217 protein-coding genes, 1 other RNA gene, 1 pseudogene, 3 riboswitches and 1 other annotated feature (2 of these 223 cut by a window edge) are annotated in these 230,686 nt (G+C 38.1%); of the genes and pseudogenes, 39 read left to right on the forward strand and 180 right to left on the reverse strand.

All coding sequences use genetic code 11. The features are described from left to right. From JW886_RS06000 to JW886_RS06020, 5 genes are all read right to left on the reverse strand, one after another. On the reverse strand, nt 1–302 hold the beginning of the coding sequence (locus JW886_RS06000) for a LysR family transcriptional regulator (RefSeq protein ID WP_205871569.1). 574 nt of this gene lie to the left of the window's left edge; the window shows 302 of its 876 coding nt (coding positions 1–302); its start codon is at nt 300–302; its stop codon lies off the left edge, out of view. Nucleotides 303–1,089: 787 nt separating this feature from the next. Next, nucleotides 1,090–2,244: a hypothetical protein gene (locus tag JW886_RS09885; RefSeq protein ID WP_240188639.1), complete on the reverse strand. Its 1,155-nt coding sequence runs from the start codon at nt 2,242–2,244 to the stop codon at nt 1,090–1,092. A 976-nt stretch (nt 2,245–3,220) separates the two neighbouring features. Next, nucleotides 3,221–4,957: a BspA family leucine-rich repeat surface protein gene (locus tag JW886_RS06010; RefSeq protein WP_205871570.1), complete on the reverse strand. Its 1,737-nt coding sequence runs from the start codon at nt 4,955–4,957 to the stop codon at nt 3,221–3,223. A gap of 1,134 nt (nt 4,958–6,091) precedes the next feature. Continuing rightward, nucleotides 6,092–7,249, reverse strand: coding sequence for a C39 family peptidase (locus JW886_RS06015; RefSeq protein WP_241003801.1), 1,158 nt, complete (start codon nt 7,247–7,249; stop codon nt 6,092–6,094). Nucleotides 7,250–7,348: 99 nt separating this feature from the next. Beyond that, nucleotides 7,349–7,768, reverse strand: a complete 420-nt coding sequence (locus tag JW886_RS06020) for a MarR family winged helix-turn-helix transcriptional regulator (RefSeq protein WP_075525679.1) — start codon at nt 7,766–7,768, stop codon at nt 7,349–7,351. Between the two features lie 204 nt (nt 7,769–7,972). Here JW886_RS06020 and JW886_RS06025 point away from each other — a divergent pair, with 204 nt between their 5' ends. Next, a complete protein-coding gene (locus JW886_RS06025) occupies nt 7,973–9,328 on the forward strand; it encodes an MATE family efflux transporter (protein ID WP_205871572.1) in 1,356 nt (451 codons plus the stop codon). A 350-nt stretch (nt 9,329–9,678) separates the two neighbouring features. Here JW886_RS06025 and JW886_RS06030 read toward each other — a convergent pair whose 3' ends face one another. Next, on the reverse strand, nt 9,679–10,374 hold the full coding sequence (locus JW886_RS06030) for an N-acetylmannosamine-6-phosphate 2-epimerase (protein ID WP_205872493.1): 696 nt from the start codon (nt 10,372–10,374) through the stop codon (nt 9,679–9,681). Between the two features lie 168 nt (nt 10,375–10,542). On the opposite strand from JW886_RS06030, the gene JW886_RS06035 reads away from it, so the two are divergent. Continuing rightward, entirely contained in the window at nt 10,543–11,442 is a 900-nt protein-coding gene (locus tag JW886_RS06035; protein ID WP_205871573.1) for a WaaS/CpsH family glycosyltransferase, read from the forward strand. Between the two features lie 72 nt (nt 11,443–11,514). Here JW886_RS06035 and JW886_RS06040 read toward each other — a convergent pair whose 3' ends face one another. From JW886_RS06040 to JW886_RS06170, 27 genes are all read right to left on the reverse strand, one after another. Continuing rightward, nucleotides 11,515–12,129, reverse strand: a complete 615-nt coding sequence (locus JW886_RS06040; protein WP_075525683.1) for a histidine phosphatase family protein — start codon at nt 12,127–12,129, stop codon at nt 11,515–11,517. Between the two features lie 72 nt (nt 12,130–12,201). After that, nucleotides 12,202–12,867 carry a metal-dependent transcriptional regulator gene (locus tag JW886_RS06045; protein WP_205872494.1) on the reverse strand — a complete coding sequence of 222 codons (666 nt, stop codon included), beginning with the start codon at nt 12,865–12,867 and terminating at the stop codon, nt 12,202–12,204. Nucleotides 12,868–12,947: 80 nt separating this feature from the next. Then, a complete protein-coding gene (locus tag JW886_RS06050; protein ID WP_205871574.1) occupies nt 12,948–13,865 on the reverse strand; it encodes a phosphoglycerate dehydrogenase in 918 nt (305 codons plus the stop codon). Nucleotides 13,866–13,956: 91 nt separating this feature from the next. Continuing rightward, nucleotides 13,957–16,677: a magnesium-translocating P-type ATPase gene (gene mgtA / locus JW886_RS06055; RefSeq protein ID WP_205272385.1), complete on the reverse strand. Its 2,721-nt coding sequence runs from the start codon at nt 16,675–16,677 to the stop codon at nt 13,957–13,959. Between the two features lie 254 nt (nt 16,678–16,931). Beyond that, nucleotides 16,932–17,091: riboswitch (M-box (ykoK) riboswitch) on the reverse strand. 78 nt (nt 17,092–17,169) lie between these two features. Beyond that, nucleotides 17,170–18,441, reverse strand: coding sequence for a D-alanyl-lipoteichoic acid biosynthesis protein DltD (gene dltD / locus JW886_RS06060; protein WP_205871575.1), 1,272 nt, complete (start codon nt 18,439–18,441; stop codon nt 17,170–17,172). Then, complete coding sequence (gene dltC, locus JW886_RS06065; RefSeq protein WP_075525687.1) at nt 18,431–18,670, reverse strand: D-alanine--poly(phosphoribitol) ligase subunit DltC; 240 nt, start codon at nt 18,668–18,670, stop codon at nt 18,431–18,433. Before dltC ends, dltD begins: the two co-directional genes overlap by 11 nt. 42 nt (nt 18,671–18,712) lie before the next feature. Next, entirely contained in the window at nt 18,713–19,936 is a 1,224-nt protein-coding gene (dltB, locus tag JW886_RS06070; RefSeq protein WP_205871576.1) for a D-alanyl-lipoteichoic acid biosynthesis protein DltB, read from the reverse strand. A gap of 11 nt (nt 19,937–19,947) precedes the next feature. Further along, nucleotides 19,948–21,474 (reverse strand): D-alanine--poly(phosphoribitol) ligase subunit DltA, encoded by a 1,527-nt coding sequence (dltA, locus tag JW886_RS06075; RefSeq protein ID WP_205871577.1) that lies wholly within the window; start codon nt 21,472–21,474, stop codon nt 19,948–19,950. Between the two features lie 9 nt (nt 21,475–21,483). Beyond that, nucleotides 21,484–21,612 (reverse strand): teichoic acid D-Ala incorporation-associated protein DltX, encoded by a 129-nt coding sequence (gene dltX, locus JW886_RS06080; protein ID WP_082272323.1) that lies wholly within the window; start codon nt 21,610–21,612, stop codon nt 21,484–21,486. Nucleotides 21,613–21,954: 342 nt separating this feature from the next. Next, nucleotides 21,955–22,320 (reverse strand): 50S ribosomal protein L7/L12, encoded by a 366-nt coding sequence (gene rplL, locus JW886_RS06085; RefSeq protein WP_075525690.1) that lies wholly within the window; start codon nt 22,318–22,320, stop codon nt 21,955–21,957. 69 nt (nt 22,321–22,389) lie between these two features. Continuing rightward, nucleotides 22,390–22,905, reverse strand: coding sequence for a 50S ribosomal protein L10 (gene rplJ, locus JW886_RS06090; protein ID WP_075525691.1), 516 nt, complete (start codon nt 22,903–22,905; stop codon nt 22,390–22,392). A gap of 25 nt (nt 22,906–22,930) precedes the next feature. Further along, nucleotides 22,931–23,056, reverse strand: a sequence feature (ribosomal protein L10 leader region). 54 nt (nt 23,057–23,110) lie between these two features. After that, nucleotides 23,111–23,290: a hypothetical protein gene (locus tag JW886_RS06095; RefSeq protein WP_205872518.1), complete on the reverse strand. Its 180-nt coding sequence runs from the start codon at nt 23,288–23,290 to the stop codon at nt 23,111–23,113. 17 nt (nt 23,291–23,307) lie between these two features. Then, nucleotides 23,308–24,060, reverse strand: a complete 753-nt coding sequence (locus JW886_RS06100) for a helix-turn-helix domain-containing protein (protein ID WP_205871578.1) — start codon at nt 24,058–24,060, stop codon at nt 23,308–23,310. A 119-nt stretch (nt 24,061–24,179) separates the two neighbouring features. Further along, complete coding sequence (locus JW886_RS06105) at nt 24,180–26,006, reverse strand: ABC transporter ATP-binding protein (RefSeq protein WP_205871579.1); 1,827 nt, start codon at nt 26,004–26,006, stop codon at nt 24,180–24,182. Next, entirely contained in the window at nt 25,990–27,807 is a 1,818-nt protein-coding gene (locus JW886_RS06110) for an ABC transporter ATP-binding protein (protein WP_205871580.1), read from the reverse strand. The genes JW886_RS06105 and JW886_RS06110 overlap by 17 nt, the downstream gene beginning before the upstream one ends. Before the next feature lie 144 nt (nt 27,808–27,951). Further along, nucleotides 27,952–28,572: an ECF transporter S component gene (locus tag JW886_RS06115; protein ID WP_075525695.1), complete on the reverse strand. Its 621-nt coding sequence runs from the start codon at nt 28,570–28,572 to the stop codon at nt 27,952–27,954. A 114-nt stretch (nt 28,573–28,686) separates the two neighbouring features. Next, nucleotides 28,687–28,823, reverse strand: a riboswitch (FMN riboswitch). Between the two features lie 75 nt (nt 28,824–28,898). Beyond that, nucleotides 28,899–29,618 carry a pseudouridine synthase gene (locus JW886_RS06120; RefSeq protein ID WP_200407312.1) on the reverse strand — a complete coding sequence of 240 codons (720 nt, stop codon included), beginning with the start codon at nt 29,616–29,618 and terminating at the stop codon, nt 28,899–28,901. Continuing rightward, nucleotides 29,608–30,171 (reverse strand): SMC-Scp complex subunit ScpB, encoded by a 564-nt coding sequence (gene scpB / locus JW886_RS06125; protein WP_075525696.1) that lies wholly within the window; start codon nt 30,169–30,171, stop codon nt 29,608–29,610. The genes JW886_RS06120 and scpB overlap by 11 nt, the downstream gene beginning before the upstream one ends. Further along, nucleotides 30,164–30,892 (reverse strand): segregation/condensation protein A, encoded by a 729-nt coding sequence (locus tag JW886_RS06130; protein WP_200407311.1) that lies wholly within the window; start codon nt 30,890–30,892, stop codon nt 30,164–30,166. The genes scpB and JW886_RS06130 overlap by 8 nt, the downstream gene beginning before the upstream one ends. A gap of 28 nt (nt 30,893–30,920) precedes the next feature. Further along, the gene (gene xerD / locus JW886_RS06135) at nt 30,921–31,637 is read right to left on the reverse strand and encodes a site-specific tyrosine recombinase XerD (protein WP_200407310.1); all 717 of its coding nucleotides are present in this window, start codon (nt 31,635–31,637) and stop codon (nt 30,921–30,923) included. After that, on the reverse strand, nt 31,615–32,076 hold the full coding sequence (gene cbpB, locus JW886_RS06140) for a cyclic-di-AMP-binding protein CbpB (RefSeq protein ID WP_200407309.1): 462 nt from the start codon (nt 32,074–32,076) through the stop codon (nt 31,615–31,617). The genes xerD and cbpB overlap by 23 nt, the downstream gene beginning before the upstream one ends. Before the next feature lie 28 nt (nt 32,077–32,104). After that, complete coding sequence (locus JW886_RS06145) at nt 32,105–32,608, reverse strand: metallophosphoesterase (protein WP_075525700.1); 504 nt, start codon at nt 32,606–32,608, stop codon at nt 32,105–32,107. A gap of 40 nt (nt 32,609–32,648) precedes the next feature. After that, on the reverse strand, nt 32,649–33,254 hold the full coding sequence (locus tag JW886_RS06150) for a nucleoside-triphosphate diphosphatase (protein ID WP_200407307.1): 606 nt from the start codon (nt 33,252–33,254) through the stop codon (nt 32,649–32,651). After that, complete coding sequence (racE, locus tag JW886_RS06155) at nt 33,255–34,070, reverse strand: glutamate racemase (protein WP_205871581.1); 816 nt, start codon at nt 34,068–34,070, stop codon at nt 33,255–33,257. It lies immediately after the preceding gene. A gap of 144 nt (nt 34,071–34,214) precedes the next feature. After that, nucleotides 34,215–34,454 carry a YneF family protein gene (locus tag JW886_RS06160; RefSeq protein WP_075525703.1) on the reverse strand — a complete coding sequence of 80 codons (240 nt, stop codon included), beginning with the start codon at nt 34,452–34,454 and terminating at the stop codon, nt 34,215–34,217. A 111-nt stretch (nt 34,455–34,565) separates the two neighbouring features. Then, nucleotides 34,566–35,825, reverse strand: a complete 1,260-nt coding sequence (locus JW886_RS06165; protein ID WP_205871582.1) for a diaminopimelate decarboxylase — start codon at nt 35,823–35,825, stop codon at nt 34,566–34,568. Nucleotides 35,826–35,986: 161 nt separating this feature from the next. After that, nucleotides 35,987–37,012, reverse strand: coding sequence for a branched-chain amino acid aminotransferase (locus JW886_RS06170; protein ID WP_205272372.1), 1,026 nt, complete (start codon nt 37,010–37,012; stop codon nt 35,987–35,989). Nucleotides 37,013–37,187: 175 nt separating this feature from the next. On the opposite strand from JW886_RS06170, the gene JW886_RS06175 reads away from it, so the two are divergent. Beyond that, nucleotides 37,188–37,934 (forward strand): mechanosensitive ion channel family protein, encoded by a 747-nt coding sequence (locus JW886_RS06175; protein WP_075525706.1) that lies wholly within the window; start codon nt 37,188–37,190, stop codon nt 37,932–37,934. 66 nt (nt 37,935–38,000) lie between these two features. Here the strand turns inward: JW886_RS06175 and JW886_RS06180 are convergent, their stop codons facing one another. From JW886_RS06180 to JW886_RS06220, 9 genes are all read right to left on the reverse strand, one after another. Then, the gene (locus JW886_RS06180; protein WP_205871583.1) at nt 38,001–38,777 is read right to left on the reverse strand and encodes a ribonuclease HII; all 777 of its coding nucleotides are present in this window, start codon (nt 38,775–38,777) and stop codon (nt 38,001–38,003) included. 74 nt (nt 38,778–38,851) lie between these two features. Next, entirely contained in the window at nt 38,852–39,703 is an 852-nt protein-coding gene (gene ylqF / locus JW886_RS06185) for a ribosome biogenesis GTPase YlqF (protein WP_205871584.1), read from the reverse strand. A 195-nt stretch (nt 39,704–39,898) separates the two neighbouring features. Beyond that, complete coding sequence (locus JW886_RS06190; protein WP_205871585.1) at nt 39,899–40,597, reverse strand: B3/B4 domain-containing protein; 699 nt, start codon at nt 40,595–40,597, stop codon at nt 39,899–39,901. Between the two features lie 22 nt (nt 40,598–40,619). Then, the gene (locus JW886_RS06195; protein ID WP_241003746.1) at nt 40,620–41,135 is read right to left on the reverse strand and encodes a GNAT family N-acetyltransferase; all 516 of its coding nucleotides are present in this window, start codon (nt 41,133–41,135) and stop codon (nt 40,620–40,622) included. A 22-nt stretch (nt 41,136–41,157) separates the two neighbouring features. Further along, nucleotides 41,158–41,613, reverse strand: a complete 456-nt coding sequence (locus JW886_RS06200; RefSeq protein ID WP_075525711.1) for a MarR family winged helix-turn-helix transcriptional regulator — start codon at nt 41,611–41,613, stop codon at nt 41,158–41,160. Between the two features lie 114 nt (nt 41,614–41,727). Next, a complete protein-coding gene (locus tag JW886_RS06205) occupies nt 41,728–42,363 on the reverse strand; it encodes a hypothetical protein (RefSeq protein ID WP_205871586.1) in 636 nt (211 codons plus the stop codon). Nucleotides 42,364–42,449: 86 nt separating this feature from the next. After that, complete coding sequence (locus JW886_RS06210; protein WP_205871587.1) at nt 42,450–43,403, reverse strand: magnesium transporter CorA family protein; 954 nt, start codon at nt 43,401–43,403, stop codon at nt 42,450–42,452. Nucleotides 43,404–43,548: 145 nt separating this feature from the next. Next, complete coding sequence (locus JW886_RS06215) at nt 43,549–44,724, reverse strand: MFS transporter (protein WP_205871588.1); 1,176 nt, start codon at nt 44,722–44,724, stop codon at nt 43,549–43,551. Between the two features lie 11 nt (nt 44,725–44,735). Then, entirely contained in the window at nt 44,736–45,578 is an 843-nt protein-coding gene (locus JW886_RS06220; protein WP_205871589.1) for an aldo/keto reductase, read from the reverse strand. 147 nt (nt 45,579–45,725) lie between these two features. On the opposite strand from JW886_RS06220, the gene JW886_RS06225 reads away from it, so the two are divergent. Next, nucleotides 45,726–46,079, forward strand: coding sequence for a winged helix-turn-helix transcriptional regulator (locus JW886_RS06225; protein WP_075525715.1), 354 nt, complete (start codon nt 45,726–45,728; stop codon nt 46,077–46,079). Nucleotides 46,080–46,125: 46 nt separating this feature from the next. Here JW886_RS06225 and JW886_RS06230 read toward each other — a convergent pair whose 3' ends face one another. From JW886_RS06230 to JW886_RS06265, 8 genes are all read right to left on the reverse strand, one after another. Continuing rightward, nucleotides 46,126–47,064 carry a 2-dehydropantoate 2-reductase gene (locus tag JW886_RS06230; protein WP_205871590.1) on the reverse strand — a complete coding sequence of 313 codons (939 nt, stop codon included), beginning with the start codon at nt 47,062–47,064 and terminating at the stop codon, nt 46,126–46,128. 172 nt (nt 47,065–47,236) lie between these two features. Continuing rightward, a complete protein-coding gene (locus JW886_RS06235; RefSeq protein ID WP_075525717.1) occupies nt 47,237–47,674 on the reverse strand; it encodes a Spx/MgsR family RNA polymerase-binding regulatory protein in 438 nt (145 codons plus the stop codon). A 142-nt stretch (nt 47,675–47,816) separates the two neighbouring features. Then, entirely contained in the window at nt 47,817–48,194 is a 378-nt protein-coding gene (locus JW886_RS06240; RefSeq protein ID WP_205871591.1) for a hypothetical protein, read from the reverse strand. Nucleotides 48,195–48,265: 71 nt separating this feature from the next. After that, on the reverse strand, nt 48,266–49,807 hold the full coding sequence (gene cls, locus JW886_RS06245; RefSeq protein ID WP_205871592.1) for a cardiolipin synthase: 1,542 nt from the start codon (nt 49,805–49,807) through the stop codon (nt 48,266–48,268). A 112-nt stretch (nt 49,808–49,919) separates the two neighbouring features. Then, on the reverse strand, nt 49,920–50,465 hold the full coding sequence (locus JW886_RS06250) for a folate family ECF transporter S component (protein ID WP_205871593.1): 546 nt from the start codon (nt 50,463–50,465) through the stop codon (nt 49,920–49,922). Between the two features lie 81 nt (nt 50,466–50,546). Beyond that, a riboswitch (THF riboswitch) is annotated at nt 50,547–50,646 on the reverse strand. Between the two features lie 105 nt (nt 50,647–50,751). Further along, complete coding sequence (locus JW886_RS06255; protein ID WP_200407293.1) at nt 50,752–50,901, reverse strand: hypothetical protein; 150 nt, start codon at nt 50,899–50,901, stop codon at nt 50,752–50,754. Nucleotides 50,902–51,276: 375 nt separating this feature from the next. Next, nucleotides 51,277–56,685: a phage tail tube protein gene (locus tag JW886_RS06260; RefSeq protein WP_205871594.1), complete on the reverse strand. Its 5,409-nt coding sequence runs from the start codon at nt 56,683–56,685 to the stop codon at nt 51,277–51,279. A 280-nt stretch (nt 56,686–56,965) separates the two neighbouring features. Next, complete coding sequence (locus tag JW886_RS06265) at nt 56,966–57,418, reverse strand: DUF3592 domain-containing protein (protein WP_075525722.1); 453 nt, start codon at nt 57,416–57,418, stop codon at nt 56,966–56,968. A gap of 254 nt (nt 57,419–57,672) precedes the next feature. Between JW886_RS06265 and JW886_RS06270 the strand changes: the two genes are divergently transcribed. From JW886_RS06270 to JW886_RS06290, 5 genes are all read left to right on the forward strand, one after another. Beyond that, nucleotides 57,673–59,298 (forward strand): Rqc2 family fibronectin-binding protein, encoded by a 1,626-nt coding sequence (locus JW886_RS06270; protein ID WP_075525723.1) that lies wholly within the window; start codon nt 57,673–57,675, stop codon nt 59,296–59,298. Between the two features lie 60 nt (nt 59,299–59,358). Further along, nucleotides 59,359–60,174 (forward strand): putative RNA methyltransferase, encoded by an 816-nt coding sequence (locus JW886_RS06275; protein WP_205871595.1) that lies wholly within the window; start codon nt 59,359–59,361, stop codon nt 60,172–60,174. A 183-nt stretch (nt 60,175–60,357) separates the two neighbouring features. Then, entirely contained in the window at nt 60,358–61,878 is a 1,521-nt protein-coding gene (locus tag JW886_RS06280; RefSeq protein ID WP_075525725.1) for an ABC transporter ATP-binding protein, read from the forward strand. Further along, nucleotides 61,871–62,965, forward strand: a complete 1,095-nt coding sequence (locus JW886_RS06285) for an ABC transporter permease (RefSeq protein WP_075525726.1) — start codon at nt 61,871–61,873, stop codon at nt 62,963–62,965. Before JW886_RS06280 ends, JW886_RS06285 begins: the two co-directional genes overlap by 8 nt. Continuing rightward, nucleotides 62,962–63,915 carry an ABC transporter permease gene (locus JW886_RS06290; protein ID WP_205871596.1) on the forward strand — a complete coding sequence of 318 codons (954 nt, stop codon included), beginning with the start codon at nt 62,962–62,964 and terminating at the stop codon, nt 63,913–63,915. Before JW886_RS06285 ends, JW886_RS06290 begins: the two co-directional genes overlap by 4 nt. Before the next feature lie 135 nt (nt 63,916–64,050). Here JW886_RS06290 and JW886_RS06295 read toward each other — a convergent pair whose 3' ends face one another. The 6 genes from JW886_RS06295 to JW886_RS06320 form a co-directional block, all read right to left on the reverse strand. Continuing rightward, on the reverse strand, nt 64,051–65,028 hold the full coding sequence (locus JW886_RS06295; RefSeq protein ID WP_075525728.1) for an L-lactate dehydrogenase: 978 nt from the start codon (nt 65,026–65,028) through the stop codon (nt 64,051–64,053). Nucleotides 65,029–65,147: 119 nt separating this feature from the next. After that, nucleotides 65,148–66,656 carry a pyruvate kinase gene (gene pyk / locus JW886_RS06300; protein WP_075525729.1) on the reverse strand — a complete coding sequence of 503 codons (1,509 nt, stop codon included), beginning with the start codon at nt 66,654–66,656 and terminating at the stop codon, nt 65,148–65,150. Between the two features lie 91 nt (nt 66,657–66,747). After that, a complete protein-coding gene (gene pfkA / locus JW886_RS06305) occupies nt 66,748–67,770 on the reverse strand; it encodes a 6-phosphofructokinase (RefSeq protein WP_075525730.1) in 1,023 nt (340 codons plus the stop codon). A 350-nt stretch (nt 67,771–68,120) separates the two neighbouring features. Then, nucleotides 68,121–69,269 carry an N-acetylglucosamine-6-phosphate deacetylase gene (nagA, locus tag JW886_RS06310; protein WP_075525731.1) on the reverse strand — a complete coding sequence of 383 codons (1,149 nt, stop codon included), beginning with the start codon at nt 69,267–69,269 and terminating at the stop codon, nt 68,121–68,123. Between the two features lie 122 nt (nt 69,270–69,391). Beyond that, the gene (locus JW886_RS06315) at nt 69,392–70,561 is read right to left on the reverse strand and encodes a toxic anion resistance protein (protein ID WP_075525732.1); all 1,170 of its coding nucleotides are present in this window, start codon (nt 70,559–70,561) and stop codon (nt 69,392–69,394) included. Nucleotides 70,562–70,711: 150 nt separating this feature from the next. Then, entirely contained in the window at nt 70,712–71,335 is a 624-nt protein-coding gene (locus JW886_RS06320) for a 5-bromo-4-chloroindolyl phosphate hydrolysis family protein (RefSeq protein WP_082272326.1), read from the reverse strand. 190 nt (nt 71,336–71,525) lie between these two features. Here JW886_RS06320 and JW886_RS06325 point away from each other — a divergent pair, with 190 nt between their 5' ends. The 6 genes from JW886_RS06325 (at nt 71,526) to rsmG (ending at nt 76,185) form a co-directional block, all read left to right on the forward strand. After that, nucleotides 71,526–72,548 (forward strand): NAD(P)H-dependent glycerol-3-phosphate dehydrogenase, encoded by a 1,023-nt coding sequence (locus JW886_RS06325; RefSeq protein WP_075525733.1) that lies wholly within the window; start codon nt 71,526–71,528, stop codon nt 72,546–72,548. Between the two features lie 33 nt (nt 72,549–72,581). Beyond that, nucleotides 72,582–73,517: a UTP--glucose-1-phosphate uridylyltransferase GalU gene (gene galU / locus JW886_RS06330; RefSeq protein ID WP_075525734.1), complete on the forward strand. Its 936-nt coding sequence runs from the start codon at nt 72,582–72,584 to the stop codon at nt 73,515–73,517. 73 nt (nt 73,518–73,590) lie between these two features. Then, nucleotides 73,591–73,998, forward strand: coding sequence for a NusG domain II-containing protein (locus JW886_RS06335; RefSeq protein WP_075525735.1), 408 nt, complete (start codon nt 73,591–73,593; stop codon nt 73,996–73,998). Beyond that, complete coding sequence (locus JW886_RS06340) at nt 73,995–74,525, forward strand: Gx transporter family protein (RefSeq protein WP_200407286.1); 531 nt, start codon at nt 73,995–73,997, stop codon at nt 74,523–74,525. The genes JW886_RS06335 and JW886_RS06340 overlap by 4 nt, the downstream gene beginning before the upstream one ends. Beyond that, a complete protein-coding gene (locus tag JW886_RS06345) occupies nt 74,516–75,475 on the forward strand; it encodes a polyprenyl synthetase family protein (protein ID WP_075525737.1) in 960 nt (319 codons plus the stop codon). Before JW886_RS06340 ends, JW886_RS06345 begins: the two co-directional genes overlap by 10 nt. Further along, nucleotides 75,472–76,185: a 16S rRNA (guanine(527)-N(7))-methyltransferase RsmG gene (gene rsmG, locus JW886_RS06350; protein WP_205871597.1), complete on the forward strand. Its 714-nt coding sequence runs from the start codon at nt 75,472–75,474 to the stop codon at nt 76,183–76,185. The genes JW886_RS06345 and rsmG overlap by 4 nt, the downstream gene beginning before the upstream one ends. A 45-nt stretch (nt 76,186–76,230) precedes the next feature. Here the strand turns inward: rsmG and pyrF are convergent, their stop codons facing one another. From pyrF to JW886_RS06365, 3 genes are all read right to left on the reverse strand, one after another. Beyond that, the gene (gene pyrF, locus JW886_RS06355) at nt 76,231–76,944 is read right to left on the reverse strand and encodes an orotidine-5'-phosphate decarboxylase (RefSeq protein ID WP_075525739.1); all 714 of its coding nucleotides are present in this window, start codon (nt 76,942–76,944) and stop codon (nt 76,231–76,233) included. A 72-nt stretch (nt 76,945–77,016) separates the two neighbouring features. Next, nucleotides 77,017–77,967, reverse strand: coding sequence for a dihydroorotate dehydrogenase (locus JW886_RS06360; protein WP_075525740.1), 951 nt, complete (start codon nt 77,965–77,967; stop codon nt 77,017–77,019). A gap of 78 nt (nt 77,968–78,045) precedes the next feature. Then, nucleotides 78,046–78,834 carry a dihydroorotate dehydrogenase electron transfer subunit gene (locus JW886_RS06365; protein ID WP_205871598.1) on the reverse strand — a complete coding sequence of 263 codons (789 nt, stop codon included), beginning with the start codon at nt 78,832–78,834 and terminating at the stop codon, nt 78,046–78,048. Nucleotides 78,835–79,282: 448 nt separating this feature from the next. Here JW886_RS06365 and JW886_RS06370 point away from each other — a divergent pair, with 448 nt between their 5' ends. The 3 genes from JW886_RS06370 to JW886_RS06380 all read left to right on the forward strand — a co-directional run bounded on the left by JW886_RS06370 (nt 79,283) and on the right by JW886_RS06380 (nt 82,528). After that, a complete protein-coding gene (locus tag JW886_RS06370) occupies nt 79,283–80,506 on the forward strand; it encodes an SPFH domain-containing protein (RefSeq protein ID WP_205871599.1) in 1,224 nt (407 codons plus the stop codon). Nucleotides 80,507–80,609: 103 nt separating this feature from the next. Further along, nucleotides 80,610–81,746 carry a TFIIB-type zinc ribbon-containing protein gene (locus JW886_RS06375; protein WP_205871600.1) on the forward strand — a complete coding sequence of 379 codons (1,137 nt, stop codon included), beginning with the start codon at nt 80,610–80,612 and terminating at the stop codon, nt 81,744–81,746. Next, nucleotides 81,743–82,528, forward strand: a complete 786-nt coding sequence (locus JW886_RS06380; protein WP_205871601.1) for a TPM domain-containing protein — start codon at nt 81,743–81,745, stop codon at nt 82,526–82,528. The genes JW886_RS06375 and JW886_RS06380 overlap by 4 nt, the downstream gene beginning before the upstream one ends. Before the next feature lie 34 nt (nt 82,529–82,562). On the opposite strand, the gene JW886_RS06385 is transcribed toward JW886_RS06380, so the two are convergent. From JW886_RS06385 to carB, 8 genes are all read right to left on the reverse strand, one after another. Continuing rightward, entirely contained in the window at nt 82,563–83,099 is a 537-nt protein-coding gene (locus JW886_RS06385) for an rRNA large subunit pseudouridine synthase E (protein WP_205871602.1), read from the reverse strand. An 82-nt stretch (nt 83,100–83,181) separates the two neighbouring features. Then, nucleotides 83,182–84,363 (reverse strand): WxLIP family cell surface protein, encoded by a 1,182-nt coding sequence (locus tag JW886_RS06390; protein ID WP_205871603.1) that lies wholly within the window; start codon nt 84,361–84,363, stop codon nt 83,182–83,184. Between the two features lie 74 nt (nt 84,364–84,437). Next, nucleotides 84,438–85,247, reverse strand: coding sequence for a WxL domain-containing protein (locus JW886_RS06395; protein WP_200407275.1), 810 nt, complete (start codon nt 85,245–85,247; stop codon nt 84,438–84,440). 9 nt (nt 85,248–85,256) lie between these two features. Continuing rightward, complete coding sequence (locus tag JW886_RS06400) at nt 85,257–85,556, reverse strand: hypothetical protein (RefSeq protein ID WP_205871604.1); 300 nt, start codon at nt 85,554–85,556, stop codon at nt 85,257–85,259. Nucleotides 85,557–85,591: 35 nt separating this feature from the next. Beyond that, nucleotides 85,592–86,593: a WxL protein peptidoglycan domain-containing protein gene (locus JW886_RS06405; RefSeq protein ID WP_205871605.1), complete on the reverse strand. Its 1,002-nt coding sequence runs from the start codon at nt 86,591–86,593 to the stop codon at nt 85,592–85,594. Between the two features lie 14 nt (nt 86,594–86,607). Next, nucleotides 86,608–88,587, reverse strand: coding sequence for a beta strand repeat-containing protein (locus JW886_RS06410; protein ID WP_420844226.1), 1,980 nt, complete (start codon nt 88,585–88,587; stop codon nt 86,608–86,610). A gap of 26 nt (nt 88,588–88,613) precedes the next feature. Continuing rightward, nucleotides 88,614–89,195 carry a hypothetical protein gene (locus JW886_RS06415; protein ID WP_241003747.1) on the reverse strand — a complete coding sequence of 194 codons (582 nt, stop codon included), beginning with the start codon at nt 89,193–89,195 and terminating at the stop codon, nt 88,614–88,616. A gap of 144 nt (nt 89,196–89,339) precedes the next feature. Beyond that, complete coding sequence (gene carB / locus JW886_RS06420) at nt 89,340–92,534, reverse strand: carbamoyl-phosphate synthase large subunit (protein ID WP_205871606.1); 3,195 nt, start codon at nt 92,532–92,534, stop codon at nt 89,340–89,342. A gap of 75 nt (nt 92,535–92,609) precedes the next feature. Between carB and JW886_RS06425 the strand changes: the two genes are divergently transcribed. Continuing rightward, nucleotides 92,610–92,753: a hypothetical protein gene (locus JW886_RS06425; protein ID WP_205871607.1), complete on the forward strand. Its 144-nt coding sequence runs from the start codon at nt 92,610–92,612 to the stop codon at nt 92,751–92,753. Nucleotides 92,754–92,810: 57 nt separating this feature from the next. Here JW886_RS06425 and JW886_RS06430 read toward each other — a convergent pair whose 3' ends face one another. Next, nucleotides 92,811–93,284 (reverse strand): glutathione peroxidase, encoded by a 474-nt coding sequence (locus tag JW886_RS06430; protein WP_075525752.1) that lies wholly within the window; start codon nt 93,282–93,284, stop codon nt 92,811–92,813. A gap of 154 nt (nt 93,285–93,438) precedes the next feature. Between JW886_RS06430 and JW886_RS06435 the strand changes: the two genes are divergently transcribed. Continuing rightward, the gene (locus tag JW886_RS06435) at nt 93,439–94,077 is read left to right on the forward strand and encodes a glycoside hydrolase family 73 protein (protein WP_205871608.1); all 639 of its coding nucleotides are present in this window, start codon (nt 93,439–93,441) and stop codon (nt 94,075–94,077) included. A gap of 30 nt (nt 94,078–94,107) precedes the next feature. Here JW886_RS06435 and JW886_RS06440 read toward each other — a convergent pair. The 4 genes and pseudogenes from JW886_RS06440 to JW886_RS06455 all read right to left on the reverse strand — a co-directional run bounded on the left by JW886_RS06440 (nt 94,108) and on the right by JW886_RS06455 (nt 99,376). Continuing rightward, a pseudogene (locus tag JW886_RS06440) lies at nt 94,108–95,374 on the reverse strand (MFS transporter). Between the two features lie 85 nt (nt 95,375–95,459). Continuing rightward, entirely contained in the window at nt 95,460–98,132 is a 2,673-nt protein-coding gene (locus JW886_RS06445) for a cation-translocating P-type ATPase (protein WP_205871609.1), read from the reverse strand. A 273-nt stretch (nt 98,133–98,405) separates the two neighbouring features. Beyond that, nucleotides 98,406–99,131 (reverse strand): epoxyqueuosine reductase QueH, encoded by a 726-nt coding sequence (locus tag JW886_RS06450; protein WP_205871610.1) that lies wholly within the window; start codon nt 99,129–99,131, stop codon nt 98,406–98,408. 56 nt (nt 99,132–99,187) lie between these two features. Continuing rightward, a complete protein-coding gene (locus JW886_RS06455) occupies nt 99,188–99,376 on the reverse strand; it encodes a hypothetical protein (RefSeq protein ID WP_075525757.1) in 189 nt (62 codons plus the stop codon). Nucleotides 99,377–99,616: 240 nt separating this feature from the next. On the opposite strand from JW886_RS06455, the gene JW886_RS06460 reads away from it, so the two are divergent. After that, entirely contained in the window at nt 99,617–99,772 is a 156-nt protein-coding gene (locus JW886_RS06460; protein ID WP_196756723.1) for a hypothetical protein, read from the forward strand. A 125-nt stretch (nt 99,773–99,897) separates the two neighbouring features. On the opposite strand, the gene JW886_RS06465 is transcribed toward JW886_RS06460, so the two are convergent. The 8 genes from JW886_RS06465 to JW886_RS06500 all read right to left on the reverse strand — a co-directional run bounded on the left by JW886_RS06465 (nt 99,898) and on the right by JW886_RS06500 (nt 105,201). Continuing rightward, entirely contained in the window at nt 99,898–100,089 is a 192-nt protein-coding gene (locus JW886_RS06465) for a hypothetical protein (RefSeq protein ID WP_075525758.1), read from the reverse strand. 79 nt (nt 100,090–100,168) lie between these two features. Further along, nucleotides 100,169–101,233: a DUF475 domain-containing protein gene (locus JW886_RS06470; RefSeq protein ID WP_205272327.1), complete on the reverse strand. Its 1,065-nt coding sequence runs from the start codon at nt 101,231–101,233 to the stop codon at nt 100,169–100,171. Between the two features lie 528 nt (nt 101,234–101,761). Further along, nucleotides 101,762–102,120, reverse strand: a transfer-messenger RNA (tmRNA) gene (gene ssrA / locus JW886_RS06475). 159 nt (nt 102,121–102,279) lie between these two features. After that, nucleotides 102,280–102,615, reverse strand: coding sequence for a putative DNA-binding protein (locus JW886_RS06480; RefSeq protein ID WP_075525560.1), 336 nt, complete (start codon nt 102,613–102,615; stop codon nt 102,280–102,282). A 76-nt stretch (nt 102,616–102,691) separates the two neighbouring features. Next, a complete protein-coding gene (locus JW886_RS06485; RefSeq protein ID WP_241003802.1) occupies nt 102,692–102,925 on the reverse strand; it encodes a metal-sensitive transcriptional regulator in 234 nt (77 codons plus the stop codon). Nucleotides 102,926–102,932: 7 nt separating this feature from the next. Beyond that, entirely contained in the window at nt 102,933–104,597 is a 1,665-nt protein-coding gene (locus JW886_RS06490; RefSeq protein WP_205871612.1) for an FAD-dependent oxidoreductase, read from the reverse strand. Then, nucleotides 104,597–104,908 carry a rhodanese-like domain-containing protein gene (locus JW886_RS06495; protein ID WP_205871613.1) on the reverse strand — a complete coding sequence of 104 codons (312 nt, stop codon included), beginning with the start codon at nt 104,906–104,908 and terminating at the stop codon, nt 104,597–104,599. Before JW886_RS06495 ends, JW886_RS06490 begins: the two co-directional genes overlap by 1 nt. After that, on the reverse strand, nt 104,908–105,201 hold the full coding sequence (locus JW886_RS06500; protein WP_075525556.1) for a rhodanese-like domain-containing protein: 294 nt from the start codon (nt 105,199–105,201) through the stop codon (nt 104,908–104,910). Before JW886_RS06500 ends, JW886_RS06495 begins: the two co-directional genes overlap by 1 nt. A 126-nt stretch (nt 105,202–105,327) precedes the next feature. Here JW886_RS06500 and JW886_RS06505 point away from each other — a divergent pair, with 126 nt between their 5' ends. Further along, on the forward strand, nt 105,328–106,032 hold the full coding sequence (locus JW886_RS06505) for a response regulator transcription factor (RefSeq protein ID WP_205272271.1): 705 nt from the start codon (nt 105,328–105,330) through the stop codon (nt 106,030–106,032). Then, nucleotides 106,022–107,575 (forward strand): sensor histidine kinase, encoded by a 1,554-nt coding sequence (locus JW886_RS06510; RefSeq protein WP_075525554.1) that lies wholly within the window; start codon nt 106,022–106,024, stop codon nt 107,573–107,575. Before JW886_RS06505 ends, JW886_RS06510 begins: the two co-directional genes overlap by 11 nt. A gap of 22 nt (nt 107,576–107,597) precedes the next feature. On the opposite strand, the gene JW886_RS06515 is transcribed toward JW886_RS06510, so the two are convergent. The 7 genes from JW886_RS06515 to JW886_RS06545 form a co-directional block, all read right to left on the reverse strand. Further along, nucleotides 107,598–108,305, reverse strand: a complete 708-nt coding sequence (locus tag JW886_RS06515) for a GntR family transcriptional regulator (protein WP_075525553.1) — start codon at nt 108,303–108,305, stop codon at nt 107,598–107,600. A 169-nt stretch (nt 108,306–108,474) separates the two neighbouring features. Beyond that, nucleotides 108,475–109,530: a BMP family lipoprotein gene (locus JW886_RS06520; protein ID WP_075525552.1), complete on the reverse strand. Its 1,056-nt coding sequence runs from the start codon at nt 109,528–109,530 to the stop codon at nt 108,475–108,477. Nucleotides 109,531–109,849: 319 nt separating this feature from the next. Next, the gene (locus JW886_RS06525; RefSeq protein ID WP_075525551.1) at nt 109,850–110,242 is read right to left on the reverse strand and encodes a cytidine deaminase; all 393 of its coding nucleotides are present in this window, start codon (nt 110,240–110,242) and stop codon (nt 109,850–109,852) included. Beyond that, a complete protein-coding gene (gene deoC, locus JW886_RS06530) occupies nt 110,229–110,891 on the reverse strand; it encodes a deoxyribose-phosphate aldolase (RefSeq protein WP_075525550.1) in 663 nt (220 codons plus the stop codon). Before deoC ends, JW886_RS06525 begins: the two co-directional genes overlap by 14 nt. Before the next feature lie 13 nt (nt 110,892–110,904). After that, nucleotides 110,905–111,093 carry a hypothetical protein gene (locus JW886_RS06535; RefSeq protein WP_075525549.1) on the reverse strand — a complete coding sequence of 63 codons (189 nt, stop codon included), beginning with the start codon at nt 111,091–111,093 and terminating at the stop codon, nt 110,905–110,907. Continuing rightward, the gene (locus JW886_RS06540) at nt 111,094–112,386 is read right to left on the reverse strand and encodes a pyrimidine-nucleoside phosphorylase (protein ID WP_205871614.1); all 1,293 of its coding nucleotides are present in this window, start codon (nt 112,384–112,386) and stop codon (nt 111,094–111,096) included. It lies immediately after the preceding gene. A gap of 18 nt (nt 112,387–112,404) precedes the next feature. After that, nucleotides 112,405–113,013 (reverse strand): class I SAM-dependent methyltransferase, encoded by a 609-nt coding sequence (locus tag JW886_RS06545; protein WP_205871615.1) that lies wholly within the window; start codon nt 113,011–113,013, stop codon nt 112,405–112,407. 188 nt (nt 113,014–113,201) lie between these two features. Here JW886_RS06545 and coaA point away from each other — a divergent pair, with 188 nt between their 5' ends. Then, nucleotides 113,202–114,122 carry a type I pantothenate kinase gene (gene coaA / locus JW886_RS06550; RefSeq protein ID WP_200407257.1) on the forward strand — a complete coding sequence of 307 codons (921 nt, stop codon included), beginning with the start codon at nt 113,202–113,204 and terminating at the stop codon, nt 114,120–114,122. 47 nt (nt 114,123–114,169) lie between these two features. On the opposite strand, the gene psiE is transcribed toward coaA, so the two are convergent. From psiE to JW886_RS06660, 22 genes are all read right to left on the reverse strand, one after another. After that, on the reverse strand, nt 114,170–114,601 hold the full coding sequence (psiE, locus tag JW886_RS06555) for a phosphate-starvation-inducible protein PsiE (RefSeq protein ID WP_205871616.1): 432 nt from the start codon (nt 114,599–114,601) through the stop codon (nt 114,170–114,172). Nucleotides 114,602–114,672: 71 nt separating this feature from the next. Beyond that, nucleotides 114,673–115,611 carry a cation diffusion facilitator family transporter gene (locus JW886_RS06560; protein ID WP_075525545.1) on the reverse strand — a complete coding sequence of 313 codons (939 nt, stop codon included), beginning with the start codon at nt 115,609–115,611 and terminating at the stop codon, nt 114,673–114,675. Between the two features lie 139 nt (nt 115,612–115,750). Then, entirely contained in the window at nt 115,751–117,472 is a 1,722-nt protein-coding gene (locus JW886_RS06565) for an ABC transporter permease/substrate binding protein (protein WP_075525544.1), read from the reverse strand. Then, nucleotides 117,465–118,676 carry a quaternary amine ABC transporter ATP-binding protein gene (locus JW886_RS06570; RefSeq protein WP_200407255.1) on the reverse strand — a complete coding sequence of 404 codons (1,212 nt, stop codon included), beginning with the start codon at nt 118,674–118,676 and terminating at the stop codon, nt 117,465–117,467. Before JW886_RS06570 ends, JW886_RS06565 begins: the two co-directional genes overlap by 8 nt. A 213-nt stretch (nt 118,677–118,889) precedes the next feature. Continuing rightward, nucleotides 118,890–119,510 (reverse strand): GntR family transcriptional regulator, encoded by a 621-nt coding sequence (locus tag JW886_RS06575; protein WP_205871617.1) that lies wholly within the window; start codon nt 119,508–119,510, stop codon nt 118,890–118,892. A gap of 184 nt (nt 119,511–119,694) precedes the next feature. After that, on the reverse strand, nt 119,695–121,131 hold the full coding sequence (locus tag JW886_RS06580; protein ID WP_205871618.1) for a glycoside hydrolase family 1 protein: 1,437 nt from the start codon (nt 121,129–121,131) through the stop codon (nt 119,695–119,697). A gap of 26 nt (nt 121,132–121,157) precedes the next feature. Then, a complete protein-coding gene (locus JW886_RS06585) occupies nt 121,158–123,077 on the reverse strand; it encodes a beta-glucoside-specific PTS transporter subunit IIABC (protein WP_205871619.1) in 1,920 nt (639 codons plus the stop codon). Between the two features lie 100 nt (nt 123,078–123,177). Next, complete coding sequence (gene licT, locus JW886_RS06590) at nt 123,178–124,017, reverse strand: BglG family transcription antiterminator LicT (protein WP_205871620.1); 840 nt, start codon at nt 124,015–124,017, stop codon at nt 123,178–123,180. Between the two features lie 181 nt (nt 124,018–124,198). Further along, nucleotides 124,199–124,954 carry a tryptophan synthase subunit alpha gene (gene trpA / locus JW886_RS06595; protein WP_205871621.1) on the reverse strand — a complete coding sequence of 252 codons (756 nt, stop codon included), beginning with the start codon at nt 124,952–124,954 and terminating at the stop codon, nt 124,199–124,201. Next, entirely contained in the window at nt 124,951–126,159 is a 1,209-nt protein-coding gene (gene trpB / locus JW886_RS06600; protein ID WP_205871622.1) for a tryptophan synthase subunit beta, read from the reverse strand. Before trpB ends, trpA begins: the two co-directional genes overlap by 4 nt. 22 nt (nt 126,160–126,181) lie before the next feature. Then, nucleotides 126,182–126,751: a GNAT family N-acetyltransferase gene (locus JW886_RS06605; protein WP_205871623.1), complete on the reverse strand. Its 570-nt coding sequence runs from the start codon at nt 126,749–126,751 to the stop codon at nt 126,182–126,184. Continuing rightward, nucleotides 126,744–127,799, reverse strand: coding sequence for a phosphoribosylanthranilate isomerase (locus tag JW886_RS06610; RefSeq protein ID WP_205871624.1), 1,056 nt, complete (start codon nt 127,797–127,799; stop codon nt 126,744–126,746). The genes JW886_RS06605 and JW886_RS06610 overlap by 8 nt, the downstream gene beginning before the upstream one ends. Next, a complete protein-coding gene (trpC, locus tag JW886_RS06615; protein WP_205871625.1) occupies nt 127,789–128,583 on the reverse strand; it encodes an indole-3-glycerol phosphate synthase TrpC in 795 nt (264 codons plus the stop codon). The genes JW886_RS06610 and trpC overlap by 11 nt, the downstream gene beginning before the upstream one ends. A 45-nt stretch (nt 128,584–128,628) precedes the next feature. After that, complete coding sequence (gene trpD, locus JW886_RS06620; RefSeq protein ID WP_205871626.1) at nt 128,629–129,636, reverse strand: anthranilate phosphoribosyltransferase; 1,008 nt, start codon at nt 129,634–129,636, stop codon at nt 128,629–128,631. Then, a complete protein-coding gene (locus JW886_RS06625; RefSeq protein WP_205871627.1) occupies nt 129,626–130,222 on the reverse strand; it encodes an aminodeoxychorismate/anthranilate synthase component II in 597 nt (198 codons plus the stop codon). The genes trpD and JW886_RS06625 overlap by 11 nt, the downstream gene beginning before the upstream one ends. 45 nt (nt 130,223–130,267) lie before the next feature. Further along, entirely contained in the window at nt 130,268–131,638 is a 1,371-nt protein-coding gene (gene trpE, locus JW886_RS06630) for an anthranilate synthase component I (RefSeq protein WP_205871628.1), read from the reverse strand. Between the two features lie 455 nt (nt 131,639–132,093). Then, nucleotides 132,094–132,453 (reverse strand): DUF1304 domain-containing protein, encoded by a 360-nt coding sequence (locus JW886_RS06635; protein ID WP_075525530.1) that lies wholly within the window; start codon nt 132,451–132,453, stop codon nt 132,094–132,096. Nucleotides 132,454–132,467: 14 nt separating this feature from the next. After that, nucleotides 132,468–133,106 carry a nitroreductase family protein gene (locus JW886_RS06640; RefSeq protein ID WP_042230747.1) on the reverse strand — a complete coding sequence of 213 codons (639 nt, stop codon included), beginning with the start codon at nt 133,104–133,106 and terminating at the stop codon, nt 132,468–132,470. Between the two features lie 11 nt (nt 133,107–133,117). Continuing rightward, nucleotides 133,118–133,525 carry a MarR family winged helix-turn-helix transcriptional regulator gene (locus JW886_RS06645; RefSeq protein WP_205272257.1) on the reverse strand — a complete coding sequence of 136 codons (408 nt, stop codon included), beginning with the start codon at nt 133,523–133,525 and terminating at the stop codon, nt 133,118–133,120. A 113-nt stretch (nt 133,526–133,638) separates the two neighbouring features. Then, nucleotides 133,639–134,382 carry a methyltransferase domain-containing protein gene (locus tag JW886_RS06650; protein WP_205871629.1) on the reverse strand — a complete coding sequence of 248 codons (744 nt, stop codon included), beginning with the start codon at nt 134,380–134,382 and terminating at the stop codon, nt 133,639–133,641. Between the two features lie 76 nt (nt 134,383–134,458). After that, the gene (locus JW886_RS06655; RefSeq protein WP_075525526.1) at nt 134,459–135,139 is read right to left on the reverse strand and encodes a VIT1/CCC1 transporter family protein; all 681 of its coding nucleotides are present in this window, start codon (nt 135,137–135,139) and stop codon (nt 134,459–134,461) included. Continuing rightward, nucleotides 135,139–135,774, reverse strand: coding sequence for a VIT1/CCC1 transporter family protein (locus JW886_RS06660; protein ID WP_205871630.1), 636 nt, complete (start codon nt 135,772–135,774; stop codon nt 135,139–135,141). Before JW886_RS06660 ends, JW886_RS06655 begins: the two co-directional genes overlap by 1 nt. A 185-nt stretch (nt 135,775–135,959) precedes the next feature. Here JW886_RS06660 and JW886_RS06665 point away from each other — a divergent pair, with 185 nt between their 5' ends. The 3 genes from JW886_RS06665 (at nt 135,960) to JW886_RS06675 (ending at nt 138,625) form a co-directional block, all read left to right on the forward strand. Then, nucleotides 135,960–136,346 (forward strand): Fur family transcriptional regulator, encoded by a 387-nt coding sequence (locus tag JW886_RS06665; RefSeq protein WP_205871631.1) that lies wholly within the window; start codon nt 135,960–135,962, stop codon nt 136,344–136,346. A 159-nt stretch (nt 136,347–136,505) separates the two neighbouring features. Beyond that, nucleotides 136,506–137,393, forward strand: coding sequence for a DMT family transporter (locus tag JW886_RS06670; RefSeq protein WP_205871632.1), 888 nt, complete (start codon nt 136,506–136,508; stop codon nt 137,391–137,393). 131 nt (nt 137,394–137,524) lie between these two features. Then, on the forward strand, nt 137,525–138,625 hold the full coding sequence (locus JW886_RS06675; protein ID WP_205871633.1) for an SLC13 family permease: 1,101 nt from the start codon (nt 137,525–137,527) through the stop codon (nt 138,623–138,625). 71 nt (nt 138,626–138,696) lie between these two features. Here the strand turns inward: JW886_RS06675 and JW886_RS06680 are convergent, their stop codons facing one another. The 13 genes from JW886_RS06680 to JW886_RS06740 form a co-directional block, all read right to left on the reverse strand. Continuing rightward, the gene (locus JW886_RS06680; protein WP_420844219.1) at nt 138,697–139,653 is read right to left on the reverse strand and encodes a metal ABC transporter substrate-binding lipoprotein; all 957 of its coding nucleotides are present in this window, start codon (nt 139,651–139,653) and stop codon (nt 138,697–138,699) included. Beyond that, nucleotides 139,637–140,491 (reverse strand): metal ABC transporter permease, encoded by an 855-nt coding sequence (locus JW886_RS06685; RefSeq protein ID WP_205871635.1) that lies wholly within the window; start codon nt 140,489–140,491, stop codon nt 139,637–139,639. The genes JW886_RS06680 and JW886_RS06685 overlap by 17 nt, the downstream gene beginning before the upstream one ends. Before the next feature lies 1 nt (nt 140,492). Next, complete coding sequence (locus JW886_RS06690; protein WP_205871636.1) at nt 140,493–141,212, reverse strand: metal ABC transporter ATP-binding protein; 720 nt, start codon at nt 141,210–141,212, stop codon at nt 140,493–140,495. Nucleotides 141,213–141,406: 194 nt separating this feature from the next. Further along, nucleotides 141,407–142,948, reverse strand: a complete 1,542-nt coding sequence (gene guaA / locus JW886_RS06695; RefSeq protein WP_200407239.1) for a glutamine-hydrolyzing GMP synthase — start codon at nt 142,946–142,948, stop codon at nt 141,407–141,409. 208 nt (nt 142,949–143,156) lie between these two features. Continuing rightward, a complete protein-coding gene (scrK, locus tag JW886_RS06700) occupies nt 143,157–144,032 on the reverse strand; it encodes a fructokinase ScrK (protein WP_205871637.1) in 876 nt (291 codons plus the stop codon). Between the two features lie 102 nt (nt 144,033–144,134). Beyond that, on the reverse strand, nt 144,135–145,016 hold the full coding sequence (locus JW886_RS06705; protein WP_012898104.1) for an ROK family protein: 882 nt from the start codon (nt 145,014–145,016) through the stop codon (nt 144,135–144,137). A 36-nt stretch (nt 145,017–145,052) separates the two neighbouring features. Then, a complete protein-coding gene (locus tag JW886_RS06710) occupies nt 145,053–146,480 on the reverse strand; it encodes a glycoside hydrolase family 1 protein (protein ID WP_205871638.1) in 1,428 nt (475 codons plus the stop codon). Between the two features lie 29 nt (nt 146,481–146,509). Further along, nucleotides 146,510–147,118 (reverse strand): YesL family protein, encoded by a 609-nt coding sequence (locus JW886_RS06715; RefSeq protein ID WP_205871639.1) that lies wholly within the window; start codon nt 147,116–147,118, stop codon nt 146,510–146,512. Nucleotides 147,119–147,327: 209 nt separating this feature from the next. Next, nucleotides 147,328–148,779, reverse strand: coding sequence for an ABC transporter substrate-binding protein (locus JW886_RS06720; RefSeq protein WP_205871640.1), 1,452 nt, complete (start codon nt 148,777–148,779; stop codon nt 147,328–147,330). A gap of 102 nt (nt 148,780–148,881) precedes the next feature. Further along, complete coding sequence (locus tag JW886_RS06725) at nt 148,882–149,802, reverse strand: carbohydrate ABC transporter permease (protein WP_003130090.1); 921 nt, start codon at nt 149,800–149,802, stop codon at nt 148,882–148,884. A gap of 55 nt (nt 149,803–149,857) precedes the next feature. Continuing rightward, the gene (locus tag JW886_RS06730) at nt 149,858–150,790 is read right to left on the reverse strand and encodes an ABC transporter permease (RefSeq protein WP_003130089.1); all 933 of its coding nucleotides are present in this window, start codon (nt 150,788–150,790) and stop codon (nt 149,858–149,860) included. Next, nucleotides 150,787–153,486, reverse strand: coding sequence for an alpha-mannosidase (locus tag JW886_RS06735; protein ID WP_205871641.1), 2,700 nt, complete (start codon nt 153,484–153,486; stop codon nt 150,787–150,789). Before JW886_RS06735 ends, JW886_RS06730 begins: the two co-directional genes overlap by 4 nt. Before the next feature lie 34 nt (nt 153,487–153,520). Further along, nucleotides 153,521–154,837, reverse strand: coding sequence for a glycoside hydrolase family 125 protein (locus JW886_RS06740; protein WP_205871642.1), 1,317 nt, complete (start codon nt 154,835–154,837; stop codon nt 153,521–153,523). Nucleotides 154,838–155,052: 215 nt separating this feature from the next. On the opposite strand from JW886_RS06740, the gene JW886_RS06745 reads away from it, so the two are divergent. Next, nucleotides 155,053–156,090 (forward strand): GntR family transcriptional regulator, encoded by a 1,038-nt coding sequence (locus JW886_RS06745; protein WP_205871643.1) that lies wholly within the window; start codon nt 155,053–155,055, stop codon nt 156,088–156,090. Then, nucleotides 156,087–158,240, forward strand: coding sequence for a GH92 family glycosyl hydrolase (locus JW886_RS06750; protein WP_205871644.1), 2,154 nt, complete (start codon nt 156,087–156,089; stop codon nt 158,238–158,240). The genes JW886_RS06745 and JW886_RS06750 overlap by 4 nt, the downstream gene beginning before the upstream one ends. Nucleotides 158,241–158,322: 82 nt before the next feature. Here the strand turns inward: JW886_RS06750 and JW886_RS06755 are convergent, their stop codons facing one another. From JW886_RS06755 to JW886_RS06770, 4 genes are all read right to left on the reverse strand, one after another. Next, a complete protein-coding gene (locus tag JW886_RS06755; protein ID WP_205871645.1) occupies nt 158,323–160,791 on the reverse strand; it encodes a phosphoketolase family protein in 2,469 nt (822 codons plus the stop codon). Between the two features lie 150 nt (nt 160,792–160,941). Continuing rightward, complete coding sequence (araA, locus tag JW886_RS06760) at nt 160,942–162,366, reverse strand: L-arabinose isomerase (protein WP_205871646.1); 1,425 nt, start codon at nt 162,364–162,366, stop codon at nt 160,942–160,944. Nucleotides 162,367–162,388: 22 nt separating this feature from the next. Further along, on the reverse strand, nt 162,389–163,090 hold the full coding sequence (locus JW886_RS06765) for an L-ribulose-5-phosphate 4-epimerase (RefSeq protein WP_205871647.1): 702 nt from the start codon (nt 163,088–163,090) through the stop codon (nt 162,389–162,391). 14 nt (nt 163,091–163,104) lie between these two features. Next, a complete protein-coding gene (locus JW886_RS06770) occupies nt 163,105–164,706 on the reverse strand; it encodes a xylulokinase (RefSeq protein ID WP_205871648.1) in 1,602 nt (533 codons plus the stop codon). A gap of 210 nt (nt 164,707–164,916) precedes the next feature. On the opposite strand from JW886_RS06770, the gene JW886_RS06775 reads away from it, so the two are divergent. Then, nucleotides 164,917–166,287: a sugar porter family MFS transporter gene (locus tag JW886_RS06775; RefSeq protein WP_075525507.1), complete on the forward strand. Its 1,371-nt coding sequence runs from the start codon at nt 164,917–164,919 to the stop codon at nt 166,285–166,287. Nucleotides 166,288–166,364: 77 nt separating this feature from the next. On the opposite strand, the gene JW886_RS06780 is transcribed toward JW886_RS06775, so the two are convergent. The 4 genes from JW886_RS06780 to JW886_RS06795 all read right to left on the reverse strand — a co-directional run bounded on the left by JW886_RS06780 (nt 166,365) and on the right by JW886_RS06795 (nt 170,249). Further along, on the reverse strand, nt 166,365–167,144 hold the full coding sequence (locus JW886_RS06780; protein ID WP_241003748.1) for an EAL domain-containing protein: 780 nt from the start codon (nt 167,142–167,144) through the stop codon (nt 166,365–166,367). A gap of 18 nt (nt 167,145–167,162) precedes the next feature. Continuing rightward, nucleotides 167,163–168,497, reverse strand: a complete 1,335-nt coding sequence (locus JW886_RS06785; RefSeq protein ID WP_075525505.1) for a glycosyltransferase family 2 protein — start codon at nt 168,495–168,497, stop codon at nt 167,163–167,165. Beyond that, the gene (locus tag JW886_RS06790) at nt 168,487–169,020 is read right to left on the reverse strand and encodes a hypothetical protein (RefSeq protein ID WP_200407224.1); all 534 of its coding nucleotides are present in this window, start codon (nt 169,018–169,020) and stop codon (nt 168,487–168,489) included. Before JW886_RS06790 ends, JW886_RS06785 begins: the two co-directional genes overlap by 11 nt. Before the next feature lie 377 nt (nt 169,021–169,397). Next, a complete protein-coding gene (locus tag JW886_RS06795) occupies nt 169,398–170,249 on the reverse strand; it encodes an Rgg/GadR/MutR family transcriptional regulator (RefSeq protein ID WP_205871649.1) in 852 nt (283 codons plus the stop codon). 321 nt (nt 170,250–170,570) lie between these two features. On the opposite strand from JW886_RS06795, the gene JW886_RS06800 reads away from it, so the two are divergent. From JW886_RS06800 to JW886_RS06810, 3 genes are all read left to right on the forward strand, one after another. Then, nucleotides 170,571–170,768, forward strand: a complete 198-nt coding sequence (locus JW886_RS06800) for a hypothetical protein (RefSeq protein WP_075525502.1) — start codon at nt 170,571–170,573, stop codon at nt 170,766–170,768. A 171-nt stretch (nt 170,769–170,939) separates the two neighbouring features. Then, nucleotides 170,940–171,356, forward strand: coding sequence for a Spx/MgsR family RNA polymerase-binding regulatory protein (locus JW886_RS06805; protein ID WP_200407223.1), 417 nt, complete (start codon nt 170,940–170,942; stop codon nt 171,354–171,356). 145 nt (nt 171,357–171,501) lie between these two features. After that, nucleotides 171,502–172,590 (forward strand): GntR family transcriptional regulator, encoded by a 1,089-nt coding sequence (locus tag JW886_RS06810; RefSeq protein ID WP_205872498.1) that lies wholly within the window; start codon nt 171,502–171,504, stop codon nt 172,588–172,590. Between the two features lie 105 nt (nt 172,591–172,695). Here the strand turns inward: JW886_RS06810 and JW886_RS06815 are convergent, their stop codons facing one another. The 7 genes from JW886_RS06815 to xylA form a co-directional block, all read right to left on the reverse strand. Further along, nucleotides 172,696–174,069, reverse strand: coding sequence for a sugar porter family MFS transporter (locus tag JW886_RS06815; protein ID WP_205871650.1), 1,374 nt, complete (start codon nt 174,067–174,069; stop codon nt 172,696–172,698). A 104-nt stretch (nt 174,070–174,173) separates the two neighbouring features. Continuing rightward, complete coding sequence (locus tag JW886_RS06820; RefSeq protein ID WP_205871651.1) at nt 174,174–174,779, reverse strand: sugar O-acetyltransferase; 606 nt, start codon at nt 174,777–174,779, stop codon at nt 174,174–174,176. Nucleotides 174,780–174,825: 46 nt separating this feature from the next. Further along, nucleotides 174,826–176,505 carry a glycoside hydrolase family 43 protein gene (locus JW886_RS06825; RefSeq protein ID WP_205871652.1) on the reverse strand — a complete coding sequence of 560 codons (1,680 nt, stop codon included), beginning with the start codon at nt 176,503–176,505 and terminating at the stop codon, nt 174,826–174,828. A gap of 116 nt (nt 176,506–176,621) precedes the next feature. Beyond that, nucleotides 176,622–178,088, reverse strand: a complete 1,467-nt coding sequence (locus JW886_RS06830; RefSeq protein ID WP_205871653.1) for an MFS transporter — start codon at nt 178,086–178,088, stop codon at nt 176,622–176,624. A 25-nt stretch (nt 178,089–178,113) separates the two neighbouring features. Continuing rightward, on the reverse strand, nt 178,114–179,121 hold the full coding sequence (locus tag JW886_RS06835; protein ID WP_205871654.1) for an aldose epimerase family protein: 1,008 nt from the start codon (nt 179,119–179,121) through the stop codon (nt 178,114–178,116). A 2-nt stretch (nt 179,122–179,123) separates the two neighbouring features. After that, nucleotides 179,124–180,629, reverse strand: coding sequence for a xylulokinase (gene xylB / locus JW886_RS06840; protein ID WP_205871655.1), 1,506 nt, complete (start codon nt 180,627–180,629; stop codon nt 179,124–179,126). A gap of 69 nt (nt 180,630–180,698) precedes the next feature. Continuing rightward, a complete protein-coding gene (xylA, locus tag JW886_RS06845; RefSeq protein WP_205871656.1) occupies nt 180,699–182,018 on the reverse strand; it encodes a xylose isomerase in 1,320 nt (439 codons plus the stop codon). Nucleotides 182,019–182,137: 119 nt separating this feature from the next. On the opposite strand from xylA, the gene JW886_RS06850 reads away from it, so the two are divergent. Continuing rightward, nucleotides 182,138–183,097, forward strand: coding sequence for an AraC family transcriptional regulator (locus JW886_RS06850; protein WP_205871657.1), 960 nt, complete (start codon nt 182,138–182,140; stop codon nt 183,095–183,097). A 143-nt stretch (nt 183,098–183,240) separates the two neighbouring features. Here JW886_RS06850 and purK read toward each other — a convergent pair whose 3' ends face one another. Genes purK through purD form a run of 3 tightly spaced genes read right to left on the reverse strand, consistent with a single transcriptional unit; the run spans nt 183,241 to nt 186,119 of the window. Then, complete coding sequence (gene purK, locus JW886_RS06855) at nt 183,241–184,347, reverse strand: 5-(carboxyamino)imidazole ribonucleotide synthase (RefSeq protein ID WP_205871658.1); 1,107 nt, start codon at nt 184,345–184,347, stop codon at nt 183,241–183,243. Nucleotides 184,348–184,375: 28 nt separating this feature from the next. After that, nucleotides 184,376–184,861, reverse strand: coding sequence for a 5-(carboxyamino)imidazole ribonucleotide mutase (gene purE, locus JW886_RS06860; RefSeq protein WP_205871659.1), 486 nt, complete (start codon nt 184,859–184,861; stop codon nt 184,376–184,378). Nucleotides 184,862–184,877: 16 nt separating this feature from the next. Continuing rightward, nucleotides 184,878–186,119: a phosphoribosylamine--glycine ligase gene (gene purD / locus JW886_RS06865; protein WP_205871660.1), complete on the reverse strand. Its 1,242-nt coding sequence runs from the start codon at nt 186,117–186,119 to the stop codon at nt 184,878–184,880. Nucleotides 186,120–186,333: 214 nt separating this feature from the next. Between purD and JW886_RS06870 the strand changes: the two genes are divergently transcribed. After that, on the forward strand, nt 186,334–186,828 hold the full coding sequence (locus tag JW886_RS06870) for a hypothetical protein (protein WP_075525497.1): 495 nt from the start codon (nt 186,334–186,336) through the stop codon (nt 186,826–186,828). A 30-nt stretch (nt 186,829–186,858) separates the two neighbouring features. Here JW886_RS06870 and JW886_RS06875 read toward each other — a convergent pair whose 3' ends face one another. The 3 genes from JW886_RS06875 to hpt all read right to left on the reverse strand — a co-directional run bounded on the left by JW886_RS06875 (nt 186,859) and on the right by hpt (nt 189,961). Further along, nucleotides 186,859–187,554: a YjjG family noncanonical pyrimidine nucleotidase gene (locus tag JW886_RS06875; protein WP_205871661.1), complete on the reverse strand. Its 696-nt coding sequence runs from the start codon at nt 187,552–187,554 to the stop codon at nt 186,859–186,861. A 107-nt stretch (nt 187,555–187,661) separates the two neighbouring features. Beyond that, nucleotides 187,662–189,218, reverse strand: coding sequence for a bifunctional phosphoribosylaminoimidazolecarboxamide formyltransferase/IMP cyclohydrolase (gene purH, locus JW886_RS06880; protein WP_205871662.1), 1,557 nt, complete (start codon nt 189,216–189,218; stop codon nt 187,662–187,664). Between the two features lie 200 nt (nt 189,219–189,418). Then, the gene (gene hpt / locus JW886_RS06885) at nt 189,419–189,961 is read right to left on the reverse strand and encodes a hypoxanthine phosphoribosyltransferase (protein ID WP_075525494.1); all 543 of its coding nucleotides are present in this window, start codon (nt 189,959–189,961) and stop codon (nt 189,419–189,421) included. A gap of 185 nt (nt 189,962–190,146) precedes the next feature. Between hpt and JW886_RS06890 the strand changes: the two genes are divergently transcribed. Beyond that, nucleotides 190,147–190,851: an MBL fold metallo-hydrolase gene (locus tag JW886_RS06890; protein ID WP_205871663.1), complete on the forward strand. Its 705-nt coding sequence runs from the start codon at nt 190,147–190,149 to the stop codon at nt 190,849–190,851. Nucleotides 190,852–190,885: 34 nt separating this feature from the next. On the opposite strand, the gene purN is transcribed toward JW886_RS06890, so the two are convergent. From purN to clpB, 3 genes are all read right to left on the reverse strand, one after another. Beyond that, a complete protein-coding gene (gene purN, locus JW886_RS06895) occupies nt 190,886–191,434 on the reverse strand; it encodes a phosphoribosylglycinamide formyltransferase (RefSeq protein WP_205871664.1) in 549 nt (182 codons plus the stop codon). After that, the gene (gene purM, locus JW886_RS06900; protein WP_205871665.1) at nt 191,431–192,450 is read right to left on the reverse strand and encodes a phosphoribosylformylglycinamidine cyclo-ligase; all 1,020 of its coding nucleotides are present in this window, start codon (nt 192,448–192,450) and stop codon (nt 191,431–191,433) included. Before purM ends, purN begins: the two co-directional genes overlap by 4 nt. A gap of 95 nt (nt 192,451–192,545) precedes the next feature. Beyond that, the gene (gene clpB / locus JW886_RS06905) at nt 192,546–195,152 is read right to left on the reverse strand and encodes an ATP-dependent chaperone ClpB (protein WP_205871666.1); all 2,607 of its coding nucleotides are present in this window, start codon (nt 195,150–195,152) and stop codon (nt 192,546–192,548) included. A 110-nt stretch (nt 195,153–195,262) separates the two neighbouring features. Here clpB and JW886_RS06910 point away from each other — a divergent pair, with 110 nt between their 5' ends. After that, nucleotides 195,263–196,456, forward strand: a complete 1,194-nt coding sequence (locus JW886_RS06910) for a restriction endonuclease subunit S (protein WP_241003749.1) — start codon at nt 195,263–195,265, stop codon at nt 196,454–196,456. Nucleotides 196,457–196,489: 33 nt separating this feature from the next. Here JW886_RS06910 and JW886_RS06915 read toward each other — a convergent pair whose 3' ends face one another. From JW886_RS06915 to JW886_RS07010, 20 genes are all read right to left on the reverse strand, one after another. Continuing rightward, complete coding sequence (locus JW886_RS06915; RefSeq protein ID WP_205871667.1) at nt 196,490–197,419, reverse strand: site-specific integrase; 930 nt, start codon at nt 197,417–197,419, stop codon at nt 196,490–196,492. Between the two features lie 86 nt (nt 197,420–197,505). Next, complete coding sequence (locus tag JW886_RS06920; RefSeq protein ID WP_205871668.1) at nt 197,506–198,732, reverse strand: restriction endonuclease subunit S; 1,227 nt, start codon at nt 198,730–198,732, stop codon at nt 197,506–197,508. After that, a complete protein-coding gene (locus tag JW886_RS06925) occupies nt 198,725–200,026 on the reverse strand; it encodes a hypothetical protein (RefSeq protein WP_205871669.1) in 1,302 nt (433 codons plus the stop codon). The genes JW886_RS06920 and JW886_RS06925 overlap by 8 nt, the downstream gene beginning before the upstream one ends. A 15-nt stretch (nt 200,027–200,041) precedes the next feature. Further along, nucleotides 200,042–201,625 (reverse strand): type I restriction-modification system subunit M, encoded by a 1,584-nt coding sequence (locus tag JW886_RS06930; RefSeq protein WP_205871670.1) that lies wholly within the window; start codon nt 201,623–201,625, stop codon nt 200,042–200,044. After that, a complete protein-coding gene (locus JW886_RS06935; RefSeq protein ID WP_205871671.1) occupies nt 201,625–204,696 on the reverse strand; it encodes a type I restriction endonuclease subunit R in 3,072 nt (1,023 codons plus the stop codon). The genes JW886_RS06930 and JW886_RS06935 overlap by 1 nt, the downstream gene beginning before the upstream one ends. Before the next feature lie 97 nt (nt 204,697–204,793). Then, nucleotides 204,794–206,257: an amidophosphoribosyltransferase gene (purF, locus tag JW886_RS06940; RefSeq protein ID WP_205871672.1), complete on the reverse strand. Its 1,464-nt coding sequence runs from the start codon at nt 206,255–206,257 to the stop codon at nt 204,794–204,796. Beyond that, nucleotides 206,242–208,461 (reverse strand): phosphoribosylformylglycinamidine synthase subunit PurL, encoded by a 2,220-nt coding sequence (purL, locus tag JW886_RS06945; protein ID WP_205871673.1) that lies wholly within the window; start codon nt 208,459–208,461, stop codon nt 206,242–206,244. The genes purF and purL overlap by 16 nt, the downstream gene beginning before the upstream one ends. A gap of 173 nt (nt 208,462–208,634) precedes the next feature. Beyond that, complete coding sequence (purQ, locus tag JW886_RS06950; RefSeq protein WP_205871674.1) at nt 208,635–209,315, reverse strand: phosphoribosylformylglycinamidine synthase subunit PurQ; 681 nt, start codon at nt 209,313–209,315, stop codon at nt 208,635–208,637. After that, entirely contained in the window at nt 209,315–209,578 is a 264-nt protein-coding gene (gene purS, locus JW886_RS06955; protein WP_205871675.1) for a phosphoribosylformylglycinamidine synthase subunit PurS, read from the reverse strand. The genes purQ and purS overlap by 1 nt, the downstream gene beginning before the upstream one ends. A 21-nt stretch (nt 209,579–209,599) precedes the next feature. Beyond that, a complete protein-coding gene (gene purC / locus JW886_RS06960; protein WP_205871676.1) occupies nt 209,600–210,310 on the reverse strand; it encodes a phosphoribosylaminoimidazolesuccinocarboxamide synthase in 711 nt (236 codons plus the stop codon). A gap of 168 nt (nt 210,311–210,478) precedes the next feature. After that, a complete protein-coding gene (locus JW886_RS06965) occupies nt 210,479–210,781 on the reverse strand; it encodes a hypothetical protein (RefSeq protein WP_205871677.1) in 303 nt (100 codons plus the stop codon). A gap of 11 nt (nt 210,782–210,792) precedes the next feature. Then, the gene (locus JW886_RS06970; RefSeq protein ID WP_205871678.1) at nt 210,793–211,194 is read right to left on the reverse strand and encodes a cupin domain-containing protein; all 402 of its coding nucleotides are present in this window, start codon (nt 211,192–211,194) and stop codon (nt 210,793–210,795) included. Nucleotides 211,195–211,209: 15 nt separating this feature from the next. Further along, nucleotides 211,210–211,503 carry an antibiotic biosynthesis monooxygenase family protein gene (locus JW886_RS06975; RefSeq protein ID WP_205871679.1) on the reverse strand — a complete coding sequence of 98 codons (294 nt, stop codon included), beginning with the start codon at nt 211,501–211,503 and terminating at the stop codon, nt 211,210–211,212. 13 nt (nt 211,504–211,516) lie between these two features. Then, the gene (locus JW886_RS06980; protein ID WP_075525477.1) at nt 211,517–211,831 is read right to left on the reverse strand and encodes a carboxymuconolactone decarboxylase family protein; all 315 of its coding nucleotides are present in this window, start codon (nt 211,829–211,831) and stop codon (nt 211,517–211,519) included. Between the two features lie 25 nt (nt 211,832–211,856). Beyond that, complete coding sequence (locus JW886_RS06985) at nt 211,857–212,225, reverse strand: DUF2255 family protein (protein WP_205871680.1); 369 nt, start codon at nt 212,223–212,225, stop codon at nt 211,857–211,859. Between the two features lie 14 nt (nt 212,226–212,239). Next, the gene (locus JW886_RS06990) at nt 212,240–212,992 is read right to left on the reverse strand and encodes an SDR family oxidoreductase (RefSeq protein WP_015426707.1); all 753 of its coding nucleotides are present in this window, start codon (nt 212,990–212,992) and stop codon (nt 212,240–212,242) included. Between the two features lie 124 nt (nt 212,993–213,116). Then, entirely contained in the window at nt 213,117–214,487 is a 1,371-nt protein-coding gene (locus JW886_RS06995) for an MFS transporter (RefSeq protein ID WP_205871681.1), read from the reverse strand. 2 nt (nt 214,488–214,489) lie between these two features. Further along, a complete protein-coding gene (locus JW886_RS07000) occupies nt 214,490–214,948 on the reverse strand; it encodes a MarR family winged helix-turn-helix transcriptional regulator (protein WP_205871682.1) in 459 nt (152 codons plus the stop codon). A gap of 138 nt (nt 214,949–215,086) precedes the next feature. Then, nucleotides 215,087–215,902 carry a hypothetical protein gene (locus JW886_RS07005; protein WP_205871683.1) on the reverse strand — a complete coding sequence of 272 codons (816 nt, stop codon included), beginning with the start codon at nt 215,900–215,902 and terminating at the stop codon, nt 215,087–215,089. Between the two features lie 132 nt (nt 215,903–216,034). Continuing rightward, nucleotides 216,035–216,874, reverse strand: a complete 840-nt coding sequence (locus JW886_RS07010; RefSeq protein ID WP_205871684.1) for a thymidylate synthase — start codon at nt 216,872–216,874, stop codon at nt 216,035–216,037. A 328-nt stretch (nt 216,875–217,202) separates the two neighbouring features. Between JW886_RS07010 and JW886_RS07015 the strand changes: the two genes are divergently transcribed. Next, a complete protein-coding gene (locus JW886_RS07015; protein WP_205871685.1) occupies nt 217,203–217,847 on the forward strand; it encodes a lytic polysaccharide monooxygenase auxiliary activity family 9 protein in 645 nt (214 codons plus the stop codon). A gap of 78 nt (nt 217,848–217,925) precedes the next feature. Here the strand turns inward: JW886_RS07015 and JW886_RS07020 are convergent, their stop codons facing one another. The 3 genes from JW886_RS07020 to JW886_RS07030 form a co-directional block, all read right to left on the reverse strand. Continuing rightward, on the reverse strand, nt 217,926–218,195 hold the full coding sequence (locus JW886_RS07020) for a bacteriocin immunity family protein (RefSeq protein ID WP_205871686.1): 270 nt from the start codon (nt 218,193–218,195) through the stop codon (nt 217,926–217,928). A 55-nt stretch (nt 218,196–218,250) separates the two neighbouring features. Further along, nucleotides 218,251–218,967, reverse strand: a complete 717-nt coding sequence (locus tag JW886_RS07025) for a putative ABC transporter permease (RefSeq protein ID WP_205871687.1) — start codon at nt 218,965–218,967, stop codon at nt 218,251–218,253. Nucleotides 218,968–219,067: 100 nt separating this feature from the next. Next, nucleotides 219,068–220,006 (reverse strand): dihydroorotate oxidase, encoded by a 939-nt coding sequence (locus JW886_RS07030; RefSeq protein WP_200407190.1) that lies wholly within the window; start codon nt 220,004–220,006, stop codon nt 219,068–219,070. Between the two features lie 168 nt (nt 220,007–220,174). On the opposite strand from JW886_RS07030, the gene msrA reads away from it, so the two are divergent. After that, nucleotides 220,175–220,723, forward strand: a complete 549-nt coding sequence (gene msrA / locus JW886_RS07035) for a peptide-methionine (S)-S-oxide reductase MsrA (RefSeq protein ID WP_205871688.1) — start codon at nt 220,175–220,177, stop codon at nt 220,721–220,723. 83 nt (nt 220,724–220,806) lie between these two features. Here the strand turns inward: msrA and JW886_RS07040 are convergent, their stop codons facing one another. The 11 genes from JW886_RS07040 to rimM all read right to left on the reverse strand — a co-directional run. Then, the gene (locus JW886_RS07040) at nt 220,807–221,124 is read right to left on the reverse strand and encodes a bacteriocin immunity family protein (protein ID WP_205871689.1); all 318 of its coding nucleotides are present in this window, start codon (nt 221,122–221,124) and stop codon (nt 220,807–220,809) included. Nucleotides 221,125–221,467: 343 nt separating this feature from the next. Further along, entirely contained in the window at nt 221,468–223,345 is a 1,878-nt protein-coding gene (locus tag JW886_RS07045; RefSeq protein ID WP_205871690.1) for an ABC-F family ATP-binding cassette domain-containing protein, read from the reverse strand. A gap of 145 nt (nt 223,346–223,490) precedes the next feature. Further along, entirely contained in the window at nt 223,491–224,021 is a 531-nt protein-coding gene (locus JW886_RS07050) for a hypothetical protein (RefSeq protein WP_075525463.1), read from the reverse strand. A gap of 137 nt (nt 224,022–224,158) precedes the next feature. Beyond that, nucleotides 224,159–225,583 carry a C69 family dipeptidase gene (locus tag JW886_RS07055; protein WP_205871691.1) on the reverse strand — a complete coding sequence of 475 codons (1,425 nt, stop codon included), beginning with the start codon at nt 225,581–225,583 and terminating at the stop codon, nt 224,159–224,161. A 28-nt stretch (nt 225,584–225,611) separates the two neighbouring features. After that, nucleotides 225,612–226,826 carry a CCA tRNA nucleotidyltransferase gene (locus JW886_RS07060; protein ID WP_200407184.1) on the reverse strand — a complete coding sequence of 405 codons (1,215 nt, stop codon included), beginning with the start codon at nt 226,824–226,826 and terminating at the stop codon, nt 225,612–225,614. A gap of 101 nt (nt 226,827–226,927) precedes the next feature. Next, nucleotides 226,928–227,458, reverse strand: a complete 531-nt coding sequence (locus JW886_RS07065) for a GNAT family N-acetyltransferase (protein ID WP_205871692.1) — start codon at nt 227,456–227,458, stop codon at nt 226,928–226,930. A 58-nt stretch (nt 227,459–227,516) separates the two neighbouring features. Beyond that, nucleotides 227,517–228,293, reverse strand: a complete 777-nt coding sequence (gene dapB, locus JW886_RS07070; RefSeq protein WP_205871693.1) for a 4-hydroxy-tetrahydrodipicolinate reductase — start codon at nt 228,291–228,293, stop codon at nt 227,517–227,519. Nucleotides 228,294–228,364: 71 nt separating this feature from the next. Then, a complete protein-coding gene (locus JW886_RS07075) occupies nt 228,365–229,210 on the reverse strand; it encodes a DegV family protein (RefSeq protein WP_200407181.1) in 846 nt (281 codons plus the stop codon). 18 nt (nt 229,211–229,228) lie between these two features. Beyond that, the gene (locus JW886_RS07080; RefSeq protein WP_075525457.1) at nt 229,229–229,621 is read right to left on the reverse strand and encodes a DUF1149 family protein; all 393 of its coding nucleotides are present in this window, start codon (nt 229,619–229,621) and stop codon (nt 229,229–229,231) included. 128 nt (nt 229,622–229,749) lie between these two features. After that, complete coding sequence (gene trmD, locus JW886_RS07085) at nt 229,750–230,493, reverse strand: tRNA (guanosine(37)-N1)-methyltransferase TrmD (RefSeq protein ID WP_075525456.1); 744 nt, start codon at nt 230,491–230,493, stop codon at nt 229,750–229,752. Between the two features lie 2 nt (nt 230,494–230,495). Further along, nucleotides 230,496–230,686, reverse strand: the final stretch of a protein-coding gene (rimM, locus tag JW886_RS07090) for a ribosome maturation factor RimM (RefSeq protein WP_205871694.1). It continues 325 nt past the right edge of the window; 191 of the gene's 516 nt are visible here — the last part of the coding sequence; its start codon lies off the right edge, out of view — the gene reads right to left on this strand; the stop codon is at nt 230,496–230,498.

Genomic DNA, 230,686 nt, shown 5'->3' on the forward strand with positions numbered 1-230,686 from the left:
CCTTCTAGAGCACCAATTGTTAAATGACCCGTTAATTCCTCTTTTTTACGATCACTAAATACTCTTTCCGTATTGCTCGCCAATTGTAAGATTTCTTCAGCTTTAATTTTTAAAAACTGTCCATCCTCAGTAAGTACTAAATGTTTTCCATCTCGAATAAAAAGTTGCGTATCAAGTTCTAATTCTAAATCTTTAATCTGACGTGACAGGGTGGGTTGAGTTATGAATAACTTTTCCGCCGCCGCAGAAACCGTACCAACCGTTGCAACTGTCCAAAAATATCTTAATACACGTAATTCCATTATATGATTTAATTCCTCATTGTTTTTCTTAATTAATTCATTTGGCGAAAACTATACCTATTACTACAATATATTATAACATTTTAAAATTATCACCATCATCCTTATTGAAGTTGTATTTAAAAAAGTACTATCATTCAAAAATAGGGAGCGTTTATAAAGCCTTCGAACACTTATGTTTAACTTAGAAAGCAACCTGACGCTCCTGAACTCGGCATGCTTAGCATAAAATAAAAAAACTCAAGTGAAGTATTTATTCTCTGAATTTTTTATCTTTAAAGTATTTTCCTTATTATTTTTGCAGGAACTCCTCCAACAATAGAATTAGCTGGAACATCTTATGAACTGAGTTCCATCAAAATGAATGATCCAGAAGAAAAGAAATTGGCCATGCTTAAAGCCATACAGTAAATTGAGAATAAGTTTGGTTCAAATACAGTTTTAGATGAGGACTGCTACAATAAAACTGACTCCTATAATTACACTTAAACAAAGCTCCATCCAATAACCTTTAGGATGCCTTCTTCTCAAATGCCTTAAATACCTTTTCATTTACCTAGTCCTCAAATATTTTATAATTTTTACATCAAAAAACTGCTCCTTTTAGGAACAATTCTATACTTATTTTGTAATTAGTTAGCTTTTAAATATTGGGACACTTAGTGGCCTATTCTATTCTAGCATACAAACTTGCTATGTAAATGGCGATAGCTTCCACTGACGCCAACTCTATCTGCTAAATCTGCTAAGCCAGCAGATTTGCTCCAAACAAACAGATAACGACACCTTAATATGCTGCTACTAACGTTTTATTAGTAAAAGTTTGGCTAGTCAAAGGACTACTTCCTTGTGTAACCGGATTAACAATTTTACCATTCTTTTTGACTTGAATATTTTTAATTGTAGATTTTGCATTCGTATAGTCATGAAGAATATACGCATTCCCACCAGGTACCAGTTTAGACTTATATTGACCCACTAAGGTCCCATTAACAAAAGTTTGCATGTAACCAGATGTAAAATATTTAACTTGTAACCTCACACTTTGACTATTAGCAATGCGTGGGGCATTTGTTTTAACGGAATAGAATTGTTGACCTGAAGTTCCAGCTCCTGCAGGAAAGTTTATGGTCGTTACATTAATTCTACCTTGTGCAAAGTTGCTATCATTTCCTGCTTGATAATGTAGTTCCACTCCAATTTGACCACTTGTAGTTCCTGAATTGCCAGCAATTACAAATTGATTTTCATAATCACTACTTCCCCCAGATAATGATACGTCCGCAGAAAACTCAATAGCTGCTGGAGTTGATAAGTTCTTGTTATCAAAAGCTTTATTTGAATAAAGAAAACGATAAGAACCGGGGACACTTTGTTCTGATCCTCCGACACCTGTAACATTAACATCCACTTTCTTTGGAGCTACGGTAGCTGCTGGGGTCCCCATTGTTTTCCAAGCGACAGCCCCATACTTCCAACCCACATTTAGTAAGCTGTTTTGTTCATAGGTGTTGGTCGTATAATTATGTGAACCAGATTGAGCGTTTGGATTGTAGGCTACATAGAGGTTAGTACTTCCGCCTGAGTAGAAAGCAGCTTTTCCTCCATTGTCCCAACGCCATCCTTTACTGACAAGACTTTGAGCTTCGTATTTGCTCAAGGTGTAGTAGTGATCTCCTCCACGTGCGTTTGGATTATAAACACGGTAGACAGCTTTTCCGGAAGTTGCGGAATTCCAACCCAACCCTTCATCTCGCCATCCTACACGATTTAGATTGGCTCGTTCAGCCGAATTTTTTGTGTAGAAATGTTCACCAGTATTCTTGTTATATAAACGATAAACTGGGACGCTAGTGTCTGCATGAACCTGTGTCGTGATTATTGAAACAGCTCCGAATGTAGCAGCTGCACCAACAACCATCAATAAATTTTTCATTTTCATAAGTGTTACTCCTTTTTAAGTTAATTTGCATAACAACATTACCAAATTTAATCACAAACCATATAATCAAGAAAGCACTAAGCGTTAAGGAGATTGCTAATCCCCCAGAGGTTCCTTCATCATGCATTTTTCACTCCTTACTCTATTTGTCACGCATGAGGTTTTACAGTATTATTTTATCATAAATTTCATGTTAATTAAATAAAACTTAAAAGTTTTATTTGCCTTTTCCAATCTTTGTGAATGATCGTCATGACATATTTTCCTTTTTCCGATAAACCTTCTGACTCCGAAAGGTAAGCTTATCTCTCCTGATGCACTCACGCGCCGTCTTAATCTATTATTGAAGCAGTTTAGTTACCCTCCTATAAGCTGGATAACTTATGAGATGATACATGGATATGTATATTGCCAAACATAACCTTTCTGACCAAGAAATAGAGAAACTAAAGGTAGAACAAACGAGCACTCGTGACAATATGTTCTGTTTTAATGTTTTTTTCATAATCATCCCCTTTATATTTGTACGCCACCCCCATTATCAAATTTAGGGTAGATAGATGTATTTTATAATACACAACTCCCGTATTGTAAGCGATAGAGCTAAATCATAATAAATTTTTTAAGTAAATCTTTATAGAGTATATAACAATTTAACTTACTTTCTGCGATATTTGAAGTATACATACTTCCTTAAGCGCCTTGCTAGAATCAAAACAGTGATTATAAAATAAAAGGGTTCTCAACTTGTTCATAAACCAGATTCTATAATCTCCACTCGTTCAATATATTTTTTTAATGAATTTGTATATATTCTATAACGTCAAATATTGAGGAAAGATTAAACCTTTAACTCTCATCTATGCCTGTTCAACCCCTTACTTCTTAACATAATAAAGCAGCCTCTTTCGAGACTGCTAATTTTTTTAATTTCTCAATTTCCGGTAACATAGAATTATTTCAGATGCATTAAATGCTATTTTTCATCTCGAATACCTTTTCTTTTTTTTATTATAATTGCTGAAGAACTAACAGATAACGTTAAAAGTGCTCCAGAAGCTAGGGCAATGAAGGGTTTGCTTTTATCGTCTCCTTTCTGAGGCTTTGCCGGAGAAGGAGTCATCTTATTCTTTTCATATCTGTATGTTATAATTTGAGCTGTATCACTTAGTGCTCCAGTTGCATTATCTGGAAGTTTTGTACTATCCAAAGTATATCCATCAATCGATAATTTATAAGTATCTCCTGAAGCGTCGTAAGTTTTTCCTAAATCCCCGCTGATGATTTGAGGTTTATGAATCTCATAACCATCCGCATTTATATATTTTATAGTTACATCAGCAGCCTTACCCAGACTAGGCTGACACACATAAGTATCAGCATCATTCGATCCATCATAATTGGTCATTAAGTCACCAGATGACCAAATGTTTTTACCATTAGGAGAGCTCTCTGTACCAGTCCCTACATTTTGCCATTTACCTGTAGGAGTATAGCGTGTAATATCTTGCAAACCTGCGCCACTACCAAAAATGAAATCAGGTCCTAATGTTAATTTTTTAAAATAACGAGGGATAAAAGAAAACATATCCTTCATACTCTGTACTCTTCTGGTATTAAAGGTCGATAAATCTAAGCCTGTTAGTCCTCCACAATTAAAAAACATTCGAGACATAACAGTAACGTTAGAGGTATCAAAACTTGACAAATCTATCTCTTTTAATCCTGATAAATCACTGTCAGAACTGTTCATAAACATGCCTGACATATTAGTAACTTTTGAAGTATTAAAATTTGATACATCCAAGCTGCTTAGTCTCGAACCAGAAAACATACTACTCATGTCCGTAACATTAGTTGTATCAAAATTTGATAGATCTAAGCTGTTTAGTTCTATATTAGAAAACATACTGCTCATGTCTATAACTTTGGATGTACTAAAACTTGATATATCCAAGCTGCCTAATCTTGCACCCGAGAACATGCTATTCATATTCGTAACGTTGGAAGTATCAAAATTTGATAGGTCTAAATTAGCTAGCTCTACTTTAGAAAACATGCTACTCATGTTTGTAACGTTGGAAGTATCAAAATTTGACAAATCTAAGCCTATTAAATGACTATTAGTCCTCTGATAAAAAAACATGCCTGACATGTTAGTAACTTGAGAGGTATCAAGTAAATTTAAATTATTAATTTGAACCAAGCTTCCTAAATCTGCAAATAAATATGATGAGTCTGAGTAAGCTGTTACTAGTCCTTCAAATGTAATTTGCTTAATTTTATCTTCGTATTCGTTCCAAGGAGAGAGCATGCTTCCCTTATTACTGTTATAACTAAACTTTCCACTTTGAAGGTGCAACACTCCATCAGTATCTAATCGCCAAGGCGAAGTACCAAAAGTACCAGAAGCTATACAATCGGATTCAGTAACTTCTCCTTTAACATTATTTATAACACCTTTGGTTTGAATCGCAGTCGGAGTGATGATTTTTGATTTTTGCTCTTGATTTTCATAATCATTCGAACCACTTGACGTCCTATCATAAATGGCTGGAGTAGCACTGGTTCGAGAAGATAAGCTATCACTACTCACTAAGTATTTTGTAATTAAACCTTGATTTAAAGCCACAGGATTAGTTCCCGCAACTACTGGAGCTGCACTAGGGAAAAGAATAACTCCTAGTACAGCGAGCGCTACTTGTTTTTTCATATATATATTCTTAGTTACCTCGATATTCTTTTCGAAACCGTGGTAAACATTTTCTTATCACTTTCATTATTAGGAGCGATGACCACTACTTCTGATCACTGTTCTATTAGTTTGGCTGTTAAATTATTTCTGGTTATTAAAAATCTCCATTAAGATATATTCACCAATCTATGGGGTGCTTAGCTTCCTGATCTATTTAAATACACGTGGAGACTTTCTTTCTTAAAACTTGCATATTCTCTACTCCTTCAAAAAATATTTTAAGCATATATCAATTAATTTATTCGTTTATATGGTAAAATTTAGCTATGTTAGTATGATTGGATTACTGTAGCAATTTGACATTGGATAAAAAACGATAAATATTTAAAACTTCATTTCTTTTCTACATATTACGAGTGGAAGCTCAGATGAAATTGGAAAAACAACAACTTAAAATATGATAGGACACGATAATTTATATTCAAGAGCTAAAAATTAAATTTTTACATATATTGTACGAACCGCATAAAGTTTACTAGGGCGGAATTATAAAATTACTCAATTGTAAAAATAATTATGAAGATCAAAGCCTGATAAATGTTCAAAAATTTTTTATGATCAGTGACCACTGGCCCTTTAATAATCGTGAGCACCGTCTCCGATTAGACTACCGTTCATAAACTCCAGTTTATAATTATAGCAAAAAAATATCTCGCAATCCATTAATAGTATGTTATTCATAGATTGACTAACTGCGAATGAATCGTATAAAATCCTAAATACATTATTTTTTTACTCAGATGAGTTTCTGCAAGACGATGAGTATGCCCCCAATATCGACGCCTCACAGCAGTGAAAGCTATAGGTTCTGTTTTTGGATCAAAACTATTCGTATGCTTTTAAAGTCATAATTAATTAAATTTTCGATTATTGGGACAAAAGGACAATTCTTTTGGATGGCTTGTATTAAGTATTATAAAATTTTTTAAAAATCCAGACTCCGATTAAGTATTAAGCCCGTATAATACACCCAAATGTTTAATACTTACTTCTGACTATTTATAAAACTAACCATATCCGTAAAATAAATACCCTGCAATACATCACTCCTGCAGGGTATTTATTTGTTTTAAACTAATTCAGTATAATTAGTTATTTTACTACAACCGCATATTTACGGGTATTGTAGATGGTTTCAAAAATCGTTTTACTTAACCAATATGAACCACTGATTGGATCAGAAACATGTACCTGATTACTCGATTTGTTATATCCATCTAGCGTAACAGCATGATTATTATTAACAGCTGCTCCAAACGGCCATGCTCCCCAACGAACTGGTTGAAAATTGATTGTTACCCAGGTAATAACGGGATTTCCAATCTTTATCTGATTGACTAAGGAGGATACTGAACTTCCTGAAATATTTTGGACATTTCCATATTTCTTTGCCCAGGCTGTAAGAGGAGCTGGATATATAGCAGAATAAACACTGCTACTTTCTATAAAGGGACTTCCTACAAAACCGTTATTAGGGTTACCATCTGGAGATTTAGGTATCGTCTTCAAAAATTGTATTAACCCCCAATTTATAAGCTTACCTTTATATTGTAGTGCTTGTAAAAGAGAAGCTCCTTCACACCCACTAGGGGCACCTAATACATATTGATTATAATTGTTCACTCCTAATAGACGATAATCCTCATAGCTTGGTTGACCTTGCCCAACTGCTGACCAACTTATCCCTTCGTAATGCCATCCCACCTGTCTAAGTGAATCACGCTCATATGAACTTAAAGTATAATGGTGCCAACCACTATTAGGATTATGCATTCTATAAACTGGAATTTTTCTAACCCCAGCATATGAATACCAACCTATTCCTTCATAACGCCATTTAATTCGTTTTAAATTATCTCTTTCATATGAGCTCACAGTATAGAAATGCTCCCCACTATTAGGATTATAGAGGCGATAAACAGGGGTTCCTGTTGTAGGGGCTTGCCAACCTACACCTTCATAATTCCACCCAATTTTCCTTAGTGAATCTCGTTCATACGAACTTGAAGTATAAAAATGTTCCCCACTCCTTGCATTGTAAATACGATACATAGCAACAGAACCTATTGGTGTTAATGCTCGTGAAGAGCTCTGACTAATTTTTCCAGATAATAAAGGTTCACTCGGAGTTTCAGTAGTTTCTGCCTCATCTTTTCCTGCTTTAATGGGTGCCTCTAAAATAATATTCTGCCCGTCTAGATTTATAGAACTACCAATCTCATCAGCATCTACTCCAATTGATAAGATCATTACTAAACTAACTAATATTCCTAATACTAAACTTTTCTTTTTCATCTATTCTCCATATTTCTATACGAGATATTTCAACAACTATACTTTCTAAAGCATTTACAAATTTTGGTCTATTTTTTCTAGAATCCTTAAAAGTTCAACTCTTTCGTTTTCTGTTAGACTGCTAATTAAATTACTTTCTGATCTATCAAAAATCTGATTAATCTGTTGAACGATGCTTAGTCCTTTTGGCAAAATATAGAGGTTTTTTTGTCGTTCATTATCTTTAGGTATTCGTCTTTCAATATATCCATTTCTTTCTAATCCTTGGAGCATACTGGTAATACTAGCACCTCTCCTGTGAAAGACTTCTGCTAAATCTTTTTGAATCAAACCCTTATCTTGATTCTCTGCAATATAGGCGATTACCCTTGCTTGCTGCTGATTAATTTTTAAATCTTTCATCGCTTGGTTAGAAGCTACCATCGATTTTTGCGAGATAGAGCGAATTAAATTTGAATAGATTGTGTTAGTCATGACAACTCCTACTGTTTAGTTTACTAGTTCTTACTCCTTAGTATAAATTTATTTAACTGATTTGTCAAAAACTAATAATTAGATTTCTAATAGTTAATATTTGACTTTTAATATATATTAAGTTATCATAACCATTGTAAATTAGAATTCTAACTATTATAGTTCTAATATTATATCAGGTAATTAGAAAGAAGAACAATAAAAATGAGTAAAAAATCCAACTCTTATTATCTTAAGGAAGCGCCCATCAGAAAAGCAATTGCTCACTTATCAATTCCCATGATGATTGGAATTTCCGCAACAACAATCTATAACTTAATCAATGCCTACTTTATCGGCCTTGTCCATGACACAAATATGATGTCAACAATCACTCTAGGTCTAACAATAACCATTGCTTTTATGGCCATCGGAAACCTTTTTGGTGTCGGAGGTGGAACCTTTATTACTCGCCTGCTAGGTTCTGGCGATAAAGAAAAAGGAAAGAAAATCGCTGGTTATTCTTTCTATATGAGTTTAACCATTGGTTTGCTTATTGGGCTTGTTTCTCTTTTCTTTTTAAGTCCGATCGCTCATATTTTAGGAGCAGACGCTGCAACTCTTACTTATACTAAAGAATATGCTGCAGTTTTATTAGGTGGTGGTTTTAGTATGATTTTAAACTATGGACTGGAACAATTAGTTCGTGCAGAAGGCGCCTCAAAAGAATCAATGTATGGAATGTTCGTTGGGGTTGCTACTAGTATTGTCTTAGATGCCCTCTTTATCCTAGTTTTAAATCTTCATGTCATTGGGGCTGGACTTTCAATGGTGATCGCAAATCTAGCTTCTACTGCTTATTATGTCTGGTTTTTAGAAAATAAAAGCGAATCGCTTAAAGGATTTTTAAAGCATTTTAAAATCAGTTTAAAAGACCAATTTGAAATCTATAAAATTGGAATTGCAGAAATTTTTAAATCAGCATTTATGATTGTCACAACACTTTTGTTAAATCACTTTTCTATTCAATATGGTGATAATGTTCTTGCTAGCTTTGGAATTGCCCTCAGGATTACTCAACTGCCTGAATTTTTGACTATGGGACTCTTTTTAGGGGCCATTCCACTCTTTGCCTATAGTTTTGCTTCAAACAATACTCAACGATTAAAAGAAGCTCTTAAAGAATTAACCCTTTGGATTGGCGGAATTTCTATTCTCTTTGCTTTAATTGTCTATCTTTTTAGAGTTCCTGTCATACAACTCTTTACTGATGATAGTGCAGTAATCAAAGTGGGCTTAATCGTACTAGCTGCACAACTGGTTTCATCTGTCTTTAATGGTTTTTCTGGTTTATTCACTGGAATTTTCGAAGCTTCTGGTCTAGGTGCCCAAACTGCGGTAATGTCTACTATTCAAGGGATTCTTTATATCCCTATCGTCATTATTCTACACCATTTTTACGGATTAACTGGCCTCATTTGGTCAATGACGCTAACAGAAGGAATTGCCTTTGTAGCAGGTCTCATCATGCTTATCCCTTATTTATTAAAATTACACAATGGGGAGTTAATAAGAGAATAAAGGAAATTATTCATATACAAATGTTATAAGTGATTAAGTAATTTATGCTATTTATTCCTCTACTATGAAAAGGACCTTTATTTTTAAGGGCCTTTTCACTATGATATTATATAGCCTCACGGAACTCTATAGCTTATCAGCAACTGCTCCCAGTATTAACAATAATAAGATACCGAAGATAAGAATCATGACGCTCTCGATAACAGCTTGGTTATTTTTTTTCATATTTGCCTCATTTCCTTAAATGTTTACTTGTTCTAAAAATATTGAATTTGAACAATCTTATTTAAGTAGACATGATCAAATCATCGTTTGATCCTCCAGAAATTAGGAATAAAGTGTCTCAAATGTTAAGAAGTTTTGACCGCTTTCACAAAACGTTGTGCAATCTCTAATGGGCGTGTTATTGCACCACCGATAACCACTGCCTCTACGCCTAAATTCATTATTGCTTTTGCTTGTTCTGGAGTCTGTATCCTTCCTTCAGCTATAACAGGAACTTGTGCATTAAGCAAAGTTTTGATTAATTCGATATCAGGACCTTCTTGCACTTTACTTTCATCTGTATAACCACTCAGCGTTGTTCCTACGAAGTCTATTCCCGCTTGATAAGCATTTATGCCCTCTTCCAAAGTAGCACAATCTCCCATAAATAATTGGTTAGGGTATTTTTTCTTTATCTTTCTTATAAATTCGTTAATTGTAAGTCCATCATGCCGATTTCTTAAAGTACAATCAAGAGCGATAACTTCGCATTGTATAGCTACAAGCTCATCAACTTCTCTCATGGTTGGTGTAATGAACGGTTTTTCTGGTAAATAATCTCTTTTGATAATACCTATGATAGGTAAATCAACCATTTTTTGGATTTCGTTGATATCCCTTATAGAGTTCGCTCGAATCCCAACCGCTCCAGCCTCCGCCGCAGCCTTGGCAAGGAAAGGCATAATTCCTCCCACCTCACTATATAATGGTTCACCTGGTAATGCTTGACAGGATACAATGATACCACCTTTGATTCGTTCCAAAAAGTCTTCTTTTTTCATTAAAATCACTCCCTTTTTTATTAAGTTAGTCATTTCAATATAGCATGCGCTTTCATGTTTGTCAAATTTATAATGTATGAATTGTAGTTTTTAAACAACATTTTTGAATATTCAGAAATTTTATTCTACAATAGGTTTAATCACTCTAATGGAATCGGAGGTCTTCAAATGGAAAAACTCTCAAACGTACTGATTGTAGCAAAAGATGCTCACCTTTATTTTTTTGACTCGTTAGATGAAGCAGATGTTATTTCAGGAAAAAATCTAATTGCCTTCACTAATAGTCCATTGGGTAGACTTAAGTTATCACATTATAAACTCATAATTTTTCTAGATTCAGGCTTCCAAATTTATTACCCTAAAATAGTTAAAAATTACACAAACGCTAAACTTGCTCTCTTCTTCTGGAACCACCTCACTGGGTCTCGAGCAAGGTTACTTCAGCGTTCGAGATACTCAAATTTGATTGATGAGTACTACAGTTTTGATCCTATAGAAGCAAAAAAGCATAATATTTTTCATAACTCAACCTTTTACAAACCTTGTATTACCCTAGAAGAAAAAACTCCTAAATATGATTTGTTTTTTGGTGGTAATAATAAGGGTCGCTCAAAAATCGCTCAGCTCATCATGGAAGAATGTCAAAAAAGAGAAATTTCACTTAATCTTTTTATTGTTGAAGGAGATAAGGGACATGACAATAAAGGTTATATTCCATATAAACAGTTTTTAAATTTTTTAGTTTCTTCTAAAGGGATATTGGAAATTATGCAAAAGGATCAGACGGGTTTAACTCTAAGAACAATGGAATCACTTTTTTTTAAGAAAAAATTAGTCACAACAAATCAAGCTATTAAACATTACAAATTTTATCATCCAAACAATATTTTTATTTTGGGGGTTGATCCTATTGATAAACTCCCTGAGTTCATGAAAAAGGATTATTACGATTTGGACATAGAGCAAGTTAACTTTTTTAATCCTTACAACTGGATACAACGATTTTTTATACCCACTAGATTTAGTCTGTTGGAGGAATATCATGATAGTCTTCTCTCTTTACAATAATTTTATAAACCTAAAAAAAAAACGATTTGTAAATTACAAATCGTTTTTTAGGAGTTAAGCAGCAAGTTAACTTTAATCAAAAGTTTTATTCCACTGAATTTTTTTGTAAATCTGCCCGTTTCTTGTTTCTAGAATAGTTAAACTGCAATTACTAATCATCGGAGTATTTCTTATTTCAGAAATACTTTCTCCTAAAAGATACTTCATCACACTCATTAGAAAAATTCCATGGCTAACGATTAAAACATTATTGTTTTCGTTTTTATTATAGATTTGCTGTAAAACTCTTTGACCTCTCTGAATAAGATGTGTATATGTTTCTCCCCCAATACTAGAGGGATCAAAAATTTCTGGGTGATGAAAATAATTATCAAATTGTGGATGGTTTTGGTTTGTTGAAACTATAGTACCATCCCAACTACCCAAGTCCATCTCCCTTAGTTCCTCTTTAATAATGATTTCTCTAGGCTTTGAATTATTCTCCATCAAAAGATGAGCTGTCTCTAATGCCCGAGATAGAGGTGAGGCATAAACCTCTGAAAATTCTACCGATTTTAAGTTCTCACCTAAAAGAATTGTTTTTGCAATCCCCTCAGTTGTTAAGGGAGTATCTACAGTAGCCCCATTAAATCTACCTTCACTATTGGTTCTAGTTTCACCGTGCCTAACAAAATAAAATTGTGTCACTATATCTCCTTGCTGCAGCTATTTCTTTTGCTTAATATCTCTTTTACTACACATATATCCTATGCAAAAAGTTCATTTTCTTTCGCTAACCCATAGTTTAGGCTGAATATAAAACGGAATCAGCAGCATTTTTCCAGCCTTTTCTCGGACGATTAAAGATTTATCTTCTAGTCGCTCAATCACCTTGAGAAACTGCGGAAGAGTTAACTCCATTTTTTTAAAAAACGTTTTTGCTTCTGTATCAATTTTAGTAATTCGATAATTTTTATTTACCATTGCTTGGTCAAGTGAGAGTTCGATTTCATTTTCAGACCAAAATAATTCTGCTGGGATTTCTGATCCATGCGGATCAGCTACTGGATAATCCATCAAAGCATATAGTGCCTCTATGAGGCGAGGCGACGAGGCATGTTCCAAATCTTCTGCTTCATGGTGTACTTCATCCATACTATAACCCACTTCTTCAAATAAAAAAGTTTCCCATACACGATGGCTTTTTATGATAAACCTTGCCTGGGAAATACCTAAATCCGTGAGCGATACACCATAATATGGCTTATGCAATACCAGATTTTTTGCAACCAAACGCTTAACCATTTCAGTAGCACTTGGAGAAGAAACTGATAATTTTTTAGCAATTGCGTTAATACTGACACTTTTTGTAGTCGTTGAAGTTATTTTTTCCAAGTTATAAATCGTTTTAAGGTAATCTTGCTCATTCTTAGATAATTCCAGCATCATATACTCACTTTGTCTTAATATCTAGCTCATTATAACATAAGCTAACGGCTGCTTTCAACGATTAGAAATTTTTTAATTTACAAAGAATTAATCATATTATTGGCTAACTGTTTTGATATTTTTTCAATTGCTTGGCTGGTAGAAGATCCAAAGTGGGGAAATAGTAGCACATTATCTAGTCTAAGTAATGGATCATTTTCATCCAGAGGCTCTTCTTCAAAAACGTCTAGAGCTGCACCAGCGATTTTTTGTTTTTGCAAAGCTTCCACTAAAGCTGTAGTATCTATCACACTTCCGCGGGCAAAATTAATTAGATAAGCTGAGTTTTTCATCCTTGATAGAGCTTCTTTATTTATTAAATGGTACGTTTGGGAATTGCCAGCACAGTTTAGACTTATAAAATCTGATTCTTCTAATAATTTTTCAAATGAAACATTTTCTACATGATGCATTTTTTTCTGGCTTGGAGTATAACTGATCACGCGCATACCAAAAGCCAAACATCGTGTAGCCACTTCTGTGCCTATACTACCTAACCCAACTATACCAACTGTTAAATTACGTAGTTCTTGTCCCATTCTTAAAGCTTTATCAGGAGAAATATTTCTTGACCATAGTTTACGTTTTACGAAACAGTCAGCAGCCATAGGTTCCCTTGCTAACATGAGGATACTCATCAAAACTGCATCTGCTACTGAATGGCTGTTTGCCGCTGGAGTATTCACAATTTTTATTCCACGGGCTTTTGCTGCTGCACTATCTACGTTATCAATACCCACACCAAAACGACCAATTACTTTGAGATGTGGTAGGACATCCATTTGTTCTGCTCCAAAATGACCCCCAAAAACAATAATTCCGATAGCTTGTTTACCTTTTTCCCGTAGAGTCTCAACTTCAATATCAGAACACTTAACCAATTCATAACCTGAATTTAAAAATAACAATTTAGCATTCTCATCTATTTCCTGAGGTAATAAAATTTGTTTTTTCATATTACTGTACCTTTCATAATTTTTATATCTTTATTATAATTAAAAAAACACAGAATATAAAACTTCTGTGTTTTTTATTTTATGATTAACTCTAGAGTAATTCTCCGTATCTTTTGATGAATATTTTTTTGAATAAAGTTACAAGCAACATATAAAATACTACCGTAAGTAACAACCATAAGAAGAAAACCATGGGAAGTGGCGTTAATCCGATAGAAGTACCAAATGGCGAGAATGGAATAAGAGTGAGGCCAACAATACCCGAAAATGTTAACAAAGTTAACGAAGCTGACGCACGACTTTGTATAAAAGGAATTTTCGGTGTACGGATCATATGGATAACCAGTGTTTGCGTCCACATAGATTCCACAAACCATCCTGTATGAAAGAGCGCAATGAAACCTAAATATGCTGGGCTTCCAGGGGTTAGTGTACTAAAATCACCAAATGTAGCAGGACATATGACGAAAAACATCAATAAGTAAGTTGTAATATCAAACACTGAACTTGTAGGTCCAATCCAAAGCATGAATTTACTTACGGAGCTAGCATCCCATTTTCTTGGTACAACAAGATACTCGTCGTCTACATTATCCCAAGGGATAGCCGTACAGGAAAAATCATAGATCAGGTTCAATAAAATAATATGAATCGAAAGCATTGGAATGAAAGGGAGAAAGGCACTTGCTGCCAAAACTGAAAACATGTTTCCAAAGTTAGAACTCGCTGTCATTTTAATATACTTTATCATGTTAGCGTATGTCTTACGCCCTTCGATAATCCCCTTTTCAAGCACCATCAAATCTTTTTCAAGTAAGATTACATCTGCTGATTCCTTAGCAATATCAACAGCAGTATCGACGGATATTCCAACATCCGATGCTTTCATTGCTGCTGCATCATTAATTCCATCCCCCATATAACCGACACTATTCCCGCTATTCCTAAGTGCTCTAACGATTCTAGATTTTTGTTGAGGTGAAAGTTTGGCAAAAACACTCACTTCTTTTGCGGTACTTTCTAATTGTTGTTCATTCATTTGATCTATGTCTGTCCCTAAAACAATCCGATTTACGGGTAGACCTACTTGTTTACAAACAGAACGTGTAACTCTATCGTTATCTCCAGTTAATATCTTCACCTCAACACCATACTTATTAAGAGCTTTAATAGCTTTTGCTGTAGATTCTTTTGGGGGATCTAAAAATGAAAGATAACCCATCAAAATCATATCCGATTCATCATTGATGGATAGTGTATTAATTGGAGATGGATTGAGTTTTTTGGCTAAGGCAATAACTCTCATTCCATCATCATTTAACTTTTCAACCTGAGAAAGGATATGTGTGCGCATTTCAGAACTAAGTGGGACTATATTCCCCTCATATTCAACTTGGCTACAAATAGAGAGCATCTCTTCTACAGCACCTTTAGTTAGCAACTGTGTCTCTGAGTTATTATCAGCGTTCGCTTGGATGACAACACTCATACGGCGTCGTTCAAAATCAAAAGGTATCTCATCTACTTTTGTATATTGCTTTTCCAACTCTAACAATTCAGGGTATTCTACTTGTTTATCCTCTGTCGCTTGGATAATTGCCAAATCCATTAAATTTTTTAAACCTGTTTGATAATAACTATTAAGAAAAGCATGTTTCAATACACGTGCATCTTCTTTTCCATCAATGTTTAAATGATACATTAATACTACTTTATCTTGGGTGAGTGTACCAGTTTTATCTGTACAAAGAATATTCATAGAGCCAAGATTCTGGATCGAATTTAAATTCTTAATGATGGTTTTTTCTTTTGACATCGCTACAGCACCTTTAGCCAAGCAAGTCGTTACAATCATAGGGAGCATCTCTGGCGTAAGCCCAACAGCTACGGCTAAAGCAAAGAGACTTGCTTCCATCCAATCTCCTTTTGTAAAACCGTTAATGAACAGGACGATAGGCACCATTACTAGCATAAAACGGATAAGTACCCAAGAAACTGAATTAACCCCTTTTTCAAATGTAGTTTTATCGGGTTTCTCTGTAACGGTTTGAGCCATCTCTCCAAAAATAGTATCATCTCCAACAGCAATAACTATTCCAAATGCACTTCCGCTAATTACATTTGACCCCATAAAAGCAAGATTAGGTACCTCTGTTAGGGTATCATATTGTTGCGTAGGCACTTCATTATATTTTTCAACAGGCTCGCTCTCCCCTGTAAGTGAAGCCTGACTTATAAATAAATCTTTGGCTTGCAGTATCCGAAGATCTGCTGGTACCATATCTCCCGCTGATAAATGAATAATGTCTCCGACTACGACCTCTTCAATGGGGAGTTCTTGACTGCCTATTTCCTTTCGATGAATATTTGTTGTTGTTTTAATCATCTTAAGTAAATTTTCAGCAGCGTTTCCACTTCGCGTTTCTTGAATAAAGCGTAAGACACCTGATATTAAAACCATCGTTGTAATGATGATTAAAGCCATTGGATCGGATTGACCGGGTTCAGCTAAGATAATATCAGTGAAAGCTGACACAAGGGCTAAAACAAATAAAATTGCAGTAAAAGGGTTCACAAAGGCCTCGTAGAGTCTTTTGATAAAAGATATCTTTTTACCTTGGGTGATATTGTTAGAGCCATAACGTTCACGCGCAGCTTCAACTTCGTTATGTTCGATTCCTCGATCAGAGGAGTTGTAAGTTTGGAATAATTCTTCTTTTGTTGCGTTCTTTGCATTGACTAATCTTGCATTAACTTCTTCTTGACGACTAGTTCCTGTGCTTGTAAAATCTTTTCTGTTTATTTTCTTCATTGGTCTGTACCTCTTTTTTTTATTTTTTTCTAGATGTACAGCCCCAGCCTTTCGGGCTACATTAAATTAAGGTAATGAAAACGGAAATTGTTTTCTGGACCTTGTTATTTAGCTGCGGCCTATCAGGGTCAGAGCTGTTATTACATTGAGTTTCCATTCCGTTTTCACCTCCTTTAAGTATAAAAAAACCTTGCCTACGTGCTTGAACGTAGACAAGGGAATAATTCCAAAAAGATTGCATGATAAAGCGAACCAGTTCCTGTCATCGTTCAAGCTTTAGCTCCACAGGGCAATGTTGTTGCACTATTTCATGCCTTGTTTTTCGACATGAACTGTTGGCCCTCTCATCGTGTCTCCACGACTCTGCGGCAGCAACCCGTATCCCTGTGGTAGCCTCACCTACCGATGGCTATGATAACCATAACCAAAACTATTATATCTATTTAACGTTTTTTTGTCAATTCTTTTTGTAATTTTTTATTTGATTCAGTTTCAGAAAGCTGTATTTGCTGCCCAATTATAGGTTAAAAATTTTTTGTTATTAATCTTATAGTGCTGTTTGGCTGCTTGTTTCATAAACTGTTCAATAGCCCTATCAGCAGCCAACCAACCTCTTGGTCCAAAGTGAATAGTATCTCCAGAAGCATACTCCGTATTGTACATATCGGTAAAGTCTGCAATCTGGTTAAACCCCTGATTTTGTAATTGAGTTTTAATCTTTGAGCTAAAGGCTTGCAGTGTCTCTTCCGATACCCCCGTATAACTGGACCAGGTCCCGTTTACTGGCTGTATAAGGAACAAGACATCGTTATGATTTTTTGCAAAGAGGTTCAAAAGTTGCTGAAAATCAAGATATTCCGGACTAGATAAATAGCTAACATTTGCTTTTTTATTTTCGATTGATTTATATTTAGACTTGATTCTTTTATTCCAAACGTTGTTATTAATCTGGAAAGGATTGTTATTTGAATTTTCCTTACCTTGGTCGTAGGCCAGTTGATCTAAAGCCTGTCTTTCTGCTTTTTTTGGAAGGTGTTTTTCATAAGCCTTTATTTTTTGGGATAAACCAATTTTTCCCGCAACTCCTTGAGATAATTTAGAGAATAAAATGTCCTCTTTCTTCCAAAAGTGTAGAGAGGTGCTAACTGATAACCGTTGCCAACTCGTCAGTGATTTTTTAGCTGCTAGCCGTTCAAGTGCGGAGTGAATTGTCTCTTCTGCTTCCAATGATTTAAACTGTAAAAGATGTTTAGCAAGTTGTGTCGTGGTGCTTGATTTAGGATTAGCTGTTTTCATCCAACTATAAATTTCACCTTTAGAAACAAAATTTCTAAACTCTGGTTCAACTATCCCTAACTTAGAAAACCATTGAGGACTTATGATAAAAACCATCTTACGATTTTTTAGCTCATGTGCAACAGAATTCACATAAAAAAATTGAGTCAATGTCGTGGTCCCTGGTTGTCCTACGAGGTAAGGGGTAAAGCCAGCAGGATATTTTGAAAAATAGGCACTCGGGTGGAATGAATCGACATGTTCCATTTCTGATGAACCTAAAAGAGGGAGGAAACTTGGATCTGAAAAAGCTTGTTTTTTTATAGAATATCCTGTAAAACTAGGGGTATTCAATGGTGATTGGGCAAAATCTGTTAGTTCTCTTTTAGTATACTTTCCCCCAATATTAAAAGGAAGAAATATTAAGGAAGCAACTAAAATTAAAGCTAAAATCAATGGAGCTCCTGCTTTAAAAATTTTAATTTTCATCGATTTTTTCCTGAATGCGTTCTACAATCTTATACGCTGTATTCCAATCTTCACGGTCCATTTCTGATGGAGGAAGACTGATATCAAATGTTCCTTCTAATTCTACAATGAGCATAATTGCTTTCATTGAGTCAAGAATCCCTTCTTCAAAGAGGTCCATGTTTAAATCTTCACGAAATTCGTCTGTCCCTGACACTGATTCAATAATATCAAAAATTTGTTCTTGCATTTTCTTCTCCTTATAGATGAAATGATATGTTTATCCTAATAATTAAAAATTAGGAAGTGGGTAATGGGGGTCTAAACTATGCATAATCGCATAATTTGGGATTCCTGAGAAAATCAGAAAACTCAACATGACAAGATTAAAAGTAATAAAAATACTGATTGAGGTCGTCCATTTATTATCTGGAATATGCCAATTTTTACGTTTTTTTAGACGCTTCCAGGCATCAAAACCAATCATGAGAAGCGCGTGATAAATTCCGTAGAGTACATAATACCAGGTAATACCATGCCAAAATCCCATGATAAGCATATTGGTCAGATACCCAATATTAGAAATTGTGATCATGTTTTTTGACCATTTTTTAACCATAAAGGTTTTAACTAAGCGCATGAAAACAAAGTCACGAAACCAAAAGCTCAAGGTCATGTGCCATCTTTGCCAAAAATCATGGATATTTTTTGCTAAAAATGGTTTGTTGAAATTATGAGGGAGGTCATAACCCATTAAATTGCTGACCCCAATAGCAAAAAGCGAGTAGCCAGCAAAGTCAAAAAACAAATACAGACCATAAGCATACATAGATTGGGTCATATTCCAAAAGTTAGGATGCAATGTTGCTGAAATCGCAATACCATGCAGCCAATAAGTATCAATAAGGTACCCAATGATAAATTTATAAAGGAACCCTTGAAAAATTCGAGTTATTCCCTTATTTAAAAAATCGAGATATTTGTCTTGGGTAAGCGGGGCACTAAGTTCTTTTGTAAAACGACGAAAGCGATCAATTGGTCCAGATGAAATAGTGGGGAAAAAATAAAGAAAATACAAAAATTCCTTTATAGGGACCGCTTTAATCAAACCATCTCGCATTTCCATAATCATGGCTATTGTTTTAAAACTAATGTAGGAAATTCCCAAAAATCCAAGGAGGGAAGGGGGATGCGGCATTGGATAAATCAAAGGATGGATTTTCACAATAGCAAGAGGTAGCATTGTTAAAAGGATGGCGAAATAAAATATAACATCTTGATTTTTCTTTTGCTTAATCCGGTACCACTCATAAAGTTTAATAAGAAGTGTTTGATATATCCCAAAACTAATCAGTGCCCAGAGAGTTCTTGTATCAGAAAAAGTTAAATAAAGAAATATGAGGGTAAATAATACTTGATACCACATTAGTTTTTTACCCCAAAGATGAGCAACAATAATAGGAATCAATGCTAAACCAAGGATAAGAAAATAAAATGGAGTTGAATATGGTTGCATGTTTGATCACCTCACACTTTTTCAGCAAGTGCCTTGCGATCAACTTTACCATTTTGAGTTAGTGGAAAATCAGTAAGATAAACAAACTTGGTTGGCATCATATAGTCCATGATCGACTGGGATAAACTTGCTTTGACTTGTTTTGTAAACGCACGTTCAGAAGCTTTATCAACAAATTTTTGATTAGTTTGAATAAAGGCTACGAGTGCTGTCACTTTATGCTGATCATTCGTTTTTGGTAAAACTACTGCTTTTTCAACTGAGTCAGACTTTTGCAAATTACTTTCAATGTCTTGAAGCTCAATCCGATACCCATTAAATTTCACTTGAAAGTCGATTCTTCCTTGATAGTGCAATAAGCCATTCTCATCCAAATAACCTGCATCGCCTGTGTGATAGGCCGGTTGACCCGCTATATTAAAAAAGGAAATGTTTGTTTTTTCCAGATTTTTATAATAACCTTTAGCCACCGAATTACCAACTATAATAATTTCATTATCTATAATCTTGATCTCAACACCAGGTTTAGCATAACCGATAGGTAGACGTTCATATTTTTTCAAAAGTTGTGGTGTAATTTTTATGGAAGTTACCGCACCTGTTGCTTCTGTTGGTCCGTATGTATTGAAAATACTTGCTGACGGAAAAGCGGTCAGTAATTTGTGAGCTGTTTTGACGGTCAGTTCTTCCCCACAAAAAATAAATTGTTTTAACTCAGGGTGAGTTGCTTCCTTAAAAGAAGGTTCTAATAAGCAAATGTCAAGAAATGAGGGAGTCGAAACCCAAGTATTAATCACTGTGCTGTTCAACCGTTCAAATAAATGTTTAAAGTTTATGGTTTCATCACGGGAGATAGAGACCAATGTTCCACCCGTCGTCAAGCTGGGATAAATACTGAAGATTGAAAGATCAAAACTGTATAAAGCTTGAGATAAAATACGGTTTTTATCAAGTGTTAGAAAAGCCGTGTTCATCCACTGTGTGAAACTTTTCAGGTTGTTATGACTCACCTCTACTCCTTTTGGTATTCCTGTAGTACCAGAAGTATAAATGAGATAAGCGCTCTCCTCACCAGAAACTGCATGACTGTAATCCAAAGGAGGTAACACATTCTTGCCAGTGAAACTTTGCCAGTCTAAATCCTCTACAACAAGAGTATCATGGAAAAGAGCTGTAAATTCAGCTTCAAGTTCTACTGACGAGATGGTCAGTAAAGGGTTAGCCGCAGTATAAATCATTGCTGTTCTTTCAAAAGGAGTATGGGCATCAACCGGAATATAGGGATGTCCAAGCAAATTTGTGGCCAACATCGCAGCCAAAGTCAAAAAACTATTCTTTCCAAAGATTAACAGTGGTTCTTTTAATTGAGTTTCTTGGTCAGTCAATGTTTTACTGACCAGTCGGTCAGTAATTAGTTTTGAAAGTTCATTCACAGCGCAATAGAGCTCTTGGTAGCTGTATGCTTTATCCTTTTCCTCAAAAGCAGTCCGTTCAGGGTAAGATTTCGCTTTTTCTAATATTTCTTCTACTAAATTCATAATTTCTTCCTAAAATTCATTGTAAATAAAGTGTGCACCACCTGTGTGACTATACGAGTACAGATAGAGCAAAATTAACAATATCACGAAATAAAATAAGGTTTTCCCGATAAATATACCGATCTCTTTTTTGTTCATGATTTCCCCTTCATTAAAAAGATGTACAATTTCTAAATTTTCATTGTAACATTTATGTACTTATTCTAACACAGATATGAAAAAGAAAAAACTTACATTTCTGTAAGTTTTTTGAAAATAAAAAACTGCAGCTATTAGGCTGCAGTAAGGGATAAAAAGAAGGAGGTGGGGATCGAACCCACTAGTTTCTCCCCCATAGAGTGGGTTTCCTTCATCATTTGATATGTTAAGAATAACAATAAAAGGGAACGCTGTCAATAAAAGCGCTCGCAAAATAATTTAAAGCTCAAAAAAGACCTTGGAAAATCCAAGATCTTTTCAAAATCTAATAAGTTTAAAGTCTTATTTAAGAGTAACAGAAGCACCAGCTGCTTCAAGTTTTTCTTTGATGTCGTTAGCGTCTGATTCAGAAACACCTTCTTTAACAACTGTTGGTGCACCGTCAACAAGTTCTTTAGCTTCTTTAAGTCCAAGACCTGTGATTCCGCGTACTTCTTTGATAACTGCAACTTTTTTGTCGCCAGCTGAAGTCAATTCAACGTCGAATGAATCTTTAGTAGCTGCTGCTTCACCAGCACCTGCTGCTGCTGCAACTGGAGCTGCTGCTGTTACGTCAAATTTTTCTTCGATTGCTTTAACGAGTTCAGAAAGTTCAAGGATTGTAGCTGTTTCAAGTTCAGCAACGATGTTTTCAATGTTCAATGCCATTTTAATATTCTCCTATTAATTTTTTAGTTTGTTGCGTAAATCCGCCGATATAGAGTAAGTTGCTTAGGATTAAGCAGCTGATTCTTCTTTTTCTGCAACAGCTTTGACTGCAAGAGCCACGTTGCGGACAGGTGCTTGAAGCACTGAAAGAAGCATTGAAAGAAGACCTTCGCGGCTTGGAAGAGACGCAATAGCTTCGATTTCTTCTTTAGAAGAAACTTTACCTTCAATTACACCAGCTTTGATTTCAAGATTTTCAGCATCTTTAGCGAAATCAGCCAATACTTTAGCAGGTGCGACAACATCTTCGTTAGAAAATGCTACTGCTGATGGGCCAGAGAAAGCTTCTGACAAACCTTCAAGACCAGCTTTTTCAGCTGCACGACGCAAGATTGAGTTTTTAACAACTTTGAACTCAACACCTGCTTCACGCAAGTTTTTACGAAGTTGAGTATCTTCATCAACTGTCAAACCACGTGAATCTGCAACAATAATTGATGCGGCTTCGTTCATTTTTTGTACGTAAACATCAACCAATTCTGCTTTCTTAGCAATTGTTGCTTCATTTACTTTGTAATCGCTCATTTTTTTACCTCCATTTTATTTTGGTTGTAGAAATAAAAAATCTCTACACACAAAAGACATAGAGAGTTCAATTATCATTTTGATATTTGTCCTCGGTAGGAAGTTTATGACTTTCGTCCCCTACTGTCTTCGGTCAGTTCTTTTAGAACCTTATTAAGTATAGCAAACTTTTTTGACGATTGCAAGAGGAAACTTACTTTTTCTTTCAAGCAATATTTTTTTCTTCGTTTCTATCTGAGAAAGGTTTAATTATAACAATCTTCTCCTTTTTTTTGGGTTTGCTTTGATCCAATTTTATAGCAAGCCATAAAACCAGTTCATAAGCAATTCCAAAAAGGAGACCAATCCCTACTATCGGTGAGATTTCTTTTATCCAGCTCATCATGTGACTTATCCATTCCTTCAATCTTCAATTTGTGATTCATTGATTTCTTCAAAATTATCTACGACGGGGCCAATGATGCGGAAATTATCTCCTTCACCAAGGTAAAAGTCTTTATACTGCGGATCAGGATTAATGGAATGAATTCGGAATCGACCTTCCTCCTCAAATACTTGCTTAATATATAAACATTCTTCGCCTAAATCTCCCTCAGCAATTGCATAGACATCTCCACTTCGCCCAAAACCAGTGTTTAAAAAAGTAGCAATAGAAAAATTAGGGAAATCAGGTTCCATTGATTCACCTTTAATTCTGGCAGCCCCATCATAGCGCGAAAGTTTTTCCGTCGTATAAGCTTTGTAATGATGACCAGAGTTACTCGCTGTTTGACCAAAACCAGCCGAAAGTTCTTCATCTTCTACAATAGCATAATTAAGTAAGGCACGTTGATAAGTTTTTAAATCCACGAGGTTTGTTTTATTTTGCTCAAGGAGAAACTCAGTAAAATTAACTACCGACTCTTGTTGTTCGCCTGATAAAGCTCTATAATTATCCATCAACTGTTTTTCTTTATTATCAGTTTTTATGATGAGTTCTTGAATGGGGATTTGGTAAATCGCTGAGAGCTTTTCTAAAAGTTCTAAAGTAGGATTTGTAGCTTTTTGCTCCCAAAGGACATAAGCATTCTGTTTCATTCCGAGCTTTTCAGCCAATTGACTCTGCGTGAGTTTCGCATTTTTTCTTAATTTCTTTAAGTTCTGACCAAAATTCATACACTTACCTCCTTATTTCATCTTAAGCGTTCTTATATTATACCTCTAAATGATTATCTTGTCAATTATTTTTATCAGAAAAACTGATACAAAGAAAAACCGCTGCTATCAGTGGTTTTTCATAGTTCTTTTTGTAACGTTTGTATTCGATACATGTCTGCATAATAACCATTAAGTGCTAAAAGTTGGTCATGATTTCCTCGCTCAATAATTTCTCCCTTGTTCAAGACTAAAATCTGGTCAGCATCTTTAATCGTTGATAATCGGTGAGCAATGGCCATTGTCGTTCGATTTTGTCGCATATTTGTCAGACCTTCTTGAATAAGCGCTTCAGTTTCAGTATCAATATTGGCTGTTGCTTCATCTAATAAGAGAATTTTCGGATTACGCACAATCGTTCGAGCAAAGTTAATTAGTTGACGTTCACCGGCCGAGAAGGCTGCCCCGCCTTCAATTACTTTGGTTTCGTAACCATTTTCCAAATCTTTGATAAATTTGTCAGCTTGAACAAATTGAGCCGCTTCTTTGGCAGCTTGGTCAGTAATCTGTGGATTCATCATTTTGATATTGTCAGTAACTGACGCAACAAACATAAAGGAATCTTGCAAGACTAAACCAATTTTTTTCCTAAGTTCTTCTTTTGAATAACTTCTAATGTCCTGATCATCAATCAAAACTTGGCCTTCTGTGAATTCATAGAATCGCATAAAGACATTGATAATACTCGATTTTCCCGAACCTGTATGACCTACAAAAGCAAGCGTTTCTCCAGGATTCACAATAAATGAGATGTTTTTCAAAACTTGATGTTCTCCGTCATATGAAAAACTGACATTGCGAAATTCAATTTTTCCTTCTTGAATGATTGGAGAATTGCTGACAGATTTTCTGTCAGTAAATTTTTCATCAACATTTTTACTGACAGAAGTTGAAATTCCTTGTTGTGGCGCAAATTCTTTTTCTTCCATGATTGTCTTGATGCGACTAGAGGCCACCAATCCATTTGAAAAGTTTGATAAAGAATCCATCAATCCTGAAATAGGATTAAAGTAAATTTGTACATTACTGATGAAAGCATAAATTAAACCAGCCTCAACCACTGCATGTAGACTTCGATTAGAATACATCAACAAGACAACAACTATTGAGAGGGCCATCAAAAAATTAACTAAAGGGCTCAACAAAATCCCGTTAATCTGAATCACTCGTTTTCGATAACCATAATATTCATCATTTGTTTTTTCAAATTCATTCCCTAGTCTGCTCTCTTGACGAAATTGTTGAATAATTCTCATCCCAGAAATGTATTCATTTAATTTCGTATTCAATTCTGAACGCTTAGCAAGCATGGCTTGATAAACTTTTGTACTCACTTTTTGATAAATCAGTACAGCCAAAATCAATAGGGGAAGAATCAACAACATCACAAGCGCAATTTGGTGGTCAATAATAAACAAAGCAATGAAGGCAATGATAATAGAAAGCAAACTTGTTAAGGCATTAAACAAAGTCTGCCAGAAATCAAATAAATCGGTGTCATTTGTGATTCTGGTGATTAACCACCCCGTCGGTTTTTGATCAAAATAGCGCATACCTAGCTGATGAATTTTTCGATAAACTTTCTTACGAATGTATTGATTAACAAAAATCGAACCATTTTGCAGATAATTCCATTTGAAAAAGAAAGCAATTGAATTGATTATTGCTAAAATCAAATAAAGAGCTGCAAAATAGAAGATAATCTGGTCAGTCGCTTTCATGGGCGTCAAATAGGAATCCATAAAAACGGACAAAACAAAAGGCATAAGTGAAGCCAGAGCAGTTGTAATTACACTAAAAACAAAAGCCCAAACGAAATACTTTTTGAAAGGTAATAAGAATTTGAAAATAAATTTAAAAACTTGCCAACTTTCTCTGACAGACATTTTGTCAGTAGATTTCTCCATTTTCTTCTCCTTCCCGATTTACTGACGAACCTGTCAGTAAATTTTCATCTTTATCAGTCGCTGCCAAATGACTTTCAATCTGTTGCATTTGCCACATTTGAGCATACCAACCCCCAGATTTAATCAAATCTTCATGCAAGCCACGCTCAATAACTTTTCCTTCGTCTAGCACGAGAATTTCATTAGCTTCCATTACTGATGACAATCTGTGACTGACAACCAGCGTTGAACTTTCATGACGTAAGGCCTTCAGATTTGACAAAATTAACTGTTCAGTCTTGGCATCAACAGCTGACAGCGCATCATCTAAAATCAATAGTTTAGGCTGAATAAGTAGCGCCCGCGCAATAGATAACCTTTGCTTTTGTCCACCAGAAAGTGAAACGCCACGCTCGCCAACCAAAGTATCATAACCTTCAGGAAAAGCAATAATATCCTCATGAATTCCAGCTGTTTTAGCTGCAATTTCAACTTCTTCTTGACTCGCTGACATCTTAGCAAAGCGAATATTATCTCTGACAGACATCGAAAATAGAAAATGTTCTTGCGGAACATAACCAATCGCTGGCAAATATTCATCTAATTGATAATCCATAATATCATGGTCAGCAAAAGTAATATGTCCTTTGTAATGGTCAAACTCTCTCATTAAAAGTTTAATAATCGTTGATTTTCCTGCACCTGTTCGTCCGACCAAACCTAAAACATGACCTTCTTTTAAATTAAATTGAACTTTCTCCAGATTGCGCCCTTCATTCTCATTTGGATAAGTAAAACTTTCAATATCAAAAAGGAGTTGACCTTCTTTTGGCATTTTCAAAGTACCTTCAGAAATTTTTGATTCCGCTTTTTGAGCTAATAATTTTTCTACTCGACTGTATGAAGCTCTTCCACGTTCAATAACATTAAAAAGCACCCCAATAGCAAACATCGGCCAGACCAAATTTCCGATATAAGTCATAAAAGCAACTAACTGACCAATCGTTAAAACATGGTGAACAACATAGTAGCCCCCTAAAAGAATGGTTAAAGTATAAGATAAACCAACAATTAAAGTGATTAAAGGATCGTACATTGAGTCAATCCAATTGACCCTGATAAAGGCTTTATCAATATTATCTAACTTAACTTGGAAATCAGCCATATCTTGTTCTTCTTCACCAAAAGATTTGATTGCTTTCATTCCGGTAATCGATTCTTGGACTTTATCATTCATTTCAGAGAAAGTTTCTTGCGCATGTTCAAAACTCACATGAATTTTATCCCCCAAAATTTTAGATACTAGCGCGAGCAAAGGCAAAGGAAGGACAGCAATAATCGTCAAACGCCAGTCAATAAATAAGAGCATAGCAATGATTGTCATCCCACCCGTCATTAAAGAATCCGCCCAAGTCAAAACCCCAAGTCCAGCAACACTCTGTATCGCTTGCAAATCATTTGTCGCATGAGCCATCAAATCCCCAGTACGATTTTTTTGGTAAAAAAGAGTGTCCATTCGCAAAAAATGCCTAAAAAGCCGACTACGGATTATTTTTTCCAGTTTAAAAGCTTCGCCCCAAATATTTGTAGACCAAATAAAACGAAAACCATATTCAACAAGTGCGGTGCCCAATAAAATACCAGAAAAACTCAAAATTAAAGGTAAAGTCAAGCTGCGCTTAACAATATGATCAATAATTTTTCCGATAACTAAAGGGGGTAGCAAGTGAGTTAAAGAAACAATAAAAAGGGCTAATAGGCCCACGCCATAACCTTTTTTCTCTGCTTTAAAAAACCACCATAAATCTTTAAAAATTTTCATACAGTCTATTCCACTTTATTTTATAATATTCTAAATATTAGTATATCACAAAGAAAGCGATTAAAATAGCTTTTTTACAGAATATTTTTCAAATTTAAAATAAAAAAAGAAGCTCACGAGTTGTGAAACTTCTTTACTTTTAAACTAAGCATTATAGAATTTTACGACTTTATTTTTCTTAAATACAGCGACAATCAATCCAAAAACAAGAGCAAAGATGACATACTGCAAAGCATTAAATGGTAATACCACAGTAATCAGATAGGTTGGATTCATCGTAAATGCTAAAGACCCGATATCAAAGAGGTGCGTTGCACCAGTAAACAGCTTATCAACGTCAAAGCCTGCAGCGAGTCGATAAAGGGGCAGAGCATAAAAGACATTTAGCACCATCATCACGAGGACTGAGGCAATCGCTGCAAGTAACACACCGATTGTATAATTCTTAATCGAAAATTTTCTTTTCGTAAAGAACCATACGATGGCCATAAAAATTCCTAGAGCAATAAAGTTCATCGGTATTCCTATCCAAGTTGATGGGCCTTGATTAAACAAAATGTACCATAAAATTGAACGGATAAATAGAATAATGAAACCATCACCCAATCCCAATGTAAACACCCCTATCAATACAGGTATAATTGACAATTCGACCTTCATAAAGTCAATCCCTGGTAAAAGCGGAAACTGTAAGATGGGAAGTAACAGTACCGTTGAGAGTGCAGCAAGCATGGCTATAATAACCATCCGACGCGTTTTAGACATAAAAAAACCTCCAAATATGAGAAAATAATTCTTCAAATTTCGAGGAAGTTGATAGACATTTTTTTGTTTGGCCAAAAACAGCAACCTTAAAAAACAGGTTACAGCACAAAAATTGTTCATCTTCTTCCATCCAGACTTTACTGTCGCTAGCAGGTTTTCACTGCTTCAATCGCCGTAGCGAATCGCGGAGTCATAGGGTCAAAGCCCTATTTACCGCCGGTCCCGAATTACACGGTGCCCTGAAGATAAACTTATTATATCATAAAAATAAGCCGCATATCAAGAATTTTTATTTTGATATAAAAAACGCCCTCAGGACGTCTGGTTTATTTTGTTTGTGCCGCATTGATGAGTTGAGAAACTTCCTTTTTACTTAGACGACGAAATTGCCCGACAGGAAGGCCCTCTAAATTGAGTGGTCCATACTGGATACGGCTAAGTTTTTGCACAGGAAGCCCAACTTGTGAGAACATCTTCTTCACTTGATGATTTTGCCCTTCGTGTATCGTGAGACTAACGATTGAATGATTTTTAGTCTTATCTTGCTTAATGATTTCATAGCGCGCTGGACTAACTTTTTTACCTTCAATTTTTATCCCCAACGTTAATGGACGCAAATTTTCTTTATTAGCTTGCCCTTCCACTTTAGCCACATAGACTTTTTCAACGCCATGGCGAGGGTGAGTCATAAGGTTAGTAAACTCTCCATCATTCGTTAGTAAAAGCAGACCACTCGTGTCCCAATCCAGTCGCCCAACAGGATAAATCCGTTCCTTCACTTGAGGCATCAAATCCATTACCGTTTGGCGACCTTTTTCATCACTTACAGAAGAAATATAGCCACGCGGTTTGTTCAAAAGGTAATATACAGGTTCTTCATTGTAAACGGCAACACCATTTACCTCAACAATATCCCCAGCTACCACTTGATAACCCAAATTGGTCATCGGGGTATGATTAACGCTGACTTTACCATTCAAGATCAGCTCTTCTGCTTTACGTCTACTCGCGACACCTGCATGTGCTAAATACTTATTAATTCTCATTTTCATCACTTTCATTAAATAAAATTTGTTCTTCGGTTGCGAAGTTGGCTTCATCGATAGTAGGGAGTTCTTCCAAACTATTAATTCCAATATAATCTAAGAAAAACTCTGTTGTGGCATAAAGGCCCGGTCTCCCTGGCGCCTCTACTACTCCCACCTTCTCTACCAAATCAAACGCCCGTAAAGTAGAAATAACGCCGGAAGAGTTAACCCCTCTAAGCTGGTCAATTTCTAACCGTGTCAAAGGCTGCTTATAAGCAATAATCGAGAGGACTTCAAGTGCTGACTTAGATAAGGACTGATTAAGTGGTGTTTTAGCATAAACTTTCAAAAGTTCCGCAAATTCTTCTTTAGTGGATAAGCGAAATTTTCCAGCCGTTTCTATAATAGTAAGCGCCGATTCACTATCTGTGTGGTATTTGTCATTAAGGTACTCTATTTGTTGTTGACAAGCCTGTTTAGACAACTCTGTCAGAGCTGACAGCTCTGTCAGAGAAAGACCAGCCTCTCCTGAAATAAAAAGTAAAAGTTCACATGTTGCTGTTTTATTCACTCGTTTCTTTTCTTTCTAAAATAATTTCTCCAAAGAGTTCATCCTGTGAAAAGGCTATCTGTTGATTTTTAATTAACTCCAAAAGTGCCATAAAAGTGGTCACTAATTCTTCTTTTTTGACCTGAGAAGCAAAGAGCTCTGTAAACTTACAACTCTTTCTCTCTACAAAAACCTGTGATAACTCCAGGATTTTATCGGCTATTGTGTAACGCTCTGCCTCAATTGTGGTATGCTCATCCTCAAATTGTTGTTTTTGAAGTTCCAGAACTTTACTAAAAGCAAGAAACAAATCAAGAGCCGTCTTATCTTTGAGTAAGTGCGTTTCATCAGTGATGACCTCAGTCTTTGCCTTAGAATAATAAAGACTTCTTTCTTGATGAAGTTCATCTAAAGCTTGAGAAAGCATCTTGTATCTACGATATTCATCAATTTGGGCGAGTAAATCATACTCTAATTGTGCCGTATCTTCAACAAACGCCTCCGTCACAGTTGGGAGCAGTCTGCGAGACTTAATCAGCATGAGCTGACTAGCCATTACCATGTACTCTCCTGCAACTTCAAGTTCCAAATTTTGCATGGTTTTAAGGTAAGCTAGGTATTGTTCAATGACAGGAACTAGTGGCACTTCAAAGATATCCATCTCATACTGGCTAACGAGATGCAAAAGCAAATCAAGCGGTCCTTCAAAGTTATTAATTTTTATATTGATTTCTTTTATCATTTTTATATCTTTTAAACTTATTTAGGACTTACCGATAATATTTTTCTAAAGTCGTGGTAGTGGATAGACCGAGTAACGCTGAAAGTTCATAGATGGTCTTACCAGCTTTTACTTGATGCAAAATATACTGCTCACGAATTTCTTTTGAAGAATAATGAGTAAATTTTTTGAGTTCTGTATAAAGGAATTGGCGTGACTTTGAGAATAGCTCATCAGCATTACTGATTGCCTTTACACGCATTGCAAATTTTTCTCGAATCGGCAAAACCCGCTTGATACCTGATTTTTCGACCGTTAAATACTTGAATTTCCAATTAAAATTTTCCCACTTTAATTTTTGAATTTCAGCAAAATTAAGCCCAAATTCTAAAATGAGTAGGGCTAAAAACTGCCCTGGACAAGTCATAGGACCATAGAATTCAGGAAATTCTTTAATCATGGGACGATAACTGTGAGCTTGTTTTTTCTCTTTTTGTGCAATTTGATCAATCTTATAAAAATGATCGATTTTTTGGTTTTGATAAAGATAAAGCAAGTATTGATTAGCACTAGAAATTTTACGACGCTGTGCAGAAGCGGAAAGTTTAGATAGTTGATGCTTATAAAGTTCTAAACTTTCCTCCGACACGACTTTATCTTCCAAAAAATGATACATGGAAATTAAGTCATAATAATAATTTGAACGTGTATTCTCTGAAAAATTTTTACTTGCTAAATATCCTTCAATCTCGTTTGGTAATTTCATAGTCTTTTGTAAAGTCATGTGCAAAGGCACTAAAGGCCTTTAATATTTCTTGACGAACAATAATTCCTAAAAATTCTTGTCCTTTAACAACAGGTAAAAAAGGTTCTTTAATCAGTTTATTCAACATCTCTTCCAAGGGAACAGAGGGGCGAACAGTTGCTATGTCAGTATTCACAATCTCTGAAATTGGGGTGTTTTGAGATTTTTCATAAAAAAAATCATGTTCCATTTCAAACTCTACAATTTCATTCAATCCTAGTACACCAACATACTCCTTATCTTTATTAAGGACGGGTACTCTAGAATATTTATACTGGCTAAGCAAAAGCTTTGCATGAGCGATATTATGCTCAGCAAGTAATACTGCAACATTCTGTGCTGGTATCATAAATGTAGCACTCTGGCTCATTATAAACGCTTCAATGTGTTTATCAATCACTCTGACAATTAGCTCCTTTTAAGTAGGATTACAGCAAGAACTGCAGATCGGGGATCGGTTCATGGTTAAGATTGCGATAAGAAACTTCTATTTTTTTACCTTTTTTTTCAACAAGTGCATACATTTTTGTTTGGTGTGCGCCTCTTGGTTGAGCAACTGAACCTGGGTTAAGATATAAAATCTGATTTATTCTCTGAGCAACTGGTTGATGAATGTGCCCAAACAAGGCGATATCAACATTTTTTTCCTCAGCAAAATAAGAGTAACGCTCTAAACCTAAGCCAACATAAAATAAATGGCCATGTGAGATAAGAATCCGTTGTTGCTCCACCTCTTTGATGAGAAAATCATGATAGCCTTCATCATCGTCGCAGTTTCCCGCTACTACCGTTATCCCTTCCCATATCGGATCGCTACTCGGAAGCTCTGAATCTCCGCAGTGAAAAATAGCTGTTGCTTTGTCTTGATAATATTCTTTGATAGACTCTATCACACGACGATCAGTGTGAGAGTCAGACATCACTACAAACATAAACGAACCCTTTCTTTACATAATAAATTTTATGTTATGTTTAGTTTTCCATCCATTTAGGGAGTTCCACCATTAATTTCTGTAAAGCTTGACCACGATGTGAGAGGCGGTTTTTTTCTTCATCCGAAAGCTCTGCAGCAGTACGAAAAGCATCAACAAGAAAGATTGGATCATATCCAAAACCATTTTCGCCCTTGGGTGCCAGAGCAATATAACCGTGCCAATCTGCTTCTACGACGAGACTTTCATGCTCAGGACGGGCAGCAACAAGGGTAGTATGGAAATGAGCACTCCGTTTTTCAGGAGTGATGGCTGTTGGGGCAAGCTCATGCAAAAGTTTAGCAATATTTTTCTCATCCGTAGGGTCTGGGGCAGAGAAACGATGAGACCAAATCCCTGGAAGACCGCCCAAGACATCGACGCATAAGCCAGAATCATCTCCAATCACCACTTCTCCAGTAATTTGAGAAATTTTTTCGGCTTTTAGCCGAGCATTTTCTTCAAAAGTACTTCCAGTTTCTTCTATTTCGGGTAACTCTGGATAATCCATTAAGTCTTTGATTTCATAGCCAAAATCTGCGAATAATTTTCTAAATTCACGCGTTTTGCCCGCGTTTCTTGTAGCAATAATTAAAGTCTTTTCCATTTATTTCACCTTATTGAAGCCTTCTATTTCCGCATGTTCAATGTTGAGATGTCCTATTGCAAGCCACTTTTCTGCTATTAAACGAAATGAATCCACTCCAGCTGTCGTATAAAAGTGATGCTGAATTTCTTTGCGCTCTTGTCCATTGAGTAAAAAGTAATTGAGTAAAACTGAAATATCTCGAACTGCTTCTGCTCCTGAGTCGATGAGCTGGACCTCTGATCCCATTTCTTGTTGTATTAGTGGTCGCAATAAGGGGTAATGCGTACAACCTAGGATCAAGGTATCAACTTTACCAACTAGTGGCGCTAAACTTTCATGAACTACACGCTTGGCAATATCAGATTCCATCTCATTTGATTCTACAATCGAAACAAATTTGGGACATGCTAGGCTTGTTACTTCTATTTTTGAGGATTTATGATGAATAATTTTTCGATATTCATCAGAGCGTACCGAAGCTTGAGTAGCAATAATGCCGATTTTTTTGCTTGTTGTTTTTTGGATCGCTGATGTTGCCCCTGGTAATATCACACCAATCACGGGTATATCAAGTTGAGCTTTTACTTCGTCAAGCGCCATAGCCGTAGCTGTATTACAGGCCATCACTATCATTTTCACATCTTTTGAAAGTAAAAAGTTAACCATATCCCATGTGAATTCGACAATTTGAGCTTTACTACGTGGACCATAGGGTGCGCGACGGGTATCTCCAATATATACAATTTCTTCATTTGGGAGTTGTCTAAGGAGCTCCCGAGCAACAGTCAGTCCACCGACCCCTGAATCTAATAGGCCTATTGGTCGATTGTCCATTTTTCTTCTCCTTTATTATAAAGTCTTGGATTTCATTCAATCATCCTGATAAAAATCCGAATAAGACATTGATGACTAAAAAAGCAAACGCCGAGAGAGCACAAAACTTCGTTCTGCTGCTTCGCTCAGCGTCTACACTTTAACTTATTTTTTCTTGGTATCTGCTTGTTTTGCAGCTGCACGAATTTGGCGAAGTACTTGTTGTACTTGAACTTCACTTGGTTTACGTCCCATTGAACCCATCATCAGACGAACAGCGTCCTCATTGAGTGGTGGGTTATCCATAAGTAACTTTTTAGTTTGACGTTGTGAGAACCATGTTCCTAAGAAAAAACCGGCCAAAAGGCACACAACCATAAGCACAATAGCTAAGACTAAATTCATTTTGAATCTCCTAATTTTGGCGAAACGCTTTCGCCATTGATGACATCTTATTATATCAAAAATTATGTCTTTTGTCAGTACTTTATTTTACTGACAAAGCTGTCAGCAGACTTACAGCTTAAAATCAAATCCATCCAGAGTTTGGAAATAGTCTTCTGGACGCTCAGCCCGTCTAATCAGTCGTGATGAACCATCCTCTTGCAACAAAATTTCAGCGCTTCTTAACTTTGCATTATACTGATAGCCCATCGAATAACCATGTGCGCCGGTATCATGGATGACAAGTAAATCGCCAACTTCTATCTGGGGAAGTGCTCTTTGTTTAGCAAATTTATCATTATTTTCACACAGCGAACCTGTCACATCATAAACTTCTGTTGGTGCTTGATTTTCCTTACCCATCACTGTGATATGATGATAAGCATCATAGAAAGCTGGACGCATCAGATTGACTGCTGAGGCATCTACCCCAACGTATTTTCTATAAGTTTCTTTTAAATGCAGCACTCGAGTAACTAAGTGTCCGTGCGGAGCAAGCATAAAACGACCTAACTCCGTGTAGATTTTAAGGTCACTTATACCATTTTTAACCAGAACCTCATCATAAACTTTATGTACCCCCGCTCCAATCGTGGCAATATCGTTGGCTTTTTGATCTGGTCGATAGTTTACTCCAATCCCACCAGAAAGATTAATAAAATCGAGAGTTACTCCCGTTAGTGTCCGTATTTCAAGAGTCAACTCAAAAAGTTGATGAGCGAGTTCCGGATAGTAATCATTTGTTACGGTATTTGAAGCTAAGAAACTATGAAGTCCGAAATTTTCCACACCAAGGCTTTGAAGGTGCTTAATTCCCTGAATAAGCTGTGTTTTGGTCATGCCAAATTTTGACTCTTCTGGGTTATCCATAATTTGAGTTCCCATTGCAAAAACACCACCTGGGTTGTAACGCAAACTCATGGTTTTAGGAAACTCAAAGTTTTCTTGCTGTGTTAGAAAATCAATGTGTTCATAAGCGTCCAAATTGATGGTCGCCCCTAATTCATTGGCATAAGCATACTCATATGCGGGAGTATCATTCGATGAGAACATCATTTCATCCCCAGAAAACCCACATTTCTTCGAGAGAAGCAACTCGACATAAGAGGCGCAGTCCACACCACATCCTTCTTCATGGAGAATTTTCAAAATAGCCGGAGTAGGTGTCGCTTTTACTGCAAAGTATTCCTTAAACCCCTTATTCCAAGAGAAGGCTGCATTTAAGGCACGGGCAGTCGCTCTTATCCCTTTCTCATCATAAAGATGAAAAGGTGTGGGAAAGTCATTAGTGATTGCTTCTAAGCGCTCCTGATTAATAAATGTTTGCTTCATTGAGACCCCTTTTCTTTGTGGTTTTACTGATTGGTCTGTCAGTAAAACCAAGCCTGTAAGTTTATTTTCATCCTAACCATTGGTATGTATAAATAAATAAATAAATAATTATTTATTTTCTGATTATTCGTCCTGTTAAAAAAGCGGACTACCGCTTTTTCCTACTCATCAATTTTTACGATCCACCCTTCTGGAGCCTCTACTTCGCCAAATTGGATGCCTACTAATTCTTCATAAAGTCGTTTAACAGTTGGTCCTACCTCTGTTTCAGAATGGAAAATGTAAGTACGGTCCCCATCATCTATACGACCAATCGGCGAAATAACCGCGGCTGTACCGCAAGCTCCTGCTTCAACAAATCGCTCTAAGTCAGTAACCAAAACATCTGTTTCTTGTGCTTTTAAGCCTAGGCGATGTTCTGCAAGATAGAGTAATGAATACTTCGTAATAGAGGGAAGGATAGACGGACTTAGTGGAGTAATAAATTCCCCCTCCTTTGTGATACCAAAGAAATTTGCTGCCCCGACTTCTTCAATTTTTGTATGAGTAGTAGGGTCAAGATAAATGGCATCCGCATAACCAGCTTTTTTGGCACCCACTTCAGCTTGAAGCGAAGCCGCATAATTCCCACCAACTTTTGCTCCACCAGTCCCCAGAGGTGCTGCCCGGTCATAATCCCGTGAAATTACAAAACTAGACGGAGCTAATCCTCCTTTAAAATATGAACCCACAGGCATAGCAAAAACCGTAAATAAATATTCTTCTGCCGGACGGACACCAATAATATCACCAACTCCAATCAACAATGGACGCAGATAAAGTGTAGCACCTGTTCCGTAAGGAGGAACAAAATCCTCATTTGCCTTTACAACTTGTTTGACGGCGTCAATAAACATCTCCGTTGGTACTTCAGGCATACAAAGGCGTCGAGCTGTTTTTTGTAAACGTAGAGCATTCTGGTCCGGACGGAAAAGTTGAATCGTACCCTCTTTTGTTCGATAAGCTTTCAGTCCCTCAAAACCTTGCTGGCCATAATGCAAAGCAGGGGAGGACTCACTGATATGGAGCTGATGGTCACTCGTCAGTTCCCCAGCGTTCCACTTTCCTCCTTTATAATGCGCAATATAACGCAAAGGTAAGTTCATATAATTGAAACCCAAATTTTCCCAGTCTAATTCGATCGTCATAACATCCTCCAAGATTTTTTTGTTATAATAGATTATATTATTTTCTGAAAAGGAAAACAAGGAAATATTCATCCTATTTGATAAAATTCTAAATTTTTTTGTTGAAAAGGCTTTGGAAACGCCTTAAACACTGGAAATTTTATCTGTAAAAATTTTATATGCAACTGGAGGAAAAATGCGTCTTTTAAAAATGAACTGGGAAGATTTTGGTCAACTTTTACTCGACAAAGCACTTACAATTGCCTTAGTCAGTGTGCTTTTTTTCATTCTCTATCAAGCTTGCTCAAGAATAGTCAAAAAATTGTTTAAGAACTACAGTGAACAAAAGTGGACTGATACGTCCCGAATCCTTACCTTGTCACGCCTGACAACAAGTGCGCTTCATTATCTCACCGTCTTTCTCTACATCTACACTGTTCTTGGTTTAATCGGAGTTCCTGTCAGCAATATTTTAGCAGGTGCCGGGATTTTGGGAGTGGCGCTTGGTTTTGCAGGTCGTGATCTGGTAGCTGATATTATCAATGGCTTCTTCATTATCGTAGAACATCAAATTAATGTTGGAGATACCGTCTCTTTTGCGGGACTAGATATCGAAGGCGTTGTTAAAACGGTTGGAATACGTTCTATTACTGTTATTGGAGCAGACGGTGCTACAACTTTCATTCCCAACCGAAACATTGCAGCTTTAAAAAATTATTCTTACAAAGAACGAACGATTAATCTTGATGTACCTGTCACACCAGATACTTTATCAAAAACTAAAGCCCACATCCTCGAAGTGAATGCCGACTATCCGCAAACAAGTTTTGCGGGAATTGTGAATGTAGAAGACAAGTTATTCATTCGAAGTACTTTAACCGCTCCTTTAACGCAACTTTCTCTTTTAAAAATGGAAATCTTAGACAAATATTACGAACAATAATTACTGACCAGACTGTCAGTAAAATCAAAAAACGTGGATTATTTTAATCCACGTTTTTTCTACTTTTTATTTGTACCACCCAATCATTGTCTTAATTGGTTCATAAGATTTTCTATGAAGAGGTGTCACACCATTCTTTTTGAGTGCTGCCAAATGTTTGGCTGTACCATAGCCAACATTGTGCTCAAAATCATACTCAGGATAATCCTGCGCAAGATCCGCCATCATTTCGTCACGCGTGACCTTTGCTACAATGGACGCTGCAGCAATGGATAAAGAGCGCGCGTCGCCATGAATAATTTTAGTCTGCGCCAAATCAATATCAAGTGTCATTGCATCAATTAAGAGGTGCTCAGGTTTTACTGACAGCTTGGTCAGTGCTTCTAACATCGCAAGCTTGGTCGCTTCATAGATATTAACCTCATCAATTCGTTGGGCATCAACAAGACCGATTCCAATCGCTACTGCTTTTCTTTGTATCTCCTCAAACAATAAACGGTGTTTAGACTTCGGGACTTTTTTACTATCATCTAAACCTCTTATCTTACAATTTTTTGGCAATATAACAGCAGCGGCCACTACTGGACCAGCCAGCGGGCCCCGCCCCACTTCATCAATTCCTGCAATTAGCTGAATTCCTTTAGCATATAACTCCTCTTCAAATTCAAGCATTTTTACCAGACGTTCATCCTCAGCTTTTAGAGCGAGGAGCTGTTTTTTACGTACCCGTACTGCCGTTTGCACTCCTGCGCGTGGATCATTTTCATAAGCAGTAAATTCCTCAGCTGCTAAATCCGTCAGCAACGCAAGTCTATTTTTAATTTCTTTAATTGTTTCTGTCATTAAATAACTGAATCCTATCACCTCATTGACTCATTTAACATAATTATTTTTATGTTAAATGAGTCATTATGCTTTTATTTTTGTTGTTCTTTCGTGAGATCTAGACAAAAAGATCCCAATTTCCCATCACGTACATCTTTGACAAACATCGCATAAAAACGGTCATAGTCATCACGGAAACCAAATCTTTGAGTTAAAGCCATAATTAATTCAGGGGTTGATAGCTCTAAATCTTCTTCGGTAATACGATATCGTTTGAGAGTAAGTGTGGGGTAATGAGTGATAAAATATTTTAAGCCAAATATTGTCACTTCATCCATCGGCAATAAATCATCTTTAATTGCACCAGTTAGAGCTAATTTCAAACCTACCAATTGATCTTCAAATTTAGGCCATAAAATACCTGGTGTATCTAGTAACTCTAATTCTTTGTTCGTACGAATCCATTGCTGCCCCTTTGTAACACCAGGGCGATTACCAGTTACTGCGACCTTTTTCCCAGCCAAACGGTTCATCAAGGTTGACTTACCAGCATTGGGAATACCGATAATCATTGTACGTAAAGTCGTATTTGCAATCCCTCGCTCTTTATCATGAGCCACTTTTTCAGCCATTAATCTTTTCGCTGCTACCGTCAACCGTTTTGCAGTGTACTCTTCCTTAGAATTAATCGCTAAAGTTACAAAACCTTGCTCCTCAAAATACTCAATCCATTGTGCGACAGAATTAGAATCTGCCAGATCTGCCTTATTGAGGGCAATGATCCGGGGCTTGTCCCCGATAATCTGGTCTAACATCGGATTACGTGAGCTGATAGGCAAGCGTGCATCTACCAGTTCAATCACAAAATCCACATATTTTAAATTCTCCTGAACTTGTCGTCTTGCCTTTGACATATGTCCTGGAAACCATTGGATCGTTGCCATCTCTTATACCTCTTCTTCTCTAGCTATACTTATTTACAAAGCTCATTCTAAATTATAGAGCCTATTTTTTTAAACACGTCAAAATATACGATTTATGAAAATAAAAAATGATAAAATGAATTTCTATTCTCATTCATTTTATCATTTTTTTCATTTCCTGTCCGCTCCTACTGCATAGATCCCTTTTCAAAAAACTTACTTTTCTTCTTGCTTAATGACCTCTATATTTCCTGACACGCCGAAATATTCAAAAATTCTTTTATTTAAAGCTTCTATTGCAGAAAAAGCACGCGCTTGTTGAGCTTCATCTAGTGCTTCAATAACCAAAATTGCGCGTTTGGTTGTTTCGGTTAACATTGTACGTTGCGCATCTCGCCAATTTAAACAACGGCAAATCGCTCCTTGTTCATCATAATAAATTACCTCTCCACTTAATGCTGGCTCATCTTTTTCTTCACCAAGAGGTCGGAAAGCTTCTCCTCCTTTAGCAATCCCTAGATGCATGCTCCCCTCTATTTTATCTAAATCTTCCCCACCACAAGGGACACCAAACTCGAGAGAGATACTATTATACAAGTCAACCAAAGGATTAATAGGTTGAAAACTTCTACCTTGACTCACTCTTTTTAACAAAGCCTCAATAGAGGCACGTGCACCTTTCTTCTTTTTGAATTTTGTGAACGCCTCACGCCAAATTTTGACAATCTCATTTTTCGAAAATTCTTCTTCAGTGAGGTACTTTTGAGCTTTTTCACTCGCCGTATTTAAAACATGTACCATTTCTTCATCTCTCTTTTGCGAAACATGATTATCTAACCCGTCTACCGTCAATACATTAACAGTCGCTTCTGGAAAAATTTCCCAGAAATTTGAATCAATTTTTAAATTTTCCATTATAGTATTATCCTTTTCTTTATTATAAAACTTTCTTCATTAGTAAATCTCTTTGTTTTTCTTGACCAACCTTGAAAGTATGTTCACTGAAACAAGCAAAGCCCATTTTTTCATAGAAGTTTAGAGCCTCTAAATTATACTCCCAAACACCTAACCAAATAAATGTTTTATTTTTTTGCTGTGCACATTCAAGCGCATATTCTAATAATCTTTTCCCTATTCCTAGCCGTTTAAATTTTTTTCTCACATAAATCCGTTCGATTTCTAAACTGTCTGTCCCTAGTTTTTCAGATTGGGCAGAATCAATGTTTAACTTCATATAAGCGACTAGCTGGTTATCGTCATAGACAAAAGAGAAGAAACTTTCCTTATTATCCAACTCATGGATTAATTTTTCTAGACAATAATTTTGCTCCATGTAGCTTAAAAGATTAGCCGCGTCATTATACTTCTCAAACGTATCAAAAAAGGTCTCTTGACTAATTTTTTGTAATTCCTCAACTTGTCCTCGACTTACGGGTAAAATTTCCAACGTCACACACTCTCTCCTTCCCCCATATTTAATAGTTACGCTGTTTACCACTTTTCACTGCTAGCCAATCTTTAGAGGTGTTTTCAGCCATTTTACTTAATAAAACGACGAGTTGTTGGCGCTCCTCTGTGGTAATGCCCTCTAGAGCAACCTGAGTGGAAAATTCATTTTCGCGAATAATTAGTGGATAAAGTGCTGCACCTTCAGGAGTGACATATAAGAGCTGTTCTTTCTTATTTTTTCTGGTTTCTTTTTTAAAAACTAACCCTTTTTTCTCCAATTTATTTATGGCTCGATTCGCTGTAGTTTTATCAACACAAAGAAGTTGCGCAAGCCGATGTTGAATAATTCCCGGATTTTCCATAATCCTCACCAAGTAAAGATACTGCCCTTTAGCCAAGTCAAATTGAGAAAATTCCACGTTACTGATAGAGTCAAGCGAGCGTGAAATTGTACCGATTTGACGTAAAATAATGCTTTCCATCTCTCACTCCTTCTTAACACTATAATAAAATATTTTTGTTGCATTTGCAACTATTTTCTTTAAATATTTGAAATTAAAACCACCCAAACATAGATTGGGTAGCTTATTAGACAATTATTCTCCGTAAATATCGGCATCACTTAATTTAAAAATAACTAAAGTTTCTGAAGGATATGCAGCAAGTTGGTTTGCAAAACTATCGTCATCATCTTTCTTGACTTTTGCTTTAAGTGTGATATTCACTTTATAATGCTCTTTACTGAGTGTTTCGTAAAGCGAACGAAGATCCGCAATGTCCTGACTGCTAGCTTTCGGAAGAACTGTATATTTTGCATAGTCTTCATCAAACCAAGATCCTTCTTTTTCAAAGTCAACTGGAGAATTCTCTCTGATTTGCAATTTCACAGAAATATCATAATCAAAACCTTGCTGCTCAATTATTTTTGCAACTTTAGCCATCGCCTCATAATTTCCGCTCGCTTTTAGTTTAAGGGTGGCTTTATAAGGGATACCTGCGAGCTCAAAACGCCCTGCAATTTTAAAAGGATCTAACTCCCCACCCTTTTCGTCAAGTTCTGGAGGTGCAAAGTTTACAGAAATAGAATAACCACGCGTCAACAGTTGTTCGTACTGCGTGATTACTTCTGGAGTTTCGAGTTCATCAATGAACTCATTAAAAGTACGCTGGGTCAGCTTATTATTTTCAGCTGCTTCTTCTTTAGGATATATAATCTTTACTTGATAAGGCATAGTCCCATTATAACAAAAACTATACTTTTTAGTGAATAGTTATAACAAACTTTTTAATTAACACGACCAAATCTTTTGTCTATAATTCACATAAGTCGTCTTTTCTTCAACCATCCCCAGACAAAAAAACTAATTACTAAGGAAATAAGGAACACAAGTATAAATCCGTAAGCTAGCTTCTCAAAGGGCAGCGGCACGTTAATCCCCCAAAATCCATAAACCATCGTCGGTATTGTAAGAATAATAGAGATGCTCGTCAATACCTTCATAATTTCATTGAGTTGATAAGAGCTAAGATTATTAATCATAGTATCTAAACTTGAAAGATATTGGTTGTATGAATCTACCATGTCTTTTAAAGTTGTCATTCGATCACTTAGCTTATCATTAGCGTTTTGTTTAAGTTTTGAATCACCAAAAAAATGCTCAGAATACTTTCCAAAATTTTCAATAAGTCGTTCATTATTACGATAAGTTGATGATAACATGATTAAATACTTCTTAAGTTGTAAAATTTCATTGAAAATTGGTTTTACTGCACCTGATTCTTGAATGCTTCGTTCAATTTCAGAAATTCTTTTTTTTACCTCTTTTAAATCTTCAAACATATCATCTAATGTAAGATAGATAAAACTTACCACAAAAGTATTAAAAGTTTGAGAACTGTCGTACGTTTCTCGAAGTCGCTCTGATAACTCATGAAGCCTGTTTTGAGTCACCAGAATGAGGTGCTCCTCTGATTTAATAAAAACAATAGCATCAACCATTTTACTAAATTGAACCTGTTTTTGAGAATCAGGCACTAACAGTTTAAAGACAACCCATTCCCGCTCCTGCTTATCTTCTCTAAAATCATAAAAGGACTCTTGAGTTTCTTCTAGAACCTCTTTTAACTCTACCTTAGAATATGGAATCCACTCACTGATTAGCTCAATTTGCGGTTCATAAATATATGGTAGAATCCCTTTATTTCCAATTAGTAAGTCCTCATAGTCTTTGCTACCTAAGGTTTTCCCATCGTATTCCTGAAAATCTAGCATCTCCCTCTCCTTTAGATAGTGATAAAAGTAGATTATCCCATCTCTTCAATTTGTATAAGCCCAGTTTCATACTATTTTATCAAAAGAAGTAAACGTTATCAAAGCCAGTGCTCGAAATAACATAAAAAACGTCATTATTGACGTTTTACTTCATTTTCTTGAGAGTTCCAGCAGTAAAAATCATTGCTAGAAGCGCAAGAACTATACCAGCTAAAGGAGTATAATTAATACCTATATACTGAGTGACTTGTGCCCCGATTAAAGAGCCTACTGTAATCCCAATATTAAAAGCGGAAATATTGAATGAAGAAGTCAGGGAGATATCATTCGGAACTTCCTCTTCTGCTAATTGTACAACATACAGTTGCAAACCGGGAACGTTCATAAAGGCGAAAAAGCCAAGCAACAAAACAGCAATTAGACCGAACCAAGCATTCCCGCTTATTATAGCTACTGCAAGTACTGCCAAAGCGACTGCTAGAGCTGCAAACATTTTTGTAAGGGCTGCAAGGACACGTTGATTGGCCCAACGTCCGCCTAATGTATTACCTATCGCAACCATTACTCCATACCCTAACAAAATAAAGACAATCATATTAGGAGAAAATCCAAATTCATGTTCTAAAATTGGTGAAATATATGTGTACGCTGTAAAAGTACTACCATAGCCTAGAGCCGTGATAAGAAAAGAAAGTATGATTGATTTATTAGAAAAAATTCTCTTTAACCCACGTAAGTCAACTTTCCCAGGGATTGTTAAATCTTTAGGAACAAGGATACTGCTGAAAATAAGCCCTACTATTCCTATTGCAGCGATAAATAAAAATGATCCATTCCATCGCGTTTGCTGTCCAATAAACGTTCCTAGTGGCACTCCTACCACCGTTGCTACTGTTAGCCCCATGAACATCATCGCAATAGCTGAAGCTCGCTTAGAAGGATGAACCACATTTGCAGCAATCACGGTTGATACCGCCATAAAAATTCCGTGAGCTAACGCTGCTAAGACTCGCCCAGTGAGTAATAGTCCGAATGTAGGCGCAAATGCAGTTAATAAATTCCCAATTATAAATAAAACCATAATTGACATCATTAATTTTCTTCGATTCCATTTTCCTGTAAAAATGGTAAGGAGAGGTGCACCCACAGTAACACCTAAAGCATAAAGTGAAACTGTTAAGCCCGCTTGAGCTAACGTGACATGAAATTGCTTAACAATCATGGGCATTAAACCCACACTTATGAATTCTGTAGAACCGATTGCAAACGCATTGATTGCTAAGGCAAGTAGCGTAAGTTTTGGTGATATTTTTTTTGTCATTATTTTCCTTTTTATTTAAAATCAAATGTGTTAGGATTTGGTCCTACACGTAAATCTTCGTTTAAAGCATCAATTAATTGCATCTGAGCTTCGCTCAGGTGAAAGTCAAAGACTTGACTGTTTGCAAGCATTCGTTCTTTTTTTACCGATTTTACATTTAGTAGTATTTCTTGTTGTATTGCCCAACGCAAAATAACCTGTGCAGCTGATTTATTAAGTGCGCGCGCAATACCTAAAATGACTTCATTAGTTAAGAGTTGTCCTTGCATCAAGGGGGACCATGCTTGGACTTTAATACCTTTTTGAGCACAATATTCTCTTAAGGCTTTTTGATTAAGCTTGGGATGCAGCTCTATTTGATTAACTACTGGAATAACTTCAGCATAGATTAATAAATGTTCTAAATGTTCTATTTCAAAATTGCTAACCCCTATGGCTCGAACCTTACCTTCTTTATACAATTCTTCTAAAGCCCTCCAACTTTCGTCAAACGCGCCAAAACCAGGCCAATGAATCAGATATAAGTCTAGATATTCAAGACCTAAACGTTCTAAACTTTGGTTAAATGCGGCAATTGTTTCGGAATAAGATAAGTGATCATTCCAGACCTTTGAAGTAACAAAAATATCTTTGCGTTCTAATTTGGCTTCTTTGAGACCTTGTGCTATTCCTTTACCCGTTCCTATTTCATTTCCATAGATTTGTGCTGTATCTATTAAGCGATATCCTGTCAAAATTCCGTTTTTAACAACTTCCTCAGTCATCTCATCTGAAATTTGAAAGACCCCTAGACCTAAACCAGGGATTTCTACCTGATTATTTAATAATACTTTGTCAGTAAGTGAATGAATCATTTGTTCTCCTTTATTTTTTTAAACCTTTTTTTTCGACGAAAATTATTGTATAATAAATAAAACGGTTTGCATAGTACCTACTTTTTAGTTCTATACATACCAAAAAGTGTCTATTGTGGTAAAATAAAAGAAAATTAGGAATAAAAAATGTCAGAAAAAATTTATAATATTGCTGTCGAAGCAACTATGGAAGTGATAGGCGGAAAATGGAAACCTATTATTTTATGTAACCTAAGGCACGGTGCTGTCAGACCTGGCGAGTTAAGACGACTCATTCCCGGGATAAGTCAAAAAATGTTAACCCAGCAATTAAAAGAATTGGAAAGTTCCCAAATCGTTAAGCGTACTTCTTTCAATGAAGTGCCACCTCGCGTAGAGTACTCATTAAGTGAATATGGGGAAAGTTTAAGTGAAGTAATGGATAGCTTATGTGATTGGGGTAAACTCCATATTCAAACTTTAAAAAATAATGGAAAATCTGTTTGTCTTCTGCAAGATTAAAAGCCAGTCATAGGACTGGCTTTTAATCTTTTCCGCAGACGTTTTTTTAATGCGCCTCTAAAATTTCTTCTTTGCTATGAATCAACTGAGCTAAAAAGTCGCAATATGGTGTTGGGATACTGTATTTTCTACCTTTTCTAGATACCGCTCCATTGATATAATCAATTTCTGTCATACGATGATTCTTTATTAAATCCTGATACATTGAGGGATAATGGAGACCGATAGTGTCAGGATTAAAGCAACTTTCAACATGTGCTACAACTTCTTCTAAATCGAGTTCAACACCTTCATATTGTGCTACTGACACGAATTCTTTGATAATTGCGGCAACCATTTCATGTGCAGGGCTAGTCTCTCCTAAACCTGCCATATTCGTATCAAGAATCGTGCACAACCCATTCATCGTCCCATTTACACAGGCTTTTCGATAAATAGAATAACGAATATTATCTGAGTATTGAGCATTCAAACCCGAATTTGTTAAAACTTGAGCTATTTCTTTTGCTGTTTCTTCTTCACCTTCTCCAAGATTTTGGAGTTCGACAGAACCATCTCCAAATAGTTTTACTCGACCAGGTCCTTCAAGTCCCGCAGTCCACATTGTATTACCAATGAAAATATTCTTCATTGGAACATATTTTTCAATGATATCCTCATGACCAATACCATTAAGTAAACATAATACTTTTGTATTTTCTGAAAGCATAGGTTGAATATCAGATAGCATCTTGTCTAACTGCATCGCCTTAGTAAAAAGTATAATTAGTTCCATTTCATTTTGTAAATTCACTTCAGACTGTAATTCTACCTTTAATTGTGCAGTTAACTCTTGTCCATTCAAGTTAGCAGATAAGCCGTGTTTTCTAATGGTTTCAATATGTTCCTTCCAACCATCAATCAATGTTACATCGTTACCACCTTGATGAAGCATCAGGCCAAAACGGCTCCCCATGGCACCTGCACCTGCTATTGCGATTTTCATACTTTAATCTCCGATATATTTCTAGAATTATTTTTGTAGTTTCGGTGTTTTAAATAGAATACATTTTATAAAAACTACTCTATCAAGATTGTAGCTTTTTCTGATTTAAAAATCAAAAATTATCTTTTGATATAAAAAACCTACTTTAACAAAGCTAGGTTTTTTTAAATGATCAAATGGCGAAATGATGTTTTTCTTCTTCATCCCATAAACGCACGTTCTCAATAGCTTTGCCTAATTCTATTTGTCTAACAGAACGCGGTAAAAATTTACGGATTTCATCTTCATTATATCCCACTTGTAAACGATGCTCATCCATAAGAAGTGGTCGTCGTAGTAGTTTATAATTTTGAGTAATTAAATCAATAAGTTCATTAGTAGTGAGAGACTCAAAATCAATTTTGAGGGATAATTTTTTATAAATTAAACTTCTTTTAGAGATAATTTCTTCCGCTCCCTTTTCAGTCAATGAGAGTATTCTTAATATATCTTTTTTTTGAAGACTATTTTCTAATATAACTATTTCTCTAAATTCTAATTTATTTGCTATTAACCATTGTTTCATTTTTCTACTTGAAACACAATTTGTGGCAGAGAACAATTTAATCATATCGCACCTTCTTTTATTTTATTGTTTTTCTCTCATCTATATGATTATTATATTAAATAAAAAAGTTATTGTCAATATATTTTTTCACTTAAATCTCATTTTTTTGTTATTTTATACAAAAAAAACACCTCCTTTGAGGTATTTAATCAAAAATAAATGGGCTTAACCCATTTAGGGCACGCTGTTCTGGTATTCCTAAGCATTTAGCAAAAGCTGTAATATACGCAATATCCTGCTTTGAGACTTGTTTTATAACATTAAACTGAGCTTTCCCTTTTAAAATTTCTACTGTAATTTTATGAATATCATCAATAAAAAGATGTAGTTGCTCGTTTTTTCCTTGAAATAGGACAACGGAGACTTTTCTTTCATTTGAAGTGACTTGTAATTTAGTTCCTTTTAAATAACTATCAATTACCAAATCCATCATTTGTCTTTCAATTTCAGCAAATTTTTCATTAGATATAGACATGATCGTTTCTAAATTATCCCGTGCGATTGTTGTTTTTCCTCTGAGCATATTTTTTCTCCTGTTATTAATAAGTTAATTATAGCAAAGAAATATATTAGAGCAAAATGAGAACATTAAGCTTATACTAAAGGCGCAAACAATCTTAAAATACTTTGAAAAATGATGACGATTGGTGAAAAATGCGATATAAACTGAGCGTCTATTTCTTTAGAATTAGTAAAAACTTCTTCATAATCTTCTTTTATCAAATCAATTACAGAAGTTTGATACATCCATATCCCACATTCAAAATGAAGGTATAAACTGCGAAAGTCCAAATTTGCTGTACCCACTATTGCGACCTTATCATCGCTCAGGAAAGATTTTGCATGCATAAATCCTGGAACATATTGATATATCTTGACACCTGCCTCTAATAAACTTTGATAATAAGATTGGCTCATCAAAAAAATAAGTTTTTTATCAGGGATATCCGGTAGGACTATCCTCACGTCAACCCCTCGTTTAGCAGCGTTTTGAAGTTGAACAATCATTTCATCATCTAGTATAAGATAAGGAGTAAATATATAGACATACTTTTCTGCATTACCGATAATATTCATATAAACAATCGAGCTCACATTCTCCTCATCGAGTGGAGTATCTCCAAAAGGTTGTATGAAACCATTTCCTTTAAATTGAGATTTTTTATAAGCTTGAGGTTTATAACACTCGAAGCTGTCGTTAGTACAGGTAATATAATTCCACATTTCTAAAAACATGCTGGTCAAACTTGAAACTGCTTCACCTTCAATGCGCAATCCTGTATCTTTCCAATAACCTAAGCGATAAAGTTCATTGGTATACTCATCACCAACATTCATTCCACCGGTATATCCTATATACCCATCAATTATTACTATTTTACGATGATCTCGGTTGTTCATCAGTAGAGAAAGAATTGGCCGCATGGGATTAAACTTAACACATTTAATACCTCTTTTTTGAGCTTCGAGATAGAAATCTTTTTGAACTGTCGTAATGCTACCTGCATCATCGTAGATGAATCTGACATCCACACCTTCTGAAACTTTCTGTTCTAAAAGGTTTAATAGTCGCTGCAATAATTTTCCTTCAGCAATAATAAAGAATTCTAAAAAAATAAAATGTTCAGCTTCTTGCATTTCATTTAAAATAGATTCAAAGATCGCTTCACCACTCTTAAAATACTTGGTGTCAGTGTTCCTGTATAATGGATAGTATGAATACTTAGAAATGTAAACAGACTGGTTAGCCCTCGCTAAATCTATAGCCTTTAGTTCTGTAAGCACTTCATTGTTTTGAGGAAGTTGTGCGATAAGACTGCCATGGGTTTCTGATAATCTTTTTCTAGCAGAAGAATTCCACCAATAATGCCCAAAAATCAGATATAGTGTAAGACCAACTAGCGGAAATGCGAGAACTAATACAGCCCAAATTAGTTTATATGCTGAATTGATTTTCCGATTTATTATGATAAATAACACTATCAACGATAAGAACTCTATTAAAGGGAGAAAATAGGTTAAATTACTAAAGTGATACATCAGCCAAACAAGCCATATAAATTGTATTGCAATCGCAAAAAGAAAAATAAGCAAGCGCCCCATCAAAACTCTTTTCAATTTTCTTCTTTCTCGCATTTTTTCCCTCCTCTCTTTAAGCTCTATTATAACTTTAAACCTATAAAAAAGAAAAAAGAATCCTCTTATCCCAACGTTTATAAGATAAAAAAATCAAGGTTAGCCTTGATTTTTACAGAAATATTTTTAAAGTTTTTATTGATTGTAATGTTGGGATAAGCAACATTAGGATAATCGTTTGAAAAGGAATTTGAACAAGCAATAATGCACGGGCTGCTAACAAGGAAAGGAAAGTCGCAAAGCTAGCATGAGGAATAATCATTGTTACCCAAATCGTATTAAAAAAAGTGGAATCAACGAGCATAATGACAGTCATTGCCCCAAAGAGGTATAGCCAATGTATCCGATTCTTTATGTCAAAAAATTTTCTATAAAAAAATAAGCCATATAATATACCCACAATAAAAGCAGAAATTGTAAAACCCGGAAAGTAAGCATACCCTGATAAAAGAGAGCTTATTAAATCACCAAAAGCTAAAATTAAAGCTGTCCATAATGGTCCTGCTATCATACCGATTAGTGCATTGGGTAAAAAAACTAGACTAATTTTAAAAAAAGAATTACCAATGGCTAAATTAGATAGGACGATCTGTAAAGCTAGTAGAAAAGATAGAAAAACTAAGCGTTGCAAGCTCATTTTCGAGGTTAATTTTAACATGTTATTCTCCTTAGGCGATAGCCTTTTTCTATAAATAATAAGGTAGAGCAACACTGATTAATGCAATAAAGGTACAAAAAAACCAGCGGATGCGAAGAAACACCGCGGATTCAATAAAGAATCCTTCGCCCACAAGCAACATCCCGTCTTGTGGTACTTAACGCATTTCTCCTACTCTGTTTACATTTTTCATTATAGCACAACTAAGCTGCAGAAAGACCGTTTAAAATATTAAATACTGAAGTAAAAAAGGTGAGCCCGCTTGCTCACCTTATAATAATTACATTTATTTTTTTGTGTTTGAAGTAAGAGACTTAAATTTGTGTTTCCACTCGTTTTGAAACCATCTATTATCAAAAGTATCTGCAAGAATAGCATTTCTTTCATCTTGCTGTTTACTATTTTTAACGACTGCTACTGAAATTTTCTTAGACAATTGACTTCCTCCTGTTAGCTGACCGCTTAGGCCCTATCAAACTGGTTTCTTCCTGTAAACACTTCTTTTTGTTTACCTAATCTAATCAGTACGAGATACTTACTTCGTAACTTTTATAATTATATCAAAAATGAGGCTAAAATGAAAACTAACCGTCTTGTTTTTTATGATAAAAAAGTCTCCTCTCATCATCGGATGAGGGAGACCAGTGCTTGTAATTTGAAAAGAATTTCAGAGATGTCAGAGTTGGATAGGCTCTGACTTAATCATTCTATCGTATTCTTAAGAATTATCCTAACAATAAGCTTGAAAATTCTTTCACATATTTTTTCTTATTTATAGTTCTTTTACTATTAATATACCTCCTTAGTTATTTTACTGTTTTTTTCTCCAGAATAATAAACTTCCAAGTGATGTTAGAAGGAACGCTCCAAGTGCACCAAGCCATCCCGTACTTGCTTCACCAGTACTAGGAAGGCTATTCGCGCCAAAGTTTTTACCGCTTGTTGAGTTAGTTAGCCCCGATGCGGATTGAAGAGAAGGCGTAGTGTTACCATTCCCCCAAGCATTCGTACCAGAATTTGAAATAGGAGTCGCTTCTAGTCCACCATTCCCATTTCCTGTTTGCCCTGAAGTTGCTCCATTGCTACCATCACTAACTACTGGTTGACCTGTTCCTGTTCCTGTTCCTGTTCCTTCACCTCCCGTTCCTGTGTTATTACCATTGTTGTTTCCGTTTCCTGTATTACCTCCTGCGTCAGTTGGATCGGCTGGTGTGGTGAAGTTAGTCATTACACTTATCAGTCCATCATAAGTTGTATAAGCTTGTAAATCTTCCAAAGCGTAAGCTGCTCCCGGTTCAACTATCAATACATAGTTACCATTTGCATCAATTGTTGCCACACCCAATACTTGCCCTGGGAGAGCTAAGTTAGCTCGGAATAATTTTGATTGTGGGGCAGGGACCACTATCGTTACTGTTCCCCCAGCGTATTCTTTACCAGCATATCCAGAGATGGTATAACCTTTTGATGAAGAACCAGTGGCAACAGCAGAGGGTGGAGCAATCACTTGATCGGCTGGTGTCACACTGTAAGCTTTCCCACTTGTATTACCAGATTTATCAGTTGCAGTTAAAGTCAAAGGCTGATTAGCACCAACACTGCCCTTAGGTAAAACAATGGTAAAGGAGCCATTACTGTCTGCTCGTACACTACCTAAAAGATTATTATCGTTATCGTAAACGTTGACCAAAGCTCCCGCTTCTGCCTTCCCTTTTATCGTATATCCTTTTCCTGAATTTCCGGATACTGAAGTAACTTTTGGTGCTTCGGGAGCCGTGGTGTCTGGATCACTTGGTGTTGTGGTACTTGTCGGTTGGCTAGTGTTACCTGAATTGTCTGTAGCTGTTACTGTTAATGGAGCATCTGGTCCGACACTACCGGGCACTTCAATACTATAGTTACCTTCTGAATCAACGGTACCGGTGCCTACTGTATTGCCGGCATCGTCTTTAATTGTAATGGTTGACCCTACTTCACCAGTACCACTCACTACATAGCCATCTGTCGAATTACCTGTCACTCCTCCTACTGTTGGCGCTTCGGGGGCCGTGGTGTCTGGATCACTTGGTGTTGTGGTGCTTGTCGGTTGGCTAGTATTGCCTGAATTGTCTGTAGCTGTTACTGTTAATGGAGCATCTGGTCCGACACTACCGGGCACTTCAATACTATAGTTACCTTCTGAATCAACGGTACCGGTGCCTACTGTATTGCCGGCATCGTCTTTAATTGTAATGGTTGACCCTGCCTCACCTGTACCACTTACCACATAACCATCTGTCGAATTACCTGTCACTCCTCCTACTGTTGGCGCTTCGGGGGCCGTGGTGTCTGGATCACTTGGTGTTGTGGTGCTTGTCGGTTGGCTAGTATTGCCTGAATTGTCTGTAGCTGTTACTGTTAATGGAGCATCTGGTCCGACACTACCGGGCACTTCAATACTATAGTTACCTTCTGAATCAACGGTACCGGTGCCTACTGTATTGCCGGCATCGTCTTTAATTGTAATGGTTGACCCTACTTCACCAGTACCACTCACTACATAGCCATCTGTCGAATTACCTGTCACTCCTCCTACTGTTGGCGCTTCGGGGGCCGTGGTGTCTGGATCACTTGGTGTTGTGGTGCTTGTCGGTTGGCTAGTGTTACCTGAATTGTCTGTAGCTGTTACTGTTAATGGAGCATCTGGTCCGACACTACCGGGCACTTCAATACTATAGTTACCTTCTGAATCAACGGTACCGGTGCCTACTGTATTGCCGGCATCGTCTTTAATTGTAATGGTTGACCCTGCTTCACCAGTACCGCTCACTACATAGCCATCTGTCGAATTACCTGTCACTCCTCCTACTGTTGGCGCTTCGGGAGCCGTGGTGTCTGGGTCACTTGGTGTTGTGGTACTTGTCGGTTGGCTAGTGTTGCCTGAATTGTCTGTAGCTGTTACTGTTAATGGAGCATCTGGTCCGACACTACCGGGCACTTCAATACTATAGTTACCTTCCGAATCAACGGTACCGGTGCCTACTGTATTGCCGGCATCGTCTTTAATTGTAATAGTTGACCCTGCCTCACCTGTACCACTTACCACATAACCATCTGTCGAATTACCTGTCACTCCTCCTACTGTTGGTGCTTCGGGGGCCGTGGTGTCTGGTGCATCTGTTACTTCCAAAATTTGGGTTACGTCTGCATACCCTGGTGCCGAGTAAGTAACAGTATAGCTCCCTGCAGCAAGTTGACCGTTAACCACAATTTCACCCTCACTATCACGGATTACGGCTGTCACAGAAACGGTGTTACCGTTGCTATCTGTAAGCTCTGTCAATATTGGAGCATTAGCATCCGACGCTCCTGGAGCAGTAGTTGTAGCTGTTAGAGTACCCGAAGGAGCATTTAAGCTTGGATCCATAGGGGTAACGAAAGTTGTGGAGCTACTTTCTCCAAAACTATTTGTGGCTGTAGCTTCTAGTGTCTGCTCTGGACGTGGTCCAACTGGTAAAGCTACACTGTACGAACCATCATCATTAGCGACAGTAGTTCCTAAAACATTGCCATCTAAATCTTTGATTGTAACAGTAGAATTTGCCTCAGCATTACCACTCACAGTGTATCCATTAGTAGAATCACCACTTGCTGTAGCTGTAGGCGCTCCTGGAATAGGATCTCCTGGAGTATTGAAGTTTGCAGAATCACTGATATTACCAGAGCTGTCTGTTGCCGTAATACTTAAAAGAGAACTTGGACCGACCTCACCAGCAAGAGTTACTGTAAATTCTCCCGAAGCATTCGCTTGAGCAGTCCCTACTTGGTTATTTGCATCGTCATAGATTGTAACTATAGCATTCGGTTCAGCTGTCCCTTTCACAGTATATCCTATTTGAGAATTCCCAGATACTTCAGTAACAACTGGAGCATTAGGAGCAGTTGTATCTGAAGGATCTGATACGATCAGTGTTTGCGTGACATCATCATAACCTGCTGCTGAATATGTAACGGTATAAGTGCCTGCTCCTAAACTACCATTTGTAACGGTCGCTCCTGTACTATCTGTAATGATAGAAGTTACAGAAACATCTGCTCCTGTACTATCTTTCAGCGTAGTGGGCAGGTCAGCTGTGGCATCTGTTGCTCCCGACGCACTTGTTGTAGCTTCAAGGTTGCCTGTCGGGGCGACTAATGTTGCGGTGGTGCTAGGATCTGATACGATCAGTGTTTGCGTGACATCATCATAACCTGCTGCTGAATATGTAACGGTATAAGTGCCTGCTCCTAAACTACCATTTGTAACGGTCGCTCCTGTACTATCTGTAATGATTGAGCTTACAGGAACATCTGCTCCTGTACTATCTTTCAGAGTAGTGGGCAGGTCAGCTGTGGCATCTGTCGCTCCTGACGCACTTGTTGTAGCTTCAAGGTTGCCTGTCGGGGCGACTAATGTTGCCGTCGTGCTAGGATCTGATACAATCAGTGTTTGCGTGACATCATCATAACCTGCTGCTGAATATGTAACAGTATAAGTGCCTGCTCCTAAACTACCATTTGTAACGGTCGCTCCTGTACTATCTGTAATGATTGAAGTTACAGAAACATCTGCTCCTGTACTATCTTTAAGCGTAGTGGCCAGATCGGCTGTGGCATCTGTCGCTCCCGACGCACTTGTTGTAGCTTCAAGGTTGCCTGTCGGGGCGACTAATGTTGCGGTGGTGCTAGGATCTGATACGATCAGTGTTTGCGTGACATCATCATAACCTGCTGCTGAATATGTAACGGTATAAGTGCCTGCTCCTAAACCACCATTTGTAACGGTCGCTCCTGTACTATCTGTAATGATTGAAGTTACAGAAACATCTGCTCCTGTACTATCTTTAAGCGTAGTGGCCAGATCGGCTGTGGCATCTGTCGCTCCCGACGCACTTGTTGTAGCTTCAAGGTTGCCTGTCGGGGCGACTAATGTTGCGGTGGTGCTAGGATCTGATACGATCAGTGTTTGCGTGACATCATCATAACCTGCTGCTGAATATGTAACGGTATAAGTGCCTGCTCCTAAACCACCATTTGTAACGGTCGCTCCTGTACTATCTGTAATGATTGAGCTTACAGGAACATCTGCTCCCGTACTATCTTTCAATGTAGTAGGCAGGTCAGCTGTGGCATCTGTCGCTCCTGACGCACTTGTTGTAGCTTCAAGGTTGCCTGTTGGGGCTACTAATGTTGCTGAATTAGTGCCATCTAGATAGACATACGAGACCCCGTTTGCATTGCTCAAGATACTGACATCAAGAAAATTAGATTTTACTGCCGTCCCAACAAAGCGAGCATCTAATGGCCCTTGCAAAGTAGGTGGAGTGATTGTAGTCGGAATAGTAATACTCGTATCTCCTAATACTGACGCATTTAGGAGTTGACTAAGAATATCGCCTGTGCCATTGATTAAGGGATTGAGCACAACATCGACAGCAGCAGTAAATGTGGCTTTTAAAGGAAGAAGCGCTGTGTTGACAACAGTTGCAGCGAGTCCAGTTGCTTGCAAAGCATTAATCGCATTTTTTAAATTGGTCAAAATCGTGGTCAGATTTTGAGCAAGTACTTGGCCAAGTCCATCATCAAGTTGAGCGCTAATTAGGGCTCCTGTTCCATCTATACTTGTTGTAGCTGAAAAATTTCCCCCACCAATACTCTGTACACTTTTCAATAGATTAAGTTGACGAGTTACTTCTGTCAAGTCCAGACTTGCTAGAGGGTTGCTATCTAAAAGTGTTGTCACACTGTTAAGGAAGGTGTCCCCTGCAGAAACGAGCGTATTTAACAGAGCGACTTGATTTAGGTCTACCGTAATGTTTGTATTAACAGTTGTGTTGCCGTTGGGTGAAACAAAACCGCGGAGTTCCTGAGGAACGGCAAGTACAGCATAACGTTGTCCATTGAGAAGAGAAGCTCCAGCTAAAGTACTACCAGAAATGGTAAAGTTAACATTTTGAGCACCCGAGTCACTTGTCCACCGGTTCTCTGCTGTAGTTCCACTAGTATTGCTCGCGTTAACATTGCTGAGTAAATCAATATCTAAGACATCTGCCTTGGCTGTGATCTGATGTTCAAGAAGACTATATGCTGTGGGAACCAAAATCGATGTCATCAGTAAACCACCTGACATAGTAGCGGAGAGTACTTTCCGTTTGGTAATAAGTTTTGTCTTCGAAAGTTTTGTTTGCTTAAGGGTGTCCATTGTCTTCCTCCTAAATCTGGCATCTTCAAACATGCTTCGGTGATCAGTCGTTGCATATTTATTTGAAATATTGTAGTTGTAATCCTTTACATACATCATTTATACACGAACTTGGATATAAATATTAATAAATTGGCTACAATTTCATTGACTATATTTGACTATCACAGTAGTGATTGCACAAAAAACGGAGCCCGAATATCAAACTTCTTTTACATTTTCAAGAGCAAAATAAAAAGCAGTGTTCCTAAAAACACTACTTTACATAATTTTTGTTATGTTATTTACTTTTATCTTCAATAACCTTTTCCAACATTTTCATCCTTCGCATAAGCTGGTATTCTCCAAATAAAATTAAGAATAAGACTAAGCTCCAACCTCCGAATAAGCCGGCTGAGTCGATGAGTCCTTTCCCACTTCTTGTAAGGAAGACACGACCGGGTCGATCGTTTACGACATAGACAGTAACTTTTTCACCTTCGCTACCCAGTTTACGAAAGTAGACATCTAGCGGTCTACGAACATATTTTTTTCCTTCAAATTGATAACTTACTTCATGAACAGATTTTAAATCGTCCCCATAGACAATCTGGGCAGTAATCGGAGTTTTTTCTAAATTTTTATTAGCCTGGTGTAAGCCAATTAAAAACAAAGCCCCTCCAAGCATTGCAACAGCGACAATGAACATAATAATGCGCAAAATACGCTGCAACAAAGTGATCAGTTTATTCATACTTTTACCCTATGTTATCTTTAAAATCTTTCTCTTAATATTTCCATCTAAACCTTTTTTTATTTTACCATTTTTCAGCTTGAAAAGTCGAATACTAGACCAAAAACTACGAACGAGTAAATAACTTTTTCCAACTTAACTTTTTTATATAAAGATTAAAGAAAAATTTGTCATTTTTTGATAAAATGAGCATAGATTAACTATTTTATTACTGACGGAGCTGTCAGTAACTTAAAACATGAAAAGAGGCACCTATGTCCTTTGACGGTATTTTTTTACATCATATGACCAATGAGCTGCAAGCCTTAGTAGGCGGGCGGATTCAAAAAATAAATCAACCTTTTGAACAGGAACTTGTATTAACGGTTCGAGCAGCTGGAAAATCCCAAAAACTCCTTCTTTCAGCACATCCTGTATTTGGGCGAGTCCAATTGACAAAAACGGACTTCCAAAACCCACAAAATCCTAATAATTTTGTAATGATTTTACGTAAGTATTTAGCTGGCGCATTTATCGAAAGCATTGAGCAAGTCGGCAATGATCGTCAAATTATCTTTCATATTTCCACAAAAGATGAGATAGGTGATCAGCTTAAAATTGCTTTAGTCGCCGAAATCATGGGCAAACATAGTAACATTATACTTTTAGAAAAAACTTCTGAAAAAATTATCGAATCTATCAAGCACATTGGCTTTTCTCAAAACCAATATCGGACAATTTTACCTGGTTCAACTTATATTGCCCCGCCCTTACGTGAAGAAACCATTAATCCTTTTGAAGCAACGGATGAACAAATCTTCGAAGCCTTACAAACGAATCAGTTGCAGCAAGTCTTCCAAGGCATTGGGAGAGATTCAAAACAAGCTCTGACTGGGCTGTCAGTAGCAGATTTTAAAGACAAACTCACTCGCGTTTTTCCTTCTATTTATCCTGATGACCGTTTTTCTAGCCTTCAGCTTGCTGACGAAGCGGTCAGCTTTACAACCTTGTCTGAGATGTTAGATGTCTATTATTCTGATAAAGCAGAACGTGACCGCGTCAAACAAGTTGCTGCATCGGTTATCAAGAAAATTCAAAATGAATTAAAGAAAAATCGGGACAAGTTGAAAAAGCAAGAGCGTGAACTCCAGGCTACTGAAAATGCTGAGATATTCCGCCAAAAAGGAGAACTCCTCAACACTTTTTTACATCAAGTTCCTAATGATAAAAATAGTGTCACTTTAGAAAACTATTATACCAATGAACCCCTTGAAATAGCACTCAATCCTGCACTTAGCCCTGCTCAAAACGCTCAGCGCTACTTCCATCGCTATCAGAAATTAAAACAAGCGGTCAAATTTCTAGGAGAACAAATTCAAAAAACACATCAGACCATTGACTATCTCGAATCTGTAGAATCAAACTTAGAAAATGCCGACGTGCCAGAAATCGCCGACATCCGCGAAGAATTGATTCAGACGGGTTATATTAAACAAAAACATCGAAACAAAAAGCAAAAAATGTTACCACCTGAAAAGTATCAAGCAGAGGATGGTACGATTATACTTGTCGGGAAAAATAATTTACAAAATGAGCAGGTCAGCTTTAAACTTGCTCGTCGCGGTGACCTTTGGTTCCATGTCAAAGATATTCCAGGAAGTCATGTCTTGATTACAGGAAATCCAGACCCGTCTGATGAAACTATCACTTTTGCCGGTGAATTAGCTGCTTATTTCAGTAAAGCTCGTTATTCTAATCTCGTACAAGTTGACGTTCTAGAAGCAAAAAAACTTCACAAACCCACTGGTACCGCTCCTGGATTTGTCACTTATGATCGTGAAAAAACGATCCGCGTCACTCCTGATGAGGCAGTCATCAAATCCAGAAAACTAACTAAATAATCTTTATTTACTGACCACATGGTCAGTAAATATTTTTTCTTATTAGAAAGAGTTAAAAAAATGAATGAACTCTTAAAATGCCCCGTCTGTAATGAAGGCTTACGCCAAGGGAACAAAAGCTTCAGATGTATAAACAATCATAGCTTCGATTTAGCAAAAGAGGGGTATCTCAATCTTCTTTTAAATGCTAAAAAGACAGCTGGTGATTCTAAGGAAATGATGGAAGCACGCCGTACTTTCCTTAGCAGGGGTTATTATCAAGAACTTTCTGATCGCGTTAATCATCATCTTAGTCTCATCAGTAAACCTAATGATTCACTTGTAGACATAGGATGTGGTGAAGGCTATTACCTTTCACGATTTCAAAAAAATTATCGACCGCAATCACATTCATATTATGGACTTGATATCTCTAAATTAGGAGTACGGATGGCGGCTAAAAAAAATCCCGACATTAACTGGTTAGTTGCAAACTTTGCAAAGCTCCCTTTTATTGACCACTCAATACACACTGTTTTATCTATGTTTGCAGAATATTCCGTACCAGAAATCGACCGTATTCTCTCGTCAGATGGTCATATTCTTATTGTCAGAGCTGCTCCTAATCACTTGGTGGAGCTCAAAAATATTATTTATCCAGAAATTCACGAAAAAGCCAAAAAAAGTGCCATTAAAACTTTCCCTGGTTTTGAAGTAATAAGAGATCATTATCACTATCGAACTAAAATTCAATCAACGGAAGATTTATTAAGTCTTCTATTGATGACACCGCATTATTGGAAAATTAAACCAGAAGGAATTGAAAATTTAAAAAAATATGATAGTTTAGAAGTTACAATCAGTATTGAAATAGACCTTCTAAAGCGCATTAAATAACACTTTTACACTGTTAAAAGTGTTATTTTTTTCCACTTCTAAAACTTTTGAAGAAAATATTTTCTTCCATGTAAACGGATACTTTTCAACCTATAAAAGCTCTTTCATAATTCAGACAATTTTGGTATAATTAAATTTGTAATTTTACTATTTACATCATTATTTTTTAAAGAAGGAGCCACTATGGCGAATGAAAATGTCATTCAAATGATTGATGTCACCAAGCGTTTTGGCGATTTTGTTGCCAATGACAAAATCAATCTTGAGTTGAGGAAAGGGGAGATTCATGCGTTACTTGGCGAAAATGGCGCTGGAAAGTCAACGTTGATGAATATCCTCTCAGGACTCCTTGAGCCTACTGAGGGCGAAGTCCATGTCAATGGAAAACTCGAAAATATCGATTCTCCATCAAAAGCTGCTAATCTCGGAATTGGTATGGTTCACCAGCATTTTATGCTTGTTGATGCTTTTACCGTTGCCGAAAATATTATTCTAGGCAATGAAATCACTAAAGGAATCAACCTTGATTTAAAGTCTGCCAAGAAAAAAATTCTTGAACTTTCCGAACGCTACGGTCTTAGTGTAGAACCTGATGCTTTGGTACGAGACATTTCTGTTGGCCAACAACAACGTGTCGAGATTCTAAAAACACTCTACCGGGGTGCCGATATCTTGATCTTTGATGAGCCAACCGCTGTGCTAACCCCTGCTGAAATCACTGAATTGATGCAAATTATGAGAAACCTCATCAAAGAAGGTAAATCAATCATTTTAATTACTCATAAATTAGATGAGATACGCGCTGTAGCAGACCGTATCACTGTCATTCGCCGTGGAAAATCAATTGATACCGTTGAGCTAGGGGATAAATCTAATCAAGAGCTCGCGGAATTGATGGTAGGACGTTCTGTCTCATTTGTTACAGAAAAAAGTGCTGCTTCTCCTAAAGAGGTAGTGCTTGATATCAAAGCACTCAATGTCAAAGAAAGTCGTGGTTCTCTTAAAGTAAAAGGCCTCTCTTTAGATGTACGAGCAGGAGAGATTGTAGGTTTAGCCGGAATAGATGGTAATGGTCAAACAGAGCTGATCAAAGCAATCACCGGTCTTATGAAAGTTGAATCCGGCTCCATCAAGATTCGTCAAAAAGAAATCACAAATCACCGCCCACGTAAGATTACCGAAGAATCAGTAGGACACGTTCCTGAAGACCGTCATCGTGATGGCCTTGTTCTTGAAATGACAGTCGCTGAAAATATCGCTCTACAAACTTATTATAAAGCACCTATGAGCAACTATGGTTTTTTAGATTATAATAAAATTAATAGTCATGCCCGTGAACTTATGCAAGAATTTGATGTCCGCGGAGCAGGAGAATGGGTTTCTGCTGCTTCACTCTCAGGCGGTAATCAGCAAAAAGCCATTATTGCCCGTGAAATTGATCGTAATCCAGATCTTCTCATCGTTGCACAACCAACCCGTGGTTTAGATGTCGGTGCAATTGAATATATCCATAAACGCTTGATACAAGCTCGTGACGAAGGTAAAGCAGTACTTGTGGTTTCCTTTGAGCTTGATGAAATTCTAAACGTCTCTGATCGAATCGCTGTCATTCATGATGGACAAATCCAAGGAATTGTTACGCCTGAAACAACCACAAAACAAGAACTTGGTATACTGATGGTTGGAGGTAAAATTAATGAATAGTAAGTCTAGAAAAATACTCGTACCACTCATTGCTATCGTTTTTGGCTTCTTGCTTGGAGCAGTGATTATGTTAGCCTTTGGCTATAATCCCATTTGGGGCTATGAAGATCTCTTCATTTCAGCCTTAGGGAATGCTCGTGCCATTGGTGAGACACTACAAACTGCTGGACCACTCATTCTCACCGCTCTTTCTTTTGCTGTTGCGATGAAAGCTGGGCTCTTCAATATTGGGATGTCTGGGCAAGCCTTGGCAGGTTGGATTACCTCCATGTGGTTTGCTTTAAGTTTTCCAGATATTCCTCGACTAATCATGATTCCTTTAGTGATCATCATCGGTATGTTCTTCGGTGCTTTTATGGGATTCATTCCTGGGATTTTAAGAGCCTTGTTAGGAACCTCCGAAGTTATCACGACAATCATGTTGAATTACATTATCTTATTTTTCTCAACCTTCATGATTCATGATATGTTTCAAAAAAATATACTCATGGATAACACGACAGACCAAACTAAACTTATCAGTACTAACGCTTCTTTCCGAACTCAGTGGATGTCCTCATTAACTGATAATTCTACTTTAAATATCGGACTGATTATTGCAATCATTGCATTAATCATTATGGCAATTGTATTTTCAAAAACAACGCTTGGTTTTGAGATCAAAGCTGTTGGTTTAAACCCAGATGCCTCAGAATACGCTGGTATCTCTTCCAAACGTACCATCATTTTGTCTATGATCGTTGCTGGAGCTTTAGCTGGACTTGGTGGAGTCGTCTATGGTTTTGGATACATGCAAAACTTTGTCTCACAATCTACCTCGTTAGATATTGGTTTTAATGGGATGGCCGTTGCCCTTCTAGGAGGAAATAGCCCGATTGGAATTCTCTTTGCTGCTCTCCTTTTCTCAGTTCTTCAAACTGGTGCGCCTGGTATGATGAATGATGGTATTCCACCAGAAATTGTCAAAGTTGTTACCGCGGCAATTATTTTCTTCATTGCAGTAAAATTCATTATCGAGGTGATGTTACCAAAAGCCAAAGCCATGAAATCAATTGAGGCTAGCAAGAAGAAAGGAGATAATGTATGAATCTCGTAGATACGCTTCAAATTATTGTGGCAAACATGCTCATCTATTCAACCCCTCTCATCTTCACGAGTATTGGTGGTGTGTTCTCAGAACGAGGTGGAATCGTAAACGTTGGGTTAGAAGGCATCATGACCATTGGTGCATTCAGCTCTGTCGTCTTTAACTTGACCACTGCTGATATCTTTGGAAGTATGACCCCTTGGCTCTCCATTCTATTTGGCGCTTTAGTGGGAGCCATCTTCTCCTCACTGCATGCTGTCGCAACGGTTAACCTTCGTGCAGATCATATCGTCTCAGGTACTGTCCTCAACTTAATGGCTCCGGCCTTAGGCGTCTTTCTTCTTCAAGTCCTGTATCATCAAGGACAGATAAATATAAGTGAACAGATTGGTTACTGGAATGTGCCTCTTCTATCACGAATCCCTATTATTGGTAAGATTTTCTTTAGCCAAACTTCACTCCCTGGCTTTCTAGCCATCGTTATCGCTATTCTGGCTTGGTATATCTTATTCAAAACTCGCTTTGGGCTACGTCTTCGTTCTGTAGGTGAAAATCCTCAAGCTGCAGATACATTAGGCATTAATGTTTATGCTTATCGTTGGGCCGGTGTCCTTCTGTCTGGTGTTCTCGGAGGTATTGGTGGAGCGATTTATGCACAAGCCATTTCTGGTAACTTCGCAGTTTCAACCATAGCAGGTCAAGGATTTATTTCTCTTGCGGCGATGATCTTCGGAAAATGGAACCCAATAGGTGCTATGTTATCTTCACTCCTCTTCGGTCTATTCACATCACTCGCAGTTGTAGGGGGACAAATTCCTGGTATTAAAGAAATCCCATCAGCTTTCTTACAAATGGCTCCATACGTATTCACTATCGTAGTTCTTGCCCTTTTCCTTGGTAAGGCTGTTGCACCTAAAGCAGACGGAGTTAACTATATCAAATCCAAATAAATTACAAAACAGCCTTCATCAAAGGCTGTTTTTTGTTCCCTATACTGTATAAACTCGATAAATCACTTTATTACTAAAGGTTCAAACAAAAAACAGGTCTATTCGAGACCTGTTTTTCTGTTAATTGTTAGGAAATTAGTTTTTTACTGCTGAAGCAAATTCTTCTTTTTCGAATGCTTCATCAATAATTTTCTTAAGTTGAGCACCAGATGCTTGCATTTTTTGCATTTCAGCATCATTAAGTGGGATATGAACTGGGTTCACAACACCTTCAGCTCCAACAACAGCTGGTTGACCGAGGTATACGCCTTCTACACCGTATTGACCTTCTTGGAAAGTAGATACAGGAAGAACCGCATGTTCATCATCAAGGATCGCTTTAGTAATACGAGCAAGAGCTACAGCAACACCGTAGAATGTTGCTCCTTTTTTAGCGATAATCTCATAAGCTGCATCACGAACACCTTCAAAGAGTCCAACAATTTCTGCTTCATTGAGATAGTCGTTTTCAAGGAACCATTGTTCCAAAGTGACACCAGCTACATTAGCGTGTGACCATACAGCAAATTCAGAGTCACCGTGTTCACCCATGATGTAGGCATGGACTGAACGAGCATCTACACCGACTTTTTCAGCCAAAGCTTGACGCAAACGTGCAGTATCAAGTGATGTACCTGAACCTACTACACGGTTCTTAGGCAAACCAGAGAACTTCCAAGTTGCATAAGTCAAGATATCAACTGGGTTAGCGGCTACAAGGAAAATTCCATCGAAACCAGATTTCATAATTTCAGTAACTACTGATTTGGTAATACGAAGATTCTTTTCAACAAGGTCAAGACGAGTTTCACCTGGTTTTTGTGGAGCACCTGAAGTCAATACTACAAGGTCAGCATCCGCAGCATCAGAGTAGTCTGCTGAATAGATCTTTTTAGGTGAAGTAAATGCAAGCGCATGTGAAAGGTCCATCGCATCACCTTCAGTTTTATCTTTGAAGAGATCGACGATACCCAATTCTTGTGCGATACCTTGGTTTACAAGAGCAAATGCGTAAGAAGATCCTACTGCTCCATCACCAACAAGGATAACTTTTTTACGTTGTTTTTCTGCCATGATTTCTTTAATTCCTTTCAAATTTCAAATAAGCTTGATAAAATAAATTAATTTTTTATTTTAGATTTTCAGCAATAATGCCTGTCATAAGTGACAGGCACAGTTGCCTTGTATAATAATTATTTAACTGTGCGGATACGCATTGTGTTAGTGCGACCAGTACCCACTGGAACACCAGCAACGATAATAATGTTATCGCCTGATTCTACCAAACCAGAAGCTAAAGCAGCTTTTTCAGCAACGTCAAACATATCATCAGTTGAAGCAGGACGTTCCATCATCATTGGAATTACACCCCAGTTAATCATCAAACCACGTTCAACTTTTTCGTCAAAAGTAACGGCCAAAATATCAGCATCTGGACGATGTTTAGAAATCAAGCGTGCAGTATTACCAGATTCAGTCAAAGCAACAATCAATTTAACGTCCATTGCTTCTGCGGCATTTTTAACTGATGCAGCAACAACTTCTGTTACAGTTGATTTATCATAACGTTCTGGGTGGAGACGTCCGTATTCTTTCAACATTGTTTGAGCGTTTTTGTTAACAGTGGCCATTGTACGAACTGATTCGCGTGGATATTTACCGTTAGCAGATTCACCTGAAAGCATTGTTGCGTCAGTTCCATCAATAACAGCGTTGAATACGTCTGAGATTTCTGAACGTGTAGCACGTGGGTTGTAAGTCATTGATTCAAGCATGTTTGTTGCAGTAACAACGATTTTACCTGCTTTGTTAACTTTGCTGATAATCAATTTTTGGTAAACTGGAACCATTTCAAATGGAACTTCGATACCCATGTCACCACGAGCGATCATAATACCATCAGCCGCTTCGATGATTTCATCAAGGTTTTCGATACCTTGTTGGTTTTCGATTTTAGCCAAAAGTTGTACGTGTGGATTTCCAGTTTCTTCACAAATACGACGTACTTCTTTAACGTCATTTGCAGTACGTACAAATGAGATAGCGATAAAGTTGATTCCACCAGGTTGTGAAAGTCCGAAACGAATATCCGCATCATCACGTTCAGCAAGAGCTGGGAAAGGAATTTTAGTGTTAGGGATATTAACACCTTTTTGTTTACCAATAATTCCATCGTTTTGTGCTTCAACTTCAAATTCACGTTTTGAAACGTCTTTACCAGTCAAAGTCAAACCAAGTTTACCATCGTCAATCAAAATAGTTTGACCAACTTCAACATCGTCAAAGATATCGAGACCACCAGCAACATTCAATGCAATCAATTCTGGAGTTGATGTCAAACCTTGTTTAGTAGCCACACGGAATTTATCTCCAGTCACAACGCTAATTGAATCAGCACCGTCTTCGAAGACTTCAGTACGCATTTCAGGGCCTTTAGTATCGAGCAAGAAACCAACTTTACGTCCAGCAATTTCTTCTGCACGGTGAACAGTTGCCATACGAGCACCTTGTTCTTCGTGGTTACCATGTGAGAAGTTGAAACGGAAGACATCAGCGCCTTCTTGAATCAAGGCTGCGATTGATTTTGCTGATGTTTCGACATCAAGCTCTTCTCCCCAGTATCCTTTTTCTCCGAATTTTTTTCCACCGCGAGTTTCAACGGCTGGGCCAAGAGTTGAGACGATTTTTACACGTTTATTCATTTTGTGTTTTTCTCCTATAATTTGATTAATTATATCTCTATCTCTAATTATGCGTACAATAACACTTAACTAGAAACAGAGTGCAGTAACATTAGTTAAGGTTAAGATTGTTGAGTGCTGAGTTAAGACGGTAAAGTTCAAGACCTGCTTTATGAGGATTGTTGACTTTAATACCACCTTCTTCAGTCAAGCTAAAGAGGGCACCTTCTTCAGGAGTACCAAGAATTGGACTTTCAACAAGTTCTTCATTATGGATACCAACGGCAACACCACCGATACCATCACGAAGCAATTCTACAGCGCGAGCACCCATGCGAGAAGCAAGGACGCGGTCACGAGCTGTTGGTGAACCACCACGTTGGATGTGACCAAGAACAGAAACGCGGAGGTCTCCCTCGTAGCCTGCTTCTTTAAGTTTTGTAGCAAATTCTTCACCAGACATCACACCTTCAGCAAGGACAATAATATGGTGGTTTTTACCTTTTTCGTAGCCTTTGTTGATATTGTTAACTACGTTTTCAAACTTAAATTCTTTTTCTGGAATACAAATATCATCCGCACCAGCAGCGATACCAGCATTCAAAGCAATATCTCCAGCATTACGTCCCATTACTTCTACAACGAAAGTACGGTTATGTGATGATGAAGTATCACGGATTTTATCCAAGGCATCTACAACTGTTGACACAGCTGTGTCAAAACCAATCGTAAAGTCAGTTCCAACGATATCATTATCAATCGTTCCTGGAAGACCAACTGCTGGGAAGCCATGTTCAGTCAAGCGCATTGCACCATGATATGAACCATCACCACCAATTACAACGACACCTTCGATGCCGAATTTTTTAAGTTGCTCAATCCCAGCAAGTTGTCCTTCTTCGTATTTGAATTCTGGGTAGCGTGCTGAGTACAAGAACGTTCCACCACGACCAATTTTGTCACCAACTGACGCTGATGTAAGTGGGAAAATATCTCCTGCAACCATTCCTGCATAACCGTGATTGATACCGTAGATTTCGATACCTTCAGAAATCGCTTTACGAACAACTGCACGAATAGCCGCATTCATTCCTGGTGCGTCCCCACCAGAAGTCAAAACTGCAATGCGTTTCATTTTATAACTGTCCTCCGAAATTGTGTTACATAGTTTCATCGGCCCCACGTCAGTAATGGCGCGTGGTTTCGAAAGCTATGCTCCTTTGTTGTCTAGTTCATTATATCACGTATTTATAAAAAAATCTTGTAAAAAACTGCATAAACCGTTTACATTACAAAAAAATATTCGCTCCTTATTTTGCAAAGGTTTTCCTAAGTTTTGAGCCGAAATTGTTCGATAAATTGCGAGCTTTTTTATTTAATTTTCATAGTATCTTCCTTTATTTTAACAAAAAAGACAAACAATTTTCGGAGTTTTGTTTGTCTTTATCAGTACTTGAGGGCTTTTTTTACAAGGTAGAATTTTATTTAAGCTTCATAACGTTTTTCACCATCAAGATAGGTCGCTACAAGTTCTAAATGATCGTCCAATACAATGAAATCTGCATCTAGGCCTGGTTTTATTTGACCGCAGACATCATCAATATGAACGGATTTCGCTGGGGTAAGTGATCCCATCATTACAGCTTCTGCCGGGGTAGCGATGCCCCAATCTACAACATTTTTTACTGCAGTTTTAAGAGTTAGAATAGAGGCAGCAGGACGACCCGTCGGAAGCCAAGCCGCGCCATCTCGTACTTCTACTTCATATTCACCAAGCATATATGGACCATCTGGCAAACCAGCAGCACGCATTGAGTCAGTGATTAAAACGACATGGTCTGCCCCTTTCATCTTGACAACAATTTCTGCAGCCTCTGGGCGCACGTGGTGACCATCACAGATTAATTCGGCATAAGTATTTGGCGTGTTGAGGATTGCTCCTACCATCCCTGGTTCTTTATGGGTCATCCCAGACATTCCATTAAATGTATGAACCCACATTGTTGCGCCTGCTTGTACACCAGCCACTGCTTGCTTATAGGTCGCATTCGAATGACCAAGTGCTACAACTACACCGGCTTCTGTTGCTTTACGGATAAATTCTTCTGAACCAGCACGCTCTGGAGCAAGTCCAATTTTTTTGAGCATTCCATGAGCTGCTTCTTGCCAGTCTTCTAACTCCCACATTTTAGCATCACGCATATATTTAGGGTTTTGCGCACCTTTGTGCTCTTCTGTAAAGAAAGGTCCTTCAAAGAAAATCCCACGGATTTTAGCTCCGCGTGCTTCTTTATAATGTTCCCCTACAACTGTACATACTTCTTTAAGGCCTTCATGATCATCTGTCAAAGGACTTGGTAGAAACGAAGTAACACCCGCAGAAAGGAGTCCTTCTGACATGGTCCCCATGATTCCTTCTACTTGTGCATCTTGTGCGTCAGCTCCACCAAAACCATGAATGTGTGTTTCAACAAGTCCTGGCGCGATTGATTTGCCCGTGTAATCCAAAATGTCGGCCGAAGTAGGTACTTCTTCTGTCCATTCTCCAAATTTTCCATCAGAGATTTCAAGGTATCCACCTTTTTTAGTTTCATAAGGATAGAAAAATTGATCCGCTTTAATGTAATAAGTCATAGTATCTCCTATTTCTATTTTCTTTAATTTTAGCACCCTTTCACGCTTTTGTCAACAAACAGTATAGACCAATTTTATAAAGTAATTAAAAAGATTTACTGACAGAGCTGTCAGTAAATCTTTTATTGCTTATTAGAAAGCTGCAAAAGTTTTTCTTTAATTTCTTCTTCCATTTTGGAAAGTTCAAGTTCGCCTTGTTGACGTTTTTGGCGACCATCTGCTTGAATACGCAAAGTTTCTTGAATGGTATCGACAAGGTTTTGTTGAGTCAACTTGAGCGTTTCAACATCCACCAGTCCACGTTCATTTTCAATCGCCGCCTCAATGGTTGAATTTTTTAGCATTTCCGAATTCTTACGTAATAAATCGTTAGTTGTTTCAGACACAATGCGTTGACTGGTCAGCGCATCTTTTTGTTTTAAGAGGGTGAGTGCAATAGCAACCTGATTTTTCCAAAGGGGAATGGCTGTATTGATAGAAGTCTGAATTTTTTCGGCCAATTCCTGATTAGTGTTTTGAATCAAACGTATCTGTGGAGCTTGTTGAATTGTTAACTGGCGTGCTAATTTCAAATCGTGTGCCCGTTTTTCCAAGCGATTTTTGTAAGACTCTAAATCATTGACTTTTTGCACCATAATCGCGTTGTCTGTCGAGCTTTGTGCTTCTTTTCTAGCTTGTGGTAATACTTCTTGATCTAATTCTTGAATCTTTAATTCTGCACCAGCTATATATACGTTCAAGGCTTTAAAATAATTAAGGTTTTCATCATATAATTTGTCTAAAGTTTCATTATCTTGTAGCAAACCTTGTTGCTCATTATTCAACTTAGCAGAAATTTTATCAATTCCTGCACCGATTTTTTGATATTTTTGAGTAACCTCAAAAATCGATTTTTTAACTTTACCAAACATCTTGGTAAATAAACCCTTGTTTTCCGCAACAAGTTCATTGGGATTAGCTTGTTGCAGATTAAACATTAAATCAGTGAGAGAGGTCCCTACTTCTCCCAAATCCTGAGCTTGCACTTTATTAAGCACACTCTGAGAAAATGCAGAGATTTTATCTTGAGCAGTCGCACCATAGCTGATCACAGATTGTGCGCTGTTTTCATCAAGCTGTTTTGAAAGTTCTTTAGCTTTCTCTAACTCCTCAGGAGATAAAGCATCCACTGCGGCTAAAGAGGCATTTTTATGCATTTCGACAATTTCAGTTTTTTGCTGCTCATCAAGTTGGTCAGCCTCTTTGATGACCTGATCACCTTTCATCAAATCATCTAATATTGGATTTTCCATCATATTATTCCTTTACTTCTTAATTTAGTTCTATTATAAATTATTCCTGTCAGAAATGACAGGAATATCAGAGTTGTAACTATTACTGACTGCGCTGTCAGTAACTGTCCTATAAATTATGAAAAGCTTCAAGACGCTCACATAATGTCATCAGTCAAAATCAACTTGTTGTTTAATGACATTGACGTCATCCATCAAAATTTCATGGTAGTTCTTGGAAATGGAATGCGACAAAGTCTTAATCAAAAGCAAAGTTTCATCCAAATCACGTTTGATTTCTTCTGTGCGGACTGCTTGCTTTTTCATATCAAGATATTTTTCTGTTAACTTGACCATATTAGGCAAATCTTTATAGAGAAAATCATTTTGCTTTGTCAATTCTTGAGGATGTTGAACGATATATTTAAAAGTTTGTTTACTTGCATCTAGCCCACCTGTCACAGATTCTACAACTTGTAAATCATCATCTTTTTTAATTTTAGCTTCCCATGTTTCAATACTGTCTTTTGCTTCTGCTAAATTTTCACGGAAAATCTTTATATCACTATCAGAAAGTCCTGCTTCATGGTAACGCTCGATATTTCCTTTTAAATTCATCGTCTTATCTTTATAGCTTCCTTTATCGTCTCGTTTATTTTTTTGCATAAACCCAATTCCAATTATCATTTTAATCACCAAGAAAAAGAGGACTAAACCAAAAATCATGTTCACAATCCCCCAATGATCACCCCCTGTCATCATTCCGTGATGGTACATAGATAAATTGACTAACATATTTTTCCCTCCTGCTTGTGTCCTGTAATCACAAGTTTCTAATTTTCTAATTCATTTCTAAGAAATAGCCCTTATCGCTATATCTCTATTTTATCATAATATTTAAACCCTAAATCATACTTAGGGCTGATTTTTAATCTCCCTTATGTTAAAATGTAAAGGAAACCAAAACGAAAGAAAGGATCATTCAATGAATCCACAAAAAATCGCAGTATTAGGCCCTGGATCTTGGGGTACTGCCCTTTCGCAGGTGCTCAATGATAATGGACATGAAGTACGCATCTGGGGTAACAACTCGGAACAAATGTCTGAAATCAATGAACATCACACTAATAAACGTTATTTTAAAGATGTTGTTTTAGATGAAAAGATAAAAGCTTTTGAAAATTTAGAAGAAGCCTTGACTGACGTAGATGCGGTATTGTTTGTTGTCCCTACTAAAGTGACACGCTTAGTCGCTCAACAGGTCGCACAAGTATTAAAAAACAAAGTCCATCTGCTTCATGCTTCTAAGGGTTTGGAGCAAGGAACGCATGCCCGAATTTCCAGTATTTTAGAAGAGGAGATTCCTGCATCTTATCGCGGTGAGGTTGTCGTGGTTTCTGGTCCTTCGCATGCAGAGGAGACCATTGTGCGTGATATCACACTGATTTCTGCCGCTTCTAAAGACCATGCTGAAGCTAAGTACGCTCAAAATCTCTTCAGTAATGATTATTTCCGTCTCTATACCAATACCGATGTGGTCGGTGTGGAAACAGCTGGTGCGCTTAAAAATATTATTGCCGTGGGTGCTGGAGCACTGCATGGTCTTGGTTTTGGGGATAACGCGAAGGCTGCCATTATTACACGTGGACTAACTGAAATCACGCGTTTGGGTGTAGCGCTAGGTGCGGAACCGCTGACCTATAGTGGCCTTTCAGGTGTAGGGGACCTCATCGTTACTGGAACATCGATTCATTCACGTAACTGGCGAGCTGGGGATGCTTTAGGACGCGGTGAAAAACTTGAAGAGATTGAGCGTAATATGGGAATGGTTATCGAAGGTGTTTCAACGACTAAGGCTGCCTATGAACTGGCCCAACAACTGAAAATTGAGATGCCAATCACTGAAACCATTTATCGCGTACTTTATGAAAACGTTGATGCCAAAACAGCAATTCTTGAATTAATGCGCCGTGAAGCCCGTGAAGAAAATGAGTTTAACCAACTCTAATTTATGAGATATTTTAAAGGAGATAAAAATCAAATGAATCCAACTAAAGCTAGAAAAGTACGTAAAGCAGTCATTCCAGCCGCTGGTCTAGGCACCCGTTTCCTCCCAGCCACGAAAGCAATCGCTAAGGAAATGTTACCAATTGTTGATAAACCTACAATACAATTTATTGTTGAGGAAGCCCTCAAATCAGGGATTGAAGACATTTTGATTGTAACGGGAAAAGCTAAACGTCCTATTGAAGATCATTTCGATTCCAATATTGAACTGGAACAAAATCTACGCGAAAAAGGAAAAACCGAACTCCTTAAACTGGTAGAAGAAACAACCGATATTAACCTCCATTTCATCCGCCAATCTCATCCTAAAGGACTCGGACATGCTGTACTTCAAGCTAAAGCTTTTGTTGGCAATGAACCATTTGTCGTTATGCTTGGTGATGACTTGATGGACATCAACGGAAATGGTACTCCTTTAACTAAACAGCTGATCAATGATTATGAAAAAACGCATGCCTCAACCATCGCTGTTATGAAAGTACCTCACGAAGACGTGGATAAATATGGAGTCATTGATCCTAAGGGTGAGGTTTCAAAAGGACTTTACAATGTAGAACGTTTCGTTGAAAAGCCTGAAATTTCAGAAGCTCCATCTGATTTAGCAATCATTGGACGCTATCTTTTAACTCCTGAAATCTTTGATGTATTAGAAACACAAGCTCCAGGTGCTGGTAACGAAATCCAGCTAACAGATGCCATTGAACGTTTGAATAAAACACAACGCGTTTTTGCGCATGAATTCACCGGAAAACGTTATGATGTGGGTGATAAGTTTGGATTCGTAGAAACTACAATTGAATACGGACTTGAGCATCCACAGATTAGTGAAAGTTTGAAAGCCTACCTTATTGAAAAAGGAAAAGAATTAGAAAAAGCAGCGGCTTCAACTCCTCATAAAATAGAAAAATAAAAGAACGCCTTCCTTAATGGAGGCGTTTTTTGATTGCGTGAAATTTTCCTTCAGTTTTGCTATAATAGGCATAATGAAATTCCTTAAAAACACGATTATTTATTTTAAAAACATTAAAACGAAACCTTTAGATTTTGTCATCATTTTCGTGTTATTTTTGGCTTCTTTTTCAACCTTATATTTTTTTGCAAGTGGATCAAGGGGGGCTGAGGCTCAACTTCGTGTTCATGGGCAGGTGATTCGCACTTTTGATTTAAAAAAAAATCAAACTTGGACTTATCGAGATAAGGACGGCGATTACAATAAGATTCGTGTAAAAGATGGCGAAATTGCCGTCATTGAAGCCAGTTGCAAAGATCAAATTGATGTGAAGCGAGGGTATATTTCAAAAGTCGGAGAAACGATTGTCTGCCTTCCTCATGATCTTGTCATCAAGGTTATCAGCGGTGAGACAAACGAGCAGGTGGATTATACAGCATGAATGTAAAAGAATACGTATATGTCTCTTTATTAACCGCAGCCGCTGTGGTGATGGGGATTGTAGAAAGTGCTTTACCGCCTTTTTTTGCTTTTGCTCCTGGTGCTAAGATTGGCTTGGCGAACCTGGTAATGATTATTGCTGTTTTTACCTTAAATTGGCGCAAAGTATGGACCATGCAAATTTTGAGGCTACTTCTTACTGCCCTTTTCACGGGTTTTTCCGTTTTTCTCTATTCTTTTGCTGGGGGGATTTTATCCTTACTTGCAATGTATGCCATGAAACAATTTGGACCCAAGCTCGTTTCTCTCATCGGAATTTCTGTAGTCGGTGGTTTCTTTCATAATTTTGGGCAATTAGCTGTTGCCTCATTTTTAGCTAAAGCCCCTTCCGTTATGCTCTATCTTCCTTGGCTTGCTTTCTTTGGAATGCTGGCAGGATTTGCGGTAGGGATTGGAGGAAATCAACTCATCACGCGTGTGAAGCCTATTCAAGAATTATTTATCAAAGAAAGTAAACAATGGACGTAAAAAATACCTTTTGGAAAGCTTACCCCGCACTTGGTAAGCAACTTACACAAGTTCAAAAATTAATGAAAAGCCATGTAACCATCAAAAATGAAGCAATAAAATCAGCTATTTTTGATATTTTTGATGCGGGAGGCAAAATGTTACGTCCTGCTTATTTGCTCTTATTTTCAGGTTTTACAGAACTCTCTGAAAAAGAAAAATTGGCTCTAGCAGCCAGCATTGAAATGTTACATACCGCCACTTTGGTTCATGACGACGTGATTGATCGTGCCGATACAAGGCGTGGGGTTGCCACACTTTCTGCAAAATATGGGCCAGAAATCGCCGTTTATGCGGGGGATTACCTCTTTATCGCTGTTTTTAAGTTAATGTCTGAGCATTCATTAGAGTTATCTAACTTGACAAAAAATATCGGCTCAATCGAGCGACTTTTAGGTGGCGAGTTAGGCCAACTCAATAAACATTTTGATTTGGAACAAACACTGGATGATTACATAGAAAATATTTCAGGCAAAACAGGGGAACTTTTTGCCCTCTCTGCTTCTGTCGGGCCCTTAATTTCTAAAAATAATATGCTTGCCAATCGTGCTTATAAAATTGGAATGAACATTGGAATCGCCTTTCAAATTATGGACGACTACTTGGATTATGCAGCTTCGGCAGAAACATTGGGCAAACCTGTCCTCGAAGACATCAAACAAGGTATTTATTCAGCTCCTGTTCTTTTCGCTTTGCAAGAAAATAGAGCTTTGATGACTGATTTGATAAAAAAAGAGGACTACGACAAAGTCTATGAATTTATTCAAAGCTCTTCCGCCTTGTCAGAAACAAAAGCTTTAGCAAAATCCTACACAACTGCTGCTTTGACCCAGATCGATAAACTCCCAAGCGGTGAAAATCGCAAAGTCATTGCAGAAATTACTAGAAAACTCTTGGAGCGTACCTTATGACCCCTGATGAATTTTACGCAGCTCTTGCTGAATTTGATCTCATCATTTCAGAACAACAAAAATGGCAATTTAAACGTTATTTCGAACTTTTAGTCGAGTGGAATGAAAAAATTAATTTGACTGCGATTACCGAAGAATCAGAAGTTTATTTAAAACACTTCTATGATTCTGTCGCTCCAGTTTTATATGATTTAATTACTGACCAGCCTGTCAGCATCCTAGATATTGGTGCTGGTGCTGGTTTTCCAAGCCTCCCTATGAAAATTCTTTTCCCTTCTCTGAATGTGACTATTATTGACTCTTTAAATAAACGCATTAACTTTTTGAAACTACTCACAGAAGAGTTGGAACTTGAAAACGTCAACTTGCTTCATGGACGTGCTGAAGATTTCGGCCAAAATGTGCTCTATCGTGGGAATTTTGACATTGTGACGGCGCGTGCTGTCGCTCGCCTCTCTGTTTTGTCAGAGTTAACCATCCCTTTCTTGAAGAAAAACGGCTGTCTCCTTTCTTTAAAAGCCGCTCAATTTGAAGAGGAGTTGCTTGAAGCAAAAAAAGCCATAGCCCTTTTAGGCGGAAAGTTTATTCAAGAGATAGCTTACCACTTGCCAAATGGGGATGAACGTCATATTGCACTCATCGAAAAGAAAAAAGAAACGCCTAAAAAATATCCACGTAAAGCTGGAACGCCAGCTAAAAATCCTTTATAATCCCTCCTTTGGATTTAAGAAAAAAAGCTCACTATTGTGAGCTTTTTATTGATTCCATTCTTCTTTTATCGTGTGATAAGCCGCTACGGGATCAGCTGCTTGAGTAATTGGACGTCCTACAACAATATAATCTGAACCAATTTTTCGCGCTTGTTGAGGAGTCATGACACGTTTTTGATCTCCTTTATTACTACCGACAGGTCGAATTCCTGGGGTCAAACAAATAAAATCAGGCGAAGTTGCTGCTTTTATTTTTTCAACTTCATGTGCGGAACACACCACCCCATCTAAGCCTGCTTCGGCTGTTTTTTGAGCATAATGAATAACTGATGCTTCAAGACTCGTCATAATTTGTTGATCTTCTTGCATAATTTCCTCAGAGGTTGAGGTCAGCTGGGTAACTGCAATCAATAGCGGACGCTCACGCCCCGCTGGGGTGCCCAGCTCCAAACCACGACGAGCAGCTTTCATCATCTCAACCCCACCAGCAGCATGGACATTAACCATGTCCACTCCCAAACGGGCAAGCACCCGCATGGAGGATTCTACAGTATTCGGAATATCATGTAATTTTAGGTCTAAAAAGACACGATGTCCCAGTGATTTTACATAATAAACAACCTGAGGACCAGCTGTATAAAAGAGTTCCATACCTAATTTGATATAAAGGTGTTCATTGGGTGCGAATTGTTCAAGGAAATCTTTTACTTCTGAGAATTCTGCAAAATCTAAGGCAATAACAGGTCTATTTTCTGGCATTTTTCCACTTTCTATTTTTGCTGACAGCGTCGTCAGTATTTTTTAATGCGTTCCACGGATTTGGAGACAACTTTACAAGATTTTTTGAGGGTTTTTCATCTGTTTTACTTCTTGGATCAGTTGTGTAAGGCTTTCTATCCCGTAGCGATCCATCAAAGAAGGTAATTTTTCAATAATTTCAGGACAAACTCTCGGGTTGGCAAAATTTGCAGTTCCGACGGCGACTGCTGAAGCACCCGCAAGATACATTTCTAAAACATCCTGAGCAGACATCACTCCCCCCATTCCAATTATTGGTAGATCGACCGCTTGAGCCACTTGATGAATAAGTTTGAGCGCAACAGGTTTGATGGCTGGCCCTGACAATCCCCCAGTCACATTCGCCAAAATTGGCTGACGGCTTGCTAAATCAAACCTTACGCCCATAAGCGTATTGATCATTGTTAAACCATCAGCACCAGCTGCTTCTACAGCCTTGGCAATAGGGACAATGTCCGTCACATTAGGGGAGAGTTTAACATACAATGGAACTTTACTGACAGCTTTGCAAGCTCTGACAAGTTGTGCAGCCACCTCAGGATTTGTTCCAAAAGCTTGCCCACCATGTTTAACATTGGGGCAAGAGATGTTTAATTCGATTGCCGCTACATTCGGCGCCTCCCCAATCCTTGCACAAACTGCCACATAGTCCTCTTCTTCTGAACCCGCAACGTTTGCAATAATGGGAAGATCAGGAAAATGATTAGCGAGCCAAGGTAATTTTTCAGCCAGCACCACTTCAAGCCCAGGATTTTGCAAGCCAATTGCGTTGAGCATCCCACTAGCTGTCTCAGCAATACGTGGGGTAGGATTACCAAAGCGCGGCTCCAGCGTTGTTGCTTTAACCATGATAGAGCCCAGTGTGTTTAAATCAAAATACTGGGCATACTCTTCGCCAAAGCCAAAACAACCGGATGCAGGGATAATTGGATTTTTTAAGTCAAGTCCAGGAAGTTGGACCGCAAGACGAGAATTGTCATTCATAGGAGCTCCTTTTTTATAAAAGTTGGATTGATTACTGACGAAGCTGTCAGTAACTTACAGCCTTAGCCAAAGCGAAAATTATAATGCGATCTGTTTTCCTAAGAATACTGGACCGTCTTCGCAAACTTTTAGGGCATGATTTGGGTCTTTTCGGTCATGTTCGACACAGGCATAACATGCTCCAATCCCGCATGCCATCCGACTCTCCATAGAAATATAAAGCCGCTCGATATGATCATATTTACGAGCAACAGCTTTAAGCATGCCCGGTGCGCCACAAGTATAGACGACGGTAGGTTCAAGCGCAAGCTCTTCCATCAGCATTCCGACATGTCCTTTGTAGCCATAAGAACCATCATCGGTCGCCACGCGCAATGTCACGTTATTGATGCGAGCAAATTGAGCTTCGAGTATTTTTACCTTCTCAGTCGCAAAGCCTAGTAATACTGTCATTTGACAGTCTTTTTCTTCCAACTGTTTGGCAAGTTCGTATAATGGAGGCACACCAATCCCTCCACCCACGAGCAATACATGGTCTTTTGGCGTAATTTCTGAAATCGGAAAGCCATTACCGAGTGGTCCCATGACGTCGACCATCTCTCCCTGCGTTATTTTTGAGAGTGCGTAAGTCCCTGTAGTCTCATCTCCAATCCGGTAAAGAAGGCTACAAGTACTGGTCGCCTTATCCCAACTTGAAATTGAAATTGGGCGTCGCAAAAGCATACTAGATTGGGGCACTGCAAGATGTAAAAACTGACCAGGCAGCTTCATCTCCTGTACCAGATCGCCCTTTACCACTAATTCATAAATATTGCAGGCAACCTCGCGTTGACTGACCACCGTCATCAGCTCTTGTAATTTAGACATGCTTTTTCTCCTCAGTATTTAATTAAATCAAAAAACACTTGTAGAGCGCCTACAAGTGTACTGAGAAAGTGGAAAGTTACTGACAGCTCCGTCAGTAAGCCTAGGATTTTTTTACAAAATCTTAAAACTTGCCGGATGCTAGGTAACTTATTCCAAATTAATTTTCCGTCTCCTTGTAAGCCTCTCTGGACTTAATTAAAGGTTTTAAAATATTATAGCGAAATTTTTTTCTTTCGTCAACAGCTGACCTTATTGTCCTGCGACTTTAGGCTGATTTTCAGTAACTTGTCAAAGATTTAGTAGGTTTTAGCTGTGAAATTTGTTATAATGAAAACGGATAGCATCCTATTTTAAAACAAGAAAGGAAGGCAAATTCTAACTTTTTTTAGTGCTTCTTATTTTTAAGAGGAGCTAGAAAAAACGCCGATGAATTTGCTCATTAAAAAATATGGGAATTATTAAAGCTGCAACGAGCGCAGTCGGTGGAACACTTGCCGACCAATGGCTAGAAGTTATTGAACCTGATGATATGTCTGATCAAACCGTCTTTACCAAGGGGGTAAAGGTGCGCAAAGACGCCAAACGTGGTTCCAATAAAAAAGGGACAGAAGATGTCATCACAGATGGTTCTGTTGTGCACGTTTATGAAAATATGATGATGCTTTTAGTGGACGGTGGTAAAATTATTGACTACACCGCTGAACCGGGTTATTACACTGTAAAGAACGATACGGCTCCTTCTATGTTCAATGGCGGACTTCGTGAATCGATTCAAGAAAGTTTCTTCCGCTTTAAATTTGGTGGAACAACACCACAAAAGCAACAAGTTTTTTATATCAATTTACAGGAAATTAAAGGCATCAAGTTTGGAACACCTACTCCCCTTCAGTATTTTGATAATTTTTATAACGCGGAATTGTTCTTACGTACTCATGGGACTTACTCTATCAAAATCACAGATCCTTTAGCTTTTTATGCCAATGCCATCCCTAAAAATGCGGATCATGTGGATATTCAAGAGATAAATGAACAATATTTGGCCGAATTTTTAACCGCCTTAAACACGTCTATCAACCAATACTCAGCCCAAGGTGAACGCGTATCTTTTCTCACCTCTAAAAGTATGGAATTGAGTAAATACATGGCCTCAGTTCTAGATGAAGATTGGAAACAATTGCGCGGTATGGAAATCGTCGCTGTAGCTGTCGCAAGCATATCTTATACAGACGAAAGTCAAAAACTCATCAACATGCGCAATCAAGGCGCGATGTTAGGAGACCCTTCCGTACGTGAAGGTTACGTGCAAGGCGCAGTTGCACGAGGACTGGAATCAGCCGGTTCAAACCCAGGAGGAGCCATGAACGCCTTCATGGGCATGAATATGGGTGGACAAAATTTAGCAGGTTTCTCACAAGCCAATCAAAATCAAATGCAATCACAACAAGAACAACAAGCCGATACTAAAAGCTGGACTTGTCCTGAATGTGGCACGAAAAACACAGGAAAATTCTGCTCAAATTGCGGGCAATCAAAACCAAATGCTGCACCAGTCATGCCTGAAATAAACATGGCTTGTAATGCTTGTGGAGCAGCGGTAAACTTGGCCAATGGGGTTCCTAAATTTTGTCCTGAATGTGGTCAACCCTTCATTGCTAAGCCACTGACAGATTAAACAAAATGTAATAGTATGTCGTTTGACTTGCCCTTGTCATAGCGGCATCTTTTTTGGAGCGTCATGTTTTAAAGGACATTCCATTTGTGAAAAGGAGAATATTATGAGCGAAAGCTCAGTTTTTACCCATAAATGTCCCAACTGTGGGGGACCACTACTTTTCGATCCTAAACTTCAAAAATTTCACTGTGAGTACTGTGGCTCTAGCTTCACAGAGCAAGAGGTCTCCACTTTTGAAGACCAAAATAAAGCTACTTTTACTGATGACACATTTACTGACAGCTCTGTCAGTAGCCTGGAAGCTTCTAATCCGTCCGATCTATCAGCTGACCAACCACAGGACACTTCACACTCTTTAGAAGAAGTGGGATTATTTCTCTGCCCCTCTTGCGGAGCAGAGTTAGTGACTGAGGCTACAACAGCCTCAACTTGGTGTTATTATTGTCATAATCCCGTTGTTTTGACTGAACGACTTTCAGGAAAATTTTTGCCTGAGAAAGTTCTCCCTTTTCAAATTGAACACAAAGAAGCGGAGGAACGGTTTCTAGAATGGGTCGGTAAGAAAAAATTTGTTCCCAAAGCTTTCTTTGATAAAAAACAAATTCAAAAATTATCAGGGGTCTATTTTCCTTATTGGGCTGTTGATGCAAAGCTCACAGGTGATTTGACAGCTCAAGCAACTAATCTGCGTGTTTGGATCGTTGGTGATACCGAATATACGGAGCACTCTCAGTATGCAATACGTCGGGCAGGCTCGACTGCTTTCAAAGATCTGGTCAAAAATGCTTTACAAAAAAACCTCACAGATAAGATGGTTGGTGCTGTTCAGCCTTTTGATATGAGTGCTGCTGTTCCTTTCAAAAACCAATACCTTTCTGGTTTTATGACTGAAAAGCGTGACATTGAATTTCAAGAAATGAAAAATGAGGTTGAAAAAGAATTTCGTCAGTACGCTGACGGACTCATGACAGCGACCATAACAGGTTATAGCTCGGTCAGTGGCGTTCAAAGTCGTCATCAACTGACCACTTTAGACGAAGATTATGTCCTTCTGCCACTCTGGTTAGTGACCTACCGTGAGCCCGGAAAAGACAAATTTTACTATTATGCCATGAACGGCCAAACAGGTAAAGTAGCCGGTGTCTTACCAATTGATAAAACGAAACTTTGGCTCTGGGCCTTGGGGCTTTTTATCATCATACTGAACCTAGGAATCTTAGTGGGGTACCTTGTCTCATGAAAAAAAAATCTATACTTTTTAGTTTCATTCTATTTGGACTATTCTTTTTATTCATTCCCCAGCCCACAAAAGCAGTAACTTTTTCGTCAGGGATCGAAGATAATGCTCAGATTTTGGGTCCAACAATTTCCAGTTTGCAAGGGCAAGCTCAAGCTTTGGCTGATCAAACCAAAGCTGGCGTGTATGTCCTTACGTCAAACAGTACTACTTCTGCTAGTTCTATGGCACGTTCCTATTTAGCAGAGCAAGTAGGGGAAGGAAAAAACGGAGTAGTTCTTGTCATCAATATGAACTTGCGGAAAGTCTACATCTGGGCAACGGGGAACATGAAGCATTATCTATCAGCCAGTCGAATTGAGGATACTCTTGATGTTGTTCAACCCGCTTTATCTGCTAATGATAGCAGTGGAGCAGTAACAGGATTCTTTGACAAAGTCAGTCAATACTATCGCGCAGGTATTCCGACTTCGCGTCGTTATACTGTTGATGAACAAACAGGTGCGGTTACTTTCCAGCGCAGTTTTCGTCCACTTTACATCATTATCGCAGCTCTCTTTGCTTTGCTTAGCGCAGCTCTCTTTATCTGGATGATCTATCGCCGTTACCAAATGAAAGATGCCCACGCAATCTGGCGTTATGATTATAATCATAATGGAGAGCTCCAGCTCTCAGAACGAGAAGATCGCTTGGTTAATACCTTTATCACCACGCGCCACATCCCTCGTCCTTCCTCTGATGGCGGCGGAAGCTCTGGAGGATCAGGTGGCGGAAGAAGCTTTTAAAAAATATAAAAAAGGAATGCTTGAAGCACTCCTTTTATTTTTTTATAATTTTATATTCACCACTTTTTAATGTCCCTAAACTATACTGACCAATTGACCACCGAATAAGACGTAAAGTCGGAAATCCAACTGCTGCTGTCATTCGCCTAATCTGACGATTTTTCCCCTCTTTAATAGAAATCTCCACCCAACTTGTAGGGATTGATTGACGTTCTCGAATCGGGGGATTTCGCACCCATAACCAATCAGGCTCATCAATCAATTTAACTTTTGCTGGTAAAGCCTTCCCATCCTTCAATTGCACCCCTTGTCGCAACTTACTAGCTGCTTTCTCATCAAAGACACCTTCCACCTGTACCACATACGTTTTATAAGCTTTTGATTTTGGATCAGTCAGTAAATGATTCAATTTTCCATCATTCGTCAGTAAAAGTAAACCCTCACTGTCTTTATCTAAGCGCCCAGCTGCATACACATGAGGAATCTTGATAAAATCCTTTAGTGTCTTTCGGCCCATCTCATCAGTGAATTTAGTTAATACATCATAAGGCTTATTAAATAAAATAATCATTTTTCCCCTTTTCAAAAACAACTGCTTTTATTCTATTTTACCAAAATCTTTCCTCCTTGCCTATCTAGGTAATATTTTGTTCTTATTTTTCTTTCTTTTGTGCATTTAGTTCCTCAATTGTCTGTGCTTGCTTCGTCAATTTTTCACGCAATTTTTGATTTTCTATTTCTTGAGCCTTTGTTTGGCGACGTTTCTTTATCAGAAGCAACAAAACTGCTGCCATGAGGAAAATAAGTCCGAGGAGTATGCCCTGCCACATCCAACTTTTATGAGTCGTTTTGATTGTTGGATCACTCTTATTCAATTTATCAGACTCCCCCTGAGCAATAGTAAAAGTCTTTTTAAAAGTCCATTGATATCTATAGTTTTCCTTTTTCCCATTTCTGGTTGCCTCATAAGCACCTTTGGGATCTGTTCTTGCACTCACTACCATTTCCAGCTCATATTTACCTGCCTGAAGAGGTTCTGAGACACGTGTAGCCGCATTCTGATTGCTGGTTGGAATAGGCAGATTAAAGTTCGTATTCGGTGCCATTTGCAACATTGGATTGGAATACGTATACGCTACTTCTTTGTGTGTAAGACCACGAACAGTAGCCTCAACATTTACCGTATTTAAATAGGCCATCTCTGGATTTTGAAGATTAACATTGATTACATTACGCCCATTTACCTGCCCCGCTTTTATGGTGTGCAGCTTAAGTTGGGCTGGAAGCTCTTTTTCATTTTGACGGATTAATAAAGCAATCGAATAAGAATAAGTATTTTTTACTGAAATCCCTTTTGCAGCTGCTTGATTGTCAGCTTCGGTTTGTCCTTCTTGTTGGAAAGTTATGCCTCCTGCTATAACACCATCAAAAGGTGTTTGAGGCATTTTTACTTTAATCTTTACCACTTGTCGCTCATGAGCAGCTAAATTTACAACCTTTGGCGCTTGTGTGTAATCTTTGATATTATATTTTAATGATGCATCTAGTGGTAAGTTCGTTGGGGAATAATCCACTACACCCGAAGCATTTGTCACTGCACTCGAAATTAAAACTTTGATTGTTTGCTTTTTTTCCGTAAGATTCTCAAGCTCCACCTCAAGAGTCTGTTGCTTATCCGGTTCTAAAAGTAAGTCAAAATAGCTGACGCCTTTCTTGACTTGATTTTCTGGAAGTATTGGATTCACTGAATAATCCATTGTTTTTGCCTGGACCTCACCCCCCCTTACTAAGACTAAGGCAATGATAATAGCAATAATCGCTTTTATCTTATTCATAACGCTCCCCTCTCTAATTTCTTTTAAAAAAGAACCTCCTTTTTAAAGAGGTTCTCAACTCACAACCTTAGTTTTTAAGCATTACCTGGTGCGCTATAAAGGTTCCAATTAAGGGTGGCACTATAAGTATCTGCTTTTGCAGCGCCAGCAGGCACATTTAAAGTAATATTAGGATCGACTTTGCCTGTTGTATTAGCAGTATCTAACGCCTCGGGATCACTAACAAGGCTCGAACCGTCTTTTGCTCCAAAGTTTAACAAATTGGTCCCTGTTCCAGTACCTGCATCCGCTTGAAAAATTGTTATGGCTGTCCCTGGTACAAGCGCGTTAAGTGCTGTATTCGTAGCGGACGTAGCCTTATTAGCTGAAGCACTGACTACATTGTTTGTTCCATCTGCGTTAAAAGTTAGGACAGCATTCGTTAAATTTCCAGCAGTAGCTCCCGCAAATTGCGCAGTTTGAGTTAAAGCAACAGACCACCCTAATGGACCACTTGGAGTTCCACGGTTATCTGAAACTTGCATAAATTGGGGAATGGCTTTACCTGTCCCGTCATCAGCTGCCCAAGCTGACCAGGTATGAGCACTTGAGGCATCTACATAATGCGTCCCAAAGTTAAGTGCGGGTACAAAATCAAGGGTTAAACCATCACCAGAAAGTACTGGATTAGAGGTATTAGGGACTCCTGGTGTTGTTGGAGTGATTGGGGTTTTCCCATCATTTGGAGAGACGGGGGGAGTAGCCGTTATTTTAGCTCTAAAAGTTATTTTAGCGTTACTAGTCGTAGATCCCACAGTTGCTGCTTGAGTAAGGGATCCTCCTGTAACCAACAGCCCAACGCTAAGAAGGGTTAAGCCTGTTAAATTTAATTTTATCTTGTTCATGAATGTACCTCATTCTCTTTTATATTTTGGGGCTAATATGACAGTGATAAAAATTCCGAAAATGAGTAGAATACCAACGTATGAAAGTTGGCTTGATTTCTCACCTACTATCGGTAAATTCTCACCCTGTGTAGCTCTATTTCGCTGAGCAGATAGAGTTACCTTATTTTCGGGTGGCTTCTCTAGTGGAGCTTTGTCCACAAAACCAATTTTACTTTTTGTTTGAGTGACACTATTCATTTGTCCTAAAGCTACACCTGAATGCAGGACGGTTATTATACTGACAAGAGTAATAAGTTTTACTTCCAAATTTCTCCTTTCTACTCCACTTCAAACAGACTTCTTTATTTTATACTCTTATGCCTTAGCCTTATCAGAGCACCTAAAATTAAGAAAAGAACAAGCCACAAAATTGGGGAGGTTGTTACTAAGGCTGATTTTTTTTGTATCTTCTGCTGATGGTTGACATTTAATTTTCCATCTTCTCCCACCACCCAATCTTCTTCTATTGTTCTTCCATTAGTTGATATGACCAAATGATAGTTCTGCCCTCTTTTTAGTGGTTCATTCATACTAAAAGGCAGCTCCACCTGTGCAAAAGGTACGAGAGAACTTTGATTGGTCGCTAATTTAGCGACATGTTGTTCATATTTGTCCGTTAAAGTTGCCTGAATTTTAACCCCTTCAACGAGAGACCCATTAGGATTGTTTACCCGAAGAAAAAGGTCTCCCTTTTCATCTTCCAATAATGTTTCTTTTACAGGAACGAGAGGACTGATAGCCGTCGGCTCCATAACTAATGCCACAGCATGAGAATACTGATTGAGGATGCCTTCTTGATTGCTGGAATTTACTTGCTGAGTGACAGTTATCCCACCAATGACTTGATGTGCGAGGCCGTTTTTAGAGATATTAAAATTGATTTTTATGTCTCTATTTTCGTACGGTGCTAAGGAAACTTTCAACTTCCCTGCTTGGGTTTCTCCTTCAAAATGAAGGTCATGATAAAAGTTAAAGGAATTGTCATTTTGGCTGAGTAATGCAGCCACTTCCTTTTGGGATAAGCCATAATCTATGGTGAAATTATTATTAGTAGCGGCTTGATGACTTGTTACCAAGAAAGTACTCTTTTCAGCGCCATTTGTTAATTTCAGTACTAGATTAATTCTTTCTTTAGGCTCAACCTGTAACCACCAATAAGAATTAATTTTCTGCTTTTGATGTGCTTCAGTGATGGCTTCAACACTAAAGTCGCCCTCTAAAGCTTGAACGGGGTTATTAATCCCACAAAAGACTAAGAAAACGAGTGAAGCTATCAACCATTTAAACTGTTTTACACCTTTCATTTCTTACCCCTCGTTTAGGAAGGCCCATCAATCATCGTATATTGAAATGTTCCTCCGAGACTATTATTTTGCGATAACAAACTGTTGTTTGCCTTCACAGCTATACCAGTATCTGTCGAAAAGGTCATTGTATACCAACTACCAGCTCCTGTCATCTTAATCCAAGATGGCAAAGTGCTGTCACTGGTGAGACTGGCTATTTGAATCGCACTATTAACCGTTAGAGCTGTTGGATTTTTTGTTGAAGGATCAATCCAGTAATATTGCAAACCACTAGGGAAGTTGTTTTGTAGAAGCTTTAATGTCACATGACTATTGGGATTTTGTCCCCGATCATCACTAACTACTAAGGTTTGCGGACTTGTTCCTGGAATGAGATTTGACCAAGAGCCATCTACGGGTGTCCCTTGTGACGCATTGGGGTCAAGGGATATATTGAACGTGCGACTCATACTAGAAAGGGCAGTTTGAAGTTGAAGGCCATTTGGTTGATACCAAGAAATATATTTACCCGCTGCGATAGCTTGTAGGTCACCTGCAGCGTAATTATTTGGTGAAAGGTTAGCTACCTGCAACGTCGGGTTAAACGTGGTTAGTGTCCCTGTGTTTAAGCGATACCAGACGTCCGCACTGCTTGAGGTAATACTTGTTTTATTTGGCGAAGTTAAGTCATAAGTGTTATCAAAGCGATAGGCAGTTGAGGAGGAATGTGTTCTTAATCCTGTTCCTGAAATAGTGATTGGAAAAGTGAGCACAGTCGTAGAAAACACGGAATTACCACTGGTGTTGAATGTAACAACTTTAGGATTATTCATTGTAATCCCACTCCCTAAACCTGGTGCCAAAGTAGCAACACTTTGATTAGTATTTAAGTTATTGAAGAGTATTGATGATCCCTGCCCAAAATTCCACTTCACTGGACCAGCTAAAAATCCATCAACACCTGATACCCCGCCTAAACTCATCACTCCACCAGTAGTAACCTTTAATGTCGCATTTTGTCCAACGTTCACATTCCATGCATTAAGAACATTAAGTGACATAAACCATCCACCTGAATAAGTTGAAGCTGTATTGGTAGTCCCGTTAATCAAAAAACTACCATTAATATTCCAATTTAGTGCCCCGCCTGACAAAAGTCCGCCATCATCATAGTACATGGTATAAGTTTTGTTAAGATTCCAAACCATTGATGCTCCAGCATCAACTTGCAGTGTTGAACCCCCATTCGGGTAATAAATGTAAAAAGGTTGATCATTTCCCCAACTTTGGTTTAATGTCGTTGTTCCATTGACGACCTCTAGATAGGTTCCCCCTTGTATCCATTCTCCTTGGTTATCTGCACCTGCACTACTCGCATCGTTTATATCATGATTTTGTAAGATGTTAAAGGTATTATTACCATAAAATAAAATTTTTCCTGTATCATTTCTTATTGGCTGTGCTCCATAAAGGCTATCTCCATTAGTTACAGTAACATTGTTATAGATTGTGGTAGCCTGTGCATTAGAGCCTTTCATCTGAAAAATGCCACTCGTAATATTATTGATGATCTGAGCATTTTTTAATGTTAATGTTGTTGAAGAAGAGATGGTGCCATTAGATCCAAACGCACGGGCCGTGCCATCACTTCCTCCTATACTCTGAGCGTTTGTGTAAGTTGTATCATTGTCCAGGTAAAGGGTAAAATTATTCCCGTTGATCGAGAGTGATTTCCCGCTTATGACCACATTTCCTGTATTCACTACTGCATTACCAGGAATGTTACCAGTGACATTGAAAAACACAGTCCCATTAGAGCTTGCTGTAGGGGTAACTCCCTTGTAGGTGTCTACCATATCTTGCCAGCTGGCAGTATTATAGTATGTCGCTCCGCTGAGGCCAGTTATTGAACCTGTCGTGTCAATGCTCCCCGTCAGAACAGAGGCGTAAACTTTTTGCTCTGCTTGAACTATAAAAAAAGAGGGGAGTAGCATTAAGAAAAAGAGGAGCATATATCTAAATTTCATACTTTTCCCTCCTATGGGCCCGCAACGATAGTAGATGTAATAGTGGCACTGTAAGTCCCTGCGGCAATTGCTTTTGTGCTCCCATCAACAAGTAATTGTGCACTAACGTTTCCACTCGTCATTTTCCCGTTAGCCCCGTTCCCACTGCGTAGCACTTCTCCATTTTGTTTAAAAATATTAATGGCAGCTGCTCCAACAAGCTTACCATCTGTACTACTTCCAACAGTCACATTAAAGGCTGTGACAGGAAGAACCGTCGAATTGGTGGAGAGTGTAAAATCACTTATCCTTTGTTGAATACTAAAGGCCGTATTAGTCCCTGATAAGTTTGTAACCACAATAGGATTATCAGAGGCAGAGTTAACGCTCACCTGTCCTCCTGATATGATTTGATCGGCAAAACTAAAATTGCCTGCTGTAATTGACCAAGTGTTTGCTGACGGAGCAGTCACATTAAAAAAGACGTTAGCCGTAGCATTTTGATTATCGACCACTGTGTCCGCTTGAACTAAAAAAGATGGACGAACTTGTGAAAAGCTCAAGATGAAAAGGCCAGCGGTCAAATAAAAATAGCGTTTTATCTCTTTCTTCACTGAGTCCTCCTTCAACACCCAAAAATGAAAGCGTATTCTATATACTCCATTTATAGCTTAATCTAAAACTTTTGTCCAACAATCTGCTTAAATACTTTTTCATCTGAATACCAAAAACCCTCTTTTAAGAAAGAGGGTTTTAATTTATATCATTTTTGTAGTAAAACTACGACTTTCCATCACTTTGAGGATAGCCGCTGCAGTATCAAGGGAAGTAAAGAGGGGAATACCTCGACTAATCGCTTCTTGACGGATTCTAAAACCATCTGTTTCAGCAGTCAAAGATGCTCTTGTGTTACCCATCGTATTGATAACCGCTTGAACACGTCCCTGACGGATATCTTCTACCAAAGTGCCTTCTTCATCCTCGCTTCCTAAAAGTTTTTCAACCTCACGGACATGAAGTTTATTCTCTTTGAAAAATTTTGCGGTACCTTGGGTAGCAATCAGGGAGTAACCGATTTCGGCAAAACCTTTAGCGAGCAGGAGTGCCTCTTCTTTATCCTCTTGGGCAATTGTAAAAAGAATGGACCCATAATCAGCAAGATGAAGTTTCGCTGCTTCAAAAGATTTATAAAGTGCTTTTTCCAGCGTTACATCCGATCCCATTACTTCACCAGTGGATTTCATTTCTGGTCCTAAGAGACTGTCCACACGAGCCAATTTAGTAAAGCTGAATACAGGGGCTTTAACATGAACCATTTTCGAAGCTGGTGCAAGACCTGATTTATACCCGAGCTCGTTTAGTGTTTTACCTAAAATCATCTTTGTAGCAAGTTGTGCCATCGGAATATTTGTCACTTTAGATAAAAAGGGAACGGTTCTTGAAGCACGTGGGTTTACTTCAATCACATATACTTGTTCTTCGTGAATAACAAATTGAATATTCATCATCCCTTTACAATTTAGACCTATTGCCAAACGTTGCGTATAATCAACAATGGTGTCAATAATTTCTTGTGAAAAAGTTTGCGGCGGATAGACTGCCATGGAGTCCCCTGAGTGAACCCCTGCACGTTCAATGTGCTCCATGATTCCTGGAAGAAGTACATCGGTACCATCACAGATCGCATCTACTTCGCACTCACGTCCTTGTAAATAAGAATCGACTAAGACGGGATGCTCTGGTGATGCTTTAACCGCACGGTTCATATAATCTCTTAAATCATTTTCATTGTTAATAATCTCCATCGCTCGTCCACCTAAAACAAATGAGGGTCGGATAAGGACAGGGTAGCCAATTTTATTAGCATTTTCTACCGCTTCTTCCTCAGTAGTGGCTGTTGCTCCTGGTGGCTGAGGAATTTCTAAATCTTGTAATGCTTTTTCAAATAAATCTCTGTCCTCAGCACGGTCTAAATCTTCAACTTGCGTTCCTAAAATTTTAACCCCAGCTTTAGAGAGAGGTTCGGCTAAATTGATAGCTGTTTGTCCGCCAAATTGGACAATTACACCTTCTGGTTGTTCTAAGTCAATGATATTCATCACATCTTCAAAAGTTAGTGGTTCAAAGTAAAGCTTATCAGAGATAGAAAAATCTGTTGAAACTGTTTCTGGATTAGAATTAATAACGATAGCTTCGTATCCCAAAGCTTGAATAGCCTTCACACAGTGTACAGTTGCATAATCAAATTCAACACCTTGTCCGATACGAATCGGTCCAGAACCAAGGACGATAATTTTTTCACTGTCTGATCTTTCCGATTCATTCTCCCACTCATAGGTTGAATAAAAGTAAGGTGTGGAGCTTTCAAACTCAGCAGCGCATGTATCAACCATTTTATAGACAGGTAGAATTTGATTTTCTTTTCTACGACGGCGAACTTCTGTTTCCTCAACATTCCAAAGTGCTGCAATTTTACGATCTGAAAACCCATTTCGCTTTGCACTTTTAAGGAGTTCAGGGTCAAAAATATTGACACTAAGCGCTTCTTCAAGCTCCACAATATGGAGAAGTTTATCTAAGAAGAAGAGATCTATTTTCGTCAATTCAGAAATCTCCTCAATCGAGATTCCACGACGGATGGCTTCTGACACATAAAATAGGCGGTCATCTTGGGCCTTGACCATCTTCTCATACAATTGTTCATCAGAAGCCTGCTGAGCTTCTTCTAATTCATTATGGATTGTCCCTATTTCAAGGGAACGTACTGCTTTAAGTAAGCTCTCTTCGATATTATGACCAATTGCCATAACTTCGCCTGTTGCTTTCATCTGTGTTCCTAGTTGACGATCACCCTGTTCGAACTTATCAAATGGAAAGCGAGCAATTTTGGCCACCACGTAGTCTAGAGCTGGCTCAAACATAGCATAAGTCGTGTTTGTTACTGGATTAATAATTTCATCAAGTGTCATTCCTACTGCAATCTTAGCTGACATTTTTGCAATTGGATAACCTGTCGCTTTGGAAGCCAGTGCAGAAGAACGGCTCACACGTGGGTTGACCTCGATGACATAATACTTATAACTTTCAGGATCGAGCGCTAATTGAACATTACAGCCTCCCTCGATTTTTAGAGCACGAATAATCTTTAAACTTGCATCGCGTAACATTTGATATTCATGATCAGAGAGGGTTTGGCTTGGTGCAAAGACTATGGAATCTCCCGTATGAACCCCTACAGGATCAAAATTCTCCATGTTACAAACCACAATAGCATTATCTGAAGAATCGCGCATGACTTCATATTCGATTTCTTTAAAACCTGCGATAGAACGTTCAATAAGGCATTGGGTCACAGGACTTAATTTAAGTCCATTGGAAGCTATTTCACGAAGTTCTTCTTCAGTGTTACAAATTCCTCCACCTGTTCCTCCCATAGTGAAAGCAGGACGCACGATAACTGGATAACCAATACTTTGTGCAAAAATCAGAGCTTCTTCAACGGTATGAACAATCTCTGATTCTGGGATCGGTTCTCCTAATTCTTCCATCAATTTTTTGAAAAGATCGCGGTCTTCAGCTTGGTCAATGGCGCTGAGTTTTGTACCTAGAAGTTCAATATCTAATTCCTCTAAGATTCCAGTTTCAGAAAGTTCCATTGCCATGTTAAGGCCAGTTTGACCTCCCAACGTTGGTAAGAGGGCATCTGGAGTTTCTTTTCGGAGAATTTTACTGACAAACTCAACAGTAATTGGTTCGATATAAACACGGTCTGCGATTTCACGGTCAGTCATGATGGTTGCAGGATTTGAATTAATCAAAACCACCTCATAGCCTTCTTCTTTCAAAGCAAGGCAAGCTTGAGTCCCAGCATAATCAAATTCAGCAGCCTGACCAATGATGATGGGTCCGGAACCGATGATGAGAATTTTTTTAATATCTTTACGCTTTGGCATTTGTTTTCTCCTTCAATCTTTGAGTACTTTTTGTACCCAATTCAACAAAAAACATCTGCCAGAAACCTAGCAGATGTGTCCCAAAATAATCATTTTCATTACTTACCAAAACGTCTGGGTTCTTCAATCACTGACACAGAAGAACTGACAGCTTTGTCAGTAACTTATAGAATTTTTTTCTTGATGCACAACCTTGCTAGCCTCTCTGGACTAGATTAAAAGTTTTATTTTTATTAGTTTAGCAAAATATCACAGACATTACAAGCGCTAGCTTTTTCAAAGTAGTTTTTGTAGATCTGCTTCCATCTCTTTTGGCTCCGTCGCAGGGGCAAAGCGACTGACTACTTGCCCTTGACGGTCAATCACAAATTTTGTGAAATTCCATTTAATCGTACTTCCTACCGTACCTTTGGCTTCTTTTTTCAAAAACTGATAGAGCGGATGCGCCTCTTTACCATTCACTTTTATTTTTTGAAACATGGTAAAAGTCACCCCATAATTGCGTTGGCAAAATTCATTGATGGAGTCATTATCTCCTGCATCTTGATTAGCAAATTGATTGCAGGGAAAGCCCAAAATTTCTAAGCCTTGAGCATGATATTTTTTATAAAGCTCTTCCAATCCTTCAAATTGTGGCGTTAAACCACATGTACTTGCGGTGTTCACAACAATGACGACTTTTCCTTGATAATCAGACATTGCTACTTTCTCACCATTCATTTTAATGGCTTCAAAATCATAAAAATTCATTTTTTCCTCCAGAATCATTCTTTTCGGGTGAAAGACTGCTGATCAGTCACACTGTTCATTGATAAGTATACCGTTTTCACCTTTTTTTTGCTAGCGTGTCGATTCTAATTTTCGTATTTTACCCAACTTTTCTATTTTATGATAAACTAGCCTTATGAAAAATAAATCTCGGCGTAGAGGTAAGCCTTCTCGGGTCTCCGCTTTAAGCAAAATCATTCTCATCCTTGCACTTAGCTGGTTGGCGCTGACTTATGGAAAAAGTATTACTGACAGGACCGTCAGTGACTCCAAAAGCGCTGCAGAAGTTAAGCAAATGGTTCAATATAATTTTATTCGTGATATCGCACCCCTCGCTCAAAAAAACCAACAAGAATATAATATCCTCGCATCAGTTACGATTGCTCAAGCTTGCCTAGAATCTAATTTTGGCCAAAGTACTTTGGCAAGTAAATACCATAATCTCTTTGGTGTCAAAGCGTCTGGTGATGTCCCAACAGTAACTCTAGATACCCAAGAATATGAAAATGACCAATGGGTGACCATCCAAGGGCAATTTCGAGTTTATGAAAGTTACCAAGCAGCTGTGGAAGCCCACAGCAAACTTTTTGTAGAAGGGACAACTTGGAACCCTAATCAGTATGCCAGTGTCCTTACGGCCTCTGATTACACCAGCGCCGCTAAAGCGATCCAAACCTCCGGTTACGCCACAGACCCTACATATGCAGATAAATTAATCGAAATGATTGAAACTTATCAGCTTGAAAATTATGATAAAGTTAATCCTTCTGCCTAAAAAATCACTGACAAGCCCGTCAGTGATTTTTTATTCTTCTCTTTGCAGTATCTTTTGCAAATTTTTATCATAGTTACGAACCTGTGGAATAATCCAAAGGAGCAGGCCAGCAAGGATACCTCCAAGCCCTGCAATCACTAGCATATTTTGAACACCTAACCATCCTGCTAGCGGTGCCGCAAATACGAGCCCAATCGGACCTGCTAATCCCATTAATGCGGATGTCAAGCCCAATCACCCTTCCTAAATATTGTGGCTCAAAAGATTGCTGCGTCATTGCCAAATTCATTGAGTTAAAGAAAGGCGTAACCAATCCCGCCAAAACATTTAAGAGTAAAAATAACCAAAAGCTCGTCATCCGACCAGGTAAAAGTCCTGATGAGCCAACACTCACCCCAACAACAAGATAAGCCGCTATGATCCAAGGCATCCGATTTTTAACCTGACCAAAAAATCCCACGAAGAAACCTCCTAAAAGCATTGCTCCTGCATAAACGACTTCAACCCAACCCGCATGCACAATCGTTCCACCAAAATATTTGGTAGTCACTAAAGGATAGAGGCTGATTCCCGGCATAAATAACAGCATAAATAAGGTGCCAATTAGTGTAATTCTCCATATTCCCTGATTAGCATGTAATTTTTTAAAGCCATCTTTTGTATCTTTCAACAAATGTATTTTCTCACCCAGAGAAGGGACTTCAGGGATAGTGACTAAAAGTAGCATTCCAGTACCCAGGACAAAACCAATTACATCTAGTAAAATGACCCAGTGAATAGGGAAAGCTGCAACTAACCATGCACCAAGAGCAGGCGAAATCAAGTAAACCAAGGACTGCATCATCCCAAATTGACCATTCACACGGGTAATTTCTTCTTCTGGAACCATGGTTGGAATAATAGATTGTACGGTTGGCATCTGAGCAGTCTGTGCAATAGCACGTATTCCTATTGTTACAAAGACCAATCCCAAAGGATAAACCTCATGAGAAATCCCATAGATAAATAATCCTAAAGCCACTAAAGCTGCAATGGCATCATAAGAAATCAATAATATTTTCTTGTTCAAACGATCAATAAAAGGACCGACAAAAGGTGAAAGAATGACCATTGGCACCATACCAATCAAGGTAGCCACCGCTAAAACAGACTCTTTGCCTGACTCTAGGGTCAAATACCAGATAATTGCATATTGCACTACCATCGATGACACACCTGTCAGCAACTGACCCACTAAAAAGAGATAAAAGTTTTTACGCCACTTTTTCTCAACGCCAGGTAAAACATTTTTCTTCATTGGTCCCCTCTTTTTTTATAAAGCGTTATCATTTTATACTTTTGAAAAGAGCGTGAACCCCTCCTTTCACACTCTTTTACATCCTTTATTTGGGATAATTTTTATCAAAGACCACCTTCGCACGACGATGTTCGATAGCAGCATTAATTGCTTTGAAAACTTCCATTAAGATCACTGCTCCCACTGCTAATCCAGCTGCAATTATCCATTGACTCCATCCAAAATTAGCCGGAATAGAGAAGATTCCACGTAAGAAAGGTAAAGTAGTCAAACTGTATAAAGCTAAACAGAAGGCTACAGCACCAAGGACATACTTGTTACTGAAGAATCCAAGTCGGAGGATATTTTGTGAATTTGATCGCGCAGCAAAAGTTTGCAATGTACGTGCCAAAATCAAAGTAGTAAAAGCCATCGCTACTCCCATCTCTGCCGAAATTTGTTGGCCAACATATTGTGAGATGATAGCGGCAACCCCAATTAAAGTACCTCTGACTAGGATAATACGCAGGAGCCCATTAGCAAAAATTCCTTCATCCAAGCGCCGAGGTGCTTTAGCCATCACATCTGGTTCCTCTTTTTCCATTCCTAAAGCAATAGCAGGAACAGAATCATTTACTAAGTTGATAAAGAGTAATTGAAGCGCAGTAAATGGATTAACCCAACCCACAACCAAAGCAAATACAATTGCGATAATCGCCCCTAAGTTTCCAGAAAAAAGATAGCTGATTGATTTTTTAATATTATCGTAAACCGTGCGTCCAATTGAGACAGCTGATACAATAGAGACAAAATTATCATCTGTCAAAATCATACTTGCTGCATCTTTTGCTACATCTGTACCACTTCCCATAGCAATCCCAATATTCGCTTGTTTCAGTGCTGGAGCATCATTTACCCCATCACCCGTCATGGCAGTGACTTGCTGCTCATTTTGCCAAGCACGTACAATTCGGATTTTATTCTCTGGAGAGACACGAGCATAAACAGAAATATTCTTCAAATCCTCACGCAGCTGATCATCTGACATTGCATCTAACTCTTGTCCTGTGACCGCACGATCGCCCTCATCCATCAGACCAATATCTTGCGCAATCGCTTGAGCCGTAGTCTTATGGTCTCCCGTGATCATAATCGTACGAATACCAGCTTTTTTAGCTTCTGAGATTGAATCATAAACAGCTTCACGCGGCGGATCAATCATAGCTGTAAGCCCAATTAAAATTAAATCATTTTCATCTTCTAAGGTCAGCTCCTCAACATGGTGGTCAGCTGGTTTATAAGCATAGGCAAGCACACGTAAGGCTTTCTTACTGAAGTTTTCATTTTGTTCTTGAAATTGTTTGCGAAGCTCATTTGTAAATGGTTGGACCTCGCCATCTAAAAGAACCTGAGTACAACGTGTAAAGAGAACATCTGGTCCTCCTTTTACAAAAATGGTCTTTGTTCCTTCAAAATCATTTAAGGTACTCATCAACTTGCGCTCAGAGTCAAATGGGAACTCAGCGAGACGAGGAGCAGCCTCCCGTACTTTTTGATAAGGTTGACCCATTTTATCGCTATAAGCAATCAATGCTACTTCCGTTGGGTCGCCTAGCGACTGTCCTTCTTGTGAGAAAGACGAGTCATTACAGAGGACCATCGCATTAAGCAATAACTTTTCATCTTCCTCTTGCAAATTATCCAGTGATGTAGTTCCCTTACTTGGTAGATAAGTTTCTACAACAGTCATTTTATTTTGTGTTAATGTCCCCGTTTTATCCGTACAAATAACAGAGGTGGAGCCTAATGTTTCAACGGCTGGAAGATTTCTCATAATCGCATGTTGTTTTGCCATTTTGTTCGTTCCTACCGAAAGAACAATTGTCACCACCGAGGAGAGAGCTTCTGGAATGGCAGCCACGGCTACGGCTACGGCAAACATAAACGAGTCTAAGATTGCTTTTTGCATGTCTACGACTTGATCAGAAGTAAACAGCCGCAGAATTTGCACCGCAAATATCAGTAAGCATAAACCAAGGATTGCCCAACCAAGCTGTTTACCAAACTTCTCCAATTTTTGTTGGAGTGGAGTTTGTTTAGCTTCTGCAGTTTCAAGCATTTGTGCAATTTTCCCGATTTCTGTCTGTTTTCCGATATGCGTAACTACAAAGTCAGCACGACCATAGACCACTAAGCTAGAACTAAAGACCATATTAATACGATCACCAAGGCCCGCCTCTCCATCAATCGGATCTGAAGCTTTCTCTACGGGTTCAGATTCACCTGTGAGCATCCCTTCTTCCACACGCAAATTTTGTACATCTAAAAGCCTACCATCTGCTGGAATAAAGTCACCTGCCTCAAGTGAAACGATATCGCCTACAACTAATTCACGCGCTGCGATGGAAACTTTTTCCCCATTACGTAACACTTTAGCTGAAGGTGCTGACATTTGTCTCAGAGCGTCTAATGAACTTTCTGCACGCTTTGTTTGAATCACTGCTACTGCTGAATTTATCATCAATACAATGAAAATAACAATTGATTCAATAAATTCGCCCAGAAATAACTGCACGAAGGCTACCAATAGCAAAATAATCACCATTGGGTCCTTTAGTGTTTCAATGAAAAGTTGCCAAGTAGAAGCGCTCTTTTTTGCTTCTAATTCATTAAAGCCATCTTTAGCTTGGCGCGTTTCCACTTCTTCTTGTTCTAACCCATTTAACTGGCTAGAAGTTGCTTTGAGGACTTCTTCTGTAGATTGATTGTAATACTGCACGAATGTTCTCCTTTTCTCTAAGTGACTTCTGGCTGAGTTTTTTAATAAATGAAGGTCTCATTAAAATTTTAATAATACATCCTTTTATAAAAAAAGACCTTTGCCAGAAATCAAAACTGGCAAAGGTCTTGCTAAACATACATATGTATGTCAACAAAGCCGGTGAGCGAACCCACGAATTGACGACTTTGTTTCGGTTGAACCGACGCTACTCCCCTTTGGAATACTTAACTTATCTTCATTTTATTAAAAAAGGAAGCGTTTGTCAAGGTTTCACTCCTTTTTTATCCGCAAGAATTGAATAGCCGCTCTATTTTGTGCCTTCAAATCTATCCCTTGCTGTTTTGCCGCAAAGACACAACCACAATAACATTGACGGTATATTTCATAGTCTCTACACATTTCCAAAGAGCGCTGGTAGCCTTTATTCTTTTTAAAATCACTTGGTAGATAACTTACTTTATAAATTTTTTGAATATCCAAACCGATTTCATTAATTAACTGACTATTTTTCTTAGGAGATAGCGTTAAGGCGCTCCCAAAATAATCAAACCCTAGCTGTACTGCTTTTTCGGCTACAAGATCAAGGCGCATCTGAAAACAAGCACTACATCGATTTCCGCCTTCTGGTTCTTCTTGTAGATGTTTTTCTGCCACCATTTTGAGGAAAACTTGAGGTTCATATGCTCCAGCAATAAAGCCTACCTGTGCACCTGTACGTGCATTGAATTCCGTAATAAATTCTTCTTGGACTTTCATCCTCCGCTCGTATTCGCTTGAAGGATGAATATTAGAATTTGCAAAGTAAATTGTTACGTCTGCAGATTTTGTAAGATACTCAAGTGAGTAGGTACTACAAGGCGCGCAACAGCTATGTAGTAAGATTCTGGGACGGATATTGTCTTCTTCCCATGATGCTCTTACTTTTTGAAAAACCCTATCATAATTGATTTTTTGATTCGGATTCATTTTTTCAATAATTTCTAAACTGTTTATCATAATAAATACATAATTTCCAAAGTAATCGTTCGCTAAAGTTCTTTACTATTCGAGTATCATCGGGTGACGTTGCGCAAAGCTTTAATAATCAAACCCGTCAAACCACAAGTTAAAGCTCCAACGATTCCCACTGCGCCTATAAACGTAAAGGATTCATCATAGTTTAACTTTCCATAAAAATAAAGGCCGGTGCTCAAGGTTGCCAAAACAAGCCATGTTTTGCTCACAACTACTTTTTCCCTCATCGGTCTATACTCCTTTTTTATTTTAAATTATACCATGAGTAAGCCTAATTGAGTACAAATAAATGTATGTTTGTATGTTAAAAAAAACGCTCGTTCGGTTTTTATAGACTTTACTCAACCTAGAATTTTTAGGATGCTTTTTTTGACCTCCTGATTTCTTTATGCTACAATTAATAGTGGAATTTCGTTATAAGCGTTATAGTTCCCTTTCGTCAATATTTAGAGAAAGGAGAATGCATTATGACATTCACTAACAAAAATAAATTTTTCCAATACACCGTAACACTTGATACATCTAACAATATCTTTATGGCTGCCCTGGCCACAGATCGACATGTATACGCTGCGGGTAACACTATTGAAGAAGCTGTTAACAACTTGGAAGCATTAGTTTAAGGAGTAAAAAAATGGGCGAATACCCCTCTCAGTGAACGCATCTACTTAACTCGTAAAGTAGATGCTTTTTTAATACCCAAAATCTAAAAATATATTAAAAAAGTCCTCGAGAGGACCTTACTAAATTATTCTTCTGGGAGTGCCTTATCAAGCGCATGAGCAGCTTCTCCAAGGAACTCTTCTGCTTTACTTGTTGTTTTATCAAAGGTTTCTTGAATACCGTCTTGATGATCAACGGTAACATTTTTCAATTCTTCCTTTTTGATGTTTTTGTCTGGTTCTGGTTTTTCTAGTGAACCGAAGATTTTCTCTGGCATAATTCGACCTCCTTCGTCTTATTAAGACTATTGTATTATATAAACCACACCAGAGCAAGCGTTTACTTTCTTATTTTTACTACCGTCTACTCTTTCTATTGTAAAACAGACTGGAAATCAAAGAGCACCCTATTATGATTGCGCCTAAAACTCCAGTGATAATTTCTGGTATTTCTATAGCAATAGAAAGCAGCAAAAGAATTGCTAAAATAAGAATTGCCCAATGTGCTCCGTGTTCCAGATAAATTAGTTCATTAAGTGTTCCTTTTTCTACAAGAAAAATTGTTAAAGAACGGACAAACATTGCACCTATAAATCCTAGACCTAGCATAATGATTATTGGATCTGGTGTTATGGCAAAAGCGCCGATTGCTCCATCGAAAGAAAAAGATGCATCAATCATTTCTAAATACAAAAAGAGACCAAATGCAGCCTTACCCGTCAATAAAACAGGGGGAGTAGATTGTTTCGAATTTGAATTTTCTAGTTCTTCTTCCACTTCTGCTAGAGTACCATGTTGAGCCATAAGATGACCCAGGCCTTGGACTGCTAAGTATAAGACTATTCCTATTAGCCCAGAAAATAAAACGAGAAAAGAATCTTTTGCAACGAAGTGGCTAAGGATAAGTAAGAGGATGAGTGAACATAAGGAAGTTGCTGCAGGGAAGCGCCCTATTTTTCTTAGTATTTTTTCTGGAAATCCTAGCCAATGTACGACTTGAAAATCAAAGAAAAAGTCTAAAGCCAGCATTAAAAGGAACATCCCACCAAAAGCTGCAATCATGGGGTGAGCATGATTGAGGATATAGGCATAAGTCCCAGGCTGACTTGGATCTCCTTTAGCCATTGCAAGCATTAGTGCATCGATTGGATTGAGGTGTGCTGAGATGGAGACCACGAGCAGGGGAAAGAGAAATCTCATACCTAAAACGGCGATAAGCATCCCAACAGTCAAAAAGACTTCCCGCCACTTGTAACTCATCCGCTCTAAAATTCGGGCATTAACGATTGCATTATCAAAAGATAGGGAGATCTCCATTACTCCAAGTATGGCTGCTAATACCAGCGCTGTCATCCCTCCATAAATATAGGCTATGATTAATGCAAGGATACTAACAAAAATCGCCCCCCTAAAATGTTTCAATATACTATCTCCTCTTCATTAACAATGGTCATAATGAAAGACGACCTTCGTCGTCTACTTTTAGATAAAATGATCTTTTTTCAAGTGTTTACAGCACTCGTAAAAAACTCTTTCTAATAATTATAGCAAAATTTAACAAAAAGTTGTTAGCTTCTTGAGAGAGTCCAAAATTGAGATTTCTTTATTTGAATGCAAAAAACACCTCACGAGAGTGAGATGCTTAGGAGTAAACTTTATGAAAAATTTATTGGAATAAAGATATTATACGACCACTCCCTTAAATGAAGCCAAAACGAGTAAACAAAGTACAAACTAAAATTTGGGGTTAATAAATTCAAATGTCCACGCATCTTCACTGCTTGAGGGATGTATTTTATATAAAAAGTCCTTCAAAAATACTGAAGGACAAGTTAGGTTAAAACTAATTAAATATTAGAGTATGACTTATTTTATCGTGCTTTCCTTAAATCAATCAAAAATCGCTCTATTGAGCGATTGATTTGTTTATAAGTTTCTCTATAAACTAAATAGTGGAGGCGGCGGGAGTCGAACCCGCGTCCAAACACCTTGCTACATCAACGTCTACAACCATAGGACTTTCTCAAAGTTAACAAAATGCTAAAGCCAGTCTCAAACAGCAACATTTTGCGAGGCTTTTAATCTCTTTTACTGTGTCAAGCCACCACAGCAACGTATCTGACTAAAGGTTTAGGCCATCAAGCACACATCAGCGATGCGAAATCCGGCACGCATGGTGCTGTTTAGGCTGCCATTGCGTAAGTTTGTGTATTATTTTTAGCAGTTATATTTATCTGCGGATGATTATCCTGATCCCTCAGCAGTTGCAGTTCATGCGCGACAGTGCCTGTCGAATCCGTAACGCCCCCAAATAAGGCGTACTTTCACTGACCAAATCATCAGTGAAATACTAGAACCTGAGTTCTTATTATAGCATATTTCAGAACTTCTGTCAGCCTTTTTTCACGTCAAAATTAGAACCACACGTTACTGACAGCGTGGTCAGTAACTGCAGTCCTCAGCTTGCCTTAGAATTCTTCCTCATCAATTTGCTGAATTTCTTGCAGCTTGCGGACTAAATAGTCGTCAGAAGCATAGTCTTTCATAAGACTTTCAAGTAGCTGATTTCGAACCACATAGTTACTGAACAAATGAAGTTTTTCTTCATAACTTTCGAGTACTTTTTCTGTCCGTTTGATATTATCATAAACAGCTTGACGGCTTACATCAAACTCTTCTGCAATTTCAGCTAAACTATAATCGTCAGCATAATAAAGTTCAATGTAATTCATTTGCTTGTCCGTCAAGAGCGTCGCATAGAATTCAAAAAGAGTGTTCATTCGGTTCGTTTTTTCAATCTGCATAAGCTTCATTATATCATATTAAGAAAGAGATTTTCGCTTATAAAAAGCTACTGGCCGGCTGGTCAGTAACTTTTTACTATTTTTTCACAATCATTTTGATGGCTTCATCTATTTTCTCTTCGCGTTGCCCCTCCTCCTCTGAAAGGAGACAGGTTTTCAAATTTTCTGCTACAATGAGCCCAATCAAGCTGTCTAAACTTGAGCGAACTGCGGTGAGCTGTGTTACCACGGCTGCACAATCTTTTTCTGCTTCCATCATTCTTAAAATGCCTTGCACTTGCCCATCTGCTCGTTTGAGACGATTGATCATTTTTGTATTATAATGTACCACTTTTATCCTCCAAAAGTTCATTTGTGACTGCACTGTACAAAGCATAGGCTCCATCGAGATTTTGTACAGAGAAACCGTGTTGTTTAAGAATACGCTCGGCATGATAGGCACGTAAGCCAGATTGGCAACTGACAATGTAGGATTCTTTCTTATCAAGCTCCCCCAATCGTTCCCGCAACTCATTTAAGGGGATGTTTAAGGCGTTTTTAAAGGCCCCCTTTTGTAACTCCTCTGGTTGGCGGACATCTAGTAAAATTTTGCCACTGGCAAGTTCATGAGCTAACTCGTGCCATTGAACATTATCGGATAAACCAAGCGCAATATTACTAGCTGCATAGCCTGTCATATTTACTAGATCCTTTGCCGAGCCAAAAGGTGGGGCATAGCTCAGCTCGAGTTCTGGGAGATCAAAAATAGTCATGCCCGCTTTAATCACAGTTGATAAGACATCAATACGCTTATCTACACCTTTTTCACCCACTGCCTGAGCACCATAAATTTGACCGGTCTTTGGTTCAAAAATAAGCTTTAATAAAATAGATGTTGCACCTGGATAGTAAGTGGCATGGTCATTCCCGCTTAAGTGAACGACTTTATAGGGGAGGCCAAGAGCTTGGACGTTCCGTTCGCTCATCCCCGTGCTCGCTGCCGTGCGTTCAAAGGTTCTGACTATTGCTGTTCCGATACTTCCTCTATTTTTAACAGGCAAACCAGAAAGTATATCCGCAACTTGACGGCCCTGACGGTTTGCCGGACTCGCTAAGGAAATCAAAGCAGGTTGACCACTGATTTGTTCCTTAACCACAATTGCATCACCGACAGCATAAATATCCGCTAAAGAAGTTTCATAGTGCTCATCCACTAAAATTCCCCCTTTTAAGCCCAACTCAATTCCAGCCGAAGCCGCCAAATCAGTCTCTGGCTGTACCCCTACTGACAAAACCACAAGATCGGCTGACAGAACCTCTTGGTTATCCAAGACAAGTTGATTGGCTTGAATGGCTATTGCTGAGCGTTGCGTCAGTACTTTTACCTGTTGCTTTTCAAGCTCATTTTGTAGAGGTATAGCCATTTCTTGATCTAACGTGGGTAAAACATGCGCAACTTTTTCAACAATTGTAACTGATAAACCGCGCTTCTTCAAATTTTCTGCCATTTCAAGACCAATGAAACCCGCACCAATGACGACAGCAGAGCTTGGTTGCTTCTCCTTCAAAAAAGTCATGATTTGATCCACATCAGGAATATTTCTCAAAGAAAAAGCATTTGTAGCTTCTGACAGGCCTGTCAGTGAAGGTAAAAGAGGTTTTGCACCTGGGGAGAGGATTAAAGCATCATAACTTTCTTGATATTCTTGATTCTTCGCACGGACCCTTACTGTTTTATTCGTAGCATCAATAGCCACCACTTCCGAATTTTCGCGGATATCAAGATTAAAGCGCTGACGCAATGACGCACTAGTTTGGACAATTAATTGTTCGCGCCCCTCAATCTCACCCGAAAGATAATATGGTAAGCCACAATTCGCAAAGGAAACATGCGGGCCTTTTTCAAAAACAATAATTTCAGCTTCCTCTTGCAGCCGCCTTAATCGCGTGGCAGCCGACATCCCACCAGCCACTCCTCCAACAATCAAATATTTTTTAGCCATTATTTTACCACCCTTCCCTTATAGGTATTCATACCGCCCTCTACATCAAGCACTATCATTCCTTTTTTCTCTAATGTCTTATAAGCTTGTTTCGAACGTTTCCCCGATTGACAAAGGACGTATACTGGTGTATCGTTTGCTAAAGAAAGTTGATTTAACTCCTTTAAAGGAACATTACGCACGCCTTTAAGATGGCCAGCTTCATATTCAGATCGCTCACGCACATCACCCACAACTGGACGTCCTTTATTTAATTTTTGAAGTAAAACAGGCATAGTGATAGTTTTTCTTTGTCTAAAAATATGAAACATCACTCCTCCTTAACTAAGCAGCCATCCCACGCTTGTGTACCGCCTAGAACATTTGTGGTTGGAATTCCTTTGGTGGCTAAAAAATCCACCGCCCGTTGTGAACGTGCCCCTGAGCGACAAATAATATATGTTTCAGGTGCGACTTCTGAATAGCGCAGTTCAAGCTCGCTTAAAGGGATATTTTTAGCAGTAGGGATATGGCCCTCGTTGTATTCAAAGCTTTCACGCACGTCGACCACGGGGACATCATTCACCATAGCTTTTACCAATGCTTCAGTACTTATATTTTCCATTTCTTCTCCTTAATCTTGCTTTTATTATATACCCCGCAGGGTATTTTGTCAACGAAAAGAACTTTTCTACTAAAAATATGCGATAAACCTAGCCAAGCAAGGGCTCTATTTGTTATAATTAAAAGTATGAAAAAAATTTTAATTGCTGATGACGATCGGTCGATTTTGACCCTTTTGTCCTATCATTTTCGGCAAAATGATTTTGAGGTCACTACGGTAGATGATGGAAAAAAAGCTTTCGAAAAAGCTCGCAAAAATCCTTTTGACCTCATCCTTCTCGATCTAATGATGCCAGAATATTCAGGGATTGAGGTCACTCAAATGCTTCGTAAAGTTGGAAACTTCACACCAATCTTAATTTTGACTGCGCGTGAAGATGACGAAATGAAACTGACAGGCCTGTCAGCTGGCTCTGATGAGTATCTCGATAAAAGTACTCCTATGAAAGAAATCATGGTTCGTGCAGCAGCACTCATTCGTAGAAACCAGATGTATAATCCAGTGCCATCCTTCGAAGACCCCAAATTAGAAAAAGAACAGTCTTTGGTAACAAAGCACCTTGTCATTGACTTCGTCAAAAAAGAAGTCCACTTAGATAGCAACCAATTGGATTTTACGAAACGCGAGTTTGAGATACTGGAGTTACTTGCTCAAAGACGAGGTAGTATCATTAGCCGCGAAGAACTTCTAAAACATTTTTGGGGAATTTCCGATGCCGCAGAAACTCGTACCATTGATGTGCTCATCTCCAAAATAAGAAAAAAATTAGACAACCGCTATATTAAAACTAAACGAGGATTTGGCTACTACTTTGAAGAAAATGAAGCTTAAAAATATCGTTATCATGACGATAATCTATATCATTGCTATTTTAGGACTCGTGGTTTTATTAAACCAAAATATCCTAAGCAACGACACAGAACGCGTATTAAATACAGCAAATAAAATCCAGCTTTTCCTGGAAAAAAATCCCACTAATGAGCTCCCAGCCAACTTTGAGCATCTACCTGCGAGTACGGATAATGCAGACACTCGAAAAATTGAAGGCGGGGCTTCCTACTCTCGCGCACTAACTCGCACAAAAATTACGACTACCAGTCCAATATTTAAAGAGGGCCAAATTGACGGTTATCTCCGGGTCACCGAGGATCGTACCCCTACCCTTGTTGCCGATTTTTCGATTATCACTTTTGCCCTACTTTTCTATCTAGCAGTCGCTGCCCAAGTTCTCCGTAGAGCACAACGCATGCACGTATTCACGGAAAATACTGTAGCAAAAATCAAAAACATTGAGCGAAGTCCACTAACCCAAAGTTATCTCATTAATGAAAATGATGATAAAATCACCACAGAACTCAACAAACTTGGAGAAAGCATTCAACGCCAAGCCCTCTCACATACCGAGAAAAAGGAAAACCTTTATGAATTTATCGAATTTTTCCAATTTCCCATCTTCATTTACAATAATAAAGGGAAAATAAGAAGGACCAATGCTTCTTTCAACAATGAATTTGCTGACACAGAGAACCTTGATATTTTTAGCCCTTATGCTGATTTTCTTAGTTTCCTCGTTGACAAAATGCTCCATCCTGATATTCAAGAAAAACTCTTTTATTTCGAAAAAATTGGGGCCTACTATCAAGTCAGAATTACACCTCTACCTGACTTAGATAGCCGCTTTCTTGTCGCTATGTTGGATGTTACGAGCTATCGACGTACGTTAGATGCACATAATGAATTTATTGCTAACGTCTCACATGAACTAAAAACACCGCTTACTTCTATCAAAGGCTTTGCAGAGCTACTGGAGACAACTTCAGTTTCAAAAGAAGAAACACGTAACTTTGCTTCAATCATTAGCAAAGAAAGTAACCGTCTCATGAATCTTGTTCAGGACACTCTTCTGCTTACGAAGCAAAATCATCGTATCGAGAAGAAAAAACTAGAATTAGCTCAATTGATTCAAAATATTTTGAGGACTTCAGGGCCTCAAATCTCTGAAAAGATGCTCCATGTCAAAACTCAGATTGATAAAGTGCAATTAAAAACAAATGAAGCAATGATTTACAGTATTTTTGAAAATCTTATTGAGAATGCCATTAAGTATACACCTGAACGTGGGCAAATCTTTATTAGTCTTCAGTCAGAAAAAGGGCAGATTGTCTTTAGTGTCAGTGATAATGGACCTGGTTTAACCGAAATTCAGAAAGAGCGGATTTTCGATCGCTTCTACCGTGTCGATGAGAGTCGCTCTGAAGTCAAGGGAACAGGCTTAGGACTAGCTATCGTTGAAAAAAATGTTCAAGAGCTTCATGGTACAATTGACGTCGTCAGTATCTTAGGAAAAGGGACAACTTTTACAGTGAAACTATAAAAAAGGACTTTTGAAGTCCTTTTTATCTTTCTAAATAAAACTCAAAGCGATCACCAACATACTGAGACAAAACATATTCAAACGCTGTTCCATCTGCCAAATAAGAAACTTGTGTTAATCCGAGTATCGCCGAACCCACTCGTGTTTTTAGGTACTCAGCAACTTCTGTACTCACTCGTTTTGCAGAAATGATTTGTTCACTACGTACAATCTCGTAGCCATGCTTCTCTAACGTGCGAAAGAAATTACTAGTTATTTCCTTTTTATCAAATGTCTTTACTAAATTAAAAGGAATACTTGCTACTTCGAAACAAATTGGTACGTTATCCGCATAACGAATCCGCTCCATTCTGATAATGGAATCCTTTTTAGTTATATTTAGTTTTTCACACTCTACTTCGTTGGGAGCAGTCTTAATATAGCTCAAAACTTCTGTAGAAGGTGTTTTTCCCTGTGAAGTGATGATTTCTGTAAAGGAAGTGGTTCCTCTCATTTTTTCACGGACACGACGACTTGCTACATAAGTTCCAGAACCGACACGACGGTCCAAAATCCCCTCATCCACAAGAGCTGTCACTGCTTGACGAGCTGTCATTCGGCTCACACTGAAACGCTCTGCTAAGTCCCGTTCGCTCGGCAGGCGTTGCCCTATCTTCCAAATGTCCTTTTCTACCTCATCTTTGAGCGCATCGTGTATTTTTATATAATTTGGAACTGATTTTCTTGCCATCTCTTCTCCCTACCAGAAAGTAACCATCTATACCACTTTGCTATTTGTCTATATTATTATAGCATAGTTCTAAACATTTGTATAAAAAATATTATAAATTATTGCTTTGTCGCTGCTTGAGATTAAAAGAAAAAACCAATCTTAAAATTGATTTTTTCGACGTGTTCAATTATTTTGCAGGAACAGTAATTTTACCTGAGATAATATCTGCTTTTGCAGTTTCTACAGCTTTCCAAACGTCATCTGAAGCATTATCTTTAGCTAAATCTGTACCGCCATCTTTAAGATTGTAAGTGGTTGTTTCTCCACCAGGGAATTTACCATCTTTTGTTTTATCAGCGATATCTTGCACGACTTTGCCCACTTCTTTAATCGTGGATACAAGGACAAAGTTTGATTTTTTACCGTCTTTTGAAGTATAATCCCCAAGATATTCTTGATCTTGGTCAACTCCGATAAGCCATACTTTATCCGCTTCGTTTTTCGTTGAATTCAAAGCTTTAGCTTCACTAAAGGCTCCTACCCCTACACCACCAGCACATTGGTAAACCACATCATCACCAGCACCGTACATTGCTGCAGCAATCGTTTTACCCTTAGCGGCATCTGTAAATGAGCCTGCATACTGAACATCTACTTTAATATTAGGTTTAACAGATTTGGCACCTGCTTCATAACCTTTTTCAAAGCGTGTAATAACATCAGATTGCATTCCACCGATAAAACCAATCTTGTCAGTTTTAGTAGCTTTAGCCGCAGCGACACCAGCAAGATATGCAGATTCATTATCTGCAAAGAGGGCTGATGCTACGTTCTTTTGACCTTCAATTACTGAGTCAATAATGACAAAGTTTGATTTTGGATTATTCTTAGCGGCTGATGTTGTAGCATCTTGAAGAGAAAAACCAATCCCAAAGAGAAGTTTGTAGCCTTGTTGCTCAGCTGAGTTAAAGTTTGTAGTATAATCTGAGGCTGAGTTCGATTGGAAATAATTGTAACCCACTCCTTTTTTAAGGCCGTTATCTTTACCCCAGGCTTGTAAGCCTTCCCAAGCAGATTGGTTAAATGAACGGTCGTTAATCCCACCTGTATCAGTGATCATAGCTACCTTGAGATCCGTTTTGTCATTTGAAGAAGATCCTCCGGCGTCATGTGAACGACATCCAGCAAGGACAGTTACTGATGCAAGTGCGATAGCACCAACTGCAAATACACGTTTTTTCATGGAAAAAGGTTCCTCCGAATTTTGTTTGCTAAACATAGCTTAAGACTATTTTAAGCTATAAGTATTTTTTTTGCAAGCGTTATACAAAAATTTGTGTGACTATTCTTTGATTGTTCGGAAATAGCCATCAACAATTTTTAGGTCCTCCTTTCAAGCTCTAAAATTGGTCTATTCCAACTTTATTCCTAAGACTTCTTCTCTAAAATAACTGGACATCCGATTGTTAAAAGCTTCATCTACAGAAAAGTAAGCGTTTGCTTATGCGGAATTTTTATATACTGACGAACCCGTCAGTATATTTTATACGTGTCACTATTTGCTAAACTAGTTCTTTGAAAGAATAAGGCAAGAGCTCTGCAACGGTGGTAGGCTTAACTTTATTTTCTTTAGAAATTAAATAAACTGGCATATCTGCTGGGCAGAATTCTGCAAGGACTTGTCGACAAGCTCCACAAGGGCTGATAGGTTCTTCAGTTTCCCCAAACACGTAAAGCGCATCAAAATTTGTCACACCCTCAGATATAGCTTTAAAAATAGCTGTTCGTTCAGCACAGTTAGAAAGTCCAAAACTCGCATTTTCAATATTACAACCTGTGATAATTTGACCATCAGTCGTGTGAAAAGCTGCTCCTACAGGAAAATGAGAGTAAGGAACATACGCCAAACTCGCCGCTTCGCGTGCGGCAACAATCATTTCATTAGTAGCTGTCATTTGAAGTCAGACCTTCCATAATTGCAACACCAGCCGAAACACCAAGACGTGTTGCACCAGCATCAATCATTGCTTTTGCTTCTTCAAGATTATGAACTCCACCAGAAGCCTTAACGCCCATATCTGGACCAACCGTTTGACGCATCAATTTTACATCATGAACAGTCGCACCACCTGTTGAGAAGCCTGTTGAAGTTTTGACAAAATCAGCGCCGACTGCTTTAGCAATTTGACAAGCTTTAATCTTTTCATCGTCAGTCAAGAGGCTTGTTTCAATGATGACTTTAAGAAGTTTATCACCTTTTACTGCGTTGACAGCTGCAATATCTGACTCAACAAGATCCCAATCCTTAGATTTTGCTGCACCAATATTAATGACCATGTCAATTTCATCAGCACCATTTTCAATAGCGTTTTTAGCTTCAAAAGCTTTGACTTCAGAAGTATTAGCACCTAAAGGAAAACCAATCACTGTACATACTTTAACGTCTGTATCTTTAAGTTCTTGACTGGCATAATTTACCCATGTTGGGTTAATACAAACGCTCATGAAATCATATTTTTTTGCTTCATCAATTATTTGTTGAACTTTAGATTTTGGAGCATCGGCTTTAAGAATAGTATGGTCAATATATTTATTAATTTGCATCTGTAACTCTTTTCTATTTTTTTATTTTTAAATACACTAGTCCGACAAGACTATAAACGATAACAAAAACGATAATAAAAGCGATTAATTGCAGGAGCCAACCCGTATTTTGAAGGATTAGCTTAGTAAAAGCGCCTGCAAGAGCAGCTAAAATAACCTGCACAGCAATAATTGCTGTTGGAATTTTTAAATCTCTTTTCATTTATCTCACAATCTCTAAGATTTCTTTAGGATGATGCTCCTCATCACTAATGACAAGACTGTCATTAAACTCTGAAATCAACTCAGCTGTGATGGGCTGATTGGAGTAAAGTGTAGCAATCAAATCACCTTCAGTGACAGCATCTCCAACTTTCTTCGCTAACGTAACGCCTGCTTCAAAATCGATTTGATCATTTTTGGTTGCACGACCCGCACCTAATTTCATAGCGACGATACCGATTCCTAAGGCTTTTTCTTCATGGATAAAGCCCGATTGAGTCGCTCTGATTTCAACTTGATGCTTCGTTTTGAGTGGAGCTGTCAAGTTTTCATAAGCTCTCGGGTCTCCTTCTTGTGCTTCAATCATGGCTACAAATTTTTCATAAGCTAACCCGTTATCTAAATGTGCCAAGATTTCAGGAATTGACTGGGTTTTCCCCGCTAATTCTAGCATGATTTGTGCAAGTTCGGCGATAAATTCACGAAAGGCTTGAGGACCTTGACCTTGCAAGGTTTTAACCGCCTCTGTCATTTCGTTACGATTTCCAACAGCATAGCCTAGAGGTTGGCTCATATTGGTAATCACTGCAACGGTTTCACGTCCGACTGACTTCCCAAGATCGACCATTGTACGTGCGAGAAGACGTGCATCTTCAACAGTCTTCATAAAAGCACCATCACCTACTGTCACATCCAACAAGATGGCATCAGACCCTGCGGCAATTTTTTTGGACATTACAGAACTAGCAATCAATGGAATGATGTCGACTGTAGCTGTCACATCACGCAAAGCGTACAGTAACTTGTCAGCTTTTACCAGCTCATCAGATTGACCAATAACTGCAATCCCTGTCTTTTGAACTTGTTCAATAAACGCTGCTTCTGTCTTTTCAAATTTAAAACCAGGAATAGACTCTAATTTATCTAAAGTGCCGCCAGTATGACCAAGGCCCCGCCCCGACATTTTAGCGACAGGAACTCCAAAAGAAGCCACCAAGGGGGCCAAAATAAGAGTTACTTTATCTCCTACTCCTCCTGTAGAATGCTTATCAACCTTGATACCAGGGATGGCACTCAAATCAAATTCTTTGCCAGAGTGCACCATAGCCATGGTCAGCGCAGCTGTTTCTTCCGTGGTCATTCCCTTAAAATAGATAGCCATAGCCAGTGCTGCCATTTGGTAATCCGGTACATTTCCAGTAACGTAATTTTCAATCATCCAATTAATTTCAGCTTCATCAAAAATTCCGCCGTCACGTTTTTTTTGAATGAGATCTACCATGCGATATGTCATATTCAACTCCTCTTTGAATCAAGCAAGATCAAGCTTATAGCTCCGTAAGATAAAATAGCCTTTATCCTTTGCAAGGAGCGTACAGTTACCGAAAACTTCAGTCATTTTCTTTTGTGCTGATGGTGCCCCTTGTTTTTTTTGGATGACGACCGTCAGATGCCCTTGCGGATTGAGATGGTCAAAGGCTCCTTTCAGAATACCATGAACAACCTCTTTTCCTGCCCTAATCGGTGGGTTGGAGATAATTGCATCGTAACAGTTGCTGACCGACTCATAAGTGTCAGAGCGTTTAATCTCTACTGGTATTACTGCATTATCTACAGCATTTTTTTCACAGAGATCGAGCGCGCGACTATTCACATCCACCATCGTTACCGCAAGATTAAATTTTTTAGCTAAGGTGATGCCAAGTGTCCCATAACCACACCCCACATCCAGGAGGCTCTCGGCCTGTTCAGGGTCATAATGTTCCAATAGCACTCGTGAGCCATAATCAATTGCACTTTTAGAAAAAACGCCACGGTCAGTAGAAAATACCATCGGAAGGCCCAATAACTCGACATTTAATTTTTGAATATCGTGCGAAAGGTCACGATTATCCTCGTAATACATATTTGTTTTTACCATTAATCTCATTTTAACATAAAAGCGACTTTTTCGCCTTGAAAAATTTTACATAAGTCCCCTTTATATAAGTAAACCTTTACATTGACCGAACGGAAGCGCCATCAGTAAGTGCTCATCTACCTTAAGCCGCTTACAAGAAAATAAGTTATTTTACCTTATCTATTAGAAAATATGGTAAAATATTTCTCATGAATGAATTCATTAATTTTGACGAAATTAGCCGTGAAAAGTGGCAAAATTTATATAAGACTTCTATTCCTCCGCTCACCCATGAAGAGCTAGAGTCTATTCGCTCTCTCAATGATGAGATTAGCCTCCAGGACGTGCAAGATGTCTATTTACCGCTTGTTCATTTGCTTCGTCTTTACAAAAAAAATCGCGAAGATATGAGCTTTTCCAAAGGATTATTTCTTCAAAAAATCGTTAAAACCCCACCTCTTATCATTGGCATATCTGGCTCAGTAGCAGTTGGAAAATCAACAACAGCACGACTTGTCCAACTGCTTCTTTCGCGGGCCTTTCCAAAGCTTTCTGTTGAACTTGTCACAACAGATGGTTTTTTGAGAACGACTGCCGACCTTAAAGCGCAAGGTATTTTAGATCGCAAAGGTTTCCCAGAAAGTTATGATATGGAAGCCCTGATTGAATTTTTATATCGGGTGAAAAATGGTGAAACATGCGAACTCCCTATCTATTCTCATGAAATTTACGACATCCTACCAGATCAAGTTCAAATCATTGACCGGCCAGATATTCTGATTGTTGAAGGAATCAATGTTTTACAAAATCCTCAAAACCAAATGCTTTATATCAGTGATTTTTATGACTTTTCAATCTACGTAGATGCCGATGAGAAACTCATTGAAAAGTGGTACCTGGAACGCTTTGATAGCTTATTAAAATTGGCCAAGTCTGATGAAGCTAATTTTTATCATCAATTTACAAAAATGCCGACTGATGAAGTGGTCAAATTGGCAAAGGAAACCTGGGCCAGTGTCAACAGAGTCAATCTTCGGGAGTATATCGAACCAACGAGAAATCGTGCTGAAATCATTCTTCATAAAACTGAAAAACATTATGTTGATAAAATTTATCTCAAAAAATTCTAATAAAAAATTACTGACAGAGCTGTCAGTAATTTTTTTAATCTCATCTATTAAAAATGTTCTTCATTTTTATCTTCAGCAAAGATAAATTTTTTCAATATCACTACACCTATTATCAATAAGAGGATTGCAACAGCAATCAAAATCACTCCCCCTAGTTGCTCATGATAAGTGAGTAATTGACGGATAAGGGATGTAATTCCTAAAGATAATAAGAAAATAAGCGAAACATGTCCTTTATTACGCAAGGAGGTGATAATCAAAGTGAGAAACTCAAAGAAAATAAAGAAAGAAAGAATACTCTTTAAGACATCATAATAATGACCGCTACTGTCTGGCTGAAAAGTGAGCAAAACAAGCGCGTAGACCTCCCGAAAGAGAAAATAAACAATCACTAAGCCCACAATCATCAGTGAGAGAAAGCTAATTTTAGATAATAATTTTACAATTTTTAATTCAAAATGCTCAAAATAATCTTTCACTTTTTCCTCCTTTTCTTATTGTTTTATAAGTTTATTATATCATTTATTAACTGACGGTTCTGTCAGTAAGTTTAACGTTGATAATTTTCGTCAAATTCATCAATTTCAATATAAATATAACACTTTTTATCTGCGAGATTTTTCCGAATTTCAGCTTCAATTTGATTGACCACATCATAATCTGGTATCACCAATTCATTAACTAAATCAATTTTGGCAGCAATTAATATTTCTGTTGGACCCAAGTGAACCGTCTTGACGTTAATAACGCGCTCGATATCAGAACGCTCAAAAGCAGCTAAAATCTTGGTGAGGTCACTATCTGTAACCCGTTCACCAACAATCAAGCTATAAAATTCGCGTGTGAGGAAAATCGCTGCTCCCATCAATAATATTCCAATCAGCATCCCACTTATCGCATCAAACATAGGATTACCCGTCACAAGAGTCAAAACAGTACCCAAAAGTGCCAATAATAAGCCAATGATGGCACAAAAATCCTCAGCAAAAATTACTAAAATCTCACTGTGCCGACTCTCATGTAAAAATCTAAAAATCGGTAATTTCCCAGTATTTAACTCAGCAATCTCCTTAAAAGCAATCCGTAAAGAAGACCCCTCAATCAACATACCAGCAATCAAGATAGCAATCACAATCCCTGTATTTTCTACGGTATGAGCTGGGTGGACCAATTTATCATAAGCTTCCATTACCCCAATAACTCCCCCACCAAAAAAGAGGAACATTGCCACAATCATACTAAAGAAATATTTCGCCCGTGCTTCACCAAATTGGTGAAGATTAGAACTCTTTTGCTTCGAGCGCCGATCCCCAAACAATAGTAAGATTTGGTTACCACAATCCACAACAGAATGAATACTCTCATTTAACATCGCAGCAGAACCAGATAAGGCATAACCAACAAACTTACTAATTGCTACCAGTATATTGGCTCCAAGCGCCGCAAAAACGGCAAACATTCCCGAACTTTTTTTATTTTGTTTTTCCATTCTTCACTCACTTTATCTCATTTTTAATTCTATTATAACAAAAACTCTTACTCAGCACGGCTTTCGGATGCTAAAAAAGACCTCCTGAACAAATATGTCAGGAGATCTTTTATCCTTTTTTAAAACTTACCCGTAAATTTTACTTAAACCATTGATCTACTTGGCTTTGGTGAGCTTTAATCCATTTATTTGCAGCTTCTTCTGGACTTTTTCCATTTTGAATATCGAGCATTACTGCTTCCATATCTTTTTGAGTCCAATTGAACTGATCTAATACTTTGTAGGCTTCTGGATTATCTTTCTTCAAATCTTTACGAACAACCGTATTGATATTTTCTTCAGTACCCATAGTTCCTTTAGGATCTTCTAAATATTTCAAATCGTACTTATTAAACATCCAGTGAGGAGACCATCCCGTTACGACAATATCTTTATGCTGTTTGATGGCTTCGCCTAAAGCAACCGTCATCGCACCTGAAGACGAAGGAACCAAAGTCCAATCGCTCAAATTATTATAAGCTTTCATCGTTTTCTCAACTGTTGCCATTTCACCAGCACCAGGTTCAATTCCGATGATTTTCTTATCGGCTTGATTTTTCAAATCTTCGATTGAATTTACATTCATATAAGCAGGAACAACCAAGCCAACTTTAGCACCTTTCAAATTAGTACCGAGATTTTCAACTGATTTGCCAAATTTTTGCCACTGAGTTTTATGTGTATTAGGCAACCAAGCAGAGATCATTCCATCTGCTTGACCGTTTGCAACGGTTTGCCAAGCAACCGTATTATCTAGGGCCGTTGTATTCACGTCAAAGCCATGTTGTTTCATCGCTTGTTCCAATACATTCACAGATGCTACCTCAGAATCCCAGTTCATATAAACCAAATCTACCTTTTTATCAGCAGCTTTTTTACCAAAAGAAAGTCCTGAAATTCCACCAATAATCAATACAAGAAGTGAAGCTAGGGCCACCCAACGTTTCCAGCGACGTATCTTAGGATTCGTTTGCTTTTCAATCGGTGAAACGTTAAGTTTTTGAGTAAAGCGGTCAATAATAATCGCTAAAATGACAAGTGAAATCCCACTTACAAAACCTTTACCAATATCAGCCGATTGTACCGCAGCTAATACACCACGACCAAGCCCAGGCGCACCAATCATTGAAGCAATAACTACCATTGAGAGTGCCAACATGATGGTTTGATTTACCCCAGCCATGATCGTTCCTTTAGCTAAAGGAAATTCCAACTTAAAGAGTTTTTGGCGTGGAGTCGATCCAAAAGAATCAGCAGCTTCAACCAATTCTGTCGAAACTTGACGAATACCCAAATTAGTCATTCGTACAGTAGGTGGTAAGGCAAAGATTACTGAAGCGAATACCCCAGGCACTACACCGATACCAAAGAAAGCAACCGCAGGAATCAAATAAACAAAACCTGGCATTGTTTGCATGAAGTCTAGAATTGGTTGGACGATTTTAGCGACAATTTCTGATTTCGCCATCCATATTCCCAAGGGCACTCCGATTACGATTGAAAGCAAACTTGAGAGTAAAACAAGCGTGATTGTGTTCATCAAATCTGTCCACAACCCCTGATTAGCAATCAAGACTAGCCCTAAAAACGTGAAAATAGGAAAGGCAATTTTCTTACCAGACACCAAGATGGCAAGTAAAGTGACCACACCAATCATCAACCAAAACGGAACTGCTGTTAAGGCACCCGTTACGGTATTCATAATAAATGTTCCTATTTTCTGGATAACATCAAAGCCACCACTAAAATTACTTGTAATCCAATCTGTAATATTGGATACCCACTGGGCCAGTGGGAGTTTGCTTATCGCTAAATCAATCATTATTTTCCTCCTCTACAATCTCATCAGGGATATCCGCAAGGGCTTCAAGTACACTCCCACGAATTAATACACCTTTTAAGTAACCTTGCTCGTCAATTACAGCAAGTGGAGTTGGTGAATCATAAATAATTGGTAAAATATCACTGACCAGTGTTTCTTTGCTTACTTGATCTACATCTGTTGTCATCACATCACGTAAGGATAAATTATTTTGGCGAGCATTAATGGCCTGCTCACTCGTAACCACCCCTCGGAATTGGCGTTTCTTATCAACGGCCATAAGAGAGCTGACTTCCTCAGCCTTCATTTTCTTGAGCGCAACCGTAGGTCCATCCACATCCACATTGGTTGTCAACGCTGGAATCATGATATTCTCAGCAGTAATAACTTTAGCACGGTCGACATCCTCAACAAAGCTCTTGACATAATCGTTTGCAGGATTTGTTAAAATCTCTTCTCCTGTTCCGATCTGCATGATTTTACCATCTTTCATAATGGCTATACGATCACCGATACGAAGTGCTTCATTTAAATCATGTGAAATGAAAATAATTGTTTTTTGGAATTTTGCTTGAAGTTCCAGTAATTCATCTTGCATTTCGCGTCGAATCAACGGGTCCAATGCTGAGAAAGCTTCGTCCATTAACAAAATTTCAGGATCATTAGCCAAAGCTCGAGCAAGACCAACACGTTGTTGCATCCCGCCAGATAATTGCTTAGGGTATTGATCTTTAAAATCTAACAAGTTAGCATTGGCCAAGGCCTTTTCTGCTCTCACTCGTCTTTCCTCTTTGGGCACATTTTGAACTTCTAAACCGTATTCTGTATTTTCCAAAATTGTGCGATGCGGGAATAAACCAAAATTTTGAAAAACCATGCTCATTGTTTTACGTCTTACCTTTAACAAATCTTCTTTGTTTAAAGTCGCTACGTCTTGATTATCAATAAAGATTTTACCACTCGTAGGTTCAATTAAACGGTTAAGTAAGCGCAGTAAAGTTGATTTCCCCGAACCTGATAATCCCATGATGACGAAAATTTCACCCTCATTAATTTCAAAGTTGGTGTCATAAACCCCTACGGTTGCACCGGTCTTTTTGAGAATTTCATTTTTAGATTCTCCCTGCTCTACCATAGCTAGGGCAGCTTTAACGCGTTTTCCAAATATTTTTGTTAAATGTTCTATTTTAACTTTTACTGGCAATATATATCCTCCTTGTCTTTCAACTAATAAATCTCATGCTTCTCTAAGTTCTTCTATGACTCAATAAATGATTAATAATTACACGCACGGAAAATATTAGTATTCTATATCATACTCTTAAAAGTGACCACTCCATAATAGCAATATGTTGTCACTTTGTCAAATAACTTAACTTCCACTTAAAAAAGGCATCGCCTATGTAAACGATGTCTTTTATTTGGTATAAAAAAAGTTTTGAATAATCTGTAAGGTATTGGATGCGCCTACAAAATAAAGAGTATCTCCTTGATTGATTGTAGCGTAAGGTCCTGGCGAAACAATCAACTCCTCCTTTTGCAAAATAGCGACAATAGTGGCACCTGTATTTTGCCAGAGATTCATCTCTCCCAAAGTTTTCCCAAGTTTTGGGGATTGCTCAACAAGCTGAAACTCAATCGGGGTGAGAGGGTTAGCTTTTTGAAAATGTTCAGTCTGGTCTACTAATTTATCAAGAATCGTGGAAAAATTTGCTAATTCCGACTGTTGTCGTACAACACTTTCTAAGATTTGTTCTTGTAGGTCCTGTATCGTCTCAACTTCTTGGTATTGTTCTAGGTGCTCCTGAGCCTTTTGACGAGAAACGACAATCACGCCGCTTCCATGAACCGGATCAACAATCCCTAAATCACTAAGTACACTAATTGCCTTACGCGCTGTCTCAGGAGAAACGCCAAACGTCGTTGCTAAAGTCGACCTTGCATATATTTTTTCGCCTACTTTTAACTCATTACGGGCAATTTTTTCTGCAATAAGTCGTGCGATTTGCTGGTAACGTGGTTGTCGAGCTACACGCAAAATTTTTCTCCTTTTCGTCAAATTGTCAGCTCTACTTTTATCGAGCTAAAGTTTCAACATATTATAGCGCTTTATTTTTCTTTTTTCAATTAAAATCCTTCTTTGTCCTTTTCAAAGGTCAAAAAAGAGATTCACTTCAAACCAAAATGAATCTCTTTTAAAGATTATTAAAACCTAAGCCTATTTACAGTTTTTCTCCATTTGATGCGATGACTTCCTTATACCAATCAAAGGATTTTTTCTTCATCCTTGCACCTGTACCGTTTCCCTCATCATCTAGATCAACATAGATAAAGCCGTAACGTTTACTCATTTCACCCGTTGACGCAGAAACAAGATCAATACATCCCCACGGAGTGTAGCCAAGGAGTTCAACTCCATCTTCCACCGCATTATTCATAGCTTTGATATGGCGGCGCAAATAATCAATTCGGTAGTCGTCATTGATAAGCCCTTCATTATCAACTGTGTCAATAGCACCTAAACCATTTTCTACAATGAAGAGTGGCACCTGATAACGCCCATAGAGATCATTGAGCGCATAGCGTAAACCGTCAGGATCGACGGCCCAGCCCCACTCACTTTCTTTCAAGAAGGGATTTTTCACTCCCCCCAAAACCATATTACCGCTTGCTTCTACACCCTCTCCAGTTTTAGACTCCACCGTTGACATGTAATAACTAAAACCAATATAATCTACCGTCCCAGATTTTATAATAGACAAATCTTCATCAGTAATTTTTAAAAGCTCTGCTTTTACTCCATGTTTTTTATGCAATCGCTCTGTAAAGGCAGGATAAGCTCCACGCACTTGCACATCATTGCAGAAATAATTAAATTCTTGAATACTTTGCTGCGTGGCTATTTGATTGACCGGGTTAGCATCGAAAGAGTAGGTCGTAGAATAGATGCTCATGCATCCAATTTGTAAATCTTTATTAAGTTGATGGCCATAGTTTACAGTTTTCGCACTAGCTACAAATTGATTATGCCATGCTTGAAAAATATTTGTCTTATCATCACCACCATTTGAAGGGACAAGACCTTGACTCAAGCCAGCAAAGAAAGTTGCTGAATTGATCTCATTGAAAGTCATCCAGTACTTCACTTTATCTTGATAACGCTCTAATAACACTTGGGCATAACGAACATAAAATTCAATCAGGTCCCGATTTTTCCAACCTCCGTATACTTTAGCCAAATGTAAGGGCATTTCATAATGAGAAATCGTAATTACTGGCTCTATTTTATATTTTAAACATTCATCAATCAACTGATCATAAAAATTTAGTCCAGCTTCATTTGGAGTAAGTTCATCTCCTTGTGGGAAAATTCTTGACCAAGCTATAGAAAAACGGTAAGCCTTGAAGCCCATTTCAGCAAATAGTGCAATATCTTCTTTAAAGTGATGATAATGATCAATCCCGAAATGGTTAGGATAAACATATTTTTTCTCATCAATAGTCCAATCAAAACCTGGACTTGCTAAAATGTTTAAACGTTCCTTTCCTCCAGGCATGGCATCCGCAACCGAAAGACCTTTCCCCTCTATATTATAAGCACCTTCTAGCTGATTAGCTGCTGTAGCTCCACCCCACAAAAAATCGTTTTTAAATGTCATCTTTATCTCCTTTTATTTTGGTAGTTTTAAATTGGTTTGACCACTAATGTAGTATCCTGCGCTGCAACTGTCGTAAGCAATGGATCCTTTTTACCTACACTTATCTGATGGGTTGCGATTACTTCCTGATAATCTTGAGAATTTGTGACAATGATTGGGATTTGAGTACTATACCCGGCTTCGTTAATTTTTTCAAGATCAAATTTTACTAGCAAGTCGCCTTTATTTATCCTTTGTCCTTGTTTTACAAAAGCTTCAAAATATTTCCCTTCTAACTGAACAGTATCAATCCCAATATGAATTAAAAGTTCCACTCCCTCATCAGAGATCAAACCTAAAGCATGTTTGGTAGGAAAAAGGGTTACTACCGTTCCATTAAATGGAGCATGCACTTCTCCTACTGTGGGTTCAATTGCTGCTCCTTTTCCCATAATTCCTGCAGAAAAAGCTGCGTCTTTCACTTGAGCAAGCGGTACAACTGTTCCTTCTACGGGCGTAAGAATCGTTGCTGAAGTAACGGTTTGAGGAAAAGTAGCTTGTTTAAAATTATTTTTTTCTAGGTTTTGAGGAGCATTGTCCTCAAAACCTAATAGATAAGTTACGATAAAACCTGAAATTACAGCCACAGCAGCTAAAATCATCATTTTTATCGCTCCAGAAACATCACCGTCAAGAGTAATATTAGAAGTAAAGCTAAAGATACCAAGTGCTCCCATTGTATAAGCTTGAATACCAATGGCCATTGCTACTCCACCCAGAACTCCACTGACAATACATGACGCCCAAAATGGTCGTTTTTTAGGAAGTGTTATTCCATAAATAGCTGGTTCGGTCACGCCGAACCATCCGGAGATAAAGGCAGGGATTGCAAGTTCACGAAGCTTTTTATCTTTAGTTTTCATCATTACTGCCCCTACAGCACCTGTTTGTGCAAAGGAGGCAATACTTGCTGCGGTTAAGAGCGCTGTAGGTTCCCCTTTCGCAAGAGCGATAATCGCAAAAGGTACAATGGCCCAATGTAGCCCAAACATAACCAAGATTTGCCAAGCAAAACCTAGGACCACTCCAAAGATAATCGGACTAAAGCCTTGTAAAGCAATTAACCCTCTACCTAATGCATCAGAAGCTACATTCATTACCGGACCGATAACTAGAAAACCGAGTGGTACTGAAATAATCGCCGTAAAGAAAGGAACTAAAAATAATTTAACAACATCAGGCACAACCTTTTTCAATTGACGTTCTAAAAATGCTGCAAAGGCCGTGATAGCAATTATAGGCATTACCGTAGAGCCGTATCCGGCTGCAGGGACTGAGAAAGGAATCCCAAATAAATTAAGACCACCCGTCTTTGAAAAAGTTTCGGTGATAGTGCCATCTAAAAAACCTGGGTAAACGAGTGCCGCAGCTATCATCATTCCCAAAAAAGGAGAACCTTTAAATTTCTTCATTGAAGAATAGCCAATGAAAATAGGAAGAAAAAGAAATAGTCCATCTCCCATAGCGTTGAAAACAGCATAACTCGCCGAAGTTTGATAACCTTGACCGAGCGCAAAGGAGAGAATCGCATTTACCCCCTTTAGCATACCGGCCGCACAAAGCGGAGCTAGGATGGGTTGAAAAATCCCAGAGATCATATCTACAAAACGATCAAAAAGATTCCCTTTTGCTCCTGTATTGCTTTCAGATGTATCAAGCTTACCAAGCACAGCATCGACATCTAATCGAACATCTGGTACATGATTCCCAATTACAACCTGATATTGTCCCCCAGACTGCATCACTGTCACAACACCATCCATATTTTTAAGGATTTCTGTGTTTGCCTTACTCTCGTCTTTGAGCTTAAAGCGTAGTCTCGTAATACAGTTTACGACTGAGATGACATTTTCTTTGCCACCTACGTTTGCTACAATGTTTTTTGCAAGAGCTTCATATTTGCCCATTACATACCTCCAAAAGAATATATTTTTTAGAGGTTTCGCCAACTTAATGTCACGATCCAATTGTTAACATAGTTGATGATGACTAAAGTCATCTTAAAAATTAATCTTGTATTTTTTCTAAAATACGTGCTAGATGGACGGTCATATATATTTGTTCATTTTGCGAAACTTCGTATGACCTTGTCTGTTTAAGAAACTCACTGACTTTCTTTGTTCCTATGTATGCACTAGGGTATTTTCTGGTTATTAAAAGGAATAAATCTTCATCGGTGCTTTCATCACTTTTTGCATTAGAAAGTATTCTTTCAGTGAAAAATTTAAGGTGAGTAATGAATCTTTGAAAAAAAATATCTTGCTCATTAAAGTTTACTTGTAAAGTATATTTTAGAGTTGTTAAAATTTCTTCCATCAATTTTGTAAGTTCTGTCGCATATTCATGACCACTTCCCAGCGTTCCATTAACAATGTGCATGGCTAGAAAACCGGCTTCATCTTCTGGAAGGGAGATATTAAGTTTTTCTTTAACTTTTTGAAGAGTTTCAAGACAAAGTGCAAATTCTTCTGGAAAAAACCGCTTAATATCCCACAAAAGAAAATTTTTTATTGTTATATTTTCTTTTTCACGCATAATGGCTGCATTCAAATGGTCTGCAAAGGCAACCAATACGGTATCAGAAATTGTCTTATCAAATTTTGTTTTTGCTTTTGCTAAGGTTAATATCGAAAGTTCTATGATACCGCTTGGAATTTCCGACAGTAACTCTGAAAAATTCTGTTGCTCAGAAGTTACTTTCAGTGCAAAAATTTTTTCAATTTTTTTATCTTCAACAACTTCACCTGCTTTTTTTCCAAAACCTAAGCCCAAGCCCATAAGAATGGTTTCTTCATTAGCATTTTGAGCAATGACTACATTATTGTTCAGAACTTTTTTGATTTTCACATTCTTCTCCATTTGACAAAAATAGACCTTATCCCCCTATAACAATAGGTCTGATAAGGTCTAGCTTAACTTAATAATCACTATCCATTTTTTGTAACCGTTTTATTTAAATAAATTATAGCATTTCTCTAAAGCGCTGTCAAGAAAAAATTAATCGCTCGAACTACAAAAAATTTACACGTTAATTGCTTTTTTTTATAAATGTCACCACCTCTTGCTCTTTTTTTTCATGCAAGTCACGAACTATTTTCGAGCCAACGATTACTCCTGATGAAACTTTGTTAAATCGTTCAACATCTGTTAAATTTGAAATTCCAAATCCTGTCAAAACAGGAACATCCGTTAATGAAGACAATGCTTTTAAATGTTGATCAAGTTGGTTACTATAAGCATTTTCTTTCCCAGTTACTCCATTGATTGCAACGGCATAGATAAATCCTTCAGCATCGGCTACAAGTTCTTTTTGCCGAGAAAGTGGGGTGGTTAATGAAACCAGAGGGACTAAACAGATATCTTTATCATTGATAAATGGTTTGATATAGCCCTCATGCTCTTTAGGTAAATCTGGGATGATAAGGCCTTTAACGGGTGTTCCTTCAAGAGCTGCAACAAACTTTTCAATTCCCAACTGATAAATGGGATTGAAATAGGTCATAATTACCAGAGGAACTTTTGTATCAACTGTTTTTAAGGTTTCAAGAATACTTGAAAGGGATACATTTCTTGCTAAAGCACGCAAACCTGCTTGTTCGATGACAGGTCCGTCAGCAACCGGATCTGAAAATGGAACACCAATTTCAATAGCCGAACTCCCAGCTTCTTCAAGAAGTTGAATGGTTTCTTTAAGACCTTCTAAGCCTTTTTCATGGTCGCCAGCCATGATATAAGGAATAAAATTATTTTTTTTATTGCTTAAAGTCATTTGTAAAGTTTTCATTTTTTCACCTCTTTTTCTGCTTCAAGTCGTTCTTTAACTTGAACCACATCTTTATCCCCACGTCCTGAAAGACAAACAATCATTGATTTATCTGGACCTAATTCTTTAGCTAATTTGACTGCATAGGCGATAGCATGAGAACTTTCTAGTGCTGGAATAATTCCTTCAGTTCTAGATAAGATCTTGAAACCTTCAAGTGCTTCTTCATCTGTAATATCAACATATTTTGCTCGTCCAACAGCATTGAAATAAGAGTGTTCTGGGCCGATTCCTGGATAGTCTAAACCAGCTGAAATACTAAAGGCTTCTAAGATTTGACCATTTTCATCTTGAAGGACATCCATGAGTGTTCCGTGAAGAACGCCGGGGCGCCCTTTAGTAATTGTTGCCGCATGATGTGGTGTATCAATCCCAAGACCAGCAGCCTCAACACCATACATGTCAACTGATTCATCATTAACGAAGGGATAAAAAAGTCCCATCGAATTTGAACCTCCACCAACACAAGCTACTAAAGCATCTGGAAGTTTATTTTCTTTTTCTAAAAATTGGGCACGCGCTTCTTGTCCAATAACAGCTTGATAATCACGCACAATTTGTGGAAATGGATGTGGTCCAAGAACTGAGCCCATTACATAATGCGTGTCTTCAACTTGAGCAACCCATGCTCTAAGTGCTGCATTAACCGCATCTTTAAGTACGCGTGAACCATCAGTTACTGAATGAACTTTTGCCCCGAGTAATTCCATGCGAAAGACATTGAGAGCTTGTCTTTTAACGTCTTCTTCACCCATATAAATCGTACATTCCATGCCAAAGAGGGCAGCGGCGGTTGCGGTTGCGACACCGTGTTGGCCTGCACCTGTTTCCGCAATGACTTTATTTTTCCCCATTTTTTTGGCAAGGAGGACTTGTCCGAGGGCATTGTTGATTTTGTGTGCTCCTGTATGGTTGAGGTCTTCTCTTTTAAGATAGATTTTTGCTCCGCCCGCATGTTCTGTTAGGCGTTTTGCATAATAGAGTGGGTTTTCTCGTCCAACATAGTCTTTAAGTAATTCTTTAAGTTCTGCTTGAAAAATGGGGTCTTTTTTACTATCTTCGTAGGCTTCTTCTAATTGTTTTACTGCTGTCATTAGTGTCTCAGGTACGAATTGCCCCCCAAATTGGCCGTAAAATCCTTTGTTGTTAGGTTGGTTGTAGGTCATATTGTTGCTCCTTTTGATTTTTTTATTTAATTTTTAGTTCTTCTCTTAAAATTCCATATTTTATTGAATCATACCAAGTTTCTTGCCAATACCTAACTTTTCTGATTTGCCCTTCAAGTTTCAAACCACTTTTTTCTCCCAGTCTCATCATTCCTTGATTTCCTGACCAAGTTGTAAATCCTATGTGTTGAATCTTCGGATAAGTTTCAAAAAGGTGCTTCAACCAAAAAGATAAGGCATCCTGTCCAATTCCACGTCCCCACAATTTACTATCATAAACCACTATACCAAACTCAAGCCATTTTTGTAATTTACCGTCTTCCCAATAAGCTGACAGCATTCCAATGATTCGATTTTGAAAGATAATAAGTGCAACATTTGGTTGATTTATTTTAAGAGGTATTTTTCTTGAAAATTCTTCCCAACTTAAAATTGGCTCCTCAAAATAGGGAGCGTTGAAAGACATCCAATGTAAATCGGATTTAGGTCCATAACTAATTTGCCAAAGCTCTAATATATCTTCTTTTTGAATTGACTTAATAATGAGATCGTTTCGAATCTCTACACCCTCTCCAATAAGATTATCATTCATTGTCATTCCTCTTTTGTTCGTTTATTAACTTATCTAAAATAAAGGAATCTTTTTGCTTCCCTCCTCGCCACTCATCTCGTTTTGCTGCCTGATAGATTTTAAGGGATTGTTCAACATTTGGAAGATAATATTTTTCGCCATTTTCCATTCTTTCTTGTTGGATGGCCAAATAGTCAACTCCAGCATAGTTTTTAAGGGTCTCCACACTTGCAAAGCCAACATGAATGCTAGCTTTTTCAAATTTATGCTCATGTAAGTCAATAAGCTGATAACCTAATTCTTCCATTAAACTTGTTAATTGCTCAAAATTTTCAAAATCAGGCTTTTTGAGTTGAATATCAATGTCATCAGGATTTGTTGGAAAATTGATTATTTGCTCAACTGCTAAACTTCCCATTAAATAAGGGATAATCTTATTTTCATTTAGCTTTTTTGTGATTCTTAAAAATTCTGTAAAAAATTGCTTTGATGAGGCAAGGCTTGCATTTTGAACAAAGTTTTTTATTTTTGTAAGGTTTTTAATTCCTTCAGTTTCTACTCCAGAAGAAACATCCACACCGTAGGCATTTGGAAAATATTGAATAGCAGCTGCTACATTTTCTGGATTAAGTCCACCAGCGATGAAAAATTTATTTTTCAGACCGCTGGTCACCAAAGAGTCCCAATCAAATGCTTGACCACTTCCAGCTTGTGGACTATCAAATAATAAAATTACATCTTCGTATTCTTTAAATTCTTGGTCTGGTCTTATTGCTTTAATAACCGAAACATCTAGTTGATTAATGTAATTCATATCTTCATTTCCGTGAAGCTGAACCAGATCAAGTTGAGCAACTTGAATAGCTTTTTTTACAAAATTAATAGGTTCATCAACAAAAACTCCTACTTTTTTGACTGTTTTTGGGACATCGTTTGTGATTTGAAGAATTTTTTCTGGTGCAACTTGGCGTTTTGAGGGACTAAGAATAAAACCGAGATGTGTGACACCAGATTCTACGGCTGTATCAACAGCTTCTTTTGTAGATAAGCCACAGATTTTAATTTTCATTCGTTTTCCTCTTGACTTTTAAATCTTTCAAAGATTTTTCTAGATTTTCTGATTGCATGAGTGCTGTTCCAACCAATATTCCATTGAAAGCATCGGAAACTTTTTGGGCTTCGTTTGCGCTAAAAATGCCTGATTCGGAAATGTAGATATTGTCTTCTTTAAAGTAGGGAGTCAAATCTACTGAATTTTGCAAGCTCACTTCAAAGGTTTTTAAATTACGATTATTAACTCCAATAATTTTAGCCCCAAGCTGATGAGCAATCTCAAGTTCTGCTTTATTATGTGTTTCAACAAGAACTTCAAGTCCTAGTGAAAGTGCGTAGTTGTAGAGGTTTTGGAGTTTGGGGTATTGATTTTCAAAAACTGCGACAATGAGTAAAATAACTGTTGCTCCCGCATTTACTGCCCGATTGATTTGTTTTTTATCGATGATAAAATCCTTGTTCAAGGTGGGGATTTGGACATTTTCTGAAATTTCACAGAGATATTCAATATTTCCTTTAAAAAATACAGGGTCAGTTAAGACGGAAATCATAGCGGCACCGGCTTGTTCGTAATTTTTGGCTTGGTCAACGATATCCACTTCTAAATTAATATCACCTAGACTGGGCGAAGCTTTTTTGACTTCGGCAATCACTTGAAGCTGGTCGGAAAGTTCTTTTAAGTAATCATAAAAATTGTATGTTTGACGAACTTTTCCTACTTGTTCTTCTGGCATTTTAGCAATTTCAAGTCGTTTTTCTGCTAGGATTGTTTCTAGAAATTTTCCTTTTTTTATGTTCATATTTTTCTCTATTTTCTGCTATTTCAAAATTTGACATCAAGTTTTTCAACCAATCTGTTCTGCTTGTAATTCATGCAACTTGGTAAGAGCTGCTCCTGTACTAATTACTTCTCTTGCAAGGTCAACTCCGGATTTGATGGAATCAACTTTTCCATTGGCATAAAATCCAAGTCCGGCATTTAAAACGGTCGTTTCTAAAAAGGCTGACGGCTGATTTTCAAGCACCTTTTTTAAAATTTCAGCATTTTCTGGGGCTTCACCTCCACGAATATCATTGAGTTGAACTTCTGAGATACCAACGTCTGAGGCTTTAAATTCATGCAAACTCACTTTGTCATTTTCTAAAAGGGCGTAATGATTAAGTCCAAAGGGTGTTGCTTCGTCCATGCCACCTTCACCTGTGATGACTAATGCTCGCTTACGACCCAAACCTTTCAAAACATTTGCTGTTAATTCAAGCAAATCTGGACGTGAGGTCCCAAGAAGTTGTGTATCAAGCGGAATTGGATTGATGAGTGGACCAGTCAAATTCATAATTGTTGGAATTTCGAGTTGTCTGCGCACTGGCGTGAAGTATTTCATCGCTGGGTGGAGATTTTGAGCAAAGAGGAAAACTAAACCAACTTTGTCAAAAACTTGAGCTAACTTTTCTGCTGGTAAATAAAGATTGACTCCTAAGGCCTCAAGAACATCTGCCGAACCAGATTTACTGGTAATGGAGCGATTACCGTGTTTTGCCATATTGACGCCGCCAGCTGCTAAAACGAAAGCGGCTGTGGTTGAAATATTAAAACTGAATGAGCGGTCGCCTCCTGTTCCACAATTGTCCATCGCATTTGTCAAATTTGTTGGAATAGAAATCGCTGCTTTTTGTAAAGCTCGAGCCAAACCAGTCAATTCGCTTGCTGCTTCGCCTTTCATTTTTAATGCTACTAAAAAGCTAGCAATTTGGACCTCACTTAATTCACCTTGGATAATTGAATTCGCAAGCATATTCATTTCATTTTCGGTCATGTCACGCCCTGACATCACTTTTTCAAGTTCATTTTTCATTTGATGACTCCTTGTTTTCATTTACTTGGTTGACAAAGTTTTCAATCATAGTCATGCCATCCAATGTGCCAATGGATTCGGGGTGAAATTGTAATCCATAAATCTGTTCTTTTTCATTTTCAATAGCCATAATTTCACCATCATCTGTCGCGACTGCTGTGATTGCAAAATCTGGTAAAGCGACTGCCTCGTCCATGACGATTGAATGATAGCGCATGACTATAAATTTTGAAGAAAGTTTATTGAAGAGTAAATTTCCTGAGGTTTGCCTAACTTGTGAATTCTTGCCATGCATGACGTGATGGGCTAAGCGAAGTTTGCCACCAAAAACTTCAACGATGGCTTGAAAACCTAGACAAATTCCTAAAATTGGTTTTTGTCCTGCAAATTGCTGAATAAGTGTTTCCATTTTTCCAGCATCCGCAGGCCAACCAGGACCTGGTGAGAATATTAAGGCGTCTGCTTTTTCTGCCCTATTTTCCAAAGAATCATCGTCATTTTTCACAACTGCTACATCAGTCAAAGCACCCACATACTGCACTAAGTTGTAAGTGAAACTATCGTAATTATCTATTATTAAAATCAATTTTGTCTCCTTATTTTTACTGACAGGATGGTCAGTAGAGTTCATTTACTGACCAATTTCTAGCAAACCTTTTGCTTTATTCAAAGTTTCTTGATATTCATGTTCGGGTACTGAATCGTAAACAATTCCGGCTCCTGCTTGAACATGTGCTTTCTTGTCTTTCATGACCATTGTCCGAATGGCAATTGCAAAATCGCAATTGCCATTTTTCGTTAGATAACCAATAGCTCCACCATAAATTCCTCGTTTTTGCGTTTCAAATTCATAAATTCTTTGGTAGGCGCGATGCTTCGGTGCTCCTGATAGCGTCCCTGCTGGCAATGTGGCGCGTAAGGCATCCATAGCTGTAAATTCAGGACGAAGCTCGCCAGTCACTTCACTTGTAATATGCATGACGTAGCGATATTTCTCAACTTTCATGAAAACAGGAACTTCGATTGAACCATATTTGGAGATTTTACCAATGTCATTTCGTCCTAAATCAACAAGCATTTTGTGTTCAGCGACTTCTTTGGGATCACTTTCTAAATCTTCAATAAGAGCTTGGTCTTCAAATTCATTTTGCCCCCGTTTTCTTGTTCCGGCAATTGGATTGGTTGAAACTTGATTGCCATGAACAGCAACCAAACGCTCTGGTGAGCTGCCAATGACATGAAAATTATCGAATTCCATAAAGTACATATACGATGACGGATTTTCAACCCGAAGCTTTCTGTAATAATTAAAGGGGTTGTCAGTAAAATCGGCTGTTAAACGTTGTGATAAAACAACTTGGAACATGTCACCATTTCTGATCAGTTCTTTTGCTTTAATAACCTTTTCTTCAAAAAGTTCTTGTGACATGTTGCTGACGAAATTCAGTTTACTTAATTCTGTCAGTTCATTTTCTGCTTCTGTCAGTAAAGATAATGACTCAATATTTGCTGACAAAGCTGTCAGTAAATCATTTTCCGTACGTTGACTGTAAGTATTGTCTTCCACAAGAATCAATTTTTCTCGTTTGTGGTCAAAGATTAAGGCTGATTCGTATAACATAAAATACATGTCTGGTGTTCCAATTGAATCTGGCAGTTTTGGTTGAATGCCTTCAAAAATACCATAGGTATCAAATCCAACATATCCAATCGCACCACTTGTAAAAGGCAAGTCTAAATTTTCGTCAGTACTTTCTGGCTGACAAACTAATTTTTCCAGAAATTCCATTGGATTTTCATCGCTGATGATTTCGTCATTAACACTTAAAATCCCGTCAGTAAATTTGATGTGCTTCACTGGATTCAACGCAATAATTGAAAAACGGGATTGATCGTTTTCTCTGGGAATGGATTCTAAAATAACTTTATTTTTTCCTTTCAGGCGAAGATAAACCGAAATCGGGGTCATGGTGTCTGCTGAAATCTCTTTAATTTTTCTCATATGTTCTCTCTATCTATAAGTCTGAGAAAGTTTTCTCATTGATCATTAGTATTTAAAATTTAAGCTTTGCCATCGTTGGTTCATTTTAGTAATCCTTTCAATAAAATACAAAAAAGCCCGTAGAGTATCAACTACTCTACGGGCGTATGTCACGCGGTGCCACCGTAATTTAAGAGGTTAAGAGTACCATAAAAATACTCGAAAAATCCTCTTCTTTTCCTCGTCTAACAACAAGTCGCTTGGTATCGGGAGCATCCGTGATTTTTATTGTTTCAAATCAAATTGCGAAAAACAAATCGTTCTCGACTTTCAAATCAGCCCATTCGCTCTGATGAATTTGTCTGCTCGCACAACCGCAAACTTCCTGAAAAAATTCTGATATAGAGTTACTTTTCTGATATTGAAAATAATTGTAAATCTTTTTATGATCCTTGTCAAGGATTTAAAAAGATTTTTTAGAAAAAGGAAGAAATTAGAGCTAAAATAGCTAAACCACCTTGGGTGAGAATAATTTTTTTATTACTTGTCAAAGAGCCATACAAAGCCACTAAAATAATAAAAACGAGCAGTAATCTAACTATTTCAAGTGATGCAGACGAGAAAAAGATTGCATAAATTAATCCTATGCCAACTAAACCATTATAAATGCCTTGATTTTTAAAAAGCGTTTGAACTGAAGAACGGTCCAGTTCCTCTTTTTTCATATTGAACACACGACTGGTTGTTTTTGAGCTGGTAGCAAAGGTTTCTAAATACATAATGTAGAAAAATTCCAAAGCAACCAAAAGCGCCAGAATAATTGTCAAAATGGTCAAATTACTTCTCCTTTTTATTTAAAAGTAGTGATTTTATCAGCATTCATGCGGACAGATTCATAACCTTCTTCAACGGCTTTACCAATGGATAAAATCATAACGGGGACATAACGTTCTTTGTCTAAATCAAAAGCTTCTGCTAATTGGTCTTTTTCAAAACCACCAATTGGATTTGTTTCATAACCGTGAGCTCTTGCCACCAACATCAATTGCATAGCGGCCAAACTTGAGTCAATTTTGACAACATCATTCATTTCTTGTTTAGAGAAGCTCTTGTAATGAGGAATAATCGCTTCAATTTGTTGATCTCTAACTTCCTGAGGCATTTTTCCTTCAGCAACTGCTTGGTCATAGATTTCTTCACCAAATTCATAATTCTTCAAATCTCCAAAAATCAAAATCATCGCTGATGAGGTATCATTTTGACGTGTATTAAAGCGAATTAAAGGTTTCAATTTTGCTTTTGATTCTTCACTTTCCACAATAACAAAACGCCAAGGTTGCATATTTACTGAAGAAGGTGCAGCTGTAGCTTCTTGAATCATTTCAAGCATTTCTTCATGAGAAATTTTGTAGTTTTCATCGTAAAGTCGTACTGATTTTCTTCCAAAAGTAATATCTGAGAAATCGTTATTTTTAAAGTTCTTATTCATCTTTTCTTCTTTCATTTCGTTAATTTATTTAATAAAGTAAGGAGTTGTTCTTCTTCTTTATCGCTCAGCCCAATGTTTAAAGTATTTTGTGCTGTATCATGGTCGCGCTCGCAGCGCGCCATTGCCTCTTTTGCTTGTTCGGTTACCTTCACAAAAATCTCACGATTATTATCCTTATTACGCTCACGCGTGACATAACCTTTTTCCTCAAGCAATTTCAAATGACGTGTAACTGCGGCACTATCAATTTTCAATACTGCTTGGAGTTGTGTCTGGGAACATTTCCCTTTACACAATAAAATGCGCATCAGTTCATATCTAGTCAAGCTGAAGCCCGTTGTTTTTTCAAACACTGTTGTCATTTCTTGATTAGCAATCTTTAATTGATATAAAAGTTGACTAATTTTAGTAAGTTCCATTTTCTCCTCCTTTCATAGTTGATACATCAATAGTTGATTAATCAATTATAATATTAAACTAAAAAAAATACAAATAAAAGCGTTCAAGCAATAAAAAAAAGCACTAGGTTTAGCTAGTGTTTCTCCCAATAAATCAATTCAAATAATACTAATCGTTGCATTTCATAATCTTCTTTTTCACCAAAAAATAGCGAAAGCAAGCGATTCAAATCTTCACTCGAAAGTTCATCTGAAAAATAATCTGAAAATAATTTCGCACTTACCTTTTCTGAGAGTAAAAATCTGAAGGTTTTACTTTTAAAAGTCCAACCCAATTGCTTGAGCCATTCTTTATAATTAGCCGTCAGAGTTCCACTTGCTTGTTCTTGTGAGGAGAAATAAAGTTGTTCCACTTGACTAAAAAGATTATCCTCATCAAATGTCATCCGCAAAATTCCAACGTATTTTTTACTAATACGATTCATTTCAAGCAACAACTCTTTATCATCTAATGCGGGATTCATCGCTGTGAAAACCAAATCATAAGTATTCTCACTGGTTTGTTCCAAAAATTGCCTTTGCTCCTGATGAATAAGCGTCATTTTTTCTGAATAACATTTTTTATTCCGAGCAAATTTTAACATTTGCTGAGACAGATCGACCAGATGATAGTCTTTTGTCAAAGAGGAGAGTGCGGGAATATATTTACCAGTCCCCCCAGCCAAATCCAACAGATTATCACAAGGCAGGAGTCCTTCTTGAGCCAGAAATTTCTTCACATGCTCTGGAATGTCTACTAAGCTCTCTTCCTGAATAGCATCATAATCTGTAGAAAAATCATCCCAAAATGCTTCAATCATTTCCATTGCTTCATTCATTCAATCTGTCACCTCCTTTTAGCTACATCACATACTTATTATTATACCAAAAGACCTTGGTTGAAGCTGAAAAAGCTTACCCAAAAATACGCCCAATAAAATAATGGAAGAAAATTGTGATTAAACCAATTATGATATTTCTAATAATCGCCTTAATAAGTAGTCCATCTGACAGCTTTGCACTAATCATTCCCGTAAGAGCCATCGCAAGCACTGTTGCAAGTATTGTCGCTGGGAATTGCCATATTCCTTTTACCAAAAGGAGCGTCGCAAAAGGGAAGAGTCCTCCAATTGTAAAAGAAAAAAGAGAGGACCAAGCAGCTTGCCATGGATTCATATAATGTCCTAAGGTAATATCATATTTTACAGCCAGCACGGTCTCAAGGGGCCTAAGTTCGAGTAATTCATTGGCAATTTTACTAGAAGTTTCTGGACTGATTCCTTTTTCAATATAAAAATCTTTAACCACTTCTTTTTCTTTATTGAAATTTTTTTTGAGCAATCTTTTTTCCTGTGCCACGACGACCTTTTCACTATCGGATTGAGCACTCACACTAGCATATTCCCCGGAAGCCATAGAAAAAGCACCAGAGATGAGATTAGCCAAACAAGCAATTAAGAGCGCAAAATGACTTCCCGAGGCAGCAGACACTGAGAAAAGAACGCCTACAACTGTTAAGATGCCATCGTTAGAACCTAAAACACCAGCACGTACACTATTTAATTTTTCATCTATCGTCATCCCTTGCTTTTTCATTATAGCCCTCCTTGTTTAAATAGTATGCCTACTGCATAAGTCACAAGCATTGTTAATACCCCCGCAACAATATTTCTCAATGTCGCATGTTTTTTATCAGCACCGTTTAAATAAGCTGCAGCATAGCCAGTAAACCCTAGGGCTATAAGTACTGCACAAAAAGTTGCCATTGTACTTAGCTCTCTTGGAAGTAGGGCAATCGCTAACATTGGAAGTAATGCACCGGTAGGAAAAGAAAGCATTGAGGCAATCGCAGCACTTTTTGCACTCAGTTCTTGTCCAATTGTGAAACCATGGCGCTCGCGCACAGTCGTACTTAAGGCATCTTTTTTCATCATCTCATCCGTTGCTCGATACGCTAAAGTAGCCGATATCCCTGAGGCACAATATTTATGGTACACAAAATCAAATTCCTGTTGATAGCTCGTTGCCAGAGCAAGCTTTTGTTCGTGTATTATTTTTTCCTGAGCATCACGTTGAGAACTTACAGAAACGTATTCGCCCATCGCCATACTAACAGTCCCAGCCAAAGTCCCAGCAAAACCTGCTAACAATATGGTGCCTATATGTGAGGTGGCTCCAGAAACTCCTATAACTATCCCAGCAATAGAAATTATTCCATCATTTGCTCCCATGATTGCAGCTCTTATAATATTATTTTTTTGTATCAAGCTTCTTTTCTTCTTTTTCAAACTCTACCCTGCCTTTAGAATCATTCTAAGTTATATTTTAGAATGATTCTAAAGAAAAGTCAAGTCATTGAAATGCGTTGGGTGAGATGTTATAATAAAATCAGTATAGAAAGAGAGGTGAGTGGACTTTGGAGCAAGATTTAAAAGCATTATTACAAGAACATGGCCTGAAGGCAACCTCTCAACGACTTATAGTCTTAGACTATTTGATATCACATCAAACTCACCCTACAGCTGAACAAATCCACGAAGATCTAGATAATATCAGTTTAGCGACAGTCTACAATACACTAGAAAAACTGATAGAGAGTGAGCTAGTCATCGCCATTAACGACGGCTCTAAGCGAAGATACGACTACTACGGAGATCCTCATTATCATGTCGTTAACAAAACGACAGGTGAAATCATTAATGTCGATAATTTTGATTTCCGGCCACTGATAGAAGCTGCTCAACAAGCCACTGGACTAACAATTACAGGCTATAAAGTTGAAATTTATGGGATAGAAGATTGATTTCCACTTCCCCAGAAATAACTCTCAAAATACTAATTCGAATAATTAGTATTTTTTTATGCACTTTCCAGTGAATATTTTACTCTCACCTGTATTTTTTATATAATATTTAATAAGGAGTAGGGATGAGATACAAGAAGAATAATTTGGGGAGATTTTATGTATAAATTTAAGGGAGTAGCCTATGCTTCGTTGGGTGCTGCTTTTTTTGGTATAAGCAGCATCCTTGCAGGTATTCTGTTCAAACGGTGTGCTATCCAACCAGGATGGCTAGTTACAATTCGCATGCTTTTTTCTGGTCTAATCTTACTCTGCGGTTTAGGAGTTACTAAAAACAATATTTTCAGTGTTTGGTATTCTTTTAAATCCAGTTTAAGAATTATCGCTTTTGGCATTTTGGGTGTGCTATTTGCTCAAACCTCTTTTTTATTATCTGTATTTTATGGAAATGCCGCGATTGCTACTATTCTCCAATCCTTAGGTCCTTCGATCATCATTGTAATTTTAGCTATCAAGAGTAAAACCCTCCCAAGACGACTCGATATTATTGCGATTTTCCTTTCTTTAATAGGGGTCTTCCTTTTAGTAACCAACGGTAATTTAGGTAAACTTAGTTTTTCAGCTTCCGCACTTATTTGGGGACTTTTATCAGCACTCGGGGTCTGTGCCTATACGCTAATCCCTTGTCCCCTCCTCAGAGATCATTCTGCCTTAAACGTTGTCGCGTGGGCCTTATTGATCGGAGGAATTATTTCTAATTTCTTTCATCCCTTAACTGTTATGCCAACAAACATTGATCAAATTGATCTGTTATTAATTCTTTTAATTGTTATTATCGGTACACTTTTAGCCTATTCTCTCTATATTAACAGTTTAAAATATACTGAACCCCACGTCGTAGGGATGCTCGGAATGCTTGAACCAGTAACCGCGATTTTAATTTCTACTTTGTTGCTCAATGTCTCATTTTTGGGATTACAACGCCTGGGAATATTAATTGTCTTTTTGGCATTATTTCTCATTAATTTGCCAACAAACCATAAATAAAAGTCAAAGCAACCGGAAGTTGTGCTTTGACTTTTTAATTAATCACTTTTCTAAATTTCACGAAGACAATAGAATACAAAAACACCTCTTTATGATAAAATAAGCTAAATAAAATTAAAGGTGGAGGCAGAATGGCTCAGATTATCAAGCGAATTTTTACAGATAAAACTTTTTTATTTACTGCGATTTTAGCTTTACTTTCATTGAGCTTTGGGACAGTTAAAACTTCTGACATTGATGTAAAAACTTTAATGGCTTTACTGAGTTTAATTATTCTTATTTCAATCTTTGAAGTTCTAGGAATTTTAAAATTTTTTGCTGGATTTATCATTGAAAAGTGCAAAAATTTGAGACAAATTGTTTTAGTTGTTCTTTTGCTCTCCTTCTTTGGCTCAATGTTTTTTACAAATGATGTTGCAATTTTAACACTAATTCCAATCATTTTTAATATCAACCGTAAAGTCAAGCTCCCGATAATTTCCTTGATTAGCTTGACCACGATTTATGCAAATTTAGGCAGCGCCATTACCCCTTTTGGTAACCCCCAAAATTTGTATTTAGTTTCTTTTTATCATTTAAAATTGTTTGATTTCTTTATGCATTCCTTGCCCATAGGTTTTATCAGTCTGTTAACTTTATTCTTTAGTTCGTTTTTCTATTCAAAAGTACTGATAAGCCAGCTAAGTCAAGAGCGTTTCACCATAAAAAAAAGAGAGTTTTATTTACTTGGTCTAACTACTTTTGTCGTTCTTTTAGGCCTCCTAAATTTTCTCCCTATTTGGTGTTCCCTTCTTGCCAGTCTTGGCTGTGCATTTTTTATAAATAAGCACATATACAAAGAGGTCGACTATGGTATTATCCTTACTTTTCTTAATTTTTTTATAATTGTTGGTGCGCTAAGTAGAATACCTATTATCCATAATTTTATTACTGACCTTATGCAGGGTGAAACCTCCATCTTCTTTACCTCTATAGGAGCTAGTCAACTCATCAGCAATGTTCCAGCTGCAGTTTTACTATCAAAGTTTACTGGTCACTTCACTCCTATTTATTTAGGGGTAACCATCGGGGGGCTTGGAACACTTGTGGCTTCGCTTGCTAATTTGTTAGCTTTTCGACAATATCAGTTGTATGCTAGAGCCTCCTCTCCAATAAAATTTTTACTCTACTTTACCTTTCTAAATATTTTATTCCTGACTATTTTTATTCTCGTCGGATTAGGGTTATTATAAAAAGCTTGTCTTCTCAATTCTCATCATTGAAGAAAAAAGAAAAAAATACCTCGCTTATTCGGTGGTATTTTTTAATCATTTTGCTGAGTCAATCCTTCATAGATTTTATCAATATTCCACTCCATCATTCGATAGTAGCTATCTCCATTCTGCCCTTTTTGAGCGATTGAATCTGTGAAAATCGTAGAATAGATAGGGATTGAAGTCTCTTTAGAGACCATCTTCATGGGACGCCGATCAACACTACTTTCTACAAAGAGTGCACGTAATGAGGTCCCTCTTAATTTTCTTATCAATTTTTTTAGTTGCTCGGGCGTTCCTTCTTCTTCCGTATTAATCTCCCAGATATAGTCTGAAGCAATATTATAGGCTTTGGAAAAATACTTGAAGCAGCCTTCACTTGTTACGATCATCCTCCTATTTTCAGGGATAGTCGAAAACTTTTTTTTCGCTTTTTTATCAAGTTGGTGGAGTTGGTCTACATAGTTTTTTAGGTTTTCTTGATAAAAAAGTTGATGTTGCGGGTCCTTTTTTGAAAGTTCTTTTTCAATATTTTGCGCATAGATAATTCCATTTTCTAAACTGAGCCAGGCGTGTGGATCTACTTTTCCTTCAGCTTTTTCGCCCTGAAGAAAAATCTTTTCGACGCCATTACTTACAGAAAAATAATCTTTATTTTCTTTCTTCTTGGCATTTTTTACTAATTTTGTAAACCAAGCATTTCCTCCTGTTTCAAGATTTAACCCGTTGTAGAAAATTAAATCTGCACGAGAGGTTTTTTGAATATCTTCAGGCAAGGGTTGATATTCATGTGGATCTTTTCCAACTGGAACGATACTATGGAGGTTAATCTTATCTTGTGCGATTGTTCGTGTCATGTCTGCTAGAATAGAGTTTGTTACAACCACCTCTAACTGTTTACTAGCTTTGTCCGGCTGATTATCTTTAGAAGCTGCGCAAGCCGCTAACAGAACGATTGGACAAAGGATCATTATTATAAGGAGAAATTTTTTACGTCTGGTTATCACTTTTTTTAATCCACTTTCTTATAAAATCTTGTTTAGGTGAGGTTAAAAAGCCACCAACAAATAGGACTGCAGAAGTTAAGACGATACTCGATCCAGCAGCAATATTAAAGGAGTATCCAATAAATAGGCCAAGAACTGATGAAATGGCTCCAAGTGTGGAAGAAAGAATCATCATCCGCTTTAAACTGTTAGTATAAAGATAAGCTGTTGCTGCAGGTGTAATGAGTAGAGCGACGATCAAGATCGTACCAACACTTTGCATAGCAGTCACTGAAACAAGTGTTAATAAAATCATCAAAAGATAATGATAAAAGCTTACATTCATGCCGATTGCTTTTGCCATGGTAGGGTCAAAAGAGGTAATTAATAACTCTTTAAAGAAAAGTAGGATAAGAGCTAATACTAATGTTGATACGCCAAGTGTTAGCCATTTATCCAAATCCTGTACAGCCAAAATATTGCCGAATAAAATATGGAATAAATCTGTTGAACTATTGGCTACACCAATCAGGATTACTCCTAAAGCTAAAAAGGAACTAAAAGTAATGCCTATCGCTGTGTCCCCTTTAATTGTGCTATTGTTTTTTATGAAAGTAATGACAACTGACGATAGCAGTCCAAAAAAGATAGCCCCAATAAAAAAGTTGATTCCTAAGAGATAAGAAAGCGCTACGCCTGGCAATACAGCATGTGATATTGCATCTCCCATTAGAGACATCCCTCTCAGAATAATAAAACAACCCACCGCACCAGATACAATACCAATCATAATTGCTGTAATTAGAGCGTTTTGTAAAAAATGAAATTCGTATAAACCATTAATAAAGTTTTGTATCATATCAGTGCGCTTCTCCGATAAAAATATTGTCTCCATAAGCTTTTTTCAAGTTCTCACTTGTAAAAACTTGAGCAACTGCCCCTGCCGAAATTAACTTCTTGTTTAGAATAATCAAGTCATCAAAATAGGTTCGAACCCTGCTTAAGTCATGGTGTACAATGAGAATTGTTTTTCCCTGTGCCTTTAAATGTTGTAAAATATCCATAATGATTGTTTCACTAACCGAATCAATCCCAACAAAAGGTTCATCTAAAAATATGTAGTCTGCTTCTTGAACTAAACATCTGGCGATGAGTACTCTTTGAAATTGACCTCCAGATAAACTACCAATCTGTCGCGCTTTAAAGTCACTCAAATTGACTTTTTCAAGCGCTTCATCAACTTTGCTCCATTCATCTTTGCCAAGTTTTTGGAAAAGTTTTAGACTGCTATATGTACCGAGGGCTACACATTCCCTAACAGTGATGGGAAAAGTAAAATCAATGTTGCTTTTCTGCTCTACGTAAGCAATATTTTTTAATAACTTTTTTACCTCCTTCTTATCTACAAACGTCTCGCCCGTATGGGGGATAATATTTAGCACTGCCTTCAACAGAGAGGATTTTCCAGCTCCGTTGGGACCGATGATGCCTGTAATCCTTCCGGACCTTATTTGCAAATTTATATGACTTAATGCCATATTATTGATGTACTGAACACTCAAGTTGTTGATATAAATCATGACTTTCCTTACTAATTTCTTTGTTTTCAATACTTGATGTAGCTTGAACTATCTTTTAATAACATCAATTATAGCATAGACTAAACTTTTTGTCTAAATATTTTACCTAAGCTATATAAAATTAAGGATTAAAAAACAACGAAACCATTGGCTTCGCTGTTTTGTTAAATATTATTATTTTTGCATGTGTTGGTCTATTGCCACTCAACAGTTGCTGGTGGTTTGCTCGTAATATCGTAGACGATACGGTTGACGTGGTCCACCTCATTAACGATGCGTTTTGAGATTTTTTGGAGAAGATCCCAAGGAAGTTGGGCAAAGTCAGCTGTCATTCCATCAATTGAAGTGATGGCACGAATAGCTAATGTATAGTCATATGTTCGTTGGTCTCCCATGACACCGACTGATTTCACATCTGTATTTACTGTGAAATATTGCCAAACATCACGTTCAAGGCCTGCAGCAGCAATTTCTTCACGAAGAATTGCATCTGATTCACGAACAGTTTCTAGTTTTTCTTCTGTTAAATCACCAAGGACACGAATGGCAAGTCCTGGTCCAGGGAAAGGTTGTCGCCAAACGATTTCATCAGGCATTCCAAGTTGTGTTCCAAGCGCACGAACTTCATCTTTAAAGAGGGTGTTCAATGGTTCAATCAATTGGAATTGCATATCTTCAGGAAGGCCACCAACGTTATGGTGTGATTTGATTGTTTGAGCTGTATCTGTTCCTGATTCAATGACGTCGGTGTAAAGTGTTCCTTGGGCAAGGAAGTCAACACCTTCTAATTTGTTTGCTTCATCATCAAAAACATAAACAAATTCGTTACCGATAATTTTACGTTTTGTTTCTGGGTCTGAAAGTCCAACAAGTTTGTCCATGAAGCGTTTTTGAGCATCTACTTTGATGATATTAAGACCGAATTTCCCGCCCAATGTTTCCATGACTTGGTCAGCTTCGCCTTTACGAAGGAAACCGTGGTCAACAAAGATTGATGTCAATTGGTCACCGATAGCACGTTGTAAAAGTACACCTACAACTGATGAATCAACACCACCTGAAAGTCCAAGAAGAACTTTTTTATCACCAACTTTTTCACGAATTGCTTTGACCTGCATATCAATGAAGTTCTCCATTGACCAGTTCCCTTTTGCTCCACAAATATTAAGCGCAAAGTTTCTAAGCATGTCAGTGCCATGGACAGAGTGACGTACTTCTGGGTGGAATTGAATACCGTACAAGTTGCGTTCTGTATTTTCAACAGCAGCAAAAGGACTGTTTGGTGAAGTTCCGACAACGTGGAAACCTTCAGGAATAGCTGTTACACGGTCACCGTGGCTCATCAAAACATCTTGAACTTCGGGAGTTCCTGCAAACAATGCTGATTTTTCAGTGAGTTGAAGTGGGGCAACACCGTATTCGCGTTCACCTGCTGCTTCTACCATACCGCCGAGCTTGTAGCTCATCAACTGCATGCCGTAGCAAATACCAAGAACTGGCAAACCAAGTTCAAAGATTTCAGGATCAATATCGAATGAACCTTCATCATAAACTGAATTTGGACCGCCTGAAAGAATAATACCGATTGGATTAATCTCACGAATTTCTTTGGCTGTCACTTTGTGACTCATGAGTTCTGAGAAAACACCGATTTCTCGGATACGACGCGCAATAAGTTGATTGTATTGTGAACCATAGTCGAGTACAATGATTTTTTCAAGTGTAGTGTCGGACAAGGGACCCTCCTCTAATAAGGTGCAAAAGTCCGAATTCCTGTTGGAAAGTTCGAACTTTTGTTCAATTATTTTATTAGATTTATTCTATCATAATTTATTGTTTTTTGCAGAGATAGTTGTGAATAAATAAAATAAATTTTAGAAAAATCATATGATAGTGATTACATTTATTTTTACTGACGAAAATGAAAAACTACTGACAGAGCTGTCAGTAATTTTTTTCATCTAATTCTTTTGCCAAAGCAAAGTTTCCAATCGTTGCCGAACCATTATTGGCGACTGACGGCGTCATAATATAATCTGTCAGTAAATAGGGCACGTGGACATAACCTGCCATTAATTTTGTGAATTCTTTGCGCACGCGCTCAATCATGTGCGTTTGAGTCATAACGCCACCACCAAAAACAATTTTCTCAGGTGCAAGTGCTAAGGTTGTATTAACGGCGATTTGCGCAATGTAGAAAGCTTGAATATCCCAAACTTTGCTGTCAGCTGGAATTTCTTCTCCACGAATTCCTAAGCGGGCTTCAAGGGAAGGACCGGCTGCCACTCCTTCTAGACAATCACCATGAAATGGACAAACGCCTGCAAAATTAAGGTCGTCTGGATGACGCTTCACATATTGATGACCCATTTCTGCATGAGAAAATCCTCCAATAAATTTCCCATCTTGTACGGCTCCTCCACCAATTCCTGTTCCGATTGTGAAATAAACCAATGATTTTCCGCCAGTCACAATCATCTCACCGTAAGCCGAGCTATTGACATCGGTAGTGAAAACCATCGGAATATCAAGTGCGGCTTTGAGTTTTCCTAATAAATCAACATTTGCCCAACCCGCTTTTGGCGTGGTTGTTATATAGCCATAAGTTGCACTTTCAGGCTTGATGTCAATAGGCCCAAAAGAACCAACTGCCAATGATTTAACAGGATTCTCCTTAAAAAATTCAATGGTTCTAGTAATTGTTTCTTCGGGACTGGTCGTTGGAATTTGATTTGTTTTTAAAATGTTAAACTGCTCATCACCAATCGCAAGTACAAATTTTGTTCCGCCTGCTTCGATTGAGCCATAATGATTTGTCATAATTTTTTCCTATAATTTGTTACTTTTTATGTTTTATTTCGTATAGTATGAGTGAAGGAATTTTCTGTCAGTAAAAAATATTACTGACAGAAAACTTCTAGCTTATTTGTCAGTCTTATTTGCGTAAGTTTGTGAAAAATCTACCGCTGCACCAATTAAGTTGGCAGAATTTCTGAATTCACAAGTTACAATTTCTGGCATAAAAGTCGCTACTTCAATAATTCCCATGATTTTTTGAAGTTGTTTTTGTAGTTCTGGAATTAACCATTCAGCTTGTGAAACTCCTCCTCCAATAATCACTAATTCTGGATCAAAAGAATAAGTCAGATTAAAAATTCCTTTTGCAACATTGTATAGAAAAATATCTTTTTCTTCATTAGCTATTTCATCACCATTAAAGGCTTTTTCAAAGATTTCAATGGCATCAAGAGCTTCTCCTGTGCGTTTATTATAACGCTCAGCCATTCTAATCGTTGTTCCTAATGTTGAAAACGAATGTTCATCATCCATGAGCATAAAGCCAAATTCACCGCCAAAAAGATGTTTTCCATGATGAACTTTCCCATTCATAACAACAGAACCGCCAACACCTGTTCCAAGCACAAGGAGCAAAACATCAGACAAACCTTTTGCCGCACCAAATTTCACTTCGGCAAGCGCCGCACAATTGGCATCATTTTCGATAGAAACAGGTAAACCAAATCGTTTTTCTAATTCAGCATGAATATCAAAATCATGAATATAAGGCAAAGCACTTGCTCCTTCAATGACGCCAGTCGCTTTATTTACTGCTCCTGGGGAACTAATAGCAACACCACAAACATCAGAATTTTCCTTAAATTGTTCAACGACTGCTGTCAGTGATTGATAAAATTGATCCAGATTATCAGGAGTTCCGAAAGCACCTTCTTCTCCTAATTTTCCGTCAGCAAATCTTGCATATTTAATGCTTGTTCCACCAATATCTATTGTTAATAATGACATATTTCTCCTCCAAATTTTCTTATATTTTAACAGAAATCATTGATTGTCTTTTTCTAAAATCGAATCTGGAACTTGTAAAAGTGATGAGTCTGTTAAATTTTTATACCAATAAGCTGATTTTTTTAAAGTTTTCACTTGGGTATGGATATTCAAACTAATCAAACCATAACGATTTTTGTATGAATTACGCCAACTCCAGCAATCAATTGGTGTCCAAACATGGTAACCAAAACAATTGGAGCCTTCTTGAATCGCTTTATGGAGCCAAAAAAGATGTTCTGTTGTAAAAATAATTCGATAATCATCTTGGATTTGGCCCTCTTCATCTTTGAAACGCTCTTCATTTTCTACGCCCATCCCATTTTCAGAAATAAACCAAGGAACATTCCCATAATCTTCTTGAATTCGCTTGGCAATTTCGTAAATGGTTTGTGGATGTATCTCCCAACCTCTGTCAGCATTCATCCGCACCCCACGTTTATTGAATGATGCGTAATATTTGTCGGGACGCCAATCTTGAGCCAAACTATCACTAGAATATTCAGGTTCCTGCACTCGGCTCGGATGGTAGTAATTAACCCCCAAAAGGTCCACTTTATTTTCCTTAATTCGTTTCAAATCTTCTGCTTCCGACTGCCACAAGACATTTTCTTCTTGTAAAAGGCTGACTAATTCTTCTGGAAATTCTCCCTTTATTGATGCATCTAAAAAGAGACGATTTTGCCAAAGGTCTGCTATTTCTGCTGCTTTTAAATCTTCGATTTTTTCAGTTGCTGGATAGGACGGAGTCAAATTTAAAATGATTCCAATTCGTCCTTCAGGATTTTTATTGATTTTTCGGTATTGTTCAATCGCAAGAGATGAGGCGAGTTGCAAATGATAAGCCACTTGAACAGCTTTTTTTCCATCAACCATATCAGGATAATGGAAACCTAATAGATAAGCACACTCAACGACAACCATAGGCTCATTAAAAGTAAACCAATCACTCACTCGGTCGCTGAATTCAGCAAAACATTTTGCTGCAAAACCTGCATATAAATCAACAACATGACGACTTTCCCAGCCTCCATATGTTTTTAAAAGTTCAACTGGTAGGTCAAAATGATTTAAATTAATCATCGGACGAATCCCTTGCGCTATAAATTCATTAATTACAGCGTTATAGAAATCAACCGCTTTTTCATTGACCGTATTCTTTTCTAAATCATCTATCAAACGCGACCATTGAATACTTGTCCTTATTGATTTTAGACCAGCAGCCTTCATTAATTTTATATCTTCTCGAAAGTCATTGAAAAAATTACTGGTTGTATCAGGTCCAATCCCGCCCCAAAAACGTTCTTGATAATGGTCAAAATCATAATCAAAAACATTGTCATGCTGCTTTTTAAAACGTCCTTCGGTTTGTGGGCCACTCGTTGCTGCTCCCCACAAAAAATTTTCTTGGAATTTTAATTCCATTTTCTACTCCTCTCAATAACTCTTCATTTTTACTCTGCTAACTGTTCTTCAACTTTCAAACGCCAAGTTTTTGTCACACTTAAAGAATAAACTTGTAAGAGACCAATCAAACCAAAAAGAATCATGCCTTTAAATTGCCAAGTCAAAACAAAGATAAGGACAATCCCAAATAAAAGTTTTAGATAGGTTTTAAAGCTAATAAAATTTGAAATAAAGCTCATTTTTAATAAGTTTCCAAAACTAATTTCAAATTGACTATCAAAAATCATTGTATATTCAAAAGCGGTCATAAGGTAAGTTAACCCAAAGAATAGAATGAAATCGATCACCAAGAAAAGTAAACCTTGGATTTGTACTGAAAGATATAAATTATAAGCGAGCAAAAGACTCAAAGACGTATAGAGCCAAAAAATGATATTTGCTCTTAAAAAGTTTCGCTTGAAAATTTGATAAGCCTGTTTCACTGAGATTGACTTATAGTCAAAACCATGTTCCAAATACAACTCTGTTACCACTTTAAAGGCAGGACCAAGTCCTAAAACAAACAGCCCTGTGAGCGCTAAGAGCCAAAATATCAAGGTCAATTTAACAACGACCCAAATTCGAATAAAGAATTCTTCTAGTGCTTTTCCAATCATTTTTCTATAACTTTCTAACTTTTATTACTTCATTATAACACTTTTCCAATTAAATGTTAGGGCTTACATTAAACTTTTCAGTACCTTCTCTCAGAGTCTCAGCTCATTAACCTAATAAATGCTAATTTTCATAATAATTCCAATAAAATAAGATCTCCAAACTAGTTTCAAAATGAATTTAGAAAGGAAATCTTGGATTTGTTTACCTCTTATTTATTTTTTAGATAAGCATTATATTGACTTTGCATTTCTTTTTGAACTTTATCGTAACCTGCTTTTTTCAACTCTGCTTTGAGTTTTGGTAAAGTTTGGGTTGGATCTACAGAACCTGTATTCAATTGATCCAAATATTGACTCATCACATTTGATAAGTTAGAAATTTCAGATTTCACTTTTGTTTGATCAAAGGTGAAGCCAAGTAGTGGAGAAACTTTTGCATCTTTGATTGATTGGTCACGTTGAGTAATCATTTCATTGGTAACCGCATCAGTCGTATAAAGAATGGCATTATTTCCTGTATTCCAAGCAGCCATATGTTTTACCCCTTCACTGTATGAAGGAAGCAATTTAATTTTCTTGTCACCCGTTTTTTCCCATTGTTTTCCTTCAACCCCATAAACTAAACCATTTAAAAGATCAGCATCACTATTAATTACTCCTAGTGCTTTTACTGCCTCTTCTTTATGTTTAGATGTATTTGAAACGACAAAGTTAGCCATGCGAGCTTGGTCAGTTGTAATTAAAGGATTAGTTACTGCTTTTGATACAAGGGGTTGTCCAGCCGCTTGAGTCAAAATAGTATCGCCATAATCGTAAGGACCCTGTGTTTCAACACGTGCGAACCAGTTATTTGAGTTCAAATCAAAAGCTGTACTGGAAGTTGCAGCATCAGCAGGAATCAAACCTTTTTTATAATAATCATGCATTGTTTTTAAGCTATCAACATAGGCAGGAATATCATAAACGTTCTGAATCTTTTTACCGTCGCCTGTCGTATCCACTGCAAATGGTAGACTGTTACCGAGGACGTAATCAACATTGGCTGGCGTCTTATAACCCTGACCCACTGCAAAAGCTGCAACATTAGGATCTTTTTTATGGAATTCTTCAATCACTTTTTCAGCAGAGGCAAACGAATCAACGCCGTCAATAGATAAGTTGTATTTATCCAAATATTGCTTGTTAAAGGTAATTACTTGTTGCGCATAGATATTCCCATTTACAGGATATCCATAAAGTTTTCCATTGATTTTATTTCCTTCAATATAAGCTGGATTAAGCTCATTATAAGCCGTTTTAGCATATTTAGGGACTAAATCAGTCAAATCAGCATAGGCACCTTTCGCAGCATTTGTGGCATAATCTTGCGCAAAAGCAATGTCATAAGCTTCACCAGATGAAACGATGACGTTCATTTTTTGAGCGTAATCTCCCCATCCAATGTAACTAATATCCAATTTCACACCAGCTTTTTTCTCAAGAATTTTGTTAGCGTTAGCCATCAATTCTTTGTAATTGTCTGGCTTATCACCAATCTGGTACATGTGTAAAGTTGTTTCACCCGTACTACTTTTTGACTTCGCAGATGAACCACAAGCCACAAGTGTAAAGGCTGCAAGCACTGAGACGGTACCAAGTGCAACTTTTTGATAATTTTTCATTAGAGTATACTCCTTTAGGGTTTCCCCAAATTTTTTAACTTTATTAATGTTTGCGCTTTCTTTAAGCGTCTAAATTTACTCTGCTAAATAAGCAGAGCCTTCTTATTCTTTTACGCCACCAATGGTTAAACCTTTGACAAAATAACGTTGGAAGAATGGATAACTAATTGCAATTGGTAAAGTTGAAATGATAACAATTGCCATACGTGCTGATTCACCAGGGAGAGCCGCTAAACCACCGGCAATCTGTGAGCCTGCCCCTGCATTTTGTGTTAAGAATTGTAAGTTGTTTTGAACTTTCATCAGCAAATATTGCAATGGAATCAATTTATCATTTGAGATATAAAGAAGGGCATTAAACCAGTCATTCCAATAACCTAAGGCTGCAAAGAGGGAAATGGTTGCAATCCCAGGTACCGCTAAGGGAAGAACAATTTGAGTGAAAATTCTAAGTTCACTTGCTCCGTCAATTCGGGCAGATTCAATAATTGAATCTGGAACGGAACGTTTAAAGAAAGTTCTCATCACAATGATGTTAAATGGCGAGACAGCCATTGGCAAAATCAAAGCCCAAATTGTGTCTTTCAATTGCAAAAGATTAGTCATGACCAAGTAATTCGCAATCATCCCAGGTGAGAATAACATTGTGATTAAACAAAAGATAGTGAAGAATCGACGGAAAGGAAAGTTATTTCTAGAAATCGCATAAGCATAAAGTGAAGTTGCTGTAGAATTAATTGCAGTCCCTAGAACCGTAACAAGTACTGTGACAAACAATGATTGCAACATTTTATCTTTCATTTGGTCAAATAAGAAGGTATAAGCATAAAAGCTCCATTCTCGTGGCCAAAAGCTATAACCGAATTGTTGCAACGCCGATTCTTTTGTCAGCGAAATGGCTAAGACAAAGAGGAAAGGTAAGACACAAGAGATTGCAAAAAGTGCAATGACGATATTAAAAACAAAGTTAACTGGACGATTAAATCCTCGAACAGATAATGAGGCTATTTTTTTCTTTTTCATATATTATTAGCTTTCAAGTTTGATAAAAGGCTTGACCTACTAGCTTCCTCCTTTCTTAGAATAATGCTGAATCACTATCAAGTCTGCGAGCAAAGAAGTTTGTAATCATTAGAAGAATAAATCCTACTACTGATTGATAAAGCGCTGCTGCCGTTGCCATTCCTAAGTCACCAGTGTTAGCCAAGCCATTATAGATATAGGTATCAAGGACTTGCGTTACTGGTGTCAAAGCACCTGATTGTCGTGGAACATTATAGAAAAGACCAAAGTCAGCACGGAAAATATTTCCAACGGCTAAGATTGTCAAAATCGTCATCAGTGGAACAACTTGAGGAATGGTAATATTTTTAATCTGTTGCCATTTTGTTGCGCCATCGACCATTGCTGCTTCATAGTAGGTTGGGTTAATTCCCATTACTGTTGCAAAGTAAATAATCGAATTATAACCAATTCCCTTCCAAACACCAATGAAGAGGATGATGAAGACCCAATATTTTGGTTCTTGATACCAATTGACTGGCATTCCTCCATTATGCATAATCATTTGGTTGAAAATTCCTTTGTTTCCTGGTGCCAAGAAGGCATAAACAAAGTAAGAAATAACAACCCATGAAAGGAAATAAGGAAGAAGTGACATCGTTTGATACACTTTTACCAACTTTTTATTCCGTAATTCACTCATGATAATTGCAAACGCAATAGAAATAATCAAGTTCAGTGTAATAAACCCAACATTATAAAGCACCGTATTTCTTGTGATGTCAAAAGCAGCACCGGAAGAAAAGAGGAATTCAAAGTTTTTAAATCCTACCCAAGGACTATTGGTCAAACTGGCCAAAAATCCGTCTGGGTCAATATGAAAATCTTTAAAAGCCACCACATTTGCAAATACTGGAATATAAAAGAAGAAGATCATCCAAATTGCACCCGGCAGAGCCATAATGATCAGTGCTTTATAGCGCCAAATATTCCGAAAAAATTTTTTCATTGATTTTTCTCCTTAATCAATAAAGTCCGGATTTCGTGAGCTGCAATTTGTGTGGGTGCGTCTGCTTCAATTTCATCTTCGAGTAAATTAAGTAAGTTCGCTTCTTCTTCAAGCGCTAAACTTAATGACTGACCAGACATATTGTAGCCTCGTAAAACTAGACCATTATCTGATTCGCGACGTTTCAATGCCGTGATAGCAAATTTATCAGTATCAATTTCTACTATTTTCCCAGCTGACGGTAAAGTTTTTTCTGCTGACGGATTTGTCAGTTCTACCGTTGAAAATGGAACTTGTGCAACATAAGCATGTTGATAAGTTTCATAACGTTCACAAGCCGGTCCATGAAATTCTAAACTATAGTTAAAAGTATGACGCCCTAAAGTTTGAGCCTCTGGTGTCGGGAAGTAACCCCAATCACCAAGTTCTCCAACCCCTCTAAGCAAGGTCAATGCAATGACAGAGCTGTCAGTAATTTCATATTCATTTAAACCAAAATTACCAACAGTTAAACCATATTCTTCATTATGAAAATTGACGAAAGCTTGCTGATGCTGAGGATTTGTTGGATTTTCCCAAGTTTCAGGCATAACATTAGGTCTTGTCACCACTTCATAAATACTGTCAGCTTCGTGATTTTCGCTTGTTAATCCCGCAGGGAACAGCACACGAAGTCTGTGATCTTTCATTTGATTATCAATACTTGTTTCAAAATCAACTTTTTTTGAATTTTTACGTACAGTGATTTTGCTTGTTACCTCTAAAGGCAAAAGTTTATCTGAACGACCAGCATGTCGATAGCGGAATTCCAAAACCTTTTTTTGTTCCTCATCCAATAATTCGTCAGCAGATTCAGGAATCATCAGCACTTGTTTAAGCTGAACTTCGGCAATTTCTGCTCTGTCAGTAATGATTGAAAACTCAACAGGACTGTCAGTAGAAAGAATTGGTTGGGTATTTTTAGGTTGGAAATAGATATATTCATTTCCAATATCACCAGTGTCTTCAAAGACAAGCAAGTCTTTAAAAACTTTATTGAGCGACTTATCAAAAATACTCAATGTTCCATTATGATTAACGGTCAGTTTCAAACTTTCATTTTCAATAGTTTGACCAGAAATCATACTTTCATTGTTACTGACAGAACTGTCAGCAAAGCTGTCAACATCGTCAGTAAGTACCAAATCAAAACTTTCCCAAGAAAAAGCACTCATTTCATTTAAAAATAGTTTCACTTTCACAAATCGTTTCATGTAAGGAACTCGGAAACGATCTTTCGGTAAATCATAATCAAATAAGACTTCTTCTTCACTGATTTCAGCTGGGACTTCTTGACCTTCACGATTGATTACTTTATAAGTTGACTTAGGCTGTGCCTTAAGTTCATCATAAAGCTTTTCAGGAATTCCTTCTTTAAATAATTTACGCTCAAGAACTACTTCAACTTCAGCCTCACCTGTTTTAGAATGTCCAGCTGTATTAAAAACGACAAAAGGATGTTGGCCTTCAAAGTCAATCACTTTAGCGAGTTCAAATAATGCATCCTCAGCAAGATATTTTCCTACTTCATTCGCTTTTTCAAAACGTGTCATCATTTCACGATGAACTTCGTCAACAGAGCAACCACAGATACTATCATGTGGATGATTTTGCATCAAAGTTTTCCAAGCATAAGTCAATTTATCATGCGGATACTCCCCTGTCACCCGATAAGCTAAACTGGCAAGAGGTTCTGTAATATTTTCTAACTGACGCTCAACTTTTGTATTCCATTGTTTGAGATAAACTCGACTCGAAGCCGTATTTGCTAAAGTGTACCAGCCATCAGTTTCCTGTGAGGTTAGTTCCCCTGTTACCGTAGATAAGTTTTCAGGCAAATCTGACCTTACAGCTTCTAAATAAGTTGGCCAATTAGAATGAACAAATTCATAATCTGGGAAAAGTTCATTTGCCAAGCGAATCGCTTTGCTCAAATCTTTCTGAACAGGCTGATGATCCACGCCATTCATCATTAAGAGATGTGAGGTCGAAGCAAATTTTTCAACATCTGCTAATTTTTGATTCCAAAATTCAAGTGCTGCTGCTTTTTCAGCAGGAATTTCATTTCCATTTGAATACCAATTGGCAAATAGAATTCCAAGAATTTTTGTCCCATCAGGACCTTCCCACCACATTTCTGAAAATTGAGAACTATAAGCTTCCTCTGATTGTTCCAAAACTTGGTTATCAAACCCGATGGGCTTCACTCCTCGACCAAAAGCTGCAGCGCTAAGCCCTGCCCCTTTCATCATTTGTGGCGTTTGCCCCATATTCCCAAAAGTATCAGGGAAATACCCCAACTCAACGGGAGCACCCCAACGCTCCGATTCTTTACGCCCAACAAGCATATTACGAACGTTTGATTCAGAACTAATGAGGAAATCATCTTGTAAGATATAAAATGGACCGATTCTCAGTTTTCCAGCTGAAATCGCTGCTTGTACTTCCTCACGACGCTCGGGACGTACTTGCAAATAGTCATCTAAAATAATCGTTTGTCCATCCAAATGAAAGCTATCAAACTCAGGATCTTTCTTGAATAAATCAAGTAAATCATCCACTAAATTGACTAAACGCATATGATGTTCTTCATAAGCCATATACCATTCTCGATCCCAATGACTGTGAGAGATGATATGTACCGTTTTCTTTTTCATAAAGCTCTATCTTTCTAAAACTAATCTCATTAACTTATTTTTTAATTCGGATATCAAAATAATCCATGACTAACTCACAAAACATCATATTAGCCCAGCTAAACCATTCTCTAGTGTAATTTTGTGGATTATTGACATCAAATCCTTCATGCATCAAATGTGTTCCAGCGTCTGTTTCGACCAAATGATTTAAGATTCGTTCTTTTTCGCTCTTATCATTTGTAGTCATTCCTTCCATTGCTAAGGCAATTGGCCAAACATAATTTTCGGGGGTATGACTCGAACCAATTCCTCGTGCATATTTTCCTTCATAGTAATAAGGATTTTCTTTACTCAATAAAGTTTGTCGTGTTTTCAAATAAACTTCATCTTCAGCCTGGCAAAATCCCAAATAAGGAGCTGCAATCAGATTGGGAACATTGCTATCATCCATTAAACTTTTGTTTCCAAGTCCATCAACATCATAAGCCCAAACTTCTTCGCCTTGTTGATTTTTAGTTTTGGCAAATTTCTCAAGTCCCTCTTGAATTTCATCTCTAAGCATCTTTGCTTCATTTGCAATTTCTTCATTAGATAGAAGCTCTGTAAAAATTTCTTTGATATAATCCAAAATAACGACAGCAAACATATTTGACGGAACCAAATAACCATACTCACAAGCATCATCACTTGGTCTAAATCCTGACCAAGTCATGCCAGTGTAGGCTGTCTTGGCTCCTTTTCCATCTCTTATTAAAGTATCTTCATGTCGCTCAGTATCTCGAACAAAATGGTAGGGAGAAGTTTCATGATTTTGTTCTGTTTTAAAGACATTCAAGGTGTTTTTGACTGCTTTGATAAATTCTTCATCAAAATGTTTGGTATAACCTGTATTTTTATAAACTAAGTAAGCGAGTTGAATAGGATAACAAAGGGAGTCAATCTCATACTTTCTTTCCCAAATCCAGCCTTTGTGTTCATTAAAGTTGGTATGGTCTGTCTGATGCCCAGCAAAGTTTTCACTTTCGTTGAAAGCATTAGCATAAGGATCCAGATTAATATATATCATTTGTTTTTTTACTAAACCAACAATCAAATCACGAATTTCTTCATCTTCACGTGCAAGTACCAAATAAGGTCTCATTTGAGCTGTCGAATCTCGTAACCACATTGCTGGAATATCACCTGTTAAAAGAAAGGTAGTCCTATCATCATGCACTCTTAAAGTAGTTTCAAGTGTGTTTGAGAAAGAATGATTAAAGTTTAGGGCCCACTCTTTATGTTCTTCTCCACAAAGAATTGTTATGTCATTCATAAACTTTTCAACAGATTTTGAAATATTTGCTTTCACTGCATCTCCTTTTAAATTCATTTGATATATCATTTAAGGCTATTTTAATATAATTTATTTTGTTTTGCAAGCGCTTTTTTATTAAGTTAGGGTTAATTTTGTCACTTTTATTTATTTTTTCTGAATATTTTTTCTCATATGACGCTTTTTATGGCACATTCTCATCCAAATACTTGTTTTTTTATAAGAAAAGAGTAGAATATGATATATCAAATAAAATACAAAGGGATATTTCTATGAGCTTACCACTCTATCAGCAGATTTCCAATGATTTAAAGGAAAAAATTATCGCTAAAACATTTAAATCAGGAGACCAGCTCCCCACTGAAAAAGAACTCTCAGAGACTTATTCAGTGAGTCGCATTACCGCAAAACGAGCGCTTACTGAATTAGAACAACTTGGGCTTGTCAGTAGAACACGAGGAAAAGGAACTTTTGTTCAAGAATTAAATAAAAACCATACCAAACTATTAAAAAGAGTGCTCTTCATTATTCCTTTTGAAGGAATGTCATTTGGAGATTTCACGCAAGGTTTAGTTCCTGCTTTAAAAGTTGAAAACACAACCGTATTTATCACATATGCAAGCTATCTTAAAGAAAATACAGCGGAGGATATTAAAGAAAATTTTGACGGTTTAATTTACTATCCAATGTATACGGAAGATTATTTAGATATCTTATTAGAACTTTCACTACAAAGCTTTCCTGTCGTTCTTTTAGATAAACAAATTTACGACCTCGGATTTCCTTGTGTTTCCTCAGATAACTTTAATGGAGGTGAGCAAGCCGCTCAAGCGCTCTTAAACTTAGGGCATAAACGAATTGCTTTTGTGGCTAGTAATGATACCCATCATCCCCAAACAACAAGAAATCGATACTTAGGCTATGTCAAAGTTTTAAAAGAACAAGGAATCAAGTTTCATACTACGCTTGATGACTCACTTTACACCGAAAGTTCTGTTTTGGAACTCATTCATAATGAAAAAGTCACAGGACTTATCTGTGAAAATGACTTAGTCGCTCTTCAAACTATGAAGACTTTACAAGATAGCCATTTTTCTGTTCCAAATGATATATCAATTATAGGTTTTGATGATATTCAAGCGGCAAGCCTATCAAATCCGCCATTAACAACCATTGCTCAAGATTTTATTGGCATGGGAAGAATCGCTGGCGAACTGCTTTTAGACTGGATTAAAAGCGGGCAAACCCCAAAAGATGTCAAAGTTCCAATCAATTTAATTAAAAGAAAAACAACTGAGGAGTTGAAATGAAGATAAACAAAATTGATACCCGTCATGGTACTGCTAACCAATCCACTTTTTCACATGGGAATTGCCTTCCTTACACTGGTTTTCCTTGGGGAATGAATTATTTTGCCCCTTCAACCGGTGCTGCTCGTGGGGCTTGGTGGTTTCATCCAGAAGACCGCACCTTTGAAGGCTACCGAATCACTCACCAACCCAGTCCTTGGATGGGAGATTTCTCACATTTGACAATGACGCCTGTTGCGGGTCCTTTGCCTGAAACTTCCTTGTGGCACACAGTAAGTTCATACCGTCCAGAAGAATCAACTTTTAATCCAACGCAACTCAAAATTACTCAATTACGTTATCAGATTACATCTCAGTTAATTCCATCAATGTATGGTGGAATTCTATCAATGAATTATCAAAATTTAGGCCTCAAAGATAATGGCTTGATGCTTCATCTCCCCGGTTCTTATGAACTTCAACAACTTGACGATTACAGCTTAGAGCTTTCAATTATTAATTTTGCTGGTTGTGAAGATGAAAATTTTACTTTTTATCTCAAATTTACTGCTGACCAACCTTTTGTTTTAAGTGGAAATTTATCTGATGAAGATTCTTCTGTTCGCTTAGATTTCAAAGCAGCAAAGCAGGTCCAAATCCATTTTGCTACTTCTTTTATTTCCAAGGAACAAGCCGCTCTTAATCTGGAGCGTGAACAAGATAATTCAGCAGAAACATATCTGGAAAATGCTGAATCTGCTTGGAATAACCTTTTTTCACGTATCGAAATTGAGCATCATAATCAACAAGATGTTTCCACTTTCTATCACAATCTTTATCGCTCATTTCTCTTTCCACAAACTTTTTATGAATTTGACCAAGAGCATCAAAAAATCCATTACGATACCAGCTCTAAAACAGTCAAAAAAGGCCCGCTCTATACAAACAATGGCTTCTGGGATACTTTTCGAACAGTCTATCCGCTTTATAGTCTAATAGCCGTTGACGAGTACGGTGATATGCTCGAAGGCTTCCTAAATTCTTATCGTGCGACTGGTTTTCTTCCAAAATGGCTTTCTCCTGATGAACGCGGTCTAATGCCTGGAACCTTGATAGACGCCGTCATTGCTGATGCTGCAAGTAAAAACATTCGACCTGATTTGATGCCCGAGTTTTTGGAAGCAATGAAAAAAGGAGCCACAAGTCAATCTGAAAACGCTAATTACGGCCGTCGTGGAACCAAAGATTATCTAAAACTTGGTTATGTTCCGCTCACTCACCATGAATCTGTTAATCACACTTTAGATTACGCATTTTCTGATTATTGTATTTCGCAAGTGGCGAAACAAACCGGTGACAAAGAAACTTCAGACTTCTATGCCCATCACGCAAAAAACTATCAAAATATTTTTGATTCTGAAACTGGTTTTATGCGAGCAAAAGATGCTGACGGAAATTTCAGACCTGACTTTTTAGATATTCGTTGGGGTCGTGATTATGCAGAAGGTTCTGCTTGGCAGACTTCTTGGTCAGTTCTTCATGATTTTGCTGGATTGATTAAACTACATGGTTCAAAAGAAAATTTTGAAAACAAACTCATCGAGCTTTGCAACCAACGACCAAATTTCAATGTTGAAGGATACGGTTTTGAAATTCACGAAATGAGTGAAATGGCTGCTATCGAATTTGGACAAGTGGCTATCTCAAATCAACCAAGTTTCCATTACCCATACCTTTTTAGCTACATTGGTAAACCTTGGATGGCTACGCCTTTAATCAAAAATTTACTGACAGAAACATTTAATGATAGTCCGAAGGGCTATCCTGGTGACGAAGATAATGGAACCATGGCAGCTTGGTATATTTTTTCAAGTTTAGGATTCTATCCAGTCACGGCTGCTTCTGGTCAATACGTTCTTGGTATTCCCCTCTGGGATAAAGCCACAATCAAGTTATCCTCTGGTCAGAGCTTGACCGTCCTTGCAACTCCTAACGCAACACAGCAAATGTTTGTCAATGCAATCACATATGATGACGAACCGGTCAGCACTACTTTTATTAAACACCAACAACTTTTGAGCGGAGGAACGCTCAGTTTCGAACTCGGTATCGTTCCTCACCCACATCGTTATACGGCCGATCAATTACCTTACTCTCTGACGAAGCCCTAAGTTTCATCAAGCATCTTCAAAATTCACTGACAGCCCTGTCAGTAAAAAAACACTTGATTCAAACGATCAAGTGTTTTTTTACTTATTTCTTCAAATCAGACCAAGTCCAATCAGTGAACTCGGGAATATCTACCCCATCATTACGGGTAACTTCAAAGTGTTTATCAAGAATTCGCTTCATCTTATCAATGAATGCTTTGGCCAGAGCTTGGTTAACCTTACGATCGACATAAAGCACTTGCATCGCATCCATCGCTTGATGGAAACGGTCCAGCTCAGAATAAACACGCATATCATAGGTCGTTGTAATGTCACCATCTTCCCGGTAACCATGAACAATCAAGCCTTGATGCCCTCTTTGGTAAAAGATAGATTCAATCAAATCTTCATAGCCATGGAATCCAAAGATTACTGGCGTTCCTGAAGGACCAAAATATTTTTCAAACTCAGCATCCGAAAGTTGTCGTTCTTGGTTCAAAGCGCCTTTTTTCTTTTGTAAACGACCAAGTTCAACCACGTTGACATACCGGAATTTCGCTTGTGGGTAGACTTCATTAACAAGATGTAAAGCCGCGAGTGTTTCGATTGTAGGTTCAGCCCCTGCCGAAGCAAAAACCAGATCAACTGCTTCGCCTTCTTTGGCGGTAGAAGCCCAATCAATCGTTGCAATTCCGTCAGTTGCCAATTTTTGTGCCTCTTCTTTAGTAAACCATTGTTGACGAGGTTGTTTAGAAGCCACGATGTGGTTAATCTTGCTCCGATCTTGAAAAGCACGGTCAAAGACAGCAAGCAAAGTATTCGCATCTGCTGGGAGATATTGCCGGATAAAATCAGATTTCTTTTCCGCCAAATGCGTCAACATCCCTGGATCTTGGTGAGTATAACCATTATGGTCTTGTTGGAAAACCGTTGAAGTCGAAATCACATTGAGCGAAGGATAATCATGACGCCATTTTTGATCAGCAGCTTGACGAATCCATTTGAAATGTTGCGTCAACATTGAATCTACAACGCGCAAGAAGGATTCATAACTTGCAAAAACACCAGTACGTCCTGTTAACGTGTAGCCTTCAAGCCATCCTTCTGCTTGGTGTTCTGAAAGCTGTGAATCTAAGATCCGACCTTCTGGTGCAATAAATTCATCATTTGGGTTTTTGATGACTTGCATCCATTGACGATTGGTCACTTTAAACAACTCCCAGAAACGGTTAGACATTGTTTCATCAGGTCCAAAAAGACGGAAACGTGTTGGATTTAATTTCACAATTTCTGCAAAGTATTTCGAGAGCACGTTCATGTCCATATTATCGTTTGTTTCAGGAAGCAATTTACCGCGATTTTCTGCAGTGATTGGATTAGCGAAATCCTCCCAATTAGGAAGTTTCAGATTTGAACGATCTACGCCACCATTTGTGACTGGATTCGAAGCCATACGCATTTCACCTTCTGGTGCAAAATCACGCAATTCCTTTTTAAGTGAGCCGTCCGTATTAAATAATGTTTCAGGATGGTAAGAATTCATCCACGCTTCAAACTCGGGAAGAGTTTCCATGTTTTTTGATGAAAGTGGCAATGGCACTTGGTGCGCACGGAAACTATGCTCAATCGGCATCCCTTTTCCATCATATTTAGGTCCCGACCAATCATTATATCGTGGGCCGCCCCATCCTTTAGGCAAACGTGCAATTATAATTGGCCATGCTGGAATTTCTCCATTTTGATAGCGACCATGTTCACGCGCATCTTCTTGAATCTGATGAATGTCATCAATCGCTTTATCAAAAACTTCCGCTGCGAGTTTATGGTAAGCCATATAGTCATGGATGTCTTCATTCTCGATATAACGAGGAGAATAACCCAATCCTTCGAAAAATTTGCGAATATCAACATCAGAAGTACGTGCAAAAAGTGTCGGATTAGAAATCTTAAAGCCATTTAAATCCAAAATTGGCAAAATAGCACCATCGTTCTTAGGATTAATAAATTTAATCGAATGCCAGCTTGTCATCAAAGGACCCGTTTCTGCCTCACCATCACCGACCACCGCAAATGCGATTTGTTCTGGTTGATCAAGAATTGCACCCGTAGCATGAGAAAGCACATAACCTAACTCACCACCTTCATGGAGTGAACCAGGAGTTTGAGCTGTCATATGTGAACCAATCCCCCCAGGAAATGAGAACCGTTTAAATAAGCGAGACATCCCTTCCAAGTCTTGTGTAATTTCTGGATAAGCTTCTGTATAGCTCCCGTCCAAGTATGCAGGGACCACCATTGCTTGTCCCCCATGACCAGGGCCACCAAGGTAAAACATTTTTTGATGATACTTGTTAATCAAACGGTTAGCATGAGCATACAAGAAAGTTTGACCTGATACTGTGCCCCAGTGTCCAATTGGGTTTGCTTTCAAATCTTCAGCTTTAATAGGTGTCCCTGTAACTGAAAACAAAGGGTTACTTTTTAAGAAAATCATGCCCGCACCAAGATAAGTCGCTGCTCGCCACCATTTATCCAACTTTTCTAAATAAGCTTCTGAATTATAATCTGTCATTCTATTTCCTCCATTTACTTCATTGTAACCCATTTTTTATCACTATTCTATTATTTTATTCTTCTATTTACTGGGAAATATTGCTATTTTTCCTCAGCAATCCCTAAAACACCTTAACCTAAAAAGAGGAGGCACGCCTCCTCTCGTTCATTAGCTAAGATTAACATGTGTTAAACCAAATAATGCACAGAGATCAGCAAGCTGTTGTGTATCTACTACAAAAGATAAGACAGTATGATGTCCACCACCAGCTCTTAGCCATTGTTCAGCACCTACTTTCAAGCCTTGTTTAGGTGTCCAAAGTTGTTTAGCAACAGGTAAAAATGGAGTTTCAGCTTCAGGCTTATTGCCTTTTACTTCATAAGAAATAAGTTTAAACTCATCGCCATAGTCAGCCATGGTCACATCCACACCATCACCAACCATCCCAGTAAAGACAAGACGGGCAGGATCAGCTTTTCCACCAATATCAAGAGGATGAACTTCTACCCGCGGTTTATCTGAAGCTATACTAGGATCTACTTCCAACATGTGAGAGCCGAGAATAGCCTCGTGTCCCTTACGTAAGTCCAGCGTGTAGTCTTCCATAAAGACAGTTTGTTTATTATGCGCCATAATTTTCAATAAACGTACAAGAGCTGCAGTTTTCCAATCCCCTTCACCAGCAAAACCATAACCATCAGCTAAAAGCATTTGCGCAGCAAGACCTGGTAATTGTTCCAATCCCGTCAAATCTTCAAAATTTGTAGTGAATGCACTATATCCTTTTTCATCCATAAATTTTTTAATAGCAATATATTCACGAATTTGATATTTAACATGTTGTTCAAATTTTTCAGCGCTATTATGACCCTCTACATAGTCATATTTTTCTTGAAGTGCTTCGTAAAGCTCAGCTACTTGTGCTTCTTCCACACCCTTCACATACTCAACTAAATCTCCAACTCCCCAATAATCCACGGTCCAGCCAAATTTGATTTGAGCTTCAACTTTGTCTCCATCAGTTACTGCCACATCGCGCATTTTATCAGCAAATGTTACGACTTTTATTTTATAAGATTCATTATAAGCTACGGCAACATTCATCCATTTTGCAATCTGTTGCTGAATCGCTTCATCTTCCCAGTGTCCAAAAATAATTTTATTATTTTTTTTCAAACGTGCATTGATAAAAGCATATTCACGATCACCATGGGCAGATTGATTCACATTCATATAATCAAAATCAATTGTATCGTAAGGAATATGGTTCAAAAATTGGGTCGCTAAATGAAGCAAAGGCTTGGTCAAAAGTTGCGTCCCACGTATCCAGTTTTTAGCTGGGGAAAAAGTGTGCATCCAAGTTATGACACCTGCCACTTCATCATGATAATTCGCTTCTTTCATAACTTTTGTGATGTTATCTGCTGTTGTAGCTACAAGCTTAAAGACGATTGGATAAGGCAAAGCATTTGATTTGTTCATCTTATCTACGATTTCGCGCGCGTCTTTTTCAACAGTACTCAAGGCTTCAGGACCATACAAAAATTGTGAGCCAGTGATAAACCAAAATTCTTTTTGTGTATTTTCTAACATTTTTCTACCATCTTTCTTTAAATTATTTCATCTTTTGTCCGTAATATGCATCTTTGCCATGCTTACGTGAATAATGTTTGTCTAAAATGCGTTGAGGTAAATCTGGGGCATAACTATTAATTTGCCGTGCGAATATATTCATCTTGCAGACATTTTCAAGAACAACAGCATTATATACTGCCGCCTCCACATCTTTTCCCCATGTAAATGGACCATGCCCATGTAACAACACTGCAGGAACATCCAGAATCCCCAAACCACGTTCCTTAAAAGTTTCGATAATGACATTTCCCGTTTCATACTCGTAACCCTGATCAATTTCCTTTTGGCTTAAGTACCTTGTACAAGGCACAGGTCCATAAAATGTATCAGCGTGTGTTGTTCCCATCGCAGAAACATCAACACCAGATTGAGCCCAGGCCGTAGCCCAATTGGAATGCGTATGGACAATACCGCCAAGTTCAGGATAATTCTTATAAAGCACCGCATGTGTTGGTGTATCTGAAGAAGGATTTAAACTTCCTTCAATAACCTTCCCCTCTAAATCAACAACAACCATATCGGAGGCTTTTAATTGATCATAACTTACTCCACTTGGCTTAATGACAAAATAGCCTGTTTCTTTATCAAAGGCACTCGCATTCCCCCATGTAAACTCCACCAGATGATGCTTTGGCAGTTCAAGATTCGCTTTTAAAACTTTTTCTTTTAAGGCTTCTAACATTTCCTCTCTCCTTATTATGAACGTAATTTTTCGACAGCTACACGCTCAATCTCAAGCCCAGTTTGATAACGCGCAATGAAATCATCATAGGCTCGCTCATCTTTTTCGAGGGGCTGGAGTGTAACACAGGGAGCGTCAGCAAAAACTACTTGATTTAAATAGTCGCTCAAGCAGTTAGAGTGACTGGCTTGAAATGCTGCAAGAACTGCCATACCCCAAGCACCACCCTCTCCAGCGGTTTCCATTACTGTAATTGGCTTTTGAAGTGCCGCAGCTAAGATTTGTTGGCCAACTCGGGGTGTTTTAAATAAGCCACCATGCCCAACTAGTTCCTCAATAACAATTTTTTCTTCTTTTAATATATCCATTCCGATACGCATTGCACCAAATGCACTGGACAGATGAGTTCGCATAAAATTTGCTAAGTTAAAATTGCTGTCAGGTTGTCGGACAAATACTGGCCGCCCTTCACTGATCCCAGTAATATTTTCGCCAGAAAAATAACCATAGCTCAATAATCCACCTAAATCTTCATCAGCCTCTAAAGCCTTATTAAATAACAGTGTAAATATCTTTTCACGATTAACTTCTAAACCAAGACTCGCTGTGAACTCTTCAAAAAGTTTAATCCATGCGTTGATATCAGAAGTACAATTATTGGCATGCACCATAGCAACGAGATTTCCTTCGGGTGTTGTAACAATGTCTATTTCTGGATAAACCTTTGCTAAGGGCTTTTCAAGAACAATCATGGCAAAAGCTGATGTCCCTACAGAAACATTTCCTGTTCGGACTCCGATGCTATTCGTAGCAACCATTCCTGTTCCAGCATCTCCTTCAGGTGGACAAAGAGGAATACCAGGTTTGAGACTTCCTGTAGGATCAATCAAATAGGCGCCTTGCTCACTCAATACACCAGCTTCTTCGCCAGCTAACAAGACCTTTGGTAAAATAGTTTTCAAATGAACAGAGTGATGCATTTTTTTTAAATTTTCTTCAAATTTATTAATGAGGTGCTCGTCATAGCTTTTTGAAAGATTATCAATCGGAAACATCCCAGATGCATCTCCTATTCCTAAAACCTTTTTACCAGTCAGTTGCCAATGAACATAACCAGCCAAAGTCGTCAAATAATCGACTTGATCGACGTGTTTTTCATGATTAACTATCGCCTGATAATAATGCGCAATACTCCAGCGCTCTGGAATATTATGTTCAAAAAGTGACGTTAGTTGCTTTGCTGCTTCTTTTGTGGTTGAATTTCGCCACGTTCTAAAAGGGACAAGAAGTTTACCAGATTGATCAAAAGGCATATAACCATGCATCATTGCACTAAATCCGATTGAACCAACCTTTTCTAAAAGAAGTCCATACTTCTCATAAACCTCCGTCGCTAAGGCCCGATAACTTACGCGTAATCCTTTCCATATTTCTTCGGTTGAATAAGTCCAGTAGCCTTCGACAAACTGGTTTTCCCACTCGTAACTCCCAGATGCAATCGTGTGAAATCGTGAGTCAATTAATACTGCTTTGATACGTGTTGAGCCAAATTCTATCCCTAAATATGTACGTACATCAACAATATCAAGCATTTCTTCTGCTTTAGAAGCTTCCATATCTTCTCCTATCCATGATGTTTTGCTATTTTATTAGCGCTTACAGGATAAATGATAGCACTTACGTACGGACATGTCAAGAATAAATTTCAAAAAAATTAAAAAAAGCTTGACATGTACGGACACAAATGTTAAAATGAAACCGCTTAGAACATAGCGCTTACATTAAACTTGTTTACACACCCTTATCTAAAGGAGATTTTCAACAGCATGAAAACTAATAAAAAAATTTCGGCTTCTTTTATCTACTTTTTTGGAGCTTTTGGCGGTATTTTGTTTGGTTATGACATAGGAGTTATGACCGGAGCACTCCCCTTTCTTCAATCCAGCTGGGGCCTAACTGATAATGCTACGATTATAGGATGGATTACTTCATCAGTTATGTTTGGCGCAATTTTTGGAGGCGCTGCTGCAGGATTATTATCTGATCGACTGGGACGGCGCAAGATGATTTTGATTTCTTCGCTTATCTTCATGGTAGGTTCCTTACTTTCTTCTCTTTCACCGCATCATGGTCAATATTATCTCATTATTGTTCGGATTGGTTTAGGTCTAGCCGTTGGAGCAGCTTCTGCACTAGTGCCTTCTTATATGTCTGAAATGTCACCTGCTCATATCAGAGGACGACTCTCCGGAATCAATCAAGTTATGATCGTATCGGGTATGCTTCTCTCTTATATCGTTGACTATTTTTTGAAAAATCTAGGAGCCGATATTGCTTGGCGTATCATGCTGGGTGCTGCTGCAGTACCTGCCCTTGTCTTGTTCTTTGGTGTACTCGCTTTACCAGAGTCACCTCGCTTTTTAATAAAGTCTGGAAAAATAGATGAAGCCAAACAAGTATTAAGCTACATTCGTAAACCAACTGAAATCGACCACGAGATTAAATCTATCCAAGATACCGCAAAACAAGAAACGAACGCTTTGGCTTCTACAACCTGGGGAACGCTTTTTACCAGTCGCTACCGCTACCTAGTTGTAGCTGGTTTAGGTGTAGCTGCCTTTCAACAATTTCAAGGGGCCAATGCTATCTTCTACTACATCCCTTTGATTGTCGAAAAAGCTACTGGACACGCAGCAAGCGAAGCCTTAATGTGGCCAATTATTCAAGGAATCATTTTGGTCGTGGGAGCGCTTTTCTTCTTAGTCATTGCTGATAAATTTAACAGACGGACTTTACTACGAATTGGCGGGACAATTATGGGTCTTTCCTTTATTCTACCCGCCATTATCAATCTGATTATTCCTAATTCTAGTCCGATGATGATTGTCTTCTTTTTATGTATCTACGTCGCACTTTATTCCTGTACCTGGGCACCTTTGACATGGGTATTAGTTGGGGAAATTTTTCCACTCGCGATCCGAGGTCGTGCTTCAGGACTTGCATCGTCATTTAATTGGATTGGCTCATTCCTTGTGGGATTGCTTTTCCCAATTATGACCGCCTCTATGAGTCAAGAAGCTGTGTTTGCCATCTTTGGTATTATCTGCTTACTAGGAGTGCTCTTTATCCAATTCTTCGTGCCTGAAACACGTGGTCACACTCTTGAAGAAATCGAATTAAAGGCGAACAACAAATAAAAAAACATCTTTAAAAGACGCTTTAAAATGATCATAAAGTAAGTAAAGAACCTGCTATGGGAGTAGCAGGTTCTTTATCATTCAGAATGAGGTCTATCAATCAGGTATCCTTGTCTATTATCGATTTCTAGCTTGTCTGCTAGTAATAAATCGTCCTCGTTTTCAACCTCTGTAATATCTATTTTTTTATTCTTTTTTCTAATTAGGCGACTCCAATCCCCCATATTCATCTCAAGCCACTCATTATCAGTCTTTTTGTGAAAATTAGAAAGTGGAACTTTTACGCCATGTATATCATTTAATAACCACTTCACTTTTTTATAATACGCTTTAGATGGTTGAATTTTTTCCAATATAACAGCTACATTTAGCTCCCTGCTAAGCTTTAAATTTTTCTTGATTCTTATTTTTTTTAACCAGTTTACCTCACTATACCCTTGCATATTAAATTCTATTCTTAGCTCCATCGGATAGCACTCGCCTTTAACCCATCTAATAAAATACTCATAACGGGGGTCAGCAAATTGTTTTAAACTGATGTTAATAGCTAAAAAACTTGAAGGATGTTTCGTTTTAATAAAACTTTTATGAAGAAGAAAGATGACTTCACGCAGCGTGAACTTATCAATATCATCAGGAAATATCCACTTCCCCGTTTTCGTATCAAACTTTCTGAGCAAGGCCTCCACACCTGATGTCTTACCATCACTGTCAACTATAGATTGAAAAAAGAAGGTATAATCTTGTACATTTTCCATTGTCTTCGGGTAGATTGCGTTTTGTCTTTTGGCCCAAAAATAGCTCACCGCTATGCTTATTAAACATAAAGCGATGAAGATTATAGTAATAAATGACATTATTTCGATTAGCATAAATTATCCTTTTTTTAAGCTTTTTCGTGTAGGGCTTACCCATGCTCCAGAATGGTTATCTTTTCCTAAATATGCTTTTAGAGCTGGAATAAAGGTAGTAACTATTGTGAGTGGGTTTACCATCCAGAACAGCAACATATAAAGAGGAGCGAATATTAAATATCTCAATTTTTCTCCTTCACTATCAAGTATTAAAGCAGCCAGTAACTGAAAAATCCCCGATATTAACTCGAAAGTAACAAATATGAAAGCCATCGCAACACCATGCCACAATCGTTCAACATCTCCTGTCAGCACAAAAAATGTCATCATAGCTAAAAAAATGAAACTAGTGATAAAAAAGAAAAACGACCAAATAATGGAAAAGGTTGTATCCAAAAACATTGAATAGACATATTTATATTTAAGAGGATGAAGTATAAATTTCGAAAAATTGGTAAGCCAAACTTCAGTTCCCCCTTGAGCCCAGCGCTTTCTTTGCTTATAAAGCTGACTTAAGGTCTCAGGAACGTTCATATGAAAAAGGATATTAGGAGCAAAACGTGGCGTTACGCCAAACATTAAGTGATCCCAAGCGATGCTAATATCTTCAGTACTTCTGTCCTGTCTGAATCCTCCCACATCAATCAAAAATTGCTTTTTATACATTGTGTTGGCGCCACTATATGAATACATAGAATCATTAACTGCGGTTTGGCTTCTCTTAATCACTCCAACGATACTTGAGAATTCTACTGTTTGAGATTTTCCTAAGAGAGAGGTTCTATTTTGGACGTCCATATTTGCCGTGACAGCTGCTGTATTAACATCTACCTCATTAATAAAATAATTCATATATTTCATTAAAGCATCTCTTTCAGGGATAGTATCTGCGTCGTTACTCAGAATATACTCCCCCTTAGCAAAATGTGTTCCAATATTAAAACCATGAGCTTTTCCTTGGTTCTTTAAAACATTTATAACCCTGAGCTTCTTATATTTATTTTGCAAATCTTGAAGTATTGTGAGGGTGTTATCAGTGCTCCCATCGTTGATTACGAGGAGTTCATAATTGCTATAATTTAACTCTGTCGCTAAGTAATCAATCGTCTCTTCAATCATAATTTCTTCGTTATGCGCCGGAATCATGATTGTAATCATTGGTTGCTTGTCGATGGGCAACTCCACAAAGTTTACTTCTTTTTTCCCTTTTTTCAAAAATTGATAACTTAATGAACCAAAAAACCAAAACAAAGCACCTATTACAGGATACAAACATAGGATCAATAAGCAAATTGAAAGAAACGTTTGAAATGCGTTCTTACCTGCAAAAGTTTGTATAAATACATCAAATAACATCTTTAAATCCTTTTTCTTTGTTCAATAGGTTTGAGAGTTCATCTGTTTCCAGATTTTTTTCAGGAGCTACTTCAAAGTACTTCACATTATGCCTAAAATCTTCTGTGCCGAATCGTTCAGTCATAAACTCATCCACTTTTCTTCTTCGCTGAATACTAGAAACAGAGTCAAAGGTAGGCCATTTTTCAATTACAGATTCTCTGCGGTTATTCTGAATAATTGTCATACTCACGGCATAAGTAAAAGTGATAACAACACAAAAAGTGATAATAATAAGCAAGAATTTGATTTCTAATATACCCTCTGCATAATTCCAAAATCTCCAACCATATTTCCCTGACGTAAGATAGTACAGAAAAGATGAAATCGTTATAAAAGTAGGCACGATTAAACAAATCCATCCGAGGATCGACAAGAGTGTTTGTACTATTTTTAATAGATAATTTCCCTTTTCAAAAAATAAGTCGGAGTAACCGTACTCTTTTTTTTCAGCAGCTTCATTTGTTCTTTTGTTCTTTTCCATCCGGATGTACCAAATTTTTTCTTTATCTTTTTTCTTTTAAGTTGTGACCGATGAGTTTGAGAATAAAATTTTCTGTAATCTTTAGTATACACTAAGATTTTTTTTTGTCAATTTAGAATCCTAAACCTCTTACTAAGAATTTTTCTAACCTTTTTGCATTAGTTAAAACAACCCCAAAATATATTTTTAATAAAGTGACCTATAAAAAATGACCGCCCATTTTTCAAAAAAATATGTTACTATATTTAATGTTCAAGTTATGCGAGAGTATAATTTTAAGAAGCTCTTACATTTCTAAACAAAAAAACCAATAACCATTATGTGCTGTGGTTATTGGTTTTTTTATATTCTAATTAAATGTCATCATATGGTGCCGATCAATTTATTTTTTCCTTCAAAGCTTCTATTCTTGCCGAAGCAACTTTACTCAGTTTAGTGGCCCCTATCTCCTTCATCCACGACAAGCATTCATCTATAGCTCGTTGCCCACATTCTTTATTTTCAAATCTGTAAGTATAACAGCCATTAAGAAGATGCCAAAAAACTTTAGAAGTTAAATCACTTTCTTGAAATAACGAAGAAATTTTATCCAGAGTGTATTTTGATTTTTTCATATCGCCTCGTTCAATGAAAATGGGGATGGCTTTTATCAGCACATTAATTAATAACGCCCTATACTCACGAAGGTGCTTGAGATAGCCGTCCATATAACTTTCTTTAAAAAAATTTTGTATAAGTTTCCAAACTAAATCAACCGATATCTGATCTATAGTATGGATTAAAACATAGAACTCATACAGCCCCCATAAAGGGCTAGTAGAAAGGAGCTCCTCCACCTCCTTTACCTCTTCACAAGTTAAAGAGGTAAAAGTAGCTTTCGCACTGAGCGCTATGAGATAGGTTGTTTCCTCCTCGAACTCCAAATTTTTATAATATATTTCTTCTAATCTAGCCTTGTCTTGCCTGAAAAAGGCGGCCGTTATTTCCTGAAATTGAATAATAAAGTATTCAGGAATTCCATTGTTGATAAGTAAGGAATAATCCAATATTGTTAAATTCATACACTCTAATAGCGATTCAAGTTTATCAAAGGAAACCAGTGACTTCCCATTCTCAAACTGAGAAATCGTTGCTTTAGATACCCCACTTAAAAGCTCTAACATTGATAAACTAAACTTTTTCTGTGTTCTTAATTCTCTGAACACCGAACCATACTTTGCATAAAGCATTTAATCAATTCTCCCCCAAATTAAGCTGAAAAAATTCCCTATCCCTAATAGTACATGTTACATGTTATTAGAAATATACTCCTATAACTTTTTTCAATCTTATTCACTACATTTCATTACATTAAGTAGTCTATTGATTTCTTAATTATACAATAACGTCATTTAATCATAAAGAATTTACTTTATAATTAGAAAATTTATGACGGTCTGGCTCCTAATATATATATATTACTTTTTTCTATATTTTAGCTATCGTTCATCATCCTAAACGAAAGCGTTTCTTAAAAATGATATACTATTTCATAAAAAGAGGAGAGATATATGAAAAGTTTAATCACTTGGGCTACCATAGTTCTTATAGGCAGCTTTATAATTGCCTTTACAGAATGGTCTCACAATTATTGTATTATTTTTATTGGGCTAGCTGGTATCTTTGGTGGTGGACTTTGCTTATTAATAAATACGATAAGTCTATCTATTAGTACTTATAAGCGTCATCAAAAGAAGAAAGATCAATAAACTTTTAATCTACAATCATTTTAGACCTAGAGTATTTTTTTACTTTTTATTCTAAACTTTCTGTTTAGGAAACTAAACAGTTTGTAAGTTTTAATCCTTTAAGTAAAGCACTATATATGTTAGAATGAAATTATAATAAAGTAATAAAAAAATTAGATTAGTGAGGTTTTTATGATTAAATTCTATTTTACAACTTCTTCAGGTTCTTGTAGAAAAGCTAAAGCTTGGCTCCTTAAAAATAATCTCCCTTTTGAAGAGATTAATCTTAAAACAACACGTCTAACTAAAGAGGAGCTGCTTCATATACTCTCGCTTACTCAAAACGGCACACATGAAATTATCTCAAAAGGGGGGAAAGCTTATAAATCATTATCGGTTGATCTTGAACAGATGACACTCAATGAACTATTTGATGTACTGAACCAAAATCGCTTACTTTTAAAACGTCCATTACTTGTTGATGAGGATCGCTTACTTATCGGTTATAACGAAGATGATATTAGAAAGTTTATCCCACGTCACATAAGAAGAATCCACAAGGCGCAAATTGATCAGCAACTCTCCCAGGAAATACTACAATATAATTAAAAGAAGGATTATTCTGCTCCTTTTTTCTTTACTAGGAAAATCTTATAAACATTGATAATGCAAGGTTTTATAGCCAAAATATTGTATAATTAAATAATATAGATAAAACCATGAGGAGGGAAGACTTACGAAGCCTAAGTATCAAATTATTGCTGATGATTTACGCGATAAAATAATTTCAAATCAGTACAATGTTGGAGGAGTAATTCCTACTGAGTTACAACTTCAAGAAACATATCACGCAAGTCGCTACACTGTAAGGCAGGCTATTTCAGTACTGGTCACAGAAGGTTACCTTCGAAAAGAAAAAGGATCCGGGACTTACGTCAACGAGTTTCCATTGACCACAAATGAGAACAAACCCAAGAAGACTATCGGTGTTATCACTACATATATCTCCGACTACATTTTCCCAACGATCATCCGCGGGATAGAAAAGGAATTGAAAGCCGATGGCTATTCCTTACTCCTTTCAAGCACGAACAACGATTATACACAAGAAAAAGAATGTCTCGAACGGATGATTGATTTCGGGGTAGATGGGCTCATCGTGGAACCAACCAAAAGCAACCAATATAATCCTAACTTAGCGACTTATGTAACGCTTCGCGAGCATCAGATTCCGATTGTAATGATCAATGCTACCTATGAAGAACTCAATACGCCTACAATCCATGTGGATGATGTGGAGACTGGGTATCTTGGTACAAAAGAACTTATCGAGCATCATCATAATAATCTTCTTTTAATTACTAAAATCGATGATTTACAAGGTAAATACCGCATGAAGGGTTTCATCAAAGCTTGTGAAGATCATAACATCACCATCTCATCAAATTCTATTTTGACTTATACCACCGAAACTGAAATTGACATTTATGATCAAGTTGTGACACATCTTCAAAAATTTACTGAAATTACAGGTATTTTGTGCTATAACGACAAAATAGCTAAAACCTTAATAGGAAACTTGTCAAATCTAGGCTATAAGATACCTGATGACTATTCAATCGTAGGAAATGACGACTCAGTACTCAGTGAAATGGGAGAAGTTAGTCTAACAACTACTGTTCATCCTAAAGAGGATATGGGTGTAGATGCTGCAAATTGGATTGTTAATACCATTAAAAATGGTACTTTTGAAAAAGACATCATTTACCCTCCTAAATTAATTCGGAGAGGGTCAGTCAGAGACTTAGGAGAGACTAATGTCACTCAAGACAAAAATAGTTAAGTGTTGCTTCCTGCTTTTAAATTAATGAAGAAAAAACTGAGCTTTTGCTCAGTTTTTTTATATTTATAATTTATAGCAAAACAAATTGCTCAACTTACAGGCTCCTTATCCATGTTCTAGATTTTTATCACCAATATGGTTCGCTCTATGTTGCAGTTCTGCTTCTATTTGTTCTAAACTCTTTCCTTTTGTTTCAATGACGAGCTTAGTTGTGAACCAGATGGATAAGAAACAAAATGCTGCATAGAATAAGAATATTTTTCCTGTTCCAAAGAAACTTAGTAATGGTAGGAAGGTTAGTGAAACAATATAGTTAGCTCCCCAATTTATTACAGCTCCAAAAGAGTTTCCCAATCCCCGTATATTAAGCGGGAAAGATTCACCAATCATCACCCACATCACGGGACCCCAAGTGGCTGAAAAGAAGGCGATGTAAATCGTAAGTGCTAAAACAGCAAGATATTTACCAAAAGCTCCTGAGTCCATCATCATTCCAATTGACATCAATACTAAGGAGATACCCATCCCCCAAGCACCAAAGTTGAGCATCCAACGACGATTTACTTTATCCATCACCTTCATTGCTACAAAAGTGACAATCACATTAAAAATTCCGATCCCTAAGTGAGCAAATAATGCTGCGTTGGTTCCAAATCCAACAGATACAAAGATAGAGGGGGCAAAGTAAAGCACAGTATTACATCCCATGAATTGTTGGAAAATCGCAAGACCCATCGCCATAATCAGTACGGGGCGAGACATAGGACCAAAAAGTTCCTTAAAACCTCCCTTTTTTTCTTCATTGGCCATTAATGTAATATCAGCTAGCTCTGCTTCTACTGCTTTTTCATTTCCTTGCTGGGTCATCTGTAAAACTTGCCGTGCACTCGCTTCTTTTCCCTTACGAACCAAATAGCGTGGTGATTCAGGCAAGAGCAATCCTCCTACAAATAAAGCTAGAGCAGGAATAATGGCTAGAAGTAGCATCCACCGCCATTCATGCTCAACACCTTGTAACGACCAGTTAGAAAAATAAGCAAGAAAGATACCTGTCATAATCATTAACTGAAACATTGTAGAGACAGATCCTCGAATTTTAGCAGGAGACAACTCAGAGAGATAGGTTGGCACAAGAGCTGATGCAGCTCCAACAGCGATACCAAGAATCACACGAAAGAACACAAGTAAACCAAAATTCGGTGCTAATCCACAGCCTAAAGCTCCTACTGCAAAAATGAGTGCTGCAAGCAATAGCAATTTTTTACGTCCAAAATGGTCTGACATTGGTCCGATGACAGCAGCGCCAATAACAGCGCCCAAAAGCACGCCAGATACTACCCAACCTGATGCCCATGCATTTAAATTTAATTCTTTTTCAATAAAAAGAATAGCTCCCGATATAACTCCGGTATCATATCCAAACAACAGCCCTCCCAAGGCACCGAAGAAATAAATAAATGTGGGAGATAATTTTTTCATATTTTTGCTCCTTTTGTAATTCCGCTATACTTTATAGATAACGATTACTAGATTTTTTATTTTGTATTTTTTATCTTATGACAGAGGGATCAAATACTGCCTTCCTATATATAACGTATGATCCGCGCAGGGTTTCCAGCTATAAGACAGTTATTGGGTACATCTTTTGTTACAACACTTCCAGCTCCGATAACGACACCATCACCAATTGTTATGCCAGGAAGAACTATAACCATCCCTCCCAACCAACAATCATTCCCAATAGTTATCGGACTATCGTATTGCCAACCCGCACGTCGTAATACTTTGCTAGTCACATGATGATTTGCTGTGTATAATTGACAGTTTGGTCCAACAAAAGTATTTTCTCCAATACTAATATTACCAGCACTTATTACTTGGAGATATGCATTTATAAAACTTCCGGGACCAACCCTTAAGTTCTCTGGATATTCAATCCCCGATAATGGAAACATAATTTGTGCTGTCTTGGAAAAGTGTGGAATGAACTGATAGAAAATTTCTTTAGCAGCATCAAGATCTTTCTTAGCCTGATCATTAATCTCTTGTACCTTTTTCGCCGAACTGACTACGCTTTTCTGTAAAAGAGGTTCTTCAGCAAATTTATACCAGTCTCCGTTCTGAAGTTTTTCTTGAATCGAAAGTTTTGACAATCTTCTAATCTCTTTATCATCTAAAAGTTTAACCATTTCTCCTCCTTAAAAAATCCTGCCACTCTTGGCAGGAATTCCCGCTTTAATCAAAGCGCGATTCGCTTGCTCTCCAACTGTATGTACCATCTCCGAGTGCTTTGTCGCCGAGTTCTTTGTAATCAAAATCGTAGAATTCGGCTTTGGCATCGTAGCCTGCGTAGTCAACAACTGCAAGGCCAACGAATGCGCCTGTGAAGAAACCACCATAGCTTTGGAGAACGTAGTCATCAGATAGAATAGCTGCATCTAAGGTAACAGGGATTTCTGTGAAGTTTGTTCCGTCAAAGCTGTATTCGTAAGTGTAAGATTCTTTGCGAACTTTGGTGCGGAACCACACGTATTCAGTGCCTTCTGGGATTTTAATGGCATCATCTTTCAAGTATGAAGTGTAGTTCCCTCGATTGTTTTCGCCAACTTCAATGACGTGACCTTTGATTTCATTCCATGTGATAAATGCAAAGCTCCAGTGACGGTCGTTGTAGTAGTTGGTCAAACCTGCCATTTGTTGGTAGCTGAATGGATCAAATTTTACTTTAACTTGTGCATCAAAGTAGAATGCTTGCCAACGGCGGGCAATCAATGACAAATCATGCGTATTAGCCAGAGAACCTTGACCTACCAAAGTCAATTTGCCGTCGCCTGTTGTACCGATTTTTTCAGTGAATGGGACACGGAGAGTATTCCAATTGATATCAAGGGTTGGGCTTGTGAAGTCATCATGTTGGCTGTGGTCAGCTGGTGCTTCTGTTGCGATAGCATCTTTTGGTCCTTCGACAAATGTGGTACCGCCATGTCCGCCAACGATACGTGGCCAGCCTGCTTCGTCCCATTCAACTTTTTGAATAGATGTTTCACGACCAAGTGTTGACCAACCCCGTGGATCTGTGCTTGATTCATTAACATGATTCCAAGGACGAGCCATGAGTGAAGCATAGTACCATTCGCCACCAGGTGTTGAAACCAAACCACCGTGTCCTTGTTTTTGCACGTAGTTGTCTGGGATATCAAGATTTGTCAAGAATGGATCGCCTGGTTCTGTTTCAAAGCTGTAAGCATCCAAAGATTTAGAGCGAGCTACAACTTCTTGGTGAGTGAAGACAGTACCACCTTGAGCAGCGAAGAGATAATAGTAGTCGTTGATTTGGTAAAGGTGTGGACCTTCAACCAATTTGACATGAGTGCCTGTGTAGATGGTGTGCGCAGTTTCTGGCTTCAATTTCATGGTTTCAACATCAAATTCAGTCAATGTGATACTGTCAAATGGATGATGATATTCGCGGTGATCCCAAGTTTGTTGAACCAAATATTTGCGACCGTTTTTATCATGGAAGAGGGATGCGTCAAAACCGACACCGTTAAGTTTAATTGGGTCTGTCCATGGCCCTTTGATGTCTGTGGCAGTTGTCAGATAGTTGGTCATGTCTTTGAAAGCACCTTCTGTGACTTTCACGTCGGTATAAACCAACCAAAATTTACCGTCAGCATAAGACAAATCTGGCGCCCAAATTCCTCCTGATGATGGATTACCTTTCATGTCAAGCAGGGTTGTAGTGGACAATGGGCTTGGCAAGAGATTCCAATGTTCTAAGTCTTTCGACTCATGCAAACGTACACCGGGGAACCACTCAAAAGTTGAGTTTGCGATGTAATAAGTATCCCCCACACGAATAATGCTTGGATCAGCATTAAAGCCCGGAAGGATTGGATTTTGAATTGTTGACATTTGTCAAATCTCCTTTGTTATAAATCTGTCAGTCCTATCAGATGATTGGGACTTTGTGAAGCTGACGAAAATGTCGTCAGCTTTCAAAATCTCGATCTAATGGATCACTTTTGAAACTATCCCTTCAATTCTGCACGTTTAGCATCTAGTTGTGTATTGATATTTTCCACATCTTTATCAGAAATCGGATACAATTGCATGATAACCATTGAAATTACTGCGAGTACTACTGGAATCCAGATTGCTGTCAAATTTATGCCTGACAGAGCATGAACATGCTGTGTCGCGGATGTTTCATTGAAACCAAAGGCTGCAAGGAACCAGAGAGGCACTGCACCTCCTAACGTGAAACCAATTTTAAAGAAGAGTCCCATAATGGCATTGATGATTGCTGCATTACGCTTCCCTGACTTCAATTCTCCGTAAGAAACAACTTCTGGAACAAGTGCCCACATAAAACCAGTCGCGGATGTCAAACCCCATTGCTTGATAAATGTCGAAACATAAGCGAGCCAGAGGGCATCATGCATGCCATTAAGTGACCAGACCCAAGTCAGGATTTCACCCACAATAAACATGCCAATAAAGAGATGGAAGAAGCCTTTTTTGCCAAAAATTTTCTTGAGTTTGGGCCAAAATACTGGGAAGGCTATACCTGGAATAGAAGCAATCAGACCTACAGCACCCATCCACTCTGAATGTCCTACAACATACTGGTTGAAGAAACCATTTACCGTGTTCATAAAGAACATAAAGGTAAAGGCTAACATAAAGAAAAGACCAAGAATGACGAGAGGACGATTATTTTTTAATTCCACAAAGAGATCGGTAGTTTTAACTTCTGCTGACTGTTCAGCAGTAGCAACAACACGTTCTCTAGTAAGCTTATAACACAGGAAAAGTGCGACAGCTCCGATGACCATATATACTAAATACACACTGAACCAAGCATGACCTGCGGAAGCATCAGTGTAGGTCCCCATATTAAGTTTTAAGCCAAAAAATCCGGTATCTTTTAAACTTCTACCTTTTGGTGCAGCCATTTGAACAAACATAGGAAATAGAGTGTAAACCAATAGATTAGCACCATTTGCAAGCATCATACGAGTACTGGTTAATTTATCGATAGATTCTGGATCACGTGTTAATGAAGCGTTTAGTGATCCATATGGAATATTTACTACCGAATAAACTAAATCCAGTGCAAAGTAAACAATAAAAGCAAATGGGACTGAACCTCGTACAGCTGGAATTGGTACAAAGAGTAGAGCAGCAAGAATAACGAGTGGTATACCAGCTCTTAAAAGCCATGGACGATATTTACCAGCTCTTGAAGAACGTTTATCTACAAATGTCCCAACCATCGGATCCCAAAATACATTAATGATCCTGACAAATAGAAAGATAAATCCGGCAGTTCCAGTACCTATTGCATTAACTGTTGTCATATACAGTGCCAAAAAACCACCAACTGTACCAAAGACAAGGTTTTGAGCAAAATCTCCTAGTCCATACCCCACACGTTCACCGAGTGTCAGCTTATGATATTCCTCTTGCTGAATTTGTGCTTTTGTTTCGCTCATGATAATGAGCCTCCTTATTAAATTGTTATTTGTTTACTGAAAAAGTATAAAGTGTAGAGAAAGATTTTCGTTCTCCAGATTTTAAAGCGATACTTCCCCATTCTGGGTGATGTACTAAATCAGGTAACTCTTGGAATTCGATTGCTATCCCACGGTTAGGGGCCATTTTACGACCATTAACGACTGATCGAGTTTCAGGATTTGTTGCCGTATAAATAACGACTGCTTGTCGATCTGTTACACACGTGAGCTGCCGACCAGAGACTGGTTCAGATAAATTCAGCATTCTTTGATTGCTCATTGCATTAAATAAGAAGCAATTATCAAATCCCTGAGGATGGTTTTCTAAAACTTCTCCGAGTTGTACCCCTTTTTGAAAGTCATATACCGTTCCTCGAACATCTAATAACTTTCCAGTGGGAATATTTTCTTCATCTACTTCAACAACTTGGTTTGTTGTCATCTGCAGATAGTGGTTTTTAATCGTTGCTTTATCCCCAGATAAATTGAAGTAAGGATGCCAAGCAGGGTTGAAAATCGTTGCTTTTGGACTCTTAGCAGAAATGGTAACTTTAAGACTTGAACCGTTTAATTCATACGTTACTTGCGCACATATTGGACCAGGAATTCCTGATTTTTTATCTTCTAAAGATAAGACTATTTTTAAAGTTTCTTCTTCAAAAATCTCATAAGACCAAAATTGTCTTTCCCAACCATAGCTTCCTGAATGTAAGTTGTTTTTTCCTTCGTTTGCCTCCAAACTGATAGAGCCATAAGTAGCGCCTGCTATGCGCCCGGCTACTGGGCCGCAAATTACACCATAATATCCTTCGTCATTTGCATAGGTTTCGGAATTGTTTTTTGAAAGAAGAATATTGTCAAATGTTCCATAACGATCTGGAGTATAAATTTGATGGATACGCGCTCCATAATCATGGACGACAATGGTGAGTTGTCCATTTGACAGGGTAATCTGACTGATGGGTCTGTCAGCATCAAAAGGCAAGGTTTTTTCAGAAATGGTAAATGTCATAATTAGCCTTCTTCGTTAAAATCAACTAATTCATGAGAAAGTTCAGCTGTTGCTTGGTAGGCTTTCTTCCAGATTTGGTAGACTTTTTCATAACGAGCAACATTAGCTGGTTTTGGTGTGAAAGTGGCCTCTTTGTAGTGAACAAAGGCTTTGGTTACTTCTTCCAATGTGTCGTAGAAACCACAACCGTAAGCGGCAATCATACAAGCACCAAGACCTGGACCTTGCTCAACAGTCAAACGAATCATTTCAGCATTGAAGATATCTGCTTGCATTTGCATGATGTCGGGGTTTTGCGCCCCACCACCAACTGAAATCAATTGTTTGAATTTCTTACCTTTGGTGCTTTCCATAATATCCTTGGAATCACGCAGTGAGAAAGTAATCCCTTCAAGAACAGCGCGTGAAAAATGACGTTGTTCATGATGTGCTGAGATTCCTACAAAACTACCACGAATTTTGGAATCAAAATGGGGCGTGCGTTCGCCAACGATATATGGCGTGAAAAGCAAACCTTCAGAACCCGGTGCAACCGTGTAGACTTCGGACAAGAGTTCGTTGAACGATAAGCCCTTGCCAAAAGTTTCTTTGTACCAATTGAGCGAATTTCCAGCGGCTAAGGTCACACCCATTGAGTAATAAGCTCCTGGTACGGTGTGATCAAAGAAATGTAATTTGCCTTTGTAATCTGCGATTTTTGGCTCGTAAGCTGAGACTACACCTGATGTTCCCATGGAAATCAAGCCGACTTCTTCGTTTATCAAACCTACACCAAGTGCGGCTGCGGCATTATCTGCCCCACCAGCGAAAACTTTGACTGCTTTGGACAATTTGTAACGCTCAGCAATTTCTGCTTTGATAAGACCAGTTTGTCCAGTGGATTCGGTCAATTCTGGCAAAATAGACAAATCAATATTGAAAGTTTCAGCAATTTCTTTAGACCATTCTCTTTTTTCAATATCAAGCAATAAAGTTCCTGCCGCATCAGAATATTCCGTATAGGTATTTCCTGTCAGCCATAGGCTTAGATAGTCTTTGGGTAACATGATTTTTTTCACGCGCGCCCAAACGTCTGGTTTGTTTTCTTGCAACCAGAGAATTTTGGGTAATGTGAAGCCTTCAAGGGCAATATTTTTGGTGATTTCCAGCAGACGACTGCCTAGTTTGTCAGTGATTTCGGCACATTGTTTGCTTGTTCTGACATCATTCCAGAGTATCGCTGGATAGACAGGGGTATTATTTTCATCTAGGACGACCAAAGAGTGCATTTGCCCAGAGAATGAAATCCCTGCTAGGTTTTGTCCAAAGTCTGAAACTTCTACTGACAGACCTGTCAGTACTGCTTCTAGGGCAACAACCCAATATTCAGGACGCTGCTCAGAATAGCCTTGTTTAGGGGTATCAATCTTGTATTCTGCTGACTTGGTAGTGATTAAATCACCCGCTTCATTCATCAGAATTCCTTTTAGACTGGATGTTCCTAAATCAATTCCTAACACATAAGACATTATAGTTCCTCATCTTTAAAAATGGAGTTGAGGGGAGAACCCTCAACTCCTCTTTATTTCTAAACTGTTTTATACGAGATAGTCGTTCAATACTGATTTAACGTGTTCCAAGTGGTTAGAGTCAAGCTCGATATCATCGCCATGTTCAAGGGCGAAGGCTGCCAATGTTTCAAATGTGGCTGTACCATTTTCTATAGATTGTCCCACTTCAGTGTTTTTATATGAAGCATAGCGTTCTGCAACGATGTCTGACAAGAATTTGTCCTCGACGATGGCTGCGGCACCTTTGAGGGCACGGGCATAAGTGTCCATACCAGCGATGTGAGCAAGGAGCAAATCTTCAGCTTTGAATGAAGTACGACGTACTTTAGCATCAAAGTTGATCCCACCTTTACCAAGTCCACCGTTCAGGAGAATTTGGTGCATCGCAAGGGTAATGTCAATAACGAGTGTTGGGAATTCATCGGTGTCCCAACCAAGCAGGTAGTTCCCTTGGTTCGCATCGATTGAGCCAAGAGCATTGAAACTACGTGCTGTGTTCAATTCATGTTCAAAGGTGTGACCAGCAAGCCAAGCGTGGTTTGTTTCCAAGTTGAGTTTGAAGTAGTCAGTCAGGTCATATTTTTGCAAGAAGGCCATCGCTGTTGCTGCATCGTAGTCGTATTGGTGAGTCATTGGTTCTTTTGGTTTTGGTTCGATCAAGAAGACTGGCAAATGGTCCATTGATTTAGCGTAATCAACTGCCATGTGGAAGAATTTAGCCATGTGATCCATTTCAAGCGCCATATCTGTGTTCAAAAGTGATTCGTAACCTTCACGACCGCCCCAGAAGACATAGTTTTCACCACCAAGTTTTTTAGAAAGTTCAAGACCTTTTTTAACTTGAGCAGCACCGTAAGCGAAGACCTCAGCACGGTTAGATGTTGAAACCCCGTTCATGTAACGTGGGTTTGAGAACATGTTTGCTGTGTTCCAAAGAAGCTTGATGCCTGTTTCTTTTTGCTTTTCAAGGAGGTGGTCTGTGATTTCGTCAAGGTTAGCATAAAATTCTTTCAATGATTTTCCTTGAGGAGCGATATCAACATCGTGGAAGCAATAGTATTTAACGCCCAATTTTTCAGCGATTTCAAAGAAGGCATCAACACGGCGGTGCGCAATCTCAAGTTCTGTACCACCTTCAAGATCCCAAGGACGTTCCATTGTCGCACTACCAAATGGGTCAGCGCCATCCATCGTGATGGTGTGCCAGAATGCTAAAGCAAAATGAAGATGTTCTTCCATGGTTTTACCAAGCACTACTTCTTCTGGATTGTAGTGACGGAAAGCAAACATATTTTTTGTTTTTGTACCTTCGTATTGGATTGGTGCGATGTTGTTAAAGTAAGCCATTTTATAGCTCCTCCTCTTTTAATATAAAAATTATTTTCTAAATTCTTAATTACTACTGGGATAATACACTTGATTAATTTTGTAATATATGTCACAATAGCAATTAGGAGATTATGAACATGAAAAATGAATTAGAGAATATTTATCATTCTAAGATAAATAATCTTAATTTTTTGCTCGTTGATATCACTTATCGTAAGCCCCACCTTCATTTTGACATTGAGTTAGCTTTTGTTCTAGAAGGTACTGGTACGGTAAGAACACAGGAGCATAGCTTTGAGATTTCAGCTGAACAGGCCATTATTTTTAATAACTGTCAGCTTCATGAATTTTCATCAAGGGGTGAGATGAAACTATTGATTTTACAGTTTTCTACCCAAATCTTTGAGATGGTCTCACCACAGCTGGATAAGATACATTTTGAAAGTGGACCTTTCAACCTGAGGGATCAACCCGAGACACTCCGTCTTCTTTTGAAAACAGCGCTAAGTTATTTTTCAAAGGACGGAAATACCCCCCCCCGTATACTCCGGACACACGGTTATGCTTTTTTACTTCTCAATCACCTTTTGGATATCACTCCTTATAATATTTTGAGCAGTTTTGAGCAAAATAAGCTAATGGATCTTCAAGGTCGAATGGAAAGAATTTCTACTTATATCCACGAGAACTATGATCAAAAAATCTCACTCGATAGCATGGCTTCACGAGAAGGCTTCTCAAGAACGTATTTCTCACATTTCTTTAAAAGAAACTTTGGGATTACTTTTAAAGACTACTTAAATAACTTACGTTGTGAAAAAGCAAGAACACTCCTAACCACTAAAGAAAACTTATTAAATATTTCTTATATGTGTGGTTTTTCTGATATTCGGAGTCTCAATACAGCCTTTGTAAAATTTTACGGCGTGCTCCCAAAGGATTATCGTAGAAATAATACACTTCCTCCTAAACCTGAACCTATCTCCTTTAATCAAGATGAGATTGATAATCAAGTTTTTTATAGTGATCAGGGAAGCTTTGATATCCTTCGCTATTATTTTGAAAAGCATTTTGAGGCGGTACCTATCGGGTTTTAAGCACCTCTTAGCTTCACAAGATAATGATACCGTTTTCTAGTTTTTCTATCTTGACAAATCGTCTTATTTCTCGGTGGAAACGTTGTCATTTTACTACAAAAGTTGACAAACAAAAAAAGCACTTGAAACTTATCAAGTGCTTTTTATTGATGCCATATTGCAGTCTGTTTAATCTGATCAAGCGTTTTATCAAAATTTTCTGTGAGGATAGTCAAATGGCCCATTTTGCGATTATGTTTTGCTTCTGGTTTGCCGTAATCATGTTGATGCCAATCAGGATGTGTCATTTTAAGTTTTTCTGCACCCTCACAGTGTTGACCTAGAACATTAAGCATCAGCGCCGGACTAAGGAGTTGAGGTTGAGGCAGTGGTTCACCTAAAATTCCTTTAATATGCAAGTCAAATTGACTAAAATCGCAAGCTTCTATGGTGTAATGTCCACTATTATGAGGACGCGGTGCCAATTCGTTGACGTAAAGCTCTCCTTCTCTAGTCAAAAATAACTCTACACAGAGTGTGCCCGCCAATTTTAACTTTCGGGCAATTGAAAGCGCCATATCCTGCGCAGCTTGTAGGACAGCTTGTGAAACACGGGCAGGTGCGATTGTTCGATGTAAGATATTTTCATGATGTTCATTTTCAGCAAGTGGGAAAATAACAAATTCCTTTCCATTTCCACTGATAATGACCGAAATTTCACGTTCAAACTCGATAAAATCTTCCAAAACACACTCTGACAGCTCGGTCAGAGCTTTTGCTGCGGTTAAATCTTCATCCTGCTTTAAAACGACCTGACCGTGACCGTCATACCCCCCTGTTGTCGTCTTGAGAACTTGTTTTTTTAGGACTTGCTGTGGAAGGTCTGAGAAGTCTTGAATCAACTGCCACGGTGCCACTTTAACTTTAGCCTCCTCTGTTAAAAATGTTTTTTCCAACTTACGATTTTGGGTGATTTCTAATAGAGGTATTCCTTGAGGAATTTTTACGCAACTTCCAATTTCTTTTAACGCTGGTGCTGAGACATTTTCAAATTCATAAGTTACTACATCACACGCATAAGCGAGCCGTAGTAAACTTTCTACATCATCATAAGGCGCCACTATCATTTCGTCAGAAACTTTAGAGGCGGAACAATGAGGATTGGGATCCAATGTAATCACTTTGTGTCCCATATATTGGGCCGAAATAGCCATCATTTGTCCCAACTGACCCCCTCCGATGATTCCGATGGTTTTAAATTTATTTTTCATCTCTCGCACTATCCCTTCCTTATTTCTTCTAAACGAGTTCTACTTCAGAGGCTTTCACCATTTTTCCAGCTTCTTGTCGATAGTGAATGATTAAATCGTGCAAACGCTCATTTGTCAGAGCCAAAGTCTGCACAGCAAAGAGGCCCGCATTTTTAGCACCCGCTTCCCCTATTGCCATTGTAGCTACTGGGATTCCGCCAGGCATTTGGACGATAGAGTAGAGAGAGTCGAGGCCAGATAAAGCACGAGATTTTACAGGAACACCAATTACAGGCAAGGTAGTCTGAGCTGCAACCATACCGGGAAGGTGGGCAGCTCCTCCCGCACCAGCGATGATTATTTTATAACCTTTATCCCGCGCAGAGGTGGCAAAATCTGCCATCAGCTCAGGTGTGCGATGAGCTGACACCACACGCTTATCATAACTTACCTCAAACTCATCTAAGATCTGAGCGGCAGCTTTCATCGTTTGCCAATCAGAACTTGATCCCATAATTAATGCAACATCTGCCATTTCGTTTCTCCTTTACTTAGGGTTGGACAGCTCTTGAACCAATATCATGGCGATAAAATAAGCCATCTGTCTTTACTTTTGCTAACTTTTCATAGAGTGCCTTTTGGACTTGAGCCATTTCTTGTCCCGTTTCAGAAAGGAGATAAACACGTCCTCCGGAAGAGACCAATTTCCCTTCTTCATCCGTCACCCCTGCATAATACACTTCCCATTCCTTTGGAAAATGGGGAAGAACAATTCCCTGTTGACTGTGGGAAGGATAGCCCTGTGCTGCAACAACTACTCCTACTGTTACTCCTGTCTCTTGCCAGACTAAATCAGGTTGTCTTCCTTCTAAAATATCAATAAGTACCATGGCAAAATCACTTTTCAGTCGTGGCAGTACTACTTGTGTCTCTGGATCGCCAAAACGAGCATTAAACTCTATCGTTTTCACACCTTCCTTGGTTAAAATAAGGCCTGCATAAAGAATGCCTGTAAAGGACTTCCCTTCATTTATTAAGCCTGCTACGGTTGGCTTAACGACTTTCTCTAAGGCCTCTTGGACAACGGCATCTGAAAGGTGGGCTACAGGGCAGTAAGCACCCATCCCCCCAGTGTTAGGACCTTGGTCATTGTCAAATGCTCGCTTATGGTCTTGGGCAAGTGGCATAGGGTAAATCTGCCCCTCATGCACAAAACTGAACAAGGAGAATTCTTCCCCTTCTAAAAACTCTTCAATCACTACACGACTATTTGGTAAGCTAAAGATATCCTCTAATGCTTTTAGCGCCGTTACTTCATCAAAGGCAACTGTCACTCCTTTACCTGCAGCTAATCCATCTGCCTTGATCACAATCGGAACGCCTTGTTTTTTTAAATATGCTTTAGCAGTATTTAGATCAGTAAAACTCTGATAGCTCGCGGTAGGTACTTTATATTTGGTCATGATTGCTTTTGCAAAAGCCTTTGAGCCTTCAAGCTCAGCAGCAGCCCTTTTCGGACCAAAGATACGAAGTTTCGCATTTTCAAATGCGTCCACTACGCCATTGACCAGAGCTGTTTCAGGACCAACAAAGGTCAGTTCAATGTTTTGTTTTAGAGCAAAATCAACCAGTTCATTGTTTGATAGTTCGGAAATAGCTACCGTCTTTATGCCATCTATGACCATCCCAGGATTGCCTGGTGCTACAAACACTTCCCTCACATGTGGACTATCCAGAAACTTCTTTGCAATCGCATGTTCTCGACCTCCAGAGCCAATCACTAAAACTTTCATTTTCTCTCCGATACAGTTTGTCTTTTCTTTTCTCTTCACTTTCTATCTTAAAATAATTTAATAAAAAGAAAAAGCAATAACACAAACTTCACTCTCTAAGCTCGTCGAATGTTCGGTTTTTACATTTTTTCATTGCTTAAGTTTTAGTCAAGTCCGGCTTAAGCTCTTTAAAAGAAAACTTTAATAAAATGAAAGGGTCTTGAAAGGAGATGAAATGGATAACAACTATAATGGACGAAACCAGCGTAAAAAACGAACCAACGCCCTTATCATTGTCATTGTTGTGACTGCACTTATTTTTGGAGCGGGTGGATTTGCTGGCGGTTTCTTTGTCGGGCAAAATCATGGTAAAAACAATGTTGCGGCCAATCCACAAAAAGGTGGCATGAGTCCTGGAGGCATGCAAAATGGTACCATGGGGACTGTTACGGCAGTAAGTGATTCATCAATCACTATTTCAACAAACGATGGTTCCTCAAAAACTTATTCCATCTCAAGTAGTACAAAAGTTGAGGAAGGACAAATGGGTGGTCCCGGGGATCAAGCAAGTAGTTCATCAAGCAGCGCGTCAAGCTCTAGCAAATCGATAAGTGATATCACAACAGGCTCAAATGTAGCCATTAGTACCTCAAGTTCTTCTTCTAGCGAAGCAGAAACAATCTCGATCATGCCAGCAGGTGGCGCACAAAACACAAATGCTAGCTCATAAAGAAAAAACTGTCAGTTATTGACAGTTTTTTTATAAGCCCTTTTTCATCAATCTAGGGATTTCTAAAAGATCGGCAATTTGTAAGTCTGGTACGGCTTGACCAGTGACCTCGAGGTGTTTAGGGTTATACCAAATGGTCTTGATCCCCGCATTTTTTCCCCCTAAAATATCAGTGGTAAGGGAATCGCCAATAATAGCAAATTGTTTTTGGTCTGCCGCTTCCACTTGACTAAACACGTGATCAAAGAAGGCAAGTGAAGGCTTATGATGCCCCACCTCTTCACTGATAAAAATCTCACGGAAATACTCGGCAATCCCTGATTCAAAGATACGCGGACGTGAAACACGTGATGTTCCATTACTCACGACATACATCTCTGTAGCTTGCTTTGAGAGCTCATCCATCAGTTCGTGGGCATGTGTCATCAATTCATGCCCTTCTGAGAGGTAGGTTTGATATTCATCATCGACAGCTGTTGGGTTGTAGGACTCTGTCACTTTTAGTGCCTTAAACGCTCGGTCAAAACGTGTTTGGAGCAGTTCTTCACGGCTTATTTCACCGGCTTCGTGGCGGCGCCATAGTGCTTTATTTTCTCGTGAATAGAGTGCCCGATTTTCAGCATTATCTGTAATATTATAACGAGCAAAGATTTTCCCCAAGGCGTCGAATTCTGCCTTATCAAAATCAAGCAGGGTATTATCAATATCAAAAAGTAGTACGGTCATTTGTTTTTCCTTTTCTCAACGTATTTTTTACATTATAGCAAAAAAGCGCTTAAAAAGCGGTTTCAACCTCCGACTTTTTAGACGCTGTTGCATCATCCCTTTTTTGATCAGTGTCTGAAGTGACGAACGCCAGTAAAGACCATAGCAATACCATATTTATCGCATGCTTCAATCACTTCTTGATCACGTACAGAACCTCCAGGCTGTACAATGGCTTTAATCCCTGCTTTAGCAATCTCATCGATGTTATCGGCAAAAGGGAAGAAAGCATCAGATGCAAGGACACTATTTTCCTGTAAAGCTGGTGCCTTTTGAGCGGCTGCCTCAAGCGCGATCTTCACTGCACCGACACGATTTGTTTGTCCAGGTCCTACACCTAACGTTTGATGAGCGTTGGTCACAATAATCCCATTTGATTTGACAAATTTTACAGCTTTCCAAGCAAATTGGAGGGCAAGTAACTGTTGGTCGGTAGGTTTAAGCTGAGTCGGAAATGTCCATTGGCTAACTTCTTCTTCAATAACGTCTTGATTTTGACTCAAAAGCCCTCCTAAAACTCCCGTGACTAAAGCTTCAGCTTTTGACTGCTCTTTTTTTGAAAAATCAACCGTTAAAAGGCGCAGATTTTTCTTTTTCGTCAGAATTTCCAATGCCTCAGAGCTATAACTTGGGGCAATGATAATTTCTAGGAAAATCTTACTCATTTTTTGAGCAGTTTGATGATCAACTGGACGGTTCAAGACCACAATCCCGCCAAAGATCGACACGGGGTCAGCTTCAAAGGCATAATCCCAAGCCTGCTCTAAATTTTCAGCAGTCCCTATGCCACATGGATTCATGTGTTTAAGGGCCACTACAGTGGGTGCTTCAAAATCACGCGCAATTTGTAAAGCGGCATCAGCATCACGAACATTGTTGTAGCTCAGGGCTTTGCCGTGTAATTGTTGACTTCTTGCAATAGAGTAGTCAGTCGGTAGTCCGTTTTCGTAAAAATCCGCTTCTTGTTGTGGATTTTCACCATAACGCATGCCTTGTTTGAGGTCATAGGTGAGCGTCAATTTCTCTGGTTTTTCGTTATCCAGTGGATATTGCTCTGTCAAATATTGTGCAATAAGGGCATCGTAGCTTGCGGTATGGCGGAAAACTTTAGCCGCTAGTTGCTGACGAAGCTGTAAGCTAGTATCTCCTTGTGTGGTCAGCTCATTCAGAACTTTTTCATAATCGGCAGGATCGCATACGACGGTAACTGCCGCGTGATTTTTAGCGGCCGAGCGTAACATGGAGGGGCCACCGATATCGATCTTTTCGATCATCTCTTCTTGGGTGCCCCCCGCTAAAAGGGTTGCTTTGAAAGGATAGAGGTTCACTACCACTAAATCAATGGGCTGGATATGATGCGCTTCCATCGCTGCACGATGTGCAGGAAGGTCACGACGTCCTAGCAAGCCACCGTGTATAAGGGGGTGCAATGTTTTGACCCGCCCATCCATCATTTCCGGAAAGCCTGTGACCGTATCAATCGAAATGTTCGGGATTTCTGCTTGGTCCAAGGTCGCTTTTGTCCCTCCCGTTGAAATGATTTCCCAGCCTAAAGACTGGAGTTGTTGAGCAAATGCGATAATTCCCTTTTTGTCTGAAACACTGATCAGTGCACGTTTTGACATGATATCCTCCAAGATAAGTTATTTTTGCTGACGGAACCATCAGTAAATATGACGCCCCTTTTGCCGAATGGTCAGCTACTGACTGAATGATCAGTACCGTACCGTTCCCTTCTCTTTTTATTTTAACTTTATCGTTTGGAAATAAAAAGCTTCAGTCGCTAGACCAAGCTTTTTCATCGTTTATTGTTCGGAAATAATGTTTATTCCTTGATTAAGAATTCCTCGTTGAAAATACCAATGTAAGGCAACTGACGGTAACGTTCTGCGTAGTCAATCCCGTAACCTACGATAAAGGCATCTGGCACCTCAAAACCAACGTAATCAGCTTCAATCTCTACCTTACGTCCGCTTGGTTTGTCTAAAAGTGAGATAATTTTCACGGAATTCGCCCCACGTCCTTGCAATAATTTTTTTAGATAAAGAAGGGTGTTGCCTGTATCAATGATGTCTTCTACAATCAAGATGTCACGTCCATGCGCCACACTTGATAAATCTTTCAATATCCGCACTTCGCCTGAAGAGGAGATGCCATAACCATAGCTCGTCACGTCCATAAAATCTACTTCGGCATCAATGCTCAGCTCTTTGAGCAAGTCCACGGTAAACATGATTGAACCTTTTAAAATCCCTACAACAAGGGGATTTTTTCCTTCATAATCATGCGATACATCCTGCGCCAATTCTTTGACCCGTTGTGCGATTTGTTCTCTGGTAAATAATACTTCTTTTAAATGTGGATGCATTTTTTTCTCCATTTTTTTCACAATATGCTTCCATTGTAGTCCAAAATCCCCAAAAACAAAAGGAGAACTTGCTCTTTTTCCTTCTTTTTAAGAAAGATTGTTCGGAAATATCAGACGATAAACTAATTTTGCCACCTGACGGAGACTTTAGTTTATAATAAAAATAAGATTTAAAGAAAGGGTGTATGCCTATGAAATTAGCGCACAATGTTGAAATGCTTGAGGTCACACTGACTCGCTCAGGTCAGCCAATGACCATTTATCCAACCTTGACTTGGAATGAAGCACATCTGGTTTTGATTGATACGGGATTACCAGGCGCTGGGTCAGCCATTGCGAGAGCGATTGCTGATGCCGGATTTAAGGTGGAAGACTTAACAGAGATTCTCCTGACCCATCAGGATATTGACCACATCGGTGGAACTCGCGAACTTCTTGCACTAGCACCAGATGCCAAGGTCTATGCTCCTCAGGTCGACGCTCCCTACATTGACGGGGCAAAAGTTCCGACCAAGTTAGCAACTCTCGAAGCCCGCAAAGCCAATCTGACCACGGAAGAGGAGGCCTTTTATCATATGCTCAAAGAAGGCTTTGCTATTGCTCAGCTTCCCGTGGATACTCTCCTTAAAGACGGCGATGTTATTGACTTGTGCGGAGGCATTGAGACTGTTTTTACCCCTGGTCACACGCCAGGGCATACAAGCTATTTCTTACGCAGTAGTCAAATCATGGTGGCTGGTGACGCCGCCAATATTGTAGGGCAACGTCTGAAAGGATCAAATCCTCCTATGACTTGGGATATGAAACTTGCAGATGAATCTTTGGATAAACTGAAGGCTTATAAGAGTAGTGGCGTGATCTCCTATCACACGGGCTACCTCAAATACTAAAAAAATTTACTGACAGAGCTGTCAGTAAATTTTTTTAGTGCTCATCAGCCAGTAATTGCTGGATGACCTGTGGATACAGTTGATATTCGAGCTCATGAATATGTTTTTCATAAGCTGTCAGGCTAGCGGTATAAACAGCTGGGACTTGAGCGATAATCTGCCCCGTATCAACCCCTTCGTCCACATAATGAACCGTCACACCAAGTCCGCGTTTTGCAGCGTGTGAATCTTCTATGGCATAAGGAGAGCCCGCAAAATCGGGCAAATAAGAAGGATGAATGTTAATAATCCTCCCCTTATAGGCTTCAAGTAAAGTCGGCCCGATAATTTTCATATAGCCTGCAAGTACAATCAAATCAATGTGCTGCGCTTCAAGAAGTTTAATGATGGCTTCTTCATAAGCTTGTTTGTCCGGATAAGCTTGGCGCTCAAGACTAACAGCTAGAACATTGCGTTTTTTAGCCCGCTCTAAGACGTAGGCATCATGATGATCAGAAAAAGCCAATTTGACATTGTTCGGAAATTTTTCCGCTATAACTTGAAAGTTTGTTCCATTGCCTGAGGCAAATACAGCAATCCTCATTTAATCAGAACCGCCTTTTCTTTACGTGCCACCATCTCTCCAAGCTCATAAGCGCCCAGTTGGGCTTTAACATCAGCTGCTTCATCTGGTGAAACTGCAAGAACCATCCCAATTCCCATGTTGAAAATCTCATACATTTCTTCATGCTTGATTTCCCCGTATTTTTCCAGAGCTTTAAAAATAGGAAGTACGGGCCACGTCCCCTCGTTCACTTCAGCAGCCAAATGTTTGCCAAACATCCGTGGCAAGTTTTCATGAAAACCACCACCTGTAATGTGTGCAATCCCTTTGATTTTCCCTGCTTTAATCAAGGGCAAAAGCTCTTTGACATAGATTTTTGTCGGCGTTAAAAGCGTATCAATCAAAGATTGGTCAAGTTCAGGCAATGACTCATTCATATCAAAATCAGCAAAAACTTTCCGAACCAAAGAGTATCCATTCGAATGAATCCCAGATGAGGCAAGCCCAAGCAAAACATCGCCCGCTTCCACATCTTTTTCGCCATCAATTAATTGTGATTTTTCAGCCACACCCACAGCAAAACCAGCTAAATCGTAATCCGCTTCACCATACATATCAGGCATTTCGGCCGTTTCTCCACCAATCAGCGCTGCTCCTGCTTGCAAGCAACCTTTAGCCACACCAGCCACAACTTGCTCCAATTTTTCAGGAATGTTTTTCCCTGTGGCAATATAATCCAAAAAATACAATGGCTCCGCCCCAGCAGCAATAATATCATTGACACACATGGCCACACAATCAATCCCAATCGTATCATGTTTGTTTGCTTGAATGGCTAACATCAACTTCGTTCCCACACCGTCTGTCCCCGAAATCAATACAGGCTCTTTCACATCAAGTACCGATAAATCAAAACTTCCACCAAAACCACCCAGTGCCCCAAGCACACCCAAACGTTCGGTTTTAGCCACGTGCTTTTTAATACGAGCCACCACCTCATATCCTGCTTCTACATCTACCCCAGATTTTGCATACGCATTCTCAGACACTGTCATTCTCCAATTTCTTGATTTATTTTATTCTACTTCCATGTTAAATGATTTTCAAACATAAAAAAAGTTTCAGCTGAAACAACTGAAACTTTTCACTCTTATTGTTCGGAAATAGATTTAATCTCAAAGTCAATCTTATCATCGACAAGTGTTACAATAACTTTTGATTTTGGTGGAATTTTTCCGCCGATAATCAGCTTAGCTAATGGATTTTCGATGACTTTTGTCAAATAACGTTTGAGTGGACGTGCACCATAAGCTGGTTCATAGGCATTTTCCGCAATCCAAACTTTCACTTCTTCACTCAATTCAAGTTGAACGTCCATTTCTTCAAGACGATGTGAGAGTTGACTAGTCATTTTGACGATAATATTCTTGATATCTTCAAGTGCTAATGGTTTGAAAAGAATGGTATCATCAATCCGGTTTAAAAATTCTGGTTTGAAATGTGCCCGAAGTTGAGCCATTACGTTTTCAGTTGTTTCTTCCGAAATTTCACCATTTTGACCAACATTATCCAGCAAATATTGCGAACCGACATTTGAAGTCATAATCAACACGGTGTTCTTAAAGTCAACGAGAACACCTTTAGAGTCGGTCAAACGACCATCATCCAACACTTGCAACAAGATATTGAAGACATCGGGATGTGCTTTTTCGATTTCATCAAGCAAGATGATGGTATAAGGATTACGACGAACAGCTTCGGTCAATTGGCCGCCTTCATCGTAGCCGACATATCCTGGAGGGGCTCCAACTAAACGAGAGACAGAGTGTTTTTCCATATATTCACTCATGTCAATCCGAACCATATGCTCTTCTGAATCAAAGAGATTTTCAGCCAAAGCTTTCGCAAGCTCCGTCTTACCTACCCCAGTTGGACCGAGGAAGAGGAATGAGCCAAGTGGACGGTTAGGGTCTTGAATTCCTGCACGCGCACGGATAATGGCATCAGATACAGCTTCAACCGCTTCATCTTGTCCAACGACCCTTTGATGCAGTGTTTCTGGCAAGTGAAGTAATTTCTCACGTTCCCCTTCAACCAATTTGGTAATTGGAATACCAGTCATGCGTCCAACCACTTCGGCGATTTGTTCTTCAGTGACGGACTCTTGAACTAAGGATAAATCATCTGATTTTGCTTTTTCTTCAATAGCTTTGAGTTCTTTTTCAAGCTCAGGAATTTTACCATAACGAAGGGCTGCTGCTTTTTCTAAGTTTCCTTCATTTTGAGCTTCTTCCAATTCGTGGCGAGCATGTTCTAATTCATTTCGTTTTTCAGAAATATTGCCCACTTCTTTTTTCTCAGCTTCCCATTGCGCTTTGAGTTGATTATTTTCTTCTCGAAGTTCAGCAATTTCACCACGTATAATTTCAAGACGTTTCTTAGAAGCATCATCCCGTTCTTTTTTGAGGGCCGCTTCTTCAATTTCTAATTGCATTAAACGCCGATTGGCTTGGTCAAGCTCAGTTGGGAGTGAATTCATTTCTACACGAATGGTTGCACTGGCTTCATCAACCAAGTCAATAGCTTTATCTGGTAAAAATCGATCTGTAATATAACGATTTGAAAGGGTGGCTGCTGCAACAAGAGCATTATCATGAATGGTCACTCCATGGTGGATTTCAAAACGTTCTTTAAGCCCACGCAAGATTGAAATCGTATCTTCAACAGTAGGTTCAGTCACCAAGACCTTTTGGAAACGACGTTCAAGGGCTTTATCGGTTTCCATGTATTTACGATATTCATCAAGAGTCGTTGCCCCAATCAAATGGAGTTCACCACGTGCAAGCATTGGTTTTAAAAGGTTGCCTGCATCCATTGAACCTTCTGTTTTACCTGCACCAACAATCGTATGCAGTTCATCAATAAAGAGGATAATTTGTCCATCTGATTTTTTCACTTCATTAAGAACTGCTTTGAGTCGTTCTTCAAATTCACCACGATATTTCGCTCCTGCAATCAGAGCACCCATATCCAATGAAAAGATGGTTTTATCTTTCAGATTTTCAGGAACGTCTTTTCTGACAATCCGTTGTGCCAAACCTTCGACAATGGCTGTTTTACCAACCCCAGGTTCACCAATAAGAACGGGGTTATTTTTTGTTTTACGAGAAAGCACTCGAATGACATCACGAATTTCTTCATCACGTCCAATGACAGGATCTTGTTTACCTGATTTAACTTGAGCAACGAGATCTACCCCATATTTTTCAAGTGCTTTGTATGTTTCTTCTGCATTTTGACTGGTCACTTTATCACCTCCGCGTAATTCTTCAATCGCAGCTTGCGCTTTTGCTTTTGTTAGTCCATGGCTAACCAAATAACTGGTCAATGGATTTTGCTTGAGCTCAAAGAGGGCAAGGAGAATAATCTCCGTTGAGAGGTATTCATCGCCCATTTTTTGCGCAATTTTGTCTGCTTCAGTAAAGACTTGGAACAAATCTGGACTTAGGTTTTGGCCATAAGTAATATTTGAACCTTCTACTGAATTAATTTTGTCAATTTCTTTTTCAATTAAATTTGTAAAGTCATCTAGGTCAACCCCTAAATCTTTATAAAAGTTCGCCCCAAAACTATTGGGTTGAACAAAAACTCGCCATAAATGTGGAACTTCAATCACTTGGTGATGACGAACTTGCGCAATTTGTTGCGCTGCACCAAGTGCTTCTTGCATCGTTGTTGTCATTTTTTCGATGTCCATAAAAACACCTCATTTCGATTTCATAGTTAGTAGTGATTATTATCTTTTTCTCACTACATTCTAATTATAACGCATTGGTCAGTAATGGTCAAACTTTTTAACTCATTATTTTGACTTATTTTTTTGCTTGGGAACAGCGTAAGTTAAGAGATGTTTCTGAACGTGTTCGTGGAAATGATGGAAGAATGGATCTACCAACACTCACAATTTCTGCTTCTGAAGGTTGGCTTGACCAACGTGAAAGATTTTCAGCTAACATTGCTGGCAAGGAACAAAAGAATTACACCCTGCTCTCAAAGGGAGAATTATCTTATAACCATGGCAATTCAAAATTAGCAAAATATGGTGTTGTATTTTCACTTCAAAATTATGACGAAGCATTGGTACCACGTGTTTATCACAGTTTCAAAGTAACAGATGAAGCTGAAGCAGATTTTATGGAATACATGTTTGCTACCAAACGGCCAGACAGAGAATTAGGTAAATTAGTTTCATCTGGGGCACGAATGGATGGGCTTCTTAACATCAACTATGATGACTTCATGGGCATTAAGATTATGCTTCCAAGTTTTGAAGAACAACAGCAAATTTCTTCTTTCTTGCGACAAATAGATACTGCACTCACTCTTCATCAACGTAAGTTAGACAAACTAAAACTGCTCAAACAGGGATATTTACAGCAGATGTTCCCTCAAAATGGTGAAAAAGTTCCAAGGGTTAGATTTACTAACTTCGAGAATGAATGGGAACAGCGTAAGTTAGGAGAAATAGCATCTATCGTTGGCGGCGGAACTCCGAGTACAAATATTTCAGAATATTGGGAGGGGGATATAGATTGGTATTCTCCAGTTGAAATAGGGGAAAAAATTTACGTATCTGGAAGTAGAAAGAAGATAACTAAACTTGGTTTACAAAAAAGTTCTGCTAAAATTTTACCTGTAGGTACTGTGTTGTTTACTTCTCGTGCTGGGATTGGGAATACTGCTATTTTGGCAAAAGAAGGGGCAACTAATCAAGGGTTCCAGTCAATAGTTCCACAAATAAGCGAATTAGACAGTTATTTTATTTTTTCCAGAACTCATGAATTAAAACGATATGGAGAAGTTACAGGAGCAGGCTCCACTTTTGTCGAAGTTTCTGGAAAACAAATGGAGAAAATGCCTATCCTAATCCCTGAGTTTGAGGAACAACAAAAAATAGGATCATTCTTTAAACAACTCGATGATACTATCACTCTTCATCAGTCTAAACTTAATAAGTTAAATGCACTAAAACAAGGACTTCTTCAAAAAATGTTTCTTTAATTAAAAAAAGACGTATTATAGCGCCTTTTTATTTTAAGCTATAGTTGATAAATGTCGCATAATCTTATCATTATCTTGATTTTCAAGCTCTTGAATAATATGAAGATAAGTTTCCTGCGTGGTTGACATACTTGAATGGCCTAATCTTCTAGCTACACTAGCAATAGAAACGTCCGCAAATAAAAGAAGAGAGGCGTGCGTATGCCTTAATCCATGAATTGAAATAGAGGGAATACTTGCTTTTGCGCATAGAACTTGAAGCCTGTTATTTACAGTAGAATTAAATATTCGTCCTTTTACAAAAATCGGTTCTTCATTTGGAAAATTTTTGATTAATTGAGAAAATTGCATGGCAGTTTGCCAATCTAACTGTATCTTTCGCTTAGAAGATTTGTTTTTAGTAGGTTGAAATTTTCCAATAGAAGATTTATAATCCCAAGTTTTATCAATTGTTAATTTTTGGTTTAAGAAATCAAAATCATCAGGCGTTATAGCTAATGCCTCAGAAAACCGTATTCCTGTTTTTAAAATCAAGAGTATAAACCAATCCCAGTTTATTTCACTAGTGAGATTCATTTGTTTTACTAGTGCTTGAACCTCATATAAATTTAAAAATTTTGGTCTTTTTTTTCTTGGAGCTTTTCCTTTTATGATAATTTTTCTTGTTGGGTTTTGCATAATTAAACCATCATCTACCGCATCTAATATTGCTCCTTTAAGGTGGTGATGAAAGTCCATTGTTGTTTGTTTTTCATGCGAAATAGCATAATCGTTCAATAGTTTTTGATAACTTCTACGATTAACATCACAAACTTGTAAGTCAGGTACAAGTTTTTCCAAGTGTTGCTTACTGATATAGTATTTCTTCAATGTAATGGGGCGAACTGCACCGACTTTATAAAGTTCAATCCACTCCTCAAAATACTCCGAAAATAATTGCTTTGCTTTTTTGTTTTTTACCAAAATAAAAAATCTCCTTGATTAAATAGTTTAGAAAGTTAACTTTCCATACCTATTCTATCAAGGAGGTTTTATGTTCTCAAAGATTTTCAAATAAACATTTTCTGTAAAAGAGCTTGTTTTAATAATTTCAACTTATTAAGTTTAGACTGATAAAGAGTGATAATATCATCTAGCTGTTTAAAGAACACACCGATTTTTTGTTGCTCTTCTAAACTTTTAGATATTATTAATTCAGTTTTAAAAAAATCAGTTGCTGCGATATTTAATAACCCATGATTTCTTGCACCTTCAGCAGCATGTTTTGAAACCTCTTTATACCAATAGGTGGTATCATAATATTTTTCTAAAAAATCAGAATCTATATTCGTAGGTTTGAATACAATATACAAAGTGGATAATACTCCCATGTTATAATGATTCAATCGTTTCACAGCTCCCCAGGGGTAACCGTTTGAATAGGATTTGTTATAAGCAAATTCTCCATTTTTAATAAGATAATATCCGCTAACATCTCTACTAGCAACCGTTTTATTAAAAAACTCATTTTGATCTATCAATCCCTCTTGGGCTGAAATAGTTAGAGGCAATGTGGATTCTAAGTTTTTATTTTTACGTATAACTCTTTTTGTTATATCACCTAGCTTACGCAATTCCCAAACTTTGTCAAAGTTAGCGAATCTAACTCTAGGCACTTTTTCATCATTTTTAGGGAACAATTGCTGTAAATAACCCTGTTTGAGCAGTTTTAGTTTGTCTAACTTACGTTGATGAAGAGTGATAGTTACGTCTAACTTCTTGAAAAATGTCCCAATTTCTTTTTGTTCTTCAACTTTTGGAAATAGTAGGTTGACCTCTTTCAAGTCAGAATTATGCAAATGAACAACAGACTTTCCTTGAGCACGTTTACTCATTTCTTTTTGTTGGGAACCATTCGAGATTGTCAACGCAAGAAAAGCTGGGTCAAGTTCATCATTCGTTTTAATGATGTTTAAGTCACCACCGAGTGCAACACCAGCAACGTTAACGACTGAAGCTCTTGAAATGTCTTCAGCACTTTCGCCAGACGCCGGTACAATGACTTCTCCTCCTTTACTTATGACTGACTTGTCTTTTAGTTCAGCAAATGTATCAACCGATTCAATAACAGTTTCATACTTGGTGTATAGGCGACCATATAAGATTACTGGATGACCTTCTTCGGCTAAATCTGCTTTTGAATAGTCATTCCCTTTTGAAAAATCAGCCATGTCTTTCAACTTACGCTGTTCCCAATCGTCATAAAACCCTTTAAATCTTAGTTTCGGTTTATCCATTTTCTTTCTCCGAATTCTTCATTTTCAATTTAAGATTATGTTCACTACAAAATTTTGATAATTTCTGTTCAAATATTATTGAACTCCTCAACTTAATATTTAACCTTCTGTATTTCTCAAATTTTTCAAGATTATCCCATGAATCCATATACAATTTTGTAATCTCAAAATCCTCCTTAAAATACTTGTTCAAATTATACTTATAAAAATATTCATTGATTTCATTTCTCCTAATAACTGTCGCCTCAAATTCTTTAAGGCAACCTACACAAAATTTCTTATGACATTTTGGAAGTTTTTCTAAAACTGTATACTTTTTATGTGTAAGTTGAAAATCTAAAAATATACTTCCACAATTATTGCATCTAGTCCAAAAAATATAGTATTTTCTTCCTTCATTTTGTAATTGATTAGGAAAAAGCGAACTAACTGCATATGTATTAGCTATATCTAGTGCTTTTTTACAAGCATTCAATATTTTTTCGACATCATCTATAATATTTTTTTCTTTCAGCTCAGGAGATACGAATGAATCATTCACTAATGAACTTCCTTCATTGTAGATTCGATTATTATTTATTTCTTTATTGAATGATACTGAATAAATTGGAAGATATGGATTAGTTTCTGCTTTAATACCATCAAATGTCATACTCCTAACATGAGTTACAGTATTTCTAATAACTTTTAAACTATTTATATTCTCCAAAGTTTGCTCTAATTCTCGATATATTTCATCTTTTACATATAGCTTCTCATATCGTTTTTTAAAGGTGTTAATAGTTAATACTTCCACATCTCCTTGAGAAACATTTGCTAACTCTATTCGAGCTTCAATAATACTTTTATCTTCTTCATCACAAGTTAGTAGATCATCTTGTAAACTTGGTAAGTTTTTCCTTGAGTATTTTATATCCTCTAGTATTTTTTTTCTATGTTTTCTCGAAGTTGCAAGCTTTAACTCAAAATAATCATTAAAAATTTGCAATAAATACTCTTCAAAATTGTAAAACTGATTGAAAAGGGTATCTAAATAAAATAAAAAACTGTTATCAGTGCTGTATTTAGCATCATTTTTTAAAGATTTGACTAATAAAAATGTAGGAATTAAAAAGTCGTTATAATAATTTGCTAAACTAACAATAATTGGTCCATGTTGAATTAATTTATTAAGGCTTCTGAGCATACCTGGCTCATCAATATGAAGTATTTTGAAAACATACTTCTTATTAGATGATAATTTAGAAACTTTTTTTATCATTTTTTTATCCAAATCAAAATACAGTTTTTTCATTTCTCTCCCTTCATATCATTCACCAAAAATTCGTTTAGTAGCTTCAATAATCTCACGACTCTCATCTGTTACTGCAAGTTGATTTAACATTGAGAGGAATTCTTGTTCTGTCTTACTAATCTCTTGATTAATGTCTACAATTTCTTGACTTAGCGCAATAATATCAATAGGTTCTTCTTCTTCAAAGGTATCAACATAGCGTGGAATATTAAGATTGAAATCATTTGATTCTATCTCTTCAAAACTTGCTAAATGGGCATATCTTTCAACGTTCTCACGTGATTTATAAGTTCTAATAATTTTTTCAATATCACTATCGCGAAGCATGTTCTGATTCTTTTGCTTTTCAAAATCATTAGAAGCATCAATAAATAAAACGTCACGATTATCACGATTTTTCTTTAAGATAATTACCGTTGTCGGTATGCTTGTTCCATAAAAAATATTTGCAGGCAAGCCGATAACTGCATCGATTGCACCCATTTCAAGCAAGGCTTTACGAATCACTCCTTCTGCTGCTCCACGGAATAAAACACCATGCGGTAATACAATTCCCATTGTACCGGTATCTTTCAAGTGATAGAATCCATGAAGTAAGAAAGCGAAGTCTGCTTTAGATTTGGGAGCTAACTTTCCATAGCGCTCAAAACGCGCATCCGAGAGGAATTTTTCAGCGGCTGACCATTTTGCTGAGTAAGGGGGGTTCATAACGACAGCATCAAACTGATGAGGTTCTTCTGTTGGCCAGTCGCTATCTAGAGTATCTCCATTTTTAAGACGCATTCTGTTTTTATCCACACCATGCAAAATGAGATTCATTCGTGCTAAGTTGAAAGTTGTTGTATTCAATTCTTGACCATGATAATGAATTTTATCTTTATCATGAACGTAATTACGAATATTCAGCATGAGTGACCCAGACCCCATCGTTGGGTCATAGATATGAAAAGGTGCTCTATTTTCTTGACCAATTGAAGTGATCTCTGAAATAATGCGAGAAACAGCTTGAGGAGTATAAAATTCACCAGCTTTTTTTCCTGCTCCTGCTGCAAACTGTCCAATCAAATACTCGTAAGCATCACCTATTACGTCACCATTATGTTCGAAAAGATCTATTTCATCAAGTGCTTTGATCACTTCAGTAATCGTAACATTTCTTTGTTGGTCATTGGAGCCGAGTTTTGTTGAATTTAAATCAATATCCGCAAAGAGGTTACTGAACTGTTCCCCTTGCCGCTCCAAGTCGTTAAAGCCTGATTGCAAGTCGACCAATCTAAACTCATAAGCATCTGCCTTTTGGCGAAAATGATAAAAAAGCTGTTCGGGAGCAATGAAATAGCCCCGTTGTAGACGCATAATTTCCTCAAGATCATCTTTATCTTCGTCATACCAATCTTTTAAGATTTTAAACTGTTCTTCACGTTCTGGAAATTCTATTGTTTGGCCATTTTCTTGCTCATAAACTTCACGTAGTTCTACATCTGATAGATATTTATAGAAAATTAAGCCTAAAAGATAGTTTTTATATTCGCTAGCATCCATTTTTCCACGGAGAATATCCGCTGATGCCCAAAGTTGATTATTTAGTGTTGTTGACATTACAGTTCTTCCTTCAATTTTTGTAGCTCTGTAAAGACGTCTTTGAGGCGACTTCCCATAACTTTTGTTCTACTTCTATATTTTTTACCCGTTTTTTCTTCAAAATCACTTTTAGATAATGACATATTATCAACAATATTAGCTAGATACGGAATTTCTGATTTTTCTGGTCGATATTCATTAAACGCAGATTTAACAGAATCCTCAGGCAACGCGTAGTTACGTACCTCTGCCTGAATACGGTTAATAATCTCATCCGTGAATAGCTTATTTTTAATTTCTGAAATGTCGATGTCATCACTTGAATTTTGAATTTGACGTTTTATTTCATGGTAGATTGGTTGGACCATTGGATCTTTTGATTTTATCTCTTCGTCAAATTTTTCTTCAGCCCCATCTATTTTTTCTTTAAGATTCTTAAGCAATTGATTAATGTAGAAGCTATCAACTTTATCTTGATAAGTGGCATTTAACTGCGATGAGAATTCAACATCTTGCAAGAGCTCCTCTACACTTGGCTTATCCCCCCCATCAGAATCTATTTCAACTTTAATCTCACCTCGTAAATTCTCGGCGTCGCCACGATAATCTTCTAATTTCTTTTCAAAACTTGAGTATTTTTCTGTTTCTTCTTCATACTCATCATAGCTTCTTAGGGCTTTATAAACCTTGTCCATCTTCTGAAAAGCTCTCAGCTTATTAATTTTAGTTTTTAAGTCATTAGGATTTTCTTCAAGCTGTCTTGTTGCTATTTCATAAGCTTTTTTCAAATTTTTAAAATTGGTTCTTACTGTTTTATATTCTGGAGGAAGTAACTCAACCCAGTCTTGGTCCTCATTTGAAAAAAGTTCAAAAGTATCTGCGACATTTGCTTTCATTGTCTCAGGTTTCCTGAAAGTAACAATCATCCCATTGTCCTTTCCAGGGTAAAGTCGATTAGTACGTGAAAAAGCCTGTAGAAGCTTTTGGTAATTCATTTCTCTATCAACATAGAGGGTTTGAATAGTCGGAGCATCAAAACCGGTTAAGAGACGATCGACAACAATAACCAAATCAAGCCATTGTCCGTTCTTTTGATATTGAGCTTCTTTTCGTGCTAAACGTTTATTGATGTTTTGGTTATAGAGTTTCTCATCTGTATATGCAGTTTGTTGATACATCTCACTATACTCTTTCATGATATCTAAGAGCTCATCATCCTGTTGATTTTTTTCAAGTTGATCTGGATTAGTTGAGAATGTGATAGCTACACGAGGAAAGTCCTCATCAATAAGTCGTCTTTTTTCATCATAGTCTTTTCCAGACAATAAAGATCCGTTTTTCTTCATTTCCATTAGCTTATGATAAATCTTTTTTGCTTGTGCAATAGAATGAGTTGTCAAAATGGCTGACATCGTCGGGTAACCATTTTGAACATTAAATTTTTTGACTAAGCTGCGACGGTTAAAAATCTTATGAAGCATTGCCTCAATATGCCTATCTGACTGATATACCTCATTATTTAAAAGTTTCTCTTGTTCTCTAAGATCATCGGGAACTTGATCTGTTATTTTTTCGAGAAAATCTTCTTGCTCTTCAGAATTTAATAAAGAGTGATATTCAACTTGAAAATTAAGCACTGCTTTGTCATCCATCGCATTTTTGGTTGTATAGGCGTGCAAGAGTGGACCATACTGTTGCTCTGTAGTTCTTGCAAAAGTCCCATTTTCCTGTTTTTTATTTTTATCAAAGATAGGCGTGCCTGTGAGACCAAACCAAGTTGAATTCGGAAATAATTTCTTTATTTTCTTCATTTCTTCATCACTAACAGCTCTGTGCGCTTCATCAACAATAAATACAATGTGCTCACCGCGTAATTTAGCGAAACGGTCTGTTCCTTCTTTTTCCGCCTCCGTTTTGGCTGCTCTCATTGCTGCAGATAATTTTTGAATCGTTGTAACCAGAATTGTATTATTATTTTTCTTTGAAAGGAGACTTCTCGTTAATTGATGTTGATTTTTTATTCCAACAATCAGCGTATTAGATTTTGCTGATCCACTTGTTTGGCCTGTATGAAACTCCGAGGCAAACTTGGTAAATTCATCTTGGGTTTGAGCATCAAGGTCCGTTCGGTCTACCACCATAATCGTCCGATCCACACCAGTTGCATTTTGTGCTAACAATTTTGTTGCTACAAAGCTTGTGATGGTCTTCCCTGAGCCAGTCGCATGCCAAATGAAGCCACCCTCGTGATTTGAAGCACTTTTTCGAATTTCTTTTATGGCGTGAATTTGGTAAGGACGTAAAACCATTAAAAATTTCTGACTTTTTTGATCATCTACTAATACAGTATACTGACTAATTAGTTCATGTGCTGCTGGGATACGCAACACCTGACGAGTAAAATCAAAAAGATTATCTACCGCCTCATTCTCAGAAGTTCTCCAATTAAAAAGAAACTTCTCCATTCGTCGATAAGCTTTTTGTGTGTTCTCACTTGGTCTAGCAAAATACTTTGTTTGAACTTTGTTTGAAACAATAAATATTTGAGTAGTAGCATATATACCATCAAAAAAACCATCTAACGCGTACCGTTCTATTTGATGATAAGCTTGTATATAGCCATCCTTTGCAGATTCATTTTTTAACTCTACATGAATAATAGGCAAACCATTGATTAAGAGTGTCACATCGCCTCTCGTTGTTCGATTTGTATCTGGAACAATCTGATTAACGACTTCATAGGAAGAAATACCGCCCGCTACATCTTTATTTCTAAAAAACTCTAACGTAATCTTAGAATTGTCTTCACGCTCCAAAGTAATTTGAGCGACTCCGTTTTCTCCACGAAGCCACTGAGATGCCTGAAAAGGGGTTGCAGTTAAACGACCGAATTCAACTTTTATGCGTTCAAACTCCATATCTGTTATTGGAATACCTGAAAGCTGTGCTTGATTTATTCGGTTCAAATGTGCTCTAAGATTTTGCCAAAGTGCCGCTTCAGTGCGAATATCTTTTCGATAACGCCATTGATTTTCTGCTTCACTTAAAATATGGATAAACTGTTGTTCAATTTCATTTTCTGCTGTCATACTTGACTCCTAGCCATTTCTTAACTTATTTAATTATAGCAAAAAGCAAGACAAAAAGCCGAGAGGTATCAAACGACTTTTTTGTCTTGCTTTCTTTTTATTTCACGCTATTTTTCGCTAAAGATTCCAAATAGTCAGCTTCATAATCATAAAGTGGCGTTGGATATTCGCCATCAAAATAGGACAAGCAAAGTTTATCATGACCAATCGCTTCGACAAGTCCTGACTGGCTGAGATAAGTCAGACTATCCGCTCCGATAGCTTTTCTGATTTCATCAGTCGTGTGGCTGGCTGCGATGAGTTCGTCACGGTCTTGGATGTCAATGCCATAAAAGCAAGGATATTTGAGAGCGGGGCTGGCGATTGCCACATGAACCTCGGCTGCGCCTGCGTCTTTGAGCAATCTGACAATGCGACGGCTGGTTGTCCCACGCACAATACTATCATCCACCATAATGACGCGTTTCCCTTCTACAACACCTCGAACAGCACTCAATTTCATGCGAACGCCTTGTTCACGAAGTTCTTGAGTCGGTTGAATGAAGGTTCTTGCCACATACTGATTTTTAATCAGGCCCATTTCGTAAGGCAAACCAGATGCTTCAGCGTAGCCTGAAGCAGCACTGAGTGATGAATTAGGCACACCAATGACAATGTCGGCGTCAATTTGGGCTTCTTGGGCTAAAATTTTTCCTGAGCGTTTTCTGGCAGTATGAACATTAACTCCAGCGATATTACTGTCAGGACGAGCAAAATAGATGTATTCCATTGAACAAATGGTCATGTTGGTGCTGTCAGTAAATTGGTCCACATGAATGCCGTCGTCATTAATTTCAATTATTTCACCGGGTTGAACATCTTGAATCCAAGTAGCGCCAACGACATCAAAAGCACAGGTTTCTGAGGCCACAACGAGCGCACCATTGCTCATTTTTCCGATGGAGAGTGGTCGAAAGCCATTAGGGTCAAGGGCTGCGACAATTGAGTTTTCAGTCATAATGAGATAGGCAAAGCCACCTTTGACCGTATTGAGCGCTTCTTTGACTCTGCCCATAAATTCTGGATGATGACTACGACGAATCAAGTGCATGAGGATTTCCGTGTCTGAATTACTAGAGAAGATTGCGCCAGATTTTTCAAGTTCACAGCGCAATGATTGGGCGTTGGTTAAATTTCCATTGTGGGCAAGTCCAAGTGCTCCGTCATGAAATTCAAACTGGAAAGGCTGAATATTGTTGATATTTGCTGAACCAGCCGTGGCATAACGGACGTGTCCAATGGCTGACGAGCCTGTCAGTTCTTCCAAATCTTTTTCGTCACGGAAAACATCTGTGACCAGACCCAGACCACGATGACGATTGAGTTTGCCATAATTATTGACCAAAATCCCGGCGCCTTCTTGCCCGCGATGTTGGAGCGCATGAAGCCCAAAATAGGTCAGGCGAGCGGCATCAGGATGCCCCCAAACGCCGAAAAGTCCACATTCTTCATTTAAAGATTTTTTCTCAAAATGCGCCCAGTCTTGCTCAGTAAATGTTGCGCTTGTCATTTCATCAGACATGGGAGGGCTCCTTCGTAAATGCTTGCGGCTTCGTCAGTAGCAATGGTCAGGTCATTAATTTTAATGACGGCGTCGTCAGTAACTTTTCCGATGATTTCGCCACTGACAGAACTTTCTGTCAGTAATTTTTCAAAAGTAGCTTGATTTTCTGGTGAAATTGAGAGTATAAAGCGACCTTGCGTTTCTGAGAATAATTGGGCATTGGTTAAATCAACTTTCACATCAACGCCTAAGCCATTTGCAAAAGCAGATTCAGCTAGAGCAATCGCCAATCCTCCCTCTGCCAAGTCATGTGCTGAGCTGACCAATCCGTCAGTAATTGCTCTTAAAACAAAATCTTGATTGATTTTTTCAGTTTCTAAATCAAAATCAATTCTGCCAGAAATTTCTCCTGTCAGCATTTTTTGAAGTTCAGAACCTGAAAAATCATCAAAGGTCTGACCGACTAGTACAATCAAATCACCTGCTTTTTTGAATTCTTGAGTGGTGATATTTTTGACATTCTCAATCAAACCAACCATTCCAATCATCGGTGTAGGTAAAATAGCTGAACCGTTTGTTTCATTGTAAAGACTAACATTTCCTGAAATGACAGGTGTATCAAGAGCCAAACAAGAACGTGAAATTCCGTCAGCCGCCGTTGTTAATTCCCAAAATTGTTCAGGTTTTTCCGGATTTCCAAAGTTCAAACAGTCCGTAATCGCGAGCGGTTTTCCACCAGAGGCCACGATATTACGAGCCGCTTCAGCAACGGCGATTGCGCCGCCTTTTTCTGGATCAAGGTAGAGATATCGCGCGTTACAGTCCGTTGTCATCGCAAGTGCTTTGTTCGTGCCACGTACGCGTAAAACTGCGCTATCTGAGCCTGGTGCAACAACAGTGTTGGTCATCACGCGCGAATCATAAGTTTCATAAATTGATTTCTTGCTGGCAATGGTTGGTTGAGCCAAAAGTTTTTTGAAAATGTCACTGACCGCGCTGTCAGTAATTTCTGGAAGGTATTTTTTGCTGTCAGTAAATTTTTGAATTCGCTCAGGGACTTGTGCCTCACGGTAATAAGTTGGAGCATCTTCCGCCAATGAATCAACTGGAACATGAGCCACCATTTCCCCTTTATGATAAAGCGTATAAAAGCCATCATCAGTCACTTGCCCAATATTCACAGCATCAAGGTCGTATTTTTTAAATAAATCAATAATTTCTTGTTCATGTCCTTTTTTGACACAAAGCACCATACGTTCTTGTGACTCAGACAACATCATCTCATAAGGAATCATTTCTGTTTCACGCTGAGGCACATTATCCAAGTTAAGACGCAGACCTGACCCAGCTTTTGAAGCCATTTCTGATGTAGATGAAACCAATCCAGCTGCTCCCATATCTTGAATGCCGACTAAAATATCGCCATGATTTTGGATGACTTCAATACAAGCTTCAAGCAATAATTTTTCCATAAATGGATCACCGACTTGAACCGCTGAACGTTGTGTTTCTGAGCCAGAACCAAATTCTTTAGAAGCAAAAGATGCTCCATGAATGCCGTCACGTCCTGTTTTCGCTCCGACATAAAAAATAGAATTCCCTACACCTTTAGCTTGTCCTTTTTGAATATGTTTATGTTCAATCAAGCCCACACACATGACATTCACCAAAGGATTTCCAGCGTAAGATTCATCAAAGGCTACTTCGCCACCAACCGTCGGAATTCCAATACAGTTTCCATATCCCGCAATCCCGGCTGTCACTTGGTCAACAATATGACGTGTTTTACCATTGTCGATTGGTCCAAAACGTAAACTATCCAAAATTGCAATGGGACGAGCTCCCATTGAAAAAATATCACGAATAATCCCACCAGAACCTGTTGCTGCACCTTCATAAGGTTCAACGTAAGAGGGATGATTATGAGATTCAGCTTTGAAAACAACCGCCAAATCATCACCGATATCCACAACCCCAGCGCCTTCACCAGGCCCCATCAAGACTTGTGGCCCAGTCGTCGGAAATTTTTTTAAGACAGGTTTTGAATTTTTGTAGCAGCAATGTTCTGACCACATCACGGCATACATCCCCGTTTCCGTAAAGTTTGGCAAACGGCCGTCAAGAATCTCATCCTTGATTTTCAAATATTCTTCATCCGTTAGTCCCCACTCACGGTAAATTTTGCTTTCTTGAATCTGTTCTGGTGACATCTCCAAAGTCATGTTATTCTCCTCTAAGATGTGAGCCCGACTGTTTTGAAATGATGAAAATTAGGAAAATGATGGTTCTGCGCTCGCGCAGGTTCTTAATTTTGTCTAATTTCACCCGTTTCAAGGAGGGCGAACTCAGTTAATTTGAAATTACAAACCTACTGACAGCTCTGTCAGTAATTTTTTTATTTTTCTAGTGTCGCCACAAAATTTTTCAATAAAGAAGCAAACAATTTTCTTCCGTCAGCGCCACCAAGAAGTTCTTCCATGGCCCGCTCAGGGTGAGGCATCATCCCAAGCACATTTCCTTCTTTATTGACAATTCCAGCAATATTTTCAACTGATCCATTCGGATTTTCGTCAGCATAAGTGAAAATAATTTGCCCATTTGCTTTAAGTTCAGCAAGCTGAGCTTCGTCAGCAACATATTGCCCTTCACCGTGCGCAATTGGCAAATGAATGATTTCCTCTTTGCTGTATTCGGTCGTAAAATTACTTTGATGATTTTCAACTTTAAGGGCTTGCCATTTGGAAACAAATTTCAAACCCTCATTGCGAATTAACACCCCTGGCAAAAGACCAGATTCAACCAAAATTTGAAAGCCGTTGCAAGTGCCAAAAACAGGCTTGCCTTCTTTAGCTAAACGTTTGATTTCCGGCATAATATTGGCAAATGACGCAATCGCACCACAGCGTAAATAATCACCATAAGAAAAGCCCCCTGGAATCAACACTCCGTCAAAACCTGCAAGCGACTGCTCATCATGCCAGACAAATTCTGCCTCAGCTCCCATAACATTACGAATGGCCCAGAGCAAATCAAAATCACAATTTGACCCTGGAAATTGAATGACTGCAAATTTCATCAGTTGACTCCTTCGCTTTGTTCATCCAAAATTTCTACGGTGTAAGTTTCCATATTTGGATTCGCCAACAATTCATTGGCAATTTCAATGGCTTTTTCTTTAGCAAGCTCAGCATCTGCATCAAAATCGAAATCGAAAAATTTTCCAACATTTAATTCTGTAACTTCTTGATAACCCATTTTATGAGTTGCCGCTTGAATCGCTTGGGCTTGAGGGTCGAGAATTGAGGCTTTATAAGCCACGTAAACACGTACTTTAGTCATTTTTTGCAATATCCTATCTCTCTATTTTGTTTTTTCAAGTAATGTCAAAACTTCGGTATAAGTTTCAATCAAATCGCCAATATTACGTCGGAAAACATCTTTATCCATGTGTTTTCCGTCAGCAGACCAAAGTCTTGACGTATCAGGGGAAATTTCGTCAGCCAGAATAATTCTTCCATCAGCAAGACGACCAAATTCAAGCTTGAAATCCACCAAAGTTAAGCCAATTTCCGCCCATATTTTTTTCAGAATCTCGTTAATTTTACGCGTTTCACGCTTTAAAAATTCAATCTCTGCATAAGTTGCAATGTTCAAGAATCGAACATGTTCATCGTTAATAAAGGGGTCATCTAACGCATCATCCTTATAGTAAAACTCAACAATTGGTTCTTGTAAAACAATTCCTTCTTCAAGACCAAATCGTTTGGCAAAAGAACCAGCAACAACATTTCGCAAAACAACTTCTAAAGGAATTATGGAGACTTTTTTATTCAATTGTTCGGTTTTTGATAACTTTTCTATGAAATGTGTTTCTAAACCTTCAGCATTTAATTTTTCAAAAATTAAGGAAGTGATTTGATTATTCAAAGCACCTTTACCTGCAATCTCTTCTTTACGCGCACCATTTAATGCGGTCGCTTGATCACAGTATTCCACCCAGACGACCGCTTCATCCTCTGTCTTATACAGTTTCTTTGCTTTTCCTTCATAAAGTAATACCGTTTTATTCAAAACTCTCTCCATCCTTCACTTGCTTTTCTTTACAATTTCATTCTAATCTACTCCCAGCAATAAAAAAAGCTCTAGCGGTAAATGCTAAAGCTTTTCTCTCTAATTGTTCGGTTTTTCTGTATATTGTTAAAAAGTTTATCTGAGTTTTATTCAAGAAATAACTTCTCTTTAAAGCACATCATTTTCCAAATAGAGTACGTTTTTACCTTGTGCTTTCGCATAAGTAATCTCCTCTGCCACAGCTTTGCCGATATAGCCTGCTTTATTGACAACAAATATCGCCTCTGATATTTCTATCTTTTTAAAATGCGCTTTTCGTAAAAGAGCAAGTTCAGAAGACGAATAAGTACTCAATGCGCGCGTAGGATATACGATCGTGAGGACACAATAACCTGCTAACGTCAAACGCTCCGCTTGTTCCTTTAATTCATCAATAAATTTCAAACTTCCACAAACTGTGATTACTTTCATACCCGCACCTCTTAGACCGTATTATACCACTCATCAGAAACTTCTTCTAACCAAACTGCTTCTCCCGCGGTAATGGCCACATGACTGAACCAGCTATCTTTTGTCGCTCCATGCCAATGTTTAACTCCTGCATGAGTAACAATCGTATCGCCCGCATGTAAAAGTTGGGCCTCCTTACCCTCTTCTTGATACCATCCCTCACCAGCTGTAACCAATAAAACTTGATAACCGTCTTTATGAATATGCCAATGATTACGACAGCCCGGCTCAAAAGTCACATTTCCCACACCAAAGGGCAAGTCCTTATCTGCAATCATTCCTTCTAAATAAGATTGGCCAGTAAAATAAGCACCATAAGGATTTTTTTCTCCTTGAGGAAAAATAAGGGCATTGTCCAATTCTTTTTTATTCATTTCATTCTCTCTTTTCTAATCAATTTGCTGATAACGCGTTACCTTTAGGCGCAATTGATATTTTTCTCTCAATTCAGCAATTTTTGCCATCATCGGACTTTTATGATGAATGTCAATTGCTTCTTGGTTTTCCCACTCATCAATCAATAGAATTGCGTGTTGATTATCCAAAGGGACAAAATATTCATAACGTAAATTTCCACTTTGTTGACGGATTTTATCGACGAGTCCAGAACTGACCATTTCATCAGCAAAGAGGCGGGCATTCTCCCCCTCACCTTGGTACAAAATGTTGACCGTAATTGTCATAGCTTTCCCCCTCTTATTCCCAAATTTCTTTAGCCATATTAAAAGCCGACCAAGCCTTTGGCCACCCCACATAAAAGCTCAGATGCGTAATTATTTCTGAAATTTCTTCCTGACTTATTCCATTTTCTTTTCCTTTTGCCATATGAAAATTTAATTGTTCAAAATTTCCACCAGCAATCAAAGCTGTAATCGTAATGACACTACGTTCATGTGCTGAAAGTTCTTTTTCACGACTCCAGACTTCTCCAAAAAGAATCTCATCATTTAATTCAGCAAATTTTGGGGCAAATTCTCCAAGTTGTTCATGTCCTGCGGTTTGTTTTTCCATTTTAACCTCCAAATTTTTAATTATTTTATCTTGTACTTTTTCCAAGTTCCTTCAAAAATTTTAGGCGCATCACTGTCGGTCTAAAATTTTTCTCCCAAGCAGGATCCCAGCTCTGACCCGCACGTTGTCGATAAGAAGCAATAAATTTATCAATATTTTCTTTATCTGTTACAGGTTCAAATTCCACTTGATAGACTTTCCCGTCAATGTGAATTTGACCCTTACGTGAAAGCATTGCCGAATTCCACCAACTTGACGCCGTTCCGCGACCTGCTGCTACCGCTAAATCATCATCAATATAAGCAAACCAAATCCAAGCAGGACGATGTTCCTGCGGGTCTGGGCTAATATAAATATCTTGTAGCTTAGAAAACTTTTTTACATCAATTTCCATTTTTTCTCCTTTTCTTACCAAGGTTGTGTTGTAGGTCCAACAGTAAACTCGCTGACGTTAACGTCTTCAGGTTGTTCAAGCGCAAAAGCAACAATGCGAGCAATTGCCTCTGGACTAATCCCATATTGTTCATAAAGAGCTGTCATTCCTTCTGCTGCTTCTTTGTCAGTGATTGTATTCAGTAACTCAGTATTTATAGCAGCCGGATAAATCGTCGCTGTCCGAATATGAGTTCCTTCTTGAGCGGATTCCATGCGGAGTACTTCCATTAATTCACGAACCGCCCATTTTGTTGCGCCATAAACGCCACCATTGGGATAGGCTTTTAGGCCGGCAACTGAACTCGTTGTGATCACATGTCCTGATTTTTGAGCTGTAAATTCAGGCAGTACAGCAGCAAGCCCATTAAGTACACCTTTTAAATTAATATCAACCATATTTTCCCATTCTTCAACATGAAGAGCTGATAAAGGGGAACTTGGCATGATTCCTGCATTCAAGAAAATCGCATCAATTTTGCCAAAATTTTCTTTCGCATATTGTACCAACTTTTTACTATCTTCTGGATTAGTTACATCTGTCACTTGGTAGATTGCTTGGCCACCAGCCTTTTTAATTTTATCAGCCAGCTCCTGCAAACGATTTTCACGCCTTGCTGCTAGTACAATTTTGGCTCCTTTTTTAGCAAGTAATTCAGCAGTTGCTTGGCCAATACCGCTTGATGCTCCTGTGATTAAGACGACTTTGTTTTCAATATTGTTTGACATTTTTTTCTCCATTCATTTTTTAACTTGTAAATTTATTATATTCCTTGAAGTCCACTTCAAGTCAAGCGAAAAGTATTTTTTAAATGCACATTATAAAAAATCCGCTTTAACAAGCGGATTTGGGTTATTTAATTTTTTTATTGAAAATTAAACTATAGAAAATTAAATTCAGTACAGCTAATCCGAGGAAAAGCATAAAGACATGTTGTGTTCCAGTCGTTAAGTTATCTGCTCGCGTTGCAATCAGACTCGCAACTGCTGTCCCAGCTGAAGCAGCAAATTGGGAAGTGGTGGTAAACCAGGCATTTCCTGAAGCGGCTTGCTCATGTGGCAACTGGGCTAAACTATTCGTCATTGTCGTAGCAAAACCTGAAGATCGACCGATTGTAAAGATGATATAAAGCACAATCACACCAATCAGCGTTAAGTTTTGAGTGAAAACAGTCAATAAAATAAGGGCAACAAGGAAGATAATGTTACTGCTATAAAGAATCCCTTTAGCACCTTTTCGGTCGTAAAGTGCACCGATTGGACCTTGGGATGCTGAACCGATTAAAGAGCCAGGTAACAGAGCAAAACCTGCTAAGGTACTTGAAGTTCCCAATGAAATTTGCAAGAAATTAGGAATGATAAAGTTAATACCTAAATTGGCAAATTGAAGGATACAGTAGACAATAACCGACAAAGTAAAGGTTGGACTCTTGAAAACATTAATATCGATGAAATGCAGATTGCTTGTTTTAGAACGCCAAATAAAGGCAATCAAACTCAGAATAAAGACCACAAGCCAGATTAAAGCAAGTTGCGGATTTCCTAAGGCATCCAATGCCAAAAGGGCGCTCGTCATAGCAATTGATAAAAAGATAAAGGCAATGAAGTCAAATTGACCTGGACGTTCCTTCTTGTGATTCTCAATCGCCCACATTCCCAATGGGAAAATAATAATTGGAATAATGAGGATAAGGGCAAAAATCATACGCCAGCCAAGCGTTCCAGTCAATAGACCACCATAAGTTGGCCCAAGAGCTGGGGCGATACTCAAAATCATTCCTGCAAAGCCCATCCACACACCGACTTTAGCCCGGGGGATTTTAGTTAGGACCATATTGAACATTAAAGGAATCGCAATCCCTGTCCCGATCCCTTGAACAAGGCGACCTACCATCAAGATGGAAAAATTTGGGGAGATGAGACTCAGAATATCGCCGACGGTAAAGAAGATAAGCGCAGTGAAAAAGAGTGTGCGATCTTGAAAACGTTGGCTGATATAAGAGCTAGTAGGCATGACCAGTGCCACAACCAATAGGTAGGCGGTCGTAACCCACTGAACCGTACTTAATGGTATTCCAAAGGCTTTTTCCAGCGTTGGAAAAGTGACATTTAGGCTTGTTTCTGCGAGGATGCCGACAAAAGCGACAAGTGCCACGGCGACAATTGAAAAGCGCGTCTTCGCGCTAATTTTGTTATTTGGTGCATTTATTTCTTGTGTGTTCATTTTTACGCTTTCTGTTTATTGAAATTATTGAGAAATTTTATGACTGCTCGAACCTCTTCATCAGACAAATTCGCTAAAACACGTTGGCTGTGTTCCTGAGTGAAAGTCTTGATTTCGGGTAGATATTGTCGTCCCAAATCCGTCAATTGGACAAATTTTTGGCGTGCGTCCGTAGGACTGGGGTGACGAATGATAAGAGCTCTTTTTTCCATTCGTTGCAATATCTCCGTGGTTGTAGAGCGTCTAATATTAAATTCCTGCTCAATCATTGTTTGACTTACTGCTGATGGAGCGGTCAGTACTGCTGCGTCTTGTGACTCTAAGGCATTGCCAAGAAAATCGAGAATCAGCATCTGTTGTCCCGTGAGATGAAACTGAGCTGCAAAAGCATCGACTTCTCTTACCATCTGATTAGAGGCCACTTTTAAAAGCCGACCAATGGCTTGATTATTAGTTCGCATACGAATTATTGTAACACATTAAAAGTTGTTCGTCAACGAACAAATAGGTGAAAAAAATTACTGACAGCTCCGTCAGTAATTCTGCTCCGTTTTATTTCAAATATTGGCTGCTCCGCAAGACACTTTAAATCAAAAGTGTTATGGGTAAGTCACCACGAGCGCTACTGTTCCGTTCGCATTATCAAAGATATATCTCACGGAAGGATTAGCCACACCTGCATCTTTAAACAACGTTGTAAGTTTTTCTAAACTTGGTCTCATTTGAGATTTCATGTCATTAGCATCTGCACCACTAAGCGTTCCATAATTATCACTCAAAGTGAACGTTACAATCAAAGTATTGCCACTGACTGAAGCCTTCACATCTCGATAGGTCCCATCACTATTTGAAAGGAGGGAATTTTTATTGGAATTCATTTCATTGGCGAATTCTTGCAAGACTGGATTATTAGGCGAGTAAGGGGTCCTTGGCAGGCTCACAGCTTGCCAAGCTACGGCTTTATAGCGCCAGCCATTACGAATCAAACTGTTTTCTTCATAGAGACTACCGGTATAATTGTGTGCCCCTGACATGGTGTTAGGATTATAAGCGACATAAACCGGAATTTTTCCACCAGAATAAAAGACAGGGCGTGCTCCATTATCCCAGCGCCATCCTTTATTCACAAGGGATTGAGCTTCGTATTTACTTTTTGTGTAATAGTGATCTCCGCCTTGTGCATGTGGGTTATAGACCCGGTAAACGCCTACGCCTTTGCTAGGTGCATTCCAACCGACCCCTTCATTGGCCCAGCCCGCGTTAATATCCGCTGTACGTTCGGTCGTACTCGTAGTATAAAAATGTTCCCCAGTATACGGATTATATAAGCGGTAGACATTGGTATCTGCATGGACGGTCGTAGCAAAGCCGATACTAGCCCCCGCAATTAAAGTTGTCAAAAGTAATTTTTTCATAAGCCCTCCCTTTGAAAGCGTTTTTCTTTCCGTTTGAAAACATTATATGCTTTTATAATTCTTTTGTCAATATAATATTATTAATTTTACAAAAAAATTACTGACAGAGCTGTCAGTAATCTTTTTGTTCTATTAAATCGCCAAATCAAATTTTAATTGAGGTTTGACGGGTTCATAATCAATGAGCTCGAAATCTTCAGGTTTAATTTCAAAAAAGTTAGTGCCATCAGGAACATTTAAAACTAAACGTGGTTTCTTTTCTGAGGGCGTGCGCTCTAATAGCGTCTTAGCCTGTTCAAATTGATTATCGTAGATATGTAAGTTATTAACAAAGTAAAAGAACTTCCCAATTTTCCAAGAAAAATGTTTGGCAAGCATCATTTGTAAGGCAACATACTGCATCGCGTTGATATGATGAGCTACCAACATATCATTGGAGCGCTGGATAAGTGTCGCATCTAGGTAAATCTCCCCATCAGCCTCTCTGCGCACATCAAACATGGTTTGGAAGGCACAAGGTAAAAGCCCTTCTGTCTCCTCAAAATCTTCGTATTGCCATAGATTGATGATATTACGACGGTTCCATGGATTTTTACTTAAACCTTCCAATAACTTTCCGATAATATTATATTTTTTGACGGTTGCCCCATAACGTTGACCGATTGTTCCATCGCCAATCCCCCATTCGGCCCAATATTTAACCCCATATTTTTCTTCAAGCACAGAAAGCTCACTGGTCTGATCTTGGTAAATCCACATCAACTCTTTGATTGCTGATTTAATGGGGATAGGCCGCAAAGTCGTAATCGGAAATTCTCCTTTTTGCAAATCATAAGTCACAAATGAACCTGTAATATACTTACTGTTTGCCGTTTTACCATCCTTATACTTCGGGCGCGCATTTTCAGAAAAAACGCCTGTTTCCAAAATGTTTTGGATATTTTGTTTAAAGATTTGATCTGCGTAAGTCATAAAATTTCCTTTATTTTTTATTTCTTTTAATTATAACACACTCTACGAAACAGGTAAAATCTACCTTCTAAAAGGGAACGTTTTTGCCATCTTTCACTTCTTGTACTCGCGAAGTGCTCTTTTTGATATCGCTTTCTTTAAAAGTTGAATAATCCTTGTGGTTAAGCTATTCTTACTTCAACTCAACATTATATTTAGGAATAATATAAATTTTTGCATTAGGATTTTAGTTGAGCCAAAATAAAAAAATTGATATACTTTGTTTAGCGCTTACATAAAGACTCCGGTTTCTTTACTTTATAAAAAATTAAGAAAAGAGGTAGAATCTATGAAAAAAATCTTAGCAGGTGTAGCCATCACAACTTCGGTATTAGGAGCAGCCTTATTTACTCAAACACCTAAAGTAGCAGCACATGGCTATGTACAATCGCCTCCTGCACGAGCTTATCAAGGGAAACTAGATTTTGATAGCCAAGGTTGGACAGCAGCTCTTAGCTTATACGGGAATGTCATTACAAATCCGCAAGGTCTGGAAGCCAAAAAGGGTTATCCTCAAGCTGGTCCTGCTGATGGTCGTATCGCTTCTGCTGATGGTGCTGTAGGAGACTTTGTACTCGATAATCAAACCAGCACTCGTTGGAAGAAAACAACCATCAATTCTGGTCCGAACCTGTTTACTTGGCGCTATACCGCATCACACAAGACAGCGAAATGGCACTACTATATGACAAAAACAGGCTGGGATCAAAATGCCCCACTAAAACGAGCTGATATGGAACACATCGGAACAATTGAATATAATGGTGGAAATGCTTCTGCTAATCCGACCCATAGCGTTACAGTGCCAACCGACCGTACAGGATATCATGTCATCTTAGCCGTTTGGGATGTAGATGATACAGATAATGCTTTCTACAACGTGATTGATGTCAACGTTAATACTAAAAGTAATACCTACGGCCCAAGCCTATAAAATAAAAAAACCAGTGGATTCACTGGTTTTTTTGATTAACTCATATTCAAGATTTAGCCAACCCTTCAGTACCTTCGGTTAGATGATTCCGCCAACCCCTGGTCCAAAAAGTTTACTGTTACTTATCGCTTGATAAAATTCATTGACCTGTGGAGTCAAATTATAGCGTAAAGCAAGTGGGCGCAATTGTGCTTCTAAGCGAGCGAGTTCTTGACCGAGCGGGCGCCCTGCTTCAATCCGTTGCTTTGTGGTTAACAAGCAAGACCTTTCCCAATCACGAATATGCCGATCTAAAATGAGATTATAAAGGGCATTGAGCGCCTTTTCTTGATCCATTATTTCATTCATAGCTCATTATCGCACGCTTCTATCGCTCCTGTCAATTGAGTTGACTTGCACCCCTTTATTTTTTTAAAATTCTTTTAGTCAATTTAATATTGGGATAGTTTTTAATAATTCGTCGTAAGTTATAGTGCCGCCACTTAAGCGGATGATCATTCAAGAATTGGAGTACTTTTTGACGATTAGGACGTGGTGCCCGATTCGTAAACAACTGTTTCAGACGAAATTCTTTTACTGCTGCATTCTCTTGGTCAGAGTCATCAATCAAATCACGCACTTCTTTCTTGGTCGAAACCGTGAAAATAAAGGTTGAGACAAGATCTATCAAGAAAATCAGAAGAATCAGCCAAGGTCCAATTCCCTTTGTAGCTTCAATAAAATCCCCAATCGCATTTTGTATCACAGGATTAATCCCCTTAATCAAGACAAGGCAGCCTATCCCCCAAAAAAGTGAGACAGGGACCGCAACACGGCCTTCAATATTAAAAGGTAAACTTGAATAATCCCAGAGTTTCATATTGAAAAAACGTTCAAGAAACCAACTCCCAATAAACTCAATTACCGTAACAATCACAAGAGAGTTAAAATATAAGGTAAGTAAACTCCCTGAATCAGGGACTAATAATAAGACCGCTGCTACACCAAAACCATAAACCGGACAATAAGGACCTAATAAGAAGCCTCGAAAAACGAAACGCCTATCTTTTAATGAACAATAAAAAGTCTCCCATAGCCAACCAATAACTGAATAGACTATAAAAGTCATCACGAGTGTCATAGTTTCCTCCTAGTATTTTATAAATACCATTATAACATCCTTTCGTGAGACTTTCCTTTGCTTACAAAAAAACAGGATAGACCCTGTTTTTTTGTAAGTATTAAAGACTTTTAAGTTTTCCACGAAATGCATCAATCGACTGATAACCTTTTTGAGCCATGATTTCTTCAAGCTCTCGGGTAATCCGTTCAAAGATTGCTGGTCCTTCTTGGTGTAATGCCGTACCGATTTGTAAAAGACTAGCTCCACAAAGCAAGTGTTCGAAGGCATCTTGACCTGTTACTATCCCACCCGTGCCAATAATTTTAATTTCTGGTTTGAGGCGAGTGTAAAAAGCCCGTACATTTGCCAAAGCGGTAGGTTTGATATATTGTCCACCTAAGCCCCCAAAACCATCTTTAGGCTTTATGACCACTGCTTCTGTATCAGGGTCAATAAAAAGCGCGTTCCCAACGCTATTTACAGAGTTGACATAGGTAAGAGGGAATTGATTTAAAATTTCAGCCATCGTATCAAAATGAACCAAATCAAAATAAGGAGGTAATTTAATTCCAAGTGGTTTTTTAAAGAAACTAAAAACTTCTTTTAGGAGTGCCTCGGTTGCTTCAAAATCGTAAGCCAGTTGGGGTTTACCCGGTACATTGGGACATGACAGGTTCAACTCAGTAATCCCATCAAACGCACTTTCTTGAAGTTTTTGGAGCAACTCGATATTTTCTTTAGCACTCATTCCAGCGACAGAGAAAAAGAGGGGACCTTTTATAGAAGTGTCTTTTTGCTTTTCTAGGACATACTCCAAGTAATAATCAAAACCTAGGTTGGGAAGCCCCATCGAATTGATACTCCCAAGACTTAAATCTACATAACGAGGCTCTGGGTTTCCTGCACGTTTTTCAAGTGTTGAACTCTTAGTAATCACGGCTCCTGCTTGGGACTGTAATAACTCGTCTAACTCTTGGGTCGTCATACAATGAACACCGGAAGCGTTCATCAAAGGATTAGAAAATTCATAGTGAGCGAATGTGGTTTTGAGCGTCAAAAGGTGCACCTCTTTTCTATTTTTATATATTCTATCATAAAATAGTTTATTCTTTAATCTTAAAGGATAAACTTTGTCATCAATTGACGAGACAAACCTCATCTTTGTCCTCTCTTATCATGTTATAATGAAATAAATGAGTGCACCCAACTCAGAAAGGAGTCTACGATGAGTACAGAACGCGCTATCTTTGCAGGAGGATGTTTTTGGTGTATGGTTGAGCCTTTTGAGACACGACCAGGTATTATTGCCGTAACCAGCGGTTATACTGGAGGCAATGTGGAACATCCTACTTATGATGAGGTCATCTCAAAGGCAACTGGACATACCGAAGCCGTAGAGATTTTATTTGACAACTCTATCATTACTTATAATGAATTACTAGAAATCTACTGGACTTTAATTGATCCAACCGATGCTGATGGTCAGTTTTATGACCGTGGCGCCAACTACCGACCCGTCATTTTTGTAGACGGTAGGGAACAACGCTTAGCTGCTCAGACCAGTAAACAATCCTTGGAACAATCAGGGGAATGGGATAAGCCAATTGTTGTGCCTATTGAAGAAGCGAAAACTTTTTGGCCTGCCGAAGAATATCATCAGCAATTTTATAAAAAAGATCCTAAACGTTATCAAGCCATGCATAATGCACGCGAGCGCTACCTTGCTTTACAACGTTTCAAAAGAAAATTCAACTTTTCAAGAAAAAAACATTAGATAAAAAAGCTGAAGCAAACTGTTTCAGCTTTTTAAATAACAAAACGTAAAAATCCCCCCGGGTGAAAAGAAACATGTGTTTTCTAATCCAAATAACTTCTCCCTACCATCATGTTTCCTCTATTAGTTCCAAGGGGAGCCATTTTATTGATACGCGGAGCGAGTCTTTTATAAAAAGCGAGAGCTTGAGGACTCAAGGGCATGTTTAGAGCTTCTCTTTGGAGGCTTGCTCTCAGCTGCGTGAGTACAGCAATTGTATATCTGCCCTTTTCTAAATCATTTTTAGCCAAAAGCCCTATCTGACGTTCTTTGTCTCGAAGGTTATCCTCTAGAATAAAGTCATAAACTTCTGTGAGAAGTTCCTGTGCTTCTTTGCTTATTCTTCTCTTCTTATCAAACATCTTATTTCCTCTAATCACTCTAAAGCGTTTGCATTCGTACAAGCCTTATTTTATACCATAAAAAAAGGGAAGACAAGAACAAAAGTTAACAATACGGGCTTGAGGACGAAGAAGAAAGAAAAAGACCAACGTAGCAATAGAGCGACTTTGGTCTTTTTTCCTTTTTAAATCCCGATAATTACGGTATCGACTGTTTCTACACCAGCTGTGGTCACTCGGACACGCGCAAGATTTTCAACAGTGTTGACATCAAAAAAACGCTCCCCACTCAGGTCATTTTGGATAATTTTGACAGTTGCTTCTTGGGGAAGTTTTTACAGTGTTTCGATAAGTTCTTGCGTGGTCATTGTTCTTCAGCCCTTTCTGATAAGTATTCCCAACGTTCGTATTTTTCTTCAAGTTCTTTTGTGGTATGGTCTAATTCTTTTTGTAAAGTAAGTAAAAGTTCTGTATCCGAGCCATTTTCATTCATTTCTGTATCTATTTCGGAAATTCGTGCTTCAATTTCAGCAATTTGATTTTCAATGGTTTCCCATTCTTTTTTCTCCATATAAGTCAACTTTGGCTTATCAGTGCTTGCCGTTGATGGGATGTGTACCGGCTTCTCATTTTTACTGACAGCTCTGTCAGTTGCTTTTTCTGCTGTTTTTACAGCGAGATAATCACTGTAAGCCCCAAAATAATGATTAATTTTACCCTTTTCAAAGGCTAATAACTCATTGGAGACTTTATCTTGAAAATAGCGGTCATGCGAAACAGTCAAAACAGCGCCTGGGAAGGTGGATAGAAAGTTTTCTAAGACCGTTAATGTGGCAATATCCAAATCATTAGTGGGCTCATCCAAAAGTAAAACGTTAGGCTGTAATAAGAGAATCTTCAGCAGGTAAAGTCTCTTTTTCTCTCCACCTGAAAGTTTTGATATAAGCGTCCCGTGAGTCGATCTAGGAAAAAGGAACTGCTCCAAGAGGTTGACAATAGAAATATTCTCACCACTGCTATTGTGAGCTGCTGATGCAACTTCCTCTAAGAAATTAATCATTCGTTTGTTCTCATCAAGCCCTCGAATTTCTTGACTGAAATATCCAATCTTAACCGTTTCTCCAATCTCTAAACTTCCTCCCGTTAAGGCCAATTCTCCAGCAATAATATTGAGGAGAGTCGACTTTCCTACACCATTATCCCCCACAATCCCCAAACGTGAGTGAGGTTGAACAATCAAATCAAAGTCTTCAAAAATGGGGCGATCAGGATAAGAAAAACGGGCTGACTTAAAGTTCACTACTTTCTTACCAAGCCGCGTGCTGGCAATATTCAACTCTAAATCTCCCAACGCTTTAGGTGTTTTTAGACTTTCTTTCAAAGTGTCAAAGCGATCAATGCGGGCTTGCTGTTTGGTCGCTCTAGCTTGGGGCGATTTACGAATCCAAGTTAATTCACTTTTGTAGAGCTGTTTGGCTTTATGGCTTGCGGCTACTTCCCGTTCCTCGTCTTCAGCTTTTTTAGCTAAATAATCTTGATAATTCCCCTGATACTCTTTTAAGCCGGCATTTTCAAGTTCAAAGATTCGTGTGGCTACATTGTCAAGAAAATAACGGTCATGCGTAACAAAAAGAACCGTACGGCGTGCATTTTTCAGGTAATTTTGAAGCCAAGTGATGGTTTCCACGTCAAGATGGTTTGTCGGTTCATCAAGTAAGAGGAGATCCGAATCATTAACCAAAGCTTGGGCAAGTTGCACGCGCCGCTTTTGTCCCCCAGATAAGCTCCCGATAAGCACGGAGGGCTCTGGCAAATTAAGCTTTGTTAGGACAGATTTAACATCCGCTTCTACTTGCCAAGCATTGAGTCGATCCATTTCAGCTTGCGCTCTTTCAAACTGATTAAGGTTATCCATATCCAAAAGTGCTGCTTCATAAGCTTTAATCGCTCGCATTTGTGGTAAGCTATCATCTAAAACGGTGTCTAAAATACTTGTTGCTGGATCAAAGTCTGGTTCTTGTGTTAAGTAAGTAATTTTGTAGTTTTGGGGATGCTCAAAAGGCGAAAGGTCCCCGTCAAAACTGGTCTGTCCGGCAATGACGTTAAGTAAAGTTGTTTTTCCTGTACCATTAACTCCCAAGAGTCCAATACGATCCAAATCGTGAATAATAAAATTAATCTGATCAAAGACGGTTTTTTCTCCGACGGATTTTGTTAAGTTTTGTGCAATGAAATCTGCCATTTATCTGTCCTATTTTCTGTAGTCTACTGCTTCGATTATACCATAAAAAAGCCTGTCGGTAACGACAGGGCTGATTTTGTACTTCTTTGTGTACGGGGCTTACTGACCAAGCGGTCAGTCCACTTATTGGCGTTTATCAAACAGTTTATTTGGTGTAAGAAAGGGTCTTAATAATATTCCCTTGCGCATCCGTCACATTAATTTTTAGTTTGGGTTGACTGATGCCAGCGTTTTTCATGGCTTCTAAGGCTTGGTTGGCAATTGTTTCTACTTGATCACCGTTTGTTAAGAGCGCAGCATTGACGGTTGTTTTATTTAACTTCGAACTTTTTAAAGTATAAGTCACTCCGTTCTCATCACTTGTTGCTTGAGCCTGATCAATCAAACCTTGAGATTGGCTGACGATGCTGTCAGTATTTTCATTAAGTTGGTTGGCGATGGCTGACGGAGTGGCAGACTTGACTTCAGAAGTCGTACCGCTCGATGTTTCTGTTAGGCTGGAGGTGTCTGGTACAATTTTTGAAACCACACTGTCCATCTTTGTAGAGATAACTTTGCGCTCTAACATAACCGCCCCAAAGGCAATCAATCCAAGAAGGACTACAAGTGATAACAAGACAATAATAATATTACGTCCCGTATGTTTTTTAGTTTTTCTAAATTTTCGTGAATTCATCTCTTTTCCTTTGCAAGTACTTCTTGAGCCGATAGGGGTAAAATTTTAGCTGACCAGCTTGTCATTTGTATTATACCACTTTATTTTGCTGACGCCAATGTTAAAAAAAGCAGCTTAAACGCTACTTTCTTTTTTTACTAGTCGTTAAAGTCAAAACGCAATTTCATATTAGCTGAGCCAAGAACAACCATCCGACCCAAAAGTTCGGTTTGATTTTTGAAAGCTACAGCAGCTAATTTTTCATTGGCCTCTGTCAAATATGCTAATTTATCGGTGGCAGCATCAAAGCCACGATCCGTTTCATTTTGAATCTCATGGAATTTTGCCATGGTGTTTAATTCAAAAGTGTTGCGCAAGTCCACAAACAAATCATAATTGCTATCACCGAGCACAGCGGTGGTGGCAGATAACCAATACATGTTTGTTGGGTCATATTCACCTTTGGCATCGCGATAGCAAGCTGGTGTATCAGTAATCGCTGTATAGAAAGGTACAACATGATTGAACGTATTGGCACCAAAAGCCAACCATTGCACACCCGCTAACTCTTTTGGCACATGATTTCTTACTTGCAAAATGTGCACACTATGATTACGGTTAATTCCGATAGGACGGAAGAGTTTACGTTCTTCTGGAGTGTTGGTTGTGCCGTAAGGATCATAGCTTGTGTTTTCAAAGTGACTAGAAAGGACAAATTTTACATCTTCTACCGTGATCTTACGAGTTGCCTCACAGATAAATGGCAATTCTTGATTTTGAGGATCTTCGGAGACGGTTCCCAAGAAGTTTTGCCCGTACCAAGTCCGTGGATTGTTATAAACGGAATCTTTAATAGAGCTTGAGCCGAAGATATGACGTAAATTATAAGGCGTTTCATAGCCTTCTAGGTCAGGATTCAAATGATTTTCATCAATCAAGTTTTTCAAATCACTGGAGCAAAGATAACCTTCACTATTAAATTTGAAATCATCAATATTCATCCGATTTGGCGCGACAACGTAGGCATCATCAGGAATGCGCACAGCTGCCCAGTGATGGCCGCCAATAGTTTCTAACCACCACACTTCCTTGTGGTCTGCAAAAGCAATCCCATTGGGTTCATAAGTACCATAAGTCGCTAACAGCTCCCCTAAACGTTCGACACCTTCACGCGCAGTTTTTACATAAGGCAAGACCAGAGTAACCAGATCTTCTTCTCCCATTCCATCTGCAACATAAGGATCTAAACCTAAAATACGTGGGTTAGTGGTAATGGTTTCTGTTGCTGACATAGCAACATTTTCACTATTAATCCCAGCTGCTGGCCAAATTCCTTCGGCTAAAACCGCATTCGGTGTTGATGTATAGCGTAAAGGATTATCTGGCAAATCAAGTTCTAATCCAGATAAGACTGCTTTGTAGTGACGCGGTTGTTCATCTGGATGAACGACTACAAAACGTTGCGGATCAAGGGCCTCATGACCGTCATCATTGCGCGCAATCATAGTAGAGCCATCAATTGAGGCTTTTCTTCCAACAAGTACAGTAGTACATGAACCTTTACGACGATTTTCGATTTTCATATTTTTTCCTTTTCTATTTTTTGTTGTGCTAAAAGCTTTTTTCCTTAGTTAGCGCTTGGCTTACTTCAGCGAAAATGGCTTGGCGTTCGTTGAGTAATTCATTTCGGACAATTTTTTCTTCAATACGTTTAAGCATTTTTCCTAAAGCAGGTCCTGGTTTTATGGCAAACTCTTCCATCAAATCTTTACCAGCCACGACAATTTCGCTACGCTGATGGATTTGTAAAGCCTTATCCAGCAATTGTACTTTTTTAGGGTCAACAGCAATGCCACTGGCCCTCTTCAAGTCATCCACTAAACGTGCCTTATCACTTCCAAAACGATAAAGGCTCATCAAAGTCCATTCCTCAAGTCCATAGGCTTCAACTAAATCAGCCACAGCTTTAGAAAATTCATTCGACACTTTCCATTGACGTAAAAAAGCTTTCACATCTACCTGCTCAAACTTTGTCAAAAGAGCTGCCCAAGCTTGCTCAGAATTTTCGAACTGAAAGTCTACTGACAAGTCTGTCAGTAACTTTTCTAAGGCATCCTGTTGAAAATTTGGCAAGAATTTCCAGGCCTGAGCACTGATTAATAGCTCGACACCATTGCGCCAGTCCTTACCTAATAATAATTTATCCAACTCAATAAAGAGTCGCTCCACCGATATTTTTTCTAATAAAGGTGCTCGCTCACACATGGCTTGAAAAGTTTCTTGTTCAATTTTAAAGTCCAAGGTTGAAGCAAAGCGCAGAGCACGCATTATTCTAAGGGCATCCTCATTGAAGCGAGCTAATGCCGAGCCTACTGCTCGCAACCGACGTTCTGATAGATCAGTCAGTCCATCAAACAAATCAATAATCTCTCCATTGACATCACAAGCAAAGGCATTGACCGTAAAATCCCGTCGCTTCAAATCCTCTCGCAAATCACGCACAAAGTCTACATGGTCAGGTCGTCGATAATCTGTATATTGCGACTCCGTTCGAAATGTTGTGATTTCATAGTGCTCGGCTTCAGACTTCCCAGCTAAAACAAGCACCGTGCCATGCTCAATTCCCACGTCAATCGTATGAGGGAAAATAGCCTTAATTTCTTCAGGATAAGCACTCGTTGCAATATCAACATCATGTATTTCACGTCCCAATAGGACATCCCGCACCGATCCTCCGACAAAATAAGCCTCAAACCCATGCGCAATTATTTTTTTTAAAACCGGCAGAGCCTGCAAAAACTCCACAGGTAATTTATCTAATTTCATATTAATATTTTATCATTTTTTAACAAAAAAACGGGGCTTGACCCCACTTTTAAACTCAAAAGTTACTGACCAAGCCATAAGTAGCCGCCCGTTCAACATTTTTAAGGAAGTTCCACCCAGTAGCGACACACCCTCTCATCCTCTACCAAAACCGTGTTTTCCAAGAGGCCACCAACCGCTTCAATCGTCTTACGACTTGCCCAATTTCCCTCATCAGCTGATATCATGACCCGTGAAATCCCTTGCTTGCGGTATTCAGGGAGCACAAACTTCACCATTTCTTGCGCCAGCCCATGTCCTCGAAAAGAAGGTGCCACACCGTAGCCAATATGACCGCCCCACTCTAAAAGGATCCCTTTTTCAATCTGCCAGCGACAGCTTACTTCTCCAGCTATTTCACCCTCCACAAAAGCAAAATAATGTGTTGCTGTAGAATAGTCCGTTTGTTTAGGAGTTGTTTCTTGTCGACGAAGATCAGTTTGATAAGCCTCAAAGTCTTCTGCCTTAAAGTTAGGATAGCGCTCTGTTGCCTCGATTTTAAAAGGACTCGTCTCTTTCTTCCAGTCTGCAGCATAACGTAAAAAGGCCTCTTTGTCCATTTGCTCTAACTGCCGAATCACGATATTTTCCATTTTTATTCCTCATTATCTACTGACCAACCTGTCAGTAACCGCATTTTACTTTCCCGACTTACAAATCCAAAAAATGTTCCAAACCATAGTAAAGCTCTTTAGCTTGCATCACTTTTTTTATTCCTAAGGCAATACCCGTCATAAAACTTGAACGTTCATAAGAGTCATGCCGTAAGGTTAGGCCTTCCCCTTTACCACCAAAAAGCACCTCCTGATGGGCGACAAGTCCAGGAAGACGAACCGAGTGAATCCGCATTCCTTCAAATTCTGCCCCGCGTGCACCAGCCAAACTTTCCGTTTCATTTGCTGCCCCTTGATAGTGAGCTTGACGCACTTGAGCCATCAATTCAGCTGTTTTAAGCGCCGTCCCCGAAGGAGCATCTTTCTTGGCATCATGATGCAATTCAATAATTTCCACGTCTGGAAAATACTGTGCAGCGATTTTTGAAAATTGCATGACCAAAACGGCCCCCAGGGCAAAATTTGGTGCAATCAAGCCTCCAAGATGTTTTACACGAGACAGTCGGACTAACTCCGTCACTTCTTCTTCAGTAAATCCTGTTGTTCCCACTACTGGACGAAAGCCTGCTTCCATAGCAAAGCGCGTATTTTCATAAGCCACAGACGGAGCGGTCAAATCCAACCAGATATCTGCTGACAGACCGATCAGCTCTTCTTTTTTATTAAAAACAGGTACGCCAAATGCTTCAGAAACCACCTCATGATGTCCCAGCAGTCCAACCAATTCAAACTCATCGTTCTTCAAAATCATCTGTACCGCTTCACTGCCCATTTTTCCTCGGTAGCCTGCAACAATAATCTTCACTTTATTCATGATTTGCACCTCAATTTTGATTTTTCTGATAATTCATTATGGGAGAAAAGCACGTTAAAACGTGCCTAACTTCATTTTTTGGGTGAGATGGCATAAGCCACCGTATTTAAGCCTAAATGGGTCGCAATAACAGGACCAAAAGTAGCCATTTCTACATCATCAAAACCTTGCTCAATTGCGTAATCATAAAGCTCTTGAGCACGTTCTTCGGCTCGGGTTTGAATGATATAAACTTTGTAAGCTGACCGATCTTGTGCTTCTTGAAGCAATAGCTCTTTCATCCGACTCATTGTTTTTTTAACGGTTCGTACTTTTTCAAAAACCTCAACTTTACCATCAGTACTAAACGTGAGGACAGGTTTAATATTCAATAAGGTCCCCAGCACAGCAGCTCCGTTAGATAGACGTCCCCCCTTAGCTAGCCAATGTAAATCATCAACCAACATATAAGCACGGTCTCCCTCGCGCTGCTCTTCAAATTTTGTAAAAACTTCATCAAAATCTGCTCCAGATTCAGCTAAATCCAAAGCTGTCTCTACCATATAGCCTAAAGGGCTTGATGTGATAAAAGTTTCTGGAAAGTTAACAACCATTTTATCAAACTCATTTTGCAAGTAAAAAACATTTTGATAAAAGCCAGAAATTGCGGCTGGCAAAAAGAGCCCTAAAACGTGGGTATACCCTTCTTTTTCAAGTTTTTGCAGTAATAGTTCCAACTCCGCCACGCTAGGTTGCGAGGTTTTAGGCACATCCTGTGCCGTTTCCATCAAGTCGAACCACTCTTCTGGAGAAATTTTTGACATATCGTAATCAACACCATCAATGGAGATTGGGATATTTAAAACAAAAAGATTCTCGTATTTTTTATATTTTTCAGCAATGTCTGCTGATGTATCAGTTATAATAGCTAATTTCATAAAAGTTTATTCGTTAAGTTAAAATTCCAAATTAATTCCGGGCTGATCCAACGCAACTTCCGTTGTTTCATAGACAAGGCGCTTCAATAAATCAAACAGAGGCGCAGCCAATTGCGTCAGTTCTTCTTGTTCTAGTTCTTCTTGTTCTTTGAGTACACGACCGCGGATGTAATTCAGCTGACTTACAAAACCAGAAAGCACAATATTATCTAAGACAATCATGTAAGTTAAAACTGCATGGATTGCGGTATCCTCCTCACTTACACGCTCTAAAGTGTCTGTCGGAACCAATTGAAATTGGACATTCAGACTTGTCTCAGGTGTACCATTTTCCTTTTCCCATTCATAGTTACGTGCGTCATAGTGAAATTGGTTAACAAACTCTTGCTCACGTTCAATCGTTAAAGTCATCTTTAAACTCGCTCCATTCCTCATCATTATTAGTAATTTAGCTGACCTTACCTCATTCTAAAAGAAACATCAAAAAGATGGATCGAAAAAGATTAACAAGGTTTTACCTGTTCATTTCAATTACTACTTTATTTTACCATATCTTGAGCTTTTTCACTTAACTCTTGTAAAATTTTTTCTTCTTCTTCATTCATTTCATATTGCTCAAGTAAATCTGGTCGCCGTGCGAGCGTTTTTTTCAAAGATTCCTCTAAGCGCCATTTACGGATATTTTCATGATGCCCGCTCATTAAGACTTCTGGAACCTTCATTCCCCTATACTCTTGTGGCCGAGTGTACTGAGGGTATTCTAGCAAACCACTTGAAAAAGAATCATCCTCATGACTTGCTGCCTTGCCTAAAACTCCGGGTAAGAGACGCACCACCGCATCAATCATCACAGTGGCAGCTACTTCACCCCCTGTCAAAACAAAGTCACCTAAAGACACCTCATCGGTGACAAGTTGCTTAATGCGCTCATCATAGCCTTCATAATGCCCGCAAATAAAGATTAATTGTTCCTCTTCAGCTAGCTCTTCAGCCATTTTTTGATCAAATTTTTTCCCAGCGGGATCCAAAAGGATGACACGTGCTGGTTTCTCTTCATTTTGTGGAATCAAATCCATAGTGTCAAATATCGGTTGAGGCATTAAAAGCATCCCTTGACCTCCACCGTAAGGCATATCATCAACATGACGCTGTTTATTTTTGGCTTGTTCCCGAAAATCATGCGTATAAAGCTCTAAAATTCCTTTTTCTTGAGCTTTACCAACAATGGATTGGTCGAGCGGCGCAAACATTTCAGGAAAGATACTTAAAATATCAACTCTCATTTTTAGTCATCTAATCCTTCCATAATTTCAACATCTACACGGTGATTTGCTACATCAACATTCAAAATAACAGGTGGAATATAAGGCAATAATAAATCACGTTTCCCTTTACGTTTCACCACCCAGACATCATTAGCCCCAGGTTGAAGTATCTCGGATATTTGACCTATTAAGACATCTTTTTCATAGACAT

The sequence above is a fragment of the Lactococcus taiwanensis genome (assembly GCF_017068355.1).
Lineage (GTDB): Bacteria > Bacillota > Bacilli > Lactobacillales > Streptococcaceae > Lactococcus > Lactococcus taiwanensis.

What these genes read in the sequence shown, in the direction of transcription:
- JW886_RS09885 (WP_240188639.1), bottom strand. Translation starts at nt 2,244, where the DNA reads ATGAAAATGAAAAATTTATTGATGGTTGTTGGTGCAGCTGCTACATTC.
- JW886_RS06010 (WP_205871570.1), bottom strand. Translation starts at nt 4,957, where the DNA reads ATGAAAAAACAAGTAGCGCTCGCTGTACTAGGAGTTATTCTTTTCCCT.
- JW886_RS06015 (WP_241003801.1), bottom strand. Translation starts at nt 7,249, where the DNA reads ATGATCTTATCAATTGGAGTAGATGCTGATGAGATTGGTAGTTCTATA.
- JW886_RS06020 (WP_075525679.1), bottom strand. Translation starts at nt 7,768, where the DNA reads ATGACTAACACAATCTATTCAAATTTAATTCGCTCTATCTCGCAAAAA.
- JW886_RS06025 (WP_205871572.1), top strand. Translation starts at nt 7,973, where the DNA reads ATGAGTAAAAAATCCAACTCTTATTATCTTAAGGAAGCGCCCATCAGA.
- JW886_RS06030 (WP_205872493.1), bottom strand. Translation starts at nt 10,374, where the DNA reads ATGAAAAAAGAAGACTTTTTGGAACGAATCAAAGGTGGTATCATTGTA.
- JW886_RS06035 (WP_205871573.1), top strand. Translation starts at nt 10,543, where the DNA reads ATGGAAAAACTCTCAAACGTACTGATTGTAGCAAAAGATGCTCACCTT.
- JW886_RS06045 (WP_205872494.1), bottom strand. Translation starts at nt 12,867, where the DNA reads ATGCTGGAATTATCTAAGAATGAGCAAGATTACCTTAAAACGATTTAT.
- JW886_RS06050 (WP_205871574.1), bottom strand. Translation starts at nt 13,865, where the DNA reads ATGAAAAAACAAATTTTATTACCTCAGGAAATAGATGAGAATGCTAAA.
- mgtA (WP_205272385.1), bottom strand. Translation starts at nt 16,677, where the DNA reads ATGAAGAAAATAAACAGAAAAGATTTTACAAGCACAGGAACTAGTCGT.
- dltD (WP_205871575.1), bottom strand. Translation starts at nt 18,441, where the DNA reads ATGAAAATTAAAATTTTTAAAGCAGGAGCTCCATTGATTTTAGCTTTA.
- dltC (WP_075525687.1), bottom strand. Translation starts at nt 18,670, where the DNA reads ATGCAAGAACAAATTTTTGATATTATTGAATCAGTGTCAGGGACAGAC.
- dltB (WP_205871576.1), bottom strand. Translation starts at nt 19,936, where the DNA reads ATGCAACCATATTCAACTCCATTTTATTTTCTTATCCTTGGTTTAGCA.
- dltA (WP_205871577.1), bottom strand. Translation starts at nt 21,474, where the DNA reads ATGAATTTAGTAGAAGAAATATTAGAAAAAGCGAAATCTTACCCTGAA.
- dltX (WP_082272323.1), bottom strand. Translation starts at nt 21,612, where the DNA reads ATGAACAAAAAAGAGATCGGTATATTTATCGGGAAAACCTTATTTTAT.
- rplL (WP_075525690.1), bottom strand. Translation starts at nt 22,320, where the DNA reads ATGGCATTGAACATTGAAAACATCGTTGCTGAACTTGAAACAGCTACA.
- rplJ (WP_075525691.1), bottom strand. Translation starts at nt 22,905, where the DNA reads ATGAGCGATTACAAAGTAAATGAAGCAACAATTGCTAAGAAAGCAGAA.
- JW886_RS06095 (WP_205872518.1), bottom strand. Translation starts at nt 23,290, where the DNA reads ATGATGAGCTGGATAAAAGAAATCTCACCGATAGTAGGGATTGGTCTC.
- JW886_RS06100 (WP_205871578.1), bottom strand. Translation starts at nt 24,060, where the DNA reads ATGAATTTTGGTCAGAACTTAAAGAAATTAAGAAAAAATGCGAAACTC.
- JW886_RS06105 (WP_205871579.1), bottom strand. Translation starts at nt 26,006, where the DNA reads ATGGAGAAATCTACTGACAAAATGTCTGTCAGAGAAAGTTGGCAAGTT.
- JW886_RS06110 (WP_205871580.1), bottom strand. Translation starts at nt 27,807, where the DNA reads ATGAAAATTTTTAAAGATTTATGGTGGTTTTTTAAAGCAGAGAAAAAA.
- JW886_RS06115 (WP_075525695.1), bottom strand. Translation starts at nt 28,572, where the DNA reads ATGTCTAAAACGCGTCGGATGGTTATTATAGCCATGCTTGCTGCACTC.
- JW886_RS06120 (WP_200407312.1), bottom strand. Translation starts at nt 29,618, where the DNA reads ATGAGAATTAATAAGTATTTAGCACATGCAGGTGTCGCGAGTAGACGT.
- JW886_RS06130 (WP_200407311.1), bottom strand. Translation starts at nt 30,892, where the DNA reads ATGATAAAAGAAATCAATATAAAAATTAATAACTTTGAAGGACCGCTT.
- xerD (WP_200407310.1), bottom strand. Translation starts at nt 31,637, where the DNA reads ATGAAATTACCAAACGAGATTGAAGGATATTTAGCAAGTAAAAATTTT.
- JW886_RS06145 (WP_075525700.1), bottom strand. Translation starts at nt 32,608, where the DNA reads ATGTTTGTAGTGATGTCTGACTCTCACACTGATCGTCGTGTGATAGAG.
- JW886_RS06150 (WP_200407307.1), bottom strand. Translation starts at nt 33,254, where the DNA reads ATGGAAAAGACTTTAATTATTGCTACAAGAAACGCGGGCAAAACGCGT.
- racE (WP_205871581.1), bottom strand. Translation starts at nt 34,070, where the DNA reads ATGGACAATCGACCAATAGGCCTATTAGATTCAGGGGTCGGTGGACTG.
- JW886_RS06160 (WP_075525703.1), bottom strand. Translation starts at nt 34,454, where the DNA reads ATGAATTTAGTCTTAGCTATTGTGCTTATGGTTGTGTGCCTTTTGGCC.
- JW886_RS06165 (WP_205871582.1), bottom strand. Translation starts at nt 35,825, where the DNA reads ATGAAGCAAACATTTATTAATCAGGAGCGCTTAGAAGCAATCACTAAT.
- JW886_RS06170 (WP_205272372.1), bottom strand. Translation starts at nt 37,012, where the DNA reads ATGACGATCGAATTAGACTGGGAAAATTTGGGTTTCAATTATATGAAC.
- JW886_RS06175 (WP_075525706.1), top strand. Translation starts at nt 37,188, where the DNA reads ATGCGTCTTTTAAAAATGAACTGGGAAGATTTTGGTCAACTTTTACTC.
- JW886_RS06180 (WP_205871583.1), bottom strand. Translation starts at nt 38,777, where the DNA reads ATGACAGAAACAATTAAAGAAATTAAAAATAGACTTGCGTTGCTGACG.
- ylqF (WP_205871584.1), bottom strand. Translation starts at nt 39,703, where the DNA reads ATGGCAACGATCCAATGGTTTCCAGGACATATGTCAAAGGCAAGACGA.
- JW886_RS06190 (WP_205871585.1), bottom strand. Translation starts at nt 40,597, where the DNA reads ATGGAAAATTTAAAAATTGATTCAAATTTCTGGGAAATTTTTCCAGAA.
- JW886_RS06200 (WP_075525711.1), bottom strand. Translation starts at nt 41,613, where the DNA reads ATGGAAAGCATTATTTTACGTCAAATCGGTACAATTTCACGCTCGCTT.
- JW886_RS06205 (WP_205871586.1), bottom strand. Translation starts at nt 42,363, where the DNA reads ATGCCTTATCAAGTAAAGATTATATATCCTAAAGAAGAAGCAGCTGAA.
- JW886_RS06210 (WP_205871587.1), bottom strand. Translation starts at nt 43,403, where the DNA reads ATGCTAGATTTTCAGGAATACGATGGGAAAACCTTAGGTAGCAAAGAC.
- JW886_RS06215 (WP_205871588.1), bottom strand. Translation starts at nt 44,724, where the DNA reads ATGACAAAAAAAATATCACCAAAACTTACGCTACTTGCCTTAGCAATC.
- JW886_RS06220 (WP_205871589.1), bottom strand. Translation starts at nt 45,578, where the DNA reads ATGATTCATTCACTTACTGACAAAGTATTATTAAATAATCAGGTAGAA.
- JW886_RS06225 (WP_075525715.1), top strand. Translation starts at nt 45,726, where the DNA reads ATGTCAGAAAAAATTTATAATATTGCTGTCGAAGCAACTATGGAAGTG.
- JW886_RS06230 (WP_205871590.1), bottom strand. Translation starts at nt 47,064, where the DNA reads ATGAAAATCGCAATAGCAGGTGCAGGTGCCATGGGGAGCCGTTTTGGC.
- JW886_RS06235 (WP_075525717.1), bottom strand. Translation starts at nt 47,674, where the DNA reads ATGATTAAATTGTTCTCTGCCACAAATTGTGTTTCAAGTAGAAAAATG.
- JW886_RS06240 (WP_205871591.1), bottom strand. Translation starts at nt 48,194, where the DNA reads ATGCTCAGAGGAAAAACAACAATCGCACGGGATAATTTAGAAACGATC.
- cls (WP_205871592.1), bottom strand. Translation starts at nt 49,807, where the DNA reads ATGCGAGAAAGAAGAAAATTGAAAAGAGTTTTGATGGGGCGCTTGCTT.
- JW886_RS06250 (WP_205871593.1), bottom strand. Translation starts at nt 50,465, where the DNA reads ATGTTAAAATTAACCTCGAAAATGAGCTTGCAACGCTTAGTTTTTCTA.
- JW886_RS06260 (WP_205871594.1), bottom strand. Translation starts at nt 56,685, where the DNA reads ATGGACACCCTTAAGCAAACAAAACTTTCGAAGACAAAACTTATTACC.
- JW886_RS06265 (WP_075525722.1), bottom strand. Translation starts at nt 57,418, where the DNA reads ATGAATAAACTGATCACTTTGTTGCAGCGTATTTTGCGCATTATTATG.
- JW886_RS06270 (WP_075525723.1), top strand. Translation starts at nt 57,673, where the DNA reads ATGTCCTTTGACGGTATTTTTTTACATCATATGACCAATGAGCTGCAA.
- JW886_RS06275 (WP_205871595.1), top strand. Translation starts at nt 59,359, where the DNA reads ATGAATGAACTCTTAAAATGCCCCGTCTGTAATGAAGGCTTACGCCAA.
- JW886_RS06280 (WP_075525725.1), top strand. Translation starts at nt 60,358, where the DNA reads ATGGCGAATGAAAATGTCATTCAAATGATTGATGTCACCAAGCGTTTT.
- JW886_RS06285 (WP_075525726.1), top strand. Translation starts at nt 61,871, where the DNA reads ATGAATAGTAAGTCTAGAAAAATACTCGTACCACTCATTGCTATCGTT.
- JW886_RS06290 (WP_205871596.1), top strand. Translation starts at nt 62,962, where the DNA reads ATGAATCTCGTAGATACGCTTCAAATTATTGTGGCAAACATGCTCATC.
- JW886_RS06295 (WP_075525728.1), bottom strand. Translation starts at nt 65,028, where the DNA reads ATGGCAGAAAAACAACGTAAAAAAGTTATCCTTGTTGGTGATGGAGCA.
- pyk (WP_075525729.1), bottom strand. Translation starts at nt 66,656, where the DNA reads ATGAATAAACGTGTAAAAATCGTCTCAACTCTTGGCCCAGCCGTTGAA.
- pfkA (WP_075525730.1), bottom strand. Translation starts at nt 67,770, where the DNA reads ATGAAACGCATTGCAGTTTTGACTTCTGGTGGGGACGCACCAGGAATG.
- nagA (WP_075525731.1), bottom strand. Translation starts at nt 69,269, where the DNA reads ATGACTTATTACATTAAAGCGGATCAATTTTTCTATCCTTATGAAACT.
- JW886_RS06315 (WP_075525732.1), bottom strand. Translation starts at nt 70,561, where the DNA reads ATGGAAAATCCAATATTAGATGATTTGATGAAAGGTGATCAGGTCATC.
- JW886_RS06320 (WP_082272326.1), bottom strand. Translation starts at nt 71,335, where the DNA reads ATGTTAGTCAATTTATCTATGTACCATCACGGAATGATGACAGGGGGT.
- JW886_RS06325 (WP_075525733.1), top strand. Translation starts at nt 71,526, where the DNA reads ATGAATCCACAAAAAATCGCAGTATTAGGCCCTGGATCTTGGGGTACT.
- galU (WP_075525734.1), top strand. Translation starts at nt 72,582, where the DNA reads ATGAATCCAACTAAAGCTAGAAAAGTACGTAAAGCAGTCATTCCAGCC.
- JW886_RS06335 (WP_075525735.1), top strand. Translation starts at nt 73,591, where the DNA reads ATGAAATTCCTTAAAAACACGATTATTTATTTTAAAAACATTAAAACG.
- JW886_RS06340 (WP_200407286.1), top strand. Translation starts at nt 73,995, where the DNA reads ATGAATGTAAAAGAATACGTATATGTCTCTTTATTAACCGCAGCCGCT.
- JW886_RS06345 (WP_075525737.1), top strand. Translation starts at nt 74,516, where the DNA reads ATGGACGTAAAAAATACCTTTTGGAAAGCTTACCCCGCACTTGGTAAG.
- rsmG (WP_205871597.1), top strand. Translation starts at nt 75,472, where the DNA reads ATGACCCCTGATGAATTTTACGCAGCTCTTGCTGAATTTGATCTCATC.
- pyrF (WP_075525739.1), bottom strand. Translation starts at nt 76,944, where the DNA reads ATGCCAGAAAATAGACCTGTTATTGCCTTAGATTTTGCAGAATTCTCA.
- JW886_RS06360 (WP_075525740.1), bottom strand. Translation starts at nt 77,967, where the DNA reads ATGAATGACAATTCTCGTCTTGCGGTCCAACTTCCTGGACTTGACTTA.
- JW886_RS06365 (WP_205871598.1), bottom strand. Translation starts at nt 78,834, where the DNA reads ATGTCTAAATTACAAGAGCTGATGACGGTGGTCAGTCAACGCGAGGTT.
- JW886_RS06370 (WP_205871599.1), top strand. Translation starts at nt 79,283, where the DNA reads ATGGGAATTATTAAAGCTGCAACGAGCGCAGTCGGTGGAACACTTGCC.
- JW886_RS06375 (WP_205871600.1), top strand. Translation starts at nt 80,610, where the DNA reads ATGAGCGAAAGCTCAGTTTTTACCCATAAATGTCCCAACTGTGGGGGA.
- JW886_RS06380 (WP_205871601.1), top strand. Translation starts at nt 81,743, where the DNA reads ATGAAAAAAAAATCTATACTTTTTAGTTTCATTCTATTTGGACTATTC.
- JW886_RS06385 (WP_205871602.1), bottom strand. Translation starts at nt 83,099, where the DNA reads ATGATTATTTTATTTAATAAGCCTTATGATGTATTAACTAAATTCACT.
- JW886_RS06390 (WP_205871603.1), bottom strand. Translation starts at nt 84,363, where the DNA reads ATGAATAAGATAAAAGCGATTATTGCTATTATCATTGCCTTAGTCTTA.
- JW886_RS06395 (WP_200407275.1), bottom strand. Translation starts at nt 85,247, where the DNA reads ATGAACAAGATAAAATTAAATTTAACAGGCTTAACCCTTCTTAGCGTT.
- JW886_RS06405 (WP_205871605.1), bottom strand. Translation starts at nt 86,593, where the DNA reads ATGAAAGGTGTAAAACAGTTTAAATGGTTGATAGCTTCACTCGTTTTC.
- JW886_RS06410 (WP_420844226.1), bottom strand. Translation starts at nt 88,587, where the DNA reads ATGCTCCTCTTTTTCTTAATGCTACTCCCCTCTTTTTTTATAGTTCAA.
- carB (WP_205871606.1), bottom strand. Translation starts at nt 92,534, where the DNA reads ATGCCAAAGCGTAAAGATATTAAAAAAATTCTCATCATCGGTTCCGGA.
- JW886_RS06430 (WP_075525752.1), bottom strand. Translation starts at nt 93,284, where the DNA reads ATGAATTTTTATGATTTTGAAGCCATTAAAATGAATGGTGAGAAAGTA.
- JW886_RS06435 (WP_205871608.1), top strand. Translation starts at nt 93,439, where the DNA reads ATGAAAAATAAATCTCGGCGTAGAGGTAAGCCTTCTCGGGTCTCCGCT.
- JW886_RS06450 (WP_205871610.1), bottom strand. Translation starts at nt 99,131, where the DNA reads ATGATAAACAGTTTAGAAATTATTGAAAAAATGAATCCGAATCAAAAA.
- JW886_RS06455 (WP_075525757.1), bottom strand. Translation starts at nt 99,376, where the DNA reads ATGAGGGAAAAAGTAGTTGTGAGCAAAACATGGCTTGTTTTGGCAACC.
- JW886_RS06460 (WP_196756723.1), top strand. Translation starts at nt 99,617, where the DNA reads ATGACATTCACTAACAAAAATAAATTTTTCCAATACACCGTAACACTT.
- JW886_RS06465 (WP_075525758.1), bottom strand. Translation starts at nt 100,089, where the DNA reads ATGCCAGAGAAAATCTTCGGTTCACTAGAAAAACCAGAACCAGACAAA.
- JW886_RS06480 (WP_075525560.1), bottom strand. Translation starts at nt 102,615, where the DNA reads ATGCAGATTGAAAAAACGAACCGAATGAACACTCTTTTTGAATTCTAT.
- JW886_RS06485 (WP_241003802.1), bottom strand. Translation starts at nt 102,925, where the DNA reads ATGATCAATCGTCTCAAACGAGCAGATGGGCAAGTGCAAGGCATTTTA.
- JW886_RS06490 (WP_205871612.1), bottom strand. Translation starts at nt 104,597, where the DNA reads ATGGCTAAAAAATATTTGATTGTTGGAGGAGTGGCTGGTGGGATGTCG.
- JW886_RS06495 (WP_205871613.1), bottom strand. Translation starts at nt 104,908, where the DNA reads ATGTTTCATATTTTTAGACAAAGAAAAACTATCACTATGCCTGTTTTA.
- JW886_RS06500 (WP_075525556.1), bottom strand. Translation starts at nt 105,201, where the DNA reads ATGGAAAATATAAGTACTGAAGCATTGGTAAAAGCTATGGTGAATGAT.
- JW886_RS06505 (WP_205272271.1), top strand. Translation starts at nt 105,328, where the DNA reads ATGAAAAAAATTTTAATTGCTGATGACGATCGGTCGATTTTGACCCTT.
- JW886_RS06510 (WP_075525554.1), top strand. Translation starts at nt 106,022, where the DNA reads ATGAAGCTTAAAAATATCGTTATCATGACGATAATCTATATCATTGCT.
- JW886_RS06515 (WP_075525553.1), bottom strand. Translation starts at nt 108,305, where the DNA reads ATGGCAAGAAAATCAGTTCCAAATTATATAAAAATACACGATGCGCTC.
- JW886_RS06520 (WP_075525552.1), bottom strand. Translation starts at nt 109,530, where the DNA reads ATGAAAAAACGTGTATTTGCAGTTGGTGCTATCGCACTTGCATCAGTA.
- JW886_RS06525 (WP_075525551.1), bottom strand. Translation starts at nt 110,242, where the DNA reads ATGACAGCTACTAATGAAATGATTGTTGCCGCACGCGAAGCGGCGAGT.
- deoC (WP_075525550.1), bottom strand. Translation starts at nt 110,891, where the DNA reads ATGCAAATTAATAAATATATTGACCATACTATTCTTAAAGCCGATGCT.
- JW886_RS06535 (WP_075525549.1), bottom strand. Translation starts at nt 111,093, where the DNA reads ATGAAAAGAGATTTAAAAATTCCAACAGCAATTATTGCTGTGCAGGTT.
- JW886_RS06540 (WP_205871614.1), bottom strand. Translation starts at nt 112,386, where the DNA reads ATGACATATCGCATGGTAGATCTCATTCAAAAAAAACGTGACGGCGGA.
- JW886_RS06545 (WP_205871615.1), bottom strand. Translation starts at nt 113,013, where the DNA reads ATGGTAAAAACAAATATGTATTACGAGGATAATCGTGACCTTTCGCAC.
- coaA (WP_200407257.1), top strand. Translation starts at nt 113,202, where the DNA reads ATGAATGAATTCATTAATTTTGACGAAATTAGCCGTGAAAAGTGGCAA.
- JW886_RS06560 (WP_075525545.1), bottom strand. Translation starts at nt 115,611, where the DNA reads ATGGAAAAACAAAATAAAAAAAGTTCGGGAATGTTTGCCGTTTTTGCG.
- JW886_RS06565 (WP_075525544.1), bottom strand. Translation starts at nt 117,472, where the DNA reads ATGATTGATTTAGCGATAAGCAAACTCCCACTGGCCCAGTGGGTATCC.
- JW886_RS06580 (WP_205871618.1), bottom strand. Translation starts at nt 121,131, where the DNA reads ATGACATTTAAAAACGATTTTTTGTGGGGTGGAGCTACAGCAGCTAAT.
- JW886_RS06585 (WP_205871619.1), bottom strand. Translation starts at nt 123,077, where the DNA reads ATGGGCAAATATGAAGCTCTTGCAAAAAACATTGTAGCAAACGTAGGT.
- trpA (WP_205871621.1), bottom strand. Translation starts at nt 124,954, where the DNA reads ATGAAAACTTTACAAATGACTTTAAGCAATAAAAAAAATAATTTTATT.
- trpB (WP_205871622.1), bottom strand. Translation starts at nt 126,159, where the DNA reads ATGACCTACAACCAACCTAACAACAAAGGATTTTACGGCCAATTTGGG.
- JW886_RS06605 (WP_205871623.1), bottom strand. Translation starts at nt 126,751, where the DNA reads ATGAATGATAATCTTATTGGAGAGGGTGTAGAGATTCGAAACGATCTC.
- JW886_RS06610 (WP_205871624.1), bottom strand. Translation starts at nt 127,799, where the DNA reads ATGAAAATTAAAATCTGTGGCTTATCTACAAAAGAAGCTGTTGATACA.
- trpC (WP_205871625.1), bottom strand. Translation starts at nt 128,583, where the DNA reads ATGAACATAAAAAAAGGAAAATTTCTAGAAACAATCCTAGCAGAAAAA.
- trpD (WP_205871626.1), bottom strand. Translation starts at nt 129,636, where the DNA reads ATGAAAAATGAACTTGAAAAAGTGATGTCAGGGCGTGACATGACCGAA.
- trpE (WP_205871628.1), bottom strand. Translation starts at nt 131,638, where the DNA reads ATGAGAAAAATTAAAGAGATTTCAGCAGACACCATGACCCCGATTTCG.
- JW886_RS06640 (WP_042230747.1), bottom strand. Translation starts at nt 133,106, where the DNA reads ATGAATAAGAACTTTAAAAATAACGATTTCTCAGATATTACTTTTGGA.
- JW886_RS06645 (WP_205272257.1), bottom strand. Translation starts at nt 133,525, where the DNA reads ATGGAACTTACTAAAATTAGTCAACTTTTATATCAATTAAAGATTGCT.
- JW886_RS06650 (WP_205871629.1), bottom strand. Translation starts at nt 134,382, where the DNA reads ATGAATGAAGCAATGGAAATGATTGAAGCATTTTGGGATGATTTTTCT.
- JW886_RS06655 (WP_075525526.1), bottom strand. Translation starts at nt 135,139, where the DNA reads ATGAAAAAGCAAGGGATGACGATAGATGAAAAATTAAATAGTGTACGT.
- JW886_RS06660 (WP_205871630.1), bottom strand. Translation starts at nt 135,774, where the DNA reads ATGGGAGCAAATGATGGAATAATTTCTATTGCTGGGATAGTTATAGGA.
- JW886_RS06670 (WP_205871632.1), top strand. Translation starts at nt 136,506, where the DNA reads ATGTATAAATTTAAGGGAGTAGCCTATGCTTCGTTGGGTGCTGCTTTT.
- JW886_RS06675 (WP_205871633.1), top strand. Translation starts at nt 137,525, where the DNA reads ATGGCTCAGATTATCAAGCGAATTTTTACAGATAAAACTTTTTTATTT.
- JW886_RS06685 (WP_205871635.1), bottom strand. Translation starts at nt 140,491, where the DNA reads ATGATACAAAACTTTATTAATGGTTTATACGAATTTCATTTTTTACAA.
- JW886_RS06690 (WP_205871636.1), bottom strand. Translation starts at nt 141,212, where the DNA reads ATGATTTATATCAACAACTTGAGTGTTCAGTACATCAATAATATGGCA.
- scrK (WP_205871637.1), bottom strand. Translation starts at nt 144,032, where the DNA reads ATGACAAATCATTATGGCTCAATCGAAGCAGGCGGAACAAAATTTGTA.
- JW886_RS06705 (WP_012898104.1), bottom strand. Translation starts at nt 145,016, where the DNA reads ATGTCATTATTAACAATAGATATTGGTGGAACAAGCATTAAATATGCA.
- JW886_RS06710 (WP_205871638.1), bottom strand. Translation starts at nt 146,480, where the DNA reads ATGGAATTAAAATTCCAAGAAAATTTTTTGTGGGGAGCAGCAACGAGT.
- JW886_RS06715 (WP_205871639.1), bottom strand. Translation starts at nt 147,118, where the DNA reads ATGATTGGAAAAGCACTAGAAGAATTCTTTATTCGAATTTGGGTCGTT.
- JW886_RS06720 (WP_205871640.1), bottom strand. Translation starts at nt 148,779, where the DNA reads ATGAAAAATTATCAAAAAGTTGCACTTGGTACCGTCTCAGTGCTTGCA.
- JW886_RS06725 (WP_003130090.1), bottom strand. Translation starts at nt 149,802, where the DNA reads ATGAAAAAGAAAAAAATAGCCTCATTATCTGTTCGAGGATTTAATCGT.
- JW886_RS06730 (WP_003130089.1), bottom strand. Translation starts at nt 150,790, where the DNA reads ATGAAAAAATTTTTTCGGAATATTTGGCGCTATAAAGCACTGATCATT.
- JW886_RS06735 (WP_205871641.1), bottom strand. Translation starts at nt 153,486, where the DNA reads ATGAAAAAGAAAACGGTACATATCATCTCTCACAGTCATTGGGATCGA.
- JW886_RS06740 (WP_205871642.1), bottom strand. Translation starts at nt 154,837, where the DNA reads ATGAATTTAAAAGGAGATGCAGTGAAAGCAAATATTTCAAAATCTGTT.
- JW886_RS06745 (WP_205871643.1), top strand. Translation starts at nt 155,053, where the DNA reads ATGAGCTTACCACTCTATCAGCAGATTTCCAATGATTTAAAGGAAAAA.
- JW886_RS06750 (WP_205871644.1), top strand. Translation starts at nt 156,087, where the DNA reads ATGAAGATAAACAAAATTGATACCCGTCATGGTACTGCTAACCAATCC.
- JW886_RS06755 (WP_205871645.1), bottom strand. Translation starts at nt 160,791, where the DNA reads ATGACAGATTATAATTCAGAAGCTTATTTAGAAAAGTTGGATAAATGG.
- araA (WP_205871646.1), bottom strand. Translation starts at nt 162,366, where the DNA reads ATGTTAGAAAATACACAAAAAGAATTTTGGTTTATCACTGGCTCACAA.
- JW886_RS06765 (WP_205871647.1), bottom strand. Translation starts at nt 163,090, where the DNA reads ATGTTAGAAGCCTTAAAAGAAAAAGTTTTAAAAGCGAATCTTGAACTG.
- JW886_RS06770 (WP_205871648.1), bottom strand. Translation starts at nt 164,706, where the DNA reads ATGGAAGCTTCTAAAGCAGAAGAAATGCTTGATATTGTTGATGTACGT.
- JW886_RS06775 (WP_075525507.1), top strand. Translation starts at nt 164,917, where the DNA reads ATGAAAACTAATAAAAAAATTTCGGCTTCTTTTATCTACTTTTTTGGA.
- JW886_RS06780 (WP_241003748.1), bottom strand. Translation starts at nt 167,144, where the DNA reads ATGTCATTTATTACTATAATCTTCATCGCTTTATGTTTAATAAGCATA.
- JW886_RS06785 (WP_075525505.1), bottom strand. Translation starts at nt 168,497, where the DNA reads ATGTTATTTGATGTATTTATACAAACTTTTGCAGGTAAGAACGCATTT.
- JW886_RS06790 (WP_200407224.1), bottom strand. Translation starts at nt 169,020, where the DNA reads ATGGAAAAGAACAAAAGAACAAATGAAGCTGCTGAAAAAAAAGAGTAC.
- JW886_RS06795 (WP_205871649.1), bottom strand. Translation starts at nt 170,249, where the DNA reads ATGCTTTATGCAAAGTATGGTTCGGTGTTCAGAGAATTAAGAACACAG.
- JW886_RS06800 (WP_075525502.1), top strand. Translation starts at nt 170,571, where the DNA reads ATGAAAAGTTTAATCACTTGGGCTACCATAGTTCTTATAGGCAGCTTT.
- JW886_RS06805 (WP_200407223.1), top strand. Translation starts at nt 170,940, where the DNA reads ATGATTAAATTCTATTTTACAACTTCTTCAGGTTCTTGTAGAAAAGCT.
- JW886_RS06815 (WP_205871650.1), bottom strand. Translation starts at nt 174,069, where the DNA reads ATGAAAAAATTATCTCCCACATTTATTTATTTCTTCGGTGCCTTGGGA.
- JW886_RS06820 (WP_205871651.1), bottom strand. Translation starts at nt 174,779, where the DNA reads ATGGTTAAACTTTTAGATGATAAAGAGATTAGAAGATTGTCAAAACTT.
- JW886_RS06825 (WP_205871652.1), bottom strand. Translation starts at nt 176,505, where the DNA reads ATGTCAACAATTCAAAATCCAATCCTTCCGGGCTTTAATGCTGATCCA.
- JW886_RS06830 (WP_205871653.1), bottom strand. Translation starts at nt 178,088, where the DNA reads ATGAGCGAAACAAAAGCACAAATTCAGCAAGAGGAATATCATAAGCTG.
- JW886_RS06835 (WP_205871654.1), bottom strand. Translation starts at nt 179,121, where the DNA reads ATGACATTTACCATTTCTGAAAAAACCTTGCCTTTTGATGCTGACAGA.
- xylB (WP_205871655.1), bottom strand. Translation starts at nt 180,629, where the DNA reads ATGTCTTATGTGTTAGGAATTGATTTAGGAACATCCAGTCTAAAAGGA.
- xylA (WP_205871656.1), bottom strand. Translation starts at nt 182,018, where the DNA reads ATGGCTTACTTTAACAACATCGCACCAATCCAATACGAAGGTACAAAA.
- JW886_RS06850 (WP_205871657.1), top strand. Translation starts at nt 182,138, where the DNA reads ATGAAAAATGAATTAGAGAATATTTATCATTCTAAGATAAATAATCTT.
- purK (WP_205871658.1), bottom strand. Translation starts at nt 184,347, where the DNA reads ATGAAAAATAAATTTAAAACCATCGGAATCATCGGAGGGGGTCAGTTG.
- purE (WP_205871659.1), bottom strand. Translation starts at nt 184,861, where the DNA reads ATGGCAGATGTTGCATTAATTATGGGATCAAGTTCTGATTGGCAAACG.
- purD (WP_205871660.1), bottom strand. Translation starts at nt 186,119, where the DNA reads ATGAAAGTTTTAGTGATTGGCTCTGGAGGTCGAGAACATGCGATTGCA.
- JW886_RS06870 (WP_075525497.1), top strand. Translation starts at nt 186,334, where the DNA reads ATGGATAACAACTATAATGGACGAAACCAGCGTAAAAAACGAACCAAC.
- JW886_RS06875 (WP_205871661.1), bottom strand. Translation starts at nt 187,554, where the DNA reads ATGACCGTACTACTTTTTGATATTGATAATACCCTGCTTGATTTTGAT.
- purH (WP_205871662.1), bottom strand. Translation starts at nt 189,218, where the DNA reads ATGTCAAAACGTGCACTGATCAGTGTTTCAGACAAAAAGGGAATTATC.
- hpt (WP_075525494.1), bottom strand. Translation starts at nt 189,961, where the DNA reads ATGCATCCACATTTAAAAGAAGTATTATTTACCAGAGAACAAATCGCA.
- JW886_RS06890 (WP_205871663.1), top strand. Translation starts at nt 190,147, where the DNA reads ATGCCTATGAAATTAGCGCACAATGTTGAAATGCTTGAGGTCACACTG.
- purN (WP_205871664.1), bottom strand. Translation starts at nt 191,434, where the DNA reads ATGAGGATTGCTGTATTTGCCTCAGGCAATGGAACAAACTTTCAAGTT.
- purM (WP_205871665.1), bottom strand. Translation starts at nt 192,450, where the DNA reads ATGACAGTGTCTGAGAATGCGTATGCAAAATCTGGGGTAGATGTAGAA.
- clpB (WP_205871666.1), bottom strand. Translation starts at nt 195,152, where the DNA reads ATGGACATCGAAAAAATGACAACAACGATGCAAGAAGCACTTGGTGCA.
- JW886_RS06920 (WP_205871668.1), bottom strand. Translation starts at nt 198,732, where the DNA reads ATGGATAAACCGAAACTAAGATTTAAAGGGTTTTATGACGATTGGGAA.
- JW886_RS06925 (WP_205871669.1), bottom strand. Translation starts at nt 200,026, where the DNA reads ATGAAAAAACTGTATTTTGATTTGGATAAAAAAATGATAAAAAAAGTT.
- JW886_RS06930 (WP_205871670.1), bottom strand. Translation starts at nt 201,625, where the DNA reads ATGTCAACAACACTAAATAATCAACTTTGGGCATCAGCGGATATTCTC.
- JW886_RS06935 (WP_205871671.1), bottom strand. Translation starts at nt 204,696, where the DNA reads ATGACAGCAGAAAATGAAATTGAACAACAGTTTATCCATATTTTAAGT.
- purF (WP_205871672.1), bottom strand. Translation starts at nt 206,257, where the DNA reads ATGTCTGATGAAATGACAAGCGCAACATTTACTGAGCAAGACTGGGCG.
- purL (WP_205871673.1), bottom strand. Translation starts at nt 208,461, where the DNA reads ATGACTTTGGAGATGTCACCAGAACAGATTCAAGAAAGCAAAATTTAC.
- purQ (WP_205871674.1), bottom strand. Translation starts at nt 209,315, where the DNA reads ATGAAATTTGCAGTCATTCAATTTCCAGGGTCAAATTGTGATTTTGAT.
- purS (WP_205871675.1), bottom strand. Translation starts at nt 209,578, where the DNA reads ATGACTAAAGTACGTGTTTACGTGGCTTATAAAGCCTCAATTCTCGAC.
- JW886_RS06965 (WP_205871677.1), bottom strand. Translation starts at nt 210,781, where the DNA reads ATGAAAGTAATCACAGTTTGTGGAAGTTTGAAATTTATTGATGAATTA.
- JW886_RS06970 (WP_205871678.1), bottom strand. Translation starts at nt 211,194, where the DNA reads ATGAATAAAAAAGAATTGGACAATGCCCTTATTTTTCCTCAAGGAGAA.
- JW886_RS06975 (WP_205871679.1), bottom strand. Translation starts at nt 211,503, where the DNA reads ATGACAATTACGGTCAACATTTTGTACCAAGGTGAGGGGGAGAATGCC.
- JW886_RS06980 (WP_075525477.1), bottom strand. Translation starts at nt 211,831, where the DNA reads ATGGAAAAACAAACCGCAGGACATGAACAACTTGGAGAATTTGCCCCA.
- JW886_RS06985 (WP_205871680.1), bottom strand. Translation starts at nt 212,225, where the DNA reads ATGGAAATTGATGTAAAAAAGTTTTCTAAGCTACAAGATATTTATATT.
- JW886_RS06990 (WP_015426707.1), bottom strand. Translation starts at nt 212,992, where the DNA reads ATGTCAAACAATATTGAAAACAAAGTCGTCTTAATCACAGGAGCATCA.
- JW886_RS06995 (WP_205871681.1), bottom strand. Translation starts at nt 214,487, where the DNA reads ATGAACACACAAGAAATAAATGCACCAAATAACAAAATTAGCGCGAAG.
- JW886_RS07000 (WP_205871682.1), bottom strand. Translation starts at nt 214,948, where the DNA reads ATGCGAACTAATAATCAAGCCATTGGTCGGCTTTTAAAAGTGGCCTCT.
- JW886_RS07005 (WP_205871683.1), bottom strand. Translation starts at nt 215,902, where the DNA reads ATGAAAAAATTACTTTTGACAACTTTAATTGCGGGGGCTAGTATCGGC.
- JW886_RS07010 (WP_205871684.1), bottom strand. Translation starts at nt 216,874, where the DNA reads ATGACTTACGCAGATCAAATCTTTAAACAAAATATCCAAAACATTTTG.
- JW886_RS07015 (WP_205871685.1), top strand. Translation starts at nt 217,203, where the DNA reads ATGAAAAAAATCTTAGCAGGTGTAGCCATCACAACTTCGGTATTAGGA.
- JW886_RS07020 (WP_205871686.1), bottom strand. Translation starts at nt 218,195, where the DNA reads ATGAATGAAATAATGGATCAAGAAAAGGCGCTCAATGCCCTTTATAAT.
- JW886_RS07025 (WP_205871687.1), bottom strand. Translation starts at nt 218,967, where the DNA reads ATGACACTCGTGATGACTTTTATAGTCTATTCAGTTATTGGTTGGCTA.
- msrA (WP_205871688.1), top strand. Translation starts at nt 220,175, where the DNA reads ATGAGTACAGAACGCGCTATCTTTGCAGGAGGATGTTTTTGGTGTATG.
- JW886_RS07040 (WP_205871689.1), bottom strand. Translation starts at nt 221,124, where the DNA reads ATGTTTGATAAGAAGAGAAGAATAAGCAAAGAAGCACAGGAACTTCTC.
- JW886_RS07045 (WP_205871690.1), bottom strand. Translation starts at nt 223,345, where the DNA reads ATGGCAGATTTCATTGCACAAAACTTAACAAAATCCGTCGGAGAAAAA.
- JW886_RS07050 (WP_075525463.1), bottom strand. Translation starts at nt 224,021, where the DNA reads ATGAATTCACGAAAATTTAGAAAAACTAAAAAACATACGGGACGTAAT.
- JW886_RS07055 (WP_205871691.1), bottom strand. Translation starts at nt 225,583, where the DNA reads ATGAAAATCGAAAATCGTCGTAAAGGTTCATGTACTACTGTACTTGTT.
- JW886_RS07060 (WP_200407184.1), bottom strand. Translation starts at nt 226,826, where the DNA reads ATGAAATTAGATAAATTACCTGTGGAGTTTTTGCAGGCTCTGCCGGTT.
- JW886_RS07065 (WP_205871692.1), bottom strand. Translation starts at nt 227,458, where the DNA reads ATGGAAAATATCGTGATTCGGCAGTTAGAGCAAATGGACAAAGAGGCC.
- dapB (WP_205871693.1), bottom strand. Translation starts at nt 228,293, where the DNA reads ATGAATAAAGTGAAGATTATTGTTGCAGGCTACCGAGGAAAAATGGGC.
- JW886_RS07075 (WP_200407181.1), bottom strand. Translation starts at nt 229,210, where the DNA reads ATGAAATTAGCTATTATAACTGATACATCAGCAGACATTGCTGAAAAA.
- JW886_RS07080 (WP_075525457.1), bottom strand. Translation starts at nt 229,621, where the DNA reads ATGACTTTAACGATTGAACGTGAGCAAGAGTTTGTTAACCAATTTCAC.
- trmD (WP_075525456.1), bottom strand. Translation starts at nt 230,493, where the DNA reads ATGAGAGTTGATATTTTAAGTATCTTTCCTGAAATGTTTGCGCCGCTC.